The organism is Streptomyces sp. NPDC059828, from assembly GCF_042731955.1.
Taxonomy (GTDB): Bacteria; Actinomycetota; Actinomycetes; order Streptomycetales; family Streptomycetaceae; genus Streptomyces.
The window spans coordinates 1-190,935 of the sequence record NZ_JBHWIW010000006.1 but is presented as its reverse complement, the minus strand read 5'-3'; the positions used below and the strand labels follow the sequence as shown (position 1 = coordinate 190,935).

The following is a 190,935-nucleotide window of genomic DNA, read 5'->3' as shown; positions in this document are numbered from 1 at the left end:
GATCCGGGTCGACGCCGTTCACCGGACGGACCGCTTGCCGGTGATGGTCGCCCAGTGCTCCAGCACACCGGCGGCGGCGCCGGAGTCTATGGCCTCGCGGGCACGCTGCACCCCGTCCCCGAGGCGCTCGGCCAGCGGTGCCGCCGAAGGCCGCAGTGCGGCGAGGCCGGCCGCGGCCGACAGGAGCACCGCGTCGCGCACCGGTCCGTGTGCTCCGCCGAGAACCTCGCGGACCACCCGGGCGTTGTCCCTGCGGTCACCGCCCCGGAGGTCTCCCGGACGCGCCGTGCGGAAGCCGAGGTCACCGGGGTGGACGACCTCTTCTGTCATCCGGCCCTCATGCACCGTCCACACCCGGGACGTCGTCGTGACCGTGAGTTCGTCCATGCCGTCGTCGCCGCGGAACACCAGGGCGGAGGTGCCGCGTCGGGCCAGCACTCCGGCCACCAGCGGGAGAGCGTCCTCGTCGGCCACCCCCACGGCCTGCGCCACGGGTGCGGCAGGATTGCACAGGGGGCCGAGCAGGTTGAACACGGTGCGCACCCCCAACTCACGCCGCGGGGCCGCAGCATGACGCAGCGCCGGATGGAAGACGGGAGCGAAGCAGAAGGTGATACCGGCCTCCTCGGCGATCTCCGCCACGGCACCGACCGGCACGTCGAGCGCCACCCCCAGCTCCTCCAGCACGTCCGCGGAACCGCACTTGGACGAGGCCGAACGGTTGCCGTGCTTCACCACCCGCGCCCCGGCTCCCGCCGCGACGATCGCCGACATGGTGGAGATGTTGACGCTGTGCGTCCCGTCGCCACCGGTGCCCACGATGTCCAGAGTGGGGCCGGGCACCCGCAGGGGCAGCGCGTTGCGGAGCATCGCCCGGGTGAACCCCTCGACCTCGTCGACGGACTCGCCCTTGGCCCGCAGCGCGATCAGCAGGCCGGACAGCGTGGCGGCACCCACCTCACCCGCCATGACCTGCTCCATGGCCCAGTCGGTGTCCTCGGCCGTCAGGCTCCCGCCGTTCAGCAGTGTCTCCAGCAGAGCGGGCCATTCACGAACCCTCGGCCATGCGGTCACGGGAATTCCCCTCGTCGGCACCGGATGAATGTCGCCGACCAGTGTGTGCCCGCCGAGCCGGGTCCGACAGACCAATTCCCTTCCGGAAAAGCAGTCCAAGCCAAGAAGAAACGGGGGAACGAATGGCCCTGCAGTTGGCGGTGAACATCTCCCGTGATTCAGGGGAATCCCTTACCGCCCAGATACAGAAGTTCATCAGACAGGAAGTCCAACAGGGAATCCTGCACCCCGGCACCCGGCTGCCGGCCACCCGGCGGCTCGCCGAGGACCTCGGTGTCTCGCGCAGCGTGGTCGTCGAGGCGTACGCACAACTGTCGGCGGAGGGCTACCTGGAGGCGGCGCGCGGAGCCGGAACCCGGGTCACCGGCCATCTGTCCCGTGATGCCGTGGTGCCGGCCCTGCTTGACGAGGGCCCGGTGCCCGCCGTGCGCTGGGACCTGCGTCCTGGTGGCCACAACGCCCCCGGCGTACCGCACCGGGAATGGCTGACGGCCTACCAGCGCATCCTCCAGTCCCCGCAGCCCGTCGGCACGTCCTACCCGCCCCTGGCGGGCGAGCCGGAGCTGCGGATCGAACTCGCCCGCCACCTCGGACGGCTCCGCGGGGTACGCGCGACCCCGAGCACCGTGCTGGTGGTGGCCGGATTCGCCCAGGCGCTGGCCCTGTTGTGCGCCGCGCTGCCCGCGGCGGGCATCACGGAGCTGGCCGTCGAGGATCCGTGCCATCCGGGCCAGCGCCGCTTCGTCCAGGACGGCGGCATGCGGGTGCTGCCCGTACCGGTGGACGAGGAGGGCATCGACGTCGACGCGCTGGCGGCGACCACGGCGCGCGCCGTACTCGTCACACCGGCCCATCAGTTCCCCACCGGAGCCGTCCTCTCCGCCCGCCGTCGCGAGGCCCTCATCCGCTGGGCCCGCGCCGTCAACGGCTGGGTGATCGAGGACGACTACGACGGCGGGCTCTGGTACGACGACCGGTCCCCGCGGCCTCTCGCACTGCAACGGACGGGATCCGACCGTGTGATCTACGCCGGTACCGCCAGCAAGCTGCTCGGACCCGGCCTGCGGCTGGGCTGGCTCACCGCCCCCGAGGAGATCCTGCACGAGCTGCTGCGGGTCCGCGCCCGGCACGACCTGGGCAGTGAGTCGTTCACCCAGCTCGCCTTGGCGGAACTGCTGCGCAGCGGGGTGTTCGACAGGCATGTGCGCCGGCTCACCCGGAGGTGCAGCGCCCGCAGCGACGCTCTGCGGGAGGCGGTGCGCACCCAGCTGCCCGGTGCGGTGGTGCTCGGGCCCGCCGCGGGCCTGCACGCCTGTGTGCGCCTCCCGCCGCACACGGACGAGGCGGCTCTGGTCGCCGGTGCCCTGCGCCGCCGCATCCTGGTACGCGGCGGCGCGGCGTTCGCCTCCGTACCGCGGGGTGCCGCTCCCGCACTTGTCGTCGGGCACGCCCATCTGCCGCTGTCCGGGGTGGCCGAGGCCTTCCGGGAGCTGGGCCGTGTGTTCAGCGGACAGTGACGGGCGCCGCGGCCGTCCCGAGGAAGTTCTCGAGGATGCGCAGCCCGCCCGTGGTCATGATGCTCTCCGGATGGAACTGCACCCCGGCCACCGGTAGCGACCGGTGGCCGAGCCCCATCACGTAGCCGTGGTCGACGCTGATCGCCGTCGTCACCAGAGGCTCCGGCAAGGGCTCGGCCACGACGAGCGAGTGGTACCGGGTCGCCTCCAGCGTGTTGCCGAGGCCCTCGAACAGGCCGGCGCCGTCGTGGCGCACGACGCTGGTCCGGCCGTGCATGATCTGCTGTGCCACCTCGATCCGCCCGCCGTACGCCAGGGCGATCGCCTGGTGTCCCAGGCAGACACCGAGCACGGGAACGCTGCCCGCGAACCGGTGCACGAGCTCGACGTGGCCCGAGTCCGCCGGGTGGCCGGGGCCGGGCCCGAGGACCACCGCGTCGGGGGTGAGGGCGGCCAGTTCGTCCGGTGCCCTCGTCCGCGACCGGACCATCTCCGTCTCGGCGCCCAGCGTGCGCAGATACTGGTCGATGATGTGCACGAAACTGTCGTACGCGTCGATCAGCAGCACCTTCACGGCAGCAACTCCCATCCGGTGAGCGCCCAGTAGGCGGCCCCCATCTTCGCCAGCGTCTCCCGCCACTCCGCCGCGGGTTCGGACTCCGCCACCAACCCGGCAGAGCTCTGTGTGGAGTACATGTCGCCGTCGTACTCGATGGTGCGGATGCACAGCGCCAGTTCGCTCCAGCCGCGTACGTCCAGCAGGCCGACGGCGCCCGCGTACGCCCCCCTGGGCTCGCTTTCCAGCTCGTCGATGATCTCCATGGCGCGGATCTTCGGCGCGCCGGTCATGGTGCCCGCGGGGAAGGTCGCCCGTACCGCGTCCCACGCGGTGACCCCGTCCGCCAGCCGGCCCTTGACCGTGGACACCAGATGGAACACGTGGGAGTAGGCCTCCACGTCCATCAGCCGGTCCACCGGCAGGGTGCCGGCCCGGCAGACCCGGCCGATGTCATTGCGGCACAGGTCCACCAGCATGATGTGCTCGGCCCGTTCCTTGGTGCTCTCGCTCATCTCCTTGACGCGCTGCTGGTTCTCCTCGTGGTCCGCGCCACGCGGGGTGGTGCCCGCGATGGGGCGCATGGTGATCTCGTCGTCCTCGACACGGAAGAACAGCTCGGGGCTCGCACCGACGAGCAGGGTGCCGCCACGCGGCACGAGGTACATGTACGGGGAGGGGTTGCGGGACCGCAGCCGGCGGTACACGGCCTGGGGCTCCAACTGGGTCCGGACGTCGATGCGATGACCGACCTGGATCTGGTAGATGTCCCCGACCCCGATGTGCTCCAGACAGCGGTCCGCCCAGCGGAGGAACGTCTCCCGGTCCAGGCTGTCCCGCACCCACAGCGGTGCGGGTGCCTCCGGAACGGGCGGCACAGCCCCCCGCAGGGCGGCGCGCTCCGCCAGCCGCCGCAGTCCCGGATCCGGCCGTTCGGCGAACTCGGCGCATTCCGCGTGCAGTTCGCTGACCGTGCCGCCGGTGCGGTCGTACCACACCGTGTGCCGGAAGAGGGTCAGCGTGATGTCCGGTCCCCGCGGCGGCTTGGTCCGCTCGCCGAGGTCCTCCATGTGCCAGGTCGACTCGTAGGCCAGGCTGGTCAGGAAGCCGAAGGAGTAGCCGAGCGGGGACAGGTCCGTCTCCACCGCGAACAGACCGCCGCGGGACGCTTCGAGGAACGCCCACAGCCGCTGCGGCTCCTCCGCGGTCAGCTCGGCGCGCAGCCGGCCGTCCCGCCCCGGCGCAGTGGCCCGGGCCGGCCCGGCGGCCTCGAGCAGCCCGAGCTCCCCGGCCTGCTCCACCAGGGCGTGGACCAGCGCCGGTTCGCCCTCCAGGTGAACGGTCACCGCCCGCCCGGATCCGCTCAGGACCTGGATGTCCAGCAGGCGCCCGCAGCCCACGACCGCCCGGTCGGGGTCCCGCCCGCCGCCCGAGGCGTTCTCGAGGAGGAAGACATCGTCGACCGGACGGGTGCGGCGGAGCTCCTCGTAGAGATCGAGCGGGTCGTGCGTGGGCAGCCCGGACGCCGTGACGCAAACACGGATCGGTGCGCTGCGCGCCATTGTGTGCTTCCCCTCGGTTTTCGGGCCGTTCACCATCACCACCACCCCGCCGATTTCCGGTCCGGTTGGTCCGGCACGACGGCGGGGAGGTGCCGGTCATCAGCGAATCAGAGCGGGTACAGGGCCAGCCAGACCAATTTCGGAGCAGACACACGGTCCAATTCCCAAATCACTTGACGGGGAAAGGGACCAGGAATTGAAGTGAATCGCGTCGGCTGAGGGAGGACGATGTGGAACGCTCGTCAGGGAACCGGAACACCACCGAGGAAGTCGGCGCGCCGCCGGGACCCGTACTCGGTGCACAACCCGGCCAGGCGGGCGGGGAGTCGGCGGCCGATCAGCAGCCCGTCTGGCCGGATCCGGTGCGGTTGCGCGGCGTCACCGAGCAACTCGCCCAGGCCTCACCGCTCGTGTTCGGCCAGGAGTGCGACGCGCTGCGCTCCCGGCTGGCGGCCGTCGCCAGAGGAGAGGCGCTGCTCCTTCAGGGCGGCGACTGCGCGGAAACCTTCGCCGGTGCCACCCGGGAGTCCGTCGAGGGAAAGCTGCGCACGATGCTCCAGATGGCGGTGGTCCTGATGCACGGGGCGTCCATGCCCGTCGTCAAGGTGGGCCGTATGGCGGGCCAGTTCGCCAAGCCGCGCTCCCAGTCCTTCGAGCGGCGGGGCGACACGACACTTCCGGTGTACCGGGGGGACGCGGTGAACGGCCCGGGATTCACCACGCGGGAGCGCACCCCCGACCCTTCGCGCATGCTGCGCATGTACGAGGCGTCGGCGACCACCCTGAACCTGGTGCGCGCGCTGACCTCGGGGGGTTTCGCCGACCTGGCGCAAGTGCACGAGTGGAACAGGGCGTTCGTCGCCGCCTCACCGAGCGGGCAGCGGTACGAGCGGCTGGCCGGCGAGATCGAGCGGGCGCTGGCGTTTCTGCGCGCGTGCGGGGGCGACGGCAGCGGGCTGGCCACCGCCGACTTCCACGTCAGCCACGAGGGCCTGGTGCTCGACTACGAGCGGGCGCTCACCCGCACGGATCCCGTGACCGGGAGGACGTACGCCACCAGCGGCCATCTCCTGTGGATCGGGGAGCGCACGCGCCGGCCGGACGGACCTCATGTCGAGTACTTCGCCGGGATCAGCAACCCCATCGCGGTCAAGCTGGGACCGGGCGCGACGGCCGACACCGTGCTGCGGTACGTGGACCTCCTGGACCCCGAACGGGAGCCCGGTCGCCTGACGTTCGTGGTGCGGATGGGGGCGGAGCGGGTACGCGACCTGCTGCCGCTGCTCGTGGAGAAGACCGCCTCCGAGGAAGCCCCCGTCTGCTGGGTGTCCGACCCCATGCACGGCAATACCTTTGTGAGCGCGAGCGGTCACAAGACCCGGCACTTCGATGCGATCGCCGACGAGCTGAAGGGCTTCGTGGACGTGCACCGGGCTCTGGGCACGCACCCCGGGGGCGTCCATCTCGAACTCACCGGCGACGATGTGACCGAGTGCCTGGGCGGAAGCAGCGCCGTCGACCAGGAGATGCTGCCGCGGCGGTACGAATCGGCGTGCGACCCCCGTCTCAACCACTCCCAGGCCCTCGACCTGGCCTTCCAGCTCGCCGAGTGGTTCCGGGACACCTGAGCGGCGACACCTCGTCCGTCCCCTCGGCCTCCTGTGGCACCTCAGCCGCCCGGGCCTGGGCTCGGTCCGCGCGGGCTGGGGCGCGGGACGGTTGAGCGGGTCGAGCCACTCACGATGCGCACGTCAGCTTCATCTGCGCCGCCGCGTGATGCGCCCCCACCTTGGCCGCGCTGCCCCAGTCCCGGCCTCGGTCGAGGAGTTGCACGGCGAAGTCGGTACCGCCCTTCACCTCGTAGCTGCCGACGGGCACCAGGCTGCCCCGGTGGACGGTCTGGCGTACGCCGAAGCCGGTGTATCCGGAACCGGTGTCATCGGGGTCGGCGAGCACGCGGTAGAACGTCGGGTCGCCGGCCACGTCCGTGGCACGGGTGGTGCGGGGCACGTACACCGCCAGCGAGCAGCGCTTGTACTCCTGGTCGAGCTTCCAGCTCCACACCGCCGACGCGTTCTTGTCCTGGGTCGCGCTGCCGGACATGGGCACGGCCGAGAAGCTCCCGTCGCAGGAGTCGTCGCTCCGGCCTCCGGACTTCACGGTGTACCAGGCGGCGGTGCCGTTCTCGAAGCGGCCTCTCTCCCGGTAGCCGCCGGTGGTGCAGCCGGGTCCCGCCCACCGCTCGAAACCCTCGCCGGCCGGGTCGGGGAGCGCCGTGGGACCGATACGGGTCGGGACGCCCCGGCCCGCGATGTCGTCCTCACTGGCCTGGGATCCCCCGGCACCGTCCCCTTCGTCGTCGGATCCCGTGAACAGTGCCGCGGCCGCCGCGACGAGGCACCCGACGACCACCACGATTCCCGCCGCGAGCAGCCCCCTGCGGAAACGTTTCGTCGCCGGCGGCGCCGCGAGTCCGCAGTCAGGACACGTCGTACCGGGCAGCGCGTCGTACCGTTCGCTGCCACATCTTTCGCAGGCCATAGCAGCTCACTATGCATGAACCGGATGCGCCGCGACGGACAAATCACCACACCTGGAATCACCCCGTACTCGGAGAAAACACGTGGTCACAGGCGGTAGAGAATTGATCTTGCTGTGGAGGTTTGACCTTGCCCCTGGGGCAGAGCCCACCGTTCTCGTACCGGGCGGCCACCAAGGACACCGCAGAACACCAACCCGAGGACCCCGCCGCCCGGTGACGGAGGATGGGAACCGTGCACGATGACGACCCGCTGCTGACGATCGGAGCCTTCGCGCTCCGCGCCCGGCTGTCACCCAAGGCGCTGCGTCTCTACGACCGGCTCGGGCTGCTCGCCCCGGCCCGGGTCGACGAGACCACCGGCTACCGCTGGTACCGCGCCGACCAGGTGGAGCGTGCCCGGCTCGTCGCGCTGCTGCGGCAGATCGACATGCCGCTCGCGCGGATCGCCGACGTGGTCGGGCTGCCCGGGGCCGACGCCGCTCAGGCGGTGGCCGCGTACTGGGCGGAAGTCGACGAGCGCCGGGCCCGGCAGGCCACCCTCGTGGCCCACCTCCGTGACCGACTGTCGGGCAGGAGGCCCACGATGTTCGAGATCAGGACGTGCGACGTACCGGAGCAGACCGTACTCGCCGAGCGCAGACATCTTCTCGCCGACGAGCTCCCGCGCTGGATCCCGTCGGCCTTGGACCGGCTGACCAGGGCGGCAGCGGAGTGCGGGGGCATCGCGGGGACCCCGTTCGTGGCGTACCACGCCGAGGTGACCCCGGACAGCGACGGCCCGGCGGAGGCCTGCGTCCCCGTCACCGACACGCGGGCGGCGGAGGAATGGGCGGCGGCGAACGGCCGCGGCAGCGGCGCCGTGGTGCGGGTGGAGCCCGCGCAGCGGCTCGTCTACACCCGGATCACCAAGGCGCAGGTGGCGCACCCGCAGATCCTGTCCGCATTCGACGCCGTCGAGGACCACATCGCCCGCGAGGGACTGACCATCACCGGGCCCTGCCGCGAGGTGTACTTCGCCGAGGACTGGGACGCGGCGTCGGCCACGGACGAGGTGTGCGACATCGCCTTCCCCGTGGGCCGGAAGGGAGCTACGGGCTGACCCAGGGGGTCAGCTCCGCCGGGCACGGTGTCCCGCGCGGTAGCTGATACGGCGCCGCAAGGCGGTACACACCCGGCCGGGGGGCGATGAGTTCGGTCCACTCGTCGCCCTCCGCGTCCTCCGCCGCCCGTGCCAGGCAGCCCGCCACATTGACGAAGGCGCCCGCCTCCGTCTCCCGTGGCGGCTCGACCCCGCCGCCCTGCTCGTCGACAAGACCGAGCCAGGGCGAGTACGGGACCCTGATCAGCACCCGGCCCGCCGACCGTACGTGGACCGTCAGTTCGCCCGCGGCGGCCCGGTCCACCGTCGCCGGGGGGTCGGCCAAGGGCTCCGGGTCCTGGACCGCGAAGAGCCGCCAGTTCTCATCGGACCAGACGGGCCGGAGGTAGGACTGTCCGGCCTGGACCAGCTCCGCCTCCTGGCTGCCGCCCCTGTCGGGCGTGTCCTCGGGCAGCACGACGAAGTGCACCGCCCAGCGGTCGAGCCAGGCGCGGTAGCTGTCCGCGTCGAGTGTGTCGTCGTAGAAGAGCGGGTTGCGCTCCATGTCGGCCTGGCGGTTCCAGCCGCGGGCGAGATTGACGTACGGCGCGAGCGCGGACGCCTCCCGGTGGCTGCTGGCCGGGACCACCTCGACCCGCCCCTTGTCCGCGCCGACCTGCTGGAGCTGGTTCACCAGCGGGGCGAGCTCCCGCGTCCAGGAGGCAGCCGGGGCCGTGCGCACGATGTCCACCACGCTGTTGGTGGCGATCCAGGCGTTGAACCCGGCGAAAGCCAGCAGCACCGCGTACCACCTGCGGGTACGACGGCCGCTCCGGTATGCGTACGGCAGCGCGGCGAGCAGCGCCACGCCCGCGAACAGCATGGCGAACCGTGAGACGTTCGAGCCGATCTGGGAGTCGACCAGGAAGGTGAGGAGCGTGCCGGCGGCGTACACCGCGGCGGCGGTGCGGACCGTGCGCCACCGCCGCGGTACGAGCACCAGGACCAGCACCCCGAAGAGGAACGGCAGCGAAGTGGACGCCACCGACATCGGCTGCGTACCAGAGAACGGGAACAGCCACGCCGAAAGACCCACCACCGCCACCGGCGGGAGCCCCAGCGCATAGGCACCCGGGCGACGCCCGTTGAGGAAGAGCGCGGCGGCGACCACCCCGAGGAACAGCCCGGCGACAGGGCTCGACGCGGTCGCGAGCCCCGCGAGCGGGGCGGCGACGGCGGCTTTGGCCCAGCGCCTGCGGCGCCAGCGGTGGGGCCAGCAGAACACCGCCGCGACGGCGCCGAGCGCGAACAGCATGCCCAGCCCGAAGGTGACCCGCCCGGACAGCGCGTTGCACAGGAGGGCGAAGACGGCGGCGAGCGAGCAGGAGAGCGGATTGCGGACGGCCCGGACCCTGACGAGGATCAGTGCGGTCAGGGTGGCCGACAGGGTGCCGACCACCATCATCGTGGTCCGCACCCCGAGCAGGGACATCAGATACGGGGACACCACGCTGTAGGAGACGGGGTGCATTCCGCCGTACCAGGCGAGGTTGTACGCGGAGTCCGGGTGCCGCCCCACGAACTCCGCCCAGGCGTCCTGGGCGGCGAGGTCCCCGCCGCTGTTGGCGAGGACGAGGAACCACCCGATGTGCAGCACGGCGGCCGTGAGGGTCGCCGCCGCGACGGGGTGCCCGAGCAGCCGCCAGGACCGCCGCCGCCCCGCGCGGACGTACGGCGCGGCCTCCTGCCGGTCTGCGGCGTACGTCGGCGTCGGCTCAGTGGTGGTCACTTCGCTACTTCCCGTCGGTGCCAACGGCCCTGGTACGGGGTCGTCCTCCCGTACCAGGGCCGTGCGCACATCGTCGGCTTCAGCTGACGCGGGTCAGCTTCCCCCCGGCACCCGGCTCCGCCAGATCCGACTGCAGGACGACCGGCACCTTCACCTGGCTTGCGCCCTCGCCGACGGCCAGCGTACCGACGGCCGTACCCGCCTTCGCCACGTGCGGCACCGTCTTGCCGCCGTCCGTCAGCTTCAGCTTCACGGTCAGGCCCGACCAGCCCACCGCCGTGACGTCCTTGGTCGCGACGACCGGGACCGAACCGCCGAGACCGTCCTCGACCGCTCCGACGACCTGGCCCTTCTTGACGATGGTCGCGTTCTTCAGCGCGTCCTGGGTGGCGAGCATGATCTCCTTGCTCGCGTTGATCGCCGTGCCGAGGATCGGGACGTCATGCTGGGAGAGCACGGCGCCGACGATGAACTGGTCCGTGTCGCCGACCATCTTGTGGGCGGCGAAGAGCAGATTGCCGCCCGCCTTGGTGGTGCTGCCGGTCTTAATGCCGAGCGCGCCGTTGTACGGGACCAGCTCGTTGTAGTTCGGCCACTCCTTGCCGGTGTGGTCCGTCCACTTGGGGAGCTTGGTGATGTCCCTCAGCGCCGGGATCTCGACCAGCTTCAGGCCCAGCTTGACCTGGTCCTCGGCGGTGCTGACCGTCGTCGCCTGAAGACCGGAGGGGTCCGTGTACGTCGTGTTGGTCATGCCGAGTTCCTTGGCGGCGGCATTCATCTTCTCGACGAAGGCCGCCTCGGACCCGGCGTCCCAACGAGCGAGCTGACGCGCGATGTTGTTCGCGGACGGGATCATGATGGCCGACAGCGCGTCCCGCAGGCTGATCTTGTCGCCTTCCTTGACGGTGTTGAGCGTCGACTCGTTGTCCGTCTTGTCGAGCTGGCCCTCCTTCTCGCCCTTGGCGTCGATCTCGATCATCGGACCGTCCTCGCCGCGCTTGAGCGGGTGCTTCTCGAGGATCACGTACGCCGTCATCGCCTTGGTCACGCTCGCGATGGGCACGGGCTTCTGCTCCCCGGACGTGCCGAGTGAGCCGAGCCCGGACGCGGTCACGGCCGCCTGCCCCTTCGCGGGCCAGGGGAGCTGCGGAGCCGAGCCCTCGAAGGAGTAGGACGACTTCGCGGTCAGCGCGAGCGTCGGGGTCGGAAGCGGGCGCACCATCTGCACGATCGCGAAGACGATCAGCAGCAGCACGACCAGCGGCGTCCAGATCCGGACCCGCCGCAGCGTGGTACGCAGCGGGGTCTGCGGGGGCGGCGGGGTGTTCGTCAGCTCGGCGAGCAGGTCGAGCGGGGGCCTCGGCGGCAGGGGCTGCTGCTTGGTCCGCTCGGGCTCGGTGAGGGAGACGGGGGTCCGGGCAGGGGAGGCAGGGGGCGCGGTGGCGGTGGACGCGGCCGGGGCGGCGGGCGCCGGCGGTGCCGGGGCCGGTGCTGATGGCCGTGCCGGGGCCGGTACCGGCGGCGAGGCCGGCGAATCGTCACGGCGCAGCGGCACGAACCTGCTGGTGCGCTCGCTCTCCGGCTCGGGCTTCGCCTCCGGCTTCGACTCGGGCTTCGTGATCTTGAGCGCGGTCGTGGGCTGGTCCACGGTCCGCCGCGGAGGCACCTTGAACACGGCGGTCGCCTGGTCCACCGGTGCGTCGGTCCGGCTGCCCTCCGGGGCGGGGGCCGGGTCTTCGTCGGCGGAACCGTCGTCCGGCTCGGTGCCGTCCGCGGCTTCGGCGACCTCCGCACGCTCGCCCGGTTCACCCGACTCGTCGGACTCATCCGACTCGTTCGAGGCAACGGAGGCATCGGACGCGTTCGACGCGTCGGACTCACCGGGCGCGCCGGACTCGTCGTCCGTACCGGCACCTTCTGCGTCCGCCTCGGCATCCTCCGCGCGCTCGGCGGCAGGCTCGTCGTCCGAGGCGCCCTCCTCCGCCGCCTCAGCGGCAGGCTCGCCGTCCGTGGAGCCGCTCCCCTCCGCCGTCTCGGCGTCCCCCTCCTCCGCCGCCGACACCCAGCTGACCACGGCATTCCGCAGCCGGGCGTCGTCACCGTCGTCGGCGGTGTCCGCATCGGCGGCAGCGGGCTCGTCGGACTCCTCGGGTCCCTCCGGCTCCTCGCGCTCCTGCCGCTCCTCCGGCTCCCCGGGGTCTTCGGCGGAGACCTGGGAACCGGACTCCGCCTTCGCGTCGTCCTCGCCCTCGGTCCCTGTCTCGTCGACCTCGGTGTCGACGGTGTTCTCAGGCTCGGCCTCGTTCTCGGGCGTCGACGGAACCCTGAACACCGCCGTCGCCTGGTCGGCACGCCCCTCCGCTCGCGGCGGATCCCCCGCCGCACGGATCATGGCAAGCCTCGGATCACGTTCGCTCGAAGCCGTCTCCCCCGACGACTTCTGCTGCTCCGACTTGTCAGGGGACTCGCCCGCCACCGTGCCTCCTCCGTGCCTGTTCGCCGTACCGCGACGGCTGTCCGAACCATCTACCAGTGTCCCGTGTGGGCCCTTGGCCCCCCTGCTAGACGAGAACGACATACCTACTGGTTCCAGTACGAAGCACCCAGGCACTCTCGACAGAACAATGTGAGAGGCGTCACCCTGTCATTCATCCACGCGGGGAGGCATGGATGGGCAGGAGCCGCAGAACACTTCCGGAAGAGCTTCTGTTGCTCGCTCTGGACCCGACCACGGGTACCACAGCGCAGCCGCAGTCGCTCGACCTCGGCCTTGCCGGAGCACAGCTAGTGGAGCTGGCTCTGGCAGGACGGATAGCCCCGGACGGGGATCGTATCGCCGTGGTGATGCCACGGCCGACAGGAGATCCGACACTGGACTCCGCACTGGAGCTGCTGCGCAGACGTGGCAGCCCGGTTCGGGCTGTCCACTGGATCGGCGGACCCCGGCTGGGGCTCCGCCAGACGTACCTCTCGCATCTGGAGCGCTGCGGCATGGTGCATGCCGTGGAGGGCCAGATGTGCGGGGTGCTGCCGACGACTCGCTACCAGGCGACGGACACGGCCATCAGCCGGGAGATCAAGTCCCGGCTGGACAGCGCGATCCGCACCGGCGTACCACCGGACCCGCGCACAGCCGCGCTCGCCGCACTGGCGCACGCGGTCGGCCTCGGCAAGCACCTCTACCCGGGGAACGAAGGGCGCTCATCGCGCTCCCGGCTCCGGGACCTGATCAGGCACGACCCCATGGGCGGACTGGTGGCGCACGCCGTCATGGACGTCCAGAACGGTGTGGCCGCACAGCCGCGCCGCAATTCCGCAGGGGGCAGCCGCCAGCCGGCCGCCACCGTGCCGTCGCGCCGGGGAAGCATGGCCCGCGCCGCCGTGCACTGACCTGGGCCTCGACACCACCGCATCACCACGGCACGTCCGCACCACACCGCACCACAACACGCGCCACACGCCGAACCACGTCAACATCACGCACCCAAGACCCGGTTCGGGAGCCGCAGTGAACGCGCGGGGAAGTCATGATGACTACCCCGCGCGTTCGCCTTGCCCCACGCGTGTCGTCATTGTCGTCATTCTCCAGCGCAGCTACCAGAACTGGTGGCAGTCTGCTGAGAGTTAGATACGTACAGCAACGCATGGCAACGTACAGCAGCATCAGCAGCCGGAGGTGCCGTTCTCGTGGCGTCCAATATCAACCCCACCGTCAGGCGCCGCCGCTTGGGTCAAGAGCTGCGCCGGCTCCGCGAGCTCAGGGGAATGACCGCGGAGGAGGTGGCGGAGCGCCTGCTCGTCTCGCAGTCGAAGATCAGCCGCCTTGAGAACGGCCGCCGCTCCATCAGTCAACGCGACGTCCGCGACCTCTGCGGGGTGTACGAAGTCGAGGATCAGCGGATGGTCGATTCGCTCATGCAGATGGCCAAGGACTCCCGCCAGCAGGGCTGGTGGCACGCCTTCGGCGACATCCCCTACAGCGTCTACATCGGCCTGGAGACCGACGCGGCCTCGCTGCGCGTCTACGAGCCGCAGGTGGTGCCCGGGCTGCTCCAGAGCCGGCAGTACGCCGAGGCCCTGATCCGCGGGGCCCTGCCCGAGTCGCCCGTCACCGATGTCGAGAAGCGGGTGCAGGTCAGGCTGCGCCGGCAGGAGCGCATCACGGCACCCGAGACTCCACTACGGCTGTGGGCCGTCGTGGACGAGTCGGCGCTGCGCCGGGTGGTGGGCAACGAGCAGGTGATGCGGGACCAGCTCGAGTACCTGGTGGAGCAGTCGCATCTGCCGCATGTCACTGTGCAGGTGCTGCCGTTCAGCATGGGCGCGCACCCGGGGATCACCGGCCATTACGCCGTGCTCGAATTCCCGGACGCCGCGGACTCGAGCGTGGTCTACATCGAGGGCGTCACCAGCGATCTGTACCTCGAAAAGGCGAATGACGTGCACAAGTACACGATGATGTACGAGCACCTGCGCGCCCAGGCGCTGAACGTGGAGCAGAGCCGGGACTTCATCTCGGACGCCGCCAAGAAGTACGCGAGATGACCGATGGCATCCGCGGGGAGACGACGTCCGCCGGGAGGTGCCATGCGGCCGGGAGCGCCTGTCCCGGCGGCGAGCTCGCAGAGGCGGGCACGGTACACGGTGGAAGCCTTTTCCCGTAAGCGCATCCTTGAATATGCCATCCGGTCGGGTGAAGGGTCGTTCTCAGCCTCCGAGCCCGCCAGTAGCGTCCTGATCACGCCGTCACGCAGCACCCGGAGCCATCGACGGCGCCGACCGACCTGGAACCGGAGATACACACATGGCTATTCGCAAGGGCGCCCTGGACACCTGGGCCAAGTCCTCCTACTCCGGAGGAAACGGCGCGTGCATCGAGGTCAAGTCCCCTGTGGTGGAGACGATCGCGGTGCGGGACTCCAAGGTCCCCGCCGGCCCTTCCCTCACCTTCGTCCCGGACTCGTGGAACGCGTTCGTCCATGAGGTGAGCAAGGGAGCGCTCTAAGCTCCCGAAGCTGCCGGAAGACACAGAGACAGAGCCCCCTCGACTGGTCCGCCGTCCCGGCCGAGGGGGCTCGGCCTGTGCGCCCCCTTCCCGGCGCTCTAGCGCAGCTCGCCCACATAGCGGTCCGTGCCGGGTACCGTCGGAATGAACGGCGCCACCAGCTCGATCCGCCCCAACCTCCCCAACTCCCCTGACCCACCCGCGTCGAGAGCAGCCGTATCGGCGAAGTGCTCGTCCCAGCACTCCCGCGGGTCCCGCTCCAGGAACCAGAGCAGTGTCAGCCTCGTGTCGACGCCCTCCACCTGCCTGACATAGGTCATCCGCTCCAGCGGCAGCGGTGTCGGCCGGAAGACCGTCACCATCGCCGCCGGAGAGCCCGCGAGCCGCCTGGGCAGTTCGCTGGTACGCAGCCACTCCAGCAGCTCGCTCCGCCGGCGCGGCCCCTCCGCGTCGATGACCTCGACCACCAGTCCCTTGTAGGGATGGTCCAGCGCGTGGTGGTCGCGTGGGCCGGCGGCCCCGTCCCGGTAGACGGTCGCCACGTGGTCCTGGAAGGCCGTGAAGACATGGGTACGGGCCTGGTGGACCCGACTGTCGTGGTTCAGCCGCTTGTTGATGGCGACGGTCCACTTCATGTGGTCGTCGTAGCGCCCCTCGGTGATCCAGTACGTGGAGAGGTAGCAGCCCGCCGTGACCGGCTGGGCGACCGCCGACTTCTCCGGATATCTGAGCAGTTGCAGGTCACGGGTCGCCACCCAGCGCCTGCCGGCGAAGATCCAGGGCATCGCCATCGCACCCGCGTAGTAGTGGTCGTCCTCGTACCAGCGGTTGTAGGCGTACTCATGGCCGGGGTGCGGCTCGACCATGGTGATCAGGGCGTGGCCGGGGTGGACTCCATAGGGGCCGACGGCCGCCAGCTCCGCGTAGACCCCGGACCGGGTGTCCTCGCTCATGAGGCTTGCTCCCCTCCTCCCTCTTCCTTCCTGTGCCGGACGGACCTACTCTGACGGTCCGTCAGATGGATGACCAGAGCCGGGAGCCGTCGGAATGCTGCTTCAGGGGAAGACCGTCATCGTGTCCGGCGTCGGGGCCGGGCTCGGGCACCAGGTCGCCGCGACCGTCGTCAGGGACGGCGGGAACGCCGTACTCGGTGCGCGCACGGAGACGAACCTCGCCAAGTCCGCCGCGCAGATCGACCCTTCGGGAGCCCGCACCGCACACCGCCCCACCGACATCACCGACGAGGCGCAGTGCGAGGCGCTGGCGGCGCTGGCCGTCGAGCGGTTCGGGGGAATCGACGCGGTGGTCCATGTGGCCGCCTGGGACAGCTACTTCGGGGGCCTGGAGGACGCCGACTTCTCGACCTGGCAGCAGGTCGTCGACGTGAATCTGCTGGGCACGCTGCGGATGACCCGGGCCTGCCTCCCCGCACTGAAGGATCGCGGTGGCTCCGTCGTCATCATCGGCACGCAGTCGGCGGTGGCCGCGCCCTCACAGGTGCGGCAGGCGGCGTACGCGGCGTCCAAGGGCGCGCTCACCTCGGCGATGTACTCGCTGGCCCAGGAGCTGGGCCCGTACCGGATACGGGTCAACACCGTGCTGCCGGGCTGGATGTGGGGGCCGCCGGTGGAGGCGTACGTCCAGTTCGCCGCGCACACCGAGGGGCTGCCGGAGTCCGAGGTGCTCGACCGGCTGAACGCGCGGATGGCGCTGCCGGAGCTGGCCACGGACGGCGATGTCGCCGACGCGGTGGCGTTCCTGGCGTCCGACCGGGCCAGGTCGATCACGGGACAGTCGCTGCTCGTGAACGCGGGTGAGTTGATGCGCTGAGGGCTGCCCCGCCGCCGCGCTCGGGAGAACCCGCCCCTTCCCTTCCGGTCAGCCGCGCGGGTAGCGCAGCAGCCAGCCCTGGGACGACACGGTCGGACCGTGCAGGGCCGGGCCCTGAGTCATCTCCATCGCGAAGTCGTCGGCGAGCTCGAGCAGCGTCGACCGGCCTTCGAGCTCCGTGAGCCAGGCCGGCGGCAGCGCCGTCTCACCGTGCATGACCCCGAGCAGGGCGCCGCAGAGAGCGCCCGTGATGTGCGAGGGGCCGTCGTGGTTGACGGCGAGGCGCAGCCCATGGCGGACGTCCTCGCTGACGAGCGTGCAGTAGACGGCCACGGCGAGGGCGTCCTCGGCGTGCTCCGCATTGCCGAGCGCGGCCACCCGGGCGTGGCTGGGGATGCCCTGGCGCACGGCGCCCAGCGCCTCCTTGAGGGCGTCGGTGACCGGCTGGTGGCCGGGACGTGAGGCGAGCAGGGCCAGCGCGCGCTGGACGCAGGCGTCGACGGTCTCACCGCGTGCCAGCCCGTGCACGATCACGGCGAAGGCGCCGGCCGAGAGGTAGGCCGTGGGATGCCCGTGGGTCTGGGTCGCACACTCCACGGCAAGCTGGCAGACGAGCTGCGGCTCCCAGCCCACCAGCAGTCCGAAGGGCGCCGAGCGGATGACCGCGCCCGCGTCGCGGGCCGTGGGGTTCCTGGGCTTGTCGAGGGTGCCGAGGATCTCGTCGGCCAGCCCGCTGAGGGTGGCCGCCTGGGGGTCGCGACGGGTGTAGAGCCATTCCTCGCGGGCGAGCCAGCCGTTGTCCTTGCGGCGCTCGTCCGGGCCCCAGTCGCGCTGGGTGGCCGCCCAGCGCAGATACGCCCGGTGCACATCGGTGGGCGGGTGCCAGGCGCCCGTGTCCTTGCGCACCTGGGCCCGTATCAGGCCGTCGACGGTGAACAGGGTGAGCTGGGTGGCCGCGGTGACCGCGCCGCGCCGGCCGTACGCGGGCAGGAAGTCGCCCACTCCGTCAGCTCCGTGGGCGTCGCGTATCTCGTCGACGGTCTGTGCGGCGATCCCGGCACCGAGTGCGTCCCCGATGGCGCCGCCGAGCAGGCAGCCGCGTACCCGGGCACGGAAGTCCTGCTGCTCGGCCCGGCCCCAGACGGCTGCTGCTGTGGTCACGCGGTGTTCCCTCCTCACTTGTGCGCAGCACTGTAATCGACCAGGAGAAATCACTACATGGGCGCAATCAAGCCGGAACCGTGCGTGACCGATCTTCGTCCGCATAGGTTCTGATCACGGGTTGCCTGCCTGTGTGACACATCCGCCCAGGCCGGACACCGGCCGGATACCGACCCCCGGTACCGGACACCGGCCCGCGGGCCGCCCCGGCTCAGTCCGTCAGCACCGGAAGCAGCTCCGGCAGATGCCCGTCCGACGCCTCCGCCGCAGCGATCCGCTCCCCTGGCACCTCGCCGTACAGCGTGGTCCGCGGCCTGGCCGGGCGTCCGGCGGCCTCGGCGATCGCGACCAGGTCCCTGACCGAGCGGTACGAGCCGTAACCGGAGCCCGCCATCCGCGAGATGGTCTCCTCCATCAGGGTGCCACCCAGGTCGTTCGCCCCGGAGCGGAGCATCTCCGCGGCACCCTCCGCACCCAATTTGACCCAGCTTGTCTGGATGTTCGGGATATACGGGTGGAGCAGCAGCCGGGCCATCGCCGTCACGGCCCGGTTGTCCCGGGTGGTCGGACCCGGCCTGGCGATTCCGGCGAGATAGACCGGTGCGTTGGTGTGGATGAACGGCAGGGTGACGAACTCGGTGAAACCGCCCGTTTCCTGCTGGATACGGGCGAGGGTGCGGAAGTGCCCGAGCCAGTGCCTGGGCTGGTCGACGTGTCCGTACATCATCGTGGAGCTGGAGCGGATGCCCAGCTCGTGCGCGGTGCTGATGACCTCGATCCAGGTGGCCGTGGGCAGCTTGCCCTTGGTCAGCACCCAGCGCACCTCGTCGTCGAGGATCTCCGCCGCCGTGCCCGGGATCGAGTCGAGCCCGGCCTCCTTGGCGGCCGTCAGCCACTCACGGATCGGCATCCCGGTCCTGGTGGCGCCGTTGACCACCTCCATCGGCGAGAAGGCGTGCACATGCATCCCGGGGACGCGTTCCTTCACGGCACGCGCGATGTCGAAGTAGGCCGTACCCGGCAGGTCCGGGTGGATCCCGCCCTGCATGCAGACCTCGACCGCGCCGACGTCCCAGGCCTGCTGCGCGCGGTCCGCGACCTGGCTCAGCGACAGCGTGTAGGCGTCGGCGTCGGTGCGGCGCTGGGCGAAGGCACAGAAACGGCAGCCGGTGTAGCAGACATTGGTGAAGTTGATGTTGCGCGTGACGATGTACGTGACGTCGTCGCCGACGGCGGCCCTGCGGACGTCGTCCGCGATACGGGTCAACGCGTCCAGCGCCGGGCCGTCCGCGTGCAGCAGCGCCAGTGCCTCGGCGTCGGTCAGCCTGGTGGGGTCGTCCGCGGCCGTCGCGAGGGCGGAGCGCACGTCGGTGTCGATACGGGACGGCACCATGCCGGGCGCGGCGGCCTCGCGCAGCGCCCCCCAGTCCCCGTACACCGCGTCGAAGTCGTCCCGCCGGTCGCCGGTGCGCCCTTCGGTGTCGATGGTGCGGTGCAGATCGGTGCGGCCGGACTGGGTGAACGCCTCCTCGGGCTCCTGCCAGGGCAGCCCGGCCGGCACCGCCTGCTCGTCGGCCAGTCCGGTCTCCGGGTCGGCCAGCGCCCGCACATGCGGCAGCAGCCGCGGGTCGAGCCAGGGCTCGCCGCGCTGGACGAACTCCGGGTACACCGCGAGCCGTTCCCTCAGCCGGAAGCCGGCAGCGGCCGAACGCCCGGCGAGGGTGTCGATCTCCGGCCAGGGCCGCTCCGGGTTGACGTGGTCGGGTGTCAGCGGCGACACCCCGCCCCAGTCGTCGATCCCCGCCGCGATCAGCCGCCCGAACTCGTCGTCCACCAGGTTCGGCGGCGCCTGGAGACAGCCCGACGGGCCCATGATGTGCCGCGCCACGGCGATCGTCGCGACCAGGTCGTCCAGCTCGGCGTCCGGCATCCCGCGCATCGCCGTGTCCGGCTTGGCACGGAAGTTCTGGATGATCAGCTCCTGGATGCCGTGGTACGCCCGCGCCACGCGACGCAGCGCGAACAGCGAGTCCGCGCGCTCCTCGTAGGTCTCGCCGATCCCGATCAGCAGCCCGCTGGTGAACGGCACCGAGCTGCGCCCGGCGTCCTCCAGCACCCGAAGCCGCACGGCGGGCTCCTTGTCCGGCGAGCCGTGGTGCGGACCACCGGGCTCGCTCCACAGCCGCTCCGCCGTGGTCTCCAGCATCATCCCCATCGACGGCGCGACCGGCTTGAGCCGCTGGAAGTCGGTCCAACTCATCACCCCGGGGTTGAGGTGGGGCAGCAGCCCGGTCTCCTCCAGGATGCGGATCGCCATGGCGCGTACGTACGCGATGGTGTCGTCGTACCCCTCGGCCTCCAGCCACTCCCGCGCCTCGGGCCAGCGGTCCTCGGGCTTGTCCCCGAGGGTGATCAGCGCTTCCTTGCAGCCCAGCGCGGCGCCCCGGCGGGCGATGTCCAGCACCTCGTCCGGCGACATGAACGCCCCCAGGCTCCGCCTGGGAGGTGCCCCCTCCGTCGCCCGCGCCCGGCGCAGCTTGCCCGGCACGGTCGCGAAGGTGCAGTAGTGGCACCTGTCGCGGCAGAGCCGGGTCAGCGGGATGAACACGCTCTTCGAGTAGGTGAGCACCCCGGGGCGGCCCGCCGCGGCCAGCCCGGCGTCCCGCACCCGTGCGGCGGAAGCGCACAGGTCGTCGAGATCCGCCCCGCGCGCCTGCAACAGCACGGCGGCCTCGGCGACATCGAGTGCGACACCGTCGCGTGCTCGCTTGAGGGCGCGCCGCATCGCGTTCTCGGTGGGACGTCCGGGCTGGTGAGCAGTCATGGTCCGAGCATACGAGCGCGTACCGGCAGCCCGCCCCGGGCGGCATTTGTCATACGTCTCATACGTCTCCTGTGTCAGCGACCTGAGCCGGAGGCGGCGGTGGCGGTGCTCCGCCGCATCCGGGTCAGCACGAGGTGGGCCGTCACACCGAACACCAGCCCCCAGAAGGCGGATCCGACACCGAAGAGGGTGACGCCCGAGGCGGTGGTCAGGAAGGTGATCAGCGCGGCCTCCCGGTCCTTCTCCTCCGTGACCGCACCGGTGAGCCCCCCGGCCAGCGCGCCGAAGAGGGCGACTCCCGCGATGGCGGCGACCAGTTCCTTCGGCAGCCCCGCGAAGAACACCACCAGGGTGGTGCCGAAGGCTCCGATCAGCAGGTAGAACGCCCCGCACGCCACCCCGGCGACATAGCGGCGCCGGGGGTCGCGGTGGGACTCGGGTCCGGTGCAGATCGCCGCGGTGATGGCCGCGAGGTTGATGGCGTGGGAGCCGAACGGCGCGAGCGCCGTGGACACCAGGCCGGTCGAGCCGATCAGCAGCCGGTCCTTCGGCTGGTACCCGGAGGCGGTGAGCACCGCCATGCCCGGGGCGTTCTGCGAGGCCAGGGTGGCCAGGATCATGGGCACGGCGATCCCGATGAGCGAGGCCACCGAGAACTCGGGGGCGGTGAACACCGGCCTGGCCAGCTCGATGCCGTCCAGCCTGATGTGCAGCCGCGAGGTTGCCGCGCTGGACGCCACACCGGCCACGAGCGCGATGAGCACCGCGTACCGGGGCAGCCAGCGCTTGCCGAGCAGATAGGCCACGAGAACGGCCCCGGCGATCCACGGTGCGGTCTTCAGCGAGGTGAAGACCCCGGTGCCGAAGTTGAAGAGGATGCCCGCGAGCATGGCCGAGACCACGGCGGTGGGCACCTGCCGCATCAGCCGTCCGAACACACCGGTCAGCCCGACAATGGTGATCACCACACCGGTGACGATGAACGCCCCGATGGCCTCCGCGTACGTGTACGCCCCGAGGCTGGTCACCAGCAGCGCGGCACCGGGCGTGGACCAGGCCGTGATCACCGGCATCTTCGTGCGCAGGCTGAGCCCGATACAGGTCAGACCGCTGCCGATGGATATCGCCCACACCCAGGAGCCGGTCTGTGCCTTGTCGAGGTGACCCGCCGCCGCGGCGGCGAGCACGATGACCAGGGGACCCGAGTACGACACCACGACGGCGACGAACCCGGCGAGCACGGCGGACAGCGAGGCGTCACGGAACAGGCGGGGGCGGCCTTCTGGTTGCTTCACCCGGTCCGCCCCGGCCGGGTCCACGTGGTCCACCCCGGTCGTGCCGGAGGCTTTGGCGGTCGTGGCGGAGGTGTCCCCGGGGCTGCTCGCCTCGCTCGTGGTGCTGGTGTTGCCGGTGTCGCTCACGCTGTGTCCTTCGCAGCCCGTTCCAGTGCCTGCTCCAGGTCGGCCACGAGGTCGGCCGGGTCCTCGAGGCCGATGGACAGGCGGAGCATGTCCTTGGGTGAAGTGCTGTCCGGCCCCTCGAATGTGTACCGGTGTTCGATCAGGCTTTCCACCCCGCCCAGGGATGTGGCGCGAATGAACAGTTCACAGTGCTCGGCCGCGCGCAGGGAGCGCTGCCAGTCCCCCGCGACGTGCAGCGACAGCATTCCGCTGTAACCGCCCGACATCTGCCGGGAGGCGACCTTGTGACCCGGGTCGGTCGGCAGGCCCGGGTATGCCACCCGGGTCACCAGCGGATGGCTGGAAAAGTGCTCGGCGACCGACATGGCGGATGCGGAGATCTGCCGCATCCGCGGGTAGAGCGTCCGGATGCCGCGCATCAGGAGATAGGCCTCCCACGGCCCCAGGATGGGCCCGGTCAGCCGGCGGTGCAGACGCAGCCGCTCCCAGATGGCCTGGCGTTGCCCGGATATCGCGTCGGCGCGGTCGTCGGCGCCGTCGGGAGCGACCACGAGGAGACCCGCGACCACGTCGTTGTGTCCGTTGAGGTACTTCGTACCGGAGTGCATGACCAGGTCGGCGCCCAGCTCGAACGGCCGCGTGTGGACCGGGGTGGGCACGGTGTTGTCCACCCCGAACAGAGCACCCGCCCGGTGGGCGATGTCGGCGCAGGCGGCCAGGTCGGTCACCAGCCAGGTGGGGTTGGCCGGAGACTCCGCCCACAGCAGGGCGGTGGGGGCGGCGTTCACCGCCTCGCTCACGGCGTCCAGGTCGTCCATGGGGACGCGTACGAACTCGAGCCCGCGTTGCTCGCCGAACTCGAGCAGCCACTTGGTGAGCCCGAAGTACATGGTCTGCGGCACCACCACGCGGGAGCCCGCGGGCAGGACCTGGAACACGGCGGTGGCAGCGGCCATCCCGGAAGCGAAGACCAGCGCGTCGGAGCCGCCTTCGAGGCCGGCCACGACGTCCTCCACCTGCTCGTAGCCGGGCGTGCCCTGGTCGCGGAGGTAGGCGAGCCCGGCAGGCGTGCGGTACTGCTCGTCGCGGGCGAACGTGGCGCCCATGCTGACGGGCGGCGGCACCGCTCCCGTGGTGGGGCAGCGCCAGCCGTCGCCCTGGGCGGCCCGGGTCTCGGCGCCGTACTCCTTGGTCCAGGGGGTGTAGGTCTTCCGGATGCTCATGCTGTCCTCTGGTTCATGATGTGAAGGGCTGGCAGTGCGGTACGCAGGGCCAGTTCGGCGTCCTGGAGCGCACGGGAAGGCGCGCCGGGCGACGGCACGTAGTGGTTGTAGTAGCTGGACCCCTCGGTGTGCGGGCCGAGGAAGAACAGCGTGGGCTGCACGTCACCGGCGGGGCCGATTCCCCGCCCCTCGCGGGTCACCCGGAGTCCCGCGGCCCGTCTGCCCTGTCCCGTGAGGGTGGAGGCGCGGCCCGCCGCGACGAGTCGGCCGAGCAGCGAGGCGGGCAGCCGGTCCGCGCTGGGCTCGGCGAGGTACGCGTGCACGACCCAGTCGGTCTCGACGCTTTCCGGCCGGGACAGGCACGTGGACTCCAGGCGCCAACGCCCCTGCCCGGACGGGGCGATGACCTTGGGACGCGGTCCCGGTCCCAGCCGGAGCACCCCGGCGTCCAGCAGCGACAGCAGCTCGGCCGACCGCTCCAGCTGCGGGCCGATCACCAGGCGGTTGACGGTGGCGGTGAACTCCCCGAAGAAGTAGTCCAGGGACGCCGCGTCGACACCGGGGTCGTCGATCACCGCCCGCAGTGCGTCGCGCTGGTCCCGCAGCACCTCCAGGGCTTCCTTGACCGGGCTGACGCCGAGCCCCTCCCGGGCCTGCGCCAGGTCCTCGCCCATCTGGGCCGTGAACCATGCCGCGTACTCGTCCTGGTCGCGCCACTGCCGGTCGGCGGGCTGCGCGGTCAGCAGCCCGTGCAGGGGATACGGCCCGTGCTGCTCGCGTGCGGTGGCCAGCGTCCGCTCCCAGCCCGATGTGCGCGACCGCAGGGCGAACTCGGAACCCGCGCCCTCCGGGTCGCCGGTCTGCCGGGCCAGCACGGCCCGGTAGTAGGCCAGTTCCATCTCGGCCTCGACCAACGGCAGGACGTCCGCGCGGAAGTCGAGCCTGCCGCCCTCGCGCCCTCGGCGCAGGTCCCGGATGCGTTCCGGTGTCAGGACGAGGGGCGCGAAGCGGATCCGGCCGGGGTTGAGCCGTGGACGGCTGCGCGACGGCACACCGGAGCGGGTGGCGAGGACGATCCGCGGCTCCCGGCCGCTCGGCACGTACCGAAGACCCCCGCCGTGGCCGCCGGCGCCCTCGGGCAGCGGCTCATGGTGTCCCCCGCGCCCCAGGGTCAGGCCGGCGACGACGTCCATGGCCGTCAGTCCCATGCCCAGGACGGCGACTTCGTCGCCCGGGGCGATGCCGTCGAGAGCGTCGGGCAGCGGATACGGGCGGCTGATCGACCGCGATCCGTCCGCCTCCGCGTCCGGATCGACCGGCAGATAGAGGGAGTGGTGCCCGACGGTGACGAACACGGCGTCCGCCGTCACGCAGGTCCCGTCGGCCAGGAGGACCCTCTCCTCGCCGTCCGGGCCCCGCTGGATGTCGGTGGCCGTCGTGTTGTGCCGTATCAAGGCGAAGCAGTCCGGAGCCGCGGCGATGACGCGTTCCGCGGCCCAGGCGAGGTACTCGCTGAGCAGCCGGCGCGGCAGGAAGTCGTTCGGCCGGATCTCCCGTCCGTCCTCCGCGCGGACGGTGTATCCGTCGGCCGCCACCCGCAGGTCCCGTTCCCGGCACCACTCGTAGAGGGACGGCCCCCGCACCTCGGTGGGGCCCTCCACCATCTCCTCGTCGGCGAACGCGGTGACCTGCCCGCACACCGTGTTCAGCAGGAGGTGGTCGGGCTGGTCCGCGCGGTGGAAACCGGGGCCGAGCGGCTGGGTGTCCACGAGGTGCACGGTGATCGGGAACGGGGCCGCGAGGCAGTGGCTGACGAGGCGCTCCACGATGCCGAGGGCGCGTGACCCGGCTCCCACGACGGCGACCACATGCTCGCTCGTCACCATCGGCTGGTCTCCCCGAAGAAGTTGGGGACGGCGATGGCCGATCCTTCGGCGCGCGCCTGCCCCAGTACGTACGCTCCGACGGCGAGGTCGAGCACCCCGAGGCCGAACGGGGAGAAGATCACGGGCCGCTCGCCGGTCAGGGTCACCTCGCCGTTCAGGACCCCGGCGAGGGTGCCGGTGACGAAGTCGCGCGAGCCGGTGAGTTGCTCGGCCAGATGGGGCGAGGTGTTGGCCTTCAGGCAGTGGTCGACGTCATCGAGGATGTTGTCGGCCGCGAGCACCGTCTCCGGGGTGAGGTCGCGCAGGGACACGTTCAGCACGAGCTGTCCGGGCTTGAACTGCGTGCTGACGTAGGGTTCGAGCGCGGTGGTGGCGAAGACCACCGTCTCGGCCTCCAGCGCGTCGGCGAGATCGGGTGTGAACGACGCCGTCCGCCCGTGGGCGCCGCGCAGATGCCCGACGAGCGCATCGCCGGACTCCTTGTGCAGGTCGTGTACGACATACGACTCCGGGGCGCAGCCCGCGGCCTCGAGGTAGTCGCAGATGTTGCGGGCGATGACGCCGCCACCGACGACCGCGATGCGGGTGCCGTCGAAGCCCGTGGGCCGCAGTGTGCGCGCGGCGAGGGCGGCGGACGCGGCGGTGCGGGCGGCGCTGATGTTCGCCGCCTCCAGGCAGGCGATCGGATAGCCGGTCTCGTAGTCGTTGAGCACCAGCACGGCGGAGGCGCGGGGCCTGCCGGACTCGGTGTTCCTGGGGAAGCTGGCGATCCACTTGATGCCGGCGAGCTGCACGTCGTCGCCGAGGTACGCGGGCAGCGCGATGATGCGGGAATCGGGCTTCTCGGGGAACCGGAGGAAGTAGCTGTCGGGGTTGACACTCCGGCCTGCTTCATGGGTGCGGTACGCCTCGCGCACGATGTCGAGGACTTCGGACCGCTTACCGCTCAGCACTTCGCGCACGGTCTCGCCCGCGACCACATGGAATTCGGGCATGGATAACATCGGCACACCTCTTGTTGATTGATCGGTTGGGTAAGCGGTCTCTCAGGCCGGGATCTGCGGCGTGTCGATGACTTCCGGCCATCTGCCGTTCACCCAGGCATCGTCGTAGATGGTCTCCAGATAGCGCTCGCCCAGGTCGGCGGAGATGGCGACCACCACACTCCCGAAGGGAATGTCCTTGGCCTTCTCCTCAACCGCGGCCAGCACGGTGCCGGTTGACCCACCGAGTAACAGCCCGCGTTCCCCCGCGAATATCCGGCACATCTTCACGGCGTCCGCCTCGGGAATGATGACGACCTCGTCGACCTTGCTCTCGTCGAGGATTTCCGGGCGCCTGCTGGTGCCCAGCCCTGGAATGTGCCGCCGCGCCGGTGCCCCTCCGAAGGAGACCGACCCCACGGAGTCGACGGCGACGATCCGGGTGGCCGGGCTGTGCTGTCTGAAGAACTCCGCGCAGCCCATCAGCGTGCCGGTGGTCCCGGCCCCGATGAACACGTAGTCGACGTGCCCGATGGCATCCAGGACGGCGCGTGCCGTGCGCTCCCGGTGCGCCTTCGGCCCGGCCGGGTTCGCGTACTGGTTCAGCCAGTGGGTGCGGCCCGGTTCACCGGCGAGGCGGTCGTGGATGTAGTCGATACGGGATTGCAGATAGCCGCCGTTCGCGTCGCGGACGTCGATCACGACGACCTCCGCGCCCAGTGCCTTCATCATCCGTACCGACTGCGGGTTGGCGTTGGGATCCGTGACACAGGTCAGCCGGTAGCCCTTGGCCGAGCAGACCATGGCGAGCGCGACACCGAGGTTGCCGGACGTGGATTCGATGAGGCGGGTGCCCGGTAGGCGCAGTCCGGATTCCTCCGCCTGGGCCACCAGCGCGATGGCGGTCTTGAGTTTGACCGAGCCTGCCGGATTGAGGCCTTCGAGTTTGAGGAAGACATTGCTTCCCGGTACCAGATGGTCGGCCCGGATGAATAAGTCGTCCAGGACCAGATCGTAAACTTCTTCCGCTATCACTGAAGTCCCAAATTGATCGCTTGCGGGCGCACTGACGCGCGGCGACGGCGCGTGGCCGGAGCGCGAAAGTGTTGGATGTGATGGCTGCGCGGAGATATCGCGCACAGATGCAGAAGGTTGATTCCCCCGTTCGTCGCCTAGGCGCCCCCGAGACCTTGGCAATTTCATGATGGCACAACACCCGATGCTCGTCCAAGGACATCTCGGCAGGCGGGACGGCGTTCAGAACGTTGGGAATTGAACATTCCGAATGGTGCCCCGCATTCCACTTCGCAGAGGCACCGAACGGCGCTCATGCGGGATGGGCGTCGGCGGAGCGCCGGCGGACGACGCCGTTCCGGCCACGATCGCACTGTGCTCTTCGCAACTATTCACGTCACTGACAGTGCGAACTGACGTACGGTAAGTGTGTAAGGGTCAGGCGTATACACCAACGCGAACGGGGCTGCACCGGTATGGAGTTGGCCGAGGAGATAGCCGCCGCACGCGAGGGCCGCGGCGATCCGGGGCGTCTGCTGGGCGAGTTCCGCCGCACCGCCGTGCTCGTACCGGTGGTCGACGGTGGTCTGATGTCCGGCCGGCACGGCGGCATCCGCTGGATCCACGCGTTCACGGACGAGCCGGCCCTCGCCCGCTTCGCCCAGGCGCGGGACGGCCTGCGACCCGGCGGCGGCGGAACGGCGGAGTGGGAGTACCTGTCGATCCTCGGAGCCCGCCTGCTGGACGCCGTGATCCCCGCGCTCGACGGACCGACGGGTGTCGCCGTCAACGCCGCGGACGAGGACGGCTCGATGCTGTTCCCGCCGGTGTCCGGGATCGTGCCGGACGCCGTCGCGGTCGACACGGCGGAGGCCGCCCGGTGAGCGGGGACAAGGACCTCGAGGTCGACCCGGCCGCGATCAAGAAGATCACGGAGGGACTGCGCGGCGCCATCGCCGAACTCCGCGAGATCGGCGCGGCCGGCGATGCCTCGCGCGGCGCCGGATTCAGCGACCTGACCATGACCGGGCGGGAGTCGGGGCATCACGGACTGGCCACTGCCTTCGGGGACTTCAGCGAGGGCTGGGAGTGGGGAGTCCGGGCGCTGGTCCAGGACGTCAGCGCGCTGTGCGCGGTGACCGGAATCGCGGCCGGAACCCTCTGGGAGGAAGACCAGTACATGCAGGGCTCGTTCAAGGTCGCGGTGAACTCGGCCGTCGGCGATCCGCAGGCCGCCGAGGACGACATCGAGAAGAAGGCCTGGGGAGACGTCTTCTCGACCGACGCCTACAAGCCGGACTACAGCGCCGAGTCCCGCCAGAAGGCACTCCAGGACGTGCAGGAGACCTGGAGCAGGACGGGCGACCAGCTGACGGACGAGGGCCTCTACAAGTACTCCCAGGCACCCCTGGACGCCGCCGAGGAGATCGCTGACCGATGAGCTGGCGCGACTTCGTACCCGACTCCGTCGAGGACGCGGGCAAGGCGGTGAGCTCGGCGGCGGGCGAAGCCGTCGAATGGGTCGGCGACAAGTCCGCGGACCTGGTCGACGGGGCGGGCTGGGAGGGCGGCGCCGACTGGATCCGCGAGGAGAGCCGCGCAGCCGCCAACTACCTGGGCGCGGACGTGGCCGAGCTGGGGCTGGGCCAGACGGAGGACCCCAGGAAGCTGGTCTACGGCAGCGTGGACAAGCTCCGTGAGACCGCCACCCATCTGAAGAAGCTCCAGTCCTCGTTCGACAAGGTCGGCGAGGGCCTCAAGGGCGTGGGCGCCGACGGCTTCCAGGGCGAGGCGGCGACGGCCTTCCGGAAGTCCTCCGCACAGCAGCCCCCCAAGTGGTTCGCCGCCGCTGACACCTTCGAGACGGTGGCCGCCGCCCTGGACAGTTTCGCGGCGACGGTGGCATGGGCGCAGGCCCAGGCGAAGGAGGCCATCGAGGAGTACAAGGTGGCCCGCCGGCTGTCCGAGGACGCCCGTACCGCGCACGACCAGCGCGTCACCGCATACGCCGACGCGGTGGACGCGGGCAAGGAATCGCTTCCACCGCGTCCGGGTGACTTCAAGGAGCCCGAATCGGCCAAGGAGACGGCAAGGGCCGCCCAGGACAAGCTGGACAGCGCCCGCCGTCAGCGCGACGAGGCCGCCGAGTCGGTCACCGCGGTCCTCCGTACGGCACGTGAAGCGGCGCCACCGGAGCCCTCGTTCAAGGACCGGTTCAAGGACGGCGTGCTGTCCCACGCCATCAACTACAACCACTTCTTCGGCGGCGTGGTCAAGGGCACGGCGGGGATGCTGTCCTTCGCCCGCTCGGTAGACCCGTCGAACCCGTACAACCTCCTCCACCCGGCCGAGTACCTGATGAACCTGAACTCGACCACTGCCGGGCTGCTGACCTCGCTCAACAATCCCGTCGGCACGGCGTCGACCATGATCGACGATTTCATGAAGGACCCGGCGGAAGGCACCGGCAAGCTCATCCCCGAACTCGCGGGCACCAAAGGCGTCACGAGCCCCCTCAAGAGGTTCAAGGACTTCGCCGACCTCGCCAAACGCGCTCCCGAAGCGAAGAAGCCGGGACCGGCCCGGACGGAGCTGAAGGAACCCGACGGCCAGCCCGACAAGTCGCGCAACTCCAAGACCGACAAGGTGTGCGACGGCGACCCGGTCGACATGGCGACCGGCCGCATGATCCTTCCCCAGACCGACGTGACGCTCCCGGGTTCACTGCCGCTGGTCTTCGCCCGCACCTACGAGTCCTCCTACCGGGCGGGCCGGTGGTTCGGCCCGTCGTGGTCCTGCACCATCGACCAGCGTCTGGAGATCGACTCCGAGGGAGTCGTGTTCGTCCGCGAGGACGGCAGTCTGCTCGACTACCCGCACCCCGCGCCAGGCGTACCCGTACTCCCGAGGCACGGCAACCGCTGGCTCCTGGAACGGCAGCAGGACGGCTACACCGTCACCGACCCGGGGACCGGCCACGTCCGGCACTTCGTGGAGTGGCCGGACGGCGACACGGCGCTGCTGACGCAGATCGACGACCGCAACGGGGCCTGGGTCTCCTTCGAGTACACGGCGGACGGGACCCCGCTGTCCGCCTCCCACAGCGGCGGCTACGGACTGCGCTTCACGTCCGCCGGGGGACGCGTCACCTCGCTCTCCCTCGCCGACGGCACCAGGATCCTCGACTACCGCTACACCGACGGGCAGCTGACCGAAGTGGTCAACTCCTGCGGACGCCCCCTGCTCTTCGGCTACGACGAGCACAGCCGTATCACCTCGTGGACCGACACCAACGGCAGTCACTACGACTACGTCTACGACGACCGCCACCGCTGCGTGGCGCAGTCCGGTGCCAACGGGCACCTGGGCTCGCGCTTCACCTACGACGACGGTGTCACGACGCTGACCGACGCCGCGGGGCACGAGCGCCGGTACGTGGTCAACGACCGGCTCCAGATCACCGCCGAGACCGACGCGACGGGCGCCACCACGCATTTCGAGCGGGACGCGTACAACCGGCTGCTGTCGCGCACCGACCCGCTGGGGCGCACCACCCGCATCACGTACGACGACGACGGCCGCGTTGTGTCCGTGGCCCGCCCGGACGGCAGGCAGAGCAGGGTCGAATACAGCGGCCCCGGCTTTCCGGTGAAGGTGACCGGCGCTGACGGCAGGGTGACCCGGCAGACCTTCGACGAACGCGGCAACCGCACCTCCGTGACCGACCCGTCCGGTGCGACGACCCGCTTCGCGTACGACGAGCACGGCCACCTGGCCTCGGTGACCAACGCACTCGGGCACACCAGCACGGTCCGCTGCGACCGGGCGGGCCTGCCGGTCGAGATCACCGATCCGCTGGGCGGGGTCACGCGCTACGCACGGGACTCCTTCGGCCGCCCGATCGCCGTCACGGATCCGCTCGGCGCCGTCACCCGCCTGGAGTGGACGGTCGAGGGCAAGCTCGCACGCCGCGTGGAGGCCGACGGCTCGGAGCAGTCGTGGACGTACGACGGCGAGGGCAACTGCGTCCGGCGCACCGACGCGATGGGCGGCGTCTCGACGTACGAGTACACGGACTTCGACCTGCTCACCGCCAGGACGGGTCCGGACGGCGTGCGGTACGAGTTCAGCCACGACATGGACCTCCGGCTGACCCGGGTCACCAACCCGCAGGGCCTGACCTGGGACTACACCTACGATCCGGCTGGCCGGCTGAAATCCGAGAGCGACTTCGACGACCGGACGCTCACCTACGCGTACGACGTGGCGGGCCGGCTCACTTCCCGGACGAACGGCCTCGGCGAGACCATCCGCTACGAGCACGACGAGCTCGACAGGATCGTCCGCAAGGACGCCGAGGACGCCGTCACCACCTACGAGTACGACGTCTTCGGCGAACTGGCGGTCGCGGCGGCACCCGACGCCACGCTGACCCGGCTGCGGGACCGTTTCGGCCGCCTCAGGTCCGAGACGGTCGACGGCCGCGAGCTGTCCTTCGCCTACGACGCCCTGGGCCGCCGCACGGGCCGCACGACACCGGGCGGCGCGGCGAGCACATGGGCGTACGACGCGGCGGGCCGCCGCACCGAACTCACGACGTCGGGCCGCACCCTCACCTTCGAACACGACGCCGCAGGCCAGGAACTGACGCGCCACATCGGCGAAACGATCACCCTGCGGCACGCCTTCGACCCGATGGGCCGCCTCACCGAGCAGCACGTCGTGGGGGCGGACCGCTCGCTCCAGCGCCGCGGCTACACCTACCGCGCCGACGGCAACCTCACCGGCATCGACGAGCAGCTCGGCGGCGCACGCACCTTCGACCTGGACGCGACGGGCCGCGTCACGGCCGTCCACGCCGCCAACTGGTCCGAGCGGTACGCCTACGACGCGGCGGGCAACCAGACCGAGGCGTCCTGGCCCACGCCCCACCCCGGCCAGGAGGCGGTGGGAACGCGTACATACACGGGCACCCGCATCACCCGCGCGGGCAACGTCCGCTACGAACACGACGCCCAGGGCCGTGTCACCCTCCGCCAGAAGACCCGCCTCTCCCGCAAGCCCGACACCTGGCGCTACGCCTGGGACGCCGAGGACCGCCTCATATCGGTGACCACACCGGACGGCACGGTCTGGCGCTACCAGTACGACGCCCTGGGCCGCCGCACCGCGAAGCAACGCCTGGCCGGAGATGGGCAGACGGTCGTGGAGCAGGTGACGTTCACCTGGGACGGCGCGACCCTGTGCGAACAGACCGCCGAGGGCCCGAGCCTCCCCCACCCGGTCGCGACGACCTGGGACTACCGCGGCCTGCACCCGCTCGCGCAGACGGAACGCCTGCTGTCGGCGGACACCCCGCAGGAGGCGATAGACGACCGCTTCTTCGCCATCGTCACGGACCTCGTGGGCACCCCCACGGAGCTCATCGACGAGTCGGGCGACCTGGCGTGGCACACGCGGAGCACGCTGTGGGGGACGACGACATGGGCGAAGTCCAGCACGGCGTACACCCCGTTGCGGTTCCCGGGCCAGTACTTCGACCCGGAGACGGGGCTCCACTACAACTACTTCCGGCACTACGACCCGGAGACGGCGCGATATCTGAGCGCGGACCCACTGGGGCTCGCCCCTGCTCCCAACTCAACGGCCTATGTTCACAACCCACACACAAGAATTGACCACTTGGGCCTCGCCCCGTACCGCAGCGGGGACAGCCCTATGCGGAACCGCGGACCGGATGAACTGAATGGCCCGGACGTGGGAGCGGTTCTTCCGGGCGGCCGCCCTGATGGAGAATTAGTCTTTTCCGGACACGGAAGCTGGGACCCAGCGAACGGGTTCACCGTCATCCCCGAGGGGACGTCCATAACCTTCTACTCCCCACACGGTTACGGATTGAACAATCGAGCCGCACTAGACGTGGAACAAGGCGCAAACTGGGATACCATCGAGACGGTCAATGAGGGTAAAATGGTGCCGAATTACACCCTCAGCCCAGCCCCGGAGCTCCCTCGAATGAGTGAATCAATCGACGTTGTAGGGGATATGAACCTAAGCGATCTACTGTACCCCCACATGGGCCCAACCCATTGGGCAGCCTGCCGTATCGGACCTTCCGCTTGGGAGAACTAATGACATATTACGCCGACATGTCGACATATGAGTATTGGAGAACAACCTGGCCACTCAATCCACCGCCTAATCCCATAAAGCATCTCAACATTGGCTGGCTATCTCGCGAATTCGAATTCACTGAGGGAGAGTGCCCTGAAGGGCTTCTGGATCGACTCACCCTCCTCGCAACCCTTCCAGTGAATCTCACACGGGGTGTACATCACTGTGAATTCTGTGAACACAAATCGCCCATCAAAGTAACAGATGAGCCATCAGGTAAAGTTGCCTGGCTGGGAAATGGTGAAATTGTCAGGGATTCTAAATATGGCGTGACGTTCATGTCACCGACATTGATCGTTCACTACGTTGGACATCACAACTACCTTCCACCCACAGAGTACATTGAAGCGGTCATGAGCGACTAACAGGCGTCCGTGAAAACCACCCGAGATCGGAGTAACAGTGACGGTTGCGCGCCTCGTCGATTGAGAACCGCGTCCACGCGGGCGCTCCTTTTGGGAGATTCAGCGTGTCGATGTATGGATTCCAATGGCTGGTTCGACGTCGCGGAGTTCCCCGAATGGGCATTGCCTGGCCTGGCAGCGGGCACCCCGTTCGCCGATTAATACACGCGCCCGCCTGAGGGCGCACTGGCAGAATCGCCGGATGCTCGGAGACCGCATCATCCATCGCGTCGCGGACGGGGTCCGCATACCCGGTACCTGGCGGCACGCCTTCATCTGCAACGGCGGGCGCTACTTCCTCACCGACCTCGCCATCTACGCCGACGGGCTCATCGACTGCTGGGGCCTCGTCACACTGGAGGGCTTCGAGGAGAAGCTGCGCAGCGGCTGGGTGGCGACCACGCTGCCGGACGGTGCCGAGGCTTCGGCGCGTGACCTGGCCATGTGGAAGTTCAGCGAGCCGCAGAGCTGGATCGAGCCCGAATGGCTGCTGGCCGAGGTGCGGGACACGATCGAGAGCCTCAACGGGCGTCCGGACTCGACGGAGCGGTGCATGGAGGCCGTTGAGGCGTTCCTCGCCGACCGGACCGAGGAGAAGCGGGACGCGGCCCGCGAGGCGTACCTCGCCATCCCGGTGTCCAAGCGCCTCTACGCGCTCGGCGACATGGACCACAAGGACTGGCCGCTCCAGGTGCTTGTGGCGGGCCCGGGTGGCACGTTGGAGAGCCGGCCGGACGAGACGATCAGCCGGAAGGCATACGACTCCGCCGTCTCCTACTTCGAGGAACGGGCCCAGAGCATCGCCACGCACCGCTCCCGGGTGCCTGCCGACGGGCCGGCGACCTCGTACGCACCGGCGGTGCACCTGTACCAGAACTTCCCCAGGAAGCCCGAGGACGACCCGGGCCTGAAGGGGCTTCGCAACGACTACCCGGCACCCCTCGACATCGACGGCGTCACCTACGCATCCGTCGCCCACGCCTACTGGGCCCTGTCCGTCGCCGACCTCGAGGCGCGGGCGGCCATCGCCACCGCGGAGCACGCCTTCGCCGCGCGGCAGCTCGCGTCCGAGACAGCCCGCCGCGAGGGCTGGGAGCAGGCACGCACCGCCGTCATGACCGGCCTGCTGCGTGCCAAGTACGCGCAGCACCCCGACCTGGCGGAGATCCTCCTGGTCACCGACGACGCGACCCTGGTCTACGACGAGCTGGACTCCGGCTACTGGGGCGACAACGGCGGACGGGGGCGCAACTGGACCGGCCGACTTCTCGAACTCGTACGCTCCGAACTGCACGCAGAGCGAGCGGGGATCGGACTTCCGGGCTAGGACAACGGCAGTACGGCCCACACCGTCTTGCCGATGACGCGCTGCGTCGTGCCCCAGTCCGACGCGAGCGCGTCCACCAGCAGGAGCCCCCGGCCCGTCTCCGCGTCGGCGGCCGACTGCGTGGCCATGGCCGGGGCGCGCTCGCCACGGGTGTCGGAGACCTCGATGCGCAGGACGCCCGACCCGAGGAGCAGACGCAGCTCGAAGTCACGGCCCGCGACCCGCCCGTGAGTCACCGCGTTCGCGGCGAGCTCGGCCACGATCTGAGCTGCGTTGTCGGAGAGTTCGCTGCCGTACGGGATGCCCCATGCGTCGAAGCGGTGCACCGCCAGATGGCGGGCCAGCCGGGCGCCTCGTCCGGTGGAGCTGAGGCGCTGCGTGAACTCATCCTTGAGGGTCGGGATTTCAGTCTTCATGTCACCGAGCGTGGCTGGTCGTGCGGACGCTTTCCAGGAGTGACGACGCGACGGAGCGTAGCTGTGCGGGTACAGCGCGGGCCGTGTGCGGAGCGTCGACCGTGACCACTGCGGCAGAGCAAGGGCGGTACGGGGCATGGCTGAATCGGAATGTGAGGAGCGGCCGGAACGGCCCATCGAGGAGGACGGTACGGCGCTCCTGTTCAGTTCGCTGGGCAGACAGATCAAGGCGTTTCGTGAGGCCGCCGGGCTCAGTCAGAAGGAGCTGGCCACGGCGACGCACTGCGGGGAGTCGCTGATCTCCGCGATGGAACGGGCCGTCCGTACCCCCCAGCCGGAGTTCCTGCTGCTGGCTGAGCCCGTGGTGGACGCGCGCGGAGTGCTGAAGGCGGCGATCCCAGACGTCGAGAAGGCGATGGCGAAGGCACGTGTACGGCATCCGGACTGGTTCCGGGACTTCGCCGAAGCGGAGGCGAAGGCCGTCGCCCTGCACTATTACGAGAACCAGTCCATCCCAGGCTTGCTCCAGACCTCGGAGTACGCGCGAGCCGTATTCACCCAGCGACGCCCTCTGCTCGATGAGCAGACCATCGAAAAGCGCCTTGGCGACCGGCTGTCCAGGCAGGACATCTTCCAGCGTTGGCCCGCGCCGACCATGACCTTTGTCCTGGAGGAATCCGTGTTGCTACGGCCCATCGGCGGGCGGGCCGTTCACGAAGGACAGTTGCGACGGCTGCTGGAGGTAGGACGTCTGCGCACCGTTGGGCTTCAGGTCATGCCGCTGAACTGCGAGGAACACCCCAGCTTGGATGGTGCGTTCTCCCTACTGACACCCAAGGACCGGGCGCAGGTGGCGTACACGGAGGTCTACAGTCACCCCAGGTTGATCACCGACAGAAATGAGGTCCGTATCTTCAGCGAGCGCTATGGAATGATGCGGGCCCAGGCTCTCGCTCCCCGGGAGTCGCTGGCCCTGATCGAGAAGTTGCTGGGAGAGCGATGAACACCACAGAACTCGACTGGTTCAAGAGCAGCTACAGCGGCCAGGAGGGGGGCACCTGCATCGAAGTCGCCTACGACTGGCGCAAGTCCAGCTACAGCAGCGGAGAAGGCGGCAACTGCCTCGAAGTCGCCGCCTGCCCCGCCGCCATCCATGTGCGCGACTCCAAGGTCCCCGCCGGCGCCGTGATCGACCTCGCCCCCGCACCCTGGGCCGCTTTCGTCTCCTACGCCGCCGACCAGGCGCGGCCGTAGCTCACGTGGTGCCGCCCGGCCCCGTCACCTCGACCGCACCACCACCGATGCCGCCTCCGCGACCAGCGCGTCGTTCCACTCGGCGTCCTCGCGGTCGCGGGTCGACATGACGGCCATGACGATGGGCTTCGCGCCGCCGCTGGGCCACACCACGGCGATGTCGTTGCGTGTGGCGTAGCGGCCGCCGCCGCTCTTGTCCGCGACGGTCCAGCCCTTGGGGACACCTGCCTGGATCAGCTTGGATCCGGTGGTGTTGGTGCGCATCCACTGGGTCAGCTGTGCCCGCTCGTCGTTCTTGAGTGCCTTGCCCAGTACGAAGGCGCTCAAATCCCGGGCGAGTTGGCGCGGGGTGCTGGTGTCGCGGGGGTCGCCGGGGGTGGCCTCGTTGAGCTCCGTCTCGTAGCGGTCCATCTGGGTCACCTTGTCCCCGAGGTGCTTCTCGAGGACGGCGTCCAGCTGCCTGGGGCCGCCGAGTGCGTCGAACAGCAGGTTCGCGGCGGTGTTGTCGCTGTAGCGGAGGGCGGCGTCGCAGAGCTCGCGCAGCGTCATACCGGTGCCGGTGTGCTTCTCCGTGATGGGCGAGTGGTCGACCAGGTCGTCCTGCCCGTACCGGATCAGTTTGTCGAGCCGGCTGCCGTTGCCGTACGTGCGGAGCACGGCGCCGGCGATCAGGGCCTTGGAGGTGGAGGCGTACGCGAAACGTTCGTCCGGCCGGTAGGTGACCTCGCGGCCCGTGGCGGTGTCGATGGCGTACACGCCGAGCCGTGCGTCGTACTTCTGCTCAAGCCCCTTGAACGACTCGAACGGCTTGACCGCCTCCGACGACGACACCGTCGACATGGAGGAGGTGTCGGCCGTCTGGCCGCAGGCGGTGAGCGGGACGAGGGCGAGCGTGACGAGCGCGCCGAGGGCGGCGCGGCGGGCGGGGGTCTGGTGGCGCATGGTGCGAACCTCCGTAGATCTCGTGTGGGCTCACCCTCGCCCACCTGGACCTATGCGGTCCAAGACGGGAATGCGTGGTTCCATGCCGTTTCGGCATAGGGTCGGAGGTCATGGATGTCGTCGCAGCGTGCCGTGCCTTCGTCAGCGTCAGCGAGCGCGGGAGCTTCACCGTGGGGGCGGCTGCCGCGCGGATGTCGCAGTCCGTCGCCAGCCGTAGGGTCGCCGCGCTGGAGAAGCACTTCGGGGAGCAGCTCTTCGAGCGGACGCCGAGGCGGGCGACGCTCACGCCGTTCGGGCGGGACATGCTCCCGGTGGCACGGCGGCTCGTGACGACCGCCGACGCCCTGGAACGTGAGGCGGGGACCGCCAAGCGCAAGCCGGTGCGGCTCGCCGTGCCGGATCTCGGCTCGACCGGGGGCCTCGCCCGGCTGGTCGCCGATGCCCGCGAGGCGGGCGTATCGCTGGAGCCTCATATCGCGGAGCCGGTGGAACGGGCCGCGCTCGCCCGCTCCGGTGAGGTCCGCGCGGCGCTCGTGGCCGTACCGTCGGACCAGGCCGCGTGGTCCGTACCGCTGGGGCTCGCCGGGACGCGGGGGTCGCAGGCGAGACGTACCTACCTGGACTCGCTGCGGGTCGGGCGGACCGACTCCGGTCCACCGCGCCGGGTCTTGATGCAGCCGGAGGACGATGTGGCGCATGTCCGCGATCCGCTGACACGGCAGTGCGACGCGATCGGGCTGCGGCCCGCGCAGCTCGTCGTGGCACCGAGTCTGACCCTCGCGGTGGCGGAGGTGCTGCGCGGGGCGGATCTGCTGCTGTGCTCGGCGGCGCAGGCGGCGGAGCTCACGCTGCACTGGCGGCCCATCGGGGAGACCAGCCTGGTACGGGGGTACGCGGTCGCGGCGACGGCGGCCGGGGATCCGGAGCGTCTGCGTACGCGGCTCGGGGACGCCCTCGGGCGCTGCCTGGGCGCGGAAGGCAAGGAGGCCGCATGAACAGCGGTGGCGAGAGGCTGCTGGCGGACCTGCGCGACGAGCTGAACGACGGCGGGCTCGCCGGCTCGTTCCTCGTACGGGACCTGCACACGGGCGACGAACTCGCCATCGACCCGGACAGCGAGCGGCCGGTGGCCTCCCTCGTCAAGATCCCGCTCGCGCTGGCCACCTTGGAACGCATCCGGCGCGGTGAGCTCGACGGATCGACCGCTCTCGAGGTCGAGCCGGGCGGTATCACCACTCCCGGACCGACCGGGCTGAGCCGCTTCCGCCATCCGGCCCGGGTCGCGGTCGACGATCTGCTGTACCTCAGCACGTCGCTCAGCGACAGCACGGCGGCCGACGCGCTGTTCTCGCTCACCCCGCCCGAGCAGGTGGCGGGCATCCTCCGGGAGCTGGGCCTGCATCGCGGCCTCACGGTCCGCCACCCCATGCGCGACCTGACCGACACCCCCGCGGAGCGCCTGGACCCGGCACACGGGCATCTCGCCCAGACACTGGCGATCGACGCGGGCACGGGCGGCGGCGGTCACCGGCTGCCGCAGCTCGACGTGACCCGGGCCAACACAGGAACGGCGCGCGCCTTCGCGGATCTGCTGCAAGCCCTGTGGACGACACCGTCGCCGGTCGACCCCGGCACGGCCGCACGGACCAGAACCCTCCTGGCCGACAACGTCCTGCGGCACCGGCTGGCACCGGACTTCAGCTCCGACGCCTCGACCTGGTCGTCCAAGACGGGCACGCTGCTGAACCTCCGCCACGAGGTGGGCGTGGTCGAGCACGCCGACGGCCAGGCCTTCGCCGTGGCCGTGCTGACCGACTCCCGCGTCCCGGCGAGCAGCCAGCCGGGGGCGGAGGCGCTGATGGCGCAGGTGGCGCGAAGACTGCGGGACGAACTGCGACGCTGGTGAGCGCCCGTTCCTGATCTCACGGAGTGGTGCCGGGTGTTGGGCTTCGGGCCCTGGGAAAGCGGCTCCCGCCGTGGGCGGGAGCCGCAGGGGCGTCAGATGCGTGTCCGGCGCCGGTTTGTGTATCCGGCTTCGTGAAGGCCGAGCCGCATGAGGGCGAGGACGGTGTCGAGGTCGTCGCCTTGGTGCGGGTCGTCGGCCATGCGGTTGCGACGGCGGGTGCCGCAGCCGGTGCACTGGTGGACGATCATGTAGCCCTTGGCGGAGTGGTGCTCCACGGCAACCGGGCGCATGAGCGCGCGGCAGTCGTTGGCACGGTCTCCGGGCGAGACGTCCACGTGCAGCGAGTACAGGCAGTGCGGGCAGTGGTTGCGGTAGCTTCCGTTGACCACTGGCGCGACCGCCCTGCCACAGTTTCCGCAGGTGAAGCCGGTGTTTTCGGTTGTTCTGCTGATGGTGCTGCTCCTCAGCGAGTCGAAGGGGTCTTCAACTCGGAGGCGCAGGGTTCCGTTCGTTCTCCCCCTGCCGGAGCAGGGGTCGCAGGCTTGACCGGGGAGTGACGCGGTTCACCGCCGCTCGGGGCTGGCGATTACTTCCGGCTCCAGCTTCACCAGAGTGCGTGCGCGGCTCTGGATCCGGACCACGACTGGGTTTGTGTGTTTGTCCCAGCCACTGTCACGCGGGGATGCCACGTGCCGCCGGTAGGTGTCGGTCCAGTCTCACTGCCGTGGGCGCCGTCCCCCGTCAGGCAGCATCAGCAGCGGCATGCTTCATCGTGATCACGCCACCTCCTTGGCTATGGGTTCTCCGTGGCCTGTAGGTGTGGCCGCGGAGGCTCTCTCCATGCTAATCGTGGGCCCGCGGTCGTCTGGAAGAACGCTGGTCAGGGCGCTGGCGAAGCCCTGCGAGCAGCCGAGCGTCGGCGGTGACGGACCTGCGACCAGTGGTGCCGCCCCGACCTCCCACCCGACCGCCCGGACCCGCGCCGATGCCGGGCATCCCGGGTGACCACGGTCAGCGATCCCGCACCGGCCACTGCCCGGATCCCGAGCCCTGGGCAGCGGTGGCCGAAGCGCTGGACCGGGCAGGGTTGGCGCGACCCGACCGCTTCACGTTTGAAGTGGTCTTCCGGCGCTGCACGGGTGCGAGCAGCGGAAGGTCGTACGGGGCGATGATCACGCGTGTGTCTACTGTGATGCCGAGCCGCCACGGGCGGTGGAACGTGAACGCATGCGTTTGCGGGGAGGATCGGAATGAGCCAGTACTTCGACGTGGGTGACGAGACCCTGTGGAACTCGGCCAACGGGGTTGCCCGAGTGTTCATGCGACATGTGGCCCTCTTCGAAGGCGAGTTGGGGATCGCGTCCGGTATCGGTCCGATGGTCGCCGACGAGTACCAGGTCGACCCGGTGGCCTACGGAGCCTTCGTGCACGCCCTGCTGGAATGGCACTGGAAGCACCGTCACACCGTGCTGGTCGCGCTCTCCGAGGGCTTCGTGGCCACGGCCCTCGCCCTGGCCGAGCGCGCCGGGATCGAAATGCGCTGGGACACCCTCGATCACGCGTCCTGGCAGGATCCCGCGACGCGGCAGGCAGAACTGCGCGAGAAGGTGGCAGACCTGATGCCTGCCGTGTCGCCCTGACCGGCCGGGCAACGCGCCGACGCCAAGCGCCGTCGCGCCTGTTCGGCTTCGGATCACTGACGCCGACGGCGGAAATTCCGGGACGGCACCGCACCCGCGCCGACGACCCCTCCGGACCACCCGCCCACCCGCCAATCCGGCCAAACGCCTGACCCCACACGCCCCTTCCAGCTACTGTGACCCACCTCACACAGGAATGTAGTGAAGGGGGACCCATGCATCCGTACAACCCCAACCCCAACCCCGGACCGATACCCCCCGGCTTCCCCCCGATGCCGCCCCCGGCCCCGTCGCGCCTGGTCTCCAGACCCGCGTTCTGGGTCGCCATCGCGGCCACGGCTTTCCTGGCGGGGAGTTGCGGGATCGGCATCGCAGGCGCCGGGGAGGGTTCCACGAGCGACAAGAAGGCCCTCGCGGCGGCGGACGCGCGGCCCACGGCGACCGTGACGACCACCGCGACAGCCACCGTCACGGCCACTCCGCCCGCCGCCAAGGCGGTGCCGAAAGCGACCGTCACCAAGAACGTACGGGTGGAGGTCACGGTCACCGAGACCGTCGCCGAGCCGGACGGCGCCGGACCCGGAGACGGGGGTGGCTCGGACGACAACGCCTACTACCGGAACTGCGACGCCGCCAGGGCCGCCGGTGCCGCGCCCGTTCGCGTCGGGGACCCGGGCTACGGTCCCCATCTCGACCGGGACGGCGACGGCGTCGCCTGCGAGTGAGGCCGGCCGGGGACGGGTCCGGAGGACGGCGACGTGGTCACCACGACCGCGTGGGCGCCCGGCCCTGACGGTGTGCGGGTCGGCCTCGGCGAGGTCACCGGAGGCGTGGTCCCGGCGCACCGGCCGGACCGCGCACCGGTCTCAGCCGAGGTGCTCCGCGTAGTCGTCCAGCACCCGCAGCACCTTGCCGTCCCCCGCCGAGGGCAGTTGGAGCACGACCTCCTCGCACCCGAGCTCCGCGTAGTACTCCAGCTTCCCCACCGACGGCAGCACCGCGTACGGAACGATCTGGAGGGCGTCCGGGTCGCGGCCCGCCTTCTCCCAGGTCTCGCGGAGCACCGGGACCGCCTCCGAGAGTCCGCGACCGCCGATCGGCAGCCAGCCGTCCGCGTAGTCGGCGATGTGGGCGAACAGCTTCGGGCCCGCGCCGCCGCCCACGAGGGTGCGGGGGGCGCCGCCGGAGTGGGGCTTGGGGTGGGCGTACGAGGCGCGGACCGAGGCGAAGTCGCCGTCGTGGGCGGTGGGTTCGTCGGACCACAACGCACGCATCAGGTGCATCCGGTCGCGGCCCAGCTCGCGCCGCGTGCGCCACTCGACGCCGTGGTCGGCCGCCTCCTCCTTGTTCCAGCCGAAGCCGACGCCGAGGGTGAAACGGCCGGCACTGAGGTGGTCCAGGGTCGCGATCTGCTTGGCGAGGGCGATCGGGTCGTGCTGGGCGACGAGGGTGACGCCCGTGCCGAGGCCGAGGGTCGTGGTGACGGCCGCGGCCTGGCCGAGAGCGACGAAGGGGTCGAGCGTGCGGCCGTATTCAGGCGGGAGTTCACCGCCGGCGGGATAGGGGGTGGTCCGTTCGGCGGGAATGTGGGTGTGCTCCGGCAGGTACAGCCCGGCGAAGCCGCGCTCCTCCAGCTCCCTGGCCAGGCGTACGGGCGTGATCGTCTCGTCCGTGAGGAAGATCGTCGTCGAGATCCGCATGTGCGTCCTCCGTCAGCTCTCAAGGCTCCGTCGGCACTTCGGTGGCAGCCCAAGGTATGCCGTACGGTGCCCGGTTTCGAGAGCGCCGCGATACCCCTTGCGGTCGCGTTCATGCCTCGGTACCAGTGGTAGCGCACCACTCCTGTCCCTCTCACCACCGGGAGCCGACGGCATGTGCGACTCGAGCCACTCAAGCCACTCGAACCACTCGATCAGCAGACGCGGACTGTTCGTGACGGGCGGCGCCGCCGCCCTTACCTTGGGCGGTGTGAGCTTCGCCGAGGCAGCGGGTGCAGCAGCGGACGGCACGGGCACCACCACCAAGGTGGTGCGCGGCACCCTGCCGCCCGGGTCGCCGGACTACGTGTACCTGCCCGTGGAGATCCCGCGCGGGGTGTGCGAGATCAAGGTCTCGTACACGTACGAGAAGCCGCAGGTCCCGCCCGGCACCCAGGGCAACGCCCTGGACATCGGCATCTTCGACGAGCGGGGCACGGAGCTCGGCGGGGAGGGGTTCCGGGGCTGGTCGGGCGGAGCACGCGGGGAGTTCCTCATCCGGGGGGACGAGGCGACGCCGGGCTATGTCGCCGGGCCGGTACGCGCCGGGACGTGGCATGTCGCGCTCGGCCCGTACACCGTCGCGCCGCAGGGCCTCGCGTACGAGGTGACCGTCACGCTCACGTACGGCCCCACGGCCAGGACCCCGAGGCCGGTCCACCCGCCCGAGCGGGCCAGGGGGCGGGGACGGGCCTGGTACCGGGGTGACTGCCATCTGCACTCCTGGCACTCGGACGGCAGGCGCGCGCCCGCGGAGATCGCGGCGCTCGCCCGCGCCGCAGGGCTCGACTTCATCAACAGCAGCGAGCACAACACCCATGCGGGACACGGCGCGTGGGCGGACGCCGCGGGTGACGACCTGCTCGTCCTGCTCGGCGAGGAGGTCACCACACGCAACGGGCATGTCGTCGCGATCGGCACCGACCCGGGCACCTTCGTCGACTGGCGCTACCGGGCGCGCGACAACCGGTTCGGCCACTTCGCCCGCGGGATCCGGCGCGCGGGCGGGCTGGTCGTCCCGGCCCATCCGCACTCCAACTGCATCGGCTGCGCCTGGAAGTTCGGATTCGGCGAGGCGGACGCGATCGAGGTGTGGAACGGTCCCTACACCCCGGACGACGAGGTGTCGCTCATGGACTGGGACAGCACCCTCCGTACCGGTGGAAGCGCGCGCTGGACTCCCGCGATGGGCAGCAGCGACGCCCACCGCGACCCGGACGCGGTGGGCACCCCGCAGACGGTGGTACTCGCCGACGACCTGACCCGTGAGGCGATCCTGGACGGCATCCGCGCGGGGCGCTCGTACGTCGCCGAGTCGTCGGCCGTTTCGCTGTCCTTCGGCGCGGTGGACGGCCGGGGCCGCCGCGCGGGCATCGGCGAACGGCTGCGGGTCGGTGCCGACGACCCCGTGACGGTCCGGCTGGAGGTCACCGGCGCGCCCGGCCTCACGGCCCGGATCGTCACCGACCAGGGTGTGCTGCACACGGCGACACTGCCCGCGGACGGTCCGGGCGCGCTGGAGTGGCGGACGACGGCGGCGTACGCGGCGTATGTACGGGCCGAGGTGCGCCACCCGCCGGTGGTGCCGATCCCGGGCCTCCCGGGGCCGCTGGCGGCGTTCACCAATCCCGTGTTCCTCGGTTAGGGCCCTCTTCGGTCAGGGCCCTTCTTCCTTGCTCTGCCGCATCCACCGCCCGATGACGCTGGGGACCACATAGATCAGGGCGAGCATGCCGAGGAGGACGGGAACGTTCAGGAGACCGATCAGGGCCCCTGCCGCTTTTTCGATGAACGTCGTCGTGCGGCCTTCTTTCAGATAGGCGGTGGCGGCCACGTCTTCGCTGAACCCGCTGGCCGAGAAGAAGCCCAGGACGGTGAGGAAACCCAGCGTCAGCCAGTAGGCCTGGTTCTGCGCGAACCACCTCGCCCGGTTCTGCCGGCCGTGCTCCGTCGTCAACCAGACAGCCGCACCGACAAGACCGGACACCCCGAGCAGCCGCACCCAGGTCAGGAAGGTGGGCAGGGTCAGCGTGGCCAGGAAGGCGCTGAGCCCGAGGGGTACGAGCCAGGCCAGTCCGATGAGCGGCCGGCCGAGGATGCCTTCGTGGATCCAGGGGCCCGGTTCGGGCTTGCGGCCCGTGCCCCACCGGCCCTGTCCGCCCTGCGCACCCGCGGGGGTGGTGGGGCCGGGGTGCGGCGGAGGGGTGCGGGGTGGGGCCGACGGCGGTGGGGTCCGCGGTGGCGGAGGGCCTTGCGGGGGGCCCTGGGTGCGTGCGTCGTGGAAGCCCGCGCGCTCGGCCTTCGGGTCCGCCTCGGTACGGGGCGGAGTCCCGTGGTGCGCCGACCGCGCATCGCGATCGTCCCGTGCCTCCAGATTGAGCAGTTCCTCGGAGGTCCGGGCGATGAGGAACGCCACCGGGGCCGGCAGCCAGGTGTCGGCCGTCGAGTCCTGCGCTCGTGTCAGGACGGCGAGTTGGGCGCCGGTGGGCCTGCGGTCGGGGTCCGGGTCGAGGCAGTGCTGGATCAGTGTGAGCAGCGCCCGGTCCACATCGGGGAGCTGCCCGACCAGTGTGCCCCGGTGCGGGACCTGCCCGCTGGCGGCGAAGGCCAGCGTCAGCCCGTAGCTGTAGACGTCGCTGGCGGCCGTGACCCGTTCGCCGTACGCCTGCTCGGGCGACATGTAGGCAGGGGTCCCGATACGGGCGCCGCTGACGGTCAGCGCGGTGTCCAGAGCCACATGCACGATGCCGAAGTCGATGAGCCGGGGCCGAGCGGTGGCGAGCAGCACGTTGGAGGGCTTGAGATCACGGTGGACGAGGCCCTTTCCGTGGACGTGCTCCAGGGTCTCGGCGAGATCGGCGGCGAACCGCCACAGGGCGTCGGCCGGCAACGGCCCGTAAAGGTCCACGGCGTGCTGGAGCGAGGGGCCCGGCACGTACTCCGACGCATACCAGGGGTGCCGCTCGTCCACTCCGGCGTCGACCACGGGCACCGTGCCCGCCCCGGCAGCGCTCCGGACGGCCTCCACCTCGCGACGGAAGCGGTCACGGAAGCCGGGTACCGCCGCCATGTCGGTGTGGATCAGCTTGAGTGCGACGGACCGCCCACCCGCGTTGCGCGCGAAGTAGACCCGGCCCATACCCCCTTCGCCGAGCCGCCCCAGTACGCGGTAGCCGCCCACCACGCGCGGATCCCGCCCGTCCAGCGCCTCCATCGACCGCCCCCCGTCCGCGCCACGCGAATTAACAGTCACCTAGGGCGACTTGGCATTCTCGCACGCGTGATCATCACTGAGGCAAGCGCCTTCACACGGGGCCGCCCGGGATTGGCACCGCGATGAGCTCCGAATTCTCCTTGTCCACCGGATGATCGCGGGTTAGGGTCACCCGGGCATTTATCGGGGGATCACGGCAGGTGGGGGACATGGCAGGGGAAATCGGCGCGTCCGGGGAAAGACCGGGCACGAAGGAAGCGACAGGCGCGAACGGGTGGGGACAGGCCGTCGCAGCCATAGCCGTGGTGGGCGCGTTCGCCGGCGCCCTGTTTCTGTCCCAGCATGCATCGTCCGCGGACAGCGCCCCCGCGTGGTCCCCCGGCACCTGCCTGCCCGAGGAGTCCGAGAAGGCGTCTTCGCGTGTGTCCGGGACGGAACTCTGCGAGACGCTGAACCGTCCCGATCTCGCCGCGCTGCTGGGCACTCCGGGGGAAACCCCGACGAAGGCGAGCGGGAGCGACAGTGCCGTCGGGGAGATCGCCACTCCCGAAGGCCAGGTCGAGTTCGCGACGTACTCCGTGAATCTGTCAGCGACCTACGACGGCGATCCGGTGGCCGGGTCCAGTGATTTCCTGCGGAACGCCGCCCAGCACCGGACGTTTCTGGGCCGTCCGGCGGTCCTCTATTCGAGCCAGACCATCAAGCTCAGCTTCAGTCTCGGCGGAAGCGGCGGCAGCAGCGGCGGCGGCAACGGCAGCCTCCCCGCTCGCACGCTGACCGTGGCCCAGGACGCGAAGGACAGCGGAGGCTCCTTCGACGTGACCGTGTGGCGCTCCGACGGCTCGGTGCCCGACGACGCGACGCTCCTCCGCGTCGCCGAAACGGTGCTGCCGACGATCCCGGGCTGGGATGCGGAGGGGCCGCTACGCTGAGCCCGGGAGCCTCTGGAGGACGCGGTGAACAACATGACCCCCGAGCAGATTCGGCGCATGCACGAGGTCGTCGAGCACCTCTCCGCATACGCCGAACAGCTGGAGAAGGGCTGGAAGGTCGAAACAACGGACGGGGAAGTCAAGCTCGTGATGATGAGCCCGAATCTGCCCCACACCACCAATGTGGACGCCTTTCGGGACCAGATCAGAGAGCAGACCCCGGGCATCTCCGCCGTCAACGACACCGATATGACCGATCCGGCCACCGGTCTGGAGAAGGTCCCCGATCTGATGGCTTTCCCGACGGAGGAGATCGACCCGCAGGCCGAATCCGTCGACCCACGCGCCGTGCTGCTCGTCATCGAGATCGTGTCGAAGAGCAACCCGAAGAACGACCTCGTCACCAAGCTGGAGGACTACCCCCGGATGGGTGTCCCCCTCTACGTCGTCGTGGACCCCCGGGACGGCACCCTCGCCGTCCACTCGGCGCCCAAGCAGGGTCCCGACGGACTCAGATACCGCTCGTCCGTCCCGTATGTCTTCGGAGACACCGTCCCGGCGGGGCGCTGGACCTTCGACACCAGCGGACTCGTCCGCTACCGCTGAACTTCCCGCCGCTTACGGGCCGTGCAGGTCCGGGTCACCGGGCGGCGGCGAGCATCACGCACGCCTCGGCCCCGTTGGCTCGCCTCACTCCGTGGACAAACGGCTGCAACCTGCACCGCCAGTGCCACGCCGTAATCGGCCAACAGGCCCTGGAAGCCAAAGGTTGAGGGCCGGGCGGCGCAGAGTGCCGACGGCATCAACAGCCGCGCGTCGGCCTTCGCGTAGCCACAGGTCAGCCGCGCCGGCGACGAGGTGCTGCCCGAGAGCCCAATTCCCGTGGGCGACGCCCGTTTTACCTCCCCGAAACGTTATTCGGACAGGCGCTTTCGAGCCAACCTGACTTCAAGGTCATGACATGTACGCGTCGCTAGTGCCACTCTTCACCTCACCCGCCACAGCGGCGTGAAACTTCACCCCCGGTCAGCTCCCCACGCTGCCCGGACTCCCCCACATGAAGGAGCTTTTGTGAGCCTCCTCTACGCGCGTCACAAGCGCACCACTCTGGCCATCGCCACCGCAGCAGCGGCCGCGGCCCTCGTGTCCACGGGCCTGGCCAGCACGGCAACGGCGCAGCCCGCCGCCCGTCCCGGGCCCACGCCGCCGGCCGCCGCCCCCACACTGCTCTCCGCCGCGGCACGCACGACGCTGATCCGGAACGCGGAGGCCGGCGCCGCCGGAACCGCACAGCGCATAGGGCTCGGTGCCCAGGAGAAGCTGGTGGTCAGAGACGTCGTCAAGGACGCCGACGGGACCGTGCACACGCGCTACGAGCGCACCTACGCGGGCCTCCCGGTGCTCGGCGGCGACCTGGTCGTCCACACCTCCGAGGCGGGCAGGACCCAGAGCATCACCAGAGCCACGAACAGACCCATCAAGGTGGCCTCGCTCAAGCCGCGGGTCACCGCCGACAAGGCGGCGAAGCAGGCCGTGTCCGCCGCGAGGACCCTCGGCTCCGGCAAGTCCTCGGCCGACGGCGCCCGCAAGGTGATCTGGGCCGGCTCCGGCTCGCCCGTCCTCGCTTACGAGACGGTCGTCGGCGGCTTCCAGGAGGACGGCACCCCGAGCCGGCTGCACGTCATCACCGACGCCGCCACCGGCAAGCAGCTGTTCCAGCACCAGGCCGTGGAGAACGCCTCGACCGGCACCGGAAAGAGCCTCTACGCCGGCACCGTCAGCCTGAGCACGTACAAGTCGTCCTCGACGTACCAGCTGTACGACACCACGCGCGGTGGCCACAAGACGTACAACAAGTCGCACGGCACCAGCTCGTCCAAGGGCAGCCTGTTCACGGACTCGGACAACACCTGGGGCACCGGCAAGGCCTCCAGCTCCGCCTCCGACCAGACCGCGGCGGTCGACGCGGCCTACGGCGCGCAGATGACCTGGGACTTCTACAAGAACACCTTCGGCCGCTCCGGCATCAAGAACGACGGCGTCGCCGCCTACTCCCGTGTGCACTACGGCAACGCGTACGTCAACGCGTTCTGGGACGACGACTGCTTCTGCATGACGTACGGCGACGGCGACGGCAACACCCACCCGCTGACCTCGCTGGACGTGGCCGGCCACGAGATGAGCCACGGCCTCACCTCCAACACCGCGGGCCTGGAGTACTCGGAGGAGTCCGGTGGCCTGAACGAGGCGACCTCGGACATCTTCGGCACCGGCGTGGAGTTCTACGCCGGCAACAGCTCCGACACCGGCGACTACCTCATCGGCGAGAAGATCGACATCTTCGGCGACGGCTCCCCGCTTCGCTACATGGACGAGCCCAGCAAGGACGGCGAGTCCGCCGACTACTGGTCCTCGTCGGTCGCCGGCCTCGACGTGCACCACTCGTCCGGCGTCGCCAACCACTTCTTCTACCTCCTCTCCGAGGGCAGCGGTTCGAAGACGGTCAACGGCGTGTCCTACTACTCGCCGACGTACAACGGCTCCACGGTCAGCGGCATCGGCCGGGACAAGGCCCTCCAGATCTGGTACAAGGCGCTGACGACGTACTTCACGTCGAGCACCAACTACAAGTCGGCCCGCACCGGCACCCTGTCGGCGGCGTCCGCCCTGTACGGCTCCGGCAGCACGGAGTACAAGGCGGTGGCCGCGGCCTGGTCGGCGGTCAACGTCGGCTGACCCTCGTGCGACAGCTGTGAACACGGGCGATACCCGGGACCCAGGTGCCCCGGGTATCGCCCTACTCTTGTGACCCATGCCCCAGGCACTCTTCACCTACGAACCCGTCGGCGCGACTCGCGACGACCTGGCCTTCTGCCCACCCGGCTTCCACCCGATGTACGGGCGCACCCGACTCGGCGAGGGCACGGAGGTGTTCAGCCTGGCGGCCGAAGCGGTGCTCACCTGGGAACTGCACCGCGCCATGGGCGTCGGCATAGACGCCACCGCCGACCGCGCGGCCCCCGGCGTGGATGTCACCGTCACTCTCGGCGGCCTGATCAAGGCTCCCTGCCGCGTCGTGTGGACGGTCGAGGAACCCCGCCGCGCCGGCTGGGCCTCCGGCACCCTCGCGGGCCACCCCGAGTGCGGCGAGGAGGCCTACATGGTCGACCGCACGGGCGACGGCACGGTCTGGCTGACCGTGGCCGCGTTCAGCCGCGCCCAGAAGTGGTACGCCCGCGCGGGCGGACTGGCGACGCGCGGGTTGCAGCACGCGTACGCACGCAGGTGCGGGACCGTTCTGCGCAGGCTGTGCGAGGCGGCCGCGGAGTAGGCACCGTACGGGCGGTCCTTGCGGATCGGGCCGCAGCGTCGGATGCCTGGGGACGCCACGCCCAGCTGTCGCGTGGGCCCGGAATGATCGCCAGGACAGGGCCTGTTCCCCGCTGCGGCACGCGGGGCAGCGCCGGCACGCGCGCGAGTACAGTCCGCCTCAGCCGCCCGGCCAGACGATCGCCTGCGTCTCGCTGTACGCGTGCAGTGCGTACGAGCCCACGTCCCTGCCCACCCCGCTCTTCTTGAAGCCGCCGAACGGCGCCTCCATGTTCCGGCCGATGGTGTTGATCCCGACGCCACCGGCCCGAAGCCGCCGGGCCACCCGGAAGGCGCGGGCCGCGTCGCCGGACCAGACGTAGTCGATCAGGCCGTAGTCGCTGTCGTTGGCCAGCGCGACACCCTCCTCCTCGTCGTCGAAGGGGATCACGACCACCACCGGCCCGAAGATCTCCTCGCGTACGATCCGCATTTCGCCGGTGCAGTCCGCGAACAGCGCCGGAGCCACGTAGAAACCGCGGGCCAGGTCGGGGCGTTCGCCTCCCGCGACCAGGCGGGCGCCTTCCTTTCTGCCGAGTTCGATGTAGGACTCGACCCGGTCACGGTGGGCGGCGGAGATCACCGGCCCGACCACCGTGCCGGGGGCGCCCGGGTCGCCGAGCTTCAGGTAGCCCATGTAGGCCGTGAGCTTCTCGATCAGACGGTCGTAGACGGAGCGCTGAGCGATCACCCGGGTCGGCGCGGTGCAGATCTGGCCGCTGTAGAACGAGAAGGTGGTGCCGATGCCCATGACCGCCGCGTCCAGGTCGGCGTCGTCGAAGACCAGCGCCGCGCCCTTGCCGCCCAGTTCCATGAGTTGCCGCTTCATGTCGCGTCCGCACACCTCGCCGATCCGCCGGCCGACCGATGTGGAACCGGTGAAGCTGACCATGTCGACGTCCGGGGAGTCGACGGCCGCCTCGCCGACCTCCGTTCGGGAGCCGCTCACCACGTTCACGACTCCAGGCGGGGCGCCCGCCTCATCGAGGGCCTCGGCCAGGGCTTCCGCCATCCGGTAGACGGACAGCGGATCCTGCGGTGCGGGTTTCACCACGACCGTGTTGCCCATGGCGAGGGCGGGGGCGACCTTGCCCGCCGGGTTGGCCCAGGGGTTGTTGTACGAGGTGATGCAGGTGACCACACCGACCGGGCGGCGGGCGGCGAGTGCGCCGAAGATCCCCGCCCTGCCCATCGGGCCGGCCTCGTTGATCTGGGGGGGCAGGCCCTGTTCGACGGGTTCAAGGGCGCCCTTGGCGTACCGGCGGAAGCGGGACACTCCCACCGCGACCTGCATTCCGCGTGCCGTTCCGGTCGTGGCGCCGGTCTCGGCGCGGGCGAGTTCCGCGTAGGCGTCGAACTCGCGCTGGATCACGTCGGCGGCCCGGTCGAGGATCGCCGCACGCTGCTCGGGCGGTGTACGGGACCAGGGTTCGAAGGCCGCCCGGGCCGCTGCCGTCGCCTCGTACACCTGGTCGCGGCTCGCCTCGGGGGCGAGGCCGACGACCTCCTCGGTCGCCGGGTCGATCACCTCGTGGTGACCGCCGTCAGGCTCGGTCCACTCGCCGCCGACGTACAGCCGCTGGGCGTGGCCACGGGTGTTCACCGAGTGCTCACCGTCCTCGTGTCACGGCCCGAGCGCAGCACCCGGCCCGGGATCGCGCCGGTCACCCGGTCGTCGCGGATGGTCTCGACGCCGTTGACGCGTACGGACACGATGCCGACGGCCCGTGAGTCGAGGCGGGGGCTGTCGCCCGGCAGGTCGTGGACGAGGGTCGCGGGGCCGGCGTCGATCCGCTGCGGGTCGAAGAGCACCAGGTCGGCGTGGTGGCCTTCGGTGATCCGGCCGCGTTCACGCAGGCCGAAGAGCTGCGCGGGATCGTCGGTGAGCATCTTCACGGCCTGTTCCAGCGGGACGAGTTTCCGCCCGCGCAGGCAGTCGCCGAGGAAGCGGGTGGTGTACGGGGCTCCGCACATCCGGTCCAGGTGTGCGCCCGCGTCGGACCCACCGAGCATGACGTCCTCGTGCTGCCAGGTCTCGGCGCGCAGCGCCCACGACGCCGGGTCGTTGTCGGTCGGCATGGGCCACAGCACGGTGCGCAGTTCGTCGTTGGCGCAGATCTCGACCAGGCACTGGAAGGCGTCCTGGCCGCGTTCCGCGGCGATGTCGCGCACCACCCGGCCGGTGAGTCCCGCGTTCTCCGGGGAGTACGTGTCGCCGATGACGTAACGCTCGAAGTGGGCGAGGCGGCGGAAGACCCCGGCCTCCTTGGAGGAGGCACGACGCAGCATTTCCGCCCGTACGCCGGGGTCGCGGAGTCTCGCGATCCGCTCGGGTACGGGCAGGCCGAGGATCTCGCCCCAGCCGGGGATGAGGTTGAGGGCGCAGAAGGTGCCGAGCGACATGTTCATGGGCGTGAGGATCGGCATGGTGAGCGCGACGATCCGGCCCCCCGCCTTGCGTGCGCGTTCGCTCGGCAGCAGCTGGCGCGGCACACGCTCGGGTACGGCGGCGTCGATGGTGAGCACGTTCCAGTTGAGCGGGCGGCCCGCGGCGGCGCTCATCTCCACGAACAGGTCGATCTCGTCGTCGTCGAACTGGTCGAGGCAGCCGGCCACGATCGCTTCGAGCTGGGTGCCCTCGTGGTCGGCGACGGCGCGCGCGAGGGCGAGCAGCTCGGCGGGCCCGGCGTGGCGGGAGGCGACGGGGTGGCCGTCGCCGTCCGAGTGGGTCGACGACTGCGTGGTGGAGAGGCCCCAGGCGCCCGCGTCCATCGCCTCGTGGAACAGCGCCAGCATGGCGTCGAGTTGGGCGGGGCTCGGCTGGCCGCCGGTCGCGTCCGGGCCCATCACATGGCGGCGCAGTGCGCAATGGCCCACCATGAAACCCGCGTTGACGGCTATACGGCCTTCGAGTGCGTCGAGGTACTCACCGAAGGTGTGCCAGTTCCAGGGTGCGCCCTCTTCGAGCGCGACCAGGGACATGCCCTCGACCCTGGACATCATCCGGCGTGTGTAGTCGGCGTCTTCGGGGCGTTCGGGGTTGAGCGGGGCGAGGGTGAATCCGCAGTTGCCGCCCGCGACGGTGGTCACACCGTGGTTCATGGAGGGGGTGGCGTACGGGTCCCAGAAGAGCTGGGCGTCGTAGTGGGTGTGCGGGTCGACGAAGCCGGGGGTGAGGACGAGCCCGGTCGCGTCCTCGCTGGTCCTGGCCTCCTCGGTGAGGCTGCCCGGTTCGGCGATGACGGCGATGCGGCCGTCTCGTATGCCGACGTCTGCGGTGTAGGCGGGGGCGCCGGTCCCGTCGACGACGGTGGCTCCCTTGATCAGGTGGTCGAGCATGACCGCGTCCCTTCTGGCATGCCTCATGGGGTCTTGCGGATGTGGCCCGGCCGGAGGGCGTCGCGGCCGGCCGCGACCGCGTTGCCCTCCGGCCGGGCCGGATGCGGGTGGCGGTCCGGGAAGCCACCGCCCGCGGTCTCCACAGGGAGTGCTCCCTGTCAGGCGGCTGCTTCACGGAGGCGGGTGGTGCGGTGCACCGGGTCGGTGTCGATCTTCGGGATGACGTGCTCGCCGATCAGCTTGATCGACGTCATCGTGTCCTCGTACGAGATGCCGATCGGCAGCCCGAACGACAGCTGGTCGGCGCCTGCCTGGTCCCAGCGCTTGCACTGGGCGAGCACCTCGTCCGGGTCGCCGCAGATCATCAGCTCCTCGGCGATGAGGAGTTCGATGATCTCGGCGCTGTACTCGGGCAGCAGCTCGGGCCACTCGGGGATGCCCTCGGGGCGCGGGAAGGTGTCGTGGTAGCGGAAGAGCAAGGACTGGAGGTAGTTGAGCCCACCGCCGACCGCGATCTCGACCGCCTTGTCGTGGGTCTCCGCGCAGATCGCCGTGGAGGTCACCATGACGTTGTCGTTGACGAAACCGCCCACCGGACGGGCGTCCTTGACCGCCGTCTTGTACGACTCGACGACCCACTCCATGTCGGAGACCTTCTGCACACTGAAGCCGAGCACCCCGAGGCCCTTCTGGCCCGCCATGGCGTACGAGGACGGCGACCCGGCCGCGTACCACATCGCAGGATGGGACTTTCCGTACGGCTTGGGGAGCACCTTGCGCGGCGGCAGGGACCAGTGCTTGCCCTGGAAGCCGGCGTACTCGTCCTGGAGCCACATCTTGGGGAACTCGGCGATGGTCTCTTCCCAGATCTCCTTGGTGTGGTTCATGTCGGTGATGCCCGGCATGAAGCCGAGGATCTCGTGGGAACCCGCGCCGCGGCCGGAGCCGAACTCGAAGCGGCCTTCGGAGAGATGGTCGAGCATGGCGACCTTCTCGGCGACCTTCACCGGGTGGTTGACGGGCGCGAGCGGGTTGAAGATCCCGGAGCCGAGGTGGATTCGCTGCGTCGCGTGGGCGAGGTAGCCGAGGAACACGTCGTTGGCGGAGAGGTGCGAGTACTCCTCGAGGAAGTGGTGCTCGGAGGCCCAGGCGTACTTGAAGCCCGACTTGTCGGCCTGGATGACGTACTCGGTCTCCTCCATCAGCGCCTTGTGCTCGGCGAGCGGGTCGGTCTCGGCGCGCTTGCCGAGGTATCCCTGTACGAACAGTCCGAACTCCATGGAACCCACCACCGTCCCGTGCCCGCGTGTCTGGGGCGTTGTTTCTGACACTCCGTCAGCTCTGGATGCCCCCGACTGTTCCACCGAGCCCCTGGCGCGTCAATACCTGACGATGCGTCAGAACAGGTTCACCCCGGCCAGCCAGCCCCCGTCGATGACGAACGGCTGCCCGGTGATGTACGAGGAGTCCTCGCTGGTCAGGAACAGGGCCAGCCTGGCCACCTCCTCGGGCTGCCCGACCCGCCCCAGCGGCACCAGCTTCCGGTACACCGCGTCGAGCGCCGCCGCGTCCGCGCCCCCTGGGTTGCTCATCGGGGTGTCCACCGCCCCCGGGCACACGGCGTTGACGCGAATCCGCTTGGCCGCGAGCTCCATCGCCGCGACCCGGGTCAGCCCGAGGATGGCGTGCTTGGTCGCCGCGTACGCCCCCACGCAGTGCATGCCGGTGAGCGCGGTGTACGAGGCGGTGTTCACGATCGTGCCACCACCGGCCGCCTCGATCTCGGGCGCGACGGACTTGATGCCGAGGAACGCACCTATCTGGTTGACCTGGATGATCTGCTGGAACTCTTCCAGCGGGGTGCTCACCAGCTCGTTGAAGCGCAGGATGCCCGCGTTGTTGACGAGGCCGTCGACGTGCCCGAAGGCCTCTCTGGCGGCGGCGACGGCGCCGGCCCAGTCGTCCTCCCGGCCGACGTCCAGACGCACATAGCGGGCGACGCCTTCGCCGAGCTCCTTGGCGAGCGCCTCGCCCTGGTCGTCCAGGACGTCGGCGAGTACCACCTTCGCCCCCTCGGCGGCGAACAGCCGGGCCTCCTGCTCGCCCTGACCACGCGCGGCGCCGGTGATGAGCACGACGCGTCCGTCCAGCTTCCCCATACCCGTACTCCTATACATGAAGGTGTGGCGCCACTTCGGCGGCGAACGCCGTCATCTGATCGGTGAGTTCGGTGCGGCTCCGGCTGCGGAACCGCACCTGGATCTGGTCCACGCCCATGGCGCCGTACGCACCCAGCGACTCGGCGATGGCCTCCGGCTTCCCGGTCAGGGTGCGGCGCCCGACCTCCCAGGCCGCGTCGCCCACGTACAGCGGCTCGGTGATCGCCCCGATGACGATGGGCCGCTCGATCCCCGCCTCCGCGCGCAGCTCCCGGATCCTCGCGATCTGCGCGGGCAGCCGGTCACGCGGATCGCCCTGCGGCAGCCAGCCGTCCCCCTTGAGCGCGGCGCGGCGCACGGCGGCGGGCGACGAGCCGCCGACCCAGAGCGGTACCTCGGACTGGGCGGGGCGGGGCTGCTGCCCGAGCCCGCCGAAAGCGAAGTGTTCGCCCGTGAAGCTGGGGAACTCCTCGGGCCCGAGGGCGGCCCTGAGCGCACCGATCGTCTCGTCGAGCACGGCACCACGCCGCTCGAAGTCGACGCCCAGCACCTCGAACTCCTCCTGCACGTGCCCCGCACCGACCCCGAGGATCAGCCGCCCGGAGGAGAGGTGGTCGAGCGTCGCGTACTGCTTGGCGGTCAGCAGCGGATGCCGCAGCCCGACGACGGCCACATGGCTGAGCAGCCGCACCCGCTCGGTGGCGGCGGCGAGGAAGGAGAGCGTGGCGACCGGGTCGTACCAGACGGTGGACATGGCCCCGGCGAGCCTTCGCGGGATGGCGACGTGGTCGCAGCTCGCGATGTAGTCGAACCCGGCGCGGTCAGCGGCCCGGGCGATCGCGACGAGGTCGCCCGGGCCTGCGGAGACCTCCCAGGTCTCGGCGTAGATGGTGCTCTGCGACTGGACTGGGAGCTGCATCCCGTAGACCACCATGACCGGTCCCCTCGCGCGCACGGATGACGGAATCCCTAACTGACGGTCCGTCATATCTGATGGGCCACCATGGTCTTGGCTGGCGCGCCTTCGGGCAAGGGGTGTGCGCGATCGCGGAGCGGAAGGCAGACGGCCGCGGGTGCGCACCGCTAGCGTGCACACCGTGATCGATTCATACGGGGAACCTGACGACACCGCAGTGGCCGTGGCGGCCGTACGCGCCGGAGCGCACGTGGTGCGCGCCATGTACGGCCAGCGGCTCGACCGCATCGACAAGGGCGCGGGGGACTTCGCCACCGCCGCCGATGTGGCGGCGGAGCGGGCCATCCTCGAGGTCATCCGTGCCGCCCGGCCGGACGACGCCGTACTCGGCGAGGAGGGCGGACTGCAGGGAACCTCCAGTGCGGTGCGGCGGTGGCTGGTCGACCCGCTGTGCGGCACGCTGAACTACGCCGTCGGCAACATGCTCGTGGCCGTCAACGTGGCGCTGCGCGACGGGGCGGCGGCGGTGGCGGACCCCTTCAGTGGAGAGGTCTTCTTCACCGACGGCGAGACCGCGTGGGTGCGCGGCGACGACGGCGACACACGGCTCGCGCCCACGGCCGCGACCCGGCTGGTGGACGTGAACCTGGATCCGCCGTTCCCGAACGCGCCCGGGTTCCGGGCCGTGGACATGCTGGCCGACGCGGAGTTCGTGGGGCGCTTCCGGCCCCGGGTCGTCTCGACGACGCTGGCGCTGGCCTGGGTCGCGGCCGGCAAGCGGGCCGCATACGTGACCGACGGCGGCGATCTGTCCGGGAGCGTGCACTTCGCCGCCGGTATCGCGCTGTGCCGGGCCGCGGGCTGCGTCGTCACCGGGGTCGACGGTGACCCGATCGGGGCGACGGGACGCGGGCTCGTGGTGGCCGCGGACGCAGACACCCATGGGCGGTTGATGTCGATCATCCGCGGAGGAGGACAGGCCGGGGACGGGCCGTGTTCGGACACAGGGCAGGAACGTCACCGCTGATCGTTCCGCTCGACCGGAGCGTCATGTCGCGTTCGTGCCAGCGCGGACGGTCCCACTCACAGGAGAGTGAGTGGCGGCTCGCGCTCCTGATCGCGGGTCCGTCCGTCCGGCACTCGGCGAAAGGCGCAGCGCATGCATGTCGTCCCTGGGCTCAAGGTCCTGTACTTCGGGACCCCGGTGGTGCTGATCAGTTCACTCAACGAGGACGGCACACCGAACCTGGCGCCGATGTCCTCCGCGTGGTGGCTGGGCCAGTCGTGCATGCTCGGTCTCGGCGACAGCGCCCAGACCACGGCGAACCTGCTGCGGGAGGGCGAATGCGTGCTCAATCTGCCCTCGTCGGCCATGGTCGATGCCGTCGACCGCATCGCGCTCACCACCGGCAAGCCGGTGGTTCCGGACCACAAGGCGAAGCAGGGCTACCGGTACGAGCCCGACAAGTTCTCCGCCGCACGGCTGACCGAGCAGGCAGCGGAGCTGGTCCGGGCCCCCAGGGTCGCTGAATGCCCGGTCCAGCTGGAGTGCCGGGTCGTCTCGGCCCATCCCTTCGGCAGTCCCGCTCCGCACGCCACCGCCTTCCAGGTGGAGGTGCTTCGTGCCCATGTCGAGGAGGAACTGGTCATCCCGGGAACGCCCTACGTGGACCCGCACGGCTGGGATCCGCTGATCATGAAGTTCTGCGAGTTCTTCGGCGGTGCGCACAACGTGCACCCGTCGAGGCTTGCCCAGGGGTGGGACATGCCGCACCCGCGCCGGTCGGCGGCCGTCTGAGCCGGGGGCGGGCCGTCCCAGGCCCAACAGGGCCCAGCACACACGCCGGACAGCCACGGGCCACGGCGACAGCGACAGAGACCGGCATGGACATCGGCATCGGCATCGGCATCGGCATCGACGACCGCGATCACCGGTCAGTCGCTGGTTGCCGGTTGCCGGTCACCGGGCCGCACTTCCAGCGGTGCGGGCGCCGGTGCCGATGGCCTCAAGCCCGCCCGGACCCGGCGTTTCAGGCGGCCTCGGCGACCTCGGCGTCCAGCGCCGAGCGGAGCCAGTCGTCGGCGGCGCCGAAGGTCGGGTCGGCGGGGTCGGACAGTTCGGCGGCGAGGTTCCAGTAGCGGGCGATCAACGGGTCCGCGATCCGGGCCAGAAGGTGACTGAGCTGGCGGCGGAACTCGGGGGTGTCGTGCATGCCGCGTGACGCGGCGTACGCGCAGACATAGGCGTCGAGCGCGTCGCCGGCCCCCGGGCGCCTCCCGGCCCGTACGTCCGCCACGACCAGGTCGTACGCCTCCCCCAGGCCCTCGTAGAGCACGGCCGGGCGGCAGTTGCGGTCGGGCTGGCGCGGGACGGGGCGGCAGAAGTCGGTGACGGGGCGGGGGCCGGTGGCGATGGCGTGCATGCGGGCGAAGGTCAGCACCTGGGACGGCGCCGGGTCGGACGGAAGCTGCGGGACGGCTCCGTCGAGGATGGTCGAGACCAGCCGGGCCGGGAGCCTGGGGGGCAGCACACCACGCCAGAACCGCGCCAGCGCGGCCGTGCTGGGCGGCGCGGACACGGCGCCGACCAGGCGGAGCCGCTCGGCCCGCTCCTCGGCGGTGCAGTCCCGCAGGAGATGCAGGGCGGCCTCGCGCCAGCGCAGGGCGGCCAGCCGTGAGCCGATCTCCGCCAACTGCCCTGCGATGACGTCCTCCAGGGCGGCCTCCTGCTCCAGGACCCGGCCCACCTCCGGGACCGGCAGGTCCAGGGTGCGCAGCGAGCGGATCAGGCGGAGCCGGTCGAGAGCTCCCGGGCCGTAGCGGCGATGGCCTCCGGCGCTCCGGGCGGTCTCGGGCAGCAGGCCCCGGTCCGTGTAGAAGCGGACCGTCTTGACGGTGACGCCCGCGTGCTGGGCGAGCTCGCCGATGCTCCACATGCCGTCCGGCGCATCGGGGCTCACGGGGCGATCCGGTGTCACGGCTTGAACCTCCCTCAGGGGGAGTTCCTACGGTACCCGCGAGCGCGGCCGGCCACGGGGGTACGGCCGCGCCGGACCTGCACGTACGAGGAGGCGTTCATGACGGGGTTCGTTCTGGTGCCGGAGATCCACACCGGCGGCTGGATCTGGCAGGACGTGGCCGATCGGCTGCGGACAGCGGGGGCGGGCGCGTATCCGGTGACGCTCACCGGGCTCGGTGAGCGGGGCACATCGGCAGGACCCGGCACAGACCTGGAGACGCACATCGGGGATGTAGTGCGGCTCATCGACCGGGCGGAGGACGCCGAGTTGGTGGTCGTCGGGCATGGCGGGGGTGTCGCCGCCGCGGTGGGCGCGGCGGCGCGGCGCGCCCGGCGGGTCGTGCGGGTCGTCTGTATCGACGCTCCCCCGGCCCGGCACGGTGAACCAGCCCTGTCCCTGCTGGCGGATCAGGCACTGCGGGAGAGCCTGTCGGGCAGGGGCGGGCCGGGTCCGGACGACGGGCAGGTCCGCCCGCCCGAGGCGGGCGAGTGGCACCGCCTGGGCAGTGTGGACGGGGTACCGGCGGACGTGTTGGCGCTGTTGCACGAGCGGGCGGTGCCACAGCCACTGGCGACCCTCACCCAGCCGCTCCTCCTGCCGGACGGGGACGGGTTCGGCGGCCTGCCGACAACGGGAGTGCTGTGCACGGCCAACGGGTCGGGCATCGAGATGGTCGAAGCGATGGTGCGACTCGGGGACCCTCGCCTGAAGGCACTGGTCGACGAGCAGGTCACCTTCTTCGAACTCGGCACCGGGCATTGGCCGATGCTCTCGTGTCCCGCCGAACTGGCCCAGGTGCTCATGCGGTCCGCTGCCGGCGAGGGTCGTCGGCTGTCGGACGCCGTGCCGAGCGAACAGCCCGCACATCTGAAGCCGTTCCTGATGGATGTGCCCGAGCGGCGACGCGAGCGCACGGGGCGCGTCGATCTGTACCTGCCCGACGACGGCACCGGAGCCGAAGGACCGCGCCCCGCTGTGGTGTTCGTCCATGGCGGCCCGGTCCCCGCCGAGGCACGGCCCGCGCCCCGCGACTGGCCGGCCTTCACCGGCTACGGCCGGTACGTGGCGTGCTTGGGCGCGGTCGGTGCGACCGTGGAACACCGGTTGCACAGCCTCGGGGACTACGCGCGGGCCGCCGACGACGTCGCCGAGGCCGTCGCACTCGTACGCGACGATCCGCGGGTGGACGGCGACCGTGTCGCGTTGTGGTTCTTCTCGGGGGGCGGGCTGCTGGCGGCGGACTGGCTCGCAGCGCCGCCGCCGTGGTTGCGGTGCCTGGCCGCGACCTATCCGGCGCTCGCGCCGCTGCCCAACTGGGGGCTCGCCGACACACGATTCAACCCCGCGCGCACCATGGCCGAGGCGCGACGGCCCTCGCCGCCGATCGTGCTCACCCGCGTGGGGCAGGACTGGCCGCAGCTCACGGCGACGGTCGACGAGTTCCTGACCGCCGCCGGGGAGTGCGGGGCAGACGTCGAGATCATCGACGTCCCCCACGCGCATCACGCCTTCGAGACGATCGACCACACCTCCGAGGCACGTGAGGCGGTGGAGCGTGCGGTGCGGTCCGTGCTCGGGCGGCTGCGGGAGTGAGCGCGATCGGGTGTCATCGCGTAGTACCGCGGTTCAGCGCCGGGGCGGAGTGCCGCAGCGTTCCTTCGGCTGCCGCGCCGCCGCGCTGTGCGCACGACGCTCGCCGCCGGGTGGCGCCCGCACGGGGGCCATGTGGAAGACCTGTGGTGCCAGGCATGTCCATGGCGGTCATCTGCTAACTTCCTGACGGTTGTGACCGGGGCGCAACTTCCCCGCGCGGGAGTTGCGTTCGGTCAGAGCCGCAGGAGACGGGGGAAAGAGCCGTGGACGGCTACCAGGTCGGGCACGAGGGCATGTCAGGACAGGCCGGCGAACTGGACGGGGCCGGCGACGACGTGGGCAAGATCCGCAAGGCCATCACCAACGCCATGTGCTACCCGCAGGACACCCTGGGCGGCTGCGACACCGGACCCGCCTTCGAGGCGTTCTCGGCCGCCTGGGAAGCCGAGACCAAGGTCCTCGAAGCGGCCCTGCACGAACTCGCGGACAAGATCCGCCTCTCCAGCCAGGCGTACCGCGATCCCGACGTCGACGTGCGCAGGGGAACCAGCTCCATCGCCGTCGACTCGGCGGGCGAGCCGGGCGACGCGGCCGGGAAGTCCGACGCGGGCATCAGCACCATGCCGGTCTACGCACAGCGCCCGTCGGCGCTGGGCACCTACTGACGGGGCCCGCGTCCATGACGGAATCCACCAACGACCGCAGGCAGAAGCTCAACGGCCTGCGTGGGCGCATATCCTCGGCCGGCAGCAAGAACGATCTGATCGACGCGATCGAGGACGCCCTCGCCGTCTCGGCACCGGTCGGCAACCCGAAGGTGATCGAGTCCCTGGGCAAGCGCTACACCGGCCAGACCGACGAGGCCGACAAGGTGGGCGACCGGATCGACGGCGTCGCCCGCAAGGGACTGCCGCAGGTCTGGGTCGGCGACACGAGTGTGCTCGCCTCCGACGTGGTGAGCGCCGCCGCCGGCGACGCCCGCCAGATGATCGAGGCTTTCCAGTGCGGCGGCAAGGCTCTCATCGCGCTGTCCGACGCGCTGGAGACCGCGCAGACGAAGGACGGCAACGGCCGCAGCATGCTGCGTGACGCCCGCAGCATGCTGGGCGGCAGGGACGGCTTCTTCGACGACTGGCACGAGAACGACGGCGAGGAGGAGGTCCGGCTGCGGGCACGCTCGCTGGCCTCTGTCGGCGTCGACTCACTGCACGATGCAGCCGCCGAAGCCGACGAAGCCGCCCGCATCGCGTCCCGTGACCTGAACAAGATGGCCGCCGAGGCCCGCGCCGGCCAGATGGACACCGACGAGCTCACCGCCGCCGACCGCCTCGCACTCGCCGACACCAGCAACCCCGGCTACAGCGAAATGAACGAGATCCTCACCGCCAACGACCTCGAACGCGCGGGCCGCGCCATGGAGAAGCTCTCCACCGCCGACCAGACGCGGATGGAAATCCTCCTGGTGAGCGCATCGACGCCGCAGGAGAAGGCGTACCTCATGAAGGCCCTCGCCGCGGGCTACGACATCAGCGAGGTCGAGGAGTTCGGCGGGAAGATCCACGGCAAGGACCCGGGGTGGCTCCAGCAGCACCTGACGCCGATCAGCACCGGCATGACCCCGGGGCAGAAGGGCAAGGAGGAGCACAAGTACGGCGACAAGCTCTGGGACCAGGACGGTCCCACCTGCGTACCGTCCTCGACGGTCACCGCGCGGGCGCTGGTCGACCCGGTCTACGCCCTCGAACTCACCGGCGGCCCCGACGGCAAGGACGACGACCCCGATCGCTTCCTCGAGCGCCTGCGCGACGAGCAGCTCCGGATGTACGAGGAGGGCGACGGCGACTACGAGGGCTGGTGGTGGGACCGCCAGATGGCCGGCATGGACTCCGACGGGCAGGAGAAGATCTCGAACAACGAGATCGGCCCGCACACCGGCGACAAGTACGACACGCAGGACATGGACGGCGCCGACGACCGGCGCGGTGTGCTGCCCGACATCGAGAAGTCCGTGGCCGAGGGCAAGCCCGTCCCCATCAACGTCTCCCGCAAGGACGAGGACGGCGACTGGGTCGGCCACAGCCTGGTGATCGTCGGGCAGGAGGGCGGGATGCTCCAGGTCTACAACCCCTGGGGCACCACAGCGTGGGTGAGTGAGGACGACTTCATCAAGGGCGATCTGAGCGCGGCCACCAACGAGCGCTACTCCAAGGACCATGGCGGCGATCTCGACACCGTATACATCGAGCGGGACTGAGGGTGTCGATGCGGTCTTCCCTGCGTACGGTGCCCGTGCTGGCCGTCCTGCTTCTCACTCTCACCGGCTGCGGCGACGCCGAGTACGAGACCGACGAGCGGACCATCACGGTCGAGAGCGGTGAGAAGTTCTCGCTGGATGTCCCAGCCTGGGCAGCTCTCGGCCAGAACTGGTACCTGGCGGACCCGGCGCCGGACCCGGAGGTCCTGGAGTACCGGGGCAACCGCGAGCGCGACGTCTCCGACAGAGACGGATCCGAGCTCTTCGACTTCACCGCGCTCTCGCCCGGGAAGACGACGGTGAAGCTGCTGTTCTGCCCCTACGGCCGTTGCAGCAGCGCCGAGGAGGTCGCGGCATCGCCGGTCCCGACGGCCACCGGCACACCGACGGACTCGGACCACGACGCCGCCTACTACGTCTACACGATCACCGTCCGCTGAGCCGGACCGGAACGGAAACGACGATGAGCCACGACCCCTCCCCGCGCACCGACGACGAGATGCTCGCCGACACCGATATCGAGGTGCTGCTGCGCCACGGCCTCAGCCGCGACGCCTTCCGCACCATGCTCTTCGGAGACGGTGCGATCGCCGCCGCCGTCACCCTCGACCGGCTCGGCGTGCTGCCGCGTTCGGTGAGCTACGTCGCGAAGATCGTCCGGGCCGGGGGCCTCACGTACGCCGCCGGGCTGGCCGAACCCCTGCCGTCAGGGCCCGCGTCCGCGTGCCTGCGGGACTGGCTGGAGGCCGCCGCTCAGGTCGGCGGGGCACCGGATGCCGAAGCCCGCGCGGCACGTTGGCTGGACACGGTGGCCGATCTCATCGGCCTGCGCCGGGGCAGCCGGGCCGTGCCGGCGGGGCCCGGTCCGGCCTGATCCAGGTGACCGGTCCAAGCCTGGTCCTGCCTGATCCGGACGACCGGTCCGGCCTCCGGTCAGCCGAGCAGCGCGTACACCGTCGACGCACGGGCGGCCGGCTCCTCCTCGCCCTCCGCCGTCATCGTGATCTCCACGAACGCCATCCGCTTCCCCAGCTTGGAGATACGGGCCTCGACCAGCACATCCGCGTCCGTCACCGCCCGCTGGAAAGTGGTCGACTGCTGGACCGTCGTCATCGGTACGAAGCCGCCACGCGCCGAGGACACGGCGATCACCGTCGCCGTGTCGGCCGCCGCCATCAGAGCCTGGCCGCTGAGCGCCCCGCCCTCGCGGGCGAGCCGGTCGGACCAGGGCAGGCGCAGCACGGCGTGGCGCTCCCCCGTCTCGGCCACGGAGAGACCGAGTTCGAGCACCCAGGGGGCGAAGTTGTCGGACAGGACCTTGTCTGCTGCGGCGAGCGAGAGCGTCATACGTCGATGGTGCCGGGTCGGAGCGCCCATGGGTACGGGGCACCCGCGTGTCGCCCCACCGATACGGCGCCCGGGCGCCGTATCGGTGGGGCACCAAACCTGCCTGCAACGCACAAGCCGCCCGCATACAGGACACCGACGGGCCCCGAAGGGAGCGCGGTCTTCGCCTCGGGATACGGTCGGTTGCGCGGATTCGCATAACCGAATTTGCGCAACCACGTCGTATGGCAAGGGAATTGAAAGTGATGAACGGGAAGTACAAGAGGAACCCATGGGTGCGCGCCGCCGTGCCCGTTGCCGTCCTGGCCCTGGCGCTGACCGCCTGCAACGGTGGTGACGACGCGGCCGGCACCGGCAAGGAGTCCGCCGGCTCGGGCAAGAGCAGTGCTCCCGCCAAGGGCAGCACGGGCGAGTTGGAGGACGGCGGGTCCGACGACCAACAGCTGGGCGCGGGCGAGAGCGCGAAAGCCGCCTTCAAGGAGGACGACGGCGCCATCACGTACTCCGTCGCCGCGCAGAAGGTGAACATCGGCACGGAGGAGGACACCAAGAAGCTCGTCTCGGACCCCGCGAAGGCCAAGGGCTTCGTCCCCGCCGTCGCGTACGTGAAGTACACGAACGAGGGCGGCGGCACGGTGGCCTCCTACCCCGATGTCGGCGACAACGTCGAGGTCTACGCCGACGGCAACCGCGGCAGCATCCTCATCGGTGCCTCGGAGGACGCGCCCGGCTGCGAGTCGGACAGCGACATCGAGAACTGGGGCAAGGGCCAGAGCCACGTCATCTGCCAGACGTACATGATCCCTAAGGGTTCGAAGGAAGTGGCCGTGCACTGGGCGGCCGACGAGGACAGCAACAAGCCGTACGTCTGGACCTTCAAGGCCTCCTGAGCCCGGGCCGGTTCGCCCGTGAGGTCATCACTGTCATGCCCCTGACGTGAGCGCAAGCAGCACCACACCACCCCCGCCGCCCCCCGCCGCCACCCAGGACTCGCCCCAGAAGGGTCCCGGACGGCAGCGGGGGCGGGCGCGGCTCCGCGCGGCGTCACGCGCCCGGCCACAGCCCCTCGGGCGTGAGCCCCAGCAGTTCGATCGCGTTGCCCCGTACGATCCGCTCCACCACATCCGCCGCCAGGTGCCCCATCTGCGCCTCGCCGACCTCCCGCGACTTGGGCCAGGTTGAGTCCGAGTGCGGGTAGTCCGTCTCGTACAGCACGTTCCCGGCACCGATGGCGTCCAGATTCCGCAGCCCGAAGGCGTCGTCGAAGAAGCAGCCGTACACATGCTCGGCGAACAGCTCCGACGGCGGGCGCAGCACCTTGCCGGCGACGCCGCCCCACCCGCGGTTCTCCTCCCACACCACGTCGGCGCGCTCCAGGATGTAGGGGATCCAGCCGATCTGGCCCTCCGCGTACATGATCCTGAGGTTCGGAAAGCGCTCGAACTTTCCGCTCATCAGCCAGTCGACCATCGAGAAGCAGCAGTTGGCGAAGGTGATGGTGGAGCCGACGGCGGGCGGGGCGTCGGCCGAGGTGGAGGGCATCCTCGAGGAGGAGCCGATGTGCATCGCGATGACCGTGCCGGTCTCGTCGCAGGCGGCGAGGAAGGGGTCCCACTCGTCGGTGTGGATGGACGGCAGTCCCAGGTGCGGAGGTATCTCGGAGAACGCCACCGCGCGCACCCCGCGAGCCGCGTTGCGGCGGACCTCGGCGGCGGCGAGTCCGGCGTCCCAGAGCGGGATGAGGGTGAGCGGGATCAGCCGGCCGCAGGCGTCAGGCCCGCACCACTCCTCCACCATCCAGTCGTTGTACGCCCGCACTCCGAGCAGCCCCAGTTCGCGATCCTTGGCCTCGGTGAAGGTCTGGCCGCAGAATCGCGGGAAGGTGGGGAAGCAGAGCGCGGACTGGACGTGGTTGACGTCCATGTCGGCCAGCCGGTCGGGCACGGAGAACGAACCGGGCCGCATCTGGTCGTAGGTGATGACCTCCAGCCTGATCTCGTCCCTGTCATAGCCGACGGCGGTGTCGAGCCGGGTGAGCGGGCGGTGCAGGTCCTCGTACACCCACCAGTCACCGATCGGGCCGTCGTCCCCGGGAGCGCCCATGACCGGGGCGAACTTGCCGCCGAGGAAGGTCATTTCCTTCAGAGGGGCCCGGACGACGCGCGGGCCGGTCTCCTGGTACTTCGACGGCAGCCGGTCCCGCCAGACATGTGGGGGCTCCACCGTGTGATCGTCGACCGAGATGATCTTCGGGAAGTTCTCCATACGGTTCACGGTAGCGCTCATCTGACGATGCGTCAGCATTCTTTTCCCTGCCGTGCACGCTGCGGGGTTTCGAGTCGGTACCGCTATTGCCACGGAACTGTGCGGCAGGTCACCCCTTGCTGACGAGGCGGCCCGCACAAGGCAGACTGTCGGGAGGCGACACCGGCGAGACCGGCGGCATGAATGGCATGAAGCGGTACGAGCAGGGAGCAGCTATGGACCGAGGGGACAGGTCCTCCGCGCAGCAGGCGGGTGTGCCAGAGCAGGACGCTCCGGAGCGCGTTGCTCCGATTCCAGCGGGCGGCGGCAGTGGCGGCGACAGCGGCCTGCGCTTCAGTGTGCTCGGACCCGTACGCGCCTGGAGCGAAGGCCAGGCCCTCCCCTCCGGCTCACCGCAGCAGCGCGCCGTGCTCGCCGCGCTGCTGATGCGCGAGGGGCGCATGGCCACAGCGGCCGAGTTGATCGACGCGATCTGGGGCGACGAGCCGCCCTCGCAGGCGCTCGCGGCCGTACGCACCTACGCCTCCCGGCTGCGCAAGACGCTGGGGGCCGGCGCACTGGTCAGCGAGTCCGGCGGTTACGCCATCCGCACCCCGCCCGAGGCGCTCGACCTCCATATCGCCCAGGAGCTGGTCGCCGAGGCCGAGAAGGCACGCGACGGTGGCGACCGCGCCCAGGCCCGGGCCCTGACCAGCAAGGCGCTGGGAATGTGGGACGGCGAGGCACTCGCCTCCGTGCCCGGGCCCTACGCCGAGTCCCAGCGGGTGCGCCTGGAGGAGTGGCGGCTGCAACTCCTTGAGGCACGCCTGGAGATGGACCTGGACGCCGGCCACCACGCGGAGGCCGTGTCCGAGCTGACCGCTCTGACAGCCGCGCACCCGCTGCGGGAACGTCTGCGGGAGCTGCTGATGCTGGCGCTGTACCGCAGCGGACGGCAGGCGGAGGCACTGGCGGTGTACGCGGACACCCGGCGGCTGCTCTCCGACGAGCTGGGTGTCGATCCGCGGCCCGAACTCTCCAGGCTCCAGCAGCGGATCCTCCAGGCGGACGAGGACCTGGCCTGTCCCGCACCGGAGTCGCATCCGGGTACCACGGGATTCCTCAAGCCCGCCCAACTGCCGGCTTCAGTACCCGACTTCACCGGACGAGCCTCCTTCGTTCGCGAACTGAGCGAGCAACTCGCCACGTCCGAGGGCTCGTTGATGGCAGGGTCGGTGATGGCGGTCTCCGCGCTCGCGGGCATCGGCGGCGTCGGCAAGACCACACTCGCCGTGCACGTGGCGCACGCAGCGCGACCCCAGTTCCCGGACGGTCAGCTCTACGTCGATCTCCAGGGCGCCGGGCACCGGTCCGCCGAACCGGAGGCGGTGCTCGGGGCGTTCCTGCGGGCGCTCGGCACGGCCGACACGGCGATTCCCGACACGCTGGACGAGCGGGCGGCGCTCTACCGCTCCACACTCGACGGCCGCCGCGTGCTCGTCCTGCTGGACAACGCCCGCGACGCGGCCCAGGTCCGCCCGCTGCTGCCGGGCACGGCGGGCTGCGCGGCCCTGGTGACCAGCCGGATCCGCATGGTCGACCTGGCGGGTGCACACCTGGTGGACCTGGATGTGATGTCCCCGGAGGAGGCACTCCAGCTCTTCACCCGGATCGTGGGTGAAGAGCGGGTCTGTGCCGAGCGCGAGGCGGCCCTCGATGTGGTCGCCGCCTGCGGCTTCCTGCCGCTCGCGATCCGTATCGCCGCCTCCCGGCTCGCCGCCCGCCGCACCTGGACGGTCTCGGTGCTCGCGGCCAAGCTCGCCGACGAGCGCCGCCGCCTGGACGAACTCCAGGCGGGCGACCTCGCGGTCAAGGCCACCTTCGAACTCGGCTACGGCCAACTCGAGCCCGCCCAGGCCCGCGCCTTCCGCCTGCTGGGCCTCGCCGACGGCCCGGACATCTCGCTCGCGGCCGCCGCTGCCGTTCTCGACCTGCCGCCGCACGAATCGGAGGACCTGCTGGAGGCCCTTGTCGACACCTCGCTGGTGGAGTCGGCGGCCCCCGGGCGCTATCGCTTCCACGATCTGGTGCGGCTCTACGCGCGTGCGTGCGCGGAGCGGGACGAGCAGCCGGCGGAGGGGCAGGGAGCGGCCCTGTCGCGCCTGATGGACTTCTACCTGGCCACCGCGGCAGGGGTGTTCGCGCTCGAGCGACCGGGCGAACGACTGGTGGCGCATCTGGCGACGACGACGTACGAGGGCCTCTCGTTCACCGAACGGCAGGAAGCGCTGGACTGGTTGTACGCCGAGGCGAATTGCTTGCTGGCATGTGCACGCCAGTCTTTGGCGGGTGAGCGGCTGCGACGCGCGGTGGACCTGCTCTGGGCCACGAAGGACCTGGGCGAGTCCGGTGCCAACTCCAAGCAGTACGCGGCCATCGTGCTCGCCGCCCGCGACGCGGCCGGGACGGCGGGCGACCCGCACGCCGAGGGCCGCGCACGCACCGCGCTCACCAACGTCCATCTGGTCGCGGGCCGGTACGCCGAGGCCGATGAGGAAGCACGCAGCGCAAGGGCACTGGCCATGAGGACGGGGGACACCGCACCGGTGTACTGGGCCGACAACGACCGCGGGATCATCGCCCTGAACCAGGGCAGGCACGCGGAGGCGGAGGAGCATCTGATCCAGGCCATGGCGGGTTCCTCCGCCGATGGAAACCTGCCGGGCGAGGCAAGCGCCCTGTGCAACCTTTCGCGCCTGCACGAGATCACCGGCCGCACCAAGAGCGCCGTCGACTACGCCCGCCAGGGGATCGAGGTCTACGCCCGCATGGGAAGCACGCTCCGGCTCGCCAACGGCCACTACGCCCTGGGGGTGGCCCTCACCGGCACCGAGCCCTCGGAAGCCCTCAAGGTGCTGGCAAAGGCCCTGCACACGTTCAAGCAGGACCGTCAGCGCCTGTGGGAGGGAACGACCCACTACCGCATCGCGTTGGCCCACCTTCAGGACAGGCGACCCGGACAAGCCGCGCAACACGCCGAACAAGCTCTCGTCACGGGATGCATCGGCGGTGAGAAGATGCGGGGCAACGTCCTGAAGGTACTGGGCAGCGCTCTCGACGCGCTCGGCCAGACGGACCGAGCCCGGGCATGCTGGCGCGAGTCACTCAGCCTGTACGAGCAGCTGGGAGCCGCGGAGGCCGAGGACGTCCGGCGCCTGCTGGCTCCCCTCGCAGCCGCCTGAATCCTCTGCTGACAGGCGCGTTCAGCGTTTGTTTATGTCCATCCGACACTCTCAAGTGGGCGGTCCGGTACACCGGGGGCGGGCGGACTGTCGGGGCTCATCGCTAAGGTGAGCGATTCAGGTCACGCCCGTTCGGCGACCCTCGGGGGAGTTGCTGAACGGGCGTAGCCGATTGACGCCAATTTTTCAGGGAGTTGACGAGCATGAGCGATGCGAGGGAAGACAAGGTCATCACCACGGGAAGCAACCCGGCCTCGCCCGGCGACGGGAACCTGGGGCCGCAGAGCGACAACCACTCCCCGGTCCCGCCCAAGAAGCCCGGTCTGAAGCCGCAGAGCGACAACCACTCGCCGCTCCCGCCCGCGGACGGCGGCATCACCACCATGAGCGACAACCACTCGCCGCTTCCGCCCAAGAAGTAGCCAGAAGCCACACACGACGGGGTACGGCCGCGGCGGCGCGGAGGGGGAGCCGCCGCGGCTGTGGCGTGTCCGCACCGGCTTCGCAGCCGCTGGTGCCGGGCCCGGCCGGGCCCGGGCACCGTCCGCGAAATGGCGGCGGGCGCACCGGCTACCGTCGCGCCCGCAGTTCCCCCTTCAGCACCTTTCCGCTCGCGTTCCTCGGCAGCTCCACCACGAACTCCACCGACCTCGGCACCTTGTAGTTCGCCATCTCCCGCCGCGACCAGGCGATCACGTCGTCCGCCGTCAGCGTCGCGTCCGCCCGCCGGACCACATACGCCTTGCCGACCTCGCCGAGCCGGCCGTCGGGGACGCCGATCACGGCCACATCGGCGATATCGGGGTGCAGGCCGAGCAGCTGCTCTATCTCGGCCGGATAGGCGTTGAAACCACCCACGATGAACATGTCCTTGATCCGGTCGGTGATCCGCAGACTGCCGGCCTCGTCCAGTACGCCCACATCTCCCGTGTGCAGCCAGCCGTCCGCGTCGATCGCTGCCGCCGTGGCCTCCGGGTCCTCGAAGTAGCCGGTCATCACGTGGTGGCCGCGCACCAGGATCTCGCCGGGCTCGCCCGGACCGGCGGACAGGACGCGGAGCTCCGTGTCCGGGATGGCGCGGCCCGAGGTGGTGGCGATGGTCTCGGGGGTGTCGCCGCGGCGGCACATGGTGACGATGCCGGACGCCTCGGAAAGGCCGTACGCCGTGAGGACGGTCGCGATACGCAGCTCGGTGCGCAGCCGTTCCACGAGCTGGAGGGGCACCACGGCGGCGCCCGTGACGACCAGGCGGAGCGCCGACAGGTCGTGGGTGTCGCGTGCCGGGTGGTCCAGAAGCGACTGGTGCAGGGTCGGCGGGCCCGGGAGGACGGAGATGCGTTCGGCGGCGATGTTCGCGAGCACCGTGTCCACGTTGAACACCGGCTGCGGCACCATCGTGGCGCCGCGTATCAGACAGGCGATGATCCCTGCCTTGTAGCCGAAAGTGTGGAAGAACGGGTTCACGATCAGATAGCGGTCGCCCTCGCACAGCCCCGCCAGCTCGCTCCAGATGCCGTAGCAGCGCAGGGTCTGGGCGTGGGTGATCACCGCGCCCTTGGGGCGGCCCGTCGTACCCGAGGTGAAGACGATGTCCGACGGGGACGACGGGGCCACGGCATCGGCCCTGGCCCGTACCGTCCGGGCCGGCACCCCGTCCCCGGCCGCGAGGAAGTCCTTCCAGGTGCGGTAGTCCTCCGGTGCGCTGTCCGCCAGCACCACCACCTGCTCCAGGTGCGGGAGCGGGACATCCGCGCGGCGCAGGGAGGCCACATACGAGGTGCCGAGGAACGTACCCGTGATGAACAGCAGCTTCGCGCGGGTGCGCTCCAGGATGTACGCGGCCTCGGTGCCCTTGAAGCGGGTGTTGAGTGGCACCAGCACCGCCCCCGCCGATACGGCACCGAGCGCGCTGACGATCCAGTCGAGTGTGTTCGGCGCCCATATCGCCACCCGGTCGCCCGGTTCCACACCCGCCGCGATACAGCCCGCCGCGGCCCGCTCGACCCGCTCGCCCAGCTCGGTGTACGAGACGCGGGTGCGGCCGTCGGCGACGGCCTCCCGCTCCCCGTACCGTTCAGCGGCCCCGCGTACCAGCCTCGGGACGGACATCCACTCCAGGTCGCCGCGCATCGCCGCTCCTCCCGCGTTCCCACCACGTTCCCGGTAGCTGACTGGCCGTCAGATTAGCTGTACCCTCGCCCGCATGGCGACCCTCAAGGACGCGACAGCGATAGCCGGAATAGGTCAGACCCCCTTCGCGAAGCACCTGCCCGAATCCGAGAAGACCCTCGCCTGCCGTGCCATCGTGGCGGCACTGGACGACGCGGGCATCTCACCGGGCGAGGTCGACGCCTTCGCCTCGTACACGATGGAGGAGACCGACGAGGTCGAGATCGCCAAGGCGATCGGCGCCGGCGACGTCACCTTCTTCAGCAAGGTGGGATACGGCGGCGGCGGCTCCTGCGCCACCGTCGGCCATCTCGCCGCCGCCATCGCGACCGGGCAGGCGAGCGTCGGGATCGCCTGGCGGTCACGCAAACGCGGCTCGGGCCCCCGGCCCTGGAAGAACACCGCCGTGCAACTGCCCACGCCGGGACAGTGGACCCGCCCCTTCGGGCTGCTGCGGCCCGCCGACGAGATCGGCATGCTGGCCCGGCGCTATATGCACGAGTACGGCGCCACCCGCGATCACCTCTTCAACGTGGCCCTCGCCTGCCGCAACCGGGCCAACCAGAACCCTGCCGCGATCATGTACGAGCGCCCGATGACCCGTGAGATGTACATGACCGCGCGCTGGATCAGCGAACCCCTCTGCCTCTTCGACAACTGCCTGGAGACGGACGGGGCCCTGGCCTGTGTCGTGGTCTCCGCCGAGCGTGCCCGCGACTGCCGCCGCAGGCCCGTCTACATCCACTCCGCCGCCCAGGGCCTGCCCACCCAGCACCACGGCATGGTCAACTACTGGAACGACGACCCCCTCACCGGACCCGCCTGGACCGCTGCCAGGCAGCTCTGGAAGACCGCGGACTTCGGGCCGCAGGACATCGACGTCGCCCAGATCTACGACGCGTTCACCCCGCTGATCCCGCTGTCCCTGGAGGGTTACGGCTTCTGCGGGCGCGGCGAGGGCGCCGCCTACACCGAAGGCGGCGCCCTCGAGATCGGCGGGCGGCTGCCGGTCAACACCGGGGGCGGCGGGCTCAGCGAGGCGTATGTGCACGGCTTCAACCTCATCAACGAGGGCGTGAAGCAACTCCGCGGCATCTCCACCGCCCAGGTCCCGGACGCCGCGACCTGTCTGGTGACGGCGGGCGAGGGCGTACCGACCTCGGCACTGCTGCTGCGAGCCTGACCAGGCGCTGTCCGGGCGATCTCTTCGGCCGGACGCGGTGTACCCGACCAGGGAGTTGGACTGAGTGATGGCACACCCCGACAACGACCGCGACTACCTCGCACCCGTCATCGACGAGGACGGCGCACCCTTCTGGGAGTACACCGCACTCGGCGAACTGCGCGTCCAGGGCTGCGCCTCCTGCGGCCGGCTACGCTTCCCACCGCGCCCCTGCTGCCCGCACTGCCAGTCGTTCGACAGCCACTGGCAGCCGATGAGCGGGCGGGGCCGGATCTGGTCGTACGTACTCCCCCATCCGCCACTGCTGTCTCCCTACGCCGAACAGGCCCCGTACAACGCCGTGATCGTGGAACTCGCCGACGCCCCGCACATACGGCTCGTCGGCAATGTGGTGGCCGACGCCGACGCCGGCCTCAACTCGGTCGACCCCGGGCGGCTGCGCATCGGAGCCCCGGTACGCGTGGCGTTCACCAGGCTCGCGGACGGAACGACCGTGCCACGCTGGCTGCTGGAGCGCTCATGAGCGCTGACGTCGCCGTGCGGGTCGAGACCGACAAGGACACCGGAGTCGCCGTCGTCACCCTCGACCGGCCGGCCAGACACAACGCCGTCGATCTGGCGATGGCGGCCGAACTCGCCCGCGTGTGGCAGGGGTTCCGCTACGACGACACGGTAAGGGCCGCGGTGGTGACGGGCGCGGGGACCCGGGCCTTCTGCACCGGGATCGACCGTGCCGCCGAGGTGCCGCAGCCGTCGTCGCCGTACTCGATCGACGATCCCCTTCTCACCATCGGCCCCAAGGCGAACGACCTGTGGAAGCCGGTGATCGCGGCGGTGCGCGGACTGGCCTGCGGCGGAGCGTTCTACCTGCTGGGCGAGGCGGAGTTCGTGATCGCGGCAGAGGACGCGCAGTTCTTCGATCCGCACACCAGCTACGGGATGGTGAGCGCCTACGAGTCGGTCCACATGGCGATGCGGATGCCGTTCGGCGAGGCCGCCCGGATGGCGCTGATGGGCACCGCCGAGCGGGTCTCGGCGCGGCGGGCGTACGAGACCGGGCTGGTGAGTGAACTGACTCCGCCCGGTGCCGAGTTGGCCGCCGCGGTGCGCTGCGCCGCCGTCATCGCCTCGTACCCGACGGAGGCGGTGCAGGGGACGGTACGGGCGGTGTGGGCGGCGAAGGAGGCCGTACGGCAGCAGGCACTCGCCCATGCCCCGCAGCTGATCGCGCTGGGGAACCTGCCGCCCGAGCGGCAGGCCGCGTTGTTCGCGAACAGGCGCGGTGGGGACGGGAGCGGGTACCGGGTGCGGTAGGCCCTCCCGGTCATCCGCCTCAGGAAGGGACCACCGTGCTGGTGGCGAGGACGACGGCGCACTTCCTCAGCTCGTTCGCCTTGCCGGGGCCGGTGTAGTCGAGGGTGATCGTGTCATGGAAGTTCTGGTAGGCGCCCACGACCACGTCCTTCCTGCTCACCACCAGCGGATCACCGCCCGGGTCCGGCTCGAACCGCACCGTGATGTCGTAACTCAGGTTGTGGCCGTACTGGTTCGAGATGTAGAGGTGGCCCCTGAGGTTCGTCCGGTCACGGGCGACGGAGCAGTACTTGACCTCCACCTGCTTCGTGGCATCGGTCGGGGCGGTGTTCGTCGGCGTGGGGGCAGCCGTGGCCTCGTCCCCGCCGGATGTCGAGCCCGTGCTGCCCTCGTAGTCATCGTCGTAGTCGTGGTGCTGGGATCCACCACCGCCGGAACTGCTCGAACTGCTCGAACCGGAGCTGTGGTCGTTGTCGCAGCCGCCGCCGCGTGAACCGCGAGCGCCGGTGAGAGTGACCAGGACGATGCCGAAGACGGCGAGAGCACGGACATGGCGCGACTTCACGTTCAACCCCCCGTTGAAACGACTGGCCCGACTTGACGGGCGCACGTCACCCTACAGGCCCTCAGTGGGCCGCCGCCGCGCCCCGTCCCGTTCCCGTCGCCGTGCCCTTCACCGCATCCAGGGCGTACACACAACGATCCTTGGAGCAGGCGTACACCACACCGCCCCGCACCACCGGCGACCCCGTGATCTCGCCCCCGGTCGCCAGCTTCCAGCGCAGCTGGCCGCCGCTCGCGTCCAGGGTGTAGAGCACATGGTCGGCGGAGCCGAAGTGCACCCGCCCGTCCGCGACCACCGGTGCGCCGATGACCTCCCCGGCCGCCGCAAAGCGCCACTTGGGGGTGCCGGTGACCGCGTCCAGGGTGTAGAGCGCGCTGCCGCTGCCCACGTGCACATTGCCGTCGGCGACCAGCACCGGGTCGATCGAGGTACGGGACTCGGTGGCGATACGCCAGCGGTCCTTGCCGGTCGCGGCGTCGATCGCGTACACCGTGCCGAGGTAGTCGGCGAGATACACACCGCCGCCGGTCACCGCGGGCCCCGGTACGAAGGTGGGCGGCGAGAGGAACACGGCGGGCGCCTCGAAGTGCCAGCGGACCTGACCGTTCGCGGTGTCCACGCACAGCACCCTGGTACCGGCGGCGATGTACGTACACCCGTCCGGCACCTGGTGCACCCGAACCGGCACGCCACCGCAGGAGGCCGCGTCCCCGACGGGATACGACCAGCGTTCCGTGCCGCTGCGTGCGTCCAGGGCCTGAAGGCGGGCGTCGCGCCAGACATAGACCGTGCCGTCGACGAGGGACGGCCCGGACTCGGGAGTCTCGAAGTCGGTCTGCGCCCCGGTGATCTCCCACAGCTTCTCGCCGGTGGAGGCCTCCCAGCCCTGGACGCCACCGCCACGGGTACCGGTGACGACGGTGCCGCGGGCGGCCTTGAGCGAGTACACCCAGGCGTCCGCGGCCAGCCGCCAGCGCTCGCTGCCGTCCGCCGCGTCGAGTGCGTAGAGCGTGGGTCCGTCGGAGGCGTGGATACGCCCGCTGTCGAGCGCCATCGACCAGGCCACGTCACGCGTCTTGAACTGGCGCCGGCCGCTGGCCACATCCAGGGCGTGGACCTCGAAGGAGGTGACATAGAGCAGGTCGCCGTTGACGACCGGGGTGCCCCAGACGTCGTTCGACATCCGGAACCGCCAGGGCCGCCAGCGGGCCGGTTCACCCGAAGGGGGTGTCGTGGCCGGTGCCATGGCCTGGGCGGGCGGGGCGGTGGTGGCCTCGCCGGTGGCGCCGCCCGGGCCGCGGACCCAGCCGGTGGCGGGGCCCGTGTCGGCGACGAGCGCCGCGCGGGTGTCGGCCACCCGGAGGCCCGGGCCGATCGGCACCCTGGCCCCGGCGAGGCGCACGGGGTCGTCGGGCGCGTGCCTCGGGTGCGGGGTGGTACCTGCACCGGGGTGGGCCGGTCCGGGACGGGCATGCCCTGGGCCCGGACGGCCGTGCCCGGGGCGCGCCTGCCCCGTGCGGGGGTCACTGCCGCCGCGTCGGGTGGCGTCCCAGTCGGCGCCGCCGGCGTCGGGGGCGCGGTCCGGCCTGGGGGGTGCGAGGTGCGGGTCGGGACGCCAGCCGCTGCTGGCTGCTCCTGCTCCTGCTCCTGCGGCGCCCTGGCCATGCTGCGGTGTGCGCCCGCCGCCCCGGCGCTGCTCGATCATCGAGGTGGCCCTGGCGGGCAGCCACGCCGACGCCGTGCCGCTGTCGTCGTCACCGCCCGACGAGAACAGATGGGGTGCGAGCTGGGCCTGGAGGTCCTCGGGGCTCGGGCGCCTGCCCGCGTCCATCCCCATGCACGACTCGATCAGGGGCCGCAGCTCGTCCGGCAGCCCGGCGAGATCGGGCCCCTCGCGCAGCAGCATGAACACGGTCTCGACCGGGTTCGCACCATGGAAGGGAGCATGCCCGGTGGCGGCGAACACCAGGGTCGAGCCGAGCGAGAACACATCGCTGGCGCCGGTCACACTGCGCGAGTCCCGCGCCTGCTCCGGGGACATGTAGGCGGGAGTGCCGACGGCGACGTTCGTCATGGTCAGCCGGGTGTTGGAGACACCCGACGCGATGCCGAAGTCGATCACCCGGGGGCCGTCCTCGACCACGAGGACGTTCGAGGGCTTCAGGTCGCGGTGGACGAGACCGGCGCCGTGGATCGACTGGAGGGCCTCGGCGATACCCGCCGCCAGCCAGCGCACCGCCTGGGCCGGGAGCGGCCCGCACTCATTCACTATTTCCTCGAGCGAGGGCGCGGGGACGTAGGCGGTGGCGAGCCACGGCACGGCGGCGCGCGGGTCGGCATCGACCACGGCCGCGGTGTAGAAGCCCGAGACCGCACGTGCGGCCTCCACCTCGCGGGTGAAGCGGACGCGGAACAACTGGTCCTCGGCGAGTTCCGTACGCACCGTCTTGATCGCCACGCGCCGGCCGGACGCCGAGCGTGCCAGATAGACCAGCCCCATGCCGCCGGCCCCGAGCCGTCCCAGCACCTCGAAGGGGCCGATTCGCCTCGGGTCGTGCTGCGTCAGCTGCTCCACTTCGCTGCCACCTCCCCGTACGGGCCAGTCAGATACGGCCCCGTCGCCCCCTGATTGTTCCTGCCGAACGGCACGGTTGCGAACCCGGGGGCGTTCCGGGGTGTCTCAGGCCATTTTGGCGCCTTGCCGGGTCGGGTTTGTGCCGTCTGAGCCGTCTGTTACCTCGGCGATACTTGAGCCCTTTACGACTTCTCGGGCTTCTCCGGCTTCTCCGGCGCTTCGACATCATCGGACCGCACGGGCCCAGCGGGGCTCTCGGCTTCAGCGGGCTGCTCGGGCCGCGCGGGGCTCTCGGACCGCTCGGGCCGCTCGGGGCTCTCGGACCGCTCGGGCCGCTCCGACCCGGCAGGACTCTCGGCTTCAGCGGGCCGTTCGCGCTGTGCGGGGCTCTCGGACCGCTCGGACTGCTCCGACCCGGCAGGGCTCTCGGCTTCAGCGGGCCGTTCGCGCTGTACGGGGCTCTCGGACTGCTCGAACTCAGCGGGACTCTCGGCCTGAGCGGGCCCTTGGGGCCGTGCGGGCTCTTCGGTCTGCTCGGGTTCCTCAGGCCGCGCACGCTTCTGGGCCTGAGCGGGCTCCGACCGCCGCCCGGGCTCCCCCGGCTCCGCGAGCACCGCGAAGGAAGCGCCCTGGTTGTCGGTGAGCACCGCCATCCGCCCATACGGGATATCGAACGGGGGCGCGGTGATCCGCCCGCCGAGACCGGTCGCCCTCTCCACCGCCCGGTCGCAGTCCGCCACGGCGAAGTAGACGAGGAAATGGCTCGGCATCTCGGCCGGGAACGCCTCCGTGATCACACTGCGCGCACCGATCGCGGTGTCCTCGCCCGGCTCCACTCCGGCCGGCGACCACATCAGGTAGTCGATCGTGTCGTCGGGCAGCTCGGTGCCCTGGAAGCCGAAGACCTCCGCGTAGAAGCGGTCGACGGCCTCCTTCTCCCTGGTGTAGACCTCGGTCCAGCAGTACGCACCCGGCCTCCCCTGGGCCTCGAAGCCGGAGTGGCGCTCACCCAGCTGCCACAGGCCGAACACCGCGCCGCCCGGGTCGGCGGCCAGCGCGGCGGTGCCGAAGGGGCCCACCGGCATCGGGGTCATGATCACCTGACCGCCCGCGTCCTGGACCGCCACGGCGGTCCTGGCGGCGTCATCGGTGGCGAAGTAGACGCCCCAGGTGGTGGGCATCCGGCCGTCCCGTTTGCGCACGAGGGCGGCGACCCGTCTCCCGCCGAGGAACGCCTCGGTGTAGTGGCCGTACCGCTCGGCCTCGCCCTCGCTCCCGTAGCGACTGTAGGTCCAGCCGAAGAGCTCGCCATAGAAGCGCTTGCCCGCCTCGAGATCGGGCAGCTGGGCGTCCACCCAGCAGGGCACGCCCTGCGTGAATCCGGCCATGGCCCGGCCCCTTCCTCACCGCGGGGTGTGACTTCAGTCACGGGAGCGCAAACGGTCACAAACAGTCAAGCGGAGGGCGTCGCACACCGCACGCAGGAGTGGGCTGTCCGTTGGGTTCGCGGGTTGGGCTGCGGGTTGGGCCCATGTCGGATCGTGAGCCGGCTCACGGATCGGGTCGCACATCGGATCACGGGCCGGGCCGGGCGACGGCCCACCCGTTGCGTTGTCCACCAAAGTTATCCACAGGCTGTTGATAACACTATTACTCCACCCGAGGGACGCACCCCATTTGCAGTCGGCCGAATCGCGCGCCGATCACCCCTCGGTAAGCTGACGGCATGACAGGACAAGTACGCACCGTCGACGGCCGCGTGGCCGGACGACGCGGCCAGGCGACGCGGCAGAAGCTGCTCGACTGCCTCAGCGAGATGCTCAGCTCCTCGCCGTACCGGGACGTCAAGGTCATCGACGTGGCCCGCAAGGCGGGTACTTCACCCGCCACCTTCTACCAGTACTTCCCCGATGTGGAGGGCGCCGTCCTCGAGATTGCGGACGAAATGGCAAGCGAGGGCGCCGCGTTGACCGGCCTCGTGGCAGACCGCTCCTGGGTCGGCAAGGCCGCGTGGGCCACCGCCGAGGAACTGGTCGAGGGTTTCCTCGACTTCTGGCGCAAGCACGACGCGATCCTGCGCGTGGTGGACCTCGGTGCCGCCGAGGGGGACAAACGGTTCTACAAGATCCGGATGAAGATCCTGACCTCGGTCACCAACTCCCTTGCGGACGCGGTGAAGGAGCTCCAGTCCAAGGGCAAGGTCGACAAGGACGTGAGCCCGGCGGCGGTCGCCGGTTCCCTGGTCGCGATGCTCGCGTCGGTCGCCTCCCACCAGAAGGGCTTCCAGACCTGGGGCGTCAAGCAGGCCGAACTCAAGCCCAATCTTGCGCTGTTGGTTCATCTGGGCATCACCGGCCGCAAGCCCACCAAGTAGCGGACGGGACGCGATCCGGCGCGCCGCGCCACGTCCTGTCACCGCGGCGCGCCCGCACGTTCATGCCCAGCGCTCAACGCTGTCCCTGCCGTCGCACCAGACGGAAGAGCCGGATCTCGCGGTCCACTCTCGCCTGATACGTCGCGTACGGCGGCCAGAACTCGAGCGCGGCACGCCACGCTTCGGCGCGCTCGCGCCCCGCCAGCAGCACGGCGCGTACGGGGATGTCCTCGCCCTTCCAGTTGATCTCGGCGTCGGGATGGGCGAGCAGATTGGCCGTCCAGGCCGGGTGGGCGTCCCGGCCGAAGTTGGAGCCGACCAGGATCCAGCTTCCGCTTGCCGCTTCGGGCATACAGGCGAGCGGAGTACGCCGCGGCAGCCCGCTCCTGGCGCCTTGGGCGGTGAGAATCACGCCGGGCAGCATCTGCGCGCTGAGCAGGACCTTTCCCCGGGTGATCCGGTGGACGGCACGGTCCAGGGCCGGGATGACATGCGGGGCCGTCCTGGCGAACGCGCGGCTCGACGACACTTTCTGCACCAGTCTCCGCATCATCGGACACCCACCGCCTCCCGGGCGAACAGCCCGGCCGAGCGCGCCGCCCGCTCCCGCAGCCGGTGCACCGGGCCGAGGAGCAGTTCGTCGGATGCGGCGCGCTTGAAGAAGTGGTGCGCCTCGTGCTCCCAGGTGAAACCGATTCCGCCGTGCAGCTGAATGGCCTCGGCGGCGACGGTACGCAGGGTTTCCAGGCACTGGGCGAGGGCGAGTCCCCCCGCGTCCGGATCCCAGGCGGCGTAGTAGGCCGCCGAGCGAGCCGCCTGGACACTCGCGTACAGATCCGCCAGCCGGTGTTTGACCGCCTGGAACGAGCCGATGGGCCTGCCGAACTGCTCGCGTTCCTTGACGTAGCCGACGGTGCGTTCCAGCGCGGAGGCCGCGGCGCCGACCGCTTCCGCGGCGAGCAGGGCGGCGGCGGTGCGCCCGGTGGCGGCGAGAGCTGCGGAGACCCCGGCGGCGCTGTCGGCGCCGAGCAACTCGGCTGGTGTGTCACGGAGTTCGATACGGGCATGGGGCCGGGTCTCGTCCAGTGCGGTCCAGCGGGTGCGGGTCACCGTCCGTGCGCCGTCGCCTCTCTCCGGCCCGTCCTCCCCGTGCGCCCTGGTAGCCCCGTCCGCCCCGTCCGCCCGGACGAGGTAGAGCAGGGTGCGGGCCCGCGGGAACCCTCCGGTGTGCGCGGCGACGAGGAGCAGTGGGGCGCTGTGGCCGTCGAGCACCTGGTGGACCTCGCCGTACAGCAGCCAGCCCCCGCCGCCTCCGGGCACCGGCCTCGCCTGTACGCCCCCGGCCCGGCCACCACCCGCCCACAGCCCGTCATCGACGTCCCCGGGGACCCCCGTGAGCCCGAGTGCGGGGGCGAGGCTCCGGCCGGGTACGGCGAGGGCGGCGGTGAGCGTGCCGTCGGCGAGCGCGGGCAGCAGTTCGGCGCGCTGCCGCTCGTCCCCGAGCGCGGCGATCAGGGGCGCGGCCAGGGCGGCGGTGGCGAGCAGCGGAGACGGCACCAGCGCCCGGCCGAGCTCTTCGAAGGCGAGCGCGAGCTCCACGGTGCCGCCGCCGACACCGCCATACGCCTCGGGCAACGCGAGTCCCGGCAGCCCGAGTTCGGCGGACAGCCGGGCCCACAACCCGGGGTCGTGGCCGAGCGGGTGCACATTCGGCCCGGGGGGCGCCCCTTTCGCCAGTGCGGTGCGCAGGGTGCGGCGGATGGCGGACTGCTCCGGGGTGAAGGCGGCGTCCATGGGCTCGGCTCCCGTCCGTACCTGACGGCATGTCATATCGGCCGCACGATGTTAGGCCGGTGACCGCCAAAAGCACAGATCTGATGTACCGTCAGATTCATGTCGGTCAGTCAGCGCACTGCTCGCACCCCCCGCAAGGTCGCCGTCGTCGGCATAGCCCTCTCCGACTGCGGCCGGGTCGAAGGACCCACCCCCTACGCCCTGCACGCCCAGGCCGCTCGCCGCGCCCTGGCCGACTCCGGACTCGACCGCGGTGCCATCGACGGCTTCGCGTCGGCCGGTCTCGGTGCTCTCGCCCCCGTCGATGTCGCCGGGTACCTGGGCCTGCGGCCGACCTGGGTCGACTCGACCTCGGTGGGCGGTGCCACCTGGGAGGTCATGGCCGCGCACGCCGCGGACGCCATCGCCGCCGGCCATGCCAACGCCGTGCTCCTCGTCTACGGCTCCACCGCCCGCGCCGACATCCGCGCCGGGCGCCGCACCTCCAACCTGTCCTTCGGTGGGGGCGGCCCCTTGCAGTTCGAGGTGCCCTACGGCCACACCCTGATCGCCAAGTACGCGATGGCCGCCCGTCGCCATATGCACGAGTACGGCACCACCCTGGAGCAGCTCGCCGAGGTCGCGGTCCAGGCGCGTGCCAACGCCTCGCGCAATCCAGGCGCGATGTTCCGTGAACCGATCACCGTGGACGAGGTGCTCTCGGGCCCGGTGATCGCCGACCCGTTCACCAAGCTGCACTGCTGCATCCGCAGCGACGGCGGCTGCGCGGTGCTGCTGGCCGCCGAGGACCACGTACCCGACACGGCGAAGGCCCCTGTGTGGATCCTCGGTACGGGCGAGCATGTCTCGCACACCGCCATGTCGGACTGGGAGGACTTCACCGTCTCCCCCGCCGCGCTGAGCGGACGGCTGGCGTTCGAGCGGGCCGGGGTACGGCCACGGGACATCGACATCGCCGAGATCTACGACGCGTTCACGTACATGACGCTCGTGACGCTGGAGGACCTCGGCTTCTGCGCGAAGGGCGAGGGCGGCGCGTTCGTGGAGAAGGGGCGGCTGCGCTGGGACGGCGAGCTCCCGGTGAACACCGACGGCGGCGGCCTGTCCGCCTGCCATCCCGGTATGCGCGGCCTCTTCCTGCTGGTCGAGGCCGTACGCCAGCTCCGCGGCGAGGCCGGCGACCGCCAGGTGCGGCGGGCGGACGGCAGCCTCCCGGAGCTGGCGGTGGCATCGGGGACGGGAGGCTGGTTCTGCTCGTCGGGGACGGTGGTGCTGGGGCGCTGAGGGCAGATGTCCGCGTGTGTCACGGCCGTGGCACCCCGCACGGCTGCCACAGTGGTGACAAACCACCGCATCTCCGTGCAGCAGAGGAGCCCCCCGTGCCCCTGTCCCGTGAAGAACGCGAGCAGTTCCTGGCCGAACCCCATGTCGCGGCCCTGTCCGTGGCCGGTGAGGAGGGACGGGGACCGCTCTCGGTGCCCGTCTGGTACCAGTACGAACCGGGCGGTGACATCTGGGTCCTCACCGGACTCGGTTCCCGCAAGCACCGGCTGATCGACGCCGCCGGGCGCTTCACCCTGATGGTCGACCGGCTCGACCCCACGATCCGCTACGTCTCCGTCGAGGGCTCGGTGACCCGCACCTCCCCCGGCACCCGCGAGATCCTCCGGGAGATCTCGGCCCGCTACCTCCCGGCGGAGAAGGTCGACGAGTACATCGAGTTCGCCGAGAAGAACCACGGCGACTCCATCGTGATCCATATGCACCCGGAGCACTGGGTGTCGTCGGACCTGGGGTCACTGTAGGGAGCGCTCGCAAGGCCCTGCGAGGATCTCCGCATGAAGCACGACGCGTTCCATGAGGTGCTGAGGTCCCTGCGGGTCTGGGACACCGAACTGCCCGCCTTCGCCCCCGGCACCGCACCCGCCGAACCGCTGCCGCTCTTCCACCAGTGGTTCACCGAGGCGGCATCGGCCGGGCAGCCCGAGCCGCACACGATGACCCTCGCCACCGTGGACGAGCACGGGCACCCGGACCTGCGGACGCTGATGCTGCACGACGCCGACGAGCGCGGCTGGCACTTCGCCTCCCACTCCACCAGCGCCAAGGGCCGCCAGCTCGCGGCCCTCCCCGAGGCGGCTCTGGGCTTCTACTGGCCCGCCCAGGGCCGCCAGATCCGCATCCGCGGCCGGGTGACGACCGGCACCCCCGATGAGGCCTACGCCGACCTCCACACCCGCTCCACCGGCGCCCTGGCCGCCGCACTCGTCGGCCACCAGAGCGAGGTGCTGGGCTCCTGCGAGGAGTTGCTGCTGGCGAGCGACGCCGCCTGGGAGCGGGCGAGCGCCGAGCCGGAGGCGATGGCGGGGACGTGGACGGTGTACGTACTGGACCCGTCCGAGGTGGAGTTCTTCCAGGGGGACGCGCGCCGCAGGCATGTGCGGCTGCGCTATCGGCGCGAAGGCGATTCATGGGTACGGGAGTTGCTCTGGCCCTGAGCCCGGTCGGCTTCACCGGGATCGTCCGTCTGGCGCGCGAAGTGTCGGACGCCTGAGGGATGATGAGGCGCTTTCATGGCAGCAGGGAGCCGCTGAAGCTCACTGGGGGTGGAGATGGGTCGGGAAACCGATCAGGGTTCGTTCGAGGCGCTGGTGGACGGGGATCCGGCGACGGTCGGGCGGTACCGGATCGTCGCACGGCTGGGCGCCGGGGGCATGGGGCGGGTGTACCTGGGACGGTCGCCGAGCGGCCGCGTCGTGGCGGTGAAGGTGGTGCGTCCCGAACTCGCCGAGGACGGTGAGTTCCGTCGCCGGTTCGCCCGGGAGGTCGGCGCCGCGCGCCGGGTGAACGGGTTCTTCACCGCGGGGGTCGTCGACGCCGACCCCGAGGGATCACCGGCATGGCTGGCAACGGCTTACGTGCCGGGGGTGTCACTGGGCGAAGCCGTCATGAGCGACGGCCCCTGGCCGCAGGACGCCGTGCTGGCACTGGGTGCGGGCCTGGCCGAGGCACTGGAGTCCATCCACGGTTCGGGTGTGGTCCACCGGGATCTGAAGCCGTCGAACGTCCTGCTCGCGGCCGACGGGCCCCGGGTGATCGACTTCGGGATCTCCGCCGCCGCCGACGTCAGCGCGCTCACGCAGACGGGGATGGCGATCGGCACTCCCGGGTACATGGCTCCCGAGCAGCTCACCGGACAGCCCGTGGGCCCGGCCTGCGACGTCTTCGCGCTGGGTGCGGTGCTGGCGTTCACGGCGACGGGTACCGGCCCGTTCGGCGCGGGATCCGCCCACGCCCTGAACTTCCGGGCCGTCTACGAGCAGCCGGACCTGGACAGCCTCCCGACCGGGCTGCGCGAGCTGGTGACCGGCTGTCTGGCCAAGGACCCTGGGCAGCGTCCCACCGTCGCCGCCCTGCTGGACCGTCTCGCCCGGCACGGCGACACACCGGAAGCCCGCCGGGCTCCGCACACGTCCGACTGGCTGCCCGAAACGGTCGCGGCAACCGTCCTCGCACGTGCCGCCGCCCCGCCGCCGGCCGCCGCCCCGCCCCCGGCCGCGCCGAGGCCCATCCGGCAGGAACCGCGGGACGAGGCTGCCAGCGGGCCGGGAATGTACACAACCGCCGCGGCCGGCCCACGGGCAGCGCGGAGTCTCGGGCTGTCCCGAAGACAGGCCCTGCTCGGACTCGTGGGCGTGGGTGTGGCCGGGGCCGGCTACACCGCATGGAAGGTGATGGACCGCGCGGACACACAACCGGGCCGGCAGGTGTGGGTGTTTCCCACCGGCAAGACCATCGATTCGACACCGGCGGTCGCGGACGGGGTCGTGTACGTCGGCAACGGCAGCGGCACGCTCCATGCCGTCGACACCGGCACCGGCAAGGAGCGCTGGCTGTTCCGGACCGGCGAGATGATCAAGTCGTCACCCGCCGTGGCGGACGGGACCGTCTATGTCGGCAGCGGCGACGGAAACCTGTACGCGATCGACACCGCCACCGGCAAACAGCGCTGGGCCTACCGGACCGGCCCCAACTACACATCGCCCGTCGTGGTCGACGGAGTCGTCTACGTCGGCAGCAACAACGGCGTGCACGCGGTCCACGCCGGCACCGGCAAACCACGCTGGACGGCGCTCACCAGTGAATACGTGACGTCGCCTGCGGTCGCGGGCGGTGCCGTCGTCGTCGGCAGCAGCAAGGGCCTGATCTCGCTGGACGCGGCCACCGGAAGGGAGCGCTGGAGGTCGCTCCAGGACAAGATCGTGAATGCCACGCCGACGGTGACCGGCGACCGCGTCCACGTCGGATGCGACGACGGCCTGCGTTCCGTCAGGGCGGGCAACGGAAGCGAGTTGGAGGACTTCCCCGAAGGCGGCCCGGTCGGCACCTCGTCCGCGACGGTGGTGGACGGGATCGCCTACTTCGGCAGCGGGGACGGCAGTCTGTACGGGGTCGATGCGGTCACCGCCCAGCAGCGGTTCAAGTACCCCACGGCCGACAGTGTGGACTCCACACCGGCCGTGGTGGACGGCGTCGTCTACTTCGGCAGTGACGACGGGCACCTGTACGCCGTGGACACGGCCACCAGCAAGGAACGCTGGCGGTACGCCGCCAAGGGCACCTTCTTCACACCGTCGTCGCCCACGGTGTCCGACGGAGTCCTCTACATCGGCACATACGTGGGCGACCTGCTGGCGATCACCGTGTAGCCGGGCGCAACGCCTGTCGCGGTGATCCGTCCTGGGCGGGCCTCCCGTACGGCAGAGCGGGAGGCCGCCAGCCACGGAGCGGCGCGAACGCGGTTCCGGACGCTGCCCGTTGGCCGGGACCCGGACGCGAAAAGACGGGTCGAGGGTGTACGACTCGGGGACCATCTCTGCCGCCACCCCGTCCACCCACGGTCGGAGCACACATCACACCCGCCGACGGATTCGTCCCAACTGCCGTGTAAGGAAGGGTAGGTGCGGTCACACCCGCACTAGGCCCTTCGTTTGGATCAGGTCGGATCGGTGAGCGGGGTCTGGTGCCGTGTGTCGCAAGGCGGAGGAGGGAGTCATGGCGGAGCCATGCCGACCGACGACAACGCGGCGAGACGCGGTGCCAGGGCACGCGAGCCCGGCAAGATCCAAGCGAAAGGCCCCAGATCCCTAAGGACCTTCCCCACGTGCGCAGCAGACGACGAATAGCAGTCCCCTTCCTGGCGGCGAGCGCCGTCGCCACCCTGGTCCCCGCGCTGGCCCCGGCCTCCACCGCCACCGCCGCCGAGAACCCCCTGGCGCAGTACCTCCAGCAGAAGCCCTCGTGGCACCGCTGCGACAAGTCGGGGCCGGCCTCGTACCAGTGCGCCACGATCAAGGTGCCGCTCGACTACAGCCGCCCCGACGGCAAGAAGCTCGACCTCGCGATATCGAGGATGAAGACGAGCACCAAGAAGGAGCGCCGCGGTGTGCTCCTGATCAACCCGGGCGGCCCCGGCGGTACGGGCGTCGAGATGCCCTTCGTCCTGTCGGGCGAGCTGCCGAAGTCCGTGCAGGCCAAGTACGACCTCATCGGCTTCGACCCGCGCGGTGTGGGCCAGAGCTCCCCTGTCAGCTGCGGACTGAAGACCGCGGAGATGAACTGGCAGCGCCCCTACAAGGCCGGCACGTTCGCCAAGGACGTGAAGTGGGCCAAGACCGTCGCCGACAAGTGCGACGCGAAGCAGGGCGCCAAGCTGCGGCACATCACCACCCGCAACACCGCCCGGGACATGGACGTCATCCGTGGCGTGCTCGGCGAGAAGAAGATCTCGTACCTCGGCTACTCGTACGGCACCTACCTCGGCGCCGTCTACACCCAGATGTTCCCGAAGCGCTCGGACCGCTTCGTGCTGGACAGCTCCGTCGACCCGGCCCGGGTCTGGCGCGGGATGATCCAGGTCTGGGCGGAGGGCGCGGAGCCGGCGTTCGCCAACTGGACCAAGTGGACCGCCAAGCGGGACTCCACGTTCAAGCTGGGCAAGACCCCGGCTGCCGTCAGCAAGACCTTCTGGGACCTGGTGGCCCAGGCCGACCGCAAGCCGATCGACGACGGCAGCGGTGTGCCGATGAACGGCGACGACATCCGCATGTCCATGCGCCAGATCGTCTTCAACGCGGAGTACGCCGCCAACACGGTCAAGGATCTGAAGGCGGCCGCCGAGGGCAAGAAGACCACTCCGGCGCCCACCCGTGAGTCCAGGACCCCCGAGCGCCCGGCCCCGCCCGCCTTCGGCACCGCCGCCGCCAAGGTGAAGGTGCCCTCGGACAACACGGACGCCAGCTTCTGGTCCGTGGTCTGCGCCGACACCCGCGCCTGGCCGACCGACCCCGAGCAGTACCGCCGCGACGCGATCGCCGACAAGAAGAAGTACCCGCTGTACGGGGACTTCGCGTCCAACATCAAGCCGTGCGCGTTCTGGAAGCAGCAGGGCGCCGAGCCCGCCACCAAGATCGACAACAAGGTCGGCGCGCTGCTCCTCCAGAACGAGTGGGACTCCCAGACCCCGCTGACCAGCGGCCAGGGTCTGCACCGGGTCATGAAGGGCTCGAAGATGGTCACGGTCGCCGGTGGTATCGGCCACGGCATCTACGGCACCAAGTCGTGCGCCGACAAGACGGCCACGGCCTACCTGGCCACGGGCAAGCTCCCGGCGAAGGACATCACCTGCAAGGCGACGCCCCCGGCGGAGGGTGAGCGCAGCGGCAAGAGCCCGCTGCCGATCCCGGCCCCTCGGGGTGTCCCGGGCATGGTGAGCCGCTTCTGAACCCCTCCGGGGTGAGCTGAGTTGACGTGGGGCGTCCGCCGGCCGGAAGCCCCACGTTCGCGCTTCACCGGAAGGTCACGGGGTGCTCGGAGAGTCGAGCCACGCCCGCCGGTAGCCCTGGGGCGTGATGCCCAGCCGTCGGACGAAGTGGCGGCGCAGGCTGTCGGCGGTGCCGAAGCCGGAACGCCTGGCGATCAGGGCGATCGGGTCATCGGTGGTTTCCAGATGGTGCTGGGCGAGCAGGACGCGCTGTGCTGTCAGCCATTGCACCGGGGTGGTTCCGGTTTCCTGCTGGAAGCGCCGGGCAAAGGTGCGCGGGGACAGGTGGGCATGGCGTGCCATCGCCTCGACCGTCATGTCCTGGTCGAGGTGGGCTTCGATCCAGTTCAGGACGGGGGTGAGGGAGCTGGTTCCTTCCCGCGGCTGCGGGCGTTCGCGGTACTGGCGCTGGCCGCCTTCCCGGTGCGGCGGCGCGACCATGCGGCGGGCGATGGCATTGGCCGCGGCACTGCCGTGCTCCTTGCGGACCAGGTGGAGACAGGTATCCACACCGGCGGCGGTGCCGGCACCCGTGATGATCGGATCCTCGTCGACGTACAGCACGTCCGACTCGACCCGCGCGTGTGGATGGCGGCGGGCGAGCTCTTCGGTGTACCGCCAGTGGGTGGTGCAGCGCCGTCCGTCCAGCAGGCCCGCCTGACCCAGGAGGAAGGCCCCGGTACAGATGCTCAGGACACGGGCGCCTCGCTCGACGGCGGCACGCAGCTCATCGACCAGGCGGTCCGGCTGCCGCACCCGAAGATCGTAGGCCGGGACGCAGATGAGATCGGCGGCGGAAAGCCGCTCGGGGCCATGAGGGGCCCGCACGTCGAAGCCGTGCCGCGTGGGCACGCTGCCGCCCGCGGCCGAGACGAGCGCGAAGTCGTAGACGGGCAGGGCATCCTCGCTCCGGTCGATGCCGAAGACTTCGCAGAACACGCCCAGCTCGAAGGCATGGCTGCCTTCGAGGGCCAGGACGGCGACATTGTGGATCATCGGACCTGTTTCTGGGAGTGGCAGGAATATGAGCCTACCTGTCGTTACTGCCACTCCCGGCGCGCGCTCCACCCTGGAAGGCTCACAGGACCTTCCCCGCAGGACACGACAGTTGGGCTCCCGATGATCAAGGAACTTCCGACCACAGCCACCACAGCCACCACAGCCGTTTCGTTGCATGCCGCGCAGGTGCTGCGGAGGCTCGCACTCGACGAGGATCTGAAGTGGCGCGTCCCGGAGGACCCGGTCCTGGGTCCCCTGATCCGCAAGGTCGCCCAGCGCTACGTGGCCGGCGAGAGCCTGGCAGACGCAGTGGACCGCGCGCAGCGCGTCCTCACCGAGGGCAACCGCGTGAGCGTCGAGTACATGGGCGAAAGCTGCCGCGACCCCCAGCGGGCCACGGCAGAGACCGACGTGTTCGTCGACGCTGCCCGCCTCCTGCCGCACGGCTGCTCGATCTCCCTCGACCTCTCCCACATCGGTCTCGCCATCGACGAGGAACTCGCCCTGGCCAATGCCTCCCGCATCGCGCAGGCCACCGCCGCGACCGGCCGGGAGATGGTGATCTCAGCCGAGGGCTCCGACCGCACCGACGCCGTGCTGGCCCTGCACCGCACCCTGTGCGAACGGTTCGACCATGTGGGCGTCACCGTCCAGGCACGACTGCACCGGACGGCCGAAGACCTGCGGGAACTGCTGCCGCTTCCTGGGCGCATACGCCTGGTCAAGGGCGCCTTTCTCGAGCCCCGGACCCTCGCGTACCCGCGCGAGGACCCCGCCCTGGCCACCGCTTACCTCGGCTACGCCGAACAACTGGCGGACTCGGGCCACCTGTGTTCCTTCGCCACCCATGACTGGGACCTGATCCACCGCATCGACCACCATCTCGGCGGGAAAGGCGACGAGACGGCTCCCTGGGAGTTCGAAACCCTCCTCGGGCTCGGGACCGACCGCCTGGGCGCCATGGCCGGGCAGGGCCACCCCACCCGCGAGTACATCGTCTTCGGCACCGAGTGGTGGCTCTACGTCTGCAACCGGCTCGCCGAGGACCCCCAGCGCCTGCTCCAGGCTCTCGTCGACGCCGCCGCCTGACATCGGGGCCCGACGGGGCGGGGTGGGGGCGGCGCAGGTCATGTGACCTGATCGCGCGCGCAGGTACCGGCTTCCGGTACCGCCCCCAGCGCCTCGCGGACGTCTACACCCCGGACGCGTACGCGACGGAAGCCAGATAGTCGTCCAGGAGCTCGACCTGCCGCCGCGGCGGGAACGCCTCCGGAGCGAACAGGGCCTGGACCACCAGGCCGAGTACGAAGGACTGGGCGCGGGCGGCGATGTCCGCGGGGTCGCCGGGGGGCAGTTCGCCGAGCTCCTGGGCCGCGGCCACCCGCCGGCTCAGCCGGTCGCGCCCCTCCTCGTACTTGCGGGCGTAGTCGGCGCTCAGCCCGTGGTCGGAGAGTGCGGTGTCCCAGGAGGAGACCCAGATCCGGTTGCTGTCGGTGGCCTCCGGGGTCAGCGGCAGGATGTCCAGCAGTGCGCCCCTGACGGCGGCGAGGCCTTCGCCGGCTTCGCCCGCGTGGCGACGGGGGCGGGACAGCGTGCGCTGTTCGAGAAGGTCGAGGGCGTACTCCACCAGGGCGCGTTTGGTGGGGAAGTAGTGCGTGAGCAGGCCCGTGGTCGCGCCGAGTTCGGCGGCGACGGCGCGCAGGGTCAGTCCGGCGAAGCCACGGGTGGCCAGGACCTGCCAGACGGCCGCGGAGACATCGCGCCGACGGGCCTCATGATCTCCCTTGGTGCGTGGCATGGGGCCACGGTACATTGCCGTAACACTTGTTATGTGAATGGGAGGCCCGCATTGTTCTCGCTGCCGCTGGGCGACGACGCCCGCCTCGGCCCGCTGGAGGTCTGGCACGCCGAGGAGTTCGCCGCTCATCTGGACCGGGCCCGGGAGCACATCCGGCCGTGGGTCGGGGCCGGGTTCGTCACCACCGGTGTGGACGGGGCGCGGGCCACGCTCCAGCGGTACGCCGAACGCCAGGCCGCCGACGGTGGCCGTCTCTACGGCATCTGGCGGGAGGGGGTGCTGGTCGGCGGGGTGATGTTCACGGACTTCCAGGCCGCGGCCGGCTCCTGTGAGGTCGGCTGCTGGCTGGAGCCGTCGGCCGAAGGCGACGGCCTGATCACGCGGGCCTGCGGCGTGCTGCTGGACTGGGCGTTCGCGACCCGCGGGCTGCGCCGGGCCGAGTGGCACTGCCGGGCCGACAACGACCGCAGCTCGGCGGTGGCCAAGCGGCTCGGCATGACCCTGGAGGGCACGCTGCGCGAGGTGTGGCCGTACGAGGGCGTGCGCCACGACAAGCAGGTCTGGGCGGTGCTGGCGCGGGAGTGGCTCAGACAGACGGCGGCGTAGGGGGCCGCGGCCGGAACACCGGCACCGCCACACCCCCCTCATCCCCCTCCCGGAAGGCCACCTCCAGCTCCATCCCCACGCGCAGTTCCGATTCCGGGCACTCCACCACCACGGTCATCATCCGCGGCCCCTCGGCGAGGTCCACGACCGCCGCCGTGTAGGGCGTACGGTCCGCGAACGGCGGCAGGTCGTTGCGGTGGACGACGGACCAGGTGTAGAGGGTGGCCCGGCCGGCGGCCCGCTCCCAGGCGACGTCCTCGCTCCAGCAGTGCGGGCAGAACTCGCGCGGGTAGTGGTGGGCCTCGCCGCACGCCCCGCACCGCCGGATCAGCAGCCGGCCGCCTGCCGCCGCCTCCCAGTACGTACGCGTGAAGTCATCGGCCTCGGGGGTCGCGGCGCTCACCGGCTCAGCACCCGCGTCGCGTGGTCGTGGATCACCGTGGACCTCCCCTGAAGTAGCTGACGATGCATCAGTTCAGCGGATCGCACCGTACAGGCGCAAGAGTCCGGGTACCGGCGCCCGTGACCGATTCGCAATCGATTCCCGTCTCGCCCGAGACCCATCAGGTGATCGGGCCACTACGCTCAGCGTTCATGAACGATGTCATACGCGCCGCTTTCGCCCGTGCGAACGACCTCACGGACGACCGCCCCGTGTACGTCATCGGCGCCGGCCCCGGTGGGCTCGCCGTCGCCGCAGCACTGCGGGAGCGGGGGATACGCGCGGTCGTGCTGGAGAAGTCCGGATCCGTGGGGGCCTCCTGGCGCGGGCACTACGACCGGCTGCGGCTGCACACCACACGCAGACTGTCGTCCCTGCCGGGGCTCGCCATTCCGCGCACGTTCGGCCGGTGGGTGTCCCGGGACAACGTGGTCCGCTACCTGGAGAAGTACGCGGAGTTCCACGAGCTGGAGCTGGTCACGGGCGTGGAGGTCACGCGCATAGAACCCGCGGGCCCGGGTCCCGACTGGGTGCTGTACGCGACGGGCGGGCGCCGGCTGACCGGGCGGGCGGTCGTCGTGGCCACCGGCTTCAACCACACGCCCCGCCTGCCGGACTGGCCGGGCGGCGACGCGTACACGGGAGAGCTGCTGCACGCGTCCGCCTATCGCGAGCCCGCCCCCTACGCGGGCAAGGACGTACTGGTCGTCGGGGCCGGGAACACCGGCGCCGAGATCGCCGCCGATCTGGCGGCGAGCGATGCCGCGCGCATACGCCTGTCCATACGCACCACTCCCCACATCGTGCGCCGCTCCACTCTCGGCTGGCCGTCGCAGCGCGCCGCGATCCTGTCCCGCCGGCTGCCGGTCCGCCTGGTGGACCTGGCCGCCCGCGCGATCTGCCGGATCTCGGTGCCCGACCTGTCGTCGCACGGACTGCCCCGCCCGGACACCGGGCTCAGCTCCCGGGCACGAGAGGGTGCCGTGCCGGTGCTGGACGCGGGCCTCGTCGACGCCGTACGCAAGGGCAGGGTGGAGCCGGTCGCGTCGGTGGAGTCCTTCGACGGGGACAAGGTGGTGCTGGCGGACGGCAGCAGGATCGCCCCGGATGTGGTGATCGCGGCAACGGGCTACCGGCGCGGGCTCGAGGACCTGGTCGGACATCTGGGCGTACTGGACGACCGGGGGCGGCCGATGGTGGTGCGGGGCGGTCGAGCGGCACACGAGGTGCCCGGGCTGTACTTCACGGGCTTCACCAACCCGATCAGCGGGATGCTGCGTGAACTCGCCATCGACGCACGGAGGATCGCGAAGTCGATGGGGCGCCTCGGGGCGGCGAGGGACCGGGCCGCACACCGGACCTGACCGGCGGGCCGTCCCGCTCCCGACCCTGCACAACTGTTCCTGACGTGCAGTCAGTTCGGTTAATCTGACAGTGCGTCAGACAGCTCTACCGGACGACGACGAGCAGGAGCGGCGTAGCGATGCTTGGATCGACCCACGGCAGCCTCACCACCGACCTCCGCGCCCGCGTCGTGGCCTGCGGAGAGCAGCCCGGCCCCACCGTCCACGGTGTCGCCGCGAGCGAGGGCGACCTGGACGTCAGCGGACGTCCGCTCTACGCGCCCGTCCCGGATCTCGACCGGTTCTTCCGTCCTGAATCGGTCGCCGTCATCGGCGCGTCCGACGCCGAAGGACGGCCCAACGCCGGGATCACCCGGCAGCTCATCGCCTGGGCCGAGCGGGTGGGCGCACGGCTGCACCCGGTACATCCGCAGCGCCCCACGGTGTTCGGGCTGCCGTGCGCGGCGTCCGTCGCGGACCTGCCGGAGACCGTCGACCTCGCCGTGCTGCTCGTCGCCGACCCGCTGCCCGTGATCGAGGAACTCGGCCGGGCGAAGGTGCGGTTCGCCGTGGCCTTCGCCTCCGGCTTCGCTGAGACCGGCGAGGAGGGCGCCGCCGCCCAGCGGCGGCTGGCCGCCGCGGCCGAACGGTCCGGGCTGCGGCTGCTCGGCCCCAACACCAACCTCAACGCCTTCGAGAAGTTCCGCGACGACCTCGAAGGACCCGCCATCGCGCTGATCACCCAGTCCGGCCACCAGGGCCGCCCGGTCTTCACCCTCCAGGAGCTGGGCATCCGCCTCTCCCACTGGGCGCCGACCGGCAACGAGGCCGATCTGGAGACCGCGGACTTCCTCTCGTACTTCGCCGGGCGGCCCGAGGTCGGGGCGATCGCCTGCTACGTGGAGGGACTCAAGGACGGGCGTTCCTTCCTGCTCGCCGCCGACCGTGCGGCGCGGGCCGGGGTGCCGGTGGTGGCGGTGAAGGTGGGCCGTACCGAGACAGGCGCGCGTACGGCGGCCTCGCACACCGGCAAACTGACCGGCGCGGACCAGGTGGTGGACGCGGCGATGCGGCAGTACGGGGTGATACGCGTCGACGGGCTCGACGAACTCCAGGACACCGCGGCGCTGTTGGCCCGGGCTCGCACCCCGCGCGCGGACGGTGTCGTCGTCTACTCGATCTCGGGCGGCACCGGCGCCCACTTCGCGGACCTGGCGACGGCGGCCGGGTTGCCGCTGCCGACGCTGTCCACCGCCAAGCGGGACGAACTGCACCAGTGGATACCGGAGTACCTCAACGTCGCCAACCCCGTGGACAACGGCGGCCATCCGGTGGGCGACTGGCGCGGCCGGAAGATCATCGACGCGATACTCGCCGACCCGGCGGTCGGAGTGCTGATCTGCCCGATCACCGGCCCGTTCCCGCCCATGAGCGACAAGCTGGCGCAGGACCTGGTGGACGCGGCCGAATCGACGGACAAGCTCGTGTGTGTGGTGTGGGGTTCCCCGGTGGGGACGGAGGAGGCGTACCGCACGACGCTGCTCGGCTCCTCGCGGGTCGCCACGTTCCGTACGTTCCGCAACTGCGTCACGGCGGTGAAGGCCTATCTCGACTACCACCGGTTCACGGCCTTCTACCGCTCGCCGTTCGACGAGGCCCCCCGCAGCCTCTCTCCCTCCTTCCGCAAGGCGGAGGCACTGCTGCGGCCCGGCCACCGGCTCAGCGAGCACGCGGCGAAGCAACTGCTGCGGGCCTACGGGATACGGGTGCCCCGAGAACAGCTCGTGACCAGCGCGGCCGCGGCGGTGCGGGCGGCCGGCCTGGTCGGCTACCCGGTGGTGATGAAGGCCTCGGCGCCCCAGCTCGCGCACAAGACGGAGCTGGGGCTGGTGAAGATCGGGCTGACTTCGGCCAGCCAGGTCCGCGACGCGTACCGCGAACTGACCGACATCGCCCGATACGAGGACGTCGAACTCGACGGCATCCTGGTCTGCCAGATGGTCGAGCGCGGCGTCGAGATGTTCGTCGGCGTCACCCAGGACGAGCTGTTCGGCCCGACGGTGACGGTGGGCCTGGGCGGGATCCTGGTGGAGATGATGCGGGACTCGGTGGTGCGCGTACCGCCGTTCGGCGAGGACCAGGCCCGCTCGATGCTCGCCGAACTGCGCGGACGGGCCCTGCTGGACGGGGTGCGGGGCGGGCCACCGATGGATGTGGACGCGCTGGTGGAGGTGGTGCTGCGGGTCCAGCGGATGGCTCTCGAACTGGGCGGGGAGCTGGCCGAGCTGGACATCAACCCGCTGATGGTGCTGCCGCGCGGGCAGGGCGCGGTGGCACTCGACGCGCTGGCGGTGTGCCGATGAACGCCGGGGACGTGGTGCGCGAGGTGCAGCACCGTACGGAGAACGGGGTCTCCTGGATCACGTTGAACCGCCCCGAGGCCATGAACGCCGTCACCTGGGACCAGCGCGAGCGGGTCATCGCCCTCCTGGCTGACGCCTCCGCCGACCCCGGGGTACGGTCCGTCGTGATCACGGCGACGGGCAAGGGCTTCTGTGCGGGAGCGGATCTGCGCGGAGCGCCCGCGAACGACGGGGAACGCGCGCCGGGCGATGTGGCCCGTACGATCCGGCGCGGCGCGCAGCGCTTCATCGCGGCGGTACTCGACTGCGAGAAACCGGTGATCGCGGCGGTGAACGGAACGGCGGCCGGGATCGGCGCGCATCTGGCGTTCGCCTGCGATCTCGTGCTCGCGGCCGATTCCGCCCGGTTCATCGAGGTGTTCGTCCGCCGCGGCCTGGTCCCGGACGGCGGCGGGGCGTATCTGCTGCCACGGCTGGTGGGCCCCCAGCGGGCGAAGGAGCTGATGTTCTTCGGCGACGCTCTGTCCGCGGGGGACGCGGAGCGGCTGGGTCTGGTCAACAGGGTGGTCGCGCCGGGTGACTTGGAGAAGACGGCCCGCGAGTGGTCCGAGCGCCTCGCCCAGGGCCCGACACGGGCGCTGGCCCTCACGAAGGAGCTGGTGAACTCCTCACTGGACGGCGACCGTGCCGCGGCGTTCGCGGCGGAGGCTGCGGCGCAGGAGATCAACATGACCACGAGCGACGCGAACGAGGGGGTCGCGAGCTTCGTGGAACGGCGTGTGCCGAGGTACCGGGGGCTGTGACCGGGGGCACGACCCCACGGCCGGGGCAGGCCCGGGAGCCCGACCCCCGCCGCGGGGCGCCATCGCTCACGCGTAGGGGTCGAACGGGATCCCCGTCGGCTTCGCCTCCGCGAGGTTCCCCTCGAAACTGCCGTCCTTGATGCCGAAGTGCGCACTGCCGAAGTCCGCTTGGCTGAGCTTGTCACGCAGACCCGCCGGATAGCCGTTCCAGCCGACCAGCGTGGGGTACTGCCAGGTGTGCTGATGGTTCTCCGGGGGTTCGTCGTTGGAGTTGGCGGGCCGGAAGCAGTGGGTGGACACACCGTCCTTGTGGTAGACGACCTTCGGGTGCGCGCCGTCCCAGCGGATCTTGTCGCGCGGGTAGATGTCGAAGTCTCCGTGGGCGGAGGTGGCGACGTACTTCGCCTCGTTGTTCTGCACCCAGACCACGACATGCTCCCAGTCGTGCCGGTGCCCGAAGGGGTCCCAGCCGGGGACGGTCTGGTCCTTCTCGAAGTAGGAGTCGTACATGACGGCGCACCAGCCGTTGTTGCACTTGGAGCGCGAGTAGCTGTTGGTGTTGACGAGGTCCGATGCGTCCCGGCAGCTGCCGCTGAGAGACCCGGTGGTCTTCAGACCGCCGTTGATGGAGCCGTCGGGGCCGATGGCGGGCACCGCGTAGCAGCCGTCGGTGTCGTAGTCGTACGCCGGCTGGAACATCCGGTCCAGCGCGTCCGCGTTGGCCGGCAGAGCGGGCGGCGGCGCGGCGAATGCGATGTTCGGGACGGCGAGCACCAAGGTGAACGCGCCCGCGAGGATGAGCGGAATCCTGCGGATTCGTGCGCTCTTCAGCACCAAGTCCTCCTGGAGGCCACGGTTGGGGATACACGCCGCTTTGACGTGTACACCGCAGCCTCCAGGTGTTTCGGCGCAAGGCCAAGAGGTGGGAGACGAATATTCAGGAATCCTGCCGACGGGTCCGACGGTGCGTCAGCCCGGAACGGCGATGCGTCAGGCCCGGGACCGCGGAGAGTCAGGTCCGGAACGGCGGGTATGTCAGGCCCGGGACCGCGGGCGCCCCGCCAGGAACTGCTCGAAGGTGACCTCGCCCACGGCCCGCTCCGGCGTCAGATGCCCGCCCTCCCGGAACCCCCGGTACGCCCTGCCCGCCAGGGGCACGTTCAGCAGGGGACGCCGCCGCCCCTCCGCGCGCAGATAGACCCGGGCCAGCTCGGGAAGCGCCCGGATCTCGGGCCCGCCCATGTCCGGCACGCGCCCCGAGGGCGCCCCGGCCGCGAGCTCGGCCAGCCGGTCGGCGACCTCCCCCACCTCGATCGGCTGGTCCGAGACCCCCGCCGGCAGCAGCATGACCGGCAGCTTCACCGAAGTCCGGAGGAACCGGAGCACGAAGTCGTGGAACTGCGTGGTGCGCAGCACGGTCCAGCCGAGGCCCGATTCCTCGATCAGCTCCTCGACGGCCAGCTTGGTCCGGTAGTAGCCGAGCGGCACCCGGTCGACCCCGACGATCGAGATGTACACCAGATGCCCCACCCCGGCCTGGCGAGCGGCGTCGATCAGATGGCGTGCCGCCTGCTCGTCACCGCCGCGCGGTGAACTCGCGCAGTGCACGATCGTGTCCACGCCCGCGACGGCCTCGGCCAGCCCCGTGCCCTCGCGCAGGTCCACGGCATACGGCTGCGAGTGCCTGCTCAGCACCCGCACCTCGTACGCCTCCCCGGCAGCACGCAGCCGCTCGGTGACGAGCCGGCCCAGCGTTCCGGTACCGCCGGTCACCAGGATCGTGTTCATCGCGGTCATCGCCCTTTCGGTGGGCGGGCGCTCCCCGGTGGAACGCCCGTCATCCACCGGGACGTCTCGGCGCCCGGATATGTGACATCCGTCCGCGCGCTACTGCGGCACCGCGCCGCGGGCCGCGCGGATGAACGCCTCGATCAGCCCCGGGCTCTTCACACCCCGGCTGATCTCGATCCCGCTGGAGACATCCACGCCCCACGGCCGCGCCGAGCGCACCGCGTCCGCGACATTGTGCGGGTCGAGCCCCCCGGCGAGCAGCCACGCCTCACCGGGCCCGGGCAGCTGCCTGCCCGTCCGGTCCCAGGTCTCGCCCGCACCGGGCACGGGCGCGTCGAGCAGCAGGATGTCCTCGCCGCGCGCACCGAGACGCGGTACGTCCCCGCGTACGGATACGCCCCGGATCAGGGTGCGTCCGTACGGCCGCAGGGCGTCGTAGTACGCGAGGTCCTCGCCCCCGTGCAGTTGCACGGCGCGCACCCCGGTCGCGTCGAGCAGCCCCCGGACCTCGTTCAGCGGCTGGTCGCGGAACACACCGACGGTCATGATCCGTTCCGGTACGCGCAGGGCCAGCCGTCGCGCGGTGTCCGGGTCGACACGGCGCGCGCTCTCGGCGAAGACGAAGCCGATCGCGTCGGCCCCGGCCTCGACGGCCATGTCCACGTCCTGCTCGGTCCGCAGACCGCACACTTTGATGAACAACGGGGATTGCCCCGCTTCCACTGCCGACACCGCTTCCACACCTCTCGTCAGACACGGAACGGGCAGGACCCTTCCTGCCGCCGGACGGTGAAGGGAATCACCAGGTCGACGACGAGGGCCCGCCTCGTCACCAAGCCGCCTACCGCTCCCATTCTGCCCCGGCTGGCGGGACGAGGGGGCTCAGTGGGGGCCGGGGGTCCTTCACGTACTCCCCCTCCGCCTCCTGCCGCTCCAGCCCTTGCGGCACTCCTTGGGACCGGGGTGGGGCGGGCTCGGGGCCCGGGTCGGCCGGGCTTCCTGGTGAGCGTGCAGGTGCCGGGACAGTCGCCTGCCGGGTCCCGTCGGCGACGACGGTGACGGTCCCCGGGATCGCCTCAGGGGATTCACATCTGACGGTTCGTCAGCTTCAATGGACCCTGTGATGGGTCACGCAGCGATGGCGGCCACCGCCGTCCGCTACCTCAGGTCCACCGGCGCCCCCACGGCCGCCGCCGAGCCGTATGTCGCCCTGCCCCGCCCCGACCTCAGGGCCGTCGGCGAGGACGAGCGGCTTCCGGTCGACCCGGGCGAGTTCCGGCGCGTGCTCGGTCATTTCGCGAGCGGGGTCACCGTCGTCACGGCGCACGACGCCGAGGGCGGGGGACCCGCGGGGTTCGCCTGCCAGTCCTTCGCGTCACTGTCGCTCGACCCGCCCCTGGTCGCCTTCATGGTGGCCCGTACCTCCACGAGCTGGCCGCGCATCGCCCGCGCCGGGGCGTTCTGCGTCAACGTACTCGGCGCGCACCAGGGCGAGCTGTGCCGGGCGTTCGCGGTGAGCGGCGCCGACAAGTTCGCCGGGGTCGGCCACCGCCCGTCGCCGGTGACGGGGTCACCACGGCTGGACCGCGTACCGGCCTGGATCGACTGCACGATCCGGGCCGTGCACACGGGCGGCGACCATCTGATCGTGGTGGGACGGGTGGAGGCGCTGGGCGCCGAGCCGGACGGGGAGCCGCTGCTGTTCCACCAGGGGCGGTTCGGACGGTTCCTGGCATAGGCCACGCCGGGCCTGCGCTCCCGGCGTGCGAGTGCTCCGGGTCCGGGCCCTCACGCCGCCGTCACCAGCGACGACGGAGCGGGGCGCCTCCTGATCACCAGGGACATCAGCGCCGCAGCCGCGCACAGCGCGCCCGAGGCGAACCAGACCACGTCGTACGAGCCGAACACGTCCCGGGCCACCCCGCCCGCGAAGGCGACGACCGCCGCACCGACCTGGTGGGAGGCCAGCACCCAGCCGAAGACGATCGCCGAGTCGTCCCCGTAGTGCTCGCGGCACAGGGCGAGCGTCGGCGGGACCGTCGCCACCCAGTCGAGACCGTAGAAGACGATGAAGAACACCATCGGCGGGTGCACCGACGGAGCCAGCAGCATCGGCAGGAACAGCAGGGACAGGCCGCGCAGGGCGTAGTAGACCGCCAGCAGCCGGCGGGCGTCGTAGCGGTCCGTGAACCAGCCCGAGGCGATCGTGCCGAGGATGTCGAAGACCCCGATCACCGCGAGCAGCGACGCCGCCGCCGTGATGGGCATGCCGTGGTCGTGGGACGCGGGCACGAAGTGGGTCTGGACGAGACCGCTCGTCGATGCGCCGCAGATCGCGAACGTACCCGCCAGCAGCCAGAAGGGGCCGGTGCGGACGGCCGAGAACAGCACACCCAGCGTGCGGCGGGCGGCACCCGGCACCGGGGCGGGCTTGGGGACGAACTCCTTGGCGCCGTACGGCGGAAGGCCGACGTCCGCGGGGTGGTCCCGCAGCAGCAGCCAGACGAACGGGACCACCGCGAGGGCGGACACGGCGACCGTGACGGCGGCCGGGCGCCAGTGGTGTTCCTGCACGATCCAGGAGAGCAGCGGCAGGAAGACGAGCTGCCCGGAGGCAGCGGCCGCCGTGAGGATGCCGGTGACCAGACCACGCCGCTCGGTGAACCATCGGTTGGTGACCGTCGCGGCGAACGCCAGCGCCATCGAGCCGGTGCCGAGCCCCACCAGCAGGCCCCAGCACAGCAGCAGCTGCCAGGCCGCCGTCATCCACACCGTGAGGCCCGATCCGACGGCGATGACGGTGAGCGCGGCGGCGACGACCTTGCGGATGCCGTACCGGTCCATCAGCGCGGCGGCGAACGGCGCGGTCAGCCCGTACAGCGCGAGGTTGACGGAGACCGCGAGCCCGATCGTGCCGCGTGACCAGCCGAACTCCTGGTGCAGCGGATCCAGCAGCAGGCCGGGCAGGGAACGGAAGGCCGCCGCTCCGATGATCGTCACAAACGCCACGGCGGCGACGAACCAGGCACGGTGGATCCGCGGGGTCCGGGGCGCCGTGGTCCGGCCGGAGGCGTCCGGGGCTGCGGAGAGATTGCTTGTCTGGGTCACGCCACCAAGCATCCGAGCAGCGGAGACTCCCATCGAGTGGCCCGAAGGACAGCATTCGATGGGATCGGGCCAGTCGCCCGGGTAACATCGGGCCCATGACCTCCGCCCGGCAGCCACGACGACAAGGACAGCCGCGACAACACCGCGTCGTCGTCCTCGCGCTCGACGGCTGCATCCCCTTCGAGCTGGGCATCCCCCAGCGGATCTTCGGCCGCGCCGCCGGCCCCGGCGGGCGGAAGCTGTACGAGGTCGTCACCTGCTCGATCCGGCCGCCGGGGCCGGTACAGACCGACGCGGACTTCGCCGTCCTCGTCGGCCAGGGCCCCGAGGCGCTCGCCACCGCGGACACGGTCGTCATACCCGCGTCGTACGAGCTGGGCCCGGTGTTCGAGGAAGGAAGGCTCACCCCCGGGCTGGCCGCGGCCCTCGGCCATCTGCGGCCCGGCACCCGGCTGGTCTCGATCTGCACCGGGGGCTACGTCCTCGCCGCCGCGGGCTTCCTGGACGGCCGCCGCGCCACCACGCACTGGTCGCACGCCGAGCACTTCCAGCGCATGTTCCCCGCCATCGAGGTCGACGCGGACGTGCTCTTCATCGACGACGGCGATGTCCTCACCTCCGCCGGTGTGGCGGCGGGCATCGACCTGTGCCTGCACATCGTGCGCCGCGACCACGGGGCGGCGGTCGCCAACGACGTGGCCCGCCGTACGGTCGTACCGCCGCATCGCGACGGCGGCCAGGCGCAGTACATCCAGCGCCCGGTGCCCGAGCCCCAGCTCGCCACCACCTCGGCCGCGCGGGCCTGGGCGCTCGACCGGCTCCATGAGCCGATCCAGCTGCGGGACCTGGCCGGACAGGAGTCGATGTCGGTACGCACCTTCACCCGCCGCTTCCGCGAGGAGGTCGGCGTCAGCCCCGGGCAGTGGCTCACCCAGCAGCGCGTGCAGCGCGCCCGGCAGCTGCTGGAGAGCACGGATCTGCCGATGGACCATGTGGCGAGGGACGCCGGCTTCGGTACGGCCCAGTCGATGCGCCAGCACCTGCTGAGCGCGCTCGGGGTGTCTCCGACGGTCTACCGGCGTACGTTCCGCGACACCGCCACGGCCTGAGCGGTCCCCCGCACCTGGAACACCCGGAGCGCCCGGTACCCGGAGTGCGCAGTGCACCCGGCGCGCTCAGAAGGTGAGCACGCCGCGCGCCACCCGCCCCTGCTCGGCGTCCTCCACCGCCGCCGCGAAGTCCTCCACCGGATACGTACGCGTCACCAGCTCGTCGAGCAGCAGCCGCCCCTCCTCGTACAGCGCGGCGTACAGCGCGATGTCGTGCTGCGGCCGGGAGGATCCGTAACGGCAGCCCAGGATCGCCTTGTCCAGGAACATCGACGCGGGCAGGAACGTCGCCTCCGCCGTCGGCGCCGGCATCCCCAGCAGCACCGCCTGCCCGCCGCGGTCGAGCAGCTCGATCGCCTGGCGGACCAGCGCCGTGCGGCCGACGCACTCGAAGACATGCCGGGCGCCGTCGGGGAGGATCTCCCGCACCCCGTCCACCGAGGTGAGGAAGTGGGTCGCGCCGAAGAGGCGGGCCGTCTTCTCCTTCGCCGGGTTGGTGTCCACGGCGACCACCGTGAGCGCACCCGCGATCCGGGCGCCCTGGAGCACGTTGAGGCCGATGCCTCCGGTGCCGATGACGACGACGGTGTCACCGATGCCGACCTTCGCCCGGTTGAGTACGGCTCCGACACCGGTGAGCACACCGCAGCCGATGACCGCGGCCGAGGTGAGCGGGATGCCCGCGGGGATCCTCACGGCCTGGACGGCCCGCACGACGGTGCGTTCCGCGAAGGCCGAGTTGGCCGCGAACTGGTACAGCGGCCGGCCGCCGCGGCTGAAAGGGCGGTCGGGCCTGCCGATGGAGCTGCGGCACATCGTCGGCCGTCCCTGGTCGCAGGCCGCGCAGGCCCCGCAGTTGGCCAGCGTGGACAGGGCCACATGGTCGCCGGGCACGACATGGGTGACGCCGGCACCGACCGCCTCCACGGTGCCCGCGCCCTCGTGGCCGAGGACGACGGGGGCGGGGAAGGGGATCGTGCCGTCGATCACGGACAGATCGCTGTGGCACAGCCCGGCCGCCGCGATGGCGACCAGCACCTCGCCGGGGCCTGGTTCCCTTATCTCCAGATCGTCGGCCACCTCTGCCCGCCGGCCGTCGAAGACGACACCTCTCACCGCAGCTCCCTGGGTAGGCCGAGCACCCGCTCGGCGATGATGTTGCGCTGGATCTCGTCCGAGCCGCCGTAGATGGTGTCGGCGCGGGTGAAGAGGAACAGCCGCTGCTGTTCGTCGAGTTCGTAGGCGGGAGTCCAGGCGCCGGGACCGGACGCGGACGCTGCGCCGCGCACCCGTACGGCGAGTTCGCCGAGCCGCTGGTGCCAGCCGCCCCACAGCAGTTTGGCGACGCTCGGGGCGCCGGGATCGTCCCGGGTGCCCAGGGTGCGCAGGGCGTTCCAGCGCATGGTGCGCAGCTCGGCCCACTGCCGTACGAGCCGTTCGCGCAGCACCGGATCCTCGTCCTGGCCGTCCACCGATCCGCTGTCCACGGCCAGGGCGATCACCCGGCGCAGTTCCTCCTCGAATCCGATCTGCTGGACGAGGGTGGACACGCCGCGTTCGAGGGCGAGGAGTCCCATCGCGACCTGCCAGCCGTTGCCCTCGCCGCCGACCACGTCCACGGCGAGAGCGCCGTCGAAGAAGACCTCGTTGAACTCGCTGGTGCCGGACATCTGCCGGATGGGCCGTACGTCGACGCGGCCCGGCTGGTCCATCGGCACCAGCAGGAACGAGAGGCCGTGATGGCGGGCCGAGCCGGGTTCGGTTCGGGCCAGGACGAAGCACCAGTGGGCGTCCTTGGCGAGTGAGGTCCAGATCTTCTGGCCGCTGACGCGATGGCCATCGCCGTCCCGAACGGCGGTGGTACGGACCGAAGCCAGGTCCGAGCCCGCGCCCGGTTCGCTGTAGCCCTGGCACCACAGCGCTTCGCCGCGTGCGATGCCGGGCAGATAGCGGGCTTGCTGCTCCTTGTCGCCGTACGCGATCAGGGTGGGTGCGAGCAGGTTCTCGCCGATGTGCCCGAGGCGGCCGGGTGCCCGGGCACGGGCGTACTCCTCGGCCCAGACGACCTGCTGGGTCAGTGTGGCGCGCCGGTTGCCGTGGTCGGCCGTCTCCCAGCCGAGCCCGATCCAGCCGTGGCGTCCCAGCTCGCGCTCCCAGGCGAGCCGCGCCGCCATGTCCTCGTGCTCCCGTCCGGGTCCTCCCCCGGCTGCGCGGTACGGACCGGTGAGATGGTCGGCCAGCCACAGGCGGGCCTCGTCCCGGAATGCCTCGTCATCCGCTCCGAACGCGAAGTCCACGACCGCTCCCTAGGTGTTGGGGCGGTCGCCGGACGCCGCCGCCTTCGCCATGGCCTCCAGCTGCGCCAGCATCGGCATCGGGTCGGTGCCGACGGTCCCCGGCAGGAAGTCCGCGATCTTCTCGGGGGTCCAAGGGCCTTCGGCGTATCCGGCCCGCAGCTCACGCGGCTGCGCCCATACGGCGATCTTGGGGCCGGCGATCGTGTAGACCTGCCCGGTGATGTCCCGGGCCCGGTCGGAGAGCAGATACACGACGAGCGCCGCGACGTCCTCGGGCTCGCCGATCTCCTTCAGCTCCATGGGGACGTTGGCCGACATGCGGGTGCGGGCGACGGGGGCGACCGCGTTCGCCGTGACCCCGTACTTGTGCAGGCCGAGAGCCGCGCTGCGTACGAGGGAGATGATCCCGCCCTTGGCGGCCGAGTAGTTGGCCTGAGCCACCGAGCCCTGGTGGTTGCCGCTGGTGAAGCCGATGAGCGTGCCACCGCCCTGCTTGCGCATCACGGCGGACGCGGCGCGGAAGACGGTGAAGGTGCCTTTGAGGTGGGTAGCGACGACCGGGTCCCATTCCTCCTCGGACATGTTGAACAGCATCCGCTCGCGCAGGATCCCGGCGACGCAGACCACCCCGTCGATACGCCCGAACTCCGCCAGTGCCGTGTCGACGAGGCGCTGTCCGCCCGCCATGGTGGCGATGTCGTCGGCGACCGCCACGGCACGGCCCCCCGCCGCCTCGATCTCCTTGACCACGGCCTCGGCGACCTCGGACGTGGGGGCGCCGCCCTCGATCGAGACCCCGTAGTCGTTGACGACGACCCGTGCTCCCTCGGCGGCGCAGGCGAGGGCGACGGCTCGCCCGATACCCCGCCCGGCGCCCGTCACGGCGATCGTCCTGCCTGCCAAGAAGTTCCCCATGTCCGGCCCCTTCCCGCGATTTCTGACGGACCGTTAGATTTTATGGGCCGCCGGACACCCGAACACAAGACCCGGGAGCCACTGGACCTCAGGAGGACCGCCCATGCCCGAGCCAGCCCTGCCTCAGGAGTTCCACGACATCGCCAAACGGATCAGCAACTGGGGGCGCTGGGGCGCCGACGACGAGATCGGGACGCTGAACCTGATCACGGACGAGGTGGTACGCGCGGCCGTCGCCGAAGTCCGCAGCGGCCACCGGGTACCCCTGGCCCTGCCCCTCCAGCAGGACGGGGTGCAGACGGGGATGATCCCGGGCCGGGTGAACCCGCTGCACACCATGGTCCAGATCAACCAGGAGCTGTTCGGCCCGGGCACGGTCGCCACCAGCGACGACGCCGTGACCATGGGGCTCCAGGCGGCGACCCACTGGGACGCCCTCACCCATGTCTCGCACTCGGGGCGGATCTACAACGGCCGCCCGGCCGACACCATCACCGCCCACGCCGGGGCCCGCTTCAGCGGCATCGACACGGTGCGGACGCTGATCACCCGTGGGGTGCTGCTCGACGTGGCCCGCGCCAAGGGCCTCGATCGGCTGCCCGGCGACCATGCCGTGACCCCTGAAGACCTCGCCGAGGCGGAGGACTTCGGCCGGGTGCGGGTGCGGTCCGGCGATGTGGTGCTCGTACGGACCGGGCAGATGCAGGTGTTCCTGGCCGGGGACAAGCACGCCTACGCCTATCCGTCACCGGGCCTCTCGGTGCGTACGCCGGAGTGGTTCCACGCTCGCGATGTCGCCGCCGTCGCGAACGACACGCTGACCTTCGAGATCTTCCCGCCCGAGATCGAGGACCTGTGGCTACCCGTGCACGCCCTGGACCTGGTGGAGATGGGCATGCTCCAGGGCCAGAACTGGAACCTGGAGGAACTGTCGGCGGCCTGCGCGCAGGAAGGCCGTTACACCTTCCTGCTGTCGGCGACCCCTGAGCCGTTCGTCGGGGGCACGGGTACGCCGGTGGCGCCGGTGGCGGTGCTCTGACCGGTGGCGGCGCCTCGCTTCGGCCCGCCCGGTGAGCGAAAGGCGTCGCACGCCTCAGGCCGGGACCACGGGCGCGGTCGCCGCCGAAGCGACCGGCGCGGCGGACGCCGCAGGCACGGCAGCCCCGGCGAGTGGCCCCGGTGCGGCGGGCTGCGCGGGCGGCACCACACACCGGTCGACCTCGCACCAGATGCTCTTTCCCGCGCCCTCCGGCTGCCAGCCCCAGCGGTCGGCGAGCCCGTCGACGAGTTCGAGGCCGCGGCCGTTGGTGTCCTCGCGCTCCGCGCGCCGCGGGCTCGGCGGGCAGGCGCTCGTGTCGGCGACCTCCACCCGCACCGTGCCCGCCGCCGTCTCGCCCGCCCCGAAGAGCATGCGCAGCACGGCGGGGCAGCCGGTGTGCACCACGGCGTTGGTGACCAGCTCGGAGATCAGCAGCACCAGCGTCTCCGCGACCGGCTCGTCGTCCCTTATCCCGGATCCGGCGAGCCGCGACCTCGCCCATCTGCGGGCCCGCCCGACCTCCGCGGGATCGGGGCCGACCTCCATCTGAACCAGAAGCACCTGCACCGCTCACACCATCCGAACCGGCGGACACAACGCCTCGCGCCTGAAAGCTGTCACGGAACGTGATTTCCTTGCGTGACAGCATGGTTGACGTACAGTCACCGCAACAAGCGCTTCGGGCATATTCCAGCGCGAAGGAGTATGCGTAGTGCATACTGTGCGACGCACGCTGCGGATAGTCGAACACCCTGTGCGAGCGGCGCGTTCGAGCCCGGCGGCCACGCGGGTGTCCGGCCGGAGGTTCGGGGCCCCTGCCCCGTGGCAGCACGCATCTCGCACCCCACGGAGCGTACCGGAGGGCGAGGCGACTGCGGCCCGTGACGAGTCCGCCGAAGGACACAACCCGATATCGGCGCCCTCGACAGCCACGCTCAGTGACGCTTTGCGCTGCGTTGGAGGCAGGTCGGACACATGTGGCGTGTCACAGCGCCGACGCCAGCAACTCCTCCGCGCGGTCCGCCGTCTGCCAGAGCCGGGCGCGCACCCAGGCGCGCTTGAGATGCAGATGGACATCGGCTTCCCAGGTGAAGCCCATGCCGCCGTGCACCTGGAGGCATGCACGGGCTCCGCGCACCGCGGCATCGTCGGCGAGCAGCTTGGCACCGGCGATCTCGGCGGGGTCGGCGGTGACCGCGGCGGCGTAGACGGCGGCGCGGGCGAGCTCTGCGCGCACGAACATCTGCGCGCAGAGGTGTTTGACCGCCTGGAAGCTACCGATGGGCCTGCCGAACTGCTCCCGCTCCGCGGCATAGCGCGTCGCGAGCTCGGTGGTGCGGAGGGCCGAGCCGAGCTGCTCGGCCGCGGTGAGCAGTACCGCGTCATCGGTACGCGCCACTTCATGTGCGGCGTGCACGCCGCTGCCGGGCAGCCGGTGCAGGGGCGTCAGCGGATCGACGGACCGTACGCGTACGGCACCTGCCACGTCCCCCAGCACCGCGTCCGCCCCGTCCAGCCAGCTCACCAGCGCGCCGTCCGCCATGGTCACCACGGACTCGCCGGTGGCGGCTCCGGGCACCGCACCTGCCGCGAGATGGGTCGCGACCAGCGGGCCCGGCAGAAGCACCCGTCCGGCCTCCTCGAAGACGAGCACCGCCTCCGGGAGTCCGAGTCCCACCCCGCCGTCGGCCTCGGGCAGCCGCAGCGCGAAGAAGCCCGCATCCCCGAGCTCCCGCCACAGCGCCCGGTCCAGGCCGGGTTCGTCCACGGCGGCACGGAGGGCGGCCCGGTCGAAGCGCGCCTCCAAGAGCTCCCGCACCCCTCTGCGCAAGGCTCGCTGGTCATCGCTGAGTTGGAAGCGCACGCCGCTCAGGCCCCCTTCGGCAGGCCGAGTATCCGCTCGGCGACGATGTTCTGCTGGATCTGCGAGGTGCCGGCGGCGATGGTGTACGACAGCGCGGACAGCCGGTCGAGGGTCCACTCGTGGGAGGCGTCGAGCGCGTCGGGCCCGAGTACCTCGGCAGCCGCGTCGTACAGCTCCTGGCGGGCGTGCGAATAGTGGAGCTTGAAGACGGAGCCGCCCGGTCCCGGTATGCCTCCGCCGCGCTCCGCCTCGCTGACGTTCCACTGGATCAGCCGCCACAGCGCGGTGAACTCCGCCGCCAGCCGCCCCAGCCTGCGCCGCAGCACGGGGTCGTCCCAGCGGCCGTTCTCGCGGGCGGTGCGGGCCAGTTCGCCGAGGGTGCGGCGGCAGGCGACGACCTCGCCGACGAATGCGGTTCCCCGCTCGAAGGACAGGGTGACCATGGTGACCCGCCAGCCGTCGTTCTCCTCGCCGATCCTGTGGTCCACCGGCACCCGTACGTCGTCCAGGAAGACCTCGGCGAACTCCGTGGATCCGGCGAGGGTACGCAGCGGGCGCACGGTGATGCCGGGTGCGTCCATCGGCATGGCCAGCCAGCTGATCCCCCGGTGCTTCGGGGCCTCGGGGTCGGTGCGGACGAGCAGTTCGCACCAGTCGGCGACCTCGGCGTGCGAGGTCCAGATCTTGGACCCGGTCACCACATAGCAGTCGCCGTCCCGTACCGCCCGGGTGCGCAGCGCGGCGAGGTCGGAGCCCGCGCCCGGTTCGCTGAAGCCCTGGCACCAGATCTCGTCGCCGCGCAGGATCGGCGGCAGCCAGCGCTCCCGCTGCGCGGGCGTGCCCTCGGCGGCGATGGTCGGTCCGGCATGCAGCAGCCCGACGAAGTTGGCGCCGACGTAGGGCGCTCCGGCCTTCTCCGTCTCCTCGAGGAAGATCAGCCGCCGGGTCGGCGACGCGCCCCAGTGGACGTCCCCGTAGCCGGCGTCGTGGAGCGCGCGCTGCCAGCCGGTGTCGTGGGCCCGCCGCGCGGGCCAGTCGCCGGGCACGGGCTTCGGCGGCAGCTTCGGCAGCGCCACGGACAGCCACTCGCGCAGCCCTGCCCTGAACGCCTCTTCCTCCTCCGTGTACGCCAGGTCCATCGCGGGCCTCCTATTTGACACATCGTCAGATAGCTGAAGCAGCAGGCTAGCCGCGCACCTCCGGGGCCGGCAAGGCTGGACCGGCCGGGCGAGCGGCCCTACGCTCTGCACACCATCTGACTATTCGTCAGCTGCCTGTGCCCGGAGGGGACGGACATGAACGAGACCGCACACGCCCTGAGCGCCTCCCGCACCCTCTGGGAGCTGATCGACCGCCGCGCCGCGCTCACCCCGGACCACCCGGTGCTGATCCAGGACGACCGGAGGATGCTCTTCGGCGAACTGCGGGACGGCTGCGAGCGGGTGGCGGCCGGACTGCACGCCCTCGGCATACGTCCGGGCACGGTCGTCGCCTGGCAACTGCCCACCCGGATCGAGACCGTGCTGCTGACCGGGGCACTCGCCCGCATCGGCGCCGTACAGTCCCCCGTCATCCCCTTCTACCGGGACCGGGAGGTGGGCTTCGCGCTCAACGCCGCGAAGGCCGACTTCTTCGCCGTGCCGGGCGAGTGGCGCGGCTTCGACCACACGGAGATGGCCCGGCGGCTCGGCGCGCGCGGAGTCATCGAGGTGTACGACCCGGGCTCGCTCCCGGACGGCGACCCCTCCGCACTGCCCCCGCCGCCCGCCGACGGCACGGATGTCCGCTGGATCTACTGGACCTCCGGGACCACGTCGGACCCCAAGGGCGTGCTGCACACCGACCGCTCACTGATCGCCGGTGGCTCCTGCCTGGCCCACGCACTGCGGCTGACCGCGCATGACGTCGGCTCGATCGCCTTCCCCTTCGCGCACATCGGCGGGGCCGACTACCTGGTGATGCAGCTGCTGTACGGCTTCCCCGCCGTCCTCTTCGAGCAGTTCGCGCTGCCGGACGCCCTGGAGACCTATCGCAAGCACGGGGTCACGACGGCCGGCGGCTCCACCGCGTTCTACTCGATGTTCCTGACCGAGCAGCGCAAGCAGCCGGGCGAGCCGCTCATCCCGACCCTCCGTCTGCTGGCGGGCGGCGGCGCACCCAAACCGCCCGAGCTGTACCACTCCGTGGTCCGCGAGATGGGAGCCCAGCTGACCCACGGCTACGGGATGACCGAGGTACCGATGATCACCATGGGAGCCCCGGACGACAGCGCCGAGCAACTGGCCACCACGGAGGGCAGACCTCCCGAGGGCATGGAGATACGGATCGTCGACGGAGAGGTGCGCCTGCGCGGAGAGGCCGTCTGCCAGGGCTATCTGGACCCGGCGCAGACCGCGGCGGTGTTCGACACGGACGGCTTCCTGCGGACCGGTGACCTCGGCCACCTCACCGAGTCGGGGCATCTTGTGCTCACCGGCCGCCTCAAGGACGTGATCATCCGCAAGGGCGAGAACATCTCCGCCAAGGAGATCGAGGACCTGCTCCACGAACACCCGGGCGTCGGAGACACGGCGGTGATCGGGCTCCCCGACCCCGAACGCGGCGAGCGGGTCTGCGCGGTGATCGAACAGCCCGAGGGAGCGACGCCACTGACACTCGCCGAGGTCACGGCGTATCTGCGCGGGGCGGGGCTGTCCGTGCACAAGCTGCCGGAGCAACTGGAGGTGGTGGCCGCGCTGCCGCGCAACGAGACGCTGCGGAAGGTGCTGAAGTACCGGCTCCGCGAACGCTTCGGCGGGAGCGGGGCCTGACCCGTCCCCTGCTCCGCCGGGTGGGCCGTCCCGCACCCGGCGGCGGCCACCCCGCCCGAATGCCCCGTCGGGGGACGGCGGGGCTTCGCCGGCTGCTCGGTCCGGAACCGGTCCCAGACCGGTCCGATCCGGGAACTGGGCGGGGTCTCGCCCCGCGACCGCCTACGGCTCGGGAGTGACGTAATACGCGGCGAACGCCTCCAGGATCTGCTCCTCGCTGATCCTGCCGTCGCCGTCCGCGTCCAGCGCGGTGGCCACCAGGGCGCCCCGCTCCTGCTCCACGCCGAGTACGCGGAGCACCCGCTCGGCGCTGGCCGGGGTGACACCCGCGCCGTCCTCGTCGGCGATCGCGATCAGGGCGTGGAGGAAGGGCCGGGCGATCTCGGCGAAGCGGTGCGGGTTGTCGCGGAGCCGCTTCACCGCGCCGGTGATGAACTCCTCACGGGTGACCCGCTGGTCTCCGTCGACATCGGCGATGCCCGCCATGCCCTGCCAGAACGCCTCCGCGCCCGAATAGAGTGCCTGTCCCCTGTCCGAGCGTGCCGTCGTGCCGAACTCGGCGAGGATCGCCTTGGCCGCCTGGTTGAAGTCCGCCCGGTCGATGTAGCCGTTGCCGTCCTGGTCGAACTCGGCGAACCGGTGGGCAACCTTCCGCTCGTACTCTGCGCTGTCCATGCGGCGAGACTACGACGTTCCGGGCCGGTCCCGCTCCCGTTCCGTCGACCTGCGGCGATGCTGGGACAATACGGAGACAGTGCTGACCGACGCCGTGACCTGGCCTAGGCGGAGAGCGGTTCCGCCTCGTCGTCGACCGCCGCCACGGCGCTTTCGTACACATCGAAGAGCCGGCGCACGCCGAGTGCCGCAAGCACCCTGTTCACATGCGCTCCCTCGGCCGCTGTGACACCGGCCACGCCTCCGGCCGGGAGGATCAGCCGGAGTCTGCCGCGGCAGGAGCGGATCAGACGGCGGGCCGCGATCAGCACACCGACCCCGCTGGAGTCACAGAACACCACCCCGGACAGGTCCAGCACCACATCGCGACGGCCCCTGGCCACAGCGTCGTGCACATGGCGACGGACCACCGGTGAACTGACCAGGTCGAGCTCACCTTCTATCCGCAGCACGGTCCAAGGGCCCGGTGATGCGCTTCCGGCGCTTCCTGCGCTTACCGCGCTTCCTTCAACTTCCTCGACCTCGACCTCGACCATCACACACCCCGCGATCCGGAGGTTCGTCTTCCAGGCGCCGCTTCCCAGTCACCGCAAGGTCAAACCCGCACGGGCGGACTTGCCGCAAAGACGCGTGGTCCTCAGGTGCGGCCCACTACATTCGAAGCAGCGAAGACGACTCACGAGTAGCAAACCGGGGAATGCCAGGAACTGCGGAGGTTTGGGGGCGCCGGATGGCAAAGGACACACCACCGCGCTGGGACCGCAAGATGCAGCAGCGGCTGGCGCGGGGCGAGGCAGCCGCGCTCGGTGAGCTGTACGACCGGTTCGCCTCGCTCGTGCACAACCTGGCCCACCGGGTGCTGGACGACACCGAGGCCGCGGACCAGATCACCCGCGAGGTCTTCGGCTATGTGTGGGAGAACCCCGACGCCTACGACCCCAAGCAGGGCTCCATGCGCTCCTGGGTGGCCAGACTCACCCACAGGCAGGCCGTGCACCGGCTGCGGCAGCACGAGGCCGCGACCCAGGCCGCGAACGGCGGCGGCTCCGCCGAGGAGTTGGAGGAGCTCGAGGAGAAGGTGCGCCGCGCGTCGGTCGCCGCCCGGGCCGACTACATCGTGACGTCGATGCCCGCCTCCCTGCGGGCGGCACTGGATCTGGCGTACCACAAGCGCAGGGACTACCGGCAGACGGCATCCGACCTCGACATCACGGCGGACGAGGCCCGGCGCCGGCTGCGGCTGGGGCTGCAACTGCTGTCCACGGCGCACACCCGCCCGCTCGTCGGAGGCTCGTCACCGCCCGGTCCACCGCGCGGTTACGGACGTACGCGGTGACCGGCCCGCTCGGCGGAGGCCGGGGCCCTGGCGGGCCCGATGACGGCCCGGGCGCGGCACCGCGCATTCCGGGACCGCGGGCGGCGGGCGACGACCTCGATCCGCCGGCGGTCCTGCCGGACCCGGTGAGCCGGGTGAGCGCGCCCCGGCTGCCGCACGGCGTGCTCAAGTCGCTGCTCGGTGCCTGGGCGCTGGCGGCCTGCTCAGCGGAGGAGACCGCGGCGGTCGAGGAGCACCTCACCGAATGCGCGCCCTGCGCGGACGAGGCAGTACGGCTGCGCGACGCGGTCGGGCTGCTGCACAACGACGGGGAGCTGGACCTGGATCCGCTGCTGCGCTCCCGGGTGCTGGAGAACTGCCTGGGCCGCCGCCCCGCACGGATCCCGGTGCCCGCCTGGGCGTCCCCGTACGACGCGGAGACCGCGCGCCTCGACGCGCTGCTGCGCGACTTCGGGGACGCGGACTGGCACACCCCGCTGCGGCTGCGCTGGTTCGACGGCAGGGAGCAGGTGAGCCGCAGGACCACGGTCGCCGGGGTGATCGGCCATCTGATGTCCGTGGACGGTCTGGTGGCTTCGGCGCTGGGTCTCGACGACCCGCTGACCCCGCTCGCGGCGGACGCGGCACCGCCGCCGTACTCCCCGGCCGAACGCACCGAGCGCTTCTGGCGCTCCGCGCGGAGCCCCGTCACCCGGACGATCCGCGCGCCCTGGCGTGACCAGGCCCACACACTGGTCCGGACGGTGTCGTTCGCCGGCCGCGGGGTCGCCGAGCTGTCCGTCCCGTACGGGGACTTCGCACTGCCGCTGCGCGACGCGCTGCTCGACCGGGCCTTCGAGTGCTGGGTGCACGCCGACGACATCGCGCACGCCGTCGACTACCCGTACGACCCGCCCAGCGGGCCGCATCTGCACCACATGATCGAGCTCGCGGCACGCCAGCTCCCGGCCGCGCTCGCCGCCCGCCGCCGCGCGGGACTCGCCGGGCCCGCCCGCCACCTGGTCACGGCGGGCTCCCCCGGCCGTTCCCTGCACCTGGAGGTCGAGGGTGCGGGTGGCGGCCACTGGCACATCCCGCTGGACTCCCCGGCCGCCATCGGCGACCCGGACCAGTCCGTGGCCCAGATCGCCCTGGACGCGGTCGAGTTCTGCCAGCTGGTCGCGGGGCATGTGCCGCCCGCGGAGGCCGCGGTGGGCCAGGACGGGGACCGCGAGGCGATCCAGGACGTGCTGTTCGCGGCGGCGTCGCTGTCCCGGCTCTGAGCAGCCGGGGTGTTCGGGCCTGTGGGGTCCTGTCCGGACTGGACCTAGGCGAAAACCACCGTGCGTCGGCCGTTGAGCAGGATGCGGTGCTCTCCGTGCCACTTGACCGCGCGCGCCAGTGCCTGGCACTCCACATCGCGCCCGATGGCCACCAGCTGCTCCGGTGTCACCTCGTGGCCGACCCGTTCGACCTCCTGCTCGATGATCGGGCCCTCGTCCAGATCGGCGGTCACATAGTGGGCGGTCGCCCCGATCAGCTTGACGCCCCGCTCATGCGCCTGGTGGTAGGGCTTGGCGCCCTTGAAGCTCGGCAGGAAGGAGTGGTGGATGTTGATGATCCGGCCGCTCAGCTGCTTGCACAGATCGTCGGACAGCACCTGCATATAGCGGGCGAGCACGACCAGCTCCACTCCCTCGGACCGCACCAGCTCGAGCAGCTCGGCCTCCGCCGCCGCCTTGGTGTCCCTGGTCACGGGGATGTGGCGGAAGGGGATGTCGTACGAGGCCACGAGCTCGGCGAAGTCGGTGTGGTTGGAGACGACGGCCGCGATGTCGACCGGCAGCGCGCCGATCCTGGACCGGAAGAGCAGATCGTTCAGGCAGTGGCCGAACTTGCTGACCATCAGCACCACCCGCATGCGCTCGTCCGCGCGGTGGATCTGCCAGTCCATCTGGAACGAGTCCCCCACGGCGGCGAAGCTGGCCCGCAGCTTCTCCACCGTCACCGGCACCTCAGCCGCGAAGTGGACCCGCATGAAGAACAGACCCGTGTCCCGGTCTCCGAACTGCTGGCTGTCCTCGATGTTGCAGCCGGTGATGAAGAGATAGCTGGAGACGGCGTGCACGATGCCCTTTTTGTCCGGGCAGGAGAGCGTCAGGACGTACTGGTCGGTCATTCTCGTAGGGTGCCACACCGCACGGGCTCCGACGGTGCCGTGTCCGTCAGACGGACCGCGTCACACGGACCCGTCAGGCCCCCGCGCCGGGCGGAAGGCCTCAGGCGGACCGTGTCATGATTCGCAGCACTTCCAGGGTGTGCGGGGGCGTGTCCGGGTCCTCCCCGTCGTTGGTCGCGAGCCGGATGTGCGCCTCGCGCGCGGCCCGCACCGCCTCCGGCCAGCCGTGGTGCTCCACGTACACGGACACCGCGGCGTCCGCACCCACCTGGTGCATGATCCTCAGCACCCGCAGCACGGCCACGTCGACGAGGGCCGCCTCCCCGGAGTCCCGGAAGATCGTCCCGACGTACTTCTCGGCGGACCAGTTGTCCAGCCAGGTGTCCTCGACCAGCCGGTAGACGGCGTCGGTGACGTCTCCGTAGCCCTCGTGGCCGGCCAGCCAGACGTCCTGATGGAAGGTGGGATCGGAAAGCATGTGCAGCGCCGAGCGCACATTGCTGCGCCAGCGCCACCAGGGCATGTCATTGAGCGGCATGTCGCCCATGGTGGAGGAGCGACGGCCGCGACGGGAAGAGTTCATTGACGTTCACCTCGGGAGCCCGGTCCTTAGCCCGGTCCTTGCGAGCCTCCCCGATGGTACGACCCGCACATTCCGGCACCCCCGGCCCCCTGGAATTCACCCCGCGGTCACTCACCGTTGAAGTCCGCACACTTCGGCGTTACCCACGAGGCGGAAGTGTGAGGCGGCATGACCGGATGGCGCCGTACCTTCACACCCCGTCACCGCAGGACCTCCGTGGCACTCGCCCTGTCCATGGCGGTGACCGGGGCGTCACTCACACTCACCGGGTGCGGTGTGCTCCCGGGCACCTCGGACGGCTCCAGGGAGCCTCTGACCGTGATGACCTTCGCGCCCGAGGAGACGAAGGCCACAAACATGCCGGGGATGCCCGCGATGGCACAGGCCTACGCCAAGTACGTCAACGCGCGCGGCGGGATCGACGGCCACGAGCTGCGGGTGCTCACCTGCAACGAGCGCAACACGGCGGCGGGCGCCGCCACCTGCGCCCGCCGCGCCGCGCAGGAGGGCGCGGTCGCGGTGGTCGGCTCCTACAGCCAGAACGGCCGCGCGTTCATGGGGCCGCTCGAAGCCGCGGGCATCCCCTATATCGGCGGCTTCGGGATCTCCGACGAGGAGTTCACCAGCTACCTCTCCTACCCCATCAACGGCGGCGTGGCCGCGCTGCTCGCCGGCAACGGGCGACAGCTCGCGGCCAACTGCCGGAAGGTCTCGCTGGTGCGGCCCGACACCATCCTCGGCGACGGGCTGCCCGCGCTGCTCAACGCGGGCCTGTCCCAGGGCAAGCGGCAGCCGTCGGCCGACATCAAGGCCGCCGAGGACTCGTCCGAGTACGAGCGGCAGGCCGAGGAGGCGCTCGACGGCGCGGGCGGCAAGCGAGGTTGTGTGACCGCCGTCCTCGGCGAGCGCACGGAGACCTTCTTCGACTCGTTCCGGCGCGTGCGCGACGAGAGCGACGAGAACAACGGAGGCGACGCAGGCGACGGGGACAGCTCCGGGGTCCGGATCTCCTCCGTGCTCAGCTCCGTCGACCAGCCCCTGATCGACCGCACGGGCGGCGCGGACGGGCCCTTCGAGGGTGCCCTCATGACCGGCTGGTACCCGGACTCCGGGGACGAGCGCTGGGGGACGATGCGTGAGGTGATCCGCGAACACGCCTTCGGGGACGACCGGATCGACGCGGCGGACGCGGGGGTGCAGACGACGTGGATCGCCTACACCGTGCTGCGGAAGGTCATCGAGTCCCTCGCCCGGCCCGAGATCACCCCGGGCGCCATCGCCCACGCCCTCGACACCGGCGTGACCACCGACACCGGGGGCCTCACCCCTGACCTCCGCTGGCGCTTCGAGGACATGCTCGGGGTGCAGGGGCTCCCGCGGGTGGTGAACCGGAGCGTGACGTTTCAGGTGGTACGGGAGGGGCGCCTGATCGCCCAGAAACCAGGGTTCGTGGACGTCACCTCGACCATGCGGAACGCGCCTACGGTGTAGGGGCGGGCGGGTTTCGCGGCGTACCGGGCCCACGCGGCCTCAGAGCTGCGTGGCCTCGCGCTGCGTGAGGCCGTACTTCGTGGCGATGGCGTTCCACAGGCCCGATGCCTCGCGCTTCGCCTTGCTCGCCTCGCCGCTCGCCCGGTTTCCCTGCGCCGCGTCCTTCGTCTGGCGGGCCTTTCCGCCGCGGCAGCCCTTCTTGCCGTCGACCTGGCCCGCCCACTCCGCGTAGTGGTCGTCCGCCGAGGCGGAGGCCTCCCAGGCCGTGGTGAGGGACTTGGTGAGCTGCTCGTGGTTCTGGAGCTTGTCGACCTCCACGCCCTTCAGCCGGGTCACCAGGCTGCGGCGCTGATCGGCGGCGGCACGGAGGTCCCTGGCCGCCTGGTCGAGGTTGTCGCAGCCCTTGATGGACTCGACCGAGCGGATCACCGAGGCACGGCTGTTGTTGCTGTCCGCGAGCAGCTTGTCCAGCTCCTCGGCCTGGGCCTTCGCCGGGTCGTCCGCGGGCGCGGCCGCGCCCTTGGTCGGGGCTGCCGGTGTGCTCGCGGCGGCGACCGGCGCCGAGTCGGCGTCCTTGTCGTCCCCGCCGAACATCACGGCGCTGACGCCGAGGCCGACCACGGCGCAGCCCACGACGACCGCGGCGATCAGCGGAAGGCGGGAGGGGCGGCGGCCCTGCGGCTCGTCGTAGTCGGAGGGGCCGGCAGGACCAGAGGGACCTGCCGGGTACGGATGCTGCGGGGCGGCGGCGTACAAGGGGTGCCGCTGCGGCTCCGTCGTGGGGCGCGGCATCTGCTGCTGAGGCGAGTCGCTCCGGAAGAGGTTCTCGAAGCCCGCGGGCGGCTGCGGATCGGCGGGGGCACCGGGGCGCACCCCGTACGGGGCACCGGCGGCCTGGGGCGGGGTCTGCTGCTGGGGTACGGGCGGCAGGTACTGCGTGGCCTCGGCGTCACCGCCGCCCGCCGCGGGGGGCCGCAGCCCGAGGAACTGCGTCGACTCGACGGGAGCCTCAGGGGGGAGCGGCCCCGCGGTCCGCGGGACTGAAGGGGTGGCCTGGACGGGCGGGATGTACTGGGTGGCCGCGGCGTCCGCGCCGCCCGGTACAGGCGGGATGTACTGGGTGGCCGCGGCGTCCGCGCCGCCCGGTACAGGCGGGATGTACTGGGTCGCGGCCGCGTCGCCACCGTACTGCGGCGACTGGGGCTGCGGCTGGGACTGCCCTTGCGCGGGGCCCCACGGCGCACCCCAGGGCGCGCCTCCGGCCGGGGCGACCTGCTCCCCGCTGACCCCCGGTATCCAGGGCTCGTTGCTGTCTGCGGGCAGCACGACACCTTCGTACGCGGGCCGCGCAGCGCCGGGGGCGCCGGGAGCGCCGGGGTGCTGCGTCTCGTCACCCTGTCCGCTTCGCGTCACCAGGACTCCTACACGTGGGCCTACGGAACCGTCGGCCCACGCTACCGGGTGTACGAAGGCATCCGCACACACGTGTGGTCCCCGTAACAAGAAGACGCCGCGCGACGCTGGTTACGGCGCTGATGCCGTTACGACGCGGTCTGGAGCTGCATCCTCGCTCCGAACTCCCGTACCGCCGGTTCGTCCGCGAACGGTTCGAGCCGGCGGGTGAGGTCCTCCAGATACTCCACGCCCCGGCTGGAACGCAGAGTGCCGAGCAGCTCCACCGCCCGGGTGCCCGTGTGGCAGGCGGCCTCCACCTCGCGCTGCTGGACCTGGGCCGTCGCAAGCAGCACCAGACCGATGGCCCGGCGACGTGCGCGGGACTCGGGGTGCCCGTCGAGGGAGTCGGCGGCGCGGCGGGCCGCCGCGTCCGCCTGACCCAGGTCGCGGTGGCAGTGGGCCAGCTCGTCCGCCAGATAGGCCTGGTCGAAATGCATGATCCACGCGGGATCGTCACCGGATGCCGGATCTGCCAGGTCCAGCGCCGTCAGCGCCTTGCCCGCGACCTCGTGGCAGGCGCGGGCGTCACCGAGGAGTGCGTGCCCGCGCGCCTCGGCCGCGTAGAACATGGCCTCGGCCCGCGGCGTCACCTGTCCGCGCGAGCCCTCCTGAGCGGCCCTGGCCAGCTGGGCGATCTCCCGCGGGTTCCCGAGCTGGGCCGCGAGATGGCTCATCGAAGCGGCCAGCACATACCCGCCGTAGGCCCGGTCTCCGGCCGCCTGGGCCAGCCGCAGTGCCTGGATGTAGTAGCGCTGGGCGAGCCCGGGCTGGCCGGTGTCCACGGCCATGTACCCGGCCAGCTCGGTGAGCCGGGCCGCGGCCGCGAACAGCCTCCGGCCGACCGGCTCGCGGTACGAGCCCGAAAGCAGCCCGGACACCACGCTGTTGAGGTAGTGGACCAGGACGGGACGCACATGCCCGGCCCCGAAGCGGTGGTCCAGCGTCTTGAGTGCCTCCGTCATGGCCTCCACGGCCTCGACGTCCGAGGCGCCCACCCGGGACCCCGCCGTCCGCTCCACCAGGGCGTCCGCGCCCGTGATCAGCCAGTCGCGGCTGGGCTCCACGAGCGCCGAGGCCGCGACCGTGGAGCCGGACAGGAAGTCCCGGCGGCCCACATCACTGCGCCACAGCTCACACACCTGCTCGATGGCGCCGAGCACGGTCGGGGCGAACTGGAGCCCCACACCCGATGCCAGGTTCTTGCCGTTGGCCATGCCGATCTCGTCGATCGTGACCGTGCGGCCGAGCTTGCGGCCCAGCGCCTCCGCGATGATCCCGGGTGCCCGGCCGCGCGGCTGCTGCCCGCGCAGCCAGCGCGCCACGGATGTCTTGTCGTACCGCAGATCCAGTCCGCGCTCCGTCCCCACCATGTTGACCCTGCGGGCGAGCCCGGCGTTCGAGCACCCGGCCTCCTGGATGAGCGCTTGCAGCCGTTCGTTGGGCTGGCGGGCGACAAGTGGCCTCGCTGCCATGACAACAACCCCCTGTACCGGACGTACCGGACCGCCCAGCGAGCGATCTCCCATTGATCGCTTCCCGGTGCCAATCCGGAGAATGCCGATGAGCTCGGACGATTACGGGTGAATGCCGCTACAGCACAAGGGGCTACCCCTCCACCGGGCCTCGCCCGCACGCGCGCCCCCGTCCATGCTTCCGTGCGCCCCAATCGCAGGATCGATGCGCCGTGCTCCCGGCTGCGCGCGCCCGTAACCCGTACTGGCAACGGGAGTTGAGCGGATCGTGAACAAGACCGAAGAGACCGACGAGATCATCGAAGAGCCGGCCGGCCGATCCCCCGGTGCACCGGTTCGCACACCGGGTGCGGGACTTATCCCCCAGCAGCGTGGTGAGCAGCTGCTGGACAGCGCCGTGCGGTACGCGGACGAGCGGCACTGGGACGTGTTCCCCGGCACCTGGCTCCAGGTCGTCGACGGCGTGGAGCGCTGCTCGTGCGGGGCGGCCGTGTGCGCCGCGCCGGGGGCGCACGCGACCCGGCCCGACTGGGTGGACCAGGCGACCGGCAGCGCCGCCTCCGTGCGCCTGGCATGGGGGCGGCAGCCCAGGGCCTCGATCCTGCTTCCCACCGGGCGGACCTTCGACGCCCTGGACGTCCCGGAGTCGGCCGGTTTCCTCGCGCTGGCCCGGATGGAGCGGATGGACCTCACACTCGGCCCGGTGACCTGCACCCCTGACCGGCGGATGGTGTTCTTCGTGCTGCCCGGTACGGCGGCCAGGGTCCCCGAGCGGGTACGGACGCTGGGCTGGGCACCGGACGCCATCGATCTGGTGGCACACGGTGAGGGCCGCTACATCGCCGCCCCGCCGACCAGGATCGGTGGCCGGGGCGCGGTGCAGTGGGTACGGCGCCCCACGGTCGCCAACCGCTGGCTGCCGGATGCCGATGAGCTGCTCAGTCCGCTCGTGTACGCGTGCGGGCGGGAGGCCGCGGCGGGGAGGGCGCGTCACTCATAGCGCACTCATAAGGTGGTCCTTGCAGTGACACGGGGACTATGAAGGGGGATGCGATGCCGGACCAGGCGTCAGCACACACCGCATCGGCGACCGGGGGTGCGCCGGACACGGCGCCGCCGCCCGCGGTGCGGGTCGAGGGACTGTGGAAGCGGTTCGGTGAGCAGACCGCGGTGGCGGGGATCGATCTGGTCCTGCCCGCCGGCAGGTTCATCGGCCTGGTCGGGCCGAACGGCGCGGGCAAGACCACGACGCTGTCGATGGTGACCGGGCTGCTCCGCCCCGATCAGGGGCGTATTGAGGTCGCGGGCCATGATGTCTGGCGCGATCCGGTCGAGGTCAAGGCCAGGATCGGGGTGCTCCCCGAGGGGCTGCGGCTCTTCGAGCGGCTGTCGGGGCACGAGCTGCTCGCCTACACCGGGCGGTTGCGCGGACTGCCGGGCGACGAGGTCGACAAGCGCGCGGCGCAGCTCCTCGACGTACTGGACCTGTCGGACTCGCAGCACAAGCTGGTGGTCGACTACTCGACCGGTATGCGCAAGAAGATCGGTCTGGCCGCGGCCCTGCTGCACAACCCGCAGGTGCTGTTCCTGGACGAGCCCTTCGAGGGCGTGGACCCGGTGTCGGCGCAGACGATCCGCGGGGTGCTGGAGCGGTACACGGCGTCCGGGGCGACCGTGATCTTCTCCAGCCATGTGATGGAGCTCGTGGAGTCGCTCTGCGACTGGGTCGCGGTGATGGCGGCCGGCCGGATCCGGGCCCAGGGCACGCTGGAGGAGGTACGGGGCTCCGCGCCGTCGCTCCAGAGCGCTTTCCTCGAGCTGGTGGGCGCGAACGGTCGCGACTCCGGGCAGACGCTGGACTGGCTGGGCGGCGGCGAGAAGCGATGACGGCTGCGGTATTCGATGCCCCGACCCCGGCCCCGGCCGGTGCGGCGGCGGCTCCCGCGACAGGCGCGCTGACCTCGATCTTCGTACGGCTGAAACTGACGCTGCTCGCCAATGGGCTGCGGCAGTCGTCGGGCCGCAAGGCGGCCTTCATCTCGTCGGCCGTGCTGACGCTGCTCTTCGCCGCCGGCCAGCTCGTCGGGTTGGTCCTGCTGCGCGGCCACGCGCACGCGGGCTCGCTGGTCGTGCTGCTGATCGGCGTGCTCGCGCTGGGCTGGACGTTCATGCCGCTGTTCTTCCCGAGTGGCGACGAGACGCTGGACCCGACCCGGCTGGTGATGCTGCCGCTGCGCCCGGCTCCGCTGGTGCGGGCCCTGCTGGTCGCCTCGCTGGTCGGGATCGGGCCGCTGTTCACGCTGTGCCTGGTGCTGGGCGGCGCGCTGGCGCTGGCGCACGGTGCGGTGGCGGTGCTGGTGGCGGTGGTCGCCGTACCGCTGACGCTCCTGGTGTGCGTGGCCCTGGCACGGGCCGTCGCCGCGGCGAACACCCGGCTGCTCACGTCCCGCAAGGGCCGGGACCTCGCGGTGCTGAGCGGTCTGGTGATCGCGGTCGGCATCCAGGTCGTCAACTTCGGTGCCCAGCGGCTCGGCACGGCGGGCGGGCTCGCGGCGCTCGACCCGGTCGCCGATGTGGTGCGCTGGGTTCCGCCCGCGTCCGCGATCGGTGCGGTCGACTCGGCGAGCACCGGGGCGTACGGCACGGCGTTCGGGCAGCTCGCGCTGTCCGCCGCCGCGCTCTTCGCGCTCCTCTACGCCTGGCAGCACAGCCTCACCCGGCTGATGACCGCCCCCGACGGCTCCACCCTCGCCGCGGCGTCGGAGCCGAGCCGCCGTCCGGGTTCCTCGTCCGCCGCTGGGTTGCAGCGGCTGCTGCCGGGCGGCCGTACGGGCGCGGCGATGCAGCGCTCCCTGCGCTACATCTGGCGTGATCCGAAGACCAAGGCGGCATGGGTGACGTCGTTGGCCCTTGGCTTGATCGTGCCGCTGTTCAACGCCCTCCAGGGCACGGGTTCGATCTACTTCGCCTGTTTCGCCTCGGGCATGCTGGGCGTGCAGATGTACAACCAGTTCGGGCAGGACTACTCCGCGTTCTGGATGGTCGCGCAGACCATCTCGACACCTCGGGACGCGTACCTCGAACTGCGCGCCCGGGCGCTGGCATCGCTCCTGATCACGCTCCCGTACACCGTCCTGGTCACAGTGGTGACAGCAGCGGTGCTGGACAACTGGCGGGCGCTGCCGGAGGCGCTGGGGCTCGCGCTGGCGCTGCTGGGCACGATGATCGGGACGGGTGCGGTGGCCTCCGCGCGGTTCCCGTACTCGATTCCGCAGGAGGGGCACAAGAACGTCGCCGCGGGACAGGGTGGTCTCGCCTGGATCTCCATCGTCGGCGGAATGTTCGGCTCCGCACTGCTGTGCGCGCCGGTGATCACCCTCACGATCTGGCTGAACGTGGCCGACGCCGAGGCCGCGCTGTGGATCCTGCTGCCGCTGGGTCTCGTATACGGCGCGGTCATGACGTGGGGCGGCCTGCGACTGGCCGGACCGCGGACGTCGGAGCGGCTGCCCGAGATCCTCGCGGCGGTCAGCAAGGGTTGAGTCGCCATGGGGTGAAGTGCCGCGCGAGCGGCGCCATGTGAAGACTTCACCCGTCATCTATCCATGGGCGGACCCGCGTTCACGCGGGTCCGCCCATGTGCGTGTATGAGCCCGTGACTCCGCAGCCGCGAACACCGGCGCATCACCGGACCCCTCGGGGGTCCGCCTTGGCACGTGTCGAACGAGCCTGCGGCCGACGCTTTCCGGTCGAACGGGCCCAGGGAGGGTTAATCTCGTTCGAGAACCACCTTCACCAAGTAGCAGGTCAGACGGTTGCTTTCGATTGGACCACCTGAATCAGTCCAGATACCGGACGGCCGTTCACCCTCCCCGCGCACCCCTTCCGAGCTGCCCGAACGACCATTCGGTTGAGTAATCGGATCGTATGCGGCCGGAAACGGGTCATCGATGTGCGATCACTGTGCGCATCAGCAAGACTCCCGACCGCAATCACCGCTCAAGCGAAAGGGAATTCACCAATGCGTTACACCGCCACCACAATCGGCGCCACGGTCTCCATCGCCGCCCTCCTGCTGGCCGCAGGCGCCGCCAACGCGGCGCCCACCTCCCCGACGTCGCTCTACGCGCCTTCGGCCCTGGTGCTCGCGGTCGGCCACGGCGACGACGCCGCGACCGTCACCGTCGAGCGCGCGGTGACCCTCAGCTGCGCGCCGACCCCGACCGGCAGCCACCCGGCGCCCTCCGCCGCGTGTGCGGAACTGAAGGCGGTCGACGGCGAGTTCGGTCTGATCGGCAGCACGCCCACCACTCCCTGCACCCGCCAGTGGGACCCGGTCACGGTCACCGCGGCCGGGGTCTGGAAGGGCAAGCAGGTCAGCTGGTCGACCACCTACGGCAACTCCTGTGAGATGCGGGCGCGTCTGGCCGACAGCGCGGTCTTCTCGTTCTGACCGGCCCGATCAGCCTGACGCGGCGCCGACCAGGGCCTGCTACGCCGGGGGAAGCCGGGTCACTCGACGACCCGGCTCCGCCCCGGCGGGCTCACGGTCACGGCCGGCCTGCTCAGGGCCGGGCCGCCAGCACACCGTCCAGGAACGGCTCGATCGCGGAGCGCCAGGCGGCCGGCTGGTCGTAGTGCACAAGATGGCCGGCGTCCGCCACCTCCGCGTACTGCCCGCGCGGGAGCACCCGCACCATCTCCTGCGCCTCCGCCCGCCCCAACTCCCCGTCGAGACCACGCACCACCAGGGTCGGGCACTGCACCTGCGCCAGGGAGTCCCAATGCGCGTCATGGACCCAGGTCTCACGGGAGACGAGCATCTGGCGACGGGAGAACACCGGACGCCAGCCGTCCGGGCCCTCGGCCATCACCTCGGCGAAGAACTCACCGCGGCCAGGACTGGGACGCTCCACCCAGGGGTCGTCCGCGCCGAACCACCTGCGCACATCGGCGAGGGTCGCGAAAGGAAGAGGCCAGGTGCGGAACCAGTCCTCCCACTCTCGCTGGGAGGCCGCCCCCAGCGCGGAGGCCCGCATGTCGCAGATGACCAGCGCCTGCACCAGGTCCGGCCGCTGGGCGGCCAGCTGCCAGGCCGTGAGCGCGCCCATGGAGTGCCCGATGAGCGTCACCGGGGCGAGGCCCAACTGCTCGACGGCGGCAGCGGCGTCGTGTACGTACGCCTCGCGTGCGAACAGATCGTCCGCGGGCTTCTCGCTGCGGCCGTGCCCGCGCTGGTCGAGCGCCACGGCGCGATGGCGCCCGGCGAGCCAGCGGGCCGTGGACGCCCAGTGCGCGGCGCGGCCCATCAGCCCGTGCAGCAGTAAAGCCCCGGGCACGCGGTCCGTTTCACCGCGATCCTTGGGTGGATCGGCGAACTCCCACGCAGCGAGGCGCAGTCCGCCCGCTCCGGTCACGTCGATGCGCCGCACCATGGTTGGCACCCCCTTGGATCCCCCACGGGTCTTCGAATGATGCGAGAGACTATCGAACTTCTATTCGAAAACGCGGCTCCCGCACCCAAGACCCCTCGTTCGAGTGACCGCGCTCAAGGATTGACGTCCTTCGAGGCGGGGAGATCTTCAGCGGGAGGCGGGCCGCTCGGGGAAAACGGTCCGAGGGGACTGACCCTGGGAGCTCGGGGCTCCGGGTCGGATCAGGGGAGGACAGGCCCCGGCGCCCTTCGGCGCCGGGGCCCCTTGTGTGCGACATGCCGCACACGTGCGGGACGGTGTGCGTGCACGACGAGTACCGGCGCGGTTCGCGGACGTACGGCATCTGCCCACCCCCAGTCATATGCCTCAGCCACAGCGTGGCACGCGCAGCGCCCGGGCGCTGCCGTTCCGGCCGGAAAACGCCCGCAAGAGGGCTGACTCAGGAGGTCGGTACAGGAGGTCAGTGGCAGAGGGTCCGGAAGATCTCAGCGCTTCGCCACGAACACATGCGAGGCGACCTCCGCCTCCAGCTCCGCCGCCTCACCGCCGCTGCCCACCAGCACTCCGCCCGCGGACTCCGTCACGCTCACCACCGAACCGGGCTGCACACCCGCCCGGCGCAGCGTGTACATCAGCTGGGCGTCGGTCTGGATCGGCTCACCGATCCTGCGGACCACGACCGTCTTGCCCTCCGCGCCCGCGTCGAGCTCGGCAAGGCTCACCATGGAGTCGTCCAGGAACGGATCGGCCTCCGTCTTCTCGCCCAGCTCCTCGAGGCCCGGGATCGGATTGCCGTACGGGGACTCCGTCGGGTGACGCAGCAGCTCCAGCACCCGCCGCTCGACGGCCTCGCTCATCACGTGCTCCCAGCGGCACGCCTCGGCGTGCACCTGCTCCCACTCCAGGCCGATCACATCGACCAGCAGGCACTCGGCCAGCCGGTGCTTGCGCATCACACGGGTGGCGAGCCGACGGCCCTCGTCGGTCAGCTCGAGGTGCCGGTCACCCGCGACCGTCACCAGACCGTCGCGCTCCATCCGGGCAACGGTCTGGCTGACCGTCGGGCCGCTCTGGTCCAGGCGCTCGGCGATCCGGGCGCGCATGGGGACCACGCCTTCCTCTTCAAGCTCGAGGATGGTGCGGAGGTACATCTCCGTGGTGTCGATCAGTCCGGACATACATGCCCCTCGATGCTGTGGCAAAAAAATCGTGCGATGGCCCTGACTCAATTCTGACGCATGCCGCTGACAACCGGGCCCACCCGGGCGAAGCCCGTATTGACAGAGCAATGGTCCAGACCTCACCGTGATCCGCGAGACGACGGTAAGAGCACGGGAACACAACGAGATTGGGGCCACCGTCATGGGCGAGACCACCCCCGCGGGGCAGTTCCTCGACGCCGCGATCGGCCTGCTGGAGCGGGTCCGCGAGGAGGAGGCGGCCACGGTGGCGGCCGCGGGTGCCGCCGTGGCGGACACCGTCGCGGCAGGCGGCCGGCTCTTCGCCTTCGGCGCGGGCCACTCCTCGCTCGCCGCACAGGACGTGGTCTACCGTGCGGGCGGCTTCGCCCTGATGAACCTGCTGACGGTGCCCGGCACCGTCGGCGTCGACGTCATGCCCGCGACCCTCGGCTCCGCGCTGGAACGGGTGGAAGGGCTCGCGAGCGCCGTCCTTGAGTCCAGCCCGGCCCGCGGGGGCGACCTGCTGATCGTCGTCTCCCTCTCGGGCCGCAACGCCCTCCCCGTCGAGATGGCGATGAAGGCCCGGGCCCTGGGGCTCACCGTGATCGGCGTGACCTCGGTGGCGTACGCGACCGGGACAGGCTCACGGCACGCCTCGGGTACGTACCTCAGGGACCACTGCGACATCGTCCTCGACTCCAAGATCGCTATCGGGGACGCGGAACTGACGGCGGACGGCATCGGGGCGCCCTTCGCCCCCGCGTCGACGGTCGTCACCAGCGCGCTGATGCAGGCGACGATGGCCGCGGCGGCGGTGGAGCTCGCCTCGCGGGGCCTGGAACCGCCGCTGTTGCGGTCGGGGAACGTGGACGGGGGACCCGAGTGGAACGAGCGCGTGATGTCGGAGCACGCGGACCGTGTCTTCTATCGGGCGTAGCGACCTCCGGTGTGCCGCGCCCTGTGCGCCCCTGACCTCGTAGGGGGGTCCGGACGGGCCGGGCAACCAGGGCAGCCCGGCGCCAGGGGCTGCCATCAGCCCCGCTCGCCACTCACCCCCGCGAGGTCCAGCGCCGACGCCACGCGCATCGCGACGTTCTCCGCGTACACCGCGTCCGCGCGTTCGAACGCAGGGCGGTTCACGGCGCGGACGAAGGTGAGGACACCGAGGGTGCGGCCACGGCTGCGGAGCACCGTGCACAGGGCGTGCACCGCGTCGCGGGGCCACTGGCGTTCCGCGGCCCAGGTCTCCGCGCGGGCGTTGGCACTGGCGCTCACCAGAACCGTGCCGATGCGGTCCAGTGCCTGGAGGGCCGGGTGTCCGGGGGTGTAGCGCACCGGGACGCCCGCACCCGCCACCCGCGCGACCGGTCCCGGTGCGCCGGACGGGGTCGCGGCGGCACGTACCAGCCGCTCGCCCGCCACGACATCGAACAGCGCATGGTCCGCGAAGCCCGCCAGGGCGAAGTCCACCTGGGCCGTCGCCGCCTCCATCGGGTCCTCGCACTCGGCGACCGCACGCGCCGCACGGTGCAGCTGGCTGTAGCGGAACCGCAGCCGGTCCGCCTCCTGTTCCCTGAGCTTGTCCTCCGTCACGTCCTGGAAGAGCCAGGCGGCACCCAGGGGCACGGGTTCCTCGGCGAGCGGCGAAGCCAGCCGCAGGAAGCCACTGCGCCAGCACCGCCTGCGCTGCTCGCCCGAGCGCAGGGTCACCCACAGTTCGGCCGGGGCGCCCGGGGCACCCTCGGCGAGCACATGGTGCAGGGCGCCTTCGAGTTCCTCCACGCCCTGGACGATGAGCTCGCCGAGCGGCCGGCCGAGCGGCGCGGTCCGCCCACCGGTGCCGAGCATCCGAGCCGCGCGCCTGTTGACGACCGTCGGCCGCAGATCCACGTCCACCAGGACGACCCCCCACGAGGCGTCGTCGAACAGTGCCTCACTGAGCGCGATCGAGCGCTCCAGATCGATCTGCGCGTGGACCTCGCTGAACGCGCAGTACACCCCGGCCGGCCCGCCGTCCGCCCCGCGCACCCCCGCGGACTGGGTGCGTACCAGCACCCGCCCGCCGTCCTTGCGCAGCAGCGCGAACTCGTGCACCTGACGCCCGGGCGCGTGCATCGAGGCCATCAGCCGCCCCTGCACCTCGTCGGCGTCGGCGGTACGGACCGCCCAGCCCGCGAATCCGGGACGTCCCACGGCCTCCGCGGGCGACCACCCGAGGATCCGTTCGGCCTCACGGTTCCAGTGTGTGAGGACGCCCTCCGCGTCGAACGCGCACAGCGCCGCGTCCATGCCGTCCAGCAGCGCGGCGAGCAGATCCGAGCCCGGTCCGGGTCCGTCCCGTTCGGACCCGCTGGCGCCTGGGCCGTCCCGCCCTGGCCCGTCAGGTCCCAACGCGCTGGTGGTCTCGCTCCTGGAAGCACTCATCCTGGCACCCCCTGCCGGACGTGTCCGCGCATGTCCGCGGTCCGTTGCCGCTCCGCTCCGTGGGCGGCACCCCGGCCATTCAACTGGAACGTGACACACGACACATGAATTTCGGGGAAATCGATGTGCCGTGCAGCCGGTCTCAAAAATGGGTTGAGCGTGGCTCCAGAGGTTCCTAATGTGGGTCACACGTTGGAAAGGAGGTGGTTCGGAAGTGATTTCTTACCGGACAAGCGAGGTGGCTGCGGGCTGACAGCCCGTTGTCGCACTCAGTGCACCGCGGCGGGTAGTCCTGCCGGAATCCAAGCAGTCACCGACCCGCGGGCTCGCCGGTATGTCCGGCCGGCCTCCTCCCCGGAGGAGACCAGAGCCCGCGGGTTTCTGCGTTTCCCCGCCCGCCTCCCGCCTTTCCCGCCCTCTCGTCCTCTCGTCCCTCGGTCAGGAACGGGCCGGGGGGCTTCCTGAGCTCGCCCAGCGGGGGCAGGTCAGGGTGCCAGGCGTTCCACCCGCCAGCGGCCCGCGCCCGGGCCTTCGCCCGGGGACGGCTCCGCCTCGCGTACGTACCGCAGCCGGTCGTGCAGCCGGTTCTCGTGCCCCTGCCAGAACTCCACCGTCTCCGGGGTGACCCGGTAGCCGCCCCAGTCCGTCGGTACCGGCACCTGCTCGCCCTCCGGATAGCGGGCCGCCAGCTCCTCGTATCGCCCCAGCAGCTCGGCGCGGGAGGGGATCACGGAGGACTGGGGGCTGGCCCAGGCTCCGAGCTGGGAGCCGTGCGGCCGGGTGCGGAAGTACGCGGCGGTCTCGTCGCGGCCGACCCGGGCCGCGGTGCCGCTGACGATGACCTGGCGGGTGAGCGGATGCCAGGGGAAGAGCAGCGAGACCCGCGGGTTGGCGTCGAGGTCGCGGCCCTTGCGGGAGCCGTAGTTCGTATAGAAGACAAAACCGCGGTCGTCGAAGTGCTTGAGCAGCACCGTGCGGGACGAGGGGCGGCCGTCGGGGGTGGCCGTCGACACGATCATGGCGTTCGGCTCGTGCAGATGGCCGGCCGCGGCGTCCTTGAACCAGCGGACGAACTGTTCCATCGGTTCCGCGGGCAGGTCCGCCTCTTCGAGGGGCGTCGAGCGGTAGTACTCACGCATGGCTGCGGGGTCCAGAGCGTCGGTCACGGGAGTCATCCTGCCGCAGCGGCGCAGTTTGCCCGGCACCGAGTGCCGCTAATCCTCAGGAACTAAATCGGCGCGGTGTGCCGGATGTCACGCTTCCCCGCACCAGGGTGATCGATCAAAATCGGGTGCTGGGCCACTGAGGCCTCCCTACGACGCGGTGCGGGTGACCACCCACCGCGCGGGGCATCACCCGGGTGACCCTCCCGGGCCGAAGCTTGTCTCGCACAACATCATGAGGAGCCGCCTGATGTCCGACTTCGTACCCGGACTTGAAGGAGTCGTCGCGTTCGAGACGGAGATCGCCGAACCCGACAAGGAAGGCAGCGCGCTCCGCTACCGAGGTGTGGACATCGAGGACCTCGTCGGCCACGTCTCGTTCGGAAACGTCTGGGGCCTGCTGGTCGACGGGGCGTTCAACCCCGGTCTCCCGGCCGCCGAGCCGTTCCCGATCCCGGTCCACTCCGGTGACATCCGCGTGGACGTCCAGTCGGCGATGGCCATGCTGGCACCCGTGTGGGGCCTGCGGCCCCTGCTCGACATCGACGTGGAGGAGGCCCGCGACGACCTGGCGCGGGCCGCCGTGATGGCCCTGTCGTACGTGGCACAGAGTGCACGCGGCCAGGGGCTGCCGATGGTGCCGCAGCGCGAGATCGACAAGGCCGAGTCCGTGGTCGAGCGGTTCATGATCCGCTGGCGCGGCGAGCCGGACCCCAAGCACGTCAAGGCCGTGGACGCGTACTGGACGTCCGCCGCCGAGCACGGCATGAACGCCTCCACGTTCACCGCCCGGGTCATCGCCTCGACCGGCGCGGACGTGGCCGCCGCCCTCTCGGGTGCCGTCGGCGCCATGTCGGGACCCTTGCACGGCGGTGCGCCGTCCCGCGTGCTCGGCATGATCGAGGAGATCGAGCGCACCGGTGACGCCGTGGCGTACGTGAAGAAGGCCCTGGACAAGGGCGAGCGGCTGATGGGCTTCGGTCACCGTGTGTACCGCGCGGAGGACCCGCGTGCCCGGGTGCTGCGCCGCACGGCCAAGGAGCTCGGCGCGCCGCGCTTCGAGATCGCCGAGGCGCTGGAGCGGGCGGCCCTGGAGGAGCTGCACAACCGCCGCCCGGACCGGATCCTCGCGACGAACGTGGAGTTCTGGGCCGCGATCATGCTGGACTTCGCCGAGGTCCCGGCGCACATGTTCACGTCGATGTTCACCTGCGCGCGTACGGCGGGCTGGTCGGCGCACATCCTGGAGCAGAAGCGCACCGGGCGGCTCGTGCGGCCTTCCGCCCGGTACATCGGCCCCGGCTCCCGCGACCCCCGCGACATCGAGGGCTACGCCGACATCGCCGGCTGAATCCGGCGCCGGCGCCCCGACGGGTGCTACGCCGCCCGCTCCACCAGCTCCGCGTGGTGGCGGGCGGCGACCAGCGGGTGCGCCCGCAGCTTGCCCTTGAGCTCGTTGCGCCCGTACTCCGCGAACAGCGGATTGGCCGGGTCCGCCGTGACACCGGGCGCGCCCGACGCGTACGGGAACGGCAGCGGGGCGATACGGGCGTCGAGCCGCGGGTTGTAGAAGAACGGCACCGAGTAGCGCTCGACGGCTCCGGGCGGGCTGACCACCCGGTGGTTGGTGGCGATCAGATAGCCGTTGGTGGCGACTTCCAGCAGCTCGCCCAGGTTCACGACGAACGCGCCGGGCATCGGCGGTACGTCATGGAAGGCACCGTCCTCCCGCTGCACCTGGAGCCCACCGACCCGGTCCTGGTGCAGCAGGGTGAGGAAGCCGTAGTCCTTGTGGGCGCCCACGCCCTGATCGGCGCCGTCGCCCGAGCTGCCCGGGTAGCGCACCAGCTTGAGGTGCAGATGGGCCTGATCGCCGAAGATGTCGTCGTAGAAGTCCGGCGGGGCACTGATCGAGGCGAGCAGCTCGTGCAGCAGCTTGTGCGCGACACCGCTGAGCCGCTCGATCCACCCGAGCGCGGCGGTCCGTAGCCCCGGCAGCGCGTCGGGCCACTGGTTGGGTCCCTCGAGCCACCAGTACGCGGGCTCGCCCGGCGCCGGAATGTGCGCGGGCCGCTCCGCGCCGATGTCCATCTGGTCCCGCCAGTCCCGGCTGCCACCGGTGCGCTCGTCGCCGATGCGGGTGTAGCCGCGGAAGTGCGGCGAATTGACGTTGTCGATGGCGAGCCGGTCCGCCTCGGGCAGCGCGAAGAAGGCCCGCATGGCGTCCGTCAGCGCATCGGTCTCGGCCTGGGTCACCCCGTGCCCGACGAGCTGGAAGAAGCCGACGTCATGGGCCGCACGGTGCAGCTTGGCGTGCAGTCCGGCGCGGGCTTCGGGGCCGCGGTCGGCCGCTGACAGGTCGATGACCGGGAGCTGCGCGTAGTCCTGGGAGCTCTGCGAGTGGATCAGGGAGAGAGACATGGGTGCGTCCGCTGTGGGTGTGTCCCGGCCACGGTCCCGTGATGTCGGGTGACTCGTACGACCGGCGGCGCCAGGATGCGGCGGGGCCGGAGGGCCGGAAAGGGTGGAGTGGGGCTTGGATCAGGCTGGGTCAGAGGTAAGCCCGACAGCCCATGCTCGTGACGCGGAGGAAGTCCACGTGGCGGCGTCGTACGAGCGGAAGCATGGGGCAAGGATACGCCGTGCCCGGGGCGCACGGCGGTGACCCGGGTCACACCCCCTGGCGGGCCCCGGCCTGCGGCCCACGAGCTGCCTCCTGTCGCCGGCCGGCCAACCCGGGCTCAGACCAGAACCTCCTCCAGCAGCGCCGCCCACTGCCCCACCACCCGCTTCCGCCGCGCCCGGTCATCCGTCAGCAGATTCGCGAGTCCGAGGCCGCGCGCCATGTCCAGCAGGCCCTGGACCGTCTCCCGTACTCCCGGGACCGACTCGTCCGCGCCGAGCAGCTCCACCGCGATGCGGTGGGTCTCGCGTCCGACGCGGGCCTCCAGTTCCGTGACGCGGTCGCGGAGCTGGTCCTCACTGGAGGCGGCGACCCACAGGTGGAGGGCGGCGCGGAAGAGGGGGCCCGTGTAGAGGTCGACCAGGGCCGCGACGACGGCCGGGCGGTCCGTGACCGGTAGGGCGCGCAGGGCGCTGGAGCGCTGCTCGGCGACGTATTCGACGGCCGCGGTGAAGAGGTCCTCCCGGGTCGGGAAGTGGTGTTGTGCCGCGCCCCGCGAGACCCCGGCCCGCTCGGCCACCACCGAGACGGTCGAGCCTGCCCAGCCGCGTTCGGCAAGGCAGGCCACCGCGGCCTCCAGAAGCCGCTGCCGGGTCACCCGGCTGCGGTCCTGCTTGGGGGAGGTCACAACACCCATGCGGGGTCCCGTCGTTCGAGGAAGGCCGTCATCCCCTCGCGCGCCTCCGCCGAGGCGAAGAGCGACGCCGAACGCTGGACCAGGTCCTCCGCGTCTCGGTCGAAGGTTTCCCGCACCCTAGCCGTGAGCAGCTGTTTCGTCGCCTCCAGGGCCACCGGCGAGGCCCTCCGGAAGCCGTCGAGTATGGGTGCGAGTGCCGTGACGGCCGTGTCATCGTCCTCGTCCACCGCGGTCAGCAGCCCCATCCGGGCGGCTTCGGCGGCGCCGAAGAGCTCGCCGGTCAGATAGTGGCGGGCGGCGGCACGCGGTTCCAGGCGCGGCAGCAGCGGCAGCGAGATCACCGCGGGGGCCACCCCGATCCGGACCTCCGTGAAGGCGAAGTCCGACGCCGCCGACGCGACGGCGATGTCGCAGGCGCCGACCAGGCCGAGGCCACCGGCCCGCACCCGGCCCGACACCAGGGCCACCACCGGCTTGGGCAGCTCGATGATCTGCCGCAGCAGGGCGACGAAGGTGTACGGGTTCGGCGGCTCCTTCAGGTCGGCGCCCGCGCTGAAGGTCGTGCCGGTGTGGGTCAGGACCACGGCCCGTACGGACGGGTCCTTCCCGCACGCCGCCAGGGCGTCGGCGAGCTCACCGACCAGCCGGGCCGAGAGTGCGTTGCGGTTGGCCGGTGAGTCGAGGGTCAGCGTCGCCGTCCCTCGCTCGGACGCCTTGGCGACCAGGGTCATGTGATGTTCTCCTTCTCACGGTCTTCGCGGTCGCTTTCGCGGGTGCGCAGTTCGCGCCGGAGGATCTTTCCGGACGCGGCTCGTGGTATCTCGCCGGTGAACTCGACGCGGCGGACCTTCTTGTACGGGGAGACGCGTTCGGCCACGTACCCCATCACGTCGTCGGGGCTGAGGTCGTCGGCGGTCGGCTGCCGTACGACGTACGCCTTCGGGATCTCGTTGCCGTCGCCGTCGTACACGCCGATCACGGCCGCGTCGGCGATGCCCTCATGGGTGAGGAGCAGGGCTTCCAGCTCGGCCGGGGCGACCTGGAAGCCCTTGTACTTGATGAGTTCCTTCACCCGGTCGACCACGAACAGCCAGCCGTCCTCGTCGACCCGCCCGATGTCGCCTGTGTGGACCCAGCCGTCGGGGTCGATCATCGCGTCGGTGGCGTCGGGCCGCCCGAGGTAGCCCTTCATCACCTGCGGGCCGCGGATCGCGATCTCGCCTTCCTCGCCGGGCCCGGCGTCGCGGTCCGGGTCGTCGAGGGACAGCAGCCGCATCTCGGTGTTCGGCAGCAGCTTGCCGACCGTGCCGGGCGGCGGGGCCGGGGCGTCCAGCGGTACGACATGGGTGCCGGGCGACAACTCGGTCATGCCGTAGGCCTGGAGCACGGGCGGCAGCCCGAGCCGGGCCGCGCAGGCCTGGGCGAGCCGGGCGTCGAGCGGGGCGGCTGCGCTGACGATGTACTCCAGCGAGGACAGGTCGTAACGCGCAACGGCCGGGTGCTTGGCGAGCGCGAGCACGATCGGCGGGGCCACGTACAGACCGTTGATGCGGTGCTTCTCGATCGCAGCGAGGAACTGGTCGAGGTCGAAGCGCGGCAGCACGATGACGGTGGCGCCGTGCTTCAGGGGGGCGTTCATCAGGGCGGTGAGGCCGTAGATGTGGAAGAACGGCAGCACGGCGAGTATCCGGTGGCCGGGCTTCATCGGGATGAGCGGCTCGAGCTGGGCGAGGTTGGTGGCGATGGAGCGGTGGGTGAGCATGACGCCCTTGGGGACGCCGGTGGTGCCCGACGAGTACGGGAGGGCCGCGAGGTCGTGGGCGGGGTCGATGGCGATGTCCGGCTCGGGCGCGGTGGAGCCGAGCATCCCGAGGATCGAGCGGTGCCCTTCCGCCTCGTCGCAGACGAAGATCTCCTCGATGCCGCCGACGAGTTCGGCGGCTCTGCGGGCGGTCTCGATCAGCGGGGAGACGGTGACGATCCAGCGGGCGGAGGAGTCACGGAGCTGTTTGGCGAACTCCTCCGCCGTGGCGAGCGGATGCACGGTGGTGACGGCCGCACCGGCGCGGGTGGCGGCGTAGAAGACCGCCGGGTAGGCGACCGTGTTGGGGCTGTGCAGGGCGAGTACGTCGCCCTTGCGCACACCGGCCTCGGCGAGTGCCGCGGCGATGCGACGGTGGAACGTGTCGAGCTGTGCGTAGCTGATCGTCATGTCGCCCGCGCCGTCGATCAGCGCGGGTGCGTCCCCGTACTCGGCCGCGCGGCCCAGAACGGCGTCGTGGATGGGGAGGGAGACGACCGGGACGTTCGCGTACTCGCTGCTGAACACCATCACAGCCCCTTCGCTCGGCATCGACTCCACGTGGAGTCGACAGGTCGTGGCCGCCAGAATGTCTCCTCTCAGTAGGACTTGGGGAGACCCAGGGACTGATGGGATATGTAGTTGAGGATCATTTCCCGGCTGACCGGTGCGATCCGGGCGACCCGGGAGGCCGTGATCAGCCGCGCCAGGCCGTACTCGCGGGTGAGGCCGTTGCCGCCGAGGGTGTGCACGGCCTGGTCGACGGCCTTCACACAGGCCTCGCCCGCCGCGTACTTGGCCATGTTCGCCGCCTCGCCCGCGCCCGCGTCGTCGCCCGCGTCGTACAGCGCCGCCGCCTTCTGCATCATCAGCCGGGCGAGCTCCAGCTCGATGTGCGCCGTGGCCAGGGGGTGGGCTATGGCCTGGTGGGCGCCGATGGGGGCTTTCCAGACCTGGCGCTCCTTGGCGTAGGAGATCGCCCGCGCGAGTGCGTAGCGGCCCATGCCGATGGCGAAGGCGGCGGTCATGATCCGCTCGGGGTTGAGCCCGGCGAACAGCTGGAGCAGCCCGGCGTCCTCATCACCCACCAAGGCATCGTGCGGCAGCACGACATCGTCGAGGGTGAGCTCGAACTGCTTCTCGTGGGACTCGAGTTGCATGTCGATCTGCGCGCGCCCGAAGCCGGGGGCGTCACTCGGGACGATGAAGAGGCAGGCCTTGAGCTTGCCGGTGCGGGCGTCCTCGGTACGGCCGACGACGAGCGTGGCGTCGGCGATGTCGACGCCGGAGATGAACACCTTGCGGCCGGTGAGCACCCAGCCGTCCTCGGTCCTGCGCGCGGTGGTGGTGATCCGGTGGGAGTTCGACCCGGCGTCGGGCTCGGTGATGCCGAAGGCCATGGTGCGGCTGCCGTCGGCGAGTCCCGGCAGCCAGGCCTGCTTCTGCTCCTCGGTGCCGAAGCGGGCGATGACCGTGCCGCAGATGGCGGGCGAGACCACCAGCATCAGCAGTGGGCAGCCGGCCGCGCCCAGTTCCTCCAGCACGATGGACAGCTCGGCCATGCCGCTGCCGCCGCCGCCGTACTCGACGGGGAGGTTGACGCCGAGGTAGCCCAGCTTGGCGGCCTCGGACCACAGGGCCTCGCGGTCGTGGGCCGCTCCGTGGCGCTGCCCGAGTGCGGCCACGGCGGCGCGCAGTCCGGCCTGTTCTTCGCTCTCGATGACGCTGCTCACGTTCAGGCTCTTGCTCATGAGGTTTCGTCCTCCTGTACGACGGCGAGAAGGGCGCCGACCTCGACCTGGAGACCGGGGACGGCGTGGAGCGCAGTGAGCGTGCCGGCGGCGGGAGCGGAGATCCGGTGCTCCATCTTCATCGCCTCCAGCCAGACGAGCGGCTGCCCCGCGGTGACCCGCGCGCCGGTGGCGAGGCCATCGGCGACACGGACGACGGTGCCGGGCATGGGTGCCAGCAGCGAGCCGGGCTCGAGCTGGGCGGTGGGGTCGGGGAAGCGGGGTGCTTCCGTCAGGGTGTACGCCGCTGTCGCGGTGTCCACGTGGATACGGTCTCCGTACCGGCTGACCTCGAACGCGCGGCGCACGCCGTCGACTTCGAGGTGTACGGCATCAGGTGTCGCGTCGGCGACCCGCACTCCGGGGAGGTCCACGGCCTCGGTGCCTGTATGGGTGGTCCGGTAGCTGACCTCGTGTTCCGTGCCGTCCGCCACCGCCATATAGCGCTTGGTCTGCGGCTGGGACGGGAGGTTGCGCCAGCCGCCGATGCGACCGGTGACACTGCCCGCGTCGCGACGCGCTGCCGCGTCCGCCAGGGCGGCGGCGAGCGCGGCGGTCTCCGTACCGTCGCCGGTGGTGGTCAGCCCGGGCAGCCGGCGGTCGTAGAAGCCGGTGTCCATCCGGGCCTCGCGGAACTCGGGGTGCCGCAACGACCGTACGAGCAGTTCCCGGTTGGTGACCGGGCCGTGCACCCGGGCCCGCTCCAGTGCCCCGGCCAGTTTGCGCACCGCCTCGGCGCGGGTCGGTGCCCAGGCGACGACCTTGGCGAGCATGGCGTCGTAGTGGACGCCGATGGCGTCGCCGTCCGTGAACCCGGTGTCGAGACGGACTCCCGAGTCGGCGGGCAGGGCCAACCGGTGCAGGGTGCCGGTCTGCGGGGCCCAGCCACGGGCGGGGTCCTCCGCGTAGAGGCGGGCCTCGACGGCATGGCCTTGGGCGGTGGGCTGCTCGGCCGGGAGCGGCTCGCCTTCGGCGACCCGGATCTGCAGGGCGACCAGATCGATCCCGAAAACCGCTTCGGTGACGGGGTGTTCGACCTGGAGGCGGGTGTTCATCTCGAGGAAGTGCGCCGTGCCGTCGGCGATCAGGAACTCCACCGTGCCCGCACCCCGATAGTCCGTCGCGCGGGCGGCGCGTACGGCCATCTCGGCCAGTGCGGAGCGGAGTTCGTCGTCGAGCCCGGGGGCCGGTGCCTCCTCGATCACCTTCTGGTGGCGGCGCTGGAGGGAGCAGTCGCGGGTGCCGAGTGCCCACACGGCGCCGTGGGCGTCGGCGAGTATCTGCACCTCGACATGGCGGCCGTTCTCGACATACGGCTCGACGAAGACCTCGCCGTCGCCGAAGGCGCTGAGCGCCTCCGCCCGAGCCGCCACCAACTCGGACTTGAGCTCGTCCAGTTGGCGTACGACCCGCATACCGCGACCGCCACCGCCCGCTGCGGCCTTCACCAGCACCGGCAGTTCGGCTTCGGTGATCGCGTCCTCGGCCAGGGGGGCGATCCCCATCAGCTGCTTGGCCCGGGTCTTGGACGCCATCGCCTCGATGGCCTGTGGCGGGGGACCGATCCACACCAATCCGGCGTCCATGACGGCACGGGCGAAGTCGGCGTTCTCGGAGAGGAATCCATAGCCGGGGTGCACGGCGTCCGCGCCTGCCGCCAGGGCCGCCTTCACGATCAGGTCCCCGCGCAGATACGTCTCCGCGGGGGCCGACCCCGGCAGCCGCACGGCCGCGTCGGCCTCCCGTACGTGCAGGGCGTCGGCGTCCGCGTCCGAGTACACGGCGACGGTGGCGATGCCCAGCTCACGGCAGGTGCGGAAGACTCGGCAGGCGATCTCGCCGCGGTTGGCGACGAGCAGTGTCTCGATCATCGGAGATTCCGAGGTCATCGGGGTCATGGGAGTCATCGCGGTCATCAGGGCCTCACATCCGGAAGACGCCGAAGCCGCCACGGGCGCCTTCGACCGGGGCCGTGTGGATGGCGGACAGGCAGATCCCGAGAACGGTGCGGGTGTCGCGCGGATCGATGACACCGTCGTCGTAGATGCGCCCGGACAGGAACGCGGGCAGCGACTCCGCCTCGATCTGCTGCTCCACCATCGCCCGCAGGGCGGCGTCCGCCTCGTCGTCGTACGGCTGCCCCTTCGCGGCGGCGGACGCCCGGGCCACGATCGACAGCACACCGGCGAGCTGCTGCGGGCCCATGACCGCGGACTTGGCGCTGGGCCAGGCGAAGAGGAAGCGCGGATCGTAGGCCCTGCCGCACATGCCGTAGTGCCCGGCGCCGTACGACGCGCCCATGAGGACGGACAGGTGCGGGACCTTGGAGTTCGACACCGCGTTGATCATCATCGCGCCGTGCTTGATGATCCCGCCCTGCTCGTACTCCTTGCCGACCATGTAACCGGTGGTGTTGTGCAGGAAGAGCAGGGGGATGTCGCGCTGGTTGGCTAGCTGGATGAACTGCGCGGCCTTCTGCGACTCGGCGCTGAACAGCACACCCTGCGCGTTGGCGAGGATGCCGACGGGGTAACCGTGCAGCCGGGCCCAGCCGGTCACCAGGCTGGTCCCGTAGAGGGGTTTGAACTCGTCGAAGTCCGAGGCGTCCACGAGCCGGGCGATCACCTCGCGCGGGTCGAAGGGAGTCTTGAGGTCCTCGGGGATGATGCCGAGCAGCTCCTCGCCGTCGTACTTGGGCGGCTCCGCGGCGGCCGGGTCGGGGTGCGCCTTGCGGTGGTTGAGCCGGGCGACGATACGACGGGCGTGGCGCAGGGCGTCGAGCTCGTCGACGGCGTAGTGGTCGGCGAGCCCGGAGGTGCGGGCGTGCATCTCTGCGCCGCCGAGCGACTCGTCGTCGCTCTCCTCACCGGTGGCCATCTTCACCAGCGGCGGCCCGCCGAGGAAGACCTTCGACTGCTCCTTGATCATGACCGTGTGGTCGGACATCCCGGGCACGTACGCCCCGCCCGCGGTCGAGTTGCCGAAGACCACGGCGATGGTGGGGATTCCGGCGGCGGACAGCCGGGTGAGGTCGCGGAACAGCGCGCCGCCCGGGATGAAGATCTCCTTCTGGCTGGGCAGGTCCGCGCCACCGGACTCGACCAGGCTGACGAGGGGCAGCCGGTTGGCGAACGCGACCTCGTGGGCCCGCAGGATCTTCTTGAGGGTCCAGGGGTTGCTGGCGCCGCCGCGTACGGTCGGGTCGTTCGCCGTGACCAGGCACTCGACGCCCTCGATGGTGCCGATCCCGGTGACGATGGAGGCGCCGACGGGATAGTCGCTGCCCCAGGCGGCGAGCGGTGACAGCTCGAGGAACGGTGTGTCCGGGTCGAGCAGCAGCTCGATGCGCTCCCGGGCGAGCAGCTTGCCGCGCCCCCGGTGCCGGGCGATGTACTTCTCGCCGCCGCCCGCGAGGGCTTTGGCGTGTTCGGTGTCGAGTGCGTCCAGCTTGGCGAGCATGGCGGCGCGCTGGGCGGCGTATTCGGGAGACGTGCTGTCCAGTGTGCTGGCGAGTACGGTCACGGGGTCACCTCCGGTGCGGGGGTCGACGCGGGAGTCTTCTCGGGTGCGGTCACAGCAGGGACTCCGGGATCTCGACATGCCGCGCCCGCAGCCACTCCCCGAGGCCCTTCGCCTGGGGGTCGAAGCGCGCCTGGGAGGCGACGCCCTCGCCGAGCAGCCCGCGGACGACGAAGTTCAGCGCCCGCAGGTTCGGCAGGACATGCCGTTCGATGGTCAGGTCAGCCGCCTCCGGAAGGAGTTCGCGAAGGCGCGGCACGGTCAGCTCATGGGCGAGCCAGCGCCACGCGGCATCCGTGGCGACCCACACGCCCACATTGGCGTCCCCACCCTTGTCGCCGCTGCGGGCCCCGGCCACCAGGCCCAGCGGTGCGCGGCGCACCGGACCGGGCGGCAGCGACGCGGGCAGCTCCGGCTCCGGGACCGGCGCGAGCTCCTGGGTGCGGTGCGGTGCCGTGACGGCCAGCCGCTGCCCGTCCGGCAGTACGGCGATGTGCGCGACCGACCCCGCGTCCGCGTAGGCCGTGTCGAACACGCCGTAGGGCGCGCCCTTGCCGGGCGGAGCCGTCACATGGAAGCCGGGGTAGCTGCCGAGCGCCAGCTCGATCGCGGCGCCGCTGACCACCCGGCCCACGGCCGCCGCGTCCGGGTCCCGGACCACGAGCCTCAACAGGGCGCTGGCCGTCTCCTCCGTGCCCGCGTCAGGCCGATCGGTGCGGGCCAGCTCCCAACGGATCTGCCGAGGGCGGGACTTGGCTCGGTCGAAGGCGTCCTCGACCTGTGCCCGCACCAGCTCCGCCTTGGCCTCGACATCGAGACCGGTGAGCACGAACACCACCTCGTTGCGCCAGCCGCCCAGCTTGACCAGACCGGTCTTCAGCGTGGGCGGCGGTGCCTCGCCACGCACCCCGGAGACCCTGACCCGGTCGGGTCCTTCCTGCGTGAGCCGTACGGAGTCGAGGCGGGCGGTGACGTCGGGGCCCGCGTAACGGGCGCCCCCGGTCTCGTACAGGAGCTGCGCCGTGACGGTGCCGATGTCCACGACCCCACCCGTGCCGGGGTGCTTGGTGATCACAGACGAGCCGTCGGCATACAGCTCGGCGACCGGGAATCCGGGTCGCCGCAGGTCATGCCCATGGGAAAGCCCGGCGAAGAAGGCGTAGTTGCCCCCCGTCGTCTGGGTCCCACACTCCAGCAGATGCCCGGCGACCACGGCGCCCGCGAGCGCGTCGTCATGTCCGGGGTCGCCCGGCCGCCAGCCGAAGTGCCACTGGGCGGGCCCGGTGACGAGGGCGGCGTCGGTGACCCGGCCGGTGACGACGACATCCGCCCCGGCGCGCAGGCACTCGGCGATCCCGCCGCCGCCGAGGTAGGCGTTGGCGGCGAGCGCGTCCGGGAAACGGGCGGAGAGGTCGTCGCCCTCGACATGGGCGACACGCACCGGCACCCCGACCCGGCCGGCCAGTTCACGCACGGCGTCGGCGAGGCCGGCGGGGTTCAGCCCGCCCGCGTTGGCGACGATCCGCACCCCGCGCTCGTGGGCGAGCCCGAGGCCCTCTTCGAGCTGCCGCAGGAAGGTCTTCGCGTAGCCGAGGCGGGGGTCCTTCATCCGGTCGCGGCCGAGGATGAGCATGGTGAGCTCGGCAAGGTAGTCGCCGGTGAGGACGTCGAGTTCGCCGCCGGTGAGCATCTCGCGCACGGCATCGAAACGGTCACCGTAGAAGCCGGAGGCGTTGCCGATCCGCAGCGGCTCCCCCGGTGTCCCGCGTGCGGGCTGTCGCGCGAGCTCCTTTGCGGGCCCGGCGGGCTCTGCGGGCTCTGCGGGCTCTGCGGGCTCTTGTGCGGGCTCCCCCACCGCTCAGGCCCCCTTCGGCGTACGGCCCTGACCGGCCGGCCCTGCGAAGGCCTGCGCGATGTCCAGCCACGCGTCCGCGTCCGCGCCCTCCGCCCGTACGGCGAGATCGTCGCGGTGCGCCCGCTGGGTCACCAGCAGGCAGAAGTCCAGGGCCGGCCCGGTGACCTTCTGGGGCGCGTCATCCGGCCCGTATGTCCACAACTCGCCACCGGGCCCGGTGAGCTCCACCCGGAACTGCCCCTGCGGTGGTTCGAGTCCGCGTACGAAGTAGGCGTAGTCGCGGGCGCGGACCCCGATGTGCGCGATATGCCGCAGCCGGGTGCTCGGTTCGCGTACGACCCCGAGGGCGTCGGCGATGTCCTGGCCGTGTGCCCAGGTCTCCATCAGCCGGGCGGTGGCCATCGATGTGGCGCTCATGGGCGGTCCGTACCAGGGGAAACGCGACCCGGGAGGAGCGGCGCGCAGCGCCTGCTCCAGCCGCTCACGGCCCTCGCGCCAGCGGGTGAGCAGCTCGGCGGGCGGCTGCCCCGCTCCGGCTTCGGCCGCGCGGTCGACGAAGGCGTCGGGCTCGGTGAGGGCCTTCTCGACGTGCTTGGCGAACGCACCCGCGTCGGTGACGGCGAGCAGCGCGACCTCGTCGGTCCAGGCGAGGTGGGAGATCTGGTGGGCGATGTCCCACCCGGGGGCCGGCGTGGCCGCGGCCCAGCGTTCCTCACCCAAGTCGGCGACGATCCGGTCGAGTTCCTCGCTCTCCGTACGCAGGTCGTCGAGCACGACGGCAGGGTCGGACACAGTGCGCTCCCCTCGGGACATGTCCCTCGGCCTCCGGCATGGGACCAGTGCCCCGGAGCATGGCAGCGCGCACAGAAACAATCAAGCGTGCTTGCTTTACTTTTTTCCCGGGTTTCCCGTGGCCGCCTCGCGGGGTTCTCCCCGATCGGCCCCGCGGGCGCGACGCGTCTGCGTGCGCACCGCCCCCATGCTGGCAGCGATGACCAGCGCGATCGCCAGTACATCGGCCCAGGACAGGGCCTGGTCGAGCAGCAGGAACCCGGCCGTCGCGGCCACCGCCGGTTCCAGGCTCATCAGCACGGCGAAGGTCTGCGCGGGGAGCCTGCGCAGCGCGAGAAGTTCCAGCGTGTACGGCAGCACGGACGACATCAGCGCGACCGCGAGCCCGAGCCCGATCGTGGACGGCACCAGGAGCGCGTCACCCGCCACGGCGATCCCGAGCGGCAGACTGAGCACCGCCCCGACGCCCATGGCGAGGGCCAGCCCGTCCGCCTGCGGGAAGCGGCGCCCGGTGCGGGCGCTGAAGACGATGTACGCGGCCCACATCACGCCCGCCGCGAGGGCGCAGGCCACTCCGACCGGATCCAGCCCGGCCCCGCCGAACCCTCCGCCGCCGAGCAGGGCGACACCGCCGAGGGCCAGCCCGGCCCACAGGAGGTTGATGAGCCTGCGTGAGACCAGCACCGAGAGCGTGAGCGGTCCCAGCACTTCCAGGGTGACGGCCACCCCCAGCGGGATACGCTCCACGGCCTGGTAGAAGACCATGTTCATGGCCGCCATGGCGGTACCGAAAGCGAGCACCGTCCCCCAGTCGGCCCGGCCGTACCCACGCAGCCGGGGCCGGCAGACCAGCAGCATGACGGCGGCACCGAGCACGAGCCGCAGGGTGACCACCCCTACGGCGCCCGCGACCGGCATCAGCATCACGGCGATGGCGGCGCCGAACTGCACGGACAGCGCTCCGGCGACGACGAGGGCGACGGGCCCGAACCCCCCGGCCCCAAGGTGCCCACCCGGCGCTCCGGCCAGCGAGCCGGCGGCCTCGGGCAGCGCGACGGTGGCGGCGGCAGCCTGTTCCGTGCCCGTGCCGGTACCCGGGCCTCCACTCACCGCTTCCACCGCTCCCCGATCCCTTCGTGCCACGTACAGGTTTCCCTCCTCCACGCTACGCACCTCCCGCGTCGCGCGTGAAATGCATTCTGGTCTGCGGTTATGCTCCGCACGCATGAGCATCGAGCTGCGTCATCTGCGCTGCTTCCTCGCCATCGCGGAGGAACGGAACCTCACCAGGGCAGCCGCCGCACTGCACCTCACCCAGCCCGCCGTCTCACGCACACTGGCCGCCCTGGAACACCATCTCGGCGTCCGGCTCGTCGACCGCTCCACCCACCACCTCGACCTCACCCCCGAAGGCCGCGCCTTCCGCGACAAGGCCGCGGCGGCCGTCACCGCCTTCGAGGACGCCATCGACACCAGCCTGCTGCGCCGCCGTCCTCTACGGCTCGGGCACGCCTGGGCGGCACTCGGCCCGTACACCACCCCCCTGCTGCGACGCTGGCAGCAGGAGCACCCGGACACCCCGCTGGAGCTGCTGCGCATCGACGACCGCACGGCGGGCCTCGCCCGTGGCGAGGTGGACGCGGCGGTGCTGCGCGGGCCGGTCGACACGCCCGGTCTCGTCACCGAACTGCTCTTCACCGAACCGCGCGTGGCGGCGATCACCTCCGACGGCCCGCTCGCGGAGCACACCACGCTCACCCTCGCGGACCTGGCCACCGAGCCCATCGTGCTCAACCCGGTCGCAGGAACGACGACGCTCGATCTGTGGCCCTCCGACGCCCGTCCGCCGTCGGCCGTGACCGTCGCCAACACCGACGACTGGCTGACCGCCATCGCGGCGGGCCGGGGAGCGGGGGTCTCATCGACCTCGACGGAGTCCCTGTATCCGCGCCCCGGAGTGACCTACCGCCCCCTGACCGACGCACCGACCGTCCCGGTCCTCCTGGCCTGGCGGGCCGGCGCCCCCCATCCCTCGGTCGGAGCACTGGTACGGCTGGCCCGTGAACTCATCCGCCGGCACTGAGCCGTGACGCACCCGCAGACCCGCGCCCTCCAGACCCCTGAGGAGACGTCACCTGTATGGCCACCCGAAGTCGCGGCGCCCTTCCGCGCACCGGAAGCTGGCCTGGCAACCGACCGCCTCCAGCCCTGGGAGCCTCATCGTGCCTCGCCTCAAGCAAGCCGCCAGGACCGTGGGCGCGGGACTGGCCGTCGCCCTTCTGATGGGCGCTCAGCCCGCCTCGGCCGCCGATGACACGGTGGACCCGTCAGGACGCGAGAGACACGAGAGGGACAGCGGTTCGTCCGGACCGGACGGGCGGGACAAGGGGGAGGAGGTCTTCGTCCTGCTGGCACGGACAGCGCAGAACAGCTTCATCGATGTCGACGGCTCCGGCGAGCTCTCCCAGGGGGACGAGTTCATCAACGGCGGCGCGCTGCTCCGGAACGACGACGAGGTCGGCACGTACGGCGAGGTCTGCACACTGACCCGAACGGCTCCCGGTGACGAGTACGACATGCAGTGCCTGGCCACCCTGAAGCTCTCCAAGGGCGCCCTCACCCTCCAGAGCCTGATCACGTTCACCGGGACGGACGCCGGCGAGATCACCTTCGCGATCAACGGCGGCACGGGCAAGTACCGCAAGGCCCGGGGCTTCGTCGACGCGGTCAACATCAGCGATACGGAGACCCGGCTCACGGTCCACCTCAGCGACTGAACAGCCTTTGGACGGGCCCGTGGATGTCCTTGCGGGGAGGTGAGCAAAGACACCGGCACACAGTCCCGCCCCGAGAACCACACCGCACACGCCTGGAGATGGAGATCCGGCGCCGCCTCGGGCCGTCGTGCGCGGCGGCAGGGGCGCGGTCTCGGGCACGACGGGAGTTCCGTGCGGCGCCGGCCGTGCAGAGGGCCGCGGAACACCCTCAACTGCGTGCGGAGTTGGGAAAAACGCTGACGGAAGCAGGGGCGGACAGAAAGCGAGCGGGTGCCACCGGCACTTCCCGCGGATCGCCTTCGACCACGCATCTCCCCGGCCGCGGCCCGTCACCCCTCGATACGATGAGCCATGCCCCACCCCCGACTGATCGCCACCGACCTCGACGGCACCCTTCTGCGCCGGGGCGGAAGCATCTCACCGCGCACCGTGCGCGCCCTGCGCGCCGCCGTGGACGCCGGGGCAGAGGTGGTCATCGTCACCGCCCGCCCGCCGCGCTACATCGACGCCGTCGCCGTCGCGACCGGGGTGACCGGGATCGCGGTGTGCAGCAACGGCGCGCAGCTGTACGACATCGCGCCCCGTACCGTCATCAGCTCCCGCGACCTGTCCCTTCTCACCGCCCGCCGCGTGGCGACGATGCTGGCCGAGTCAGCGCCCGGCCTCGGCTTCGCCGTGGAGACCGGCCACCAGATCCGGTACGAACCGGCCTACCAGCTCCGCCACGGGGAGCACCTCGGCGCCGAGTCCCCCGTGGCCTCGCTGGCCGACCTGTGGCTGCTGGACACACCCATCGTCAAGCTCCTCGCCCACTCCACCCGGTTCGAGGCGGAGGCACTGGTCGCCCTGGCCGAGCAGGCGGCCGGCGGAGAAGCCCAGTTCACCCACTCGGGCGGGCGCGGCCTCCTGGAGATCAGCGCGGCGGGCGTCACCAAGGCCGCCGCCCTCGCGGCCCTGTGCGCCGAGCGGGGCATCAGCGCATCCGAGGTCGTCGCCTTCGGGGACATGCCCAACGACCTCTCGTTCCTGGGCTGGGCGGGCACGGGCTACGCCATGGGGAACGCCCACCCGGACGTGCTCGCGGCCGTGGCCCGGCACACGGTGACCAACGAGGAGGACGGTGTGGCGCGGGTGCTGGAACAGCTCTTCACCTGAGCGGGCTCAACCGCCCCTGTGCAGCTACCGTGTGGGAATACTCGACCGGGGGTCAACGGGGGGAACTGTGACGAGGGTGGACTATGTCAGACGGGGGCGCCTGCACCCCTGCCCCGGATGCGGGCTCACGGACCGCGTGACGGCGGTGCCCGCCGTGTACCGGTCCGGCCTGGACACCGTGGCCGAGGTGTCGACCAACAGCGAGGGGCACCGCACGGTGCGCTCGGTGAGCACCGGACTGACCAAGGGACTGGCGCCCGCTCCGCCGGCGAGCCCCAACGGGTGGGGCTGCCTCGGCGTGGTCGCCGTCCTCGCGGCCATCGGCACGTTCGTCGGCGGGGCCCTGGGCGGTGAGTGGTTCGAGGACGAACCGGCCTCGCCCAAGGACTTCTACGGTTCGGGGTTCGTGAACGGCCCGGCGCCCGAGACCACCGCGCACCAGCCCGAGTTCCTGTTCCTGGCCTGGATTTCGGCGATCGCCCTGGTCGCCGCGGTCCTGCTGCTCCTCATGGCCGCCAGGCACCGCGCCGCCTCCCGCAGGATCGCAGCCGGTCAGCCCGCCGCGGAGGCCGTGTGGTCGGACGCCTGGTACTGCACGCGCTGCGGCACCGTCCACTTCCCGGACGGCCCCGGACTGCCACGCGGCGCCCTCAGCCTGCGCGAGTTCCGCGTGCTGGTGTGGGATGCCGGGGGATACGGGCACCTGGTGGAGCGCCATCCGGTGGTGTGAGACGCGCGTGGCCCAGGGGGCGGGCTCAGCCTCGGGGGAACTCGTCGGTCGTGACGCCGGGTTCGAATGGTGCACCGCTGAGGTCGACGTCCGTGCCGAAGAGTGGGACACGCCCGCAGCACCGCACCGGGATTCCGCCGGAGTCGGCTCACCGGTCGACCCCTTCTCCAAGGCCCTCCGCTTCCAGCCCCTCCGCCAGCACCTCCGCCAGATGCCGCCCCCTCCGTCCCGCCAGCTGCTCCAGCTGCGTGCGGCAGGAGAAGCCGTCCGCCAGCACCACCGCAGCGCCGCCCGCCGCCACGGCGGCCCGGACCGAGGGCAGCAGCCGGTCCTCGGCGCAGGCCACCGACACCGCGTAGTGGCCGCGTTCGAAGCCGAAGTTGCCGGCGAGGCCGCAGCAGCCACCGCTCAGCTCTCCGGTGAGGCCGGCGCGGTCGCGCAGACGGCGTTCCGGGGCGTCGCCCAGGATGGCGTGCTGGTGGCAGTGGGTCTGGCCGACCACCGGGCGGTCGACGCGGGGCGGGGTCCATGAGGGGGCGTACTCCTCCAGGGCGCCCGCGAAGGTGCGTACGGAGTCGGCCAGGGACCGGGCGCGCGGGTCTTCGTGGAGCAGCTCGGGCAGGTCGGTCCTGAGGGTCGCCGCGCAGCTCGGTTCGAGTACGACGACGGGGGCTCCGCGGTCCAGGGCCGGGGCCATGGTGTCCAGGGCGCGGCGCATCACGGTGCGGGCGCGGTCGAGTTGGCCGGTCGAGACGTAGGTCAGTCCGCAGCAGACCGGGCCCGGCGGCAGGGACACCTCGAGTCCGGCCGCCTGGAGCACGGCGACCGCCGCGCGGCCCACCGAGGGCGAGAGGTGTTCGGTGAAGGTGTCGGGCCACAGCACAGGACCGTCGACGGCCCCTTCCCGCACCGCGCCTTCGCCACCGCGCCACCAGGACGTGAAGGTGCGGCGCGCCAGGACCGGCAGGTCACGCTCGGGCGCCACACCCGACAGGCGTTTCACCAGCGCGGCCAGCGGCGGGATCCGGGCCGCGGCGTTGAGGGCCGGGGCGTACGGGGCGGCGGCGCGCAGCCACTGCGGCAGGCGTCCCATCGTGTAGTGCGCCGCGGGCCGTCTGCGGCCGGCATAGTGGTGGTGCAGGAACTCCGCCTTGTACGTGGCCATGTCGACGCCGACCGGGCAGTCACTGCGGCAGCCCTTGCAGGACAGGCACAGGTCGAGCGCGTCCCGTACCTCCCGCGACCGCCAGCCGTCCGTCACCACCTCGCCGGCCAGCATCTCGTGCAGCAGCCGGGCCCGGCCACGCGTGGAGTGCTGCTCAGCGCCGGTCGCACGGAACGACGGACACATCACGTCGGGCCCCGGACTGCCGTCCGCCACACGGCATTTGGCGACACCCACACAGCGCCTCACCGCCCCCGCGAAGTCCCCGCCGTCCTGCGGATAGCCGAACTCCACGTCGACCGGAGTCCCCGGCAGCACGGCGAACCTGAGGTTCTCGTCCAACCGGGCCGGTCGGACCAGCATGCCCGGGTTGAGCCCGCCAGCCGGGTCCCACAGGTCCTTGAACCGGCCGAAGAGGCCCACCAGTTCGTCCCCGTACATCCTCGGCAGCAGCTCCGCCCGCGCCTGTCCGTCCCCGTGCTCGCCCGACAGCGAGCCGCCGTGCGCCACCACGAGACCGGCCAGGTCCTCCGAGAAGTCACGGAAGCGCCGTACCCCCGGCGGGCTCAGCAGGTCGAAGTCGATACGGACATGGATGCAGCCGTCGCCGAAGTGCCCGTACGGTGTGCCGCGCAGGCCGTGCTGGGCCAGCAGTCTCCTGAAGTCCCGCAGATAGGAGCCGAGCCGGGCCGGGGGCACCGCGCAGTCCTCCCAGCCGGGCCAGGCCTCGGTGCCGTCCGGCATACGCGTGGCGGTGCCGGCCGCGTCCTCCCGTACCCGCCACAGCGCCCGTTGCCCGGCCGGGTCGGTGACCACGGCGCCGTCCAGCGCGTCGGCGGCCCGAAGGACCTCCTCCGCGTGTGTCCTGGCCTCGGCGGCGGTGGCGCCGCCCGTCTCCACGAACAGCCAGGCACCGCCCCGGGGCAGCGCGTCCGGTTCGGGCACGAGGTCGGCCGCCATGCCCTCCACGGTCAGCGGCCGCAACGGCAGCAGACCGGGCGTCGCGTCGGCGGCGGCGGACTCGTCCGCGTAGCCGATCACCGCGAGGGCGCGGTGCGGCGGGGACTCGACGAGCCGTACGGTCGCCTCCGTCAGCACCGCCAGCGTGCCCTCACTGCCGCAGAAGGCGCGGGCGAGATCGGCGCCGTTCTCGGGCAGCAGGGCGTCAAGCGCATAGCCGGAGATGCGGCGGGGCAGTCCCTGGGGAAAGCCGGTCCGCAGCAGGGCCAGATGGCGGTCGACCAGCTCTCGCAGCCCGGTCGGCGCGGACCCGGGATCCTCCAGGCCGCCACTGCCACCGCCGCGTCCGAGGCGCAGGCGCCTGCCCCCGTAGGTCACCACCGACAGTCCGTGAACGTTGTCCGCGGTGGTCCCCCAGGCCACCGAGTGGGAGCCGCAGGCGTTGTTGCCGATCATCCCGCCGAGCGTGCAGCGGCTGTGGGTGGAGGGATCGGGCCCGAACGTCAGTCCGTGGGCACCCGCGGCGGCACGCAGCGTGTCGAGCACCGCGCCAGGCTGGACCACCGCCGTGCGGGACCGCGGATCCACGTCGACGACGGCGTTCATATGGCGGGTGAAGTCGAGCACCACACCCGTGCCCGTGGCCTGCCCCGCGATCGAGGTCCCGGCGCCGCGCGCCACCACCGGCACCTCGTGGCCGCGGCAGACGGCCAGCGCGGCGGCGACGTCGTCCGCGTCGCGCGGGGCGACGACACCGTCAGGGACGCGGCGGTAGTTGGACGCGTCCATGGTCATCAGCGCCCGCGCGGCCGAGGTGAAGTCCACCTCTCCGCGCAGGGCGGCTCTGAGGTCGCGTTCCAGCGCCCCGCGGTCCCGCTCAAGCCCCGCAAGGTCCCGCGCCAGGCCCGCAAGGTCCCGCGCCAGGCCCGCCATGAGCCTCCTCCTCTGCTACCGCCCTGCCGCCATGCGCCCAGCCTGCTCCTGCTCACGCCTTCCCGCCCGCACGATCGGGTGAACCCCCTCCGTGCACGGTGCCCGTCCCGGCCCACGCGTCGCCCCGTCCCGTTCGTGCACACGCCCGTGCACGCCACGGCGTCCCGACCCGTGATCAGTTGTCTCATCCGCCGGACAACGCCCCCTGCGACCTGGCAGAACCGACTAGGCTCCGGCTCGTGGCCGATATCCAGATTCCCGCTGACATCAAGCCCGCCGACGGCCGTTTCGGCGCAGGCCCCTCCAAGGTGCGGACGGAGGCGCTGGACGCCCTGGCCGCCACCGGTACGTCTCTGCTCGGTACGTCCCACCGCCAGGCCCCGGTCAAGAACCTGGTCGGCGCGGTGCGTGAGGGAGTGTCCGAGCTGTTCCAGCTCCCCGACGGCTACGAGGTGATCCTCGGCAACGGCGGCTCCACCGCCTTCTGGGACATCGCGACGCACGGTCTCATCGAGAACAAGTCGCAGCACCTCACCTTCGGCGAGTTCTCGTCGAAGTTCGCCAAAGCCGCGAAGCTGGCCCCCTGGCTGGCCGAGCCGACCGTAATCTCCTCGGACCCGGGTACGCACCCTGAGCCGCGTGCCGAGGCGGGCGCCGACGTCTACGCCTTCACCCACAACGAGACCTCGACCGGTGTCGCCGCCCCGCTCAAGAGGGTCGCGGGGGCCGACGACGGCGCGCTGGTGCTGGTGGACGCCACGTCCGGCGCCGGTGGTCTGCCGGTCGACATCGCCGAGACCGATGTCTACTACTTCGCGCCACAGAAGTCCTTCGCCTCCGAAGGCGGCCTGTGGATCGGGGTGTTCTCGCCCGCCGCGCTGGAGCGTGCCGAGCGGATCCATGCCTCCGGGCGGCACGTCCCGGAGTTCTTCAGCCTCCCCACGGCGATCGACAACTCCCGCAAGAACCAGACCTACAACACCCCGGCGCTGTCGACTCTCTTCCTGCTCAACGAGCAGCTCAAGTGGATCAACGGCCAGGGCGGTCTGGACTGGGCGGTGCGCCGCACGGCCACCTCCGCACGGGCGCTCTACGGCTGGGCCGAGGAGTCGAAGCACGCGGCGCCGTTCGTCGCCGACCCGGCGAAGCGCTCGCAGGTCATCGGCACCGTCGACTTCTCGGACGAGATCGACGCGGCGGCGATCGCGAAGGTGCTGCGCGCGAACGGGATCGTGGACACCGACCCGTACCGCAAGCTGGGGCGCAACCAGCTCCGGGTCGCGATGTTCCCGGCGATCGACCCGGCGGACGTCCAGGCCCTGACGGCCTGCGTCGACTACGTCATCGAGAAGCTGTAGACGGACGACGTACGACTCCACCCGTAGCGAGGGCCCGGCCACATAGGCCGGGCCCTCGCCGGCGTTCGCCGTGCGCACTGTGGTGCCAGTTACGTGTAGGTAGCGTGTAGGCCGCGTGTGCGTACGGCTGATATCCGCCCTATCGGGCGCCCTGCTCCCTCCCTACGATCGGCAGCGATCCGACGCAGTGCCATGCGCGTCATGGGATCGGCTGGACCCCCCACGGTTCACCACGTGCATCAACTGCATCGCGTGCACCACCGATAGGCCACCGACCACCATCACCGATCGGAGCGCTCAGCATGCCCCGTGCCTTACGCACCGGCGCCGCCGTCACGGCGGTACTCGCCTCCACACTCGTCGCCGGCAACGCCGGCACCGCCAGCGCATCGAGTGCCACCATCGTCGCGCCCCCGGACAAGATCGTCATCGAGATCGCCACGGTGAACGGATCAGGGTGCAAGGAGGGGACCGCCGCGGTCGCGGTCTCCCCGGACAACACCGCGTTCACCGTCACCTACAGCGACTACCTGGCCAAGGTCGGGGGCAACGCCGACCCCACCGACTTCCGCAAGAACTGCCAGCTCAACCTGATCGTCCATGTCCCGTCGGGCTTCACCTACGCCGTCGCCAGCGCGGACTACCGCGGCTACGCCGCCCTCCAGCGCGGCGCCAGCGCCATCCAGAAGGCCTCCTACTACTTCCAGGGTTCGCCCGACACGGCGGCCAGGAACCACAACTTCGTCGGGCCGTACGACGACAACTGGCAGGCCACCGACACCACCGAGTGGGGGCAGCTGGTCTGGGCCCCCTGCGGTGTGAAGCGCAACTTCAACATCAACACCGAACTCCGGGTGAAGGCGGGCACGTCCAGCCCGTCGAAGGTCAGCTTCATGACGATGGACTCGACGGACGGCGAGATCAACACCGTGTACCGGCTGGCCTGGAAGGAGTGCCCGGAGGGCTGACCTGATCTGACCCGAGCGAGCACCGCAGAGCAAGCACAGCAGAGCAAGCAGAGCTGAACGGAACCGAACAGAACGCCGCACCACGGCCCCGAGGCCCAAGGTGCGCGAACCATGGCGCGGGCCCGGGGCCCGCCCGGTCGGGACGATGTCTCCCCGCTCCCGACCGGGTGCCCCGGGCTCCGGCTTTTGACGCCAGGCGGGCGCCGAGCTCGCCCGTATCTGCTGGCACACGTCGCGGCGGCACATGGTCCGGCATCCCGGACATGGACGACGGGCAGCTGCCGAAGAGCGGCGAATCGGCCTGGCACAGGCTCAGTTCAGGCACGGTTCCACGGCGGCGACGTGTCCGGCGACGGGACGAAGCCCCCGTCCCGTCGCCGGGCGTCCCGCCCACTCCGCCCCGTGCGGGCCGCCTACCGAGCGCCCCGCCGCCTGGCGCGAACCGCCAGCACCACCACCGCCACGGCGACCAGCAGACCGGCAGGCACGGCCAGTTGCTTCCCACTCCCGTCACCGTCGGCACCGGAAGCCCCGCCGCTCGCGGACCCCTGCGGCGAGTCCGTCCCTCCGCCCCTGCCGTCGCCGTCCTTGCCGGGCAGCTCCCGGCGGACCACCTCGCTCTGTTCGCCCTCCGTGCCGAACATCAGCGCCTTGCCGTCGGACGTGTACGTCACCGACTCGGACTGGCCCTGCAGCGGAGCGCTGACCGCGTGGTCGGCGCCGAGGTGCCCGTCGCTCCACTCGTAACCACGGGCGCTGAAGTAGGAGCGCAGCACCAGCTCCTTGCCGTCCGGCGAGAACGCGCCGTCCGTCACCCACGGCACCTCACCGATCCTGCGGAAGACGTTGGTGCCGTTCTTCACCAGCCGCTCAGGGCCCTCGTACAGCCCTCCCCCGCCGTCCTTCTTGCTGGCGATGTAGACGCGACCGGTCTTCGGATGGACCATCAGCGCCTCGGCGTCACGCGGCCCGTCGGCGTACTTCACCGTGTACTGCGTGGCGCGGACCGTGGTGTCCTTCAGCTCGCGCGGCTCGGGGAAGCGGTAGATCCAGACATGGTCCCAGCTTCCGTTCAGGTTGTCGCCGATGTCGCCGACGTAGACATCGCCGTCCGGGCCGACCGAGACGGCCTCCATGTCGCGGGGTTTGCCGACGCCCTGGAGGGTGACGGTGGCCACGGTCTTTCCGGTCTTCGCGTCGACGGCGAAGACCCTGGGCTCGTCCTGGTCGTTGTGCGTCCAGTAGATGCCCGGGTGGGCGCGGCTCGCGGCGAGGCCGCTGGATTCGGTGATCCGGGGGTCCTTGATCGTGAAGCCCCCGTCGTCACCGTCGTCGGCCACCGCCGGGGCGGCGGGCACGGCGACGGCACCGCCCACCAGCAGGACGGCAGCGGCGGCGGCAGCGGAGATCGGAGTCCTACGCAACGAACGCATGCCCCCAAGTGTCCATCGTCACGTCACCGGTCAGGACCGCACCCCGCGGGGGTCGGCGATGATAGGGCCCATGCGTTTCATGTTCGTCGGTGACTCCATGACCATCGGACGCGCCGGCGACTACACCTGGCGCTATCGGATGTGGCAGCACCTCAACCGGTCCTTCGGCGGACCGTACAAGATCGTCGGACCGCGCTCCGAGCTGTACGACGCCACCGCCGACGCCGCCGTCTCGACGGACTACGCCGATCCCGACTTCCCCGCCCACGCCCGTCGGCATCTGGCCGGCTGGGGCGAGGGCTGGCTGCACATGGCTCCGCTGATCGCGGACGCGGTGCGCACGGCCCGCGCGGACGTGCTGCTCGTCTCGCTGGGCCTGATAGACCTCGGCTTCTACACCAGCAGCGTCCAGACAGCCCAGAACGTCCGCGCCTTCGTCGATGCGGCCCGCACCGCGAATCCGCACGTCAGGGCCGTGCTGCTGCCCGTCATCCCCAATGTGCGGGCGCTGACGGACGCTCCCTTCGCCGTCGAGTGCGCGCGCTTCAACGAGCTGCTCGCCAAGACGGTGGCCGACGTGGACTCCGACACCGCCCCGCTGCTGCTGGCGTCCACGCCCGACTCGTACGACATCGACACCGACACCTACGACGGCACCCACCCCGGCCCGTCGGGCGAGCACAAGCTGGCGGGGGCCTTCGCCGACGCGATGCACCAGGCGTGGGGCCTGGGCGATGCCTACGAGGCCCGCGACAGGGCGACGCGCCGGTAGCTGCTGCCGTCCCTGGTGCGGGCCAGCAGTCCCGCGACGACCAGATACCGGCGGAGCGCGGCGGCATCGTCGTGGACCGTGCGCAGTGCGTCGTTGATCTCGGGCTCGCTGTAGTCACGGCCCGGCTCGAACAGGGTGTGGGCGAGATGCGTGAGCAGTTGCTCACGACGGGCGGGTTTGCGGGGGATGGTGGTCAGCCGCCCGTGCGAGAAGAGTGCGGCCACGTCGTTGCTGGACATGGCGGGAAGCCTTCAGCACCACACGCCGGGCGGCAACGGATTTTCGTCGAAGGTGCGGGCGGCGGGGCGGGAGGTGACCCTGGAAGGCGGGGGCTCATCTCAAGGAGGTCGTCCATGTCCATGATGGACAAGATCAAGCAGATGCTGAAGGGCCACGAGCACCACGCCTCGCAGGGCGTCGACAAAGCCGGCGACATGGTCGACGACCGGACTCAGAACAAGTACACCGGGCAGGTCGACACCGCCCAGGACAAGCTCAAGGAGCAGCTCGGCGGCGACCAGCCCGGCCAGACGGGCCAGGACAGGCCCCCGCAGCGCTGACGTACAGGACGGAACGGAAGGGAACGGAAGGGAATCATGACCCGGACATCCCAGCTCACCGCCAGGGACATCATGACCAGCGGCGTCCAGTGCATCGGCGCGCACCAGTCCCTGCTGGACGCGGCGCGCATGATGCGCGACCTGAACGTCGGCTGCCTGCCCATCTGCGGTGACAACAACAGGCTCACAGGCCTGATCACCGACCGCGACATCGTGGTCCAGTGCTGTGCCGAGGCAATCGACCCCGCCACCGTCCAGGCCGGTTCCCTCTCCGGAGAGCTCCGCTGGATCGACGCGGGTGCGGCCGCCGACGAGGCCCTCGCACTCATGGAGCAGCACCAGATCAAGCGCCTCCCGGTGATCGACGTCGCGCACGGCCATCAGCTCATCGGCATGATCACGGAGGCCAACCTGGCCAAGAACCTCACAGACGCGCAGATCGCGGAGTTCGCGACCCGGGTGTACGCGAACGTCTGACGCATCCGAACCGGCACCGTCAGGGCGGCGCTCCCACACGTCCGAGCGCCGCCCCGCCTGTGCCCTGACGTGTCCGCTCTCACGCGTCGAGCGCGATCGCGTTCTTGGCCCGGGCCATCGACTCCTCGCTCGCCGGACCCTCCGGATTCTCCGTCGCCAGCGCCTGGTTGAGGGCGACGAACGGACGCATCCGCTCCTCGTAGCGGGCGAACGCCGTGCCGTGGTCACCGGGTGTGCGTCCGAGTTCCTCGGCGAGGACGTACGCGCCCACCAGCGCCAGACTCGTGCCCTGGCCCGACAGCGGGGACGGGCAGTGGGCGGCGTCGCCGATCAGTGCGGCGCGGCCGTGTGACCAGCGGTCCATGTGGATCTGGGCCATCGCGTCACAGAAGAAGTCAGGGGCCTCTGCCGCGGCCTTCGCCAGTCGGGAGCCTTCCCAGGACAGCGAGGCGAGGCCGGCGACGACCCGCTGCCGCATGGTCTCGGTGTCCTGGTCGGCGAGGGGCTCGGAGCGGAAGCCCGCGGCGATCCTGAGCTCGGAGTTGTCCCGCACGGGCATGAGGCCGAATCCGGTGTCACCGTCCCGCAGCCAGACCTGCCAGTTGTCCAGGTCCAGGAAGTTTTCAGCGCTGAAGACGGAGAGATATGTGCCCAGGTGCCGGATGAAGTCCTGCTCGGGGCCGAAGACCAGTCGACGCACCCCCGAGTGGAGACCGTCGGCCCCCACGACCAGGTCGAAGGTCCGGGAGGGGCCGTTGGCGAAGTCCACGTGTATCCCGGCAGCGTGCCCTTGCTCGTGCTCGTGGAGGGCGCAGATGCTGTCACCGTAGATGAACTCGGCTCGTTCGGCGGCCTGTTCGCTGAGCAGGCGCACCAAGTCCTCGCGCAGGACCTCGATATCGGGGCTGTCGAACCGGCCGCTGCTGTAGGCGCCTTCGGTCGAACGATGGATCTCTTTGCCGTCGCCGTCGAGCACCGACATGCCCCGCATGCGTGTCCGCAGCTCGCGGGCCCGGTCCAGCAGGCCCATGCGGTCCATCACATCGAGGGCGACGCCCCGGATGTCGATGGCCTGGCCTCCGGAGCGGGGGCGGGGGGCGCGTTCGAGGACGGTGGGGCTGAGGCCGTGGCGGTGCAGCCAGTAGGCGAGTGCGGATCCGGCGATTCCGCCGCCGGAGATGAGGACAGTCGTCATCGGTGAACTCCTTCATACGGTGTACGCAAGCTGAATGTACGCCGTACACACAGTCCTGCCAACTGCACTTTTCTGGCAACTGTCCTAGATCAGTAGGGAGTCGGGCGGGCTTTGCGCTGCTAGGCTCTGAGCTAGTACAGCGAGAGATCCGCGAGAAGATTCTCGGAAGACTCACCGACCGACAGGCGGGCCCACATGCCTCTCCCCACCGAGCCGCCCTTCCGGCGCATCGCCGCCGAGATCGGGGGCCGCATCTCCCGTGGCGAGCTGGCTCCGGGCGACCGCGTGCCGTCGACGCGGCAGATCGCGCGGGAGTACGGGGTCGCGCTCGCCACCGCGACCAAGGCGCTCACGGCCCTGCGGCTGGAGGGACTCGTAGAGGCCCGCCCCAGAGTCGGCACGGTCGTCGCCGGGGAGGCCGGCACCCGAGCGAACATGTCAGCTACGCCGGCCGCGGCGGCCCCGGCCCGTGACCTGACCCGCGAGCGGATCATCCGCGCCGCCATCGAGATCGCGGACGCCGAAGGCCTGGCCGCACTGTCGATGCGGGGGGTGGCGGCGCGCCTGGGGGTCGCCGCGATGTCCCCGTACCGCTACATCACCAGCAAGGACGACCTCGTCCTGCTGATGGCCGACACCGCCTTCGGCGAGGAGACGTACCCCGACGAACCGCCGGAAGGCTGGCGGGCCCGGCTGGAGTTGGGCGCACGGACCTTCTGGGCACTGTTCCGCAGGCACCCCTGGCTGGCCCAACTGAGCCCGCTCACCCGGCCGCTGCTGCTGCCCAATCTGATCGTCCACGCCGAGTGGCTGCTCAGCGCCCTGGACGGGCACGGTCTCGATCCCGTCGCGATGTTCGACCTGCACGTGGTGTTCTACAGCTATATCGAGGGTCTCGCGGTCAACCTGGAACGCGAGGCACAGGCCGCGTCCGCCACGGGCATGTCCGACGACCAGTGGATGGACGGCCAGGGCTCCTCGCTACAGGCCATCGCGTTGTCCGGCAGATACCCGGTGTTCAACAAGGTCCTCGCCGCCTTCGAAGCCCAGGGAGGGTACGACCTCCACCTCGACGCCCTCTTCGAGCTCGGGCTGCGCTCACTGCTCGACGGCTTCGCCGCGCGACTGGGCGACGAGGGCGGGTGCGGGGCCGAATCCGAGGTCGGTGCGCGGGCAACCCCTAGGGTGGGGTGATGCGAAAGTCCCGCCGAGCAGCGCGAGTTGCCGTACTCGACCCCGAGGGTGCCGTCTTCCTCTTCCGGTACGACAACGAGGAGGTCGGCGTCCACTGGGCCATGCCTGGCGGTGGTCTGGAGCCGGGCGAGACTCCCCGCGAGGGTGCCCTGCGGGAGCTCCGCGAGGAGACCGGCTGGACGGATCTGGAACCGGGCGGCCTTCTGTGCACCTGGGAGCACGACTTCACCCGCGCGGGCATCCTCGTGCACCAGCACGAGCACATCTACGTGGCCCACGGCCCCCGGCGCGACCTGACGGACGACCTCGCCGCCTCCCATGCCGCGGACAGGATCCTCGGCTGGCGCTGGTGGACCCCCGACGAGTTGGCCGCCTCACCCGACGCCCTGTGGCCACCGAACCTCGCCGCCCTGCTGGCCGACCCCCAGGAGCGGGCGTAGCAGCGCCTCTCCCCCGACCGCCCCGCCGGGGACCCGCTCGTCAGGCCTTGCGCGAGGATTCGAGGTGGGCGAACACCACGACGTTCTCCTTGTAGTCCTTGACCTTGTGGTCGTACTGGCCCCCGCAGGTGATCAGCCGCAGTTGGGCGGACGAGGCGTCGTTGTACACCCGGGCATTGGGGAACTTCGCCTTGCTGAACGACTCCACCGAGTCGACCTTGAACGTGGCGATCTTGCCGTCCGCGCGGGTGATCTCGACCTTGTTGCCCTTCTTGAGCGCGCTGAGGTTCACGAACACAGCAGGGCCCGTCTTCGTGTCGAAGTGGCCCGCGACGATGGCCGTGCCGCGTTCGCCGGGTGTGGCGCCGCCGTTGTACCAGCCCACGAGGTTCTTGTCGTTGGACGGTGGGGCGTTGAGCTGGCCGGATGCGGCGAGCGTCAGCGGGGTGAAGGGGGCGTTCACGGAAATGGTGGGGATCCGGATGCGCTGCGGGATGGAACGGACCAGCGCGGGTCCGGGCCCCACGGGTGCGGCGGTCGAGAGCGGGTTGGGGCCGATGAGGCTGGGGGTGACCACCACCACCGGGCGGACCGGCTGGAGTTGGAGCGTGGAAGCATTGAAGGAGCCGTAGACCAGGAGCGCGCCCGCACTCACGGTGGCGGCGGGCCACAGCACGGCCTGCCGAAGAGACGTGAGCGAGCCGATGAAGGAGTGGGCGGGCTCATCGGACGCCTGCCGGAAAGTCATGTGTCTGCCTTTCAGTGCGATGGACCGGCCTGGTGCGGTGGGGAAACGTCGGCGCCGCGGCCGCCGTCCGGTCCGGACGGCGGCCGCGACAACGCGGCGAAACGGCTGGAGAGGGGGCCGTCTCAGGCGCGGGCACCACCAGAGGCGTTACGACGACGCAGCTTGTACACAGCGGCGCCGATGCCACCGAGCATCAGGATCGACCCGGCAGCCAGACCGCTGCCGTTCGAGGCAAGGCCACCGCCACCGGTGTGGACGCCACCGTCAGGCTTGTCGCCCTTGTCGTAGTCGCCCTTGTCACCCTTGTCGCCCTTGTCGTAGTCGCCCTTGTCACCCTTGTCGTAGTCGCCCTTGTCTCCCTTGTCACCCTTGTCCTGACCACCCTTGTCGTGGTCACCCTTGTCGTGGTCACCCTTGTCGCCCTTGTCCCAGTCCTTGTCGCCCTTGTCACCCTTGTCCCAGTCGTCGCTGCTCACCACGCCGGAGAGGGCTCCACCACCAGCCTTGACGCCACCGTCAGGCTTGTCGCCCTTGTCGTAGTCGTCCTTGCTGTAGTCGTCCTTGCTGTAGTCGTCCTCGTAGTCACCCTTGTCGTGACCACCCTTGTCACCCTTGTCGTGGCCGCCCTTGTCCCAGTCCTTCTTGCCGTGGTCGTCCTTGTGGCCACCCTTTTCGTGGTCACCCTTGCCGTGCTCGTCCTTGTCCCAGTCACCGTTGGCTACGACACCGGCAAGTGCGCCACCACCGGTCTTGACGCCACCCTCGGGCTTGTCACCCTTGTCGTAGTCGCCCTTGTCGTAGTCGTCCTTGCTGTAGTCGTCCTCGTAGTCACCCTTGTCGTGACCACCCTTGTCACCCTTGTCGTGGCCGCCCTTGCCGTGGTCACCCTTGTGACCCTTGTCGTGGCCGCCCTTGTCCCAGTCCTTCTTGCCGTGGTCGTCCTTGTGGCCACCCTTTTCGTGGTCGCCCTTGTCCCAGTCCTTCTTGCCGTGGTCGTCCTTCTCGTAGTCGTCCTTCTCGTAGCCACCCTTGCCGTAGTCGTCCTTCTCGTAGTCGTCTCCGTAGTCGCCGTCGCGGCTGGAAGCAGAACCGGCGGCGCCACGGTCGTCAGCGACGGCGATGGCATAGGCGGCGGGAGCGGTAACCGACAGGACCGCGGTGACCGCGGCCGAAATCCACAGGGTGCGGGCAGAGCGCATGGATCCATTCCTTTCGCCGCGACTGCGACGGCCGACACATCATCGGCTCATCGGTTCGCAGCAGCGACTGCCTTCACCGTCAGCCGAATTCCGGGGACGCACCATTCGAGAACGCCGCATTCGAGCTACACCGTGGGCTTTTCGGGTGGCGATCGGCCCGATAATCACCCATTGGACGGCCCCCCGAATCGCACCCCCGCACCCTGGCCCGACGACGGCCCGGTGCCTACGGACACCGCCCCCGGGCCCCCGAAGCACCCGGCAGAGCCCTGCGAAAGCCCGGCAAAAACCGGGAAAGCGCGGCTCGCTCGGCCAACACCTGGGCCTAGCACGCTGGCTGGTGTGACCTGACGCTGCGACGGACTCCGGCGTGTCGCGGATCGTCGGCGTGTCGCGCATCATCGGCGTGTCGCGGAGTCAGATCCCTACCCCCGCGCCCGTCAGACGGTTCGCGTACGTGGACATCGTGTACGCGCCGACGCCCAGCACGACCTCCAGGGCGTGACGCTTCGTGAAGCCGTGCGCGAAGAACCGCCGCAGCTCATCGTCGTCCACCGCACCAGCCCCGGCGAGTAGGGCGAGGGTGAACCGCCGGACCCCCTCGAGTCGCTCCACGGGCAGCGGACGCCGGTCGGTCAGCGCCGCGACGAGCCGCTCTCCGTCCGCGCCGCCCAGTGCGCGGAGCTTGTTCGTGTGCATCACCACGCACACATGGCAGTCATTGCGCACGGCGACGGTCAGGATGACGACCTCGCGCGCCACCGGCTCCAGCGTGCTCCGCTCGAACACCCCGCTGACGTGGAGGAATCCGGTGAGCAGCTCCGGCGACTCAGCGAGCCGGGCCACGGCTGACACGGTTTCGGGCAGCTGACCGGGATGGCGCACCACCGCCTCCATGGCCTTGCGGGACGCCTGCGGAGCGGTCTCCAGGGTGTGTTCGACGAACATGTCTCCCCCTCTAGAATGGACAACATGGTTGACGAAAATAAAGTAAACCAGGTTGTCGAACCTGGCAAGGGAAGCAAGGGAAGCGGCGGTAGGGGGTACGAGCTGCCGCTGCTGCTCTTCGCCGGCTTCCGCACCCTCATCGACCGGCTGCACGCCGAGCTGGCCCGCCAGGGCCACCCGGACCTCAGGCCCGTGCACGGCTTCGCGCTACAGGCGATCGCGGCACCCGGGGCCGGCCACCCCACGGCGAGCGAGGTCGGGCGACGCCTCGGGGTGTCCAAGCAGGCGGCCGGCAAGACCATCGACCGGCTGGTCGCGCTGGGGTATGCCGAACGCACCGACGACCCCGCCGATGCCCGCCGCAAGACGATCCGGCTCACCGCGCACGGCGTGGACGCTCTGACCCGGTCGGCCGCGGTCTTCGACGAGTTGCACGCGGAGTGGGCCCGGACCCTGGGCGCGGGGCGGCTGGGGCAGCTCGAGGACGGGCTGCGGGCGGTCGTGGCGGCGGACTCGTTCCGGCTCGACGCGGCGAGCTGGTTCGGGGGGATGTGAACCCGGCTGGGCAAGGGGCGGCGATCAGGTGAGCACTCTTGCCCGGAACGGACCCCAGGGAGTTGGCTGGGGCCCATGAAGTACACGCAGCTCGGACGCACGGGACTCAAGGTCAGCCGACTCGTCCTCGGCACGATGAACTTCGGACCGCAGACCGACGAGGCGGACAGCCATACGATCATGGACGCCGCGCTCGACGCGGGCATCAACTTCTTCGACACCGCCAACGCTTACGGCTGGGGCGCGAACAAGGGCCGTACCGAGAAGATCATCGGCAACTGGTTCGCCAAGGGCGGCGACCGCCGGGACAAGGTCGTGCTCGGCACCAAGGTCTACGCCAACATGGGCGCGGACGGCGCCGCCTGGCCCAACCACGACAAGCTCTCGGCGCTCAACATCCGCCGCGCCGTGGACGCCAGCCTCAAGCGGCTCCAGACGGACTACATCGACCTGTACCAGTTCCACCACGTCGACCGGGACACCCCCGTCGAGGAGATCTGGCAGGCCGTCGACGTCCTGATCAAGCAAGGCAAGATCCTTTACGCGGGCTCGTCCAACTTCCCCGGCTGGAAGATCGCCCAGGCCAACGAGACCGCGAACCGGCTCGGCATGGTGGGTCTGGCCAGCGAGCAGTGCCTGTACAACCTGGCCGAGCGGCGCGCCGAGATGGAGATCGTCCCTGCCGCCCGTGAGTACGGCCTCGGGGTCATCCCCTGGTCGCCGCTGCACGGCGGGCTGCTCGGCGGCGTGATCAAGAAGGAGGCCCAGGGCGGACGCCGCGCCGAGGGGCGCTCCGCGGCGTCGCTCGCCGACACGTCCGTACGGGAAAAGGTGCAGGCGTACGAAGACCTGCTGGACAAACACGGGCTCGCGCCGGGCGAGGTGGCCCTGGCCTGGCTGCTCACCCGCCCAGGGGTGACCGGGCCGATCGTCGGGCCGCGCACGGTGGACCAAGTGGCCTCGGCGCTGCGGGCGGTCGAGCTGGAGCTGGGCGAGGACCTGCTCGGCGAGCTGGACGGGATCTTCCCGGGGCCGGGACCGTCACCGGAGGCCTTCGCCTGGTAGCCGGGATCCCGGGTACCGCGCGGCCGGGATGCCGGTGCCGGGACTGGCAGTCGCGGTCGGTCGTCAGCCTCAGTCAGCGGCCGAGCGCGGCTGCCACCGCCACGATCGCGAACATCAGCACGAGCACACCGGCCATGATCCGGTTCCTGGTCTTCGGGTCCACTCTTCGAGCGTAACCGGCGCGCAGGAGTGGTCTGCCCACGGGGCCCGTGGGCCCCGCGGTCCGGAAGCCCCCGCTCAGTCCCCGGTGCCCAGCGGCCAGCTCCCGACGACGTCGTAACGGGGCTGGGCCCCGGGGACACCGCCGCCCGGCAGATTGCTGCGGATCAGCAGCAGCTCGGGCACGGTCCACGGGGAGCCCTCGAAGGAGCTGAGCTCGTCCACGTACGGCACGAGATCCACATCCGCACGGGCCCGGGCGATGGTCAGATGGGCCTGGTAGCGACGGTGCTCCTCCATCGACACGCCCGCCCGCCTGGCCGCCGCGTCCGCGCGCTCGGCCAGCATGCGCATGGCGTCGACTCCGCCCGCAGCCCCGACCCAGAGGGCCCGCCGGCCGAAGTGGCCGCCGCCGTGCAGCCGCAGCCGGAAGGCCTCGCTGCGGTGCGCGGCGCGGCCGAGCCGCTCCCGCAGATCGGGCAGGATCGAGTCGTCGACCTCTCCCATGAAGGCCAGGGTGAAATGCCATCCCGGGCGCGACGTCCAGCGCAGGCCATCGGAGCCGGGCAGTGTGTGCAGCCGGTCGACGGCGTGGCCGAGCTCGCTGAGGGCATCCGCGGGCGGCACCAGGCCGGCGAAGAGTCTCATACGGCGAGTCTGGCAGCCCCGTCGCGACGACGTGGACCCTTTATCCGCGCTGTCCGGCAGCCCGTTCGGCGGCACTCGCCTGCCACTCCCGCCCCATGGCCCGGAGCAGCGCCGGGTACACGCCCATGTATCGGAACGGCTTGATGCAGGCCATGTACGCCGCGCCGAAGAAGCCGTTCGGCTTCACCAGAACGGCCATCTGCCCCCGGTAGCCACCCTCGCGGGTCTCGTCGGGCACCCAGCCGATGTGCATCACCGCGTGCACGGTGCGGTTGGCCGCCTCGGCCGCCCACTCGTCGTGCAGCTGGTAGACGGAGGTGAAGGGCACGGACGCGGCGTCGGGCCCCCTGGGGGCCTCGCGCAGATCCGCCGGCAGCCGGTCGCGCAGGGTCCGCACCCGGGAGCCGATCCCGTCGCGGTCCTTGTCCCAGCCGAGCAGCCTGCCGAGTTGCCAGCGAATGGCGAAGAGCGCGCGGTACACGGGGGACGGGACACCCGCCTTGTCGTTCGTGCCACTGGTGATCTGGTGCACCAGGTGCTGGAGGTCGCCGGGACCGCCTGGTGTCGGCAGCGCCCAGACGTCCTCCAGATGGAAGTCCCCGGCGATCTCGTGGATACGCCACGGGCGGGCGGTGTGCGCGGTTCTGGGGAGTCTCATGAGCGGGCCCCTGTCTATACGATGCCGTATAGACAGCAACCTAGACCGTTTGCACGGCATCGTCTATACGGAACCGTATAGACCGCATTCGACGTGAGGGGAAACACACCATGGCTCTGGCCCGCACACCTCGCGCCAGGTGGATCGAGGAGGGGCTGCGGGCACTCTCCGCAGGCGGTCCGGAGGCCGTCCGGATCGAACTGCTCGCACAGTCACTCGGCGTCAGCAAGGGCGGTTTCTACGGCTACTTCCGCAACCGCGCCGCACTGCTCGCCGAGATACTCGACACCTGGGAGCGCGAGGTCACCGAGAACGTGATCGAGCAGGTCGAGAGCGGCGGGGGTGACGCACGGACCAAGCTGAACCGGCTGTTCACCATCGTCGGCTCCGCCGACGACCACCCCATGACCGCGGCCGTCGCCGAGCTGGCGATCCGCGACTGGGCCCGGCGCGACGAGGCCGTGACGGAGCGTCTGCGGCGGGTGGACAACCGCCGGATGGAGTACATGCGCTCGCTGTACCGCTCCATCTGCCCGGACGAGGACGAGGTGGAGGTGCGCTGCATGATCACCTTCTCGCTGCGGATCGGCGATCACTTCATCGCCGCCGACCACGGCACCCGCGACCGCGCGCAGGTGCTGGAACTGACCAGGAAGTGGCTCCTGCAGTAGCCGCCCGCTTCACTCCCGCAGCGCCTCCCGCAGATGGCCGCCCGCCTTGTCGAGGCGGGCCGAGGCCGTCGGGGCGTCAACATCCGCGAGCAGCATCAGGATCGCCGTCTTCACCTCACCGTCCGCCGCCGTCAGCGCCGCCTCCGTCGCCCCGTCCTGCGCGCCCGTCGCCAGTGCGACGATCCGGCGCGAGCGGGCGCGCAGCTTGTCGTTGGAGGCACGGACATCGACCATCAGGTTCCCGTAGGTCTTGCCCAGGCGGATCATGGTGATGGTCGAGATCATGTTGAGCACGAGCTTCTGGGCCGTACCCGCCTTCAGCCGGGTGGATCCGGTGAGGAGTTCGGGGCCGACCACGACCTCGATGCCGTGCTCGGCGGCAGCCGTCAGCACGCTGCCGGGGTTACAGGACAGACCGATCGTCAGCGCCCCCGCGGCGCGAGCGTGCTCGACCGCCCCGACGGCGTACGGGGTGCGGCCGGAGGCCGAGACCCCGACCACCGTGTCGTCGGCGCCGAGGCCGATGCCGTCCAGGTCCCGCGCCGCGAGCTCCGCGGAGTCCTCCGCGCCCTCGACGGCGTTCACCAGCGCCGTCGGGCCGCCCGCGATCAGGCCGATGACCTTGTCGGAGCCGGTGTTGAAGGTGGGCGGGCACTCACTGGCGTCCAGCACACCGAGCCGGCCCGCCGTGCCCGCGCCCGCGTAGACCAGTCGCCCGCCCCGGGCCATACGCTCCGCCGCCGCGTCGATCGCGGCGGCGATGACGTGGAGCTGCGCGGCGACCGCGCCGGGGACGGTCCGGTCCTCGCCGTTCATGATCCGGGCGATCTCGGACGTGGGCAGCCGGTCGATGTCGGCGAGCTCGGGGCGGAACGCCTCGGTGGTGAGCGTGGCGAGCTGCGCCCGGAGCCGCTCGATGTCATGCGCCAGCTCTTCTGCGTCTTCCGCGTCGTACGGGGAGGTCATGGCGTCGGCTCCTTCGACGGACGGAGGTCGGGTCGTCGGGTCAGCGGGCGGTGCCGCGCGGCGCATGGCGGTGCGCCAGTGCCTCGTACGAGGCTGACAGCGCGGGCGCCGCCGTGTCGTAGGTGCGCTGGGCGACCCCGATGAACAGACAGTCGACCACGAGCAGCTGGCTCGTGCGCGACGACATCGCAGCCGGGCGCAGTTCGCTCTCCCGGGCCGTGGACGTGGTCAGCACATGGTCCGCGTACTGCGAGACCGGCCCGTCGGGGCGACCGGTGATCGCGACGGTCGTGGCGCCGTGGTCGAAGGCCACCCGAAGCGGCTCGATGATGTCGCCGGTCGAGCCGGAGTGGCTGATCGCCACGGCCACATCGCCGGCACGCAGCAACACGGCGTTGGTGACGGCGAGGTGCGGATCGCTGTGAGCGTGTGCGATCAGGCCGATCCGCAGCAGCTTCTGCGCCAGGTCCTGCGCGACCAGGCCGGATGCGCCGACACCGTAGACATCGATACGCCGGGCACCGGCGAGCGCGCTGACGGCTGCGGCGAGCTGGACGGTGTCCAGCCCGGCGGCGGTGTCCGCGAGAGTCTGCTGCTCGTCGTACGCGAGCTTGGCGACGACGTCGGCGATCGGGTCGTCCACGGCGATGTCGGCCGTGACGGCCGGGGCGCGACCCGACTGCTGCTGGGCGGCTATACCGGCGAGTGCGAGCCGCAGATCGCGGTAGCCGGGGTAGCCGAGCAGCCGTGCGGTGCGCACGACCGTGGCCTCGCTGGTGCCCGTGAGCTGGGCGAGGGCGGTGACCGTGAGGGCGGCGCACCCGGCCGGGTCTCCCGCGACGGCTTCGGCGACGCGCCGCATGGAGCGGGTCATGGAGGGGGCGAGCGTGCGCACCTTCGCCGCGAGCGCGGCGGGCGCGGGCGGGATGGTGAAAGTTTCCTTCACATCGCCTGTCACGATGGAAAGATATTTTCGGATCCAGGGGCCCGTCAAGCCGTCCGAGCCCCGGGAGACAATGGCGCCATGGACGACGTGGAACCGCTGGAGCAGGCCCTGCACACGGCCCGTGCCCTCGTGCTCGCCGACCTCGCGGCCCGCGATGTCGCCCATGCCGAAGTCGTCTCGCTGGTCGAGGAAGCGGTCAGGCAGCGCCGCTGGTGGGTGGAGCAGTGGCCGCAGGGGGCGGAGTACGTCGCCGGGCTGATAGCGCAGGATGTCCAGGACGCGCTGCTGGAGCAGTACGGACGCTGGCCCCTGTGCCCCGTCTGCGCGTCGGGCGAGCCCCACGCACTTGAAGTCGAGCCGGAGCTCGGCTCCGACCCCCACTGGGTGTGCGGCAAGGCGGGCATCGTGGTCGCCCCGGTCGGGAGGCTGCCGTGACGGGCCGACCCGAGAGGGTCCGCTCATGACGGTCTACATCGACCCGCCGAACTGGCCGGGCCACGGACGCATGTGGTCGCACCTGGTCAGCGACGTGTCCTTCGACGAGCTGCACGCCTTCGCCGCGTCGATCGGCTGCCCGCCGCGCGCCTTCGAGCGCGACCACTACGACGTACCCGCGGAGCACTACGCGGAAGCGGTGCGGGCGGGCGCGGTGGAGATCGGCTCGAAGGAGCTCGTCCGCCGCCTCACACAGGCGGGGCTGCGGCGGCGCAAGCACGGCGACGGCGGCAGAGCCGGCGGGTAGGTCAGCCGGCTCCCAGCAGCTCAAGCTCCGTCGACAGATTGTGCCGGGCGGCGGCCTCCCACTCCCGTTCCCCGTACGGCGTACGGAAAAGGCGGGGCAGGTCGAGCAGGTGCCGCAGCACGTCAGCGCGCCCCACGCGGAAGGCGTCGTCCGGGACGAAGCCGTACTCCTCGCGGACGGCGGCGGCATAGGCGGCGTACGCCTCAGGCGCCGACGCCAGGATCGCGAGGTCGGCGTCGCACAGGACCATGCCGTTGCGGTCACCGTCCTGGGCGGCGTGGCTGATCGTGAGGCGGACGAGCCTGGCGACCTCGTCGGTGCCCTGCCGCGTCAGTCCGGCCTCGGGCAGCGCCTTCTCGGCGAGCCGTGCGCTCCGCTCCTCGTTCATGGAGCGCTCGGGGTCGTAGACGGCGTCGTGGAACCAGGCGGCGAGGCGCACCAGGTCGGGGTTATCCGCATACTCCGCGAGCGTGTCGATGTGGTCGAGTACGGCGGTCAGATGGTCCACGGTGTGATAGCGGCGCTGCGGCTCTGACCAGCGACGGAGAAGATCGTCTGCGTACGGGAACGGATCGGGGGAATCCGCGCCCGGGAGGAGGGGTTCCTCGCGGACGGCGAGCAGTGCGAGGTGCCAGCGATCACGGAGGTCCTTGAGGTCGGCCATGCGTCCCATTCTCATGGCCGCTCCCGCTTCCACGGGGTCCCGCCCTGCTTTCCTCACCGCCCTTCTCGCTCGTTCCAGTCATATCGGACGATAATGGGCGCGTCAGGCTTGTGTTCCGTTGTTGCCGTTGCGCCGACATGAAGGCCGGAGGCAGACCTCATGAACTCCTTGACGATCACCGATCAGGCAGCCGCGTCGCAGCTCGCCGGGATCGGTCCCTTCATCATCGGACTCGTCCTGATCGCCCTGCTCGCGGGCGCGATGTGGTACGAGGGGCGACGGCGGGCCCAGGAGAAGGCACCACTCCCCGAGGAGCAGCCGAAGCCGCCGGACCACCCGACGCATATCGAGGAGGCCCGTGAGCCGGACGCGGACGCCTTCCCCACGGACGGCGGCCGGCTGCTGCCGTACAACATGAAGACGCACAGCAGCCACGCGGCACCCGCCGCCGAGCCGCCGGCGAAGCCCGGCGAGCCCGCGCAGTCCACCGGCCCCGCGCAGTCCACCGGGCCCGAGACCGAGACCGGCAGGTCCACATCCGCAGGAGGCACTTCATAGGTGGGGGTATCCATGGGCAACCGCAACCGAGCCCTCCTGGAGGTGATCGTCCTCGACGCGCTGGACGCGGTGGCGGCGGAAGCCTCAGGGGCGGACCGTATCGAGCTGGTCAGCGATATCGCGGCCGACGGAATCATTCCCGCGCCGGGGACCTTCGCGTCGGTGCGCGCTGCGGTGGACATCCCGGTGCGGGTGATGCTGCGGCTCACCGGCCGCTTCACGGCGGGTGACGCGCGCGACATCGAGAGACTGGTCCGTGCCACGCAGGTGCTGCGGGCCGCGGGCGCCGACGAGTTCGTACTGGGATTCCTGGACGTGTACGGCAACCCCGACCTCGTGACCGTCGAACGGCTCGTCGCGGAGATCGATGACTGCCGGTGGACGTTCCACCGAGCGATCGACCGCGCCGCCGACCGCGACACCCTGCGCAAACACGTCGCGGACCTCCCCGGGCTCGACACCTTCCTCACCGCCGGGTCCCCGGCCGGTGTGGACCAAGGGCTGCCGGTCGTCCTCGCCGAGGCCGCCAGGCAGGGCGAGCCGGGATACGAGGCGCGGCTCATGGTGGGCGGTGGCCTGCGCCTCGACCATCTGCCCGCGCTGCGCGCCGGGGGCATCGACGCCTTCCACATCGGCAGCGCGGCCCGCCCCGCGGGGTGGGCGACACCCGTGGACCCGGAGGCGGTCCGGGAGTGGCGGCGGGTCCTCGACGCGGCCTGAACAGCCAGGCCCTGCCGGGGCGACACGAGCCTCGCCGATCAGTCCGCGAGCTGTAGGGGAAGCGGCGCGCCGTGCAGCACCGTCAGCCCGGACACCGCGCGGGTCAGCGCCACATAGAGCCGACGCAGCCCGGTGCGTTCGTCGGGCTCGCCGTCCACGATCGCCGCCGGCTCGTCCAGCACCACGTAGTCGTACTCCAGGCCCTTCGCGAGCGACGCCGGGACCAGCGTCAGCCGTGCATCGGCGGTCGTCTCCTCACCCGGCGACAGATACGGCATCCCGGAGCCCGCCAGCGCGGCCTCCAGCTCCGGCAGCCGCGCGTCGGCGGCGATCAGCCCGATCGAGCCTTCGTGGCGCAGGGCAGCCACACACGCGGCCAGCACATCCCCGGTGCCCGAGGACTCCAGGATCTCCAGGGACCCGGGCGACTCACGCACCGAACGGACCTCCGCGAGGCCCGGGGACATGTGCGGCAGCAGCCGCGAGGCGTACGCGATCACCTCGCGCGGCACACGGAAACCCGCCGTCAGCTCCTCCACCGCCGCGTCCGGCTTGCCGAGGTGGGCCAGCGCCTCGGTCCAGCTCCCGGTGGCCCAGGGCGTGGTCCCCTGCGCCAGGTCGCCGAGCACGGTCGCGGAGCCGGTCGTACAGCGCCGCCCCACCGCCCGGTACTGCATCGGGGACAGGTCCTGCGCCTCGTCCAGGACGACATGCCCGAGCGAGTGGGTGCGCGCCACCAGATCCATCGCCTCGTCGACCAGCACGGCGTCGGCCAGGGACCACTTGGCGGCCCTTGCCGAGCGCGGCGGCCTGGTCCACAGGATCGTCTTCTGCTCGTCGGCGCTCAGCACGCCATCCGCGTGCACGGCGAGGAAGTCGGGGTCCGAGAGCAGCCGCAGCACCAGCTTCACCGGGTCGACCGCGGGCCAGATCTGCTTCACCGCCGCCTTCACGGCCGCGTTGCGCGCCACCGCGTCCTGCACCCGGTCGTCGGGGGCCTCACCGGCCTGCTCCATCCGTACCAGCACGGCGTGCGCGATGCGCTGCGGAAGGGCGTCGCGGGCGGCGCCGTAGCGGATGTCCCGCTCCAGCAACTCCCTGACGATCTCCTCCACTTCATAGGCCGGTACCCGCCAGCGGCGCGAGCCGCGCACCACCATCAGGGGCTCCGCCGGCATCGTGACATGGGCTCGGACCGCGCGGCGCAGCACCTCGGCCATCCGGGCGTCGCCCTTGACGATCGCGGCGCCCGCGCTGTCTTCGCCGCATACCTCCACGTGCCCGACGAGATCGTCGACCGTGGCCTGCTTGACCTCCAACTCGCCGAGCGCGGGCAGGACCTGCTCGATGTAGTGGAGGAAGGAGCGGTTCGGCCCGATGACGAGGGTGCCGGTGCGGGCAAGTCGCTCCCGGTGCGCGTACAGCAGATACGCCACCCGGTGCAGCCCGACCGCCGTCTTTCCGGTGCCGGGGCCGCCCTGGACGCACACGGTGCCGGACAGACCCGAGCGCACGATCTCGTCCTGCTCGGGCTGGATCGTCGCCACGATGTCCCGCATCGGTCCGACACGCGGACGCTCGATCTCCTGCTGGAGCAGCCTGCTGGTGCGTTCCACCTCGGCAGGGTCGGTGAGGTGCTCGTCCTCGTATGCCGTGAGGTCGCCGCTCGTGTAGCCGAAGCGGCGGCGCAGGGCCACGTCCTGCGGGTCCTTCTTCGACGCCCGGTAGAACGGCTGGGACACCGGCGCACGCCAGTCGATCACCATCGGGTCGCCCCCGGCGTCATGGACGTGCCGCCTGCCGATGTAGAAGCGCTGCCCTTCCTGCGTGGTGTGCAGATAGTCGAGCCGCCCGAAGAACAGCGGGGTGTGGGCGAGGTCCGCGAGAGCCTTGATCCGCTCCTCGATCTGCGCTTCGAGGACGGCGGCGTTGACCCAGTTCGCGGTGACGTCGCGGATGTCGAGCGACTGGACGTCCTGTCGCATGGCGGTCAGCGCGGCACGGGAGGCGGCCAGGTGGGCGCGCTCGCGGAAGAGAGGATCGAGCTCGGGATCGTGCGCAGGCACGGGACTGCCTCCGGAAGGTACGGCGAAGAAGCGGCGAGGTACGTGTCATCTACAGCGGTACTGCTCATCTGCAGCGGTACTGCGCGGCCGGTTTCCGTCCGGACGGCGGCGCTCCACGGAGGGAGGCGGGCAAGACGGGCGATTCTAGCCACCCCCAGAGGCCGCGGCGAACGAATTACCCGGGTGGCGTGCCCACCTCAGGAAGGAGACCGTCTGCCGAAAGTCGTACGGGCAGGGACGAAGAGACGGGACCTTGGGCCGATGTGTTTCGCGCGCGGGAGCACAACCATGGAGTCATGAGCACAGCGACCTTCAACCCAGCCGCCCGCCCCGGCCGCGGCGCCACCGCGACGGGCGCCGCGAACCGTCACACCCATCTCGTCGGCGATGCGCTGCGCGCGGTCAAGGTCTTCGCGGAGGCGGCCGTCGGCGTCGTCGTCCTCGGGGAGTACGGGGAAGAGGCCGGAGTCGTCCGCCGCCGCCACTGAGCACCCGGCTCGTCGGCCACCGCCTCGCACGGGAGCATGACCGTCCGCACACGGACCGTCATCGTCGTCGACCAGCACGTGCTGCCGATCGACCCGCCGCTGATCGCGGCGCCGGACTGACCACCGGATCGCGCCCACCACCGGATCTCCACTGCCGGCACATCTCCCCGGCCGCTGGCTCGCCACTGACGCCGAATCGCTACTGACGGCGGAGGGAACGGCTGACACCCGCCGCGGTGGTCGTAGCCAGGATCCAGCCGGTGACGATCAGCAGATACGACAGCCACTGGTGCCAGCCCTGCGGCGCGAACGCCCCCTCCTGCCCGAACCCGATGATCGGCAGCAGCAGATCCAGCGTGAAGAAGACCGGATTGAAGCCGGGCGCCTCGTCCGCCTTCAGTGGGGGCGGACGCTCCAGCGCGAACGCCACGCTCCCCACCAGCAGCAGAGCCACCAGCCACCCGGCCGCCCGCATCGGACGGAAGCCGTAGCCGACGGTCACATCCTGCAGGTGCCCCCAGAACCTGGCCAGCCGCGGCAGCGTCCGCCGGTGCCGCCGGAGCTTCGCGAGCTGGACCGTACGGGCCGCTGACTCGTCCCCGACCGTGCGGTACGCCGCGGCCAGCTGCTCGTACGCGAACGGCAGGTAGCCGGTCTCCTCACGCTCCAGCAGCGGCAGCCGCTCCTCGGGCGGGACATGCGGGGCGAGCACGCGGTAGCCCAGACCGTCCAGCCTGAGCCGGCCCGGCCACACCCCGGTCGGCACGTGCAGCACATCGATCTGGGCGCGGCGCATGTTCACCATGCCCTCGACCGGAGCGGCCTCGCGCAGCCACAGTTCCCCGATCACCGCGCTGCTGGTGCGCAGCGCCTGACCGCCCGGGTGCGACAGCCGGGCGTACGCGAGGTTGAGCTGGCGGGGAATCCGGGCACCGCTGAGGTTGACCCCGCCACGGGTGCGCAGCCGCATGGCCCGCAGGTCCGAGCCCACCGACACGTTCTCGGCGTGCAGCGCGTAGTCCCCGCCGTCCCCACCCCCGTCCGGGTAGGCGTACAACTCCGCGTCGTCGAGGTTCACCTGGCCGCCGACGGAAGCGTCGTTCAGCCTGACCTGGCCGTATGCGACGAGGCCCACGGCCCAGACGTCGGTGCCGAAGACCGCGTGGTTGAGGTACAGCACCGGTTCTCCGTCCGGCTGCTCCTCCCCCGGCGGCGCGACCGGCGAGCCCAGCCGCGCCCCGTTGACGAACAGCGCCCGCACCTGGGCGCCTGGCAGCCGCACCGCACCCGCGATACGGCAGCACGTCAACCGCAGCACCAGATCCGCGCGGAGCGCCCCACCGCTGAGTCCCGGCAGCACCGAGTCGCTGAGCACCAGGGCACGGACCGTCGCCCCGTACAGCTCCGGCGTCCGCTCGAAGTAGCAGGACCGCAGCCGGATGCCGTGCTCGACCGTCCCGTACTTGAGGTCGAGCTGCCCGGTCACCCGGGCACCCCACACCTTCAGCCCGGCTATCTCCCCGTCGCGTGACGGCCCGTCCAGCAGCAGGGACCGCAACACCTCGGCACGCACGGTCCGTTCAGGACCCCAGGAGGCACCCGCGCCGGGGTCCTCGTCCGGGCTCTCGCGGAAGTCGACGGCCTCGTCGCGCGGGAACGCCTCCCAGACACGGCGCTCCGCCTCCGTCAGATCGTTGATCTCCATCGGACCGGATGGTGTCCCTCGCCCATCCGGGTGTCAACTACATCGACTGCGCCAACTACACACTGTCGTCCATCAGTTCGTCGGCATCGATGATCCGGTACGCATACCCCTGCTCCGCCAGGAACCGCTGCCGGTGGGCCGCGAAGTCCTGATCGATCGTGTCGCGGGCCACCACGGAGTAGAAGTGGGCCTTGTGCCCGTCCGCCTTGGGCCGCAGCACACGGCCGAGGCGCTGGGCCTCCTCCTGCCGGGAGCCGAAGGTGCCGGAGACCTGGATGGCGACGGTGGCCTCGGGCAGATCGATGGAGAAATTCGCGACCTTCGACACGACGAGCACGGAGATATCGCCGTTACGGAAGGCGTCGAAGAGCTTCTCGCGCTGCACGTTCGGGGTCTCACCCTTGATGACCGGGGCGTCCAGATGCTCGCCCAGCTCGTCGAGCTGGTCGATGTACTGCCCGATCACCAGCGTCTGCTGCCCCCGGTGCTTGCGCACGAGCGCCTCCGTCACCCTGCGCTTGGTGTCGGTCGTCGCACAGTAACGGTACTTCTCCTCGGTCTCCGCCGTCGCGTACGCCAGCCGCTCGGACTCGGTCAGATTGACCCGCACCTCGACGCAGTCGGCGGGCGCGATATAGCCCTGCGCCTCGATCTCCTTCCAGGGCGCGTCGAAGCGCTTGGGCCCGATGAGCGAGAACACATCCGACTCCCGCCCGTCCTCGCGCACGAGCGTCGCCGTGAGCCCGAGCCGTCGACGGGCCTGGAGATCGGCGGTGAACTTGAACACCGGCGCGGGAAGCAGATGCACCTCGTCGTAGACGATCAGCCCCCAGTCACGGGAGTCGAACAGCTCCAGGTGGGGATAGATCCCCTTCCGCTTGGTCGTCAGCACCTGGTACGTGGCGATGGTGACCGGCCGGATCTCCTTCTTCGCCCCGCTGTACTCACCGATCTCCTCCTCGGTGAGCGAGGTCCGCTTGATCAGCTCGTGCTTCCACTGCCGGGCCGAGACGGTGTTGGTGACCAGGATCAGCGTGGTCGCCTTGGCCTGTGCCATGGCCCCCGCCCCGACCAGCGTCTTCCCCGCCCCGCAGGGCAGCACCACGACCCCGGACCCGCCGTGCCAGAACCCTTCGACCGCCTGCTTCTGGTACGGCCGCAGCGCCCAGCCCGCCTCGTCCAGGTCGATGCGGTGAGCCTCGCCGTCGACGTAACCGGCATGGTCCTCGGCGGGCCAGCCCAGCTTCAGAAGCGTCTGCTTGATCTGCCCGCGCTCGGACGGATGCACGGCCACCGTGTCCGGGTCGATCCTGGCCCCCACCAGCGGCTGGATCTTCTTGGACCGCAGGATCTCCTCCAGCACCGGCCGGTCGGTGGTGGCGAGCACCAGCCCATGGGTGGGGTGCTTGACGAGGGTGAGCCGCCCGTACCGCGCCATCGTCTCGGCGACATCGACGAGCAGCGCGTGCGGCACCGGGTAGCGCGAGAACTCCACGAGCGCGTCCACGACCTGCTCGGCGTCATGCCCCGCGGCCCGGGCGTTCCACAGCCCGAGGGGCGTGATGCGGTACGTGTGGATGTGCTCGGGCGCCCGCTCCAGCTCCGCGAAGGGAGCGATGGCGCGACGGCAGGCGTCGGCCTGGTCGTGGTCGACCTCGAGCAGCAGAGTCTTGTCGCTTTGGACGATGAGTGGTCCGTTCACTCGTGTGCCCTTTCCTCGCGGCGCCCGTGCGGTCGCGTGCAGCCAAACCTCCAGTTTGCCTCATCGGACGGCGGGGCGGGGCGACGCTGGTCCACGAAGTGCACGACCTCGCGGTCTCCCATGAGAAGGGGCCCGGGCCCAGAACCCGGACGGCCCGGGCCCGAGAATCCGGACGCGTGCCTTCCCAGACGCGTGGGCACCGGTGGATATCCCGGCGTCGCCGACTTCTTCCGTAGGGATCCGGTCACCAAGGGTGACAGGACGTTGAAGGTCGACGGCGGGTCACGTCCGCACCCGGTGTCCGGTGTCATACGCCCCTGGGGCACCCGGCCCCTCGGTGAAGGCCCTTGGTCTGTTCACGAGTTGGGAGAAGGGCGCTGCACCGGCCGGAACAATCGCCTCCACTACAGTGGACACCGGTACGCTTGCGAACGGCTGAACCACGGGGGATCAGTAGCACATGCAGGACGAAGACCGGATCACTGTCAGCTTCGCCACCCTTCAGCACATGTCGGGGAGCCTGGAGGACATCCTCCGGCTCCTCAACGAGAGACTGGACGCGCTGTACAAGCGTGCCTCGGCGGTGGTCCTGAGCTGGGACGGGGAGGCCAGGGAGGCCTTCATCGACGAGCTCGACAAGTGGAGCCACTCGGCCGATGACCTCAAGGCCGCCCAGGCATGGCTGCACGAGGTCGTGACCAAGGGCCACATCAACTACGCCGCGGCGAACAGGTCCGTACTCGAGGGCTGGGGAGGCGGCGCCTGATGGCCGGCGGCTCGCCCAGCACCCCTGCGCAGTCGCCTGGCGGCAGCGGCACGATCGACGTCAAGCCGAGCGACCTGTGGAGGGTCTCCGGCCAGGTCGCCGGGTCGCAGGACATGCTCATACGCGGTGCCAACAAGCTCCTGGACGAGCTGGGCAAGTATCCCGACGCCGGAGGCGCGGGCACCGAGGCCGAGAAGTTCGCTCAGTCGTACAAGAAGATCGGCAACCGCTGGCTCGACGTGTGGGGCCGGTCCGTGCTCAGCGTGGGCGGTGTCGCCGTCGGGTTCACCGAGACGGCCAACGCCTACTCCAAGGCGGACGCGGCCTCCAACCCCAAGCCCGGCAAGGCGGCGGAGCAGCGCCCGCTGCCTGCGGTCGTCGACAAGGATCCGAACTTCGGCTCGGTCCCCGACATCAAGTGGGGTGACGACGACGGCGGCGACGACTTCCTGCGCGGACTGATGGAAGGGATTCCCGAGATCGTCCGGGACCTCATCCACCCCCTGGTCAAGAACGTGTTCCGGATGGGGAAGGTGGCGGACGTCTACCCCTTCCCCCAGCAGCACTACCTCAACTCCCTGTGTCACAGCTGGATGGGCGTCTCGATCGTCGGGACGACCGCGGCCGACAACCTGACGATGGCCGTCGGCAGCATCACCAACCACCAGCAGGCCGAATGGGAAGACGCCATGCGGACCTTCTGCAGCGCTCTGTGGGGTGCGACGGCCTGGGGCAAGTCCCGGCACAACTACCAGTGGGCGCAGACGGCCAACTCCGGCCCGGGCACGCCCCGCACCCCCACGGGCAGCGAGCCGGTGATGACCGTGCTGAAGGACACGGCCGACGAGATCGCCACCCTCCTCCGCGAGTACGCGGAAGCCGCCGTGGACCTGAACCGCGAGGTCTGGGAGGAGCTCCGGCGGGCCATGCTGAAGGCCGCCAAGGAGATCGTCGAGGACCTCGAGAAGCCCAAGGACGTCAAGAGCGTCATCAGCACGGTCACGAACGTGGTCAGCAAGGGAGTGGGGCTGGTCCTGTCGTTCGACGTCAAGACCGTCCTGAACATCAACACGGCCAAGCTGAACCGGATCGTCAACACGTACACCGGCATCGTGGAGGGCCTGACCACGCGCATGGACGCGCTGAAGGAGCCCTTGGACGAGGCGCACCGCAGCGCTCCCAAGTACGAGGCCGGCGTCGCCCGGGCCCATGGCTTCGGCGCCCGGGCCCTGGAGGAGTTCAAGGACTCGAAGGTCTGGCTGAAGGTCGACTCGGCCGGCACCTACGACCTGAACCTCGCCGCCAACGAGTACATGGCCGACGGCCACACCCTGGACAAGCACGTCGGCAAGACGGATGAGCAGCTCGCGCAGCGCCTGCGCGACCAGCAGTCGAACGGCCCGACCCAGGCCTGGCCGCACGGCAAGCCGATGCCCAGCGGCTCTTCGGCCTTCCCGAACTACCAGCGGGCGGAGCAGCTGACCGAGCACAACCTCAACCAGAACAAGGCCGCCATCGAGGCGTGGATCAAGGGCCCGCCGCCGCCGGAGGAGGGAAAGGTCAAGGACTTCCATGCGACCGCGCCGAACGGCGAGACCAGTGGCCGCAGCGTGAGCAAGCAGCCGGTGGACCCCGGCGACCCGCTGTCCGGGTACAAGCAGGGCGGCATGAACGCCAAGGCCTACGACGTGACCGGAATCGACACACGGATCCGGTACGACAGCAGCCGCACCCCGCCGTTCACCGTCATGACGTCGATGCCCTCCAAGGCCTAGCGCCCCGCCGAGAAAGGCCAGTACCACTTGTCCGTCGACCAGACGTCCTGGGAAGCCGCGGTACGCCACCTGTACGAGGACGCGTACCCGTACGACGCCACGGGCCCGCGCCGCCACGAGGACTGGGTCCTTGACGTCCTCGCGCTGATGGCTCGGGTCCCGGACCCGCGGGGCTGGGCCGGTCTCGACGATGCGGCGCAGAACCCGGAGCGCGAGGGGTTCCCCACGTTCCCGTTCGCCGTCCACCCTCCGGAATACGTCGCGCGGCGTCTCCAGGAGATCGACCGGGACAGCGCCGAGAACCTTCTCCTGGCTCTGACGGACGACTGCTGCACCCTGTCCAACCTGGCGCGCTTCACGGAGAGCGAGGAGGAGTTGCGGGCGATGGCGCGCACGGTCCTCGCGCGGTACGGGGACGCGGCCAGCTATCACACCAACGTCAACAAGCCCGGTCATGTGCGCGGCACGCTCGATTTCACTGTGTCGGGCTGGGCGTACAGCCCGCTGAGTGTCTACTCGGAGGACTACGGCCTGATCGTCGTCTCGGACACCGAGGTCGGCATGTTCTGGAACTTCTCCGACTACTGATCACCAGAGGGTTTGAAAGGATGCCCCCGTGCTGACCCGTTCCGCTTCCTACCCCGACCGGGAGACCGCCCAGTGGGCCACCCAGCAGGTGGTGACCGCCAATGAGCAGGTCATCCACCGCTGGCTCGCCCAGGGCACCCGGGCCCGTCTCACCATCGAGGCCGCCTGGCCCTCCCGCGAGGACCCCGTCGGCCGGGTCCAGCTGGAAGGCGACCTGCTGGCCGGACGCGGTCCCGCCGACGTCCGCGCCGCGCGGGTCGTGCTGCGCCGCGAGCCATCGAGCCCGCACGGCTTCGTCGTCCAGACCACCCTTCCGTTCTACCTGTAGGGGCCCGCGACCGTGACCATGAAGCCCCTCGAACACGACCGTCGCTACGGCGAGCTGGACCAGGTGGTGCGCGCGTACCTGGGCCAGCGGGCCGACGACACCCCGGAGCAGCGCAGCCGCGCGCTGGACGCCTACCTGCGCCACACCTGGCACACCCGCCCCTGGGCCATCGCCGAGGCTGAACGCCAGCTGCGCGAGTACAGCCGCAACCCTCCGGGCCGGCTACGGCACGAACTGGGCGAGTTCTACTCCGTCCCGGACACCGGAATGCCCCAGGCCGCGATCCAGGACTGGCTCATGCTGCTCGCCGACCACCTGAAGAGGAGCATCGAGGAGGGCGAGGTCCCACCGCCGTCGACCCCACAGACCCACTGGGAGTGGCACGCCCGTTTCCCGGAGACCGCGCAGCTGCTCGGCGGCTGGTTCTCCCAGGACGTCGTCGACGAGTTCCCCGACCACGACGCCGCCGTGGCCGACTACGCAGCCACCACCGACCCCCAGCTGGTCGCACGACTCGTCGGCGAAATCCAGGAGTTGCTCGCGCTCCCCCTGGACGAGGCGGACTACGCCCTGGCCACCGCCGAACTCGGCATGGAGGTCGGCCCACCCGAGCCGTTCTCCTACGGCGCGTGGCTCCAGTCGGTGGCCTTGACCCTGTCGAACACCTGATCCCTCAGAACGAGTGGAAACTGCTGCGCGGCGCCGGCACACTGCCCGCCCCGGCCGCCGTGTTGGGCGTGGAGAGCCCGTCCACCTCGCTGTTGATGTCCACCTGGACCCCGCGCATCTTCGTGAGCACGTCGATCTCGTCCGCGGTGAAACCGTCCCGGCTCATCCGTACGGCCTGCTCCAGCAGCTTCATCACTTCCCGGATGCGCACGGCGTCCTCGGCCACCCCCCGGTGGACCTCGCGGTACGCCGTCGCAGCCGGGCCGTGCCAGCCGCCCTCGATCCGGTCCACGATCGCGTCCATGTCCTTGACCTGCTTGGTCAGATGACTCTGCATGTCGTCAAGGTCGTCGGCGAGTTTCGTCAGGTCCGTGGACGAAACCCGCAGGTCGGAACCACCCGTCTCGCCCTCGCCTGCGCCGGGCACTGCCATGCCGTATCCCCCGTCCGAGCGACATCTCGTGTCCGAACAGGGTAGGGCAACGACGCACGGGGCGAACGGAGTCGTCAGCCGCCGAAGCCGTACGCCAGGACGTACGCGGCGGGACAAAGGATCACCTCGTGACCTCAACTGCTCCCGTGTACGGGACTTCCCCGAGAGGTCCGGTGTACGAGCCCTCGGCCGTCTCGCGCCGGAACCGCCTCACTCCAGCGCGGCCCCGAGGCGCCGCGCGAGGTCGATCAGGTCGGCCAGCCGCAGCACCCTGCCGTCGAACCCCGGCAGGGGCACGTGCAACGACTCGGTCCAGCGGGCCGGAATCGCATCGAGTCCGTAGTAGGCACCCGCGAGACCTCCCGTGACCGCGGCGACGGTGTCTGTGTCACCACCGAGGTCGATCGCCGCGCGCAACGCCTCCTCGAAGCCGGTCGTGCTGCGCAAGGCCCAGACAGCCGACCCCAGACAGGGCCAGACGGCTCCGTTGAACTCGGTCGCCTGGTCGGGATGCCAGCCGTCGGCCAAGACCGTGGCATACCGCTGACGGTGGTCAGGATGAACATGATCCAGAACCTCAGGGATGGCACGAAGGGGGTCGGAGCCCGCCAGCGTGACACGGATGAGCTCGTGGAATATGGCGGTCCCTTCCCAGGCGGCGCGATCGCCATGGGTGAGGGCGGCGATGCGCCGGGCAGCCTCCATCGTGGCCGACTGGCCGGCGTGCGCGAAGTAGACCGCGGACGTCGATGCCCGCATCAAGGAGCCGTTGCCGGCTGCTCGCTGGTTGACCTGGAAATGCAACCCGGCAGCCAGTTCCCACGACATGCCGTTGGTGAGGACGTCCTCGGTCTGCAAGCCGATGTCCTTGGGTTCGGCCGCCGCCCACCGCTGGAACCGGGCGAAGATATCCGGCAGGTCCAGTCCGTCCCACCGCAGCAGCGACTCCGCGACCAGAACGGCCATCTGCGTATCGTCCGTGGCCTCACCCGGCTCCCAGCCGCCCCCGCCGCACATTTCGCCCCCGTCCCCGGGAGCCGGGAAGCGGGCCGAGAACGCACCCTGGAGACCGAACTCGAAGGGGGCTCCCAGGGCGTCACCCACCGCTGAGCCCACGACCGTCGCGACAGCTCGCTTCATACGCCTCATCCGCGCAGGCTATCGGCGGCACGGAGACGGGCGCACCGTCCCTAGTAATCCATCGCGACCACAAGGCAAAGGCACGTAAGAATCGCGACCACACCGACAGCGGCCACGGCGATCAGCGCACAACCGCACCCGCCGGCCATCCCGGTGATCGCTGCCCAGCCGAACCGTGTGGCTCGTTCAGCCCGCTGGATCGCGTCGTGCTGGTCACTGTCGTCGTACCAGCTGCGATCAGCCGTGGTCATCCCTTCTGAACCCTACGCAGCCCGGCCGTCTCGTCCTGAAGCGCCGATGACGTCGCCAGGGCCTGGTCGAACCGGATGTGGGCCAGCCCGACCCTGATCCGCCGCAGCCTGTGCCGCAGCGGGCCGTACGTGTCGGGTGTCAGGCGCAGCCCGGCGGATCCGGCGATGTGCTCGGCCACTTGGGGAACCGTCAGCCGGTCGGTGCGGATGTGCTCGGCGAACTCGGGTCCGGCAGGCGCTCCAGGCAGTGGTCCAGCTTCCGCACAGCGAAGCTCTCCCGCTTCAGCCCCCGGCCGAGCCCCCGCTCACTGAGCCTGCGCAGCACCGTCGCGCGCTCGGCGAGCAGCGCGAAGTGGCACACCTCGTGACCTGACGACCGGAGCCGTCCCACGATCTCGTCGAAGTAGCGCGGCTCCACCAGGGTCATCGGAGCGATCAGCACGCCATCGTGGGAGCGCAGAGCCAGATCCAGCACCTCGTACACCCCCTGCCGCCAGGCGGCCAGGTCCTGGAAGTCGCCGCGCAGCGCGGGCGGCAGCATCCGGTGCAGCCCGAACCCCGCGTGCTCCGGGTCGCAGACCACACCGCCCGGGATCCTGCGGGCAAGCTCGTAGGCGGTCTGTGTCTTGCCGCCCCCGAACGGGCCGTTGATCCAGAGCAGCACGCTCACGCGCCGGCGCCACCGCCCGCCCGCACCAGGCCGGACTCGTAGGCGAGCACCACCACCTGCACCCGGTCCCGCAGATCCAGTTTGGTGAGGATGCGGCCCACATGCGTCTTGACCGTGGCCTCGGACAGCACCAGCCGCCCGGCGATCTCGCCGTTGGAAAGCCCCTGCGCCACGAGCAGCATCACTTCGCGCTCGCGCTCGGTGAGCTTGCCGATCTGCTTGTGCTGCGCCGGCTCTCCCGGAGACGGCAGCATCGGCGAGAAGCGGTCGAGCAGCCGCCTGGTGGTGGACGGGGCCACGACCGCGTCACCGCTGTGCACGGACCGGATGGCGGCGAGCAGCTCGTTCGGCGGCACGTCCTTGAGCATGAACCCGCTCGCGCCCGCCTTCAGCCCCGTGAAGGCGTACTCGTCGAGGTCGAACGTGGTCAGGATGAGCACCTTCGGCGCGTTCGGCTCCGCGCAGATACGCCGGGTCGCCTCGACCCCGTCCATCCTCGGCATCCGGACGTCCATCAGCACCACGTCAACCTTGGTGGTCCTGAGCAGCTCGATCGCCTCGACCCCGTCCCCGGCCTCCGCGACAACGTCCATGTCGGCCTGCGCGGCCAGCACCATGCGGAAGCCCGTACGCAGGAGTACCTGGTCGTCGACGAGCATGACTCTTACATGTCCTACCGAGGACTCTTCCGGCGCGTACGTCATACGGCCAGCGTACGCAACGAGGGCGCCGTCCCCGGCCTTCCGCCGCCCGTGAGCGACGACGAAGCCCCGTTCCCGTCCGCTCGGGGCTTCGGGTGCGGACGCGGCTCGTCGGACTTCCGCCCGGGCCCTCGGCCGTGACCGCCGCCATTGACGGCTGAGACGGCGCGTGTTGGAGCAGGACGGCGACCTGGCGGCGCAGCGCTGCACTCGGCCATCGACGACGGCTTTCCCGGCGCCCGCCGACTGCCCCACGTCCGGCACGAAATTCGTGGACCGAGCGACCGAATCGGTGGCATCGTCAAGGATCATGGACGAACGGGGTTTCCTGGCGGTCGCGCCGCAGTACACCACGACCCGTGAGCTGCTCTCGGCGGCGGCTCAGCGGCGGGGCATGCGCGTGGAAGTGCTTCCGGTCCACGGCGATGCGGGCACCGAGCCGGGGAAAGGTGGCGGCCACTACTACGGCGGACCCGCCTTCGCGGCGCGCGTCGTGGACGGCCTCGGGGTCGCACTCCTGGAGCCGTCTGACGAATGGCTGGCCACACTGCCCCATGAGTACACGGGACGGCGCATCGCCTTGGCGACCCTGCGCGAGGCGCGCAGCCTGACGGGGCCCGCGTTCATCAAGCCGCCGAGCGACAAGAGCTTCCCGGCCGCTGTCTACGGCAACTCCGGGAGCAGCCTGGCCGAGCTGCCCGAGCTGCCACCAGAGGTACCGGTTCTGGTCAGCGAAGTGGTGACCTGGGCAGCGGAGTTCCGCCTGCACGTCCTCGATGGCGAGGTCCGCACGGGATCGCAGTACGCCACCTACGGCCGCCTCGACGCGCGACCGCTGGCCGGGCACCGCCATGAAGACGCCGTCATGGAGTTCGCGGGCGCTCTCCTGGCCACGGCCGGCGGTGGCCTGCCGAGCGCGGTGGTCGTGGACGTCGGGCTGCTGGCCGCGCCCGCGGACCGGGCCCCCGGCCAGTGGGCCGTGGTCGAGGCGAACATGGCCTGGTTCAGCAACTGCTACGCCGCCGACCCCGACCGGGTGCTGGACGTCGTTCTGCGCTCGGCCGGTCCGCGGGCACGGGTGGCCGGACAGGACCTCCGGTTCTGCCGGCGGTCGCGGACATCGGCGCCCCTGCTCTGATGCCGCACAGGCCCCGGATCGGATCAGAACCGACGTGAAGCCAGGCCCGTCCGGTCCTAGTGCGCGGGCTTGAGCGGGAGCAAAGCGCTGATCCGGAAGCCGCCGCCCGGCCGGGGCCCCGCGTCCAGCGTGCCGCCGACCATGCCGACGCGTTCGCGCATGCCGATCAGGCCGTGGCCCTTGCCGTCGGCGCCGCCGTCCTCGTACATCTCGTGGGAGGCGCCCCGGCCGTCGTCCTCGACGAGCAGGCCGAGGCCGTCGTCGAAGTACACCAGCCGGACGCTGGCCCCGGCGTCGGGGCCACCGTGTTTGCGGGTGTTGGTGAGGGCTTCCTGGACGATGCGATACGCCGTGAGTTCGACGCCGCTCGGCAGCGGACGGGGGGTGCCCTCGATCTTGAAGTCGACCTCAAGGCCGGATTCGCGGACCCGTTCGACCAGGTCCTCGATCTGCTGGACGTCAGGCTGCGGCACGTACTCCCCGCTCTCCGGGGCGTCCGACGTGCGGAGCACCCCCAGCAGCCGGCGCATCTCGGCGAGGGCCTGGCGGCCGGTGGTGGAGATGGTCTCCAGGGCCTGGCGGGCCTGGTCGGGTGCGGTGTCCATGACGTAGGCGGCGCCGTCGGCCTGGACCACCATGACGGAGACGTTGTGGGCGACGACATCGTGCAGCTCACGGGCGATCCGGGCACGCTCGGCGGCCACGGCGACCTTGGACTGCGCCTCGCGCTCCTGTTCCAGCCGGGTCGCGCGCTCCTCGAGCTGCGCGAAGTAGGCGCGGCGGGTGCGCAGGGAGTCGCCCAGCACCCAGGCGAGGGCGAAGGGGACGGCCATCACGGTGGTGACCACGATCCGCTGGCCGATGCCCATGTTCCCCTCGGGCCAGCGGAGCTGGGCCAGCGGGGCGGCGGCGAGGCCGCCCGCGAGCGCGAGACGGGAGGCCCAGCGGGGGCCCTCGTGTGCCGCGACCGTGTAGATGATCACAAGCATGGCGAAGTCCGCCGCGTTGACCTGGATGTCCAGCGCGAGCTGGGCGACCCCGACGGCTGCCACGAGCAGCAGCATCTTCTCGGAGGCGCGGCGGCGCAGCGCGACTGCGAGGCAGAGCAGGAGCACGAGGACGGCTGCCAGCGGGCGCGGCTGGTTGCCCTCGGTGTCCTGGACGACCCACAGCATGGAGAACCCGAAGAGGACGACGGCCCAGAAGGTGTCGACGCCCGTCGGGTGTCTGCGGATGAAGTCATAGAGACGCTGCACGTAACCCAGCGTAGGGACAGTGGAAAGGTGCCGGAGTCAACCGGAGGGTCGATCCGCTCGCTGACCGCCTACTCCGCAAGGTGGACACTGACACACGTGACGTATGAGGCAGACGAACACAGTCCAGGCACAGCGGGGCACCAGGACGCGGCGGGCTGGGTTCCCTGGCGACTCGCGATGGAGCGGGCGCTGTACGGGTCGGCCGGGTTCTTCCGGCGTCCGGAGGGGCCCGCCGGACACTTCCGGACCTCGGTGCATGCCTCGCCTCTGTACGCCGGGGCCGTGGCCCGGCTGCTGGCCGAGACGGCCGATGCCCTTCCGGACGTGTCCGAGATCACGCTGGTGGACATGGGCGCCGGGCGAGGGGAGCTGCTGACCAGCGTGCTGGCGGCGCTGCCGGACGGTGGGCGGCTGCCGGACGGGCGGCCGGTGCGGGCCTGTGCGGTCGAGCGGGCCGCACGCCCCGGGGGGCTCGATCCGCGCATCGAGTGGTCGGAGCGCCCCCCGGCGGGTGCGAGCGGGCTGCTCTTCGCGAACGAGTGGCTGGACAACGTCCCGGTGGATGTGGCCGAGGTGGACGAGGCCGGCGTCGCCCGCTACGTCCTGGTGCGCCCCGAGGACGGTGCGGAGCGCCTCGGGGATCCGGTGAGCGGGGCGGACGCGGACTGGCTCGAGCGGTGGTGGCCCTTGGCCGGGCCTGGCGCCAGGGCCGAGATCGGGCGGGCGCGCGGCGAGGCGTGGGCCGCCGCGGTGGCCACACTGGACGCCGGGCTCGCCGTCGCCGTCGACTACGCGCACACCGCCGATGCCCGTCCGCCCTTCGGCAGCCTCACCGGCTTCCGCGACGGTCGTGAGGTCCGCCCGGTCCCGGACGGCGGCTGCGACATCACGGCCCATGTCGCCCTGGACGCGTGTACGGGTCCCGGCGCCGAGCTGCTGAGCCAGCGCGAGGCGCTGCACCGCCTCGGCGTCTCGGGCGGGCGGCCGCCGCTGTCCCTGGCCGCCTCCGACCCCGCCGGGTACGTCCGTGCCCTCGCGACTGCGGGCGAGGCCGCCGAGCTGACCGCGCGGGGCGGACTCGGCGACTTCGTATGGCTGCGCCAGCCCGTGCCGGGACGGGGCGGCAGCGGCTGAGGTGTCCGCTCTTCGGGCCAGCCCTCCGTCACCCGGGCGGCCGGGGGATACTGTCGCCATGACGGAGACGACGGTCGGCATCGGCGGCGCGGCGGAGAGCACCGACATGGTGCTGAACATCGGACCGCAGCACCCTTCCACGCACGGCGTGCTCCGGCTCAAACTCGTCCTGGACGGGGAGCGCGTCGGGCACGCCGAACCCGTGATCGGCTATATGCACCGGGGCGCGGAGAAGCTCTTCGAGGCGCGCGACTACCGGCAGATCGTGATGCTGGCCAATCGCCATGACTGGCTGTCCGCGTTCTCCAACGAGCTCGGTGTGGTCATGGCCGTCGAGCGCATGCTGGGCATGGAGGTGCCGGAGCGTGCCGTCTGGACCCGGACCCTGCTCGCCGAGCTGAACCGCGTGCTCAATCACCTCATGTTCCTCGGGTCGTACCCCCTCGAACTGGGTGGAATCACCCCGGTGTTCCACGCCTTCCGCGAGCGCGAGGAGATCCAGGCCGTGATGGAGGAGATCTCCGGCGGTCGGATGCACTACATGTTCAACCGGGTCGGCGGGCTCAAGGAGGACATGCCCGCGGGCTGGACCGGACGCGCCCGGCAGGCGATCGCCGATGTGCGTTCCCGGATGGATGTGTACGACCGGCTCGTCCTCGGCAACGAGATCTTCCGGGGCCGCACCCGCGGCGTCGGCGTGCTGACCCCGCAGACGGCCCACGCGTACGGGGTCTCAGGGCCCATCGCCCGCGCCTCGGGCGTCGACTTCGATCTGCGGCGCGACGAGCCGTATCTCGCGTACGGGGCACTCCAGGACACCCTGAAGGTCGTCACCAGGACCGAGGGGGATTGTCTGGCCCGCTTCGAGTGCCTGCTGGAGCAGACCCACAACGCGCTCGATCTGGCGGACGCCTGCCTGGACCGGCTTGCCGAGCTGCCGCCGGGGCCCATCAACCAGCGGCTGCCGAAGGTGTTGAAGGCCCCCGAGGGCCACACCTACGCCTGGACCGAGAACCCGCTGGGCATCAACGGCTACTACCTGGTCTCCAAGGGGGAGAAGACGCCGTACCGTCTCAAGCTCCGCTCGGCCTCGTACAACAACGTCCAGGTGCTGACCGAGCTGCTGCCGGGCACTCTGGTCGCGGACATGGTGGCGATCCTGGGGTCGATGTTCTTCGTGGTCGGCGACATCGACAAGTAGAGCCGAGTAGGCCAAGTAGAGCCAAGCAGCCCCACGCAGGTCCGGACAGAACCAGGCAGCGGCGGGACGAAAAAGCGGGGGCGGTCCGGCATGATGCCGGACCAATCAAAAA

At 70.9% G+C, this 190,935-nt stretch carries 171 protein-coding genes and 2 pseudogenes; 86 read left to right on the top strand and 87 right to left on the bottom strand.

The features are described 5' to 3' along the window. Positions 1-18: 18 nt before the first annotated feature. Positions 19-1,074, bottom strand: coding sequence for an anthranilate phosphoribosyltransferase (gene trpD / locus ACFV6V_RS06150; RefSeq protein WP_385559780.1), 1,056 nt, complete (start codon positions 1,072-1,074; stop codon positions 19-21). Between the two features lie 122 nt (positions 1,075-1,196). On the opposite strand from trpD, the gene ACFV6V_RS06145 reads away from it, so the two are divergent. Further along, a complete protein-coding gene (locus ACFV6V_RS06145) occupies positions 1,197-2,591 on the top strand; it encodes a PLP-dependent aminotransferase family protein (RefSeq protein WP_385559777.1) in 1,395 nt (464 codons plus the stop codon). Here the strand turns inward: ACFV6V_RS06145 and ACFV6V_RS06140 are convergent. Both ACFV6V_RS06140 and ACFV6V_RS06135 read right to left on the bottom strand, forming a co-directional pair. After that, positions 2,578-3,165, bottom strand: a complete 588-nt coding sequence (locus ACFV6V_RS06140) for an anthranilate synthase component II (RefSeq protein WP_385559774.1) — start codon at positions 3,163-3,165, stop codon at positions 2,578-2,580. The genes ACFV6V_RS06145 and ACFV6V_RS06140 overlap by 14 nt on opposite strands. Then, positions 3,162-4,709, bottom strand: coding sequence for an anthranilate synthase component I family protein (locus ACFV6V_RS06135; protein ID WP_385559771.1), 1,548 nt, complete (start codon positions 4,707-4,709; stop codon positions 3,162-3,164). The genes ACFV6V_RS06140 and ACFV6V_RS06135 overlap by 4 nt, the downstream gene beginning before the upstream one ends. Before the next feature lie 230 nt (positions 4,710-4,939). On the opposite strand from ACFV6V_RS06135, the gene ACFV6V_RS06130 reads away from it, so the two are divergent. Continuing rightward, complete coding sequence (locus tag ACFV6V_RS06130) at positions 4,940-6,337, top strand: class II 3-deoxy-7-phosphoheptulonate synthase (protein WP_385559768.1); 1,398 nt, start codon at positions 4,940-4,942, stop codon at positions 6,335-6,337. A gap of 109 nt (positions 6,338-6,446) precedes the next feature. Here ACFV6V_RS06130 and ACFV6V_RS06125 read toward each other — a convergent pair whose 3' ends face one another. Further along, positions 6,447-7,250: an adhesin gene (locus tag ACFV6V_RS06125; RefSeq protein ID WP_385559765.1), complete on the bottom strand. Its 804-nt coding sequence runs from the start codon at positions 7,248-7,250 to the stop codon at positions 6,447-6,449. A gap of 224 nt (positions 7,251-7,474) precedes the next feature. On the opposite strand from ACFV6V_RS06125, the gene ACFV6V_RS06120 reads away from it, so the two are divergent. Further along, on the top strand, positions 7,475-8,350 hold the full coding sequence (locus tag ACFV6V_RS06120; protein ID WP_385559762.1) for a MerR family transcriptional regulator: 876 nt from the start codon (positions 7,475-7,477) through the stop codon (positions 8,348-8,350). On the opposite strand, the gene ACFV6V_RS06115 is transcribed toward ACFV6V_RS06120, so the two are convergent. Further along, positions 8,340-10,118 carry an MFS transporter gene (locus ACFV6V_RS06115; RefSeq protein WP_385559759.1) on the bottom strand — a complete coding sequence of 593 codons (1,779 nt, stop codon included), beginning with the start codon at positions 10,116-10,118 and terminating at the stop codon, positions 8,340-8,342. The two genes, ACFV6V_RS06120 and ACFV6V_RS06115, sit on opposite strands and share 11 nt — an antisense overlap. A 79-nt stretch (positions 10,119-10,197) precedes the next feature. After that, positions 10,198-12,594, bottom strand: a complete 2,397-nt coding sequence (locus ACFV6V_RS06110) for a hypothetical protein (protein ID WP_385559756.1) — start codon at positions 12,592-12,594, stop codon at positions 10,198-10,200. 194 nt (positions 12,595-12,788) lie between these two features. Between ACFV6V_RS06110 and ACFV6V_RS06105 the strand changes: the two genes are divergently transcribed. The 3 genes from ACFV6V_RS06105 (at position 12,789) to ACFV6V_RS06095 (ending at position 15,123) form a co-directional block, all read left to right on the top strand. Beyond that, positions 12,789-13,508 (top strand): GPP34 family phosphoprotein, encoded by a 720-nt coding sequence (locus ACFV6V_RS06105; protein WP_385559754.1) that lies wholly within the window; start codon positions 12,789-12,791, stop codon positions 13,506-13,508. Between the two features lie 297 nt (positions 13,509-13,805). Then, a complete protein-coding gene (locus ACFV6V_RS06100; protein WP_385559751.1) occupies positions 13,806-14,663 on the top strand; it encodes a helix-turn-helix domain-containing protein in 858 nt (285 codons plus the stop codon). A 259-nt stretch (positions 14,664-14,922) separates the two neighbouring features. After that, positions 14,923-15,123 carry a DUF397 domain-containing protein gene (locus ACFV6V_RS06095; RefSeq protein WP_385559749.1) on the top strand — a complete coding sequence of 67 codons (201 nt, stop codon included), beginning with the start codon at positions 14,923-14,925 and terminating at the stop codon, positions 15,121-15,123. A 98-nt stretch (positions 15,124-15,221) separates the two neighbouring features. Here the strand turns inward: ACFV6V_RS06095 and ACFV6V_RS06090 are convergent, their stop codons facing one another. Further along, positions 15,222-16,076 carry a hypothetical protein gene (locus ACFV6V_RS06090; RefSeq protein ID WP_385559746.1) on the bottom strand — a complete coding sequence of 285 codons (855 nt, stop codon included), beginning with the start codon at positions 16,074-16,076 and terminating at the stop codon, positions 15,222-15,224. Positions 16,077-16,170: 94 nt separating this feature from the next. Here ACFV6V_RS06090 and ACFV6V_RS06085 point away from each other — a divergent pair, with 94 nt between their 5' ends. Beyond that, entirely contained in the window at positions 16,171-16,953 is a 783-nt protein-coding gene (locus ACFV6V_RS06085) for an SDR family oxidoreductase (RefSeq protein WP_385559743.1), read from the top strand. Between the two features lie 48 nt (positions 16,954-17,001). Here ACFV6V_RS06085 and ACFV6V_RS06080 read toward each other — a convergent pair whose 3' ends face one another. From ACFV6V_RS06080 to sbnA, 7 genes are all read right to left on the bottom strand, one after another. Then, positions 17,002-18,114: an ADP-ribosylglycohydrolase family protein gene (locus ACFV6V_RS06080; protein ID WP_385559740.1), complete on the bottom strand. Its 1,113-nt coding sequence runs from the start codon at positions 18,112-18,114 to the stop codon at positions 17,002-17,004. A 211-nt stretch (positions 18,115-18,325) separates the two neighbouring features. Then, positions 18,326-20,938 (bottom strand): bifunctional FO biosynthesis protein CofGH, encoded by a 2,613-nt coding sequence (locus ACFV6V_RS06075; protein ID WP_385559737.1) that lies wholly within the window; start codon positions 20,936-20,938, stop codon positions 18,326-18,328. Positions 20,939-21,012: 74 nt separating this feature from the next. Beyond that, positions 21,013-22,266 carry a benzoate/H(+) symporter BenE family transporter gene (locus ACFV6V_RS06070; RefSeq protein WP_385559822.1) on the bottom strand — a complete coding sequence of 418 codons (1,254 nt, stop codon included), beginning with the start codon at positions 22,264-22,266 and terminating at the stop codon, positions 21,013-21,015. Positions 22,267-22,355: 89 nt separating this feature from the next. Next, a complete protein-coding gene (locus ACFV6V_RS06065) occupies positions 22,356-23,582 on the bottom strand; it encodes a trans-sulfuration enzyme family protein (RefSeq protein ID WP_385559734.1) in 1,227 nt (408 codons plus the stop codon). After that, positions 23,579-25,468, bottom strand: coding sequence for an FAD/NAD(P)-binding protein (locus tag ACFV6V_RS06060; RefSeq protein ID WP_385559731.1), 1,890 nt, complete (start codon positions 25,466-25,468; stop codon positions 23,579-23,581). Before ACFV6V_RS06060 ends, ACFV6V_RS06065 begins: the two co-directional genes overlap by 4 nt. Then, entirely contained in the window at positions 25,462-26,463 is a 1,002-nt protein-coding gene (gene sbnB / locus ACFV6V_RS06055) for a 2,3-diaminopropionate biosynthesis protein SbnB (RefSeq protein ID WP_385559728.1), read from the bottom strand. The genes ACFV6V_RS06060 and sbnB overlap by 7 nt, the downstream gene beginning before the upstream one ends. Positions 26,464-26,514: 51 nt before the next feature. After that, on the bottom strand, positions 26,515-27,486 hold the full coding sequence (sbnA, locus tag ACFV6V_RS06050; protein ID WP_385559725.1) for a 2,3-diaminopropionate biosynthesis protein SbnA: 972 nt from the start codon (positions 27,484-27,486) through the stop codon (positions 26,515-26,517). Positions 27,487-27,941: 455 nt separating this feature from the next. Here sbnA and ACFV6V_RS06045 point away from each other — a divergent pair, with 455 nt between their 5' ends. The 4 genes from ACFV6V_RS06045 to ACFV6V_RS06030 all read left to right on the top strand — a co-directional run bounded on the left by ACFV6V_RS06045 (position 27,942) and on the right by ACFV6V_RS06030 (position 35,370). After that, the gene (locus tag ACFV6V_RS06045) at positions 27,942-28,349 is read left to right on the top strand and encodes a hypothetical protein (protein WP_385559722.1); all 408 of its coding nucleotides are present in this window, start codon (positions 27,942-27,944) and stop codon (positions 28,347-28,349) included. Further along, positions 28,346-28,906: a hypothetical protein gene (locus ACFV6V_RS06040; protein WP_385559719.1), complete on the top strand. Its 561-nt coding sequence runs from the start codon at positions 28,346-28,348 to the stop codon at positions 28,904-28,906. Before ACFV6V_RS06045 ends, ACFV6V_RS06040 begins: the two co-directional genes overlap by 4 nt. Continuing rightward, positions 28,903-33,597 carry a putative T7SS-secreted protein gene (locus ACFV6V_RS06035; RefSeq protein ID WP_385559716.1) on the top strand — a complete coding sequence of 1,565 codons (4,695 nt, stop codon included), beginning with the start codon at positions 28,903-28,905 and terminating at the stop codon, positions 33,595-33,597. The genes ACFV6V_RS06040 and ACFV6V_RS06035 overlap by 4 nt, the downstream gene beginning before the upstream one ends. Positions 33,598-34,245: 648 nt before the next feature. Beyond that, positions 34,246-35,370 (top strand): NADAR domain-containing protein, encoded by a 1,125-nt coding sequence (locus ACFV6V_RS06030; protein WP_385559713.1) that lies wholly within the window; start codon positions 34,246-34,248, stop codon positions 35,368-35,370. On the opposite strand, the gene ACFV6V_RS06025 is transcribed toward ACFV6V_RS06030, so the two are convergent. Next, positions 35,367-35,786 carry an ATP-binding protein gene (locus ACFV6V_RS06025; protein ID WP_385559711.1) on the bottom strand — a complete coding sequence of 140 codons (420 nt, stop codon included), beginning with the start codon at positions 35,784-35,786 and terminating at the stop codon, positions 35,367-35,369. The genes ACFV6V_RS06030 and ACFV6V_RS06025 overlap by 4 nt on opposite strands. Before the next feature lie 136 nt (positions 35,787-35,922). Between ACFV6V_RS06025 and ACFV6V_RS06020 the strand changes: the two genes are divergently transcribed. Together ACFV6V_RS06020 and ACFV6V_RS06015 are read left to right on the top strand one after the other, a co-directional pair. Next, the gene (locus tag ACFV6V_RS06020; protein ID WP_385559708.1) at positions 35,923-36,789 is read left to right on the top strand and encodes a Scr1 family TA system antitoxin-like transcriptional regulator; all 867 of its coding nucleotides are present in this window, start codon (positions 35,923-35,925) and stop codon (positions 36,787-36,789) included. Next, entirely contained in the window at positions 36,786-37,040 is a 255-nt protein-coding gene (locus ACFV6V_RS06015) for a DUF397 domain-containing protein (protein WP_385559706.1), read from the top strand. Before ACFV6V_RS06020 ends, ACFV6V_RS06015 begins: the two co-directional genes overlap by 4 nt. 24 nt (positions 37,041-37,064) lie before the next feature. On the opposite strand, the gene bla is transcribed toward ACFV6V_RS06015, so the two are convergent. Continuing rightward, entirely contained in the window at positions 37,065-37,982 is a 918-nt protein-coding gene (gene bla / locus ACFV6V_RS06010; protein ID WP_385559703.1) for a class A beta-lactamase, read from the bottom strand. Positions 37,983-38,092: 110 nt separating this feature from the next. Here bla and ACFV6V_RS06005 point away from each other — a divergent pair, with 110 nt between their 5' ends. Further along, positions 38,093-38,977 carry a LysR family transcriptional regulator gene (locus tag ACFV6V_RS06005; RefSeq protein ID WP_385559700.1) on the top strand — a complete coding sequence of 295 codons (885 nt, stop codon included), beginning with the start codon at positions 38,093-38,095 and terminating at the stop codon, positions 38,975-38,977. Next, complete coding sequence (locus ACFV6V_RS06000) at positions 38,974-39,888, top strand: serine hydrolase (protein ID WP_385559697.1); 915 nt, start codon at positions 38,974-38,976, stop codon at positions 39,886-39,888. The genes ACFV6V_RS06005 and ACFV6V_RS06000 overlap by 4 nt, the downstream gene beginning before the upstream one ends. A gap of 92 nt (positions 39,889-39,980) precedes the next feature. Here the strand turns inward: ACFV6V_RS06000 and ACFV6V_RS05995 are convergent, their stop codons facing one another. Next, positions 39,981-40,340: an RNHCP domain-containing protein gene (locus tag ACFV6V_RS05995; RefSeq protein ID WP_385559819.1), complete on the bottom strand. Its 360-nt coding sequence runs from the start codon at positions 40,338-40,340 to the stop codon at positions 39,981-39,983. A gap of 798 nt (positions 40,341-41,138) precedes the next feature. On the opposite strand from ACFV6V_RS05995, the gene ACFV6V_RS05990 reads away from it, so the two are divergent. Both ACFV6V_RS05990 and ACFV6V_RS05985 read left to right on the top strand, forming a co-directional pair. Further along, complete coding sequence (locus tag ACFV6V_RS05990; RefSeq protein WP_385559694.1) at positions 41,139-41,528, top strand: DUF6086 family protein; 390 nt, start codon at positions 41,139-41,141, stop codon at positions 41,526-41,528. 215 nt (positions 41,529-41,743) lie between these two features. Beyond that, the gene (locus ACFV6V_RS05985) at positions 41,744-42,253 is read left to right on the top strand and encodes an excalibur calcium-binding domain-containing protein (RefSeq protein WP_385559691.1); all 510 of its coding nucleotides are present in this window, start codon (positions 41,744-41,746) and stop codon (positions 42,251-42,253) included. 141 nt (positions 42,254-42,394) lie between these two features. Here ACFV6V_RS05985 and ACFV6V_RS05980 read toward each other — a convergent pair whose 3' ends face one another. After that, positions 42,395-43,228, bottom strand: a complete 834-nt coding sequence (locus tag ACFV6V_RS05980) for an LLM class F420-dependent oxidoreductase (RefSeq protein ID WP_385559688.1) — start codon at positions 43,226-43,228, stop codon at positions 42,395-42,397. A 172-nt stretch (positions 43,229-43,400) separates the two neighbouring features. Here ACFV6V_RS05980 and ACFV6V_RS05975 point away from each other — a divergent pair, with 172 nt between their 5' ends. Next, on the top strand, positions 43,401-44,930 hold the full coding sequence (locus tag ACFV6V_RS05975) for a CehA/McbA family metallohydrolase (protein WP_385559685.1): 1,530 nt from the start codon (positions 43,401-43,403) through the stop codon (positions 44,928-44,930). Positions 44,931-44,942: 12 nt separating this feature from the next. Here ACFV6V_RS05975 and ACFV6V_RS05970 read toward each other — a convergent pair whose 3' ends face one another. Continuing rightward, positions 44,943-46,499, bottom strand: a complete 1,557-nt coding sequence (locus ACFV6V_RS05970; RefSeq protein WP_385559682.1) for a serine/threonine-protein kinase — start codon at positions 46,497-46,499, stop codon at positions 44,943-44,945. A 209-nt stretch (positions 46,500-46,708) separates the two neighbouring features. Here ACFV6V_RS05970 and ACFV6V_RS05965 point away from each other — a divergent pair, with 209 nt between their 5' ends. The 4 genes from ACFV6V_RS05965 (at position 46,709) to ACFV6V_RS05950 (ending at position 50,762) form a co-directional block, all read left to right on the top strand. After that, positions 46,709-47,431, top strand: coding sequence for a DUF6215 domain-containing protein (locus ACFV6V_RS05965; protein WP_385559679.1), 723 nt, complete (start codon positions 46,709-46,711; stop codon positions 47,429-47,431). 33 nt (positions 47,432-47,464) lie between these two features. Continuing rightward, complete coding sequence (locus ACFV6V_RS05960; RefSeq protein WP_385559816.1) at positions 47,465-48,037, top strand: Uma2 family endonuclease; 573 nt, start codon at positions 47,465-47,467, stop codon at positions 48,035-48,037. Positions 48,038-48,502: 465 nt separating this feature from the next. Continuing rightward, a complete protein-coding gene (locus ACFV6V_RS05955) occupies positions 48,503-50,167 on the top strand; it encodes a M4 family metallopeptidase (RefSeq protein ID WP_385559676.1) in 1,665 nt (554 codons plus the stop codon). A 76-nt stretch (positions 50,168-50,243) separates the two neighbouring features. Next, complete coding sequence (locus ACFV6V_RS05950) at positions 50,244-50,762, top strand: DUF1990 domain-containing protein (RefSeq protein WP_385559673.1); 519 nt, start codon at positions 50,244-50,246, stop codon at positions 50,760-50,762. A gap of 159 nt (positions 50,763-50,921) precedes the next feature. On the opposite strand, the gene ACFV6V_RS05945 is transcribed toward ACFV6V_RS05950, so the two are convergent. From ACFV6V_RS05945 to ACFV6V_RS05925, 5 genes are all read right to left on the bottom strand, one after another. After that, on the bottom strand, positions 50,922-52,403 hold the full coding sequence (locus tag ACFV6V_RS05945) for an aldehyde dehydrogenase family protein (RefSeq protein ID WP_385559671.1): 1,482 nt from the start codon (positions 52,401-52,403) through the stop codon (positions 50,922-50,924). Next, positions 52,400-54,139, bottom strand: a complete 1,740-nt coding sequence (locus ACFV6V_RS05940; RefSeq protein WP_385559668.1) for an amidohydrolase family protein — start codon at positions 54,137-54,139, stop codon at positions 52,400-52,402. Before ACFV6V_RS05940 ends, ACFV6V_RS05945 begins: the two co-directional genes overlap by 4 nt. A 158-nt stretch (positions 54,140-54,297) precedes the next feature. Continuing rightward, the gene (locus tag ACFV6V_RS05935) at positions 54,298-55,419 is read right to left on the bottom strand and encodes an LLM class flavin-dependent oxidoreductase (protein WP_385559665.1); all 1,122 of its coding nucleotides are present in this window, start codon (positions 55,417-55,419) and stop codon (positions 54,298-54,300) included. A 117-nt stretch (positions 55,420-55,536) separates the two neighbouring features. Further along, on the bottom strand, positions 55,537-56,298 hold the full coding sequence (locus ACFV6V_RS05930; RefSeq protein WP_385559662.1) for an SDR family NAD(P)-dependent oxidoreductase: 762 nt from the start codon (positions 56,296-56,298) through the stop codon (positions 55,537-55,539). 10 nt (positions 56,299-56,308) lie between these two features. Then, positions 56,309-57,232, bottom strand: a complete 924-nt coding sequence (locus ACFV6V_RS05925) for an LLM class F420-dependent oxidoreductase (RefSeq protein WP_385559813.1) — start codon at positions 57,230-57,232, stop codon at positions 56,309-56,311. 163 nt (positions 57,233-57,395) lie between these two features. Here ACFV6V_RS05925 and ACFV6V_RS05920 point away from each other — a divergent pair, with 163 nt between their 5' ends. Continuing rightward, positions 57,396-58,241 carry an inositol monophosphatase family protein gene (locus tag ACFV6V_RS05920; RefSeq protein WP_385559659.1) on the top strand — a complete coding sequence of 282 codons (846 nt, stop codon included), beginning with the start codon at positions 57,396-57,398 and terminating at the stop codon, positions 58,239-58,241. Between the two features lie 132 nt (positions 58,242-58,373). After that, positions 58,374-59,012 (top strand): flavin reductase family protein, encoded by a 639-nt coding sequence (locus tag ACFV6V_RS05915; RefSeq protein WP_385559657.1) that lies wholly within the window; start codon positions 58,374-58,376, stop codon positions 59,010-59,012. A gap of 232 nt (positions 59,013-59,244) precedes the next feature. Here ACFV6V_RS05915 and ACFV6V_RS05910 read toward each other — a convergent pair whose 3' ends face one another. Further along, positions 59,245-60,150: a MerR family transcriptional regulator gene (locus ACFV6V_RS05910; RefSeq protein WP_385559810.1), complete on the bottom strand. Its 906-nt coding sequence runs from the start codon at positions 60,148-60,150 to the stop codon at positions 59,245-59,247. A gap of 141 nt (positions 60,151-60,291) precedes the next feature. Here ACFV6V_RS05910 and ACFV6V_RS05905 point away from each other — a divergent pair, with 141 nt between their 5' ends. The 5 genes from ACFV6V_RS05905 (at position 60,292) to ACFV6V_RS05885 (ending at position 64,955) form a co-directional block, all read left to right on the top strand. Continuing rightward, on the top strand, positions 60,292-61,827 hold the full coding sequence (locus tag ACFV6V_RS05905; protein ID WP_385559654.1) for a dienelactone hydrolase family protein: 1,536 nt from the start codon (positions 60,292-60,294) through the stop codon (positions 61,825-61,827). Positions 61,828-62,090: 263 nt separating this feature from the next. Continuing rightward, on the top strand, positions 62,091-62,492 hold the full coding sequence (locus tag ACFV6V_RS05900) for a hypothetical protein (protein ID WP_385559651.1): 402 nt from the start codon (positions 62,091-62,093) through the stop codon (positions 62,490-62,492). 14 nt (positions 62,493-62,506) lie between these two features. Beyond that, the gene (locus tag ACFV6V_RS05895) at positions 62,507-64,081 is read left to right on the top strand and encodes a peptidoglycan-binding protein (protein ID WP_385559648.1); all 1,575 of its coding nucleotides are present in this window, start codon (positions 62,507-62,509) and stop codon (positions 64,079-64,081) included. 8 nt (positions 64,082-64,089) lie between these two features. Further along, the gene (locus ACFV6V_RS05890) at positions 64,090-64,521 is read left to right on the top strand and encodes a hypothetical protein (RefSeq protein ID WP_385559646.1); all 432 of its coding nucleotides are present in this window, start codon (positions 64,090-64,092) and stop codon (positions 64,519-64,521) included. A gap of 23 nt (positions 64,522-64,544) precedes the next feature. Beyond that, the gene (locus tag ACFV6V_RS05885) at positions 64,545-64,955 is read left to right on the top strand and encodes a hypothetical protein (protein WP_385559643.1); all 411 of its coding nucleotides are present in this window, start codon (positions 64,545-64,547) and stop codon (positions 64,953-64,955) included. A 59-nt stretch (positions 64,956-65,014) separates the two neighbouring features. Here ACFV6V_RS05885 and ACFV6V_RS05880 read toward each other — a convergent pair whose 3' ends face one another. Next, complete coding sequence (locus ACFV6V_RS05880; RefSeq protein WP_385559640.1) at positions 65,015-65,428, bottom strand: PaaI family thioesterase; 414 nt, start codon at positions 65,426-65,428, stop codon at positions 65,015-65,017. A gap of 245 nt (positions 65,429-65,673) precedes the next feature. Here ACFV6V_RS05880 and ACFV6V_RS05875 point away from each other — a divergent pair, with 245 nt between their 5' ends. Continuing rightward, positions 65,674-66,318: a hypothetical protein gene (locus ACFV6V_RS05875; protein WP_385559637.1), complete on the top strand. Its 645-nt coding sequence runs from the start codon at positions 65,674-65,676 to the stop codon at positions 66,316-66,318. 154 nt (positions 66,319-66,472) lie between these two features. Here the strand turns inward: ACFV6V_RS05875 and ACFV6V_RS05870 are convergent, their stop codons facing one another. Then, the gene (locus tag ACFV6V_RS05870) at positions 66,473-67,693 is read right to left on the bottom strand and encodes an amidohydrolase family protein (protein ID WP_385559634.1); all 1,221 of its coding nucleotides are present in this window, start codon (positions 67,691-67,693) and stop codon (positions 66,473-66,475) included. 215 nt (positions 67,694-67,908) lie between these two features. Here ACFV6V_RS05870 and ACFV6V_RS05865 point away from each other — a divergent pair, with 215 nt between their 5' ends. Further along, positions 67,909-70,914 (top strand): BTAD domain-containing putative transcriptional regulator, encoded by a 3,006-nt coding sequence (locus ACFV6V_RS05865; RefSeq protein WP_385559632.1) that lies wholly within the window; start codon positions 67,909-67,911, stop codon positions 70,912-70,914. 203 nt (positions 70,915-71,117) lie between these two features. Further along, positions 71,118-71,336: a hypothetical protein gene (locus ACFV6V_RS05860; protein WP_385559629.1), complete on the top strand. Its 219-nt coding sequence runs from the start codon at positions 71,118-71,120 to the stop codon at positions 71,334-71,336. Positions 71,337-71,484: 148 nt separating this feature from the next. Here the strand turns inward: ACFV6V_RS05860 and ACFV6V_RS05855 are convergent, their stop codons facing one another. Further along, positions 71,485-73,044, bottom strand: coding sequence for a FadD3 family acyl-CoA ligase (locus tag ACFV6V_RS05855; protein WP_385559627.1), 1,560 nt, complete (start codon positions 73,042-73,044; stop codon positions 71,485-71,487). A gap of 73 nt (positions 73,045-73,117) precedes the next feature. Here ACFV6V_RS05855 and ACFV6V_RS05850 point away from each other — a divergent pair, with 73 nt between their 5' ends. The 3 genes from ACFV6V_RS05850 to ACFV6V_RS05840 all read left to right on the top strand — a co-directional run bounded on the left by ACFV6V_RS05850 (position 73,118) and on the right by ACFV6V_RS05840 (position 75,580). Next, entirely contained in the window at positions 73,118-74,266 is a 1,149-nt protein-coding gene (locus ACFV6V_RS05850) for a lipid-transfer protein (RefSeq protein WP_385559624.1), read from the top strand. 67 nt (positions 74,267-74,333) lie between these two features. Next, positions 74,334-74,789 (top strand): Zn-ribbon domain-containing OB-fold protein, encoded by a 456-nt coding sequence (locus ACFV6V_RS05845; protein ID WP_385559622.1) that lies wholly within the window; start codon positions 74,334-74,336, stop codon positions 74,787-74,789. Next, complete coding sequence (locus tag ACFV6V_RS05840; RefSeq protein ID WP_385559620.1) at positions 74,786-75,580, top strand: enoyl-CoA hydratase/isomerase family protein; 795 nt, start codon at positions 74,786-74,788, stop codon at positions 75,578-75,580. Before ACFV6V_RS05845 ends, ACFV6V_RS05840 begins: the two co-directional genes overlap by 4 nt. A 19-nt stretch (positions 75,581-75,599) precedes the next feature. Here ACFV6V_RS05840 and ACFV6V_RS05835 read toward each other — a convergent pair whose 3' ends face one another. The 3 genes and pseudogenes from ACFV6V_RS05835 to ACFV6V_RS05825 all read right to left on the bottom strand — a co-directional run. Then, positions 75,600-76,145, bottom strand: coding sequence for a hypothetical protein (locus ACFV6V_RS05835; protein ID WP_385559617.1), 546 nt, complete (start codon positions 76,143-76,145; stop codon positions 75,600-75,602). A 61-nt stretch (positions 76,146-76,206) separates the two neighbouring features. Then, positions 76,207-78,720, bottom strand: coding sequence for a PQQ-binding-like beta-propeller repeat protein (locus tag ACFV6V_RS05830; RefSeq protein ID WP_385559614.1), 2,514 nt, complete (start codon positions 78,718-78,720; stop codon positions 76,207-76,209). Between the two features lie 599 nt (positions 78,721-79,319). Further along, a pseudogene (locus ACFV6V_RS05825) lies at positions 79,320-80,108 on the bottom strand (VOC family protein); the annotation flags it as partial. 338 nt (positions 80,109-80,446) lie between these two features. Between ACFV6V_RS05825 and ACFV6V_RS05820 the strand changes: the two are divergent. Continuing rightward, complete coding sequence (locus tag ACFV6V_RS05820; protein WP_361279986.1) at positions 80,447-81,094, top strand: TetR family transcriptional regulator; 648 nt, start codon at positions 80,447-80,449, stop codon at positions 81,092-81,094. Between the two features lie 73 nt (positions 81,095-81,167). On the opposite strand, the gene ACFV6V_RS05815 is transcribed toward ACFV6V_RS05820, so the two are convergent. Next, positions 81,168-81,647, bottom strand: a complete 480-nt coding sequence (locus ACFV6V_RS05815) for a nitroreductase family deazaflavin-dependent oxidoreductase (protein WP_385559612.1) — start codon at positions 81,645-81,647, stop codon at positions 81,168-81,170. Further along, a complete protein-coding gene (locus tag ACFV6V_RS05810) occupies positions 81,644-82,888 on the bottom strand; it encodes an acyl-CoA dehydrogenase family protein (protein WP_385559609.1) in 1,245 nt (414 codons plus the stop codon). Before ACFV6V_RS05810 ends, ACFV6V_RS05815 begins: the two co-directional genes overlap by 4 nt. 99 nt (positions 82,889-82,987) lie before the next feature. Between ACFV6V_RS05810 and ACFV6V_RS05805 the strand changes: the two genes are divergently transcribed. From ACFV6V_RS05805 to ACFV6V_RS05785, 5 genes are all read left to right on the top strand, one after another. Then, positions 82,988-84,172, top strand: a complete 1,185-nt coding sequence (locus tag ACFV6V_RS05805) for an acetyl-CoA acetyltransferase (protein ID WP_385559608.1) — start codon at positions 82,988-82,990, stop codon at positions 84,170-84,172. Between the two features lie 95 nt (positions 84,173-84,267). Continuing rightward, positions 84,268-84,693: a pyridoxamine 5'-phosphate oxidase family protein gene (locus ACFV6V_RS05800; RefSeq protein WP_385559607.1), complete on the top strand. Its 426-nt coding sequence runs from the start codon at positions 84,268-84,270 to the stop codon at positions 84,691-84,693. 33 nt (positions 84,694-84,726) lie between these two features. Next, positions 84,727-85,386: a pyridoxal 5'-phosphate synthase gene (locus ACFV6V_RS05795; protein WP_385559605.1), complete on the top strand. Its 660-nt coding sequence runs from the start codon at positions 84,727-84,729 to the stop codon at positions 85,384-85,386. A 114-nt stretch (positions 85,387-85,500) separates the two neighbouring features. Beyond that, on the top strand, positions 85,501-87,597 hold the full coding sequence (locus tag ACFV6V_RS05790) for a PQQ-binding-like beta-propeller repeat protein (RefSeq protein ID WP_385559602.1): 2,097 nt from the start codon (positions 85,501-85,503) through the stop codon (positions 87,595-87,597). Positions 87,598-88,052: 455 nt separating this feature from the next. Continuing rightward, complete coding sequence (locus tag ACFV6V_RS05785) at positions 88,053-89,672, top strand: alpha/beta hydrolase (RefSeq protein ID WP_385559600.1); 1,620 nt, start codon at positions 88,053-88,055, stop codon at positions 89,670-89,672. Positions 89,673-89,747: 75 nt separating this feature from the next. Here the strand turns inward: ACFV6V_RS05785 and ACFV6V_RS05780 are convergent, their stop codons facing one another. Beyond that, positions 89,748-90,707, bottom strand: a complete 960-nt coding sequence (locus ACFV6V_RS05780) for a GlxA family transcriptional regulator (protein ID WP_385559597.1) — start codon at positions 90,705-90,707, stop codon at positions 89,748-89,750. A 174-nt stretch (positions 90,708-90,881) separates the two neighbouring features. Between ACFV6V_RS05780 and ACFV6V_RS05775 the strand changes: the two genes are divergently transcribed. Next, positions 90,882-91,799 carry a proline dehydrogenase family protein gene (locus ACFV6V_RS05775; protein WP_385559594.1) on the top strand — a complete coding sequence of 306 codons (918 nt, stop codon included), beginning with the start codon at positions 90,882-90,884 and terminating at the stop codon, positions 91,797-91,799. Between the two features lie 103 nt (positions 91,800-91,902). Here the strand turns inward: ACFV6V_RS05775 and ACFV6V_RS05770 are convergent, their stop codons facing one another. After that, complete coding sequence (locus ACFV6V_RS05770; protein ID WP_385559591.1) at positions 91,903-92,508, bottom strand: TetR/AcrR family transcriptional regulator; 606 nt, start codon at positions 92,506-92,508, stop codon at positions 91,903-91,905. A 51-nt stretch (positions 92,509-92,559) separates the two neighbouring features. On the opposite strand from ACFV6V_RS05770, the gene ACFV6V_RS05765 reads away from it, so the two are divergent. Next, on the top strand, positions 92,560-93,114 hold the full coding sequence (locus tag ACFV6V_RS05765) for a GNAT family N-acetyltransferase (RefSeq protein ID WP_385559808.1): 555 nt from the start codon (positions 92,560-92,562) through the stop codon (positions 93,112-93,114). Here the strand turns inward: ACFV6V_RS05765 and ACFV6V_RS05760 are convergent. Beyond that, a complete protein-coding gene (locus ACFV6V_RS05760; RefSeq protein ID WP_385559588.1) occupies positions 93,095-93,517 on the bottom strand; it encodes a Zn-ribbon domain-containing OB-fold protein in 423 nt (140 codons plus the stop codon). The two genes, ACFV6V_RS05765 and ACFV6V_RS05760, sit on opposite strands and share 20 nt — an antisense overlap. A 191-nt stretch (positions 93,518-93,708) precedes the next feature. Here ACFV6V_RS05760 and ACFV6V_RS05755 point away from each other — a divergent pair, with 191 nt between their 5' ends. The 3 genes from ACFV6V_RS05755 to ACFV6V_RS05745 all read left to right on the top strand — a co-directional run bounded on the left by ACFV6V_RS05755 (position 93,709) and on the right by ACFV6V_RS05745 (position 98,065). Continuing rightward, positions 93,709-94,920, top strand: coding sequence for a flavin-containing monooxygenase (locus tag ACFV6V_RS05755; protein ID WP_385559585.1), 1,212 nt, complete (start codon positions 93,709-93,711; stop codon positions 94,918-94,920). A gap of 119 nt (positions 94,921-95,039) precedes the next feature. Then, entirely contained in the window at positions 95,040-97,262 is a 2,223-nt protein-coding gene (locus tag ACFV6V_RS05750) for an acetate--CoA ligase family protein (RefSeq protein ID WP_385559582.1), read from the top strand. Next, positions 97,259-98,065, top strand: coding sequence for an enoyl-CoA hydratase/isomerase family protein (locus tag ACFV6V_RS05745; protein WP_385559580.1), 807 nt, complete (start codon positions 97,259-97,261; stop codon positions 98,063-98,065). Before ACFV6V_RS05750 ends, ACFV6V_RS05745 begins: the two co-directional genes overlap by 4 nt. Positions 98,066-98,131: 66 nt before the next feature. Here ACFV6V_RS05745 and ACFV6V_RS05740 read toward each other — a convergent pair whose 3' ends face one another. From ACFV6V_RS05740 to ACFV6V_RS05730, 3 genes are all read right to left on the bottom strand, one after another. Beyond that, positions 98,132-98,899 carry an NPP1 family protein gene (locus ACFV6V_RS05740; RefSeq protein WP_385559577.1) on the bottom strand — a complete coding sequence of 256 codons (768 nt, stop codon included), beginning with the start codon at positions 98,897-98,899 and terminating at the stop codon, positions 98,132-98,134. Positions 98,900-99,100: 201 nt separating this feature from the next. Next, entirely contained in the window at positions 99,101-99,853 is a 753-nt protein-coding gene (locus ACFV6V_RS05735; RefSeq protein ID WP_385559806.1) for an SDR family oxidoreductase, read from the bottom strand. 99 nt (positions 99,854-99,952) lie between these two features. Then, positions 99,953-100,579: a phosphoribosylanthranilate isomerase gene (locus ACFV6V_RS05730; RefSeq protein ID WP_385559803.1), complete on the bottom strand. Its 627-nt coding sequence runs from the start codon at positions 100,577-100,579 to the stop codon at positions 99,953-99,955. A gap of 415 nt (positions 100,580-100,994) precedes the next feature. Between ACFV6V_RS05730 and ACFV6V_RS05725 the strand changes: the two genes are divergently transcribed. After that, entirely contained in the window at positions 100,995-101,594 is a 600-nt protein-coding gene (locus ACFV6V_RS05725) for a flavin reductase family protein (protein ID WP_385559800.1), read from the top strand. Positions 101,595-101,644: 50 nt separating this feature from the next. Here the strand turns inward: ACFV6V_RS05725 and ACFV6V_RS05720 are convergent, their stop codons facing one another. Beyond that, positions 101,645-102,964 (bottom strand): MFS transporter, encoded by a 1,320-nt coding sequence (locus ACFV6V_RS05720; RefSeq protein ID WP_385559575.1) that lies wholly within the window; start codon positions 102,962-102,964, stop codon positions 101,645-101,647. A 95-nt stretch (positions 102,965-103,059) separates the two neighbouring features. Here ACFV6V_RS05720 and ACFV6V_RS05715 point away from each other — a divergent pair, with 95 nt between their 5' ends. Next, positions 103,060-104,073 carry a GlxA family transcriptional regulator gene (locus ACFV6V_RS05715; RefSeq protein WP_385559573.1) on the top strand — a complete coding sequence of 338 codons (1,014 nt, stop codon included), beginning with the start codon at positions 103,060-103,062 and terminating at the stop codon, positions 104,071-104,073. 66 nt (positions 104,074-104,139) lie between these two features. Here the strand turns inward: ACFV6V_RS05715 and ACFV6V_RS05710 are convergent, their stop codons facing one another. The 3 genes from ACFV6V_RS05710 to ACFV6V_RS05700 are packed head-to-tail and all read right to left on the bottom strand — an operon-like array spanning position 104,140 to position 107,285. After that, positions 104,140-105,189, bottom strand: a complete 1,050-nt coding sequence (locus ACFV6V_RS05710; protein WP_385559570.1) for a Zn-dependent alcohol dehydrogenase — start codon at positions 105,187-105,189, stop codon at positions 104,140-104,142. Next, positions 105,186-106,370 (bottom strand): acyl-CoA dehydrogenase family protein, encoded by a 1,185-nt coding sequence (locus tag ACFV6V_RS05705; protein ID WP_385559567.1) that lies wholly within the window; start codon positions 106,368-106,370, stop codon positions 105,186-105,188. Before ACFV6V_RS05705 ends, ACFV6V_RS05710 begins: the two co-directional genes overlap by 4 nt. A gap of 9 nt (positions 106,371-106,379) precedes the next feature. Then, positions 106,380-107,285, bottom strand: a complete 906-nt coding sequence (locus tag ACFV6V_RS05700; RefSeq protein ID WP_385559564.1) for an SDR family oxidoreductase — start codon at positions 107,283-107,285, stop codon at positions 106,380-106,382. Positions 107,286-107,388: 103 nt separating this feature from the next. Here ACFV6V_RS05700 and ACFV6V_RS05695 point away from each other — a divergent pair, with 103 nt between their 5' ends. Continuing rightward, positions 107,389-108,324, top strand: a complete 936-nt coding sequence (locus ACFV6V_RS05695) for a cyclase family protein (protein WP_385559561.1) — start codon at positions 107,389-107,391, stop codon at positions 108,322-108,324. Positions 108,325-108,378: 54 nt separating this feature from the next. Here ACFV6V_RS05695 and ACFV6V_RS05690 read toward each other — a convergent pair whose 3' ends face one another. From ACFV6V_RS05690 to ACFV6V_RS05680, 3 genes are all read right to left on the bottom strand, one after another. Continuing rightward, complete coding sequence (locus tag ACFV6V_RS05690) at positions 108,379-108,891, bottom strand: ATP-binding protein (protein ID WP_385559558.1); 513 nt, start codon at positions 108,889-108,891, stop codon at positions 108,379-108,381. Positions 108,892-109,309: 418 nt separating this feature from the next. Continuing rightward, entirely contained in the window at positions 109,310-110,188 is an 879-nt protein-coding gene (locus tag ACFV6V_RS05685; RefSeq protein WP_385559556.1) for an acyl-CoA dehydrogenase family protein, read from the bottom strand. A 5-nt stretch (positions 110,189-110,193) separates the two neighbouring features. Continuing rightward, positions 110,194-111,327 (bottom strand): acyl-CoA dehydrogenase family protein, encoded by a 1,134-nt coding sequence (locus tag ACFV6V_RS05680; RefSeq protein WP_385559553.1) that lies wholly within the window; start codon positions 111,325-111,327, stop codon positions 110,194-110,196. A 156-nt stretch (positions 111,328-111,483) separates the two neighbouring features. Between ACFV6V_RS05680 and ACFV6V_RS05675 the strand changes: the two genes are divergently transcribed. After that, positions 111,484-112,998 (top strand): class I adenylate-forming enzyme family protein, encoded by a 1,515-nt coding sequence (locus ACFV6V_RS05675; protein WP_385559550.1) that lies wholly within the window; start codon positions 111,484-111,486, stop codon positions 112,996-112,998. 162 nt (positions 112,999-113,160) lie between these two features. On the opposite strand, the gene ACFV6V_RS05670 is transcribed toward ACFV6V_RS05675, so the two are convergent. Beyond that, the gene (locus ACFV6V_RS05670) at positions 113,161-113,673 is read right to left on the bottom strand and encodes an EF-hand domain-containing protein (RefSeq protein ID WP_385559547.1); all 513 of its coding nucleotides are present in this window, start codon (positions 113,671-113,673) and stop codon (positions 113,161-113,163) included. A gap of 104 nt (positions 113,674-113,777) precedes the next feature. Further along, positions 113,778-114,125, bottom strand: coding sequence for an STAS domain-containing protein (locus ACFV6V_RS05665; RefSeq protein WP_361279946.1), 348 nt, complete (start codon positions 114,123-114,125; stop codon positions 113,778-113,780). A 278-nt stretch (positions 114,126-114,403) separates the two neighbouring features. On the opposite strand from ACFV6V_RS05665, the gene ACFV6V_RS05660 reads away from it, so the two are divergent. Both ACFV6V_RS05660 and ACFV6V_RS05655 read left to right on the top strand, forming a co-directional pair. Beyond that, entirely contained in the window at positions 114,404-115,009 is a 606-nt protein-coding gene (locus ACFV6V_RS05660) for a sigma-70 family RNA polymerase sigma factor (protein ID WP_385559544.1), read from the top strand. Continuing rightward, positions 115,006-116,271, top strand: coding sequence for a zf-HC2 domain-containing protein (locus ACFV6V_RS05655; protein ID WP_385559541.1), 1,266 nt, complete (start codon positions 115,006-115,008; stop codon positions 116,269-116,271). The genes ACFV6V_RS05660 and ACFV6V_RS05655 overlap by 4 nt, the downstream gene beginning before the upstream one ends. Positions 116,272-116,315: 44 nt before the next feature. Here ACFV6V_RS05655 and purU read toward each other — a convergent pair whose 3' ends face one another. Then, positions 116,316-117,167, bottom strand: coding sequence for a formyltetrahydrofolate deformylase (purU, locus tag ACFV6V_RS05650; RefSeq protein ID WP_385559538.1), 852 nt, complete (start codon positions 117,165-117,167; stop codon positions 116,316-116,318). A 100-nt stretch (positions 117,168-117,267) separates the two neighbouring features. After that, positions 117,268-117,714 (bottom strand): hypothetical protein, encoded by a 447-nt coding sequence (locus tag ACFV6V_RS05645; RefSeq protein WP_385559798.1) that lies wholly within the window; start codon positions 117,712-117,714, stop codon positions 117,268-117,270. Positions 117,715-117,918: 204 nt separating this feature from the next. Here ACFV6V_RS05645 and ACFV6V_RS05640 point away from each other — a divergent pair, with 204 nt between their 5' ends. Beyond that, positions 117,919-119,241, top strand: a complete 1,323-nt coding sequence (locus ACFV6V_RS05640) for an ABC transporter substrate-binding protein (RefSeq protein WP_385559536.1) — start codon at positions 117,919-117,921, stop codon at positions 119,239-119,241. Between the two features lie 39 nt (positions 119,242-119,280). Here ACFV6V_RS05640 and ACFV6V_RS05635 read toward each other — a convergent pair whose 3' ends face one another. Together ACFV6V_RS05635 and ACFV6V_RS05630 are read right to left on the bottom strand one after the other, a co-directional pair. Then, positions 119,281-120,654 (bottom strand): hypothetical protein, encoded by a 1,374-nt coding sequence (locus ACFV6V_RS05635; RefSeq protein WP_385559533.1) that lies wholly within the window; start codon positions 120,652-120,654, stop codon positions 119,281-119,283. A 128-nt stretch (positions 120,655-120,782) separates the two neighbouring features. After that, complete coding sequence (locus ACFV6V_RS05630; protein ID WP_385559530.1) at positions 120,783-122,168, bottom strand: transcriptional regulator; 1,386 nt, start codon at positions 122,166-122,168, stop codon at positions 120,783-120,785. Positions 122,169-122,466: 298 nt separating this feature from the next. Between ACFV6V_RS05630 and ACFV6V_RS05625 the strand changes: the two genes are divergently transcribed. The 4 genes from ACFV6V_RS05625 to ACFV6V_RS05610 all read left to right on the top strand — a co-directional run bounded on the left by ACFV6V_RS05625 (position 122,467) and on the right by ACFV6V_RS05610 (position 126,621). Further along, positions 122,467-123,168, top strand: a complete 702-nt coding sequence (locus tag ACFV6V_RS05625) for a bifunctional DNA primase/polymerase (RefSeq protein WP_385559796.1) — start codon at positions 122,467-122,469, stop codon at positions 123,166-123,168. Between the two features lie 53 nt (positions 123,169-123,221). Next, positions 123,222-124,055 (top strand): ABC transporter ATP-binding protein, encoded by an 834-nt coding sequence (locus ACFV6V_RS05620; protein ID WP_385559527.1) that lies wholly within the window; start codon positions 123,222-123,224, stop codon positions 124,053-124,055. Beyond that, positions 124,052-125,710, top strand: coding sequence for a transporter (locus ACFV6V_RS05615; protein ID WP_385559524.1), 1,659 nt, complete (start codon positions 124,052-124,054; stop codon positions 125,708-125,710). The genes ACFV6V_RS05620 and ACFV6V_RS05615 overlap by 4 nt, the downstream gene beginning before the upstream one ends. Before the next feature lie 479 nt (positions 125,711-126,189). Continuing rightward, positions 126,190-126,621 (top strand): subtilase-type protease inhibitor, encoded by a 432-nt coding sequence (locus ACFV6V_RS05610; protein WP_385559522.1) that lies wholly within the window; start codon positions 126,190-126,192, stop codon positions 126,619-126,621. 112 nt (positions 126,622-126,733) lie between these two features. On the opposite strand, the gene ACFV6V_RS05605 is transcribed toward ACFV6V_RS05610, so the two are convergent. Together ACFV6V_RS05605 and ACFV6V_RS05600 are read right to left on the bottom strand one after the other, a co-directional pair. Then, positions 126,734-127,603 (bottom strand): alpha/beta fold hydrolase, encoded by an 870-nt coding sequence (locus ACFV6V_RS05605; protein ID WP_385559519.1) that lies wholly within the window; start codon positions 127,601-127,603, stop codon positions 126,734-126,736. A 485-nt stretch (positions 127,604-128,088) separates the two neighbouring features. Further along, positions 128,089-128,781, bottom strand: a complete 693-nt coding sequence (locus ACFV6V_RS05600; protein WP_385559516.1) for a metal-dependent transcriptional regulator — start codon at positions 128,779-128,781, stop codon at positions 128,089-128,091. A gap of 184 nt (positions 128,782-128,965) precedes the next feature. Here ACFV6V_RS05600 and ACFV6V_RS05595 point away from each other — a divergent pair, with 184 nt between their 5' ends. Beyond that, entirely contained in the window at positions 128,966-129,721 is a 756-nt protein-coding gene (locus ACFV6V_RS05595; protein ID WP_385559513.1) for an SIS domain-containing protein, read from the top strand. A 95-nt stretch (positions 129,722-129,816) separates the two neighbouring features. On the opposite strand, the gene ACFV6V_RS05590 is transcribed toward ACFV6V_RS05595, so the two are convergent. Both ACFV6V_RS05590 and pdxH read right to left on the bottom strand, forming a co-directional pair. Next, positions 129,817-131,208: a PAS domain-containing protein gene (locus tag ACFV6V_RS05590; protein WP_385559510.1), complete on the bottom strand. Its 1,392-nt coding sequence runs from the start codon at positions 131,206-131,208 to the stop codon at positions 129,817-129,819. A 485-nt stretch (positions 131,209-131,693) separates the two neighbouring features. After that, positions 131,694-132,383: a pyridoxamine 5'-phosphate oxidase gene (gene pdxH, locus ACFV6V_RS05585; protein ID WP_385559507.1), complete on the bottom strand. Its 690-nt coding sequence runs from the start codon at positions 132,381-132,383 to the stop codon at positions 131,694-131,696. A 238-nt stretch (positions 132,384-132,621) separates the two neighbouring features. Here pdxH and ACFV6V_RS05580 point away from each other — a divergent pair, with 238 nt between their 5' ends. After that, entirely contained in the window at positions 132,622-133,722 is a 1,101-nt protein-coding gene (locus ACFV6V_RS05580) for a citrate synthase 2 (RefSeq protein ID WP_361279925.1), read from the top strand. A 26-nt stretch (positions 133,723-133,748) separates the two neighbouring features. Here ACFV6V_RS05580 and ACFV6V_RS05575 read toward each other — a convergent pair whose 3' ends face one another. From ACFV6V_RS05575 to ACFV6V_RS05530, 10 genes are all read right to left on the bottom strand, one after another. Further along, positions 133,749-134,792, bottom strand: coding sequence for an isopenicillin N synthase family dioxygenase (locus ACFV6V_RS05575; protein ID WP_385559503.1), 1,044 nt, complete (start codon positions 134,790-134,792; stop codon positions 133,749-133,751). A 320-nt stretch (positions 134,793-135,112) separates the two neighbouring features. Next, positions 135,113-135,691, bottom strand: a complete 579-nt coding sequence (locus ACFV6V_RS05570) for a TetR/AcrR family transcriptional regulator (protein WP_361279922.1) — start codon at positions 135,689-135,691, stop codon at positions 135,113-135,115. After that, on the bottom strand, positions 135,679-136,422 hold the full coding sequence (locus ACFV6V_RS05565) for an enoyl-CoA hydratase family protein (RefSeq protein ID WP_385559501.1): 744 nt from the start codon (positions 136,420-136,422) through the stop codon (positions 135,679-135,681). Before ACFV6V_RS05565 ends, ACFV6V_RS05570 begins: the two co-directional genes overlap by 13 nt. After that, positions 136,419-138,023 (bottom strand): 4-coumarate--CoA ligase family protein, encoded by a 1,605-nt coding sequence (locus ACFV6V_RS05560; RefSeq protein WP_385559499.1) that lies wholly within the window; start codon positions 138,021-138,023, stop codon positions 136,419-136,421. The genes ACFV6V_RS05565 and ACFV6V_RS05560 overlap by 4 nt, the downstream gene beginning before the upstream one ends. A gap of 68 nt (positions 138,024-138,091) precedes the next feature. Then, on the bottom strand, positions 138,092-139,243 hold the full coding sequence (locus ACFV6V_RS05555) for an acyl-CoA dehydrogenase family protein (RefSeq protein ID WP_385559497.1): 1,152 nt from the start codon (positions 139,241-139,243) through the stop codon (positions 138,092-138,094). Next, on the bottom strand, positions 139,240-141,153 hold the full coding sequence (locus tag ACFV6V_RS05550; RefSeq protein WP_385559793.1) for a biotin carboxylase N-terminal domain-containing protein: 1,914 nt from the start codon (positions 141,151-141,153) through the stop codon (positions 139,240-139,242). Before ACFV6V_RS05550 ends, ACFV6V_RS05555 begins: the two co-directional genes overlap by 4 nt. A 52-nt stretch (positions 141,154-141,205) precedes the next feature. Beyond that, positions 141,206-142,804 carry an acyl-CoA carboxylase subunit beta gene (locus tag ACFV6V_RS05545; protein ID WP_385559495.1) on the bottom strand — a complete coding sequence of 533 codons (1,599 nt, stop codon included), beginning with the start codon at positions 142,802-142,804 and terminating at the stop codon, positions 141,206-141,208. 49 nt (positions 142,805-142,853) lie between these two features. Next, entirely contained in the window at positions 142,854-144,548 is a 1,695-nt protein-coding gene (locus ACFV6V_RS05540; protein ID WP_385559791.1) for an acyclic terpene utilization AtuA family protein, read from the bottom strand. A gap of 111 nt (positions 144,549-144,659) precedes the next feature. Further along, entirely contained in the window at positions 144,660-145,448 is a 789-nt protein-coding gene (locus tag ACFV6V_RS05535; RefSeq protein ID WP_385559492.1) for a TIGR03084 family metal-binding protein, read from the bottom strand. 96 nt (positions 145,449-145,544) lie between these two features. Beyond that, complete coding sequence (locus ACFV6V_RS05530; protein ID WP_385559789.1) at positions 145,545-146,498, bottom strand: DMT family transporter; 954 nt, start codon at positions 146,496-146,498, stop codon at positions 145,545-145,547. Between the two features lie 175 nt (positions 146,499-146,673). Here ACFV6V_RS05530 and ACFV6V_RS05525 point away from each other — a divergent pair, with 175 nt between their 5' ends. From ACFV6V_RS05525 to ACFV6V_RS05510, 4 genes are all read left to right on the top strand, one after another. Further along, positions 146,674-147,531: a LysR family transcriptional regulator gene (locus tag ACFV6V_RS05525; protein WP_385559489.1), complete on the top strand. Its 858-nt coding sequence runs from the start codon at positions 146,674-146,676 to the stop codon at positions 147,529-147,531. Positions 147,532-147,670: 139 nt separating this feature from the next. Continuing rightward, a complete protein-coding gene (locus tag ACFV6V_RS05520; protein ID WP_385559486.1) occupies positions 147,671-148,225 on the top strand; it encodes a hypothetical protein in 555 nt (184 codons plus the stop codon). A gap of 351 nt (positions 148,226-148,576) precedes the next feature. Then, a complete protein-coding gene (locus ACFV6V_RS05515) occupies positions 148,577-149,380 on the top strand; it encodes a Cof-type HAD-IIB family hydrolase (RefSeq protein WP_385559484.1) in 804 nt (267 codons plus the stop codon). Between the two features lie 76 nt (positions 149,381-149,456). After that, positions 149,457-150,110: a hypothetical protein gene (locus ACFV6V_RS05510; RefSeq protein WP_385559482.1), complete on the top strand. Its 654-nt coding sequence runs from the start codon at positions 149,457-149,459 to the stop codon at positions 150,108-150,110. A 148-nt stretch (positions 150,111-150,258) separates the two neighbouring features. Here the strand turns inward: ACFV6V_RS05510 and ACFV6V_RS05505 are convergent, their stop codons facing one another. Next, on the bottom strand, positions 150,259-153,168 hold the full coding sequence (locus ACFV6V_RS05505) for an FAD-binding and (Fe-S)-binding domain-containing protein (RefSeq protein ID WP_385559479.1): 2,910 nt from the start codon (positions 153,166-153,168) through the stop codon (positions 150,259-150,261). Positions 153,169-153,407: 239 nt separating this feature from the next. Here ACFV6V_RS05505 and serC point away from each other — a divergent pair, with 239 nt between their 5' ends. Together serC and ACFV6V_RS05495 are read left to right on the top strand one after the other, a co-directional pair. After that, a complete protein-coding gene (gene serC, locus ACFV6V_RS05500; RefSeq protein WP_385559477.1) occupies positions 153,408-154,526 on the top strand; it encodes a phosphoserine transaminase in 1,119 nt (372 codons plus the stop codon). Positions 154,527-154,828: 302 nt separating this feature from the next. After that, a complete protein-coding gene (locus ACFV6V_RS05495; RefSeq protein WP_385559474.1) occupies positions 154,829-155,494 on the top strand; it encodes a DUF4360 domain-containing protein in 666 nt (221 codons plus the stop codon). Between the two features lie 413 nt (positions 155,495-155,907). Here the strand turns inward: ACFV6V_RS05495 and ACFV6V_RS05490 are convergent, their stop codons facing one another. Further along, positions 155,908-156,927: a WD40 repeat domain-containing protein gene (locus tag ACFV6V_RS05490; RefSeq protein ID WP_385559471.1), complete on the bottom strand. Its 1,020-nt coding sequence runs from the start codon at positions 156,925-156,927 to the stop codon at positions 155,908-155,910. Positions 156,928-156,997: 70 nt separating this feature from the next. On the opposite strand from ACFV6V_RS05490, the gene ACFV6V_RS05485 reads away from it, so the two are divergent. After that, a complete protein-coding gene (locus ACFV6V_RS05485; protein ID WP_385559468.1) occupies positions 156,998-157,699 on the top strand; it encodes a GDSL-type esterase/lipase family protein in 702 nt (233 codons plus the stop codon). Here the strand turns inward: ACFV6V_RS05485 and ACFV6V_RS05480 are convergent. Then, positions 157,666-157,938, bottom strand: a complete 273-nt coding sequence (locus ACFV6V_RS05480; RefSeq protein ID WP_385559465.1) for a DUF2087 domain-containing protein — start codon at positions 157,936-157,938, stop codon at positions 157,666-157,668. The two genes, ACFV6V_RS05485 and ACFV6V_RS05480, sit on opposite strands and share 34 nt — an antisense overlap. A gap of 114 nt (positions 157,939-158,052) precedes the next feature. Here ACFV6V_RS05480 and ACFV6V_RS05475 point away from each other — a divergent pair, with 114 nt between their 5' ends. Both ACFV6V_RS05475 and ACFV6V_RS05470 read left to right on the top strand, forming a co-directional pair. Then, complete coding sequence (locus tag ACFV6V_RS05475; protein ID WP_385559462.1) at positions 158,053-158,259, top strand: antitoxin; 207 nt, start codon at positions 158,053-158,055, stop codon at positions 158,257-158,259. Between the two features lie 36 nt (positions 158,260-158,295). Further along, positions 158,296-158,736 (top strand): CBS domain-containing protein, encoded by a 441-nt coding sequence (locus ACFV6V_RS05470; RefSeq protein WP_385559459.1) that lies wholly within the window; start codon positions 158,296-158,298, stop codon positions 158,734-158,736. Positions 158,737-158,815: 79 nt separating this feature from the next. Here the strand turns inward: ACFV6V_RS05470 and ACFV6V_RS05465 are convergent, their stop codons facing one another. Next, the gene (locus ACFV6V_RS05465; RefSeq protein WP_385559456.1) at positions 158,816-159,931 is read right to left on the bottom strand and encodes an FAD-dependent monooxygenase; all 1,116 of its coding nucleotides are present in this window, start codon (positions 159,929-159,931) and stop codon (positions 158,816-158,818) included. A gap of 195 nt (positions 159,932-160,126) precedes the next feature. Between ACFV6V_RS05465 and ACFV6V_RS05460 the strand changes: the two genes are divergently transcribed. Further along, complete coding sequence (locus tag ACFV6V_RS05460; protein WP_385559453.1) at positions 160,127-161,125, top strand: TetR/AcrR family transcriptional regulator C-terminal domain-containing protein; 999 nt, start codon at positions 160,127-160,129, stop codon at positions 161,123-161,125. Further along, positions 161,125-161,565 carry an NUDIX hydrolase gene (locus ACFV6V_RS05455; protein ID WP_385559451.1) on the top strand — a complete coding sequence of 147 codons (441 nt, stop codon included), beginning with the start codon at positions 161,125-161,127 and terminating at the stop codon, positions 161,563-161,565. The genes ACFV6V_RS05460 and ACFV6V_RS05455 overlap by 1 nt, the downstream gene beginning before the upstream one ends. A 40-nt stretch (positions 161,566-161,605) precedes the next feature. Here ACFV6V_RS05455 and ACFV6V_RS05450 read toward each other — a convergent pair whose 3' ends face one another. From ACFV6V_RS05450 to ACFV6V_RS05440, 3 genes are all read right to left on the bottom strand, one after another. Beyond that, entirely contained in the window at positions 161,606-162,313 is a 708-nt protein-coding gene (locus tag ACFV6V_RS05450; protein ID WP_385559448.1) for a class F sortase, read from the bottom strand. A 122-nt stretch (positions 162,314-162,435) separates the two neighbouring features. Further along, a complete protein-coding gene (locus ACFV6V_RS05445; RefSeq protein ID WP_385559447.1) occupies positions 162,436-163,512 on the bottom strand; it encodes a hypothetical protein in 1,077 nt (358 codons plus the stop codon). A 417-nt stretch (positions 163,513-163,929) separates the two neighbouring features. Next, on the bottom strand, positions 163,930-164,460 hold the full coding sequence (locus ACFV6V_RS05440; RefSeq protein WP_385559444.1) for a carboxymuconolactone decarboxylase family protein: 531 nt from the start codon (positions 164,458-164,460) through the stop codon (positions 163,930-163,932). A 24-nt stretch (positions 164,461-164,484) separates the two neighbouring features. Here ACFV6V_RS05440 and ACFV6V_RS05435 point away from each other — a divergent pair, with 24 nt between their 5' ends. Together ACFV6V_RS05435 and ACFV6V_RS05430 are read left to right on the top strand one after the other, a co-directional pair. Next, on the top strand, positions 164,485-165,015 hold the full coding sequence (locus ACFV6V_RS05435; protein WP_385559441.1) for a MarR family winged helix-turn-helix transcriptional regulator: 531 nt from the start codon (positions 164,485-164,487) through the stop codon (positions 165,013-165,015). A gap of 75 nt (positions 165,016-165,090) precedes the next feature. Further along, entirely contained in the window at positions 165,091-166,080 is a 990-nt protein-coding gene (locus ACFV6V_RS05430) for an aldo/keto reductase (RefSeq protein WP_385559439.1), read from the top strand. 237 nt (positions 166,081-166,317) lie between these two features. On the opposite strand, the gene thpR is transcribed toward ACFV6V_RS05430, so the two are convergent. Together thpR and ACFV6V_RS05420 are read right to left on the bottom strand one after the other, a co-directional pair. After that, positions 166,318-166,887, bottom strand: a complete 570-nt coding sequence (gene thpR / locus ACFV6V_RS05425; protein ID WP_385559437.1) for an RNA 2',3'-cyclic phosphodiesterase — start codon at positions 166,885-166,887, stop codon at positions 166,318-166,320. Between the two features lie 40 nt (positions 166,888-166,927). Beyond that, on the bottom strand, positions 166,928-167,545 hold the full coding sequence (locus ACFV6V_RS05420; protein WP_385559435.1) for a DUF2867 domain-containing protein: 618 nt from the start codon (positions 167,543-167,545) through the stop codon (positions 166,928-166,930). A 110-nt stretch (positions 167,546-167,655) separates the two neighbouring features. Between ACFV6V_RS05420 and ACFV6V_RS05415 the strand changes: the two genes are divergently transcribed. Beyond that, positions 167,656-168,216 carry a TetR/AcrR family transcriptional regulator gene (locus ACFV6V_RS05415; RefSeq protein WP_385559432.1) on the top strand — a complete coding sequence of 187 codons (561 nt, stop codon included), beginning with the start codon at positions 167,656-167,658 and terminating at the stop codon, positions 168,214-168,216. A gap of 9 nt (positions 168,217-168,225) precedes the next feature. Here ACFV6V_RS05415 and murQ read toward each other — a convergent pair whose 3' ends face one another. Next, positions 168,226-169,182: an N-acetylmuramic acid 6-phosphate etherase gene (gene murQ / locus ACFV6V_RS05410; protein ID WP_385559430.1), complete on the bottom strand. Its 957-nt coding sequence runs from the start codon at positions 169,180-169,182 to the stop codon at positions 168,226-168,228. Positions 169,183-169,222: 40 nt separating this feature from the next. Continuing rightward, the gene (locus ACFV6V_RS05405; RefSeq protein WP_385559428.1) at positions 169,223-170,140 is read right to left on the bottom strand and encodes a MurR/RpiR family transcriptional regulator; all 918 of its coding nucleotides are present in this window, start codon (positions 170,138-170,140) and stop codon (positions 169,223-169,225) included. A gap of 66 nt (positions 170,141-170,206) precedes the next feature. On the opposite strand from ACFV6V_RS05405, the gene ACFV6V_RS05400 reads away from it, so the two are divergent. Further along, positions 170,207-170,563, top strand: coding sequence for a hypothetical protein (locus ACFV6V_RS05400; RefSeq protein ID WP_385559425.1), 357 nt, complete (start codon positions 170,207-170,209; stop codon positions 170,561-170,563). Positions 170,564-170,588: 25 nt separating this feature from the next. Continuing rightward, a complete protein-coding gene (locus ACFV6V_RS05395; RefSeq protein WP_385559422.1) occupies positions 170,589-170,870 on the top strand; it encodes a DUF4031 domain-containing protein in 282 nt (93 codons plus the stop codon). A gap of 1 nt (position 170,871) precedes the next feature. Here the strand turns inward: ACFV6V_RS05395 and ACFV6V_RS05390 are convergent, their stop codons facing one another. Next, entirely contained in the window at positions 170,872-171,534 is a 663-nt protein-coding gene (locus tag ACFV6V_RS05390) for a hypothetical protein (protein ID WP_385559419.1), read from the bottom strand. A 159-nt stretch (positions 171,535-171,693) separates the two neighbouring features. On the opposite strand from ACFV6V_RS05390, the gene ACFV6V_RS05385 reads away from it, so the two are divergent. Both ACFV6V_RS05385 and ACFV6V_RS05380 read left to right on the top strand, forming a co-directional pair. Continuing rightward, positions 171,694-172,092 (top strand): DUF6479 family protein, encoded by a 399-nt coding sequence (locus tag ACFV6V_RS05385; RefSeq protein ID WP_385559416.1) that lies wholly within the window; start codon positions 171,694-171,696, stop codon positions 172,090-172,092. Positions 172,093-172,104: 12 nt separating this feature from the next. Next, a complete protein-coding gene (locus ACFV6V_RS05380; protein ID WP_385559414.1) occupies positions 172,105-172,812 on the top strand; it encodes a copper homeostasis protein CutC in 708 nt (235 codons plus the stop codon). Positions 172,813-172,850: 38 nt separating this feature from the next. Here ACFV6V_RS05380 and ACFV6V_RS05375 read toward each other — a convergent pair whose 3' ends face one another. Continuing rightward, positions 172,851-174,797 (bottom strand): HelD family protein, encoded by a 1,947-nt coding sequence (locus ACFV6V_RS05375; protein WP_385559786.1) that lies wholly within the window; start codon positions 174,795-174,797, stop codon positions 172,851-172,853. A gap of 377 nt (positions 174,798-175,174) precedes the next feature. Between ACFV6V_RS05375 and ACFV6V_RS05370 the strand changes: the two genes are divergently transcribed. Beyond that, positions 175,175-175,366, top strand: a complete 192-nt coding sequence (locus ACFV6V_RS05370; protein ID WP_385559411.1) for a hypothetical protein — start codon at positions 175,175-175,177, stop codon at positions 175,364-175,366. 199 nt (positions 175,367-175,565) lie between these two features. On the opposite strand, the gene ACFV6V_RS05365 is transcribed toward ACFV6V_RS05370, so the two are convergent. Both ACFV6V_RS05365 and ACFV6V_RS05360 read right to left on the bottom strand, forming a co-directional pair. Further along, positions 175,566-177,071, bottom strand: a complete 1,506-nt coding sequence (locus ACFV6V_RS05365) for a membrane-associated oxidoreductase (protein ID WP_385559409.1) — start codon at positions 177,069-177,071, stop codon at positions 175,566-175,568. Positions 177,072-177,126: 55 nt separating this feature from the next. Beyond that, positions 177,127-178,773, bottom strand: a complete 1,647-nt coding sequence (locus tag ACFV6V_RS05360) for a DNA repair helicase XPB (protein WP_385559406.1) — start codon at positions 178,771-178,773, stop codon at positions 177,127-177,129. A 460-nt stretch (positions 178,774-179,233) separates the two neighbouring features. Here ACFV6V_RS05360 and ACFV6V_RS05355 point away from each other — a divergent pair, with 460 nt between their 5' ends. Genes ACFV6V_RS05355 through ACFV6V_RS05335 form a run of 5 tightly spaced genes read left to right on the top strand, consistent with a single transcriptional unit; the run spans position 179,234 to position 182,899 of the window. Next, positions 179,234-179,539 (top strand): WXG100 family type VII secretion target, encoded by a 306-nt coding sequence (locus ACFV6V_RS05355; protein WP_385559403.1) that lies wholly within the window; start codon positions 179,234-179,236, stop codon positions 179,537-179,539. Next, positions 179,539-181,314, top strand: a complete 1,776-nt coding sequence (locus tag ACFV6V_RS05350) for an RNase A-like domain-containing protein (protein WP_385559401.1) — start codon at positions 179,539-179,541, stop codon at positions 181,312-181,314. Before ACFV6V_RS05355 ends, ACFV6V_RS05350 begins: the two co-directional genes overlap by 1 nt. Positions 181,315-181,341: 27 nt before the next feature. Further along, on the top strand, positions 181,342-181,902 hold the full coding sequence (locus ACFV6V_RS05345) for a hypothetical protein (RefSeq protein WP_385559398.1): 561 nt from the start codon (positions 181,342-181,344) through the stop codon (positions 181,900-181,902). 28 nt (positions 181,903-181,930) lie between these two features. Then, positions 181,931-182,230 carry an RNase A-like domain-containing protein gene (locus ACFV6V_RS05340; protein WP_385559395.1) on the top strand — a complete coding sequence of 100 codons (300 nt, stop codon included), beginning with the start codon at positions 181,931-181,933 and terminating at the stop codon, positions 182,228-182,230. 12 nt (positions 182,231-182,242) lie between these two features. Then, on the top strand, positions 182,243-182,899 hold the full coding sequence (locus ACFV6V_RS05335; RefSeq protein ID WP_385559392.1) for a contact-dependent growth inhibition system immunity protein: 657 nt from the start codon (positions 182,243-182,245) through the stop codon (positions 182,897-182,899). Positions 182,900-182,903: 4 nt separating this feature from the next. Here ACFV6V_RS05335 and ACFV6V_RS05330 read toward each other — a convergent pair whose 3' ends face one another. The 5 genes and pseudogenes from ACFV6V_RS05330 to ACFV6V_RS05310 form a co-directional block, all read right to left on the bottom strand. Next, on the bottom strand, positions 182,904-183,332 hold the full coding sequence (locus tag ACFV6V_RS05330; RefSeq protein ID WP_385559390.1) for a WXG100 family type VII secretion target: 429 nt from the start codon (positions 183,330-183,332) through the stop codon (positions 182,904-182,906). Between the two features lie 210 nt (positions 183,333-183,542). Further along, positions 183,543-184,481: an ADP-ribosylglycohydrolase family protein gene (locus tag ACFV6V_RS05325; protein WP_385559388.1), complete on the bottom strand. Its 939-nt coding sequence runs from the start codon at positions 184,479-184,481 to the stop codon at positions 183,543-183,545. A 41-nt stretch (positions 184,482-184,522) separates the two neighbouring features. Beyond that, positions 184,523-184,723: a hypothetical protein gene (locus ACFV6V_RS05320; RefSeq protein WP_385559386.1), complete on the bottom strand. Its 201-nt coding sequence runs from the start codon at positions 184,721-184,723 to the stop codon at positions 184,523-184,525. 65 nt (positions 184,724-184,788) lie between these two features. After that, positions 184,789-185,387 (bottom strand): annotated as a pseudogene (locus ACFV6V_RS05315) (AAA family ATPase); the annotation flags it as partial. Positions 185,388-185,389: 2 nt separating this feature from the next. Continuing rightward, the gene (locus ACFV6V_RS05310) at positions 185,390-186,097 is read right to left on the bottom strand and encodes a response regulator (protein ID WP_385559382.1); all 708 of its coding nucleotides are present in this window, start codon (positions 186,095-186,097) and stop codon (positions 185,390-185,392) included. A gap of 307 nt (positions 186,098-186,404) precedes the next feature. Between ACFV6V_RS05310 and ACFV6V_RS05305 the strand changes: the two genes are divergently transcribed. Next, positions 186,405-187,232 (top strand): ATP-grasp domain-containing protein, encoded by an 828-nt coding sequence (locus ACFV6V_RS05305; RefSeq protein WP_385559379.1) that lies wholly within the window; start codon positions 186,405-186,407, stop codon positions 187,230-187,232. 56 nt (positions 187,233-187,288) lie between these two features. Here ACFV6V_RS05305 and ACFV6V_RS05300 read toward each other — a convergent pair whose 3' ends face one another. Further along, on the bottom strand, positions 187,289-188,488 hold the full coding sequence (locus ACFV6V_RS05300) for a sensor histidine kinase (RefSeq protein WP_385559376.1): 1,200 nt from the start codon (positions 188,486-188,488) through the stop codon (positions 187,289-187,291). 177 nt (positions 188,489-188,665) lie between these two features. Between ACFV6V_RS05300 and ACFV6V_RS05295 the strand changes: the two genes are divergently transcribed. After that, complete coding sequence (locus ACFV6V_RS05295) at positions 188,666-189,622, top strand: SAM-dependent methyltransferase (protein WP_385559783.1); 957 nt, start codon at positions 188,666-188,668, stop codon at positions 189,620-189,622. Positions 189,623-189,680: 58 nt separating this feature from the next. After that, positions 189,681-190,823, top strand: coding sequence for an NADH-quinone oxidoreductase subunit D (locus ACFV6V_RS05290; RefSeq protein WP_385559373.1), 1,143 nt, complete (start codon positions 189,681-189,683; stop codon positions 190,821-190,823). The last annotated feature ends 112 nt before the right edge of the window (positions 190,824-190,935 follow it).

Bases quoted from the DNA above. Each gene is read 5' to 3' on its own strand.
- ACFV6V_RS06145 (WP_385559777.1), top strand. From the start codon at position 1,197: ATGGCCCTGCAGTTGGCGGTGAACATCTCCCGTGATTCAGGGGAATCC.
- ACFV6V_RS06135 (WP_385559771.1), bottom strand. From the start codon at position 4,709: ATGGCGCGCAGCGCACCGATCCGTGTTTGCGTCACGGCGTCCGGGCTG.
- ACFV6V_RS06125 (WP_385559765.1), bottom strand. From the start codon at position 7,250: ATGGCCTGCGAAAGATGTGGCAGCGAACGGTACGACGCGCTGCCCGGT.
- ACFV6V_RS06120 (WP_385559762.1), top strand. From the start codon at position 7,475: ATGGGAACCGTGCACGATGACGACCCGCTGCTGACGATCGGAGCCTTC.
- ACFV6V_RS06105 (WP_385559754.1), top strand. From the start codon at position 12,789: ATGGGCAGGAGCCGCAGAACACTTCCGGAAGAGCTTCTGTTGCTCGCT.
- ACFV6V_RS06095 (WP_385559749.1), top strand. From the start codon at position 14,923: ATGGCTATTCGCAAGGGCGCCCTGGACACCTGGGCCAAGTCCTCCTAC.
- ACFV6V_RS06090 (WP_385559746.1), bottom strand. From the start codon at position 16,076: ATGAGCGAGGACACCCGGTCCGGGGTCTACGCGGAGCTGGCGGCCGTC.
- ACFV6V_RS06085 (WP_385559743.1), top strand. From the start codon at position 16,171: ATGCTGCTTCAGGGGAAGACCGTCATCGTGTCCGGCGTCGGGGCCGGG.
- ACFV6V_RS06075 (WP_385559737.1), bottom strand. From the start codon at position 20,938: ATGACTGCTCACCAGCCCGGACGTCCCACCGAGAACGCGATGCGGCGC.
- ACFV6V_RS06065 (WP_385559734.1), bottom strand. From the start codon at position 23,582: ATGAGCATCCGGAAGACCTACACCCCCTGGACCAAGGAGTACGGCGCC.
- ACFV6V_RS06060 (WP_385559731.1), bottom strand. From the start codon at position 25,468: ATGGTGACGAGCGAGCATGTGGTCGCCGTCGTGGGAGCCGGGTCACGC.
- sbnB (WP_385559728.1), bottom strand. From the start codon at position 26,463: ATGCCCGAATTCCATGTGGTCGCGGGCGAGACCGTGCGCGAAGTGCTG.
- ACFV6V_RS06045 (WP_385559722.1), top strand. From the start codon at position 27,942: ATGGAGTTGGCCGAGGAGATAGCCGCCGCACGCGAGGGCCGCGGCGAT.
- ACFV6V_RS06035 (WP_385559716.1), top strand. From the start codon at position 28,903: ATGAGCTGGCGCGACTTCGTACCCGACTCCGTCGAGGACGCGGGCAAG.
- ACFV6V_RS06030 (WP_385559713.1), top strand. From the start codon at position 34,246: ATGCTCGGAGACCGCATCATCCATCGCGTCGCGGACGGGGTCCGCATA.
- ACFV6V_RS06025 (WP_385559711.1), bottom strand. From the start codon at position 35,786: ATGAAGACTGAAATCCCGACCCTCAAGGATGAGTTCACGCAGCGCCTC.
- ACFV6V_RS06020 (WP_385559708.1), top strand. From the start codon at position 35,923: ATGGCTGAATCGGAATGTGAGGAGCGGCCGGAACGGCCCATCGAGGAG.
- ACFV6V_RS06015 (WP_385559706.1), top strand. From the start codon at position 36,786: ATGAACACCACAGAACTCGACTGGTTCAAGAGCAGCTACAGCGGCCAG.
- bla (WP_385559703.1), bottom strand. From the start codon at position 37,982: ATGCGCCACCAGACCCCCGCCCGCCGCGCCGCCCTCGGCGCGCTCGTC.
- ACFV6V_RS06005 (WP_385559700.1), top strand. From the start codon at position 38,093: ATGGATGTCGTCGCAGCGTGCCGTGCCTTCGTCAGCGTCAGCGAGCGC.
- ACFV6V_RS06000 (WP_385559697.1), top strand. From the start codon at position 38,974: ATGAACAGCGGTGGCGAGAGGCTGCTGGCGGACCTGCGCGACGAGCTG.
- ACFV6V_RS05990 (WP_385559694.1), top strand. From the start codon at position 41,139: ATGAGCCAGTACTTCGACGTGGGTGACGAGACCCTGTGGAACTCGGCC.
- ACFV6V_RS05985 (WP_385559691.1), top strand. From the start codon at position 41,744: ATGCATCCGTACAACCCCAACCCCAACCCCGGACCGATACCCCCCGGC.
- ACFV6V_RS05980 (WP_385559688.1), bottom strand. From the start codon at position 43,228: ATGCGGATCTCGACGACGATCTTCCTCACGGACGAGACGATCACGCCC.
- ACFV6V_RS05975 (WP_385559685.1), top strand. From the start codon at position 43,401: ATGTGCGACTCGAGCCACTCAAGCCACTCGAACCACTCGATCAGCAGA.
- ACFV6V_RS05970 (WP_385559682.1), bottom strand. From the start codon at position 46,499: ATGGAGGCGCTGGACGGGCGGGATCCGCGCGTGGTGGGCGGCTACCGC.
- ACFV6V_RS05965 (WP_385559679.1), top strand. From the start codon at position 46,709: ATGGCAGGGGAAATCGGCGCGTCCGGGGAAAGACCGGGCACGAAGGAA.
- ACFV6V_RS05960 (WP_385559816.1), top strand. From the start codon at position 47,465: ATGACCCCCGAGCAGATTCGGCGCATGCACGAGGTCGTCGAGCACCTC.
- ACFV6V_RS05950 (WP_385559673.1), top strand. From the start codon at position 50,244: ATGCCCCAGGCACTCTTCACCTACGAACCCGTCGGCGCGACTCGCGAC.
- ACFV6V_RS05940 (WP_385559668.1), bottom strand. From the start codon at position 54,139: ATGCTCGACCACCTGATCAAGGGAGCCACCGTCGTCGACGGGACCGGC.
- ACFV6V_RS05935 (WP_385559665.1), bottom strand. From the start codon at position 55,419: ATGGAGTTCGGACTGTTCGTACAGGGATACCTCGGCAAGCGCGCCGAG.
- ACFV6V_RS05930 (WP_385559662.1), bottom strand. From the start codon at position 56,298: ATGGGGAAGCTGGACGGACGCGTCGTGCTCATCACCGGCGCCGCGCGT.
- ACFV6V_RS05925 (WP_385559813.1), bottom strand. From the start codon at position 57,232: ATGGTGGTCTACGGGATGCAGCTCCCAGTCCAGTCGCAGAGCACCATC.
- ACFV6V_RS05915 (WP_385559657.1), top strand. From the start codon at position 58,374: ATGCATGTCGTCCCTGGGCTCAAGGTCCTGTACTTCGGGACCCCGGTG.
- ACFV6V_RS05910 (WP_385559810.1), bottom strand. From the start codon at position 60,150: ATGTGGAGCATCGGCGAGCTCGCCCAGCACGCGGGCGTCACCGTCAAG.
- ACFV6V_RS05905 (WP_385559654.1), top strand. From the start codon at position 60,292: ATGACGGGGTTCGTTCTGGTGCCGGAGATCCACACCGGCGGCTGGATC.
- ACFV6V_RS05895 (WP_385559648.1), top strand. From the start codon at position 62,507: ATGACGGAATCCACCAACGACCGCAGGCAGAAGCTCAACGGCCTGCGT.
- ACFV6V_RS05890 (WP_385559646.1), top strand. From the start codon at position 64,090: ATGCGGTCTTCCCTGCGTACGGTGCCCGTGCTGGCCGTCCTGCTTCTC.
- ACFV6V_RS05885 (WP_385559643.1), top strand. From the start codon at position 64,545: ATGAGCCACGACCCCTCCCCGCGCACCGACGACGAGATGCTCGCCGAC.
- ACFV6V_RS05880 (WP_385559640.1), bottom strand. From the start codon at position 65,428: ATGACGCTCTCGCTCGCCGCAGCAGACAAGGTCCTGTCCGACAACTTC.
- ACFV6V_RS05875 (WP_385559637.1), top strand. From the start codon at position 65,674: ATGAACGGGAAGTACAAGAGGAACCCATGGGTGCGCGCCGCCGTGCCC.
- ACFV6V_RS05870 (WP_385559634.1), bottom strand. From the start codon at position 67,693: ATGGAGAACTTCCCGAAGATCATCTCGGTCGACGATCACACGGTGGAG.
- ACFV6V_RS05865 (WP_385559632.1), top strand. From the start codon at position 67,909: ATGGACCGAGGGGACAGGTCCTCCGCGCAGCAGGCGGGTGTGCCAGAG.
- ACFV6V_RS05860 (WP_385559629.1), top strand. From the start codon at position 71,118: ATGAGCGATGCGAGGGAAGACAAGGTCATCACCACGGGAAGCAACCCG.
- ACFV6V_RS05855 (WP_385559627.1), bottom strand. From the start codon at position 73,044: ATGCGCGGCGACCTGGAGTGGATGTCCGTCCCGAGGCTGGTACGCGGG.
- ACFV6V_RS05850 (WP_385559624.1), top strand. From the start codon at position 73,118: ATGGCGACCCTCAAGGACGCGACAGCGATAGCCGGAATAGGTCAGACC.
- ACFV6V_RS05845 (WP_385559622.1), top strand. From the start codon at position 74,334: ATGGCACACCCCGACAACGACCGCGACTACCTCGCACCCGTCATCGAC.
- ACFV6V_RS05840 (WP_385559620.1), top strand. From the start codon at position 74,786: ATGAGCGCTGACGTCGCCGTGCGGGTCGAGACCGACAAGGACACCGGA.
- ACFV6V_RS05820 (WP_361279986.1), top strand. From the start codon at position 80,447: ATGACAGGACAAGTACGCACCGTCGACGGCCGCGTGGCCGGACGACGC.
- ACFV6V_RS05815 (WP_385559612.1), bottom strand. From the start codon at position 81,647: ATGATGCGGAGACTGGTGCAGAAAGTGTCGTCGAGCCGCGCGTTCGCC.
- ACFV6V_RS05810 (WP_385559609.1), bottom strand. From the start codon at position 82,888: ATGGACGCCGCCTTCACCCCGGAGCAGTCCGCCATCCGCCGCACCCTG.
- ACFV6V_RS05805 (WP_385559608.1), top strand. From the start codon at position 82,988: ATGTCGGTCAGTCAGCGCACTGCTCGCACCCCCCGCAAGGTCGCCGTC.
- ACFV6V_RS05795 (WP_385559605.1), top strand. From the start codon at position 84,727: ATGAAGCACGACGCGTTCCATGAGGTGCTGAGGTCCCTGCGGGTCTGG.
- ACFV6V_RS05790 (WP_385559602.1), top strand. From the start codon at position 85,501: ATGGGTCGGGAAACCGATCAGGGTTCGTTCGAGGCGCTGGTGGACGGG.
- ACFV6V_RS05780 (WP_385559597.1), bottom strand. From the start codon at position 90,707: ATGATCCACAATGTCGCCGTCCTGGCCCTCGAAGGCAGCCATGCCTTC.
- ACFV6V_RS05770 (WP_385559591.1), bottom strand. From the start codon at position 92,508: ATGCCACGCACCAAGGGAGATCATGAGGCCCGTCGGCGCGATGTCTCC.
- ACFV6V_RS05755 (WP_385559585.1), top strand. From the start codon at position 93,709: ATGAACGATGTCATACGCGCCGCTTTCGCCCGTGCGAACGACCTCACG.
- ACFV6V_RS05750 (WP_385559582.1), top strand. From the start codon at position 95,040: ATGCTTGGATCGACCCACGGCAGCCTCACCACCGACCTCCGCGCCCGC.
- ACFV6V_RS05745 (WP_385559580.1), top strand. From the start codon at position 97,259: ATGAACGCCGGGGACGTGGTGCGCGAGGTGCAGCACCGTACGGAGAAC.
- ACFV6V_RS05735 (WP_385559806.1), bottom strand. From the start codon at position 99,853: ATGAACACGATCCTGGTGACCGGCGGTACCGGAACGCTGGGCCGGCTC.
- ACFV6V_RS05725 (WP_385559800.1), top strand. From the start codon at position 100,995: ATGGCGGCCACCGCCGTCCGCTACCTCAGGTCCACCGGCGCCCCCACG.
- ACFV6V_RS05715 (WP_385559573.1), top strand. From the start codon at position 103,060: ATGACCTCCGCCCGGCAGCCACGACGACAAGGACAGCCGCGACAACAC.
- ACFV6V_RS05700 (WP_385559564.1), bottom strand. From the start codon at position 107,285: ATGGGGAACTTCTTGGCAGGCAGGACGATCGCCGTGACGGGCGCCGGG.
- ACFV6V_RS05695 (WP_385559561.1), top strand. From the start codon at position 107,389: ATGCCCGAGCCAGCCCTGCCTCAGGAGTTCCACGACATCGCCAAACGG.
- ACFV6V_RS05680 (WP_385559553.1), bottom strand. From the start codon at position 111,327: ATGGACCTGGCGTACACGGAGGAGGAAGAGGCGTTCAGGGCAGGGCTG.
- ACFV6V_RS05675 (WP_385559550.1), top strand. From the start codon at position 111,484: ATGAACGAGACCGCACACGCCCTGAGCGCCTCCCGCACCCTCTGGGAG.
- ACFV6V_RS05670 (WP_385559547.1), bottom strand. From the start codon at position 113,673: ATGGACAGCGCAGAGTACGAGCGGAAGGTTGCCCACCGGTTCGCCGAG.
- ACFV6V_RS05660 (WP_385559544.1), top strand. From the start codon at position 114,404: ATGGCAAAGGACACACCACCGCGCTGGGACCGCAAGATGCAGCAGCGG.
- purU (WP_385559538.1), bottom strand. From the start codon at position 117,167: ATGACCGACCAGTACGTCCTGACGCTCTCCTGCCCGGACAAAAAGGGC.
- ACFV6V_RS05645 (WP_385559798.1), bottom strand. From the start codon at position 117,714: ATGGGCGACATGCCGCTCAATGACATGCCCTGGTGGCGCTGGCGCAGC.
- ACFV6V_RS05640 (WP_385559536.1), top strand. From the start codon at position 117,919: ATGACCGGATGGCGCCGTACCTTCACACCCCGTCACCGCAGGACCTCC.
- ACFV6V_RS05630 (WP_385559530.1), bottom strand. From the start codon at position 122,168: ATGGCAGCGAGGCCACTTGTCGCCCGCCAGCCCAACGAACGGCTGCAA.
- ACFV6V_RS05620 (WP_385559527.1), top strand. From the start codon at position 123,222: ATGCCGGACCAGGCGTCAGCACACACCGCATCGGCGACCGGGGGTGCG.
- ACFV6V_RS05615 (WP_385559524.1), top strand. From the start codon at position 124,052: ATGACGGCTGCGGTATTCGATGCCCCGACCCCGGCCCCGGCCGGTGCG.
- ACFV6V_RS05610 (WP_385559522.1), top strand. From the start codon at position 126,190: ATGCGTTACACCGCCACCACAATCGGCGCCACGGTCTCCATCGCCGCC.
- ACFV6V_RS05605 (WP_385559519.1), bottom strand. From the start codon at position 127,603: ATGGTGCGGCGCATCGACGTGACCGGAGCGGGCGGACTGCGCCTCGCT.
- ACFV6V_RS05600 (WP_385559516.1), bottom strand. From the start codon at position 128,781: ATGTCCGGACTGATCGACACCACGGAGATGTACCTCCGCACCATCCTC.
- ACFV6V_RS05595 (WP_385559513.1), top strand. From the start codon at position 128,966: ATGGGCGAGACCACCCCCGCGGGGCAGTTCCTCGACGCCGCGATCGGC.
- ACFV6V_RS05590 (WP_385559510.1), bottom strand. From the start codon at position 131,208: ATGAGTGCTTCCAGGAGCGAGACCACCAGCGCGTTGGGACCTGACGGG.
- pdxH (WP_385559507.1), bottom strand. From the start codon at position 132,383: ATGACTCCCGTGACCGACGCTCTGGACCCCGCAGCCATGCGTGAGTAC.
- ACFV6V_RS05580 (WP_361279925.1), top strand. From the start codon at position 132,622: ATGTCCGACTTCGTACCCGGACTTGAAGGAGTCGTCGCGTTCGAGACG.
- ACFV6V_RS05575 (WP_385559503.1), bottom strand. From the start codon at position 134,792: ATGTCTCTCTCCCTGATCCACTCGCAGAGCTCCCAGGACTACGCGCAG.
- ACFV6V_RS05570 (WP_361279922.1), bottom strand. From the start codon at position 135,691: ATGGGTGTTGTGACCTCCCCCAAGCAGGACCGCAGCCGGGTGACCCGG.
- ACFV6V_RS05565 (WP_385559501.1), bottom strand. From the start codon at position 136,422: ATGACCCTGGTCGCCAAGGCGTCCGAGCGAGGGACGGCGACGCTGACC.
- ACFV6V_RS05560 (WP_385559499.1), bottom strand. From the start codon at position 138,023: ATGGTGTTCAGCAGCGAGTACGCGAACGTCCCGGTCGTCTCCCTCCCC.
- ACFV6V_RS05555 (WP_385559497.1), bottom strand. From the start codon at position 139,243: ATGAGCAAGAGCCTGAACGTGAGCAGCGTCATCGAGAGCGAAGAACAG.
- ACFV6V_RS05550 (WP_385559793.1), bottom strand. From the start codon at position 141,153: ATGATCGAGACACTGCTCGTCGCCAACCGCGGCGAGATCGCCTGCCGA.
- ACFV6V_RS05525 (WP_385559489.1), top strand. From the start codon at position 146,674: ATGAGCATCGAGCTGCGTCATCTGCGCTGCTTCCTCGCCATCGCGGAG.
- ACFV6V_RS05515 (WP_385559484.1), top strand. From the start codon at position 148,577: ATGCCCCACCCCCGACTGATCGCCACCGACCTCGACGGCACCCTTCTG.
- ACFV6V_RS05505 (WP_385559479.1), bottom strand. From the start codon at position 153,168: ATGGCGGGCCTGGCGCGGGACCTTGCGGGCCTGGCGCGGGACCTTGCG.
- ACFV6V_RS05495 (WP_385559474.1), top strand. From the start codon at position 154,829: ATGCCCCGTGCCTTACGCACCGGCGCCGCCGTCACGGCGGTACTCGCC.
- ACFV6V_RS05490 (WP_385559471.1), bottom strand. From the start codon at position 156,927: ATGCGTTCGTTGCGTAGGACTCCGATCTCCGCTGCCGCCGCCGCTGCC.
- ACFV6V_RS05485 (WP_385559468.1), top strand. From the start codon at position 156,998: ATGCGTTTCATGTTCGTCGGTGACTCCATGACCATCGGACGCGCCGGC.
- ACFV6V_RS05480 (WP_385559465.1), bottom strand. From the start codon at position 157,938: ATGTCCAGCAACGACGTGGCCGCACTCTTCTCGCACGGGCGGCTGACC.
- ACFV6V_RS05475 (WP_385559462.1), top strand. From the start codon at position 158,053: ATGTCCATGATGGACAAGATCAAGCAGATGCTGAAGGGCCACGAGCAC.
- ACFV6V_RS05470 (WP_385559459.1), top strand. From the start codon at position 158,296: ATGACCCGGACATCCCAGCTCACCGCCAGGGACATCATGACCAGCGGC.
- ACFV6V_RS05465 (WP_385559456.1), bottom strand. From the start codon at position 159,931: ATGACGACTGTCCTCATCTCCGGCGGCGGAATCGCCGGATCCGCACTC.
- ACFV6V_RS05460 (WP_385559453.1), top strand. From the start codon at position 160,127: ATGCCTCTCCCCACCGAGCCGCCCTTCCGGCGCATCGCCGCCGAGATC.
- ACFV6V_RS05455 (WP_385559451.1), top strand. From the start codon at position 161,125: ATGCGAAAGTCCCGCCGAGCAGCGCGAGTTGCCGTACTCGACCCCGAG.
- ACFV6V_RS05450 (WP_385559448.1), bottom strand. From the start codon at position 162,313: ATGACTTTCCGGCAGGCGTCCGATGAGCCCGCCCACTCCTTCATCGGC.
- ACFV6V_RS05445 (WP_385559447.1), bottom strand. From the start codon at position 163,512: ATGCGCTCTGCCCGCACCCTGTGGATTTCGGCCGCGGTCACCGCGGTC.
- ACFV6V_RS05440 (WP_385559444.1), bottom strand. From the start codon at position 164,460: ATGTTCGTCGAACACACCCTGGAGACCGCTCCGCAGGCGTCCCGCAAG.
- ACFV6V_RS05435 (WP_385559441.1), top strand. From the start codon at position 164,485: ATGGTTGACGAAAATAAAGTAAACCAGGTTGTCGAACCTGGCAAGGGA.
- ACFV6V_RS05430 (WP_385559439.1), top strand. From the start codon at position 165,091: ATGAAGTACACGCAGCTCGGACGCACGGGACTCAAGGTCAGCCGACTC.
- thpR (WP_385559437.1), bottom strand. From the start codon at position 166,887: ATGAGACTCTTCGCCGGCCTGGTGCCGCCCGCGGATGCCCTCAGCGAG.
- ACFV6V_RS05420 (WP_385559435.1), bottom strand. From the start codon at position 167,545: ATGAGACTCCCCAGAACCGCGCACACCGCCCGCCCGTGGCGTATCCAC.
- ACFV6V_RS05415 (WP_385559432.1), top strand. From the start codon at position 167,656: ATGGCTCTGGCCCGCACACCTCGCGCCAGGTGGATCGAGGAGGGGCTG.
- murQ (WP_385559430.1), bottom strand. From the start codon at position 169,182: ATGACCTCCCCGTACGACGCGGAAGACGCAGAAGAGCTGGCGCATGAC.
- ACFV6V_RS05400 (WP_385559425.1), top strand. From the start codon at position 170,207: ATGGACGACGTGGAACCGCTGGAGCAGGCCCTGCACACGGCCCGTGCC.
- ACFV6V_RS05395 (WP_385559422.1), top strand. From the start codon at position 170,589: ATGACGGTCTACATCGACCCGCCGAACTGGCCGGGCCACGGACGCATG.
- ACFV6V_RS05390 (WP_385559419.1), bottom strand. From the start codon at position 171,534: ATGGCCGACCTCAAGGACCTCCGTGATCGCTGGCACCTCGCACTGCTC.
- ACFV6V_RS05385 (WP_385559416.1), top strand. From the start codon at position 171,694: ATGAACTCCTTGACGATCACCGATCAGGCAGCCGCGTCGCAGCTCGCC.
- ACFV6V_RS05380 (WP_385559414.1), top strand. From the start codon at position 172,105: ATGGGCAACCGCAACCGAGCCCTCCTGGAGGTGATCGTCCTCGACGCG.
- ACFV6V_RS05375 (WP_385559786.1), bottom strand. From the start codon at position 174,797: ATGCGACAGGACGTCCAGTCGCTCGACATCCGCGACGTCACCGCGAAC.
- ACFV6V_RS05370 (WP_385559411.1), top strand. From the start codon at position 175,175: ATGAGCACAGCGACCTTCAACCCAGCCGCCCGCCCCGGCCGCGGCGCC.
- ACFV6V_RS05365 (WP_385559409.1), bottom strand. From the start codon at position 177,071: ATGGAGATCAACGATCTGACGGAGGCGGAGCGCCGTGTCTGGGAGGCG.
- ACFV6V_RS05355 (WP_385559403.1), top strand. From the start codon at position 179,234: ATGCAGGACGAAGACCGGATCACTGTCAGCTTCGCCACCCTTCAGCAC.
- ACFV6V_RS05350 (WP_385559401.1), top strand. From the start codon at position 179,539: ATGGCCGGCGGCTCGCCCAGCACCCCTGCGCAGTCGCCTGGCGGCAGC.
- ACFV6V_RS05330 (WP_385559390.1), bottom strand. From the start codon at position 183,332: ATGGCAGTGCCCGGCGCAGGCGAGGGCGAGACGGGTGGTTCCGACCTG.
- ACFV6V_RS05325 (WP_385559388.1), bottom strand. From the start codon at position 184,481: ATGAGGCGTATGAAGCGAGCTGTCGCGACGGTCGTGGGCTCAGCGGTG.
- ACFV6V_RS05320 (WP_385559386.1), bottom strand. From the start codon at position 184,723: ATGACCACGGCTGATCGCAGCTGGTACGACGACAGTGACCAGCACGAC.
- ACFV6V_RS05310 (WP_385559382.1), bottom strand. From the start codon at position 186,097: ATGACGTACGCGCCGGAAGAGTCCTCGGTAGGACATGTAAGAGTCATG.
- ACFV6V_RS05305 (WP_385559379.1), top strand. From the start codon at position 186,405: ATGGACGAACGGGGTTTCCTGGCGGTCGCGCCGCAGTACACCACGACC.
- ACFV6V_RS05295 (WP_385559783.1), top strand. From the start codon at position 188,666: ATGGAGCGGGCGCTGTACGGGTCGGCCGGGTTCTTCCGGCGTCCGGAG.
- ACFV6V_RS05290 (WP_385559373.1), top strand. From the start codon at position 189,681: ATGACGGAGACGACGGTCGGCATCGGCGGCGCGGCGGAGAGCACCGAC.